Source organism: Burkholderia sp. 10_S31, assembly GCF_056930375.1.
Map to the genome: position 1 here is coordinate 2,431,029 of NZ_JBXOWK010000003.1, position 227,746 is coordinate 2,658,774.

Below are 227,746 nucleotides of genomic sequence, written 5' to 3' on the forward strand. Positions count from 1 at the left end.
CAGGGATTTCCCGTATAGGGTTATCCCGAATTATAGCGGTGCTGCACCAAGATACCAGTGAAATGCTTGCATGGACGCCATTCCAATTCGGAATGGATTATGAAGCATCCACCTCAACTCACTGATTTTTAAAGATATTGACTCGAGGTTCATTTCGGGCCTCGAGGGTGTGCACTAATCTGGCTCACCGACCGGATCGGCCAGACGCGCCAGGATCGGGCATTCGGGGCGCCCGTCACCGTGACAGTGCGCGGCGAGATCGGCGAGCGTATTGCGCATGTCGCTCAATTCCGCGATGCGTTTGTCGAGTTCGGCCACGTGTTCGAGGGCGATCGACTTCACTTCGGCGCTGGCGCGGGAGCGGTCTTGCCAGAGCGTCAGCAGCTTGCGGATATCTTCGACGAGAAAACCGAGCCGCCTTGCCTGGCGGATGAAACGCAGGATATGGACTTCTTCCGAACCGTAGATCCGGTATCCGGCATCGCTACGCTTGCTCGGTGCAAGGAGGCCGACCTGTTCGTAGTAGCGGATCATTTTTGCGCTGACGCCGGATTCGCGCGACGCGTCGCCGATATTCATTCCTGCCCTCTTTCCATCAAGCACTGGTTCGAACATGAACGTCGACACGAGCGACCGTCGACGACACTTCGATCGTATCAAAAGCTGAGTGAAAAGGACTTTGCTAGAAGTCGATTGGCCTTACCGAAGGGGGCAGATCTGGTGCGACGTGCATGAGGATCCTGCCTGGCCAGCTCACCGGCCGACCGGCACGAGTTCCCAAGCCAACGCCTGGCGGCCATCGCCCTTTTCCTTTTCCGGCGCCACAAATGCAAAAACCCCCGCCTGTTCGGGCGGGGGTTTCTGGCTTAGGGAGCCTGACGATTACCTACTTTCACACGGGAATCCGCACTATCATCGGCGTAGAGTCGTTTCACGGTCCTGTTCGGGATGGGAAGGGGTGGGACCGACTCGCTATGGTCATCAGGCAAAGAGGGTTGTTGCGCTGCTTCGCAGCACAACCAATCTTGGAAGAAGCAGTAATTCAGGTTGTGTGTATCACACACGAGAATCCAACTTGTCCGACGCGCTCTCTAGCGCGAAACAGACTTGTTATAGGATCAAGCCTTACGGGCAATTAGTATCAGTTAGCTGAACGCATTACTGCGCTTACACACCTGACCTATCAACGTCCTGGTCTCGAACGACCCTTCAAGGGGATCTAGTCCCCAGGGATATCTCATCTTAAGGCGAGTTTCCCGCTTAGATGCTTTCAGCGGTTATCTCTTCCGAACATAGCTACCCGGCGATGCCACTGGCGTGACAACCGGTACACCAGAGGTTCGTCCACTCCGGTCCTCTCGTACTAGGAGCAGCCCCCTTCAAATATCCAACGCCCACGGCAGATAGGGACCAAACTGTCTCACGACGTTTTAAACCCAGCTCACGTACCTCTTTAAATGGCGAACAGCCATACCCTTGGGACCGGCTACAGCCCCAGGATGAGATGAGCCGACATCGAGGTGCCAAACACCGCCGTCGATATGAACTCTTGGGCGGTATCAGCCTGTTATCCCCAGAGTACCTTTTATCCGTTGAGCGATGGCCCTTCCATACAGAACCACCGGATCACTATGACCTGCTTTCGCACCTGCTCGACTTGTCGGTCTCGCAGTTAAGCACGCTTATGCCATTGCACTATCAGCACGATTTCCGACCGTACCTAGCGTACCTTCGTACTCCTCCGTTACGCTTTGGGAGGAGACCGCCCCAGTCAAACTGCCTACCATGCACTGTCCCCGACCCGGATCACGGGCCAAGGTTAGAACCTCAAACAAACCAGGGTGGTATTTCAAGGACGGCTCCACCGAAACTAGCGTTCCGGTTTCATAGCCTCCCACCTATCCTACACAGATCGGTTCAAAGTCCAATGCAAAGCTACAGTAAAGGTTCATGGGGTCTTTCCGTCTAGCCGCGGGTAGATTGCATCATCACAAACACTTCAACTTCGCTGAGTCTCGGGAGGAGACAGTGTGGCCATCGTTACGCCATTCGTGCAGGTCGGAACTTACCCGACAAGGAATTTCGCTACCTTAGGACCGTTATAGTTACGGCCGCCGTTTACCGGGACTTCAATCAAGAGCTTGCACCCCATCATTTAATCTTCCGGCACCGGGCAGGCGTCACACCCTATACGTCCACTTTCGTGTTTGCAGAGTGCTGTGTTTTTATTAAACAGTCGCAGCCACCAGTTTATTGCAACCCCTTCACCCTCTGCGCGCAGGCGCATCAAGCTACAAGGGCGTACCTTATCCCGAAGTTACGGTACCAATTTGCCGAGTTCCTTCTCCCGAGTTCTCTCAAGCGCCTTAGAATACTCATCTCGCCCACCTGTGTCGGTTTGCGGTACGGTCATCGTTAGACTGAAGCTTAGAGGCTTTTCTTGGAACCACTTCCAATTGCTTCGCTCCCTAAGGAGCTCGCGCCACACCCTTGAATTACGCACCCGGATTTGCCTAAGTGCCTTCTCCAATGCAGCGACCGGGACTTCCAACACCCGGACAACCTTCCGCGATCCGTCCCCCCATCGCATCTAACAATGGTGCAGGAATATTGACCTGCTTCCCATCAGCTACGCATTTCTGCCTCGCCTTAGGGGCCGACTCACCCTACGCCGATGAACGTTGCGTAGGAAACCTTGGGCTTACGGCGAGGGGGCCTTTCACCCCCTTTATCGCTACTCATGTCAGCATTCGCACTTCCGATACCTCCAGCACCCTTTACAAGGCACCTTCGCAGGCTTACGGAACGCTCTCCTACCATGCGTGCAAAGCACGCATCCGCAGCTTCGGTATATAGCTTAGCCCCGTTACATCTTCCGCGCAGGACGACTCGATCAGTGAGCTATTACGCTTTCTTTAAAGGGTGGCTGCTTCTAAGCCAACCTCCTGACTGTTTTAGCCTTCCCACTTCGTTTCCCACTTAGCTATATTTGGGGACCTTAGCTGGCGGTCTGGGTTGTTTCCCTCTTGACACCGGACGTTAGCACCCGATGTCTGTCTCCCGTGATTGCACTCTTCGGTATTCGGAGTTTGCTATGGCGGGGTAATCTGCAATAGACCCCCCAACCATGACAGTGCTCTACCCCCGAAGGTGAGACACGAGGCACTACCTAAATAGTTTTCGGAGAGAACCAGCTATTTCCAGGTTTGTTTAGCCTTTCACCCCTATCCACAGCTCATCCCCTAACTTTTCAACGTTAGTGGGTTCGGACCTCCAGTACGTGTTACCGCACCTTCATCCTGGCCATGGATAGATCACCTGGTTTCGGGTCTACGCCCAGCAACTGAACGCCCTATTCGGACTCGCTTTCGCTACGCCTGCCCTATACGGTTAAGCTTGCTACTGAACGTAAGTCGCTGACCCATTATACAAAAGGTACGCCGTCACCCCTTACGAGGCTCCGACTGTTTGTATGCATGCGGTTTCAGGATCTATTTCACTCCCCTCCCGGGGTTCTTTTCGCCTTTCCCTCACGGTACTGGTTCACTATCGGTCGATCACGAGTATTTAGCCTTGGAGGATGGTCCCCCCATCTTCAGACAGGATTTCACGTGTCCCGCCCTACTTGTCGCACACCTAGTTCTTTCATACTGTTTTCGCCTACAGGGCTATCACCTGCTATGGCCGCACTTTCCAGAGCGTTCGGCTAACAATACAAATAAAGAGTGCAAGGCTCATCCCATTTCGCTCGCCACTACTTTGGGAATCTCGGTTGATTTCTTTTCCTGCGGTTACTTAGATGTTTCAGTTCACCGCGTTCGCTTCACATGGCCTATGTATTCAGCCATGGATACTCCAAAAGGAGTGGGTTTCCCCATTCGGACATCTACGGATCAAAGCTCGTTTGCCAGCTCCCCGTAGCTTTTCGCAGGCTACCGCGTCCTTCATCGCCTGTGATCGCCAAGGCATCCACCACATGCACTTGTTCGCTTGACCCTATAACGAGTCTGTCTTGCGACAGTCGCTACAGGTTGAGTTCTCGCGTTGTGCCGTATTCCAATTGAGCCGAACATTAAGTTCGAATCATCTTGAGATACATCGATACAATCACAACCCGGATAGCTTTCACGTCCATCTCAAGACGCTTCTGCTATCCAAATTACTTACTTCTTCCAGATTGTTAAAGAACGACAGCCGATACATACTATGTATCACTCTGACTGGCTCAATCGCCAATGACAAAGATTCGACCAAGTCGAACGCTTGTCATTGAAGATTGGTGGAGGCAGACGGGATCGAACCGACGACCCCCTGCTTGCAAAGCAGGTGCTCTCCCAGCTGAGCTATGCCCCCATGAGTACAGATAACCTCAGGTACCTACCGCCAGACAATGGTGGGTCTGGTTGGATTCGAACCAACGACCCCCGCCTTATCAAGACGGTGCTCTAACCGACTGAGCTACAGACCCCTGAGTCTGTCTTTAAATTTACAGCCGATAAGCGTGAGCGCTCAATTTTGCGAGAAGCTCTGGAAAGGAGGTGATCCAGCCGCACCTTCCGATACGGCTACCTTGTTACGACTTCACCCCAGTCATGAATCCTACCGTGGTGACCGTCCTCCTTGCGGTTAGACTAGCCACTTCTGGTAAAACCCACTCCCATGGTGTGACGGGCGGTGTGTACAAGACCCGGGAACGTATTCACCGCGGCATGCTGATCCGCGATTACTAGCGATTCCAGCTTCATGCACTCGAGTTGCAGAGTGCAATCCGGACTACGATCGGTTTTCTGGGATTAGCTCCCCCTCGCGGGTTGGCAACCCTCTGTTCCGACCATTGTATGACGTGTGAAGCCCTACCCATAAGGGCCATGAGGACTTGACGTCATCCCCACCTTCCTCCGGTTTGTCACCGGCAGTCTCCTTAGAGTGCTCTTGCGTAGCAACTAAGGACAAGGGTTGCGCTCGTTGCGGGACTTAACCCAACATCTCACGACACGAGCTGACGACAGCCATGCAGCACCTGTGCGCCGGTTCTCTTTCGAGCACTCCCGCCTCTCAGCAGGATTCCGACCATGTCAAGGGTAGGTAAGGTTTTTCGCGTTGCATCGAATTAATCCACATCATCCACCGCTTGTGCGGGTCCCCGTCAATTCCTTTGAGTTTTAATCTTGCGACCGTACTCCCCAGGCGGTCAACTTCACGCGTTAGCTACGTTACTAAGGAAATGAATCCCCAACAACTAGTTGACATCGTTTAGGGCGTGGACTACCAGGGTATCTAATCCTGTTTGCTCCCCACGCTTTCGTGCATGAGCGTCAGTATTGGCCCAGGGGGCTGCCTTCGCCATCGGTATTCCTCCACATCTCTACGCATTTCACTGCTACACGTGGAATTCTACCCCCCTCTGCCATACTCTAGCCTGCCAGTCACCAATGCAGTTCCCAGGTTGAGCCCGGGGATTTCACATCGGTCTTAGCAAACCGCCTGCGCACGCTTTACGCCCAGTAATTCCGATTAACGCTTGCACCCTACGTATTACCGCGGCTGCTGGCACGTAGTTAGCCGGTGCTTATTCTTCCGGTACCGTCATCCCCCGGCTATATTAGAACCAAGGATTTCTTTCCGGACAAAAGTGCTTTACAACCCGAAGGCCTTCTTCACACACGCGGCATTGCTGGATCAGGCTTTCGCCCATTGTCCAAAATTCCCCACTGCTGCCTCCCGTAGGAGTCTGGGCCGTGTCTCAGTCCCAGTGTGGCTGGTCGTCCTCTCAGACCAGCTACTGATCGTCGCCTTGGTAGGCCTTTACCCCACCAACTAGCTAATCAGCCATCGGCCAACCCTATAGCGCGAGGCCCGAAGGTCCCCCGCTTTCATCCATAGATCGTATGCGGTATTAATCCGGCTTTCGCCGGGCTATCCCCCACTACAGGACATGTTCCGATGTATTACTCACCCGTTCGCCACTCGCCACCAGGTGCAAGCACCCGTGCTGCCGTTCGACTTGCATGTGTAAGGCATGCCGCCAGCGTTCAATCTGAGCCAGGATCAAACTCTTCAGTTTAAACCTGTTACTGTTTTCGGTTCTTTCGAACCGGTCGCTCACTCAAAGCTGACAGGTATATGAATCACTTCATAAACCTGACTTACTTTAGTGTGAGACTCTTGATACTTTCGCTATCTGATCCGAAGATCAGCTCGCGGCCATCAAGCGCCCACACTTATCGGCTGTTAATTTTTAAAGAGCGTTTCTGCGAGAAACTTCGTGTTTCTCAGCAGCGCTGCGTTTTCAGCAGCAGAGAAGCGAGATTATCAACCGTGTTTCTCAGTTCGTCAACAACTTTTTTAACTGCTTCGTTGCGACGGCTGGGGTTCAACTCCGTGTGCGCCGGGGCTCTACAACCTGCCCTCAACCGCACCGCTTCCCTTCTTCTCCCGCGCTGCGTTTCCGTTAGCGCGAAAGAGGCGTGATTCTATGCAGCCACCGCCAATCGCGCAAGGGGTTTGATGGATTTTTCTTCATCCCCGTCGATGCGGCCTTTCCGCCATGCCGGAGCACGAGACCGCTTATGGCGCAAAGAACGGACTAGAATATGAGGTTCTTCGCCTCTTTCTATACGTATTTAATATGCGCCAGCGAATCGCCAAACGCCTCCCCCCCGACGCCGACAAACTGGTCGGCCTGTCGCTTGCGCTCTTCGCCTCGGGCAGCCGCATCGAGGATCGCTTCTGGGAAGCGAAGCTCGACGCGCTGCTCGCCAAGATCGTTCGCAACGGCAACCAGACCACGCTCGACGCAGCCCTCGACCATCTGCAGCAGAACCACCCTGATGCCTATGGCGCGCTCGCCGACATGGCCGAGACGCATAGTGAATCGATGGGGATCGAGCATGACGGCCAACCGTACGATGCTCTGCTGGTCGCCGTTCCCGTTCTCGCCTGGACGCGCTACATGATTCCGTCGGGTCCGCTGAAAGGCGATGTCGCCGACGCACTGCGCACGCAACTGCAGGCGCACGTGCTCGCAACCGGCACGCTCGTCGGACTGGCCCCGTTCCTGTACAGCATCGACCAGCTGCCGCGCCACCACGTCGAGACCTACCGGCTCGCCCAGCAGCTGGCGCATGCGGCAATTGGCCAGCATGCCGCCAAGCTGAGCTTCGGGGACCTGCCCGAAACCTCGCCGATCTTGGCCGACCCGCGCTTCCTGCTCGCCGTCGTCGCCGCGCCAGCGGGTGCACCGCTGTTCCGCTGGCAGGAAGAAGAGCACGGCAACCGGATCGAACGCGGCCAGTGTCTCGAGCAGTGGACCGCCCAGGGCGGCCCGAACCTGTCGGTTGCCCTCCCCGGCTGCGAGTTCGAATGCTTGCTTCCGGACGCGTACTATTCGGCCTGCCGCGATGCAGACGAACGCATCCGTCCGCACACGGTCCGAACGGCCGTCCGTTATCTTTTTGACACACTTGGTGCGGCGCCGCAGGAACTGCGCGCCGTGGTCGCGGGCTTCGGCGAACGCCGGATCGACGAGTATCGCGTCGGCTTCACGCGACGTGCCAGCAACGACGTAATCTATGGCGTTGTGTGGCCGCTCTACGGCCGCGAGAACGGCGATGTGTCGATCGACAGCGCGACGCTCGAAGGCGAAGCACCGATCGAAGGGCCGCTCGAGGAAATCGTAAGTCTGCTGAAGGAATGCGGTGTAACCGACGTCCGCCGGCACGCAGGCCGCTTCGAGCCCGAGTATTGCGACGACTGCGGCGTGCCGCTCTATGCGGATCCGCTCGGCGAGATCGTCCATGCGGAAATGCCGGAAGACGCATCACCGGCCCAACCGCACTTTCACTGATCGCGAACCGCAGCGCTCGCCGAGCCTGCCCCACGAAGCCGCTTCTGGTTCCTGCCGAAGCGGCTTTTTTCTCGCCCGCGTTTCCCTCACTCGAAATTTCGGACTTTTCCTAAGCCTTTCGGCCAAGCAGACATCGTGTAAGGTTTTTGTCATTATCGGATCCAACGCATGCCGACGGCAGCTCAATGACTTACCTTACGGAGGTTGAATATGCGGTTCCTGGTGCTGAACTCAGACGCCGAACGGCGTGACGGACTGAAGGCCCTGCTACGGCAGATCGACCGTCACGCCAACATCAACGATGCGCCCGACAGTTTCCAGGCGCGTCGACTGCTGCGCACCCAGCGCTTCGACCTCGTTGCGATCAACTGGCCGGACGTCGGGCGGCTCAGCGAACTCCAGGCGCTCTGCAGCGCCTGCTCGCCGACGCCCGCAGCGGTACTGATCGACGAATCCACGCCGGAAGCCATCCAGCGCTTCTACAACTACGGCGTCGCGGGCGTGATCCCGCACTCCATGCGGCCGCATCTGATCGTGCGGGCACTCGAGATGGTTCTGCTGGGCGGCCACTATATCCCGCCCATCGCGCTCAGCCTGCTACCGTCCGCCGCTGCGGCACGCCACGACGCCCATTTCCAGACACTCGCCGGATCGCTGCCGCGCCGCCCGCCCAGCAGCCTCCTGTCGCCGAGACAGGCGCAGATCATGCGCTTCGTCCATATGGGCAGCACCAACAAGATGATCGCCCGCACGCTCGGCATCAGCGAAGGCACCGTGAAGATCCACCTTGCCAGCATCTTCCAGCAGCTTGGCGCGGCAAACCGAGCCGCCGCCGTCGCGATCTACAACGGCTGGCTGTCGCCACATCTCGAGGTGCTGCTGGCGAACCGTGAACGCGCAGGCAAGCCGGTCGTCGGCGAACGCGGCCCGGTCCCGCTGCGCACGCAACGGAACAACCGTCCGTACCCGCTGCCGGCCGCGAACACCGGCACCCGCGACCTGCCGCTCGCGGCCGAACCGCCGGCGCGGTTTCGGCGCGAACGCTAGTCGGGCAGTATCGATATTGCGACGGTCTGCATGTGCGAATTCCCACCTTTGATGCTCAACGAGTAATATGGACGCATGGGTTTTCTTTTCACACCGCTTCCGCTCTGGGTCGGCATCGGCGGCTGGATCGCCGCCGTGGCTCTGCTCGCGCTCGCGCTCTGGAATCGTCCCTTCGTCCGTCTGCAGGACGCAACGCTCCAGCACGTGTGGCTCGCGCTCGTCACTGCGATCACGGTTCTGTGGGCCTCGAATGCATGGCTCGAGGACGGCATCGTCATGCACCTGCTCGGCGCGACGCTGCTCGTCACGCTGTTCGACTGGACGCTCGCGCTGATCGCGATGGGTGCCGTCACGGCCGTCGCCGCGATCGTGTTCGACGCGCCGTGGCAAGGCATCGGCCTCACCTATCTGATCTACGGTGCGCTGCCGGTCGCTGTGTCCGCGTTGCTGCAGCGCGCCGCGATCGCGTGGCTCCCGCACAACCTCGCCTCGTTCATCACCGGTCAGGGATTCCTGTCGCCGGCCATCGCGATCGTCGCGGTCGCCGCGGCCGCGGCCGGCGTCCAGCTCGCACTCGCGGACGGCGTGCCCGTCGTGATTCCCGCCGGCTATCTGCTCAACACCGCGCTGCTCGCGCTTGGCGAAGCGTGGTTCACCGGCATGGCCACGGCGCTCATCGCCGTCTATCGGCCGGCATGGGTCACGACATTCGACGTGCGGCGCTACCGTCTCGGTGGCCCGCGCGCCTGACTGCACTTTGTCCCGATGCAATCGATGCGCGCGACGATCCGCTTCCACAGCGCGGGAGAGTGTGGCATCTACTGCCGCACAACTTTTTTACGCTAAGATTGAACTCCTGATCTTCATCGGGCATCTATACGTGCCCGATGCCTCATTTGCTCCTCACCAATAACCAGATGGACAGCTCTCCTGCCTCGCTCCGGATTTTCCGGGCGCTCGGCAAGCTGGCAGCCTGTGTCGCGGGCCTGTCGCTTGCGCTGCCGGCACCGGTATTCGCCGACCTCCTCGACCAGCGCTCCGAACTGATCAACAAATTCGTCAACGAGATGCATGCCGATCCGATCGTCGCCGATTGTGCGGCGCACGGCAGCTTCATCGCAAGCACATCGTCAGCCTTCGACCGCGTCGACTTCGCGCCGAACGCGTTCGAAAGCGGCAACGCGACGATCACGCCGTGGAGCGATTCGTTCGATCAGGGCAAGCAGCGCGTAAAGGTCGACAACATCGTCACCGTAGACGGCCTCGGCATCCACAGCGACGGCAGCGACCCGACACCGCTGAAATTCCGCTGCGGCTACATCGGCCAGCAAATGCTCGCATTCAGCTGGAACGATCCCGTGCCGCCGCTGAAGCCACGCGTCGAGCGCTCGTCGTCGCCGCAGAAATTCAAGGGCAAGTCGCACCGCGGCAAGGTGAAGGCCAAGACATCCGGCCGCACCGGCAAGAAGGCCGTTGCAACGAAGAAATCAAGCGGCCAGAAGAAAGCCGTGAAGAAGAAAACCGTGAAGAAGTCCTGATACGACGGAGCGGCAACGACAGAAGCAAAAAAGCCGGCGCATCACACGATGCGCCGGCTTTTTTCACATCGACGGCGGTGCGCTTACGCGAACGTCTCGACGTGCACCAGGATCGCCGCCAGCATCGCAGCACCCAGCGCGGCGCTGCGTTCGCCGTTCCAGCCGCCCCGCTCGTCGGGCAGGTTCGCGTTGTCCTTGAACGGCATCTCGAGCGTCAGAGACAGGCAACCGAACTGGTGGCCGATGTACTTCGACGCGAGCTTGAGCGCATCTTCCTTGTACTTGCTTGCCGCATAGCCGTGCTCTGTCTGGAAATCCGGGCTCGCGACCTTGAACGCATCGATGAATGCGGTCTGCTCCTTGCCCTGCTGCTCGGTGAAGCTCGGCAGCATCTCCGAACCCGCGACGAACACGTACGGGAGATCCTCGTCGCCGTGAATGTCGAAGAACATGTCGCAACCGATCGCATGAATCGCATCGCGCACCGCCAGCACTTCGGGGCTGCGTTCGGGATCGGGCTCCATCCACTCGCGGTTCAGGTTCGCGCCCGCCGCATTGGTGCGCAAGTTGCCGTGTACGCTGCCGTCCGGGTTCATGTTCGGGACAATGTAGAACGTCGCGCGATCGTACAGCTTGCGCGCCACCGGATCGCCCGCCCAATCGCCCCATCCGGCCAGCCGCTTGACGAGCCCTTCGATGAACCACTCGGCCATCGTCTCGCCAGGGTGCTGACGCGCGATGATCCACACCTTCTTCTTCGGCATGCCGTCGACCTCCGGCGTACCCAGCGACAGCAACGACATAGGACGGCCTTCGACCGTGCGACCGAGTTCGACGATGCTCGCCTGCGGCAGCTGCTGGACCGCGCCGAGGAACGCCGCATGACGCTCTTCGGAATACGGCTCGAAATACGCGTAGTAGATGCTGTCGAACTCGGGCGTATGATCGATGGTCATCGTCTTGCCGTCGAACGTCGTCGGCACGCGGAACCAGTCGACGCGATCGTAGCTCGCGACCGCGCTGTAGTTGCGCCATCCCGACGGATACGCGCATTCGGCCGCATTCTCGAACGACATCACGCATCGTTCGCCGCCCGCGCCCGTCAGGCGGTAGTAGAACCATTGCGCGAACTCCGAGCGGTTGTCGCCACGCACGCGCAACCGGATCGCGTCCGGGCTGTCGCACGATACGACGTCGATGGCGCCCGCGTCGAAATTGCTGGTGATCGAAAGGGTCATCTGTCTCTCCAGTTGCGACCGGAACGGGCGGTTTGCCCCCTGCCCGGCCTCATGCATGCGCCGGCCGTCTCGTGAACGGCCGACATGGTCACTCGCCGATTCGCCGGCGATATACGTAAGTCGAATCGTTCGATGCTGCAGCGTCGAACGCGTAGTCTTCCGCCGCGAAATCCTTCAGCGCCGCCGGTTCGGCGATGCGGTTCTCGACGATGTAGCGCGCCATCAGGCCACGGGCGCGCTTCGCGTGGAAGCTGATGATCTTGTAGCGACCGCCCTTCCAGTCCTCGAATATCGGCGTGACGACCGGTGCCGCCAGCAGTTTCGGCTTGACCGACTTGAAGTACTCGGTCGACGCGCAATTGATCAGCACGCGCGCCGCACCGCTGCGCGTCTCGAGCTGCTCGTTCAGCGCCCGCGTGATCCGGTCGCCCCAGAACGCATACAGATCCTTGCCGCGGGCGTTCGCGAACCGGGTGCCCATCTCGAGCCGGTACGGCTGCAGCAGGTCGAGCGGGCGCAGCAGTCCGTACAGGCCGGACAGCACGCGCACGTGCTGCTGCGCGTAGTCGAGATCGGCGACCGACAGCGATTTGGCATCGAACCCTTCGTACACGTCACCGTTGAACGCGAGCATCGCCTGCTTCGCATTGGCCGGCGTGAAGGTCGGCGACCAGTCCGCGTAACGCTGGAAGTTCAGGCGCGCGAGCGGGTCGGAGATGTCCATCAGCGTCGCGATGTCCTGTGGCGACAGCTTGCGCAGGCCGTCGATCAGTTCCGACGCCTCGTCGACGAATGCAGGCTGCGTGTAAGACGGGACGTGGGCGGGCGTCTCGTAGTCGAGGGATTTGGCGGGAGAGAGAACGATTATCATAGAGGCTCGCTGGCACGCCGTGCCTTGCGGTCAGACGAAAACCACCGATTGTAACGAATGACCCGCTCTCTCGCCCCGCATGCCGCACATCGCGTCGTGCTCGACTCGAACGTCTGGATCGACATACTCGTATTCGACGACCCTGCCACACGCCCGATCCGTGCCGCGCTCGAACGCGGCACGCTGGCCGCCGTGATCGACGGCCGCTGCCTGAACGAACTCGAGCTCGTGCTCGATTACCCGCAGTTCCAGGCGCGCGCGATCGACAAGGCCGAGGCGCTCGCGACCGTCGCCCGCCTGACGAGCCTCGTCGAGCCGCCGCCCGTCGACGCCGACGCGCCGCCGCTGCCGAAGTGCAAGGACCGCGACGATCAGAAGTTTCTCGAGCTCGCGCGCGCCGCGCAGGCCGAATGGCTCGTGTCGAAGGACCGTGCGCTGCTCAAGCTCGCGAAGCGCACCGCACGCGACTTCGGCTTCCGGATCGCGCAGCCCGCGCCGTTTACCGAAGCCTGCGCGCTCGATGCCGCGTCGGCCACCCCCACCACGCCGGCCTGACGGCCCCGGCGCCACCCGCTTGCGATCGTATCGATGAACGCTCCTTCCGACATGCCTACGACTCCCGTTTTCCCCTCGCGCCTGCCGAACGTCGGCACCACGATCTTCACGGTCATGAGCGCGCTCGCCGCCGAGAAAGGCTCCGTGAACCTCGGCCAGGGCTTCCCCGATTTCGACTGTGACCCGCGCATCGTCGACGCGGTCGCGGCCGCAATGCGCAACGGTCACAACCAGTATCCGCCGATGGCGGGCGTCGCGCCCCTGCGCGACGCGATCGCCGACAAGATCGCGCAGGTCTACGGCCGGCGCTACGATCCGGCCACCGAGATCACGGTGACGGCCGGCGCGACGCAGGCACTGCTGACGGCGATCCTGTGCGCGGTGCATCCGGGCGACGAAGTGATCGTCGTCGAACCGACCTACGACAGCTACCTGCCGTCGATCGAACTCGCCGGCGGCAAGCCCGTGTTCGTCACGCTGGAAGCGCCCGACTACGCGATCCCGTTCGATCGTCTCGCTGCCGCGATCACGCCGAAGACGCGGATGATCATGATCAACACGCCGCACAACCCGACCGGCACCGTGTGGCGCGAGGCCGACATGCGCAAGCTCGAGGAGATCGTGCGCGGCACCAACGTGCTGATCCTGTCGGACGAAGTGTACGAACACATGGTCTACGACGGCGCGCGGCATGAGAGCGTCGCGCGCTACCCGGAACTGGCCGCGCGCAGCTTCATCGTGTCGAGCTTCGGGAAGACCTATCACGTGACGGGCTGGAAGGTCGGCTATGTCGCGGCGCCGGCGGCGCTCACCGCTGAGTTCCGCAAGGTCCACCAGTTCAACGTGTTCACGGTCAACACGCCGATGCAGATCGGGCTCGCCGACTACCTGCGCGATCCGGCGCCGTACCTGACGCTGCCCGACTTCTACCAGAAGAAGCGCGACTTCTTCCGCGCCGGCCTCGAACGCACGCGCTTCAAGCTGCTGCCGTGCCCCGGCACGTACTTCCAGTGCGTCGACTATTCGGCGATCAGCGACCTGTCCGAAGCGGAATTTTCGAAGTGGCTCACGTCGGAGATCGGCGTGGCGGCAATTCCAGTGTCCGCGTTCTATCATGAGCCGCACGAATCGGGCGTCGTGCGCTTCTGCTTCGCGAAACAGGAGAGCACGCTCGCGTCCGCACTCGAACGGCTCGCGCGCCTGTAAGTCCGGCACGGGCAGCCAATGCTGCCCAGTGCCTCGCCCGGCTCGCGCTTATGACCGCGCGGTGCCCGTCACCGCGATATAGGCCTTGCGGTCGGCCGCCACGCGCTGCGCGGCCGGCCGCTCGCCGACCAGCTTCGCATGCGCCTTCCAGTCGATGCCTGCGTCGAGCAGGAAATCGCGGCCGAAGATGGCCTTCGTCGCCATCCCGATCACCGGCAGATGGATCGATGCGGCAATGTCCGCAAGACTGAATGCGTCGCCGAGCACATAGGGCGAGAACTGCGCCATCCGCTTGAATGCATCGATCGCGCGCGGCAGGCGCTTCTCGACGTGCGCTTTCATCCCGTCGCTGACCTTGCCGCCGAAAAACGCTTCCGTATAGACCTCTCGCGCAGTCCATTCGAGATACAGTTCGAGCGTCTCGACGAGTTCGCGCACCTTTGCGGCCGCAAACGGCCCCGACGGGAAAATGGCTTTGTCGGGATAACGCGCGGCCAGATACTCGATGATCACCTGCGACTCGAACAGCGCGCCCTCTTCCGTCTTCACGAACGGAATCTTGCCGAGCGGCGAATCGGCGAGCAGCGCAGCATCGCTGATCGGCAAGCTGCAGGTCAATTCCTCGAACGGGATGTCATGTTCGAGCAGGACGAACTTCACCTTGTTGTAGTAGTTGGACAACGGAATACCGCACAGCTGTAGCATCGGAGTCTCCTTCCTTGCTGAAGCGCGGCCGCAGCGATGCCGGCCGCATCGGGATTCGTCGCGCTGAAAAGCACGTTCGTGCTAGTCTAAATCAGTTTCGCGTCCGTCACGACAACATTGCATCCACTGCGGCAGCACCCTGATCTGCATGAGCATGAGCATGAGCACGTGCCCGCGCGGCGTGCGACGTCGCCGTCCCTGCCATTCGAATTCGATGGAGACACACTCGCATGAGTGCTGAACTGCTGGCCTCGCGTCCGCCCGAGAGCGAATCGACGCTCGTCCTCACGCTATCAAATCCCGGCGCGCGCAACGCGCTGCATCCCGACATGTATGCGGCCGGCGTCGAAGCGCTCGCCACCGCCGAGCGCGATCCCGCGATTCGCGCCGTCGTACTCACGGGAGCCGATCGCTTCTTTTGCGCGGGCGGCGACCTGAACCGGCTACTCGATAACCGCTCGAAGGACCCGGCCTACCAGGCCGACAGCATCGATCAGCTTGCCGCGTGGATCACGGCGATCCGTGCATCGACGAAACCTGTGATCGCGGCGGTCGAAGGTGCGGCGGCCGGCGCGGGCTTCTCGCTCGCGCTCGCGTGCGACCTGATCGTTGCCGCGCACGACGCGAAGTTCGTGATGTCGTATGCACGCGTCGGCCTCACGCCCGATGGCGGCGGCTCCTGGTTCCTCGCACGCGCGCTGCCGCGCGCGCTGGCCGCCGAAATCCTGTTCGAAGGCAAGCCCGTCGCGGCCGAACGCCTGCATGCGCTCGGCGTCGTCAATCGGCTTGCCGTACCCGGTGCCGTATTGTCCGACGCGCTCGCGTGGGCCGACTCGCTTGCCGGCATCTCGCCGAACGCGCTCACGCGCATCAAGTCGCTGCTCGACGATGCGCCCGCGCAACCGCTCGAGACCCATCTCGGCACCGAGCGAGATCACTTCGTCGCATCGCTGCATCACGCGGACGCGCTCGAGGGCATTACCGCGTTTCTCGAGAAACGCCCGCCGCGCTACAAGCGCTGATCCGGCACGGTCCCGCTGTTCGAACAGCCTCGCCGTCACCGCATCGACACCCGTACGCCGGTGCGCGGCCGCGCGTTCCCGTCGCCTGCAACCCGCGTCGATCCATGCTCTAATGACCGCCTGTCGCGGCGCCCTGTCGGCGCCGTTTTCGCGCATGCAACGAAGGAGTTGACGATGATCGACGTCTACAGCTGGGCGACCCCGAACGGCCACAAGATACACATCATGCTCGAGGAAACGGGCCTCGCGTATCGTGCGCATCCGGTCGATATCGGTGCGGGCGACCAGTTCAAGCCCGAATTCCTGAAGATCAGCCCGAACAACAAGATCCCGGCGATCATCGACACGGACGGCCCCGGCGGCAAGCCGATCTCGCTGTTCGAATCGGGTGCGATCCTCGTATACCTCGCGGAAAAGACCGGCAAGTTCCTGCCGAGCGACCCGGCCGCGCGCTACGCAACGCTCGAATGGCTGATGTTCCAGATGGGCGGCGTCGGCCCGATGCTCGGGCAGGCACACCACTTCCGCCTGTATGCGCCGGAGAAGATCGAATATGCGGTCAATCGCTACACGAACGAAGCGAAGCGCCTGTACAACGTGATGGAAAAACGCCTCGGCGAATCCGAATATCTCGCGGGAGACACGTACACGATCGCGGACATTGCGACGTTCCCGTGGACGCGTTCGTGGCAGAACCAGGGCATCGTGCTCGACGAATTGCCGAACGTGAAGCGCTGGCACGAAGCGATTGCCGCGCGGCCGGCCGTGCAGCGCGGTGTCGAAGTGCTCGCATCGCTACGCAAGGCACTGCAGGACGACAAGGCGCGCGAGATGCTGTTCGGCGCAACGCAATACGCAAAGCACTGAAGCAGCACGCAACGCAGCGGCATCCGTCAATGCCGCCGCGCGCATCAGAAGTAGTGCAGTGTAATGAATTCCGCCGCGCAAACGAGCACAGGCGCGTCGGGACGCTCGACCTGCACCGACACCGACCACGTCACCTGCACGCCGTCCTGTGCGGCCTCCGCGGTTTCCTTCACCGCGAATAGCGCACGCACGCGTGCGCCGACCGGCACCGGCTTCAGGAACCGTACGCGATTCAGTCCGTAGTTCATGCCCATCTTCTGCTCGAAGCGCATCGCATCCGCCATCAACGCGGGAATCAGCGACAGCGTCAGGAAACCGTGCGCGATCGGGCCACCGAACGGCGACTCGCGGCGCGCGCGCTCGGGATCGACGTGTATCCACTGGTGATCGCCGGTCGCATCGGCGAAACCGTCGACCCGACGCTGGTCGATCTCGACCCAGCCGCTCATAAGCGGCTCCGCGCCGATCCGCGCATGCAGCGCCTGAGCCGACGCGATCAGCGGCAATGTCACGTCCGTCATGCGCCCGCCCCTTGCGGATGGCGCAGCCCGAAGATCACCTTGGTATGCACGGTGATCACCGTGTCGCCGGCGCCGTTGGTGCCGATCCACTCCGTCGACACGATGCCGCGGTCGGGCTTGCTCGCCGACACGCGCTTGTCGTGGACCTTCTGGTACATCGTGATCGTGTCGCCGGCGCGCACGGGCTTGATCCACCGGATCGAGTCGATGCCTGGCGAGCCCATGCTGGTCGAATCCGGCCCCAGCTTCTTGATGAGCAGGCTCATGAACACCGAACACGTATGCCAGCCGCTCGCGACCAGCCCGCCGAACGGCGATGCCTTGCCGGCCTCCTCGTCGAGGTGGAACGGCTGCGGATCGTAGCGTTGCGCGAACGTCTTGATGTCGTCCGCCTCGAACGTGTAGCGGCCGATTTCGGTCGTACTGCCGACTTCCAGATCTTCGTAACTGATACCCACTGTGTGTCTCCTCTGGTGCGCTAGCGCGTCGCCGTCAGGCCGCGTCGGTCTGCGCGAAATCCGGCAGGGCCGCGATGCGCGCAAGGTGATGATCGGTGTCGCCGAGCGTCGTCTCGATGATCGACAGCCGCTTGAACAGGTGTGCTGCGGCGACTTCGTTGGTCACGCCCATGCCGCCGTGCAGTTGCACGGCCTGCTGACCGACGAAGCGTGCGGCCGCGCCAACCCGCGCCTTCGCGGCGGAAACCGCCTTGCGTCGCGCATCGGCATCGCCGCCCGCGTAACGCACGGCGGCCAGGTAAGTCAGCGAACGCGCCTGCTCCGCGTGAATCAGCATGTCGACCATCCGGTGCTGCAGCGCCTGGAAACGCGCGATCGGCACGCCGAATTGTTCGCGCGTCTTCGTGTATTCGACCGTCGCGCGGTTCAGCTCGTCGAGTGCACCAACCGCTTCCGCGCACAACAGGAAGGTCGCGTAATCGGCAATCTGCTCGAGGGCAACCGCATCGCGTGCGCCACCCGTCAGTTGCCGCGCAGGCGTTTCATGCAGCTCGATCGTCGCGGCGCGCTGGCCGTCGATCGTCCGGTAGTCGACGAGCGTCACTCCCGGGGCGTCGCGCTCGACGACGAACAGGCCGATGCCGCCGCCGTCGACACGCGCCGGCACGATCCACGCATGCGCCTGCGCGCCGTGCTGAACGACCGACTTGGTGCCGGTCAGCCGGTAGATGCCGCCCTGTTCGCGCGCGTGCGTATCGAGTTCGTACAGGTCGTAGCGTGCCCGCGGTTCGTGGAATGCAACCGCCAGACGCTTCTGCCCTTGCGCGACCGCTTCCAGCAGCGCGGCATCGTCACCCGTGCCGGACCCGGCAATCCGCAGCGCCTCGATGCCGACCGCCGTCGCCCAGTACGGCTCGACCACGAGTGCGCGGCCGAGCTCCTGCATCGCGACCAGCATGTCCACCGGGCCGCCGCCGAATCCGCCCTGTGCATCCGGCACGGGCAGCGCGGTCAGGCCCAGCTCCGCGAATGCGCTCCATTGCGCGTCCGACACGCCCGCGTCGCTGCGCACGATGGCCTGGCGCGCGTCGAAACCGTATTGCTCGCCGAGATAGCGGTGCAGCGCGTCGGCGAACTGTTGCTGCTCATCGGTAAAGCTGAAATCCATGGTTGTCTCCGTTTCCTGATCACAGCCCCAGGATCATCTGCGCGATGATGTTCTTCTGAATCTCGTTCGAACCGCCGTAGATCGACGTCTTCCGGTAATTGAAGTAGTACGCGGCGAGCGGCGCAGCGTCGTCGTCGCCCGCGCTGCTGTGTTCGCGCTCACCTTCGAGGAACGGGACGTCGAACGGCGCGGCGAGCGGCCCGATCGCCTCGAACATCAGCTCGGTGAGCGCCTGCTGCACCTCGGTACCCTTGATCTTCAGCATCGACGCCTCGGGGCCGGGCCCCTTGCCGCTCGTCTCGCGGCTCACGACACGCAGCACCGTCACCTCGAGCGCCATCAGTTCGACCTCGAGTGCCGCGACCTTCGCGGCAAACACGGGATCGGCGAGCAACGGCTTGCCGTTCTTGCGCTGGTTCGACGCCACGCGTTTCAGGAACACGAGCTCGCGCTTCGACGCGCCGACGCGCGCGATGCCGGAGCGCTCGTGCCCCAACAGGTATTTCGCGTAAGTCCAGCCGCGATTCTCATCGCCGACGAGATTCTCGACGGGCACCTTCACGTCCTCGAAGAACACCTCGTTGACTTCGTGGTCCTCGTCGAGCGTGATGATCGGACGCACCGTGATGCCGGGCGTCTTCATGTCGATCAGCAGGAACGAGATACCCTCCTGCTTCTTCGCGGCCGGATCGGTGCGCACGAGGCAGAACATCATGTCCGCGTACTGGCCGAGCGTCGTCCAGGTCTTCTGGCCGTTGACGACGTAGTGGTCGCCGTGGCGTTCGGCACGCGTGCGCAGCGACGCGAGGTCGGAACCGGAGCCCGGCTCCGAATAGCCCTGGCACCACCAGTCGGTGCCGTCCAGGATGCGCGGCAGATAGTGGCGCTTCTGCGCTTCGCTGCCGTATTGCATGAGCACCGGCGCAACCATCGACACGCCGAACGGCAGCACGGTCGGCGCACCGATGCGGGCGCACTCCTCGTCCCAGATGTGCCGCTGCGTCGCGTTCCAGCCCGGGCCGCCGTATTCGGCCGGCCATGCGGGCGCAGACCAGCCGCGCTGGCCGAGAATCCGGTGCCAGCTCGCGTAATCCTCGCGATCGAGTCGTTTGTGATCGAGTACTTTGGCGCGCAGTGCATGAGGCAGATTGGCCTCAAGCCAGGCGCGGATGTCGACGCGGAACGCGTCGTCGGCGGGGGAATAATCCAGATCCATGCGCAGTGTCTCCTGACCGCGGCCGTCCGGCCCGGCCAGGACACACTGCGTACGTCATTGCAGCGGTTCTTTCAGCGCGGCTGGAATCGGCAGCGGCATCACGTCGATGCCTTCTTCAGCCAAGGATTGCGCATCCTCCGGCGTCGTGACGCCACGAATGCTGCGTGCCGGCGCCTCGTTGTAATGGATGCGCCGCGCTTCCTCGGCGAAGCGCTCGCCCACGTTCTCGGTCTTCTCCAGCACCTCGCGCAGCGCGCGCATCACCTGCGCCTGCAGCGCACGCGGATCGGCCGGCTGTGCCTGCGTCGCACCCGACAGGTTCAGGCGCGGCGCCGACGGCATCCGGTTGATCTCGGTCGTCCCGCACACTGGACATTCGACCAGCTTGCGGGACAACTGCGCTTCGAACTCATCGGCGGAAGCGAACCAGCCTTCGAACCGATGACCATGCGGGCACTGTAAATCGAGGACCTTCATGCTGAATCAGGGCGTGTGACGAGTGTAGCGCAAAACGCGCTTTTGTGAACGATCGTGCTAAATTAGATCGCGCGACCGGAAAGCGGCCGCGTCACCCGATTGTAACGCGGCGCCCCACCCGCCGCTGACGTGCCGTCAGGGCTTCTGGACGAGGCCGAGCGGCCAGGTGCCGGACAGCACTTTCTCGAGCCACATCGTGCCGATGATCGTCTTCACGTCGGTGATCTGGCCCGTGCGCACCCATTCCTGCAGGTCGGGCAGCGTCGCCGTGAAGGTTTCGAGGAATTCGCCTTCGTCGAGCTTACGCTCGCCGGCCGTCAGCCCGCGCGCGAGATACAGGTCGATGAATTCGGTCGAATAGGAAATGATCGGGTGAATCCGGGCCAGGAACACGTATTCGCGTGCCGTGTAGCCGGTTTCCTCGCGCAGCTCGCGCACCGCGCAGGCGAGCGCGCCTTCGTTCGGGTCGAGCTTGCCGGCCGGGAATTCGGCCATGACCTTGCCGATCGGATAGCGATACTGGCTTTCCATCAGCACGCGGCCGTCGTCGAACAGCGGAATCACCATCACCGCGCCCGGGTGCTGGACGTATTCGCGCGTGGCCTGCTTGCCATCCGGCAAACGGACGGTATCGCGCTTGAGCTTGAGGAACGAGCCTTCGAAAATCGCCTCGCTCTCGAGGCAGGTTTCGGTCAGTGCGGCGTCGTGATTGGGAAGTTCGGCCATCGGCGGCTCCGTAATTGAGCGTGACGGCCGAAGCCGTCAGCGTCGTTTGACGAGATACTGGAACGTGAAGCCGGGAAACGCGAACACGATAAAGAGACTGAACGTGATCGCGTAAAACTGCCAGCCCTGTTCGAAGCGGTTGCCGGCGCGCGACTCGAGCCAGAAGCCGAGCGCGCCGACGACGAAATACAGCACGATCAGCTCGCCGATCCGAACCCACGCGTTCTTCTTCGTCGCGCCGAACGGCACGACGGCGAAGAGGCGTTGGTTCAGGAACGGCACGTTGGCGCATACGAGCGCCAACAGCACGATGAACCAGCCGGCTACCGACATTACAGCGGCAGCGTGTGACGGATCGCCTGCAGGCAGGCCGTCAGCAGCGGGCTCGGGATCAGGCCGAGCACGACGACCGCGAGGCCGTTCAGCACGAGGATCGTACGCTTGCAGAAATCGCCGGTGACCGGGGCCGTGTCCTGCGGTGCATCGAAGTACATCAGCTTGACGATGCGCAGGTAATAGAACGCACCGAACAGCGACGTGATCACGGCCAGCACGGCCAGCCACGTGAGACCTGCGTTGACGGTCGCCTCGAGCACCGCGAGCTTCGCGTAGAAGCCGACGGTCGGCGGGATACCGGCCAGCGAGAACATCATGACCATCATCACGAACGCGAACACGGGGCTGCGCTTGTTGAGACCCTTGAAGTCGTCGATCGTTTCCGCTTCGAAATCGCGGCGTGCGAGCAGCATCACCACGCCGAACGAGCCGAGCGTCGTGATCAGGTAGACGATCGCATAGAACATCGCCGAGCTGTACGCGTTCGCCGGTGCGGTCGCGTCGCCCTTCACGATGCCGGCGAGCAGGCCGAGCAGCACGAAGCCCATGTTCGAGATCGCCGAGTACGCGAGCATCCGCTTGATGTTGCGCTGGACGATACCGGTGATGTTACCGACGATCAGCGACAGCGCGGCAAGGATCACGAGCGCGGTCTGCCAGTTCTGTGCGAGCGGCAGCAGGCCCATCACCAGGAAGCGCAGGCCCCACGCGAACGCGGCAACCTTCGGGCCGCCGCCGACAAACAGCGTCATCGCGGTCGGTGCGCCCTGGTAGACGTCAGGCACCCACATGTGGAACGGCACGGCGCCGAGCTTGAACGCGATACCGGCGACGATGAAGACCACGCCGAACATCAGCACGGCTGCATCGGTGTTGCCACCGACCGCCTTGTACACCTCGCCGAGTTCGAGCGAGCCGGTCGCGCCGTAGAGCATCGAGATGCCGTACAGCACGAAGCCCGACGCGAGCGCGCCCAGCACGTAGTACTTCATCGCGGCTTCGCTCGACTGAACGGCATCACGACGCAGCGCGATGACCGCATACAGCGACAGCGACATCAGTTCGAGGCCGAGATACAGCGTCAGGAAGTTGTTACCCGACACCATCACCAGCTGGCCGAGCAGCGAGAACATGCCCAGCAGGAACACGTCTCCGCGGAACATGTCGCGGTCTTCGAGGTACTTGCGCGAATAGACGAGCGTGACCGCGAAGCCGATCGACACGACGGCCTTCATCATGCTCGCGAACGAGTCGACGACGACCATCCGCGAGAAGAAGTAGTACTGCTGCGGATCCAGCGCCTGCACGGCGAACCACACGCCGGCGACGACCGACGAAACCACCGCGATCAGATAGGTCAGGCGGCGGCCAGCGGCACCGGTAAAGGTGTCGTTCAGCCATGCGACGACGATGGCGACCATCACCAGCGCGTCAGGCAACAGGACATTCATAGGAGCGTTCATGATCTTGATTTCCTCCGCTCGCGATTACTGGGCCAGCGGCAGCTTCGACTGCGCGACGTGGGAGAGGAGGTTTTCCACGGAAACGTGCATCACGTCGGTGAAAGGCTTCGGATACAGGCCCATCAGCATCGTGAACGCGGCGAGCACGGCCAGCATCACGAATTCGCGACGGCCGATGTCCTTCAGCTTGGCAACGTGATCGTTCGCGACCGCGCCGAAATACACGCGCTTGTACATCCACAGCGTGTAGGCAGCGCCGAGGATCAGCGTGAACGCCGCGCCGAATGCGATCCAGAAGTTGTACTGGACGGCTGCGAGAATCACCATGAACTCGCCGACGAAACCCGAGGTACCCGGCAGGCCGCAGTTGGCCATCGAGAACAGCATCGCGAATGCCGCGAACTTCGGCATCACGTTCACGACGCCACCGTAATCAGCGATCTGGCGCGAGTGCACGCGATCGTACAGCACGCCGATGCACAGGAACATCGCGCCCGACACGAAGCCGTGCGAAATCATCTGGATGATCGCACCTTCGACGCCGAGCTGGTTGAAGATGAAGAAGCCGAGCGTCACGAAGCCCATGTGCGCGATCGACGAATACGCGACCAGCTTCTTCATGTCGGACTGCACCATCGCGACGAGGCCGATGTAGATCACCGCGATCAGCGACAGCGTGATCACGACCGGTGCCAGGAAGTGGCTTGCGTCAGGCGTGATCGGCAACGAGAAACGCAGGAAACCGTACGCGCCGAGCTTCAGCATGATCGCTGCCAGCACGACCGAACCACCCGTCGGCGCTTCCACGTGCGCGTCCGGCAGCCAGGTATGCACCGGCCACATCGGCACCTTCACCGCGAATGCGAGGAAGAATGCAATGAACAGCAGGATCTGCGGCGTCATCGCGATCTTCGCGTTCTGCCACGTCGCGAGGTCGAACGAATGCGTCTGCGTGTACAGGTAGATCAGCGCGACCAGCATCAGCAGCGAGCCGGCCAGCGTGTACAGGAAGAACTTGAACGCCGCGTACACGCGGTTCGGGCCGCCCCACACGCCGATAATGATATACATCGGGATCAGGGTCGCCTCGAAGAACACGTAGAACAGCAGGCCGTCGGCTGCCGAGAACACGCCGATCATGATCCCGGACAGGATCAGGAAGGCCGCGAGGTATTGCGCGACGTTCTCGGTGATCACTTCCCACGCGGCGATCACGACGATCACCGTGATCAGCGCGGTCAGCACGACGAACCACATCGAGATGCCGTCGACACCGAGGTGGTACGAGATGTCGAAGCGTTCGATCCAGGTCGATTGCTCGACGAACTGCAGCGCAGCCGTGCTCGAGTCGAAGCCCGTGATCAGCGGGATCGTGACCGCGAGACCGAGCAGCGAACCGATCAGCGCAACCCAGCGGGCCGTCCCCGGATTTTTGTCGTTACCCACCGCGAGCACGAGGAGGCCGAAAACGATCGGCAGCCAGATCGCGGTACTGAGAATCGGAAAAGCGTGCATTAAGTTGTCCCCCGCCTTATTTGCCGCCGAGCGTTACAAACAGGGTCAGGAGCCCCAGCATGCCGATGATCATGGCGAACGCGTAGTGATAGATGTAACCGGATTGGAGGAAGCGGATCACGCTGGCGAACCAGCCGATGAACCGGGCGCTGCCGTTGACGAGGCCGTCGATCACGACGACGTCACCTTCCTTCCACAGGCCGCGGCCGATCGCCACCGAACCACGGGCGAACACCACTTCGTTGATCTTGTCCATGTAGTACTTGTTGTCCAGCAGCGTGTAGATCGGACCGAACGCGCGGCGGATCGACGCCGGCAGATCCGGACGCTTAAGGTACAGGAACCACGCGACGACGACACCGGCGAGCGCCAGCCACACCGGCAGGCCCGACACCGAGTGCAGACCCATGCCGACCCAGCCGTGGAACTCTTCGGCCATCTCGGCCAGTGCCGGATGGTTTTCGCCGATGAAGATCACCTTGTCGAACGCGACGCCGTGCTGGAAGAAGTCGCCGAACAGCATCGGACCGATCGCGATCGCACCGATGATGACCGACGGGATCGCCAGCAGGACCAGCGGCACCCATACGACCCACGGGGTCTCGTGCGGCTCGTGCGCGTGGTCGTCATGGCCGTGGCCGTGATCGTCGTGGCCGTGGCCATGTGCGGCCGCCATGCCCATCGGCGATTCCGGATGCTTCGGATTGCGGAAGCGCTCTTCGCCGTGGAACACCAGGAAGTACATGCGGAACGAGTACAGCGCCGTGACGAACACGCTCGCGACGACCGCGAAGTACGCGAAGCCTGAACCCTGCAGGTGCGACAGCTTCACCGCGTCGATGATCGAGTCCTTCGAGTAGAAGCCCGAGAAGAACGGCGTACCGATCAGCGCCAGCGAACCGACGAGCGACGTGATCCACGTGATCGGCATGTACTTGCGCAGGCCGCCCATGTTGCGCATGTCCTGATCGTGGTGCATGCCCATGATCACCGAACCGGCGCCGAGGAACAGCAGCGCCTTGAAGAACGCGTGCGTCATCAGGTGGAACACGGCGACCGGGTAAGCGGACACGCCGAGCGCGACGGTCATGTAGCCGAGCTGCGACAGCGTCGAGTACGCGACGACACGCTTGATGTCGTTCTGGACGATCCCGAGGAAGCCCATGAACAGTGCCGTGATCGCGCCGATCACCGTGATGAACGACAGCGCGGTATCCGACAGTTCGAACAGCGGCGACATGCGCGACACCATGAAGATGCCGGCCGTCACCATCGTCGCCGCGTGAATCAGCGCCGAGATCGGGGTCGGGCCTTCCATCGAGTCAGGCAGCCACACGTGCAGCGGGAACTGCGCGGACTTGCCCATCGCGCCGATGAACAGGCAGATACAGGCAACGGTCAGCAGGCCCCAGTCGGTGCCCGGGAAGTGCAGGCTCGCGAGCTCGGCGCGCTTGGCGAACACTTCGCCGTAGTTCATCGAACCCGCGAACGCGAGCAGCAGGCCGATGCCCAGCAGGAAGCCGAAGTCGCCCACGCGGTTCACGAGGAACGCCTTCATGTTCGCGTAGATCGCGCTCTCACGCGTGAAGTAGAAGCCGATCAGCAGGTACGACACCAGACCCACCGCTTCCCAGCCGAAGAACAGCTGCAGGAAGTTGTTGCTCATCACGAGCATCAGCATCGAGAACGTGAACAGCGAGATGTACGAGAAGAAGCGCTGGTAGCCGTCTTCTTCCGACATGTAGCCGATCGTGTACACGTGCACCATCAGCGAGACGAAGGTCACGACGACCATCATCATCGCGGTCAGCGAATCGACGAGGAAGCCGACTTCGAGTTTCAGCGAGCCGACGTTCATCCATTCATAGACGGTCGCGTTGAAGCTTGCGCCGCCCATTACGTCGAAGAAGACTTTCGCCGACAGGAGGAACGCGATCAATACGCCGAGGATCGTGATCCGGTGTGCGCCCTTGCGCCCGACTGCGTTCCCGAACAGCCCCGCAATCAGCGAGCCGGCCAGCGGAGCGAGCGGAATCGCCAGCAGCAGGTTTTCATTGAGTGTCGTTGACATAACAGCGTTGCCTGAAATTAACCTTTGAGCTGATCGAGATCCTCGACATTGATCGTGTCGAGCTTACGGAACAGGGTCACCAGAATCGCGAGACCGATCGCGGCTTCCGCTGCGGCAACGGTCAGCACGAAGAACACGAAGATCTGGCCGTGCACGTCGCCGAGGTAATGCGAAAACGCGACGAAGTTGGTGTTCACCGCCAGCAGCATCAGTTCGATCGCCATCAGGATGATGATGATGTTGCGGCGGTTCAGGAAGATCCCGACGATCGCGATCGCAAAGAGGATCGCGCCGAGCACGAGGTAATGAGCAAGAGTCAGCATGGTTTTCCTTTCCTCCGCTTAGCCGTTGGTGCTCGAACCGGCTTCGCTCTGCGCCGTTTCCGGCTGCGGCTTTTCCGCTTCCATCTTCACGAGGCGCACGCGGTCGTCGCGGCGCACCTTGACCTGATCCGACACGCGCTGGCGCTTGCTGTCCTTGCCCTTGCGCTCGGTCAGCCCGATCGCGGCGATGATCGCGACCAGCAGCACCAGGCCGGCGATTTCAAACGCGAAGATGTAGTCGGTGTAGATCACCTTGCCGATCAGTCGCGTGTTCGACCAGTCGGCCATCGCGCCCGTCGCCATTGCGTGCACCGTGTGCGTGTCGCCGTAGCCGCGCCAGAGGATCAGTGCGGTCTCGACCACGATGATCGCGCCGACCACCGTTGCCATCGGCACGAAGCGCTTGAAGTCTCGGCGCAGGTAATCGATGTTGATGTCCAGCATCATCACGACGAACAGGAACAGCACCATCACGGCGCCCACGTACACCAGCACCAGCAGGATCGCGAGGAACTCCGCTTCCAGCAGCATCCAGATCGCGGCGGCGTTGAAGAACGCCAGCACAAGGAAAAGCGCAGACGCCACCGGGTTGCGCGAAGTGATCACCTTCAGCCCTGATACCACCAGGAGCAGCGCGAAGATGTAGAACAGTACGGTCGTGAATTCCATGATTACCGGTTCATCGTTAGGCCATAGTCAGGCGCGGCTTGCGGGACGCTCTCGCGTGCCGCACCCGTCGCGGCGGCTCGGCCCGTTCATGCCGGGCCGGCACTGCAAACACAATCAACGATACGGCGCGTCGGCAGCCTTCGCCGCAGCGATGTCCTTCTCGTAGCGATCGCCCACCGCGAGCAGCATTTCCTTCGTGAAATACAGGTCGCCGCGCTTTTCGCCGTGGTACTCGAGAATCTGCGTCTCGACGATCGAATCGACCGGGCAGCTTTCTTCGCAGAAACCGCAGAAGATGCACTTCGTCAGGTCGATGTCGTAGCGCGTCGTGCGGCGCGTATTGTCCGCGCGCGTTTCCGATTCGATCGTGATCGCCATCGCGGGGCACACGGCCTCGCAGAGCTTGCACGCGATGCAGCGCTCTTCGCCGTTTTCATAGCGGCGCAGCGCGTGCAGCCCGCGGAAGCGCGGCGAGATCGGGGTCTTCTCTTCCGGGAACTGCACGGTGAACTTGCGCCGGAACGTGTAACGACCGGTCAGCGCGAGCCCCTTCAGCAGCTCCGTCAGGAAGAAGGTCTTAAAGAAGTGTTGGATTGCCGTCATGATTTCGTCCGATCTTTACTTCACCCAGATGTTGAGCGGCGACATCATCCAGAAGCCGACCACGACCACCCAGATCACCGTGACGGGCAGGAACACCTTCCAGCCCAGACGCATGATCTGGTCGTAACGGTAGCGCGGGAACGTCGCGCGAACCCAGATGAACACCGACAGCAGTGCGAATACCTTCAGCACCAGCCAGAAGATGCCCGGAATGAACGACAGGAATTCGAACGGTGCATCCCAGCCACCGAGGAACAGCGTCGCAGCCAACGCCGAGATCACGATCATGTTGATGTACTCGGCGAGGAAGAACAGCGCGAACGCCATACCCGAGTAATCGATCATGTGACCGGCAACGATTTCCGACTCCCCTTCCACCACGTCGAACGGGTGACGGTTCGTTTCGGCGATGCCCGAGATGAAGTAGACGACGAACGCGGGCAGCAGCGGCAGCCAGTTCCACGACAGGAAGTTCACGCCGTGGCCCGCGAAGAAGCCATGCTGCTGCGAATTGACGATTTCCGACATGTTCAGGCTGCCGGCCGTCATCAGCACGAGCACCAGCGCGAAGCCCATCGAGATTTCGTACGAGACCATCTGCGCCGCGGCACGCATCGCACCGAGGAATGCGTACTTCGAGTTCGACGCCCAGCCCGCGAGGATCACCGCATACACGCCGATCGACGAGATCGCCATCGCGTACAGCAGGCCCGCGTTGATGTTCGCGAGCACGGCCTGGGCCTGGAACGGGATCACCGCCCACACGGCGAACGCCGGCACGACGGTCATGACCGGTGCGATCAGGTACAGCCAGCGGCTGGCGGCGCTCGGCTGAATGACTTCCTTCAGCAGCAGCTTCAGCACGTCGGCGATCGGCTGCAGCAGGCCGCCGGGGCCGACGCGGTTCGGGCCGAGACGCACGTGCATCCAGCCGATCAGCTTGCGCTCCCACAGAATCAGGTACGCGACGCACAGCAGGATGACGACGGAGACGACGAGGATGCGCACGATTGCCCACACCGTCGGCCACGCGACGCCGAGAAGCTGGGCGCCGCCCGCGTTGATCGTATCGAACAAGCTCATTTACGCCTTCTCCACCACCAGTTCACCGGACAGGCTGCCGAGCGCTGCGCCGGCAGGCGTTGCCGCCGACACGCGAACGACCGTCTCCGCAAGATTCGCGTCGCACACGGCCGGCAACTGCACCGCACGCTCGCCCTGGCGCACGCGCACTGCGTCGCCTTCCTTCAAGCCCAGCTTGTCGAACAGCGCGGCCGGCAGGGCTGCAGCATTCGCCACCTTCGCGGCGGCCGTCAGGTGCAGCGCACCTGCGCGGCGCACGAGTGCGTCGGCATGATAGATCGGCACGTCGGCGAGGCGCTCGAAGCTGCCGTTCGCGGCAGCGGCCGCGACGCGCGCCGGTGCGACCGACGCCTGGTTCGACAGACGGCTCGCGACGCCCGCGTCGCCGAGCGCCGCAACACGCACATCCTCAGCCGTCTCGTATTCGAAGTTCGGCAGGCCGAGCAGACTGCCGAGCACGCGCAGCACCTTCCACGCCGGGCGCGTGTCGCCCAGCGGGCGCACGACGCCGTTGAAGCTCTGCACCGAGCCTTCCGCGTTCACGTACGTACCGGCCGTTTCCGTGAACGGAGCGATCGGCAGCAATACGTCGGCGTAGTCGAGGCCGTGCTTGAACGGCGACATCACGACGACCATTTCAGCCTGGTTCAGCGCGGCAAGCGCCTGCGCCGGATCGGCCGTGTCGAATTCCGGTTCGACGTTCAGCAGCACGTAGCCCTTGCGCGGCTGCGCGAACGCCTCGCGTGCGTTCAAGCCGCCTTCGCCCGGCAGTGCGTTGACGACGTGCGCGCCGACCGTGTTCGCCGCTTCCGTCAGGAAGCCGAACGTGGCGCCGGTGTTCTCGGCGATCCACTGTGCGACGGCGTGCAACTTCGCGAATTGCGGGTGACGGACGGCCACGTTGCCGAGCAGCACCGCGCGGCGCTCGCCGTTCGCGAGCGACTGGGCGACTGCCTGGGCAGCCTGCGAAGCCGTGACGCCTGCGAGCGTGTCCGGCAGTGCGACGCCGCGCAGTTGCGCGACGGCTGCGGCCACACCGGCCAGTTCGTCGAGCCATGCCGACGGCGCGGCGACGATGCGCTGCGCGGTCGGGATCAGCGAATCGTCGGCGGTCGCGTGCAGGAAGTGCAGCTTCGCGCCGTTCTTCGCGGCCTGACGCAGGCGCGCGGCGAACAGCGGGTGGTCGCGGCGCAGGAACGAACCGACGACGAACGCGGCATTCACGTTCGACAGGTCGGCGATCGGCATGCCGAGCCACGGTGCACCCTGGACCGGCGCCGAGAAATCCTGCTGACGCAGACGGAAATCGACGTTCGGCGTCTTCAGTTCGCTGGCGAGCTGCTTCACGAGGAACAGCTCTTCAGCGGTGCTGTGCGCGCTCGCGAGCATCGCCAGCGCGTTCGCGCCGTGATCCGCGGCGATGCCCTTCAGGCCCTTCGCGACATATTCGAGTGCGGTCTGCCAGTCGGTTTCGATCCACTGGCCGCCCTGCTTCAGCATCGGCTTCGTCAGGCGCTCTTCGCTGTTCAGGCCTTCGTACGAGAAACGATCCTTGTCCGAGATCCAGCATTCGTTGATCGCTTCGTTCTCGAACGGCAGCACGCGCATCACGCGGTTGTTCTTCACCTGCACGACGAGGTTCGCGCCGACTGAATCGTGCGGGCTCACCGACTTGCGGCGCGACAGTTCCCACGTACGGGCGCTGTAACGGAACGGCTTGCTGGTCAGCGCGCCGACCGGGCACAGGTCGATCATGTTGCCCGACAGTTCGGAGTCGACCGTCTTGCCGACGAACGTCGTGATTTCCGAGTGCTCGCCACGACCCAGCATGCCGAGCTCCATCACGCCGGCGACTTCCTGGCCGAAGCGGACGCAGCGCGTGCAGTGGATGCAGCGCGACATTTCTTCCATCGAGATCAGCGGGCCCACGTTCTTGTGGAACACCACGCGCTTTTCTTCCGAGTAGCGCGACGACGACTTGCCGTAGCCGACCGCCAGATCCTGCAGCTGGCATTCGCCGCCCTGATCGCAGATCGGGCAGTCGAGCGGGTGGTTGATGAGGAGGAATTCCATCACCGACTGCTGCGCCTTCACGGCCTTGTCGGACTGTGTGCGCACGATCATGCCGGCCGACACGGGCGTCGCGCAGGCAGGCACGGCCTTCGGCATCTTCTCGACTTCGACGAGACACATCCGGCAGTTGGCCGCAACCGACAGTTTCTTGTGATAGCAGAAGTGAGGAATGTACGTATCCGCCTTGTGCGCAGCCTGGATCACCATGCTGCCTTCGGGCACCTCGACCTTCTTGCCGTCTATTTCAAGTTCAACCATGATGGTGAATGGTCCTTAACCTATTTCCGCCCGTTCGCGCCTTCGCCCGACCGTGCGCTCAAATTCCGCAACCGGTGCTTCGCTTCAGGCTGCCGCCGCGTGCGCGTGGCCGCCGACCATGCAGTGCTTGTGCTCGACGTGGTACGCGAATTCGTCCCAGTAATGCTTGAGCATCCCGCGAACCGGCATCGCCGCCGCATCGCCGAGCGCGCAGATCGTGCGGCCCATGATGTTCTCGGCAACCGAGTTCAGCAGGTCCAGATCTTCCTGGCGCCCTTCGCCGTGCTCGATACGATTCACGACGCGATACAGCCAGCCGGTGCCTTCGCGGCACGGCGTGCACTGGCCGCACGATTCCTCGTAGTAGAAGTACGACAGGCGCAGCAGCGAACGCACCATGCAGCGCGTCTCGTCCATCACGATCACCGCGCCGGAACCGAGCATCGAGCCCGCCTTCGCGATCGCGTCGTAATCGAGATCGGTCTGCATCATGATGTCGCCCGGGATCACCGGCGCCGACGAGCCGCCCGGAATCACGGCCTTGATCTTGCGACCGCCGCGCATCCCGCCGGCGAGCTCCATCAGCGTCGCGAACGGCGTGCCGAGCGGCACTTCGTAGTTGCCCGGACGCTCGACGTCGCCCGACACCGAGAAGATCTTCGTGCCGCCGTTGTTCGGCTTGCCGATCTCGAGGTAATTCTGCGGCCCGATGGTCAGCAGGAACGGCACCGCGGCGAACGTTTCGGTGTTGTTGATCGTGGTCGGCTTGCCGTACACGCCGAAGCTCGCCGGGAACGGCGGCTTGAAGCGCGGCTGGCCCTTCTTGCCTTCGAGCGACTCGAGCAGCGCCGTTTCCTCGCCGCAGATGTACGCGCCGTAACCGTGGTGCGCGTGCAGCTGGAACGAGAATTCCGAGCCCATGATGTTGTCGCCGAGGAAGCCCGCGGCACGCGCCTCATCAAGCGCAGCTTCGAAGCGTCGATACACTTCGAAGATTTCGCCGTGGATGTAGTTGTAGCCGACGGTGATGCCCATCGCGTACGCGCCGATGGCCATGCCTTCGATCAGCGCATGCGGGTTCCAGCGCAGGATGTCGCGATCCTTGAACGTGCCCGGCTCGCCTTCGTCCGAGTTGCAGACGAGGTACTTCTGCCCCGGGAACTGGCGCGGCATGAAGCTCCACTTCAGGCCGGTCGGGAAGCCCGCACCGCCACGGCCACGCAAGCCCGACGCCTTCACGTCAGCGATCACCTGCTCCGGCGGAATCTTTTCTTCGAGAATGCGGCGCAGCTGCTTGTAGCCGCCGCGCGCAACGTAATCTTCGAGATGCCAGTTCTCGCCGTTCAGACCAGCGAGGATCAGCGGTTTGATGTGACGGTCGTGGAGGGACGTCATTTCGAAAGCTCCTCAAGCAGCTGGTCGATCTTCTCGCGGCTCATGAAGCTGCACATTCTGTGATTGTTCACCAGCAGCACCGGCGCATCGCCGCACGAGCCCATGCATTCGCCTTCCTTCAGCGTGAACTTGCCGTCGGGCGTGGTCTCGCCGAAGCCGATGCCCAGCTTCTGTTTCAGGTAGTCGGCCGTCGCCTCGGCGCCGCCGTGCGGACCGAGCTGGCACGGGAGGTTCGTGCAGAGCGTGATCTTGTGCTTGCCGACCGGTTTGAGCTCGTACATCGTGTAGAACGTCGCGACTTCCTGCACGGCGACGGCCGGCATGCCGAGATAGTCCGCAACGAACTGCATCAGTTCGGGCGACAGCCAGCCGTGCTCTTCCTGAGCAACGGCCAACGCCGACATCACGGCGGACTGTTTCTGATCGGCGGGATACTTCGTCAACGCTCGATCGATTTCCTTCAGGCCTTCAGCTGAGATCATTTTCAGACACGACTCTTTCAATTCCTACCGAACGAACAACCTGCCGCACTGCTGTGCATGGACGGCAGACCTGGCGCTCACTGTTGACAGCTTGCGAAGCCGCGCCGGTTCAGCGCATACCGCATGTGACTTCGCGTGTGACTGACTGCTCGCCGCCCGCTTGCGCAGGCGGCGCAACCATTAGCGATCGATTTCGCCGAACACGATGTCCTGCGTACCGATGATCGTGACGGCGTCGGCAATCATGTGACCGCGCGCCATTTCGTCGAGCGACGCGAGGTGCGCGAAGCCCGGTGCGCGGATCTTGAGGCGATACGGCTTGTTGGCACCATCCGACACGAGATAGATACCGAATTCGCCCTTCGGATGCTCGACTGCTGCGTACGCTTCGCCTTCCGGCACGTGAAAACCTTCGGTGAAGAGCTTGAAGTGGTGAATCAAGTCTTCCATGTTGGTCTTCATGCCGACGCGCGACGGCGGCGCAACCTTGTGATTGTCGGTCATCACAGGGCCCTGATTCTTGCGGAGCCACTCAATACACTGTTTCGCGATACGGACCGACTGGCGCATTTCTTCGACGCGCACCAGATAGCGGTCGTAGCAATCGCCGTTCACGCCGACCGGCACGTCGAAATCCATGCGATCGTACACCTCGTACGGCTGCTTCTTGCGCAGGTCCCAGGCGATGCCCGAGCCGCGCAGCATCGGGCCTGTGAGGCCCATCTGCAGCGCACGTTCCGGGCTGACGACGCCGATCCCGACCAGACGCTGCTTCCAGATCCGGTTGTCGGTGAGCAGCGTTTCGTATTCGTCGACGCACTTCGGGAAGCGCGTGAAGAAGTCGTCGATGAAGTCGAGCACCGAGCCGCTGCGCGCTTCGTTCATCTTCGCGAGCGCCTTCTCGTTGCGGATCTTCGACGCCTTGTATTGCGGCATTGCGTCAGGCAGGTCGCGATAGACGCCGCCCGGACGGTAGTACGCCGCGTGCATCCGGGCACCGGACACCGCTTCGTACACGTCCATCAGGTCTTCGCGCTCGCGGAATGCATACAGGAACACCGCCATCGCACCGACGTCGAGTGCGTGCGCGCCGATCCACATCAGGTGGTTCAGCACGCGCGTGACCTCGTCGAACAGCACGCGGATGTACTGCGCGCGCTCCGGCACTTCGATGCCGAGCAGCTTTTCGATCGCGAGCACGTAGCCGTGCTCGTTGACCATCATCGACACGTAGTCGAGACGGTCCATGTACGGCACGGACTGGATGAACGTTTTGGATTCCGCGAGCTTTTCCGTCGCGCGGTGCAGCAGGCCGATGTGCGGATCGGCACGCTGGATGACTTCGCCGTCGAGCTCGAGCACGAGGCGCAGCACACCGTGCGCTGCCGGGTGCTGCGGGCCGAAGTTGAGCGTGTAGTTCTTGATTTCTGCCATGACGCCCCCTTAATGTTTCAGACCGCCATAGCGATCCTCGCGGATCACGCGCGGCGTGATTTCGCGCGGCTCGATCGTCACCGGCTGGTACACGACCCGCTTCTCTTCCGGGTCGTAACGCATTTCGACATAGCCCGACACCGGGAAGTCCTTGCGGAACGGGTGACCGATGAAGCCGTAGTCGGTGAGGATGCGGCGCAGGTCGGGGTGGCCTTCGAACACGATGCCGTACAGGTCGAACGCTTCGCGCTCGTACCAGTTTGCGGAGGTCCAGATATCGACCAGCGATGCCACGATCGGCAGGTCGTCGTCCGGCGCGAATGCGCGCAGGCGCAAGCGCCAGTTGTTCGTGACCGACAACAGGTGCGACACGGCCGCGAAACGCGGGCCGTCGTAGGCGCCGTCGCCGAAGGTCTGGTAGTCGACGCCGCACAGGTCGATCAGCTGCTCGAAACGGAGCTTCGGATCGTCTCGCAGTGTCTTTGCGACTTCGAGGTAATCGCTCGCCTTCACGACGAGCGTCAGTTCACCGATCGCTTCGGTGAGGCTCACCACGCGCGCGCCGAGCGCGGCTTCGAGGTTTGCCTTGAGGGTCTCGATTTTGCTTGCCATATTGAGGGGACGCTCGGGGCTTTATTGACGGGCGATGGTGTTGGTGCGGCGGATCTTCGCCTGAAGCTGGATCACGCCGTAGACCAGCGCCTCGGCCGTGGGCGGACAGCCCGGCACGTAGACGTCGACCGGCACGATCCGGTCGCAGCCGCGGACCACCGAGTACGAGTAGTGGTAGTAGCCACCACCATTCGCGCACGACCCCATCGAGATCACCCAGCGCGGCTCGGCCATCTGGTCGTACACGCGGCGCAGCGCGGGCGCCATCTTGTTGCACAGCGTGCCGGCGACGATCATCACGTCCGACTGACGCGGGCTCGGGCGGAACACGACCCCGAACCGGTCCAGGTCATAGCGGGCCGCGCCCGCATGCATCATCTCGACGGCGCAACACGCGAGCCCGAACGTCATCGGCCACAGCGAGCCGGTACGCGTCCAGTTGATCAGCTTGTCAGCCGTCGTGGTGACAAACCCTTCCTTCAAGACCCCTTCGATACTCATTTGCTTTCCACTCCAGACGAGCGACCGAGCGTGGCCGCCCATGCAAACCGGCGATTAACCCATCACTCCCAGTCGAGGCCGCCTTTCTTCCAGATATAGGCAAAGCCCAACAGGAATTCGAGCAGAAAAATCATCATTGCGATGAAACCCGGCCAGCCGATGTCGCGGAGCGCGACGCCCCACGGAAACAGGAATGCGGTTTCGAGATCGAAGATGATGAACAGGATGGCGACGAGGTAGTACCGGACGTCGAATTTCATCCGGGCGTCTTCAAAGGCTTCGAAGCCACACTCGTACGGTGCGTTCTTCTCGACGTCCGGCTTGTTGGGACCAAGGAGCTTGCCGATGCTGACCAGCGCTATACCTAAACCAGTGCCCACGAGGAGGAACAACAAGACGGGGTAATAGGCTGCGAGGTTCAAGGCAATCCTCTATCGGTTGGTTCTGAGCGTCCGGAGAATACCACTTCCGGCGGAAGGAATCATTTCGGAGTGCCTGCGATCCCAAGACAATCGCAAGACACACCCCACAAATGAAAAATGCCAGCCACTAGAAGCGGCTGGCATTGAGTAACTTTGGTGCCGACGGCGAGACTCGAACTCGCACAGCTTTCGCCACTACCCCCTCAAGATAGCGTGTCTACCAATTTCACCACGTCGGCACTGCATGCAACTCGGGTTGTACTGCTTGTTTCCCGCGAATCGCTTCAAGAATTAAATTCTAACCCGAGTTCCAGATTTGTTCAACGCACAAACGCAAAAATTTTAACTTTTTATTTCGGGACGTCCTGGCCCGGCGCGCTCGCAGCCGAACCCGCGGCAGCGGACGCCGCGACGGCCGGCGCCGACGCTGCGGGCGCCGATGCCGGCGCGGTCGCTGCCGCGCCGAGCACACCTGCCGACGGCGTCGACTTGTACGAACCGAGGTACGTCAGCGCGAGCGTCGCGACGAAGAAAATCGTCGCGAGAATGCCCGTCGTGCGCGACAGGAAGTTCGCGGAGCCCGTCGCGCCGAACAGGCTGCCCGACGCGCCGCTGCCGAATGCGGCGCCCATGTCGGCACCCTTGCCGTGCTGCAGCAGCACGAGCCCGATCACACCAAGTGCAGACAGCACCTGCACGACAATAATCAGCGTCTTGAATAACAGCATCACACCCACCCGATTGGATCAGGCGATCCGGACCGACCGGCCGCCATCATGGTTCAATTCGATCCCGGACCGCTCAACGTGCGGCCCGGCAGATCGCCAGGAAATCTTCCGCCTTCAGCGACGCGCCGCCGATCAGGCCGCCATCGATGTCCGGCTGCGCGAACAGCTCTTCCGCGTTGTCCGGCTTCACGCTGCCGCCGTACAGCACCGATACGTTCTCCGCCCCCTTAGACGCGAGACGCGCACGCAGGAACGCGTGCACATCCTGCGCCTGCGCCGACGTCGCGCTCTTGCCCGTGCCGATCGCCCAGACCGGCTCGTACGCGACGACGATGCGTGCCGCTTCGTCAGCCGTCAGCACGGCCAGCACGGCGTCGAGCTGCGCACCGACCACCCGCTCGGTCGAGCCCGCTTCGCGCTCGTCGAGCGTCTCGCCGACGCACACGACGGGCGTGAGGCCAGCCGCGAGCGCGCGTTGCGCCTTCGCAGCGACGGTCTCGTTGCGCTCGCCGTGATATGCGCGACGCTCCGAGTGACCGACGATCGCATAGTGCGCGCCGAATTCCGCCACCATCGCGGCCGCGACTTCGCCGGTGAACGCGCCCTGCTCGTGCGCGGACACGTCCTGCGCGCCGAACGCGACACGGCTGCCGCCGAGCTGCGCCTGAACCTGCGCGAGGTACGGGAACGGCACGCACACGCCGATCGACGTTTCAGCCGCCACCGCGCCCGCGCCCTGCACCACTTCGTTCAGCAACGCCTGGTTGCCGGCCAGCCGGCCGTGCATCTTCCAGTTGCCGATCACTCGCTTTGTTCGTTGTTTCGACATCGTGTCTGTCTCGTCACTATCTTGTCATTGACGCACCGAAAACCGGCCGTCAGGTTGGATCTGGCGAAGCAAACCCGCGATTTTACTGCGCGCGGCTTGAACCGGTCAAACCGCGCATGTCAAGCCCGGCCGCACGGACCGTCAGGCGGTCGTACCCCAATCGAGCACGATCTTGCCGATGTGCTCGCCGCTTTCCATCAGCGCATGTGCCTGAGCGGCGTCGCCGGCCGGCAGCACGCGGTAGATGACAGGCTTGATGCGGCCGTCCGCGAGCAGCGGCCACACGCGCGCCTTCAGCTGCGCGGCGATGCGCGCCTTGAACTCGACCGGACGCGGACGCAGCGTCGAGCCTGTCACCGTCAGCCTGCGGCGCAGGATCTCGTTCAGGTTGACCTCGGCCTTCGCGCCGCCGAGCAGCGCGATCAGCACGAGACGGCCGCCATCCGCCAGGGCGGACAGTTCGCGCGGCACGTACGAGCCCGCAACCATGTCGAGGATCACGTCGACACCGCGATCGTGCGTCAGCGACTTGACGACCTCGACGAAGTCCTCGGTCTTGTAGTTGATTGCACGCTCGGCACCAAGTGCCTCGCATGCGCGGCATTTGTCGGCACTCCCTGCCGTCGCGAACACGCGAAAACCGAGCGCGTGAGCGATCTGAATCGCCGTCACGCCGATCCCGCTCGAGCCACCCTGCACGAGCAGCGTTTCCTGCTCGCCACCCTCGCCCGCGCCGAGCAACGCACGGTCAAACACGTTACTCCATACGGTGAAGAACGTTTCGGGCAACGACGCAGCTTCGATGTCGGTCAGCCCATCGGGCACCGGCAGGCATTGCGGCAGCGGCGCGACTGCATATTCCGCGTAGCCGCCGCCCGCGAGCAAGGCGCAGACGCGATCGCCGAGTTTCAGGCCGAACGGGTTAAGCGCGGCATCCGACAGGTCGCCGCCGACGATCTCGCCCGCGACCTCGAGGCCCGGCAGATCGGAAGCGCCCGGCGGCGGCGCATACGCGCCCTTGCGCTGGAAGACGTCCGGCCGGTTCACGCCGGAAGCCGCCACCTTGATCAGCACTTCGCCGCGCTTCGGCTCGGGGCGCGGACGCTCCGCGAGCTTCAGCACGTCGGGGGCGCCGAATTCGGTGATTTCGATGGCTTTCATGGTGGTCGCTCCAGGATCGGAATCGGGGGGCGCACCCGTGTGCGACACGGGTGCCTCGCCGGCGCTGCTGCGCCGCACAACGATGCTACAGAAAAAACGGCCGGCGCGCTTTCGCACTGCCGGCCGTTCTCACACCTGCCCGCTTACTGCTGCGGCGGCGTATCCGACTGCGACGCCGCCGCTGCTTCATTCAGCAACGCCTTCGCCGACAGACGCACGCGACCCTTTTCGTCCGTCTGGATGACCTTGACCTTCACTTGCTGGCCTTCCTTCAGGTAGTCGTTGATGTCCTTCACACGCTCGTTGACGATTTCCGAGATATGCAGCAGGCCGTCCTTGCCCGGCAGCAGGTTCACGATCGCGCCGAAATCGAGCAGCTTGAGCACCGTGCCTTCGTACACCTGGCCGACTTCGATCTCGGCCGTGATTTGCTCGATGCGCTTCTTCGCTTCGGCCATGCCTTCGCTGTTCGTGCTCGCGATCGTCACGACGCCGTCATCCGAGATGTCGATGGTCGTGCCGGTTTCTTCCGTCAGCCCGCGGATCACCGAACCGCCCTTGCCGATCACGTCGCGGATCTTTTCCGGGTTGATCTTGATCGTGATCATGCGCGGCGCGAATTCCGACAGTTGCGTGTTCGCACCCGAGACCGCCGACGTCATCTTGCCGAGGATGTGCATGCGGCCTTCCTTCGCCTGCGCGAGCGCCACCTGCATGATTTCCTTCGTGATGCCCTGGATCTTGATGTCCATCTGCAGCGCCGTCACGCCTTGCTCGGTGCCGGCCACCTTGAAGTCCATATCGCCGAGGTGATCTTCGTCGCCGAGGATGTCCGTCAGCACCGCGAACTTGTTGCCTTCGAGGATCAGGCCCATCGCGATACCCGCGACATGCGCCTTCATCGGCACGCCGGCGTCCATCAGCGCGAGGCAGCCGCCGCAGACCGATGCCATCGACGACGAACCGTTCGATTCGGTGATTTCCGACACGACGCGGATCGAGTAGCCGAATTCGTCGGCGCTCGGCAGGCACTTGACCAGCGCACGCTTCGCGAGACGGCCGTGGCCGATTTCGCGACGCTTCGGCGAGCCGACGCGGCCCGTTTCGCCGGTCGCGAACGGGGGCATGTTGTAGTGGAGCATGAAGCGCTCGCGATATTCGCCTTCGAGCGCGTCGATGATCTGCTCGTCACCCTTCGTGCCGAGCGTCGCGACGACGAGCGCCTGCGTTTCGCCGCGCGTGAACAGCGCCGAACCGTGGGTGCGCGGCAGCACGCCGGTGCGGATCTCGATCGGACGCACGGTGCGCGTGTCGCGACCGTCGATGCGCGGCTCGCCGTTCAGGATCTGCGAACGGACGATCTTCGCTTCGATGTCGAACAGGACGTTGCCGACGGTAGCCTTGTCGGCCGCGACCGTGCCGGCCGCCAGCGCGTCTTCCTCGAGCTTCGCCGAGGTCGCCGCGTAGACTTCCTTCAGCTTCGTCGAACGCGCTTGCTTGTCGCGCAACTGGTAAGCCGCGAGCAGGTCGCCGTGCGCCAGTTCCGTCACGCGCGCGATCAGCGCCTCGTTCTTCGGTGCCGGCTGCCAGTCCCACTCGGGCTTGCCGCCTTCGCGCACGAGTTCGTGGATCGCGTCGATCGCCGTCTGCATCTGCTCGTGGCCGAACACGACCGCGCCCAGCATCACGTCTTCCGGCAGTTGGTCGGCTTCCGATTCGACCATCAGCACCGCGCGTTCCGTACCGGCGACGACGAGGTCGAGGCTCGATGCCTTGATCTGGTCACGCGTCGGGTTCAGCACGTACGCGTTGTCGATGTATGCAACGCGCGCGGCACCGACCGGGCCGTTGAACGGCAGGCCCGACACGGCGAGCGCGGCCGACGCACCGATCAGCGCGGGGATGTCCGCCGGGATTTCCGGGTTCACGGACAGCACGTGGATCACGACCTGCACTTCGTTGTAGAAGCCTTCCGGGAACAGCGGACGCAGCGGACGGTCGATCAGGCGCGACGTCAGCGTCTCGTGTTCCGACGGACGGCCTTCGCGGCGGAAGAAGCCGCCCGGGATCTTGCCGGCCGAGTAAGTCTTCTCGAGGTAGTCGACGGTCAGCGGGAAGAAATCCTGGCCCGGCTTCGCCGACTTCGCGCCGACGACGGTTGCCAGCACGACGGTGTCTTCCACGTCGACGATCACGGCACCGCTCGCCTGACGGGCGACTTCACCGGTTTCGAGGCGCACCTTGTGCTGGCCCCACTGGAATTCCTTCACGACCTTGTTGAACATGGACATGGTTGCTCCTTTGAATTCATTCATTTCATTCGCCGTACGGGCCATCCCGCGCGGCGGCGTCCCGACCGAATCACCCGGAGCAAGGTGTGTTTTTTATGCCATTCCAGCGCGGCGCTCGTCGAGCGGCGCGCTGGAATGACACAAATCCCGACCCCGGCATCAGCCGTTCCGGCAGCCGGCATCCACGTGCCGGACAACCTGCGGTGCGCGTGACGCTACGCACCGCGCAAAAACAAAATGCCTGCATCAGCGGACTGACACAGGCATCTTGCTGGCGGCAATCGCCTCGATTACTTACGCAGACCCAGCTTCTCGATCAGCGCGCGGTAACGGTCGGCATCCTTGCCCTTGAGGTAGTCGAGCAGCTTGCGGCGGCGGCTCACCATGCGCAGCAGGCCGCGGCGGCTGTGGTGATCCTTCGCGTGGGTCTTGAAGTGACCCGTCAGTTCGACGATACGTGCGGTCAGCAGTGCGACCTGAACTTCGGGCGAACCCGTGTCGTTGGTGCCGCGGGCGAACTGAGCAACGACTTCCGACTTCTTGATATCTGCAACAGACATGTGATTTCCTTGGTTTCCTACTTGCTAACTGTACACAGGCGGACACGGAAGAAAGGCCGTGCCGTGACTTACAACCGGCCGGCATTGTAGCACAACTGCACGCCGTTCCTACCGCCTCCTGTCACGGGCGCGTCATCGAGCACGTCGACGGCATCTGCGTGCGCTGCGCGGGCACCGCGAGGACCGTCCGGAAGCCGTAGCCGGAGCCCTCGTTGTCGAAGCGCACGCCGGGCGTGCCGACCTTGTCCATTTCCATCACGTAAAGGGGCTGGATCAACTGGTGATCCTGCGCGCGCATGGTCGACGCGTGAAAGCCGTCGTCGAACGACAGCCCCTCCAGCGCGCGCGCCACCGCAACGGGGTCAGTCGAGCCGGCTCGGGTCATCGCCGCCGCGAGCATCTCGACCATCAAGCTCATGCGCCGCACCGGATAGTCGTCCTGGGCCGCGGGAAAACGGGTTCGGAACGCGCGGTAGAACGCGTCCGACTTCGCGCCGCCCGCGTTAGGATGCCAGTCCGCGACGGCGATCACCCGCCCGACGCCCGCGTCGCCGAGCGCGGCCGGCGCGCCGAGGCTGTTGCCGTAGAACGTATAGAACTTCGCGTTCAGTCCCTGCTCGCGCGCCGCCTTCACGAGCAGCGTGAGATCGTTGCCCCAGTTGCCGGTCACGATAGCGTCCGCGCCGCTCGCCCGGATCTTCGCGACGTACGGCGAGAAATCCTTGATGCGACCGATCGGGTGGAATTCGTCGCCGGCGATCTTCACGTCGGGGCGCCGTTCGGCCAGCGCCTGCCGCGCGAGCGTGCTGACGTCGTGGCCGAAGCTGTAGTCCTGGTTCAGCAAGTAGACCTTGCGCAGCGCGCGATCGCGCGCCATCACGTCCGCCAGCGCCGCCATGCGCATCCCCGCGTGCGCGTCGAAGCGGAAATGCCAGAAGCTGCAGCGCGCGCCCGTCAGCGCCGGATCGTCGGCCGAATAGTTGAGGAACAGCATCCGGCCGTCCGGATTGCGCGCGTTCAGCTTGTCGAGCGCCGCGACGAGCGCGGCCGCGACGGCCGAGCTGTTGCCCTGCGTGACGAAGCCGATACGCCGGTCCGCCGCCGCGCGCAACTGCACGAGCGCCTCTTCCGGGCTACCCTTGCTGTCGAGCACGACGAGTTCGAGTGGATGTGCGCCGTCGCGCAGCTTCACGCCGCCCGCCGCATTGACCTGTTCGACGCCGAAGCGCAGGTTGCGCTCGACCGCCGCGCCCGCATTCGCGAACGGGCCCGACATTCCCTCGATCAGCGCGATCCGCACCGGCTCGCCTGCCGCGAACGCGGACGACGCCAGCATCCACCCGGCGCTCAATGCGAGCGCGCACCGTTTCCACAGTTGCATCGGCTACCTGCCCTTCAATCTGCCCGAGAAGCGCGGATCATAGGCCGCGCTTGCGGCCGGCCGCAAGCGCGGCGCGACACCGCGCCCCGACGGCGCACTGCCGGCGATCCGTACCGATTTTTTCGGCACGATGCGCCGGCGCACGCCGTCCGTGATACAACTGAACGGTTAGAGAGTTCTGGAGAATCCCATGCGCATTTGCATTCCCGTGCGCCTGCCGGTGCTGGCCGCCTGTGCGGCAGCGCTGCTCGCCGGCTGCGCGCAACCGTGGCAGCAATACCAGGCCGGCCAGGATGAGTCGGCGATCGTCGCGCGCATGGGCCCGCCGCGCGAGATCTACGACCTGCCCGGCGGCGGCAAGCGCCTGATGTGGCCGACCCAGCCGATGGGTGAGATCACCGTCGCGGCCGACGTCGACGCGGCCCACCGGATCGTCAACGTGCGCCAGGTGCTGCAGCCGAGCGAGTTCTATCGCGCGGAAATCGGCAAGTGGACCAAGACCGACGTACTCGTCAATTTCGGCCGCCCGGTCGAGACGTCCTACTTCCCGCTGATGAAGCGCGAGGTGTGGACCTACCGCTACCTCGAGGACAACGTCTGGTACATGATGTACAGCTTCTACTTCGACCCGCAGGGCATCCTGCGCACCACGCAGAAAACGCCCGATCCGCTGCACGATCCCGACCGCCGCAACCTGTTCTGACCGATTACGCATTTACGCGCAATTTCCACAATGGCCATTCACGAATTATTGCGTGAATGGCCATTTCATTTTTCTGCTATCGAATTAATTCTAAAAATCAGCGGAAATCTTTTCCGAGAGACGATACTTCGGACCAGTACAACGACCCGAAACCCCGTACGTGTAGTACATGTCATGCCTTGCATTGGTGCAGCCGATGCACCGCCCCGGTTTAATTTGAAACAATTTGTTTCGGCACATCCAAAGCGCTAGGGCATACCCCTAATATCGGTCGAAATCGAACCTTTCAATCTAGAAAGCATGTAATTACGCTATTCCGTTCGATATTCGTTTGACCTGATCAGAAAGGAGTCCTTATGAACCGCCCCAAGAGCATGCTGGTTGCCAACATTGCCTGGGCCCGCGAGACGCACGAACACACGCCCGGCTTCTTCGACGCGCTTGCGCGCGGTCAGAATCCTCGCGTGCTGTGGATCGGCTGCGCCGACAGCCGGGTGCCGGCCGAAACCATCACGCACTGCGCGCCCGGCGAGCTGTTCGTCCATCGCAACATCGCGAACCTGTTCCATCCCGACGACGACAATTCCGCCAGCGTGCTCGAGTACGCCGTGCGCGTGCTCGAAGTCGACCACGTGATCGTGTGCGGCCACTACGGGTGCGGCGGCGTGCGCGCGTCGCTGCTGCCGCCGCCCGCCGACCTGCCGCACGTCGCACGCCGGATCTCACCGCTCTGCGCGCTCGCGCGGCGCCATCGCGACACGCTCGACGGGCTCGGCGAGACGGCCGCCGCCGACCGTCTCGCCGAGCTGAACGTGCTCGAGCAAGTGCGGCTGCTACGCGCTTCTCCAATCGTGCGCAATCGTGAGCGGCCGCCGCTCGTGCACGGCTGGATCTTTTCCCTTGCCGACGGTCGCCTGCAGGAACTCGACTCCGGCTACACGGCACCGCGGGCCGAAGCCGAACCGGAGCATGCCGCCACGGCCGCTGCACTCGGCTAACCCGCGCCCTACCCCAACGCCCACGAAATCACCCCAAAACATGAAACTGAACGAGCGCCTGTCCACCCTGCCGCGCGACATCGTCGCCGGCATCGTCGTTTTCCTCGTCGCGCTACCGCTATGTCTCGGCATCGCCAACGCATCCGGCGTCGAGCCGTTCGCCGGGCTCGTATCCGGCATCATCGGCGGCCTCGTCGTCGCGCTACTGAGCGGCTCGTCGCTGTCGGTCAGCGGGCCGGCCGCCGGCCTCGTCGTGATCGTCGTCGAAGGAATCGCGCAACTCGGCAGCTTCTCCGCGTTCCTGCTCGCGGTGCTGCTGTCCGGCGTGCTGCAGTTCGGCTTCGGCATGCTGCGCGCCGGCCGCTTCGCCGCCTACGTACCGTCGCCCGTCATCAAGGGCATGCTCGCCGCGATCGGCCTGCTGCTGATCGTGAAGCAGATTCCGTTCGCATTCGGCATCGGCGGCACGGCGGCGCAATCGTTTGCATCATGGCCTGGCCTGCCGACCGCCTGGGCAGCCACGGCCATCGCGCTCGTCTCGCTCGCGCTGCTGATCGCCTGGGACACGCCGGCCCTCAAGCGCTTTACCTGGGTGCGCTCGGTGCCCGCGCCGCTCGCGGTCGTCGTGTTCGGCATCGGCGCTACGCTGGTGCTCGGCGTCGTCATGCCGTCGGTCGCGCCCGGCGCCGCGCATCGCGTCACGTTGCCCGAGCTCGAATCGTTCGCGGCGCTCGCGGCATCGCTGAAGCACGCCGAGCTCGGCCCGAACTTCGCGCAGCTCGTCAACCCGGACGTGTGGCGTGTCGCGATCACGCTCGCGGTCGTCGCGAGCCTCGAGACGCTGCTGAGCCTGGAGGCGGTCGAACAGATCGATCCGAAGCGCCGGCCGACCCAGCCGGACCGCGAGCTGAAGGCACAGGGCGTCGGCAATCTCGTCGCGGGCGCGTTCGGTGGGCTGCCGATCACGTCGGTGATCGTGCGCAGTTCGGTCAACGTGAACGCAGGGGCGCAAAGCCGGATGTCGGCGATCGTGCACGGGATCCTGCTGCTCGCCAGCGTGTTCGCACTCACCGGGCTGATCAACCTGATCCCGCTCGCGAGCCTCGCGGCGATCCTGATCCACACCGGCTTCAAGCTCGCGAAACCGGCCCTGTTCCGCTCGGTGCTGAAGCAGGGCCCGGCCGCGTTCGTGCCGTTCGCCGCGACGATCGCGGGCGTGCTGGCGGTCGACCTGCTGTTCGGCATCGCGCTCGGCCTCGCATGCAGCGTGCTGGCGGTCGCGGTGGCGAACCTGAAGAGCCCCGTCACGCTCGCGCAGCACGACGATCACTTCCTGCTGTCGTTCCGCAAGGATGTGTCGTTCCTCGGCAAGGTGCAGGTCAAGCATCACCTGCGGCACATTCCGGACCGTGCGGCCGTGATCATCGACGCGACGCGCGCCGACTACATCGACCACGACGTGCTCGAACTGCTCGATGCATTCGTCGCTGATGCGCCGCGGCGCGGGATCGCGGTCGAATTCCGCCGCCGCAGCCCGGCGTCCCGCCCGGCCGCGCGACGCTGGCTGTTCCGCGCGCCGGCCGCCGAATGAGCGGCGCATGAAAAAACGCCCCGTGCGGCACGCGGCCGCGCGGGGCGTTTCGGGCGCTCGACGCGCAGCGCTTACGAGCGCTGCGGGTTGAGCTTGTCGTCCTTCGAGTGCAGCTTGTTCAGCGCGGCGATATACGCCTTGGCCGACGCCGCGACGATGTCCGGATCGGTGCCGACGCCGTTCACGATCCGCCCGCTCTTCGACAGTCGCACCGTCACTTCGCCCTGTGCCTGCGTGCCGGTCGTGATCGCGTTCACCGAGTACAGCAGCAGCTCGGAACCGCTGCCGACTTCGCTCTCGATCGCATTGAACGTCGCATCGACCGGACCGTTGCCGCGCGCCTCGCCGGTCACTTCCTTGCCTTCGACCCCGAACACGACCTTCGCCTGCGGCTGCTCGCCGGTTTCCGAGTGCTGCGACAGCGACACGAACTTGAAGTGTTCCTGCTCCTGCGCGAATGCCGACTCTTCGGAGACGATCGCGATGATGTCTTCGTCGAAGATCTCGGCCTTGCGGTCGGCAAGGTCCTTGAAGCGCATGAACGCGGCGTTCAGTTCGGCTTCGCTGTCGAGCGACACGCCGAGCTCCTGCAGGCGCTGCTTGAACGCATTGCGGCCCGACAGCTTGCCGAGCACGATCTTGTTCGCGGTCCAGCCCACATCTTCCGCGCGCATGATTTCGTACGTGTCGCGCGCCTTCAGCACGCCGTCCTGGTGGATGCCCGACGCGTGCGCGAATGCGTTCGCGCCGACCACGGCCTTGTTCGGCTGCACGACGAAACCGGTGATCTGCGACACGAGCTTCGACGTCGGCACGATCTGCGTCGTGTCGATGCCGACGTCGAGGCCGAAGTAGTCCTTGCGGGTCTTCACGGCCATCACGATTTCCTCGAGCGACGTGTTGCCCGCGCGCTCGCCGAGACCGTTGATCGTGCATTCGACCTGCCGCGCACCGCCGATCTTCACGCCGGCAAGCGAGTTCGCCACCGCCATCCCGAGGTCGTTGTGGCAATGCACGGAGAAGATCGCCTTGTCCGAGTTCGGGATGCGCTCGCGCAGCGTCTTCACGAGGTGGCCGTAGAGTTCCGGCACGCCGTAGCCGACCGTATCGGCGATGTTGATCGTCGTCGCGCCTTCCGCGATCACGGCTTCCAGCACGCGGCACAGGAAGTCGAGATCCGAACGGCTGCCGTCTTCCGGCGAGAATTCGACGTTGTCGGTGAACTTGCGCGCGAAGCGCACCGCGAGGCGCGCCTGCTCGAACACCTGGTCCGGCGTCATCCGCAGCTTCTTCTCCATGTGCAGCGGCGACGTCGCGATGAACGTGTGGATCCGCGAGCTGTTGGCCGGCTTCAGCGCGTCGGCCGCGCGCTGGATGTCCTTGTCGTTGGCGCGCGCCAGCGAACAGATCGTGCTGTCCTTCACGAGACCTGCGATCGTGTGGATCGCATCGAAGTCGCCGTTCGAACTGGCCGCGAAGCCGGCCTCGATCACGTCGACCTTCATCCGCTCGAGATGTTTCGCGATGCGGATTTTCTCTTCCTTCGTCATCGACGCGCCGGGCGATTGTTCACCGTCACGCAACGTCGTATCGAAAATGATCAGCTTGTCTGTCATGGGGGGCTCCAGGGCTCTTTATACGGAAATCAAATGCATTGAGATCGCGCCACCGCTGGCGACGCTCAACAACAGACGAGGCTTGACGGAGGGCGAGAACGGTCAGCGCGGCAGGCGCGCCAAAGCTAGCGCGCGTAGCGGCGCACCGGCTAGAAGGAGGGAGAGGCGGGAAAATGCAGTCATGCCGAAGACTATAGCGGCATTCCGCTGGGTGTGCAATCGGACGGCACCCGGGATGCCCGGCCGTGCGATGCGAAAAAGGGGCAAATGGAAACGGCGGCCCGGAATCACATCCGAGGCCGCCGTTTCCGGGCAGGTTGCGCGTCAGTGATCGCGCTGCGACGAGCGCGCGGGATTCGCGCGCCCGCGCACGGCCATGTAGGCCCAGAACACATAGCCGGACAGCCCGTACAGCACGAACAGGCAGAACAGCATCAGCGGCGGATCGGACGACACGAGCACGAACGCGACGACGACCAGCAGGATCGCGGCGAACGGCACGCGGTGCCGCACGTCGAGCGCCTTGCCACTGTAGAACGGCGCGTTCGACACCATCGTCACGCCCGCGTAGATCGTCAATGCGAACGCGACCCAAGGCAGCCAGCCGAGCTTCATCGGCACGCGGTTGTCGGTCGCGAGCCAGACGAAACCGGCGATCAGCGCGGCGGCGGCCGGGCTCGGCAGCCCCTGGAAGAAGCGCTTGTCGACGACGCCGATGTTCGTGTTGAAGCGTGCGAGGCGCAGCGCGGCACCCGAGCAGTAGACGAACGCGGCGAGCCAGCCCCAGCGGCCGAGATCCTTCAGCACCCACTCGTACATCACGAGCGCGGGGGCGACGCCGAACGACACCATGTCCGACAGGCTGTCGAACTGTTCACCGAACGCGCTTTGCGTATGCGTCATCCGCGCGACGCGCCCGTCCATCCCGTCGAGCACCATCGCGACGAAGATCGCGATCGCGGCGATCTCGAAGCGCACGTTCATCGCCTGCACGACCGCGAAGAAACCGCAGAACAGCGCGGCGGTCGTGAACGCGTTCGGCAGCAGATAGATGCCGCGCGTCTTCAGGAACCGCTGGCGCGCGGCGCGGCGGCTTTCGATGGGCACCGGATCGGATGCCATCACCTTGTTGCGGCGGAACGGGCGTGGCGTCTGGCTGGAGCCGTTGCGCCGGCGCGGTTTGAATGCGGCCATCGTGCGTTCCGCCGCTTACTGTTCGAGCTCGGCGAGGATCGTCGACGACGCGTAGACCTTCTCGCCGATCGACACCTTCGCGCGGCTGCCGAGCGGCAGGTACACGTCGACGCGCGAACCAAAGCGGATGAAACCGTAGCGCTGGCCACGCGACAGCGGCTCGCCGGCGCGCACGTAGCAGAGGATCCGGCGGGCGACGAGACCGGCGATCTGCACGGCGGTGACGGTATTGCCGCTCGCCGTCTGGATCACGACCGCATTGCGCTCGTTCTCGGTCGATGCCTTGTCGATCGCCGCGTTCAGGAATGCACCCGGGAAGTACTCGACCTTGGAGATCGCGCCATCGACCGGCGAACGCTGCGAATGGACGTTGAAGACATTCATGAACACGCTGATCTTCAGCGCTTCGCGGTTCGCGTACGGATCCTGCGTGGTCTCCACCGCGACGATGCGGCCGTCCGCCGGACACAGCACCGCGTTCGGCTGCGCCGGGATCGGGCGCTGCGGATCGCGGAAGAACTGGACGACGAAGGCGAGCAGCAGCCAGAACGGCCACGCGAAGCCGAAGCCCCCGATGGCGTGGATCAACAGCGCGATGATGGCTGCAATCGCGATGAACGGCCAGCCTTCGCGCGCGATGATCGGATGAGGATAGTTCATGGATTCGTTCTGTGTTCGGTGAATTGCAAAGCCCGTAGGATAGCAAAAGCCGCCCGGGGCACTACTGCCTTCGGGCGGCTTTTTGATACCGACCCTCCTCTCGAAGGGCCGGAACAGCACGCGGTGCTTAGTTCTTCGTCTGGTCGACGAGCTTGTTCTTCGCGATCCACGGCATCATCGCACGCAGCTTCGCGCCGACCTGCTCGATCTGGTGCTCGGCCGTCAGGCGGCGGCGCGACTGCAGCGTCGGGGCGCCTGCCTTGTTCTCGAGAATGAAGCTCTTTGCGTACTCGCCCGTCTGGATGTCGGTCAGGCACTGCTTCATCGCCTTCTTCGTCTCTTCCGTGACGACGCGCGGGCCCGTCACGTACTCGCCGTACTCGGCGTTGTTCGAGATCGAGTAGTTCATGTTCGCGATGCCGCCTTCATAGATCAGGTCGACGATCAGCTTGAGCTCGTGCAGGCACTCGAAGTACGCCATTTCCGGCGCGTAGCCGGCTTCGACCAGCGTCTCGAAACCTGCCTTGATCAGCTCGACGGTACCGCCGCACAGCACGGCCTGCTCGCCGAACAGGTCGGTTTCGGTCTCTTCACGGAAGTTCGTCTCGATGATGCCGGCACGGCCGCCGCCGTTCGCTGCCGCGTACGACAGCGCGATGTCGCGTGCCGCGCCCGACTTGTTCTGCGCAACCGCGATCAGGTGCGGCACGCCGCCACCCTGCGAGTACGTGCCGCGCACGGTGTGGCCCGGTGCCTTCGGCGCGATCATGATCACGTCGAGGTCGGCGCGCGGGATCACCTGGCCGTAGTGGACATTGAAGCCGTGTGCGAATGCCAGTGCCGCGCCCTGCTTGATGTTCGCGTGCACTTCCTTCGCGTACACGTCGGCGATCTGCTCGTCCGGCAGCAGCATCATGACGACGTCCGCGCCCTTCACCGCTTCCGCGACTTCCTTGACCGACAGGCCTGCGTTTTCGGCCTTGCTCCACGACGCGCCGTCCTTGCGAAGGCCGACCGTCACGTTCACGCCGCTCTCTTTCAGGTTCAGTGCGTGTGCATGGCCTTGCGAGCCGTAGCCGATGATCGTGACTTGCTTGCCCTTGATGAGGGAGAGGTCAGCGTCTTTGTCGTAGAAAACGTTCATGATGGTTCCTTCGCTAATTCAAAAATTCAACAATTCGTTCAGATGGAGTACTGCGGGCCGGGACATGACGGCGCACCCGGCGTGCCTGTCTGGCATCACACCTTCAGGATGCGCTCGCCGCGTCCGATGCCGGAGCTGCCGGTACGCACGGTCTCTAGGATCGCGCTGGCGTCCAGCCCCTGGATGAATGCGTCGAGCTTGTCGCTCGCGCCCGTCAATTCGATCGTGTAGGTCTTTTCGGTCACGTCGATGATGCGGCCGCGGAAAATGTCCGACATCCGCTTCATTTCTTCGCGCTCCTTGCCCACTGCACGTACCTTGATCAGCATCAGCTCGCGTTCGATGTGTGCACCGTCGGTCAGGTCCACCACTTTCACCACCTCGATCAGGCGGTTCAGATGCTTCGTGATCTGTTCGATCACGTCGTCCGAGCCAATGGAAACGATGGTCAGCCGCGACAGCGATTGGTCTTCGGTCGGCGCCACCGTCAAGGTTTCGATGTTGTAGCCGCGTGCGGAAAACAGACCGACCACGCGCGACAGCGCGCCCGGTTCGTTTTCCAGCAGGACGGAAATGATGTGTCTCATGTTCGCTTCTTCCAGAATGTGTCCGTGTCGATTCACTCGCGCCGCGCGCCGCCCGGTGCCGCACCGCCCTTCGTGAAGGCGGCCGCTTCCGGCCCGCGCGCGCGTCGCGCCGTTACAGATCTTCCGATCCGAGCAGCATCTCGGTGATGCCCTTGCCGGCCTGTACCATCGGCCAGACGTTTTCGGTCGGATCGGTCTGGAAGTCGAGAAACACGGTGCGGTCCTTCAGGCGCAGCGCTTCCTTCAGCGCCGGCTCCACATCCGAAGTCTTTTCGATCCGCAAGCCGACATGGCCGTACGCTTCGGCGAGCTTCACGAAGTCGGGCAGCGCATCCATGTACGAATGCGAATAGCGCTTGCTGTATTCGATCTGCTGCCACTGGCGGACCATGCCGAGGTAGCGGTTGTTCAGCGAAATGATCTTCACGGGCGTGTCGTACTGCAGGCAGGTCGACAGTTCCTGGATGCACATCTGGATCGAGCCTTCGCCCGTGATGCACAGCACGTCGTCGTCCGGGTGCGCCATCTTGACGCCCATCGCTGCCGGCAGGCCGAAGCCCATCGTGCCGAGGCCGCCGGAGTTGATCCAGCGACGCGGCTTGTTGAAACGGTAGAACTGCGCGGCCCACATCTGGTGCTGGCCGACGTCCGAGCACACGAACGCGTTACCGTCCGTCAGCTCCCACGCCTTCTCGACCACGTACTGCGGCTTGATGATCTCGCTCTCGCGGTCGAACTTCAGGCAGTCCTTCGCGCGCCAGCTCTCGATGTCCTTCCACCACTGCGCGAGCGCGTCGGTGTCGGGGCCATGCTCGGCCGTCTGCAACTGTTCGATCAGTTCCTTCAGCACTTCCTTCACGTCGCCGACGATCGGGATATCGACCTTCACGCGCTTCGAGATCGACGACGGGTCGATGTCGATGTGGATGATCTTGCGCGGCCGCGACGCGAAGTGCGCCGGGTCGCCGATCACGCGGTCGTCGAAGCGGGCGCCGATCGCGATCAGCACGTCACAGTGCTGCATCGCCATGTTCGCTTCGTAGGTGCCGTGCATGCCGAGCATGCCGAGGAATTTCTTGTCCGACGCGCGATAGCCACCGAGGCCCATCAGCGTGTTCGTGACCGGGTAGCCGAGCAGGTCGGCGAACTGGTTCAGTTCGCGCGCCGCATCAGCGAGGATGATGCCACCGCCCGTGTAGATGTAGGGACACTTCGCCGACAGCAGCAGCGAAACGGCCTTGCGGATCTGGCCCGAATGGCCCTTCGTGACGGGGTTGTACGACCGCAGCGACACGCTCTTGACCGGCTCGTACTGGCACGGCGTCTTCGAGATGTCCTTCGGGATGTCGATCAGCACCGGGCCTGGACGGCCGGTGCGGGCGATGTAGAACGCCTTCTTGACGGTTTCCGCGAGGTCGCGCACGTCCTTCACGAGGAAGTTGTGCTTCACGCACGGACGCGTGATGCCGACCGTATCGCATTCCTGGAACGCGTCCTGGCCGATCGCGGCAGTCGGCACCTGGCCGCTGATCACGACCATCGGGATCGAATCCATGTAGGCCGTCGCGATGCCGGTCACCGCATTGGTGACACCGGGGCCGGACGTCACGAGACAGACGCCGACGTTACCGGTGGAACGCGCATACGCATCGGCTGCGTGCACGGCCGCCTGTTCGTGGCGCACCAGCACGTGCTGAATCTTGTCCTGCTTGTAAAGCTCGTCGTAGATGTAGAGTACCGAGCCGCCGGGGTAGCCCCAGATGAATTCGACGTTCTCGTCGGCCAGTGCCTTCATGAGCACGGTGGCGCCGATGGAGTCGCTATCGGGAGGGGAAAGGGGTTCCGACGTGGAGAATTCCGCGCTGGGCATGTTCATTTTGACCTTTCGAATTTTCGGCAAAAAATTGATCGGGTGCTCTCTGCCGGGCTTGTGGCTCGGGTTCAAGCGGCGCGTCCAGTTTGAAGGGCGGGCTTCTTGGGCCAGCCTCAAATGAGACCATCACTTCATGTTGCGAATCGCTGACGATAGCGGGTCATGGTTGGGTCGTCAAGCAAAATATCCCGCAGCGCATCATGGCCCCCGCCCCGCGGCCCGCGGACGCGGTTCGCGCGCAACGTCCCGCGCCCTCACCGGTGCCAAGTCACGCGAAAATTTGTTAGCATCCGCGGGTTTTACGAAATTTTTCGACCTTTCACACGCCGCAGTCCGCAGCGCATACCTTTACGGAATGGCATCAGACAAGGAACTCGCCGACTTTCTGGCGGGCGTCGAAAGGCGCGCGTTCAAGCAGGCTGCGTACGCCGTGCGTGACGACGATGCGTCGCTCGACATCGTGCAGGACGCGATGATCAAGCTGGCGGAGAAATACGGCGACCGGCCGGCGGCCGAGCTGCCGCTGCTGTTCCAGCGGATCCTGCAGAACGCGATCCACGACTGGTTCCGCCGGCAGAAGGTCCGCAATACCTGGGTCACGCTCTTCTCGTCGCTCAACAACACGGACGACGACGACTTCGATCCGCTGGAAACGCTCGAATCCGCGGACGACAATGCAGGGGTCGAGAGCACCGAGCACCGCCTCGAGCGGGAGCAGGTTCTGGCCCTGATCGACGAGGAAATCCAGAAACTTCCGACGCGTCAACGGGAAGCGTTCCTGATGCGTTATTGGGAAGATATGGATGTCGCCGAGACTGCCGCCGCAATGGGGTGCTCCGAAGGCAGCGTCAAGACGCACTGCTCGCGAGCCACCCACACCCTGGCGCAAGCGCTCAAGGCCAAAGGAATCACGCTATGAGCTCCGCTCCCGTAAATCGAGAACACGAATTCGCGCTGAAGGTCCGCCGCGCGCTGGACGAACGTGCCGCGGCGCTGCCTGCCGCGACCACCGATCGCCTGGCCGTCGCGCGCCGGGCCGCGCTTGCGCGCAAGAAGCCTGAAGCCGCGACCGCGCCGGTGTTCGTGCCCGCCTTCGCCGGCGCAGCCGGCACATACGGCACGCCGCCCGCGAGCCGCCCGCAGTCATCGCTCGCGCGCCGCCTGCTGCGCGCCTGGCCGCTCGCGCTGCTGCTCGCGGGGCTCGTCGGCATCGCCTACTGGGAAGACATGCAGCGCACCGCCGAACTCGCCGACATCGACGCGGCGATGCTCAGCGACGACCTGCCGCTCAACGCGTATCTCGATCACGGGTTCAACGCGTATCTTTCGCACGCACGCTAACAGACAATAACGAGGGGATCGCACGGGTGAGTCAGAAACGGGGCCTGGCCGTATTTTTCGGATGCGTGATCGCGATCGCCGTTTCCTACGTCGCCACCTATTCCCGATTCAACCCGCCGCCCGCGACGGTCTCCGCCGCGGCCAGCAGCGCGCCCGCGCCGACCTCGGCCGCCACCGGGCTGACCACCGAACTCGCGCCGCTGCCCCTGCCGCTGCCGGCCGCCAACGGCCCGCTGTCGTGGGCGCGGCTCACGCCCGCGCAACACGCGGCGCTCGCGCCGTTCGCCGACCAGTGGGACGGCTTCAGCGACGCTCGCAAACGCAAATGGCTGAAAATCGCATCGCGTTTCGCGAAATTGACGCCTGATGAGCAGAAGCACCTGCAGGACCGGATGTCCGAATGGGCGCGGATGACGCCCGAGCAGCGCCGCGTCGCGCGCGAGAATTACCAGAGCGCGAAGGAACTGTCCGCGCAGGCGCGCGAGCGTGCGTGGAAGGCTTACCAGCAGTTGCCCGAAGAACAGAAGCAACGCCTCGCCGCGACCGAGCGCCGCCGCCGGCCGAGCGTCGTCAGCGCGCCGCCGACCGTCGCCGACCGTGACGTGCGCCGTCTCGTCAATTCGCACGAGCATCCGGCGAGCAACCCTGCTCCGGCATCGGTACCCGCATCGGCCGGTGCCGGCGCGCCACCCGTCGCGTCGTCCACGTCCGGCACCGCGCCCGCACCCGCACCGGCTGTCGTCACGCCCGTGTCGCCGGCCGACGCGCCGTCGATGTTCAAGGGTTCCTGAGCGGCCGTGGCGAGCGCCCCCGCACCCGAGGCTCCGGCCGTCACCGCGCCGTCCGTGCGGCGGCGCCTCGCGGCGCTGCTGTACGAAGCCGTGCTGCTGTTCGGCGTCGTGTTCTTCGCGGGCCTCGCGTTCAGCCTCGCGACGCAGCAGCGCAACGGCCTCGTTCATCACAACCTCCTCGCCGCCTGGATCGCGCTCGTCGTCGGCGCGTACTTCGTCTGGTTCTGGACCCACAGCGGCCAGACGCTGCCGATGAAGACCTGGCGGCTGCGGCTCGAGTCGTCGAGCGGCCGGCCGCTGAACGCCGCGCATGCACTCGTCCGCTATGCGCTCGGCTGGCTGTGGTTCCTGCCGCCGCTCGCGCTGCATCCGCTGCTCGGCCTGTCGGTGCCCGTCACGCTCGCGCTCGCCGGCGCTTGGATCGCCGCGTGGGCCGGCGCCGCCCGCCTGCACGCCGGTCGCCAGTTCCCGCACGATCGCCTCGCGCGCACGCGCGTCGTCGCGATTCCGCGCTGACGCGCCGCGCGGTCCGCACGACCGCGGCCGGCTCCCCCGCCTGCGCGCATCCGCCAGACGAAACCCGTCGAAAACGCCTGCACGACCGCCCCGCGCGGCTTTCCCTATAGCGGCAGGCCGGTCGGTTCGGCACGTTACACAACGCCACCGCATTCACTGCTAAACACGCCGCAACGACAGTAATAAGAACGTCTCGTGACTGTCACGGCATGGTCACGCCCGCATGGCGCAATGCCGGTAATGTCAACCGGCGCGAGTCATGCATGGGCCAGAAAACGTCCGCGACCTCCCTGTTCCGTCAACCGCTCGGCGCACGCGCCGTCACCGCCTTCCCGTCCGGCTCGGCTGCAACCGATGCCCTTTCGTCGCACGAGCCGACGGCCGCGCACGCTACGCATGGCGACCCCGAACCGTCCACGCATCGCTACCGCACGATCTGGCTGTCCGACATCCATCTCGGCTCCAGCGGCTGCCAGGCGCCGTACCTGCTCGACTTCCTGCGCCACAACGATTCGGAGTACCTGTACCTCGTCGGCGACATCATCGACGGCTGGCAGCTGAAGAAGGGCTGGTACTGGCCGCAGGCGCACAACGACGTCGTCCAGAAGATCCTGCGCAAGGCGCGCAAGGGCACGCAGGTGGTCTACATCCCCGGCAACCACGACGAAGGCGCGCGGCAATTCTGCGACCTCGCGTTCGGCGACATCCAGGTGCGCGGCGAGGCGTTTCACACGACGCTCGCGGGCAAACGTTTGTGGATCGTGCACGGCGACCTGTTCGACGGCGTGATCCAGCACGCGAAATGGCTCGCGTATCTCGGCGACACGCTCTACACGCTGATCCTCGTGCTGAACCGCTGGTTCAACCGGATCCGCAGCCGGCTCGGCTTCCAGTACTGGTCGCTGTCGCAGTACCTGAAGCACCAGGTGAAGAACGCGGTGAACTTCATCTCGCAGTTCGAGACCGTGATGACCGACGAAGCGCGCCGCCGCGGCTGCGACGGCGTCGTGTGCGGGCACATCCACAAGGCGGAGATCCGCGACATCGACGGCGTGCTGTACTGCAACGACGGCGACTGGGTCGAGAGCCTGTCCGCGCTCGTCGAAACGATGGAAGGCGAACTGAAGATCGTCTACTGGACGGCGATGCGCACCGCGCCGTCCGCCGCCCCGTCGCGCAAGGCCAAGGCCACCGCCTGACACAACAACCCCACTTACAGGACACATGCCGCGATGAAGATCATGATCGTCACCGATGCGTGGGAACCGCAGGTCAACGGCGTCGTGCGAACGCTGAAGAGCACTTCCCGCGAACTCACCGCGCTCGGCCACCGGGTCGAAATGCTGACGCCGCTGGAATTCCGCACGGTGCCCTGCCCGACCTATCCCGAGATTCGCCTGTCGATCCTGCCGTACCGCAAGCTGCGCGCCCGCATCGATGCGTTCGGACCCGACGCGCTGCACATCGCAACCGAAGGCCCGCTCGGCCTCGCCGCGCGACGCTATGCACGCGCGCGCAAGCTGCCGTACACGACCGCATATCACACGCGCTTTCCGGAATACGTGCAGGCGCGCTTCGGCATCCCGCTGTCGGCGACCTACAAGTTCCTGCACTGGTTCCACGGGCCGTCGCTCGCGGTGATGGCGCCGACTCCGGTCGTGAAGCAGGATCTCGAAAAGTTCGGCTTCACGAACGTCGTGCTGTGGACGCGCGGCGTCGATCTCGACATCTTCCGGCCGATGGAGTCGAAGGTGCTCAATACCGCACGGCCGATCTTCCTGTACGTGGGCCGCGTCGCGATCGAGAAGAACGTCGAGGCGTTCCTGCGTCTCGACCTGCCCGGCTCGAAGTGGGTCGCAGGCGAAGGCCCGGCGCTCGCCGAGCTGAAATCGCGCTATCCGGAAGCGAACTATCTCGGCGTACTGTCGCAAGCCGAGCTCGCCAAGGTGTATGCTGCGGCCGACGTGTTCGTGTTCCCGAGTCGCACCGACACGTTCGGCCTCGTGCTGCTGGAGGCGCTCGCGTGCGGCACGCCGGTCGCCGCGTACCCCGTGACGGGCCCGATCGACGTGCTCGCGGGGGGCGATGCCGGCGCGATGCACGAAGACCTGCAGGAAGCCTGCCTCGAGGCGCTGAAGATCGAACGCGAGACTGCCCGCGCGTGGGCCGAGCGCTTCTCGTGGCGCGCGGCATCCGAGCAGTTCGCGTCGCATCTGAAGCCGCTGCCGAAGACCGCGTACTCGCCCGCCGAAGGTGCCGCCGTTTGAAACGAGACCTGAACGACAAGAACCCGCCCCCTGCCGCGACCGCGCAACTGCATCGTCCGTTCGACGAAGAAGAGCCGCACGCCGACGCGGACGTGCACACGCACGAACCGCTCGGCCCCGACGATCGTCTGGCACCGCTGCCGCCGAACCCGTACAAGCGCCACCGGGGCATCACGCGCGCGTGGTACGCGCTCAAGCATTCGCTGAACGGGTTTCGCGTCGCGATCCGCGAGGAAAGCGCGTTTCGGCAGGAACTCACGCTCGCCGTGCTGATGCTGCCGATCGCTGCGTTCTCACCGGTCCCGGCCGCATCGCGCGCGCTGCTGATCGCGTCGGTGCTGCTCGTGCTGATCGTCGAGCTGCTGAACTCGAGCCTCGAGGCCGCGATCGACCGCATCTCGCTCGAGCGCCACGAACTGTCGAAGCGCGCGAAGGACCTCGGCAGCGCGGCGGTCACGGTCGCGCTGTTCGCATGCGTGACGACGTGGGGCTTCGTGCTCGGCCCGGTCGTCGCGCGCTGGCTCGGCTTCTAGCGCGCCCTCGGCATCGCCGGCGTGCGGCGGCGCACCATGCGCGGAACGCATCGCGATCACGAAATGCGCCCGTTGTAAGGAAACAGCGGTTTATAATCGGCCGCTAGACTTAGAACAGCAACCCGCGCCGGACGAATCTCGCAGCATCGATTGCAGCGCCTGCCAGTCCGGCACACACAGGGCCGGACGACATGGAAGCGAAACCTCCCCGCCGCACGCGCGAACGGATTCTCGAGTTGTCGTTGAAACTCTTCAACGAGATCGGCGAGCCGAACGTCACGACCACGACGATCGCCGAGGAAATGGAAATCAGTCCAGGCAACCTGTACTACCATTTCCGCAACAAGGACGACATCATCAACAGCATCTTCGCGCAGTTCGAGCAGCAGATCGAACGGCGGTTGCGCTTCCCCGAAGATCACCGTCCGACGATCGACGAGACCTGGTCGTACCTGCAGTACATGGCCGACTTCATGTGGACCTACCGGTTCCTGTATCGCGACCTCAACGACCTGCTCGCGCGCAACCGCACGCTCGAGACGCACTTCAAGCAGATCATCAGCCACAAGGTGCGCTTCGCGCACGACATGTGCGAACTGCTCGTGTCCGACGCCGAAATGGTCGCGACGCCCGCCGAGATCGAAGTCATCGCCACCAACATGGCCGTGATCTCGACGTACTGGCTGTCGTATCAGTACGTGATGCATCCGCGCAAATACAACGACCAGGACGCGATCCGCGAAGAGCTGCATCAGGTGAGCATGCACGTGATCTCGGTGATGGCCCCGTACCTGCGCGGCCGTTCGCGCCAGCTGTTCGACGATCTCGTCTCCGGCAAGCTGCCCAAGCGCGAGTTCACCGACTACCTGCCGCCGCGCGACGGTTCGCCGCGCCCCGCGGGCAGTCCGGTCGCCGCCAGGCCCGCGGCGAAGGATACGAAGCAATGAAGGCAGTCTGTGTTTATTGCGGGTCGTCGTCCGGCGTGCGGCCCGTCTATGCGGACGCCGCGCGCGCATTCGGCCGCGCACTCGTCGATGCGGGCCTGACACTCGTCTACGGCGGCGGCCGTGTCGGCCTGATGGGCGTGATCGCCGATGAAGTGATGGCGGCCGGCGGCCGTGCGGTCGGCGTGATCCCCGAACTGCTGGTCGACAAGGAAGTCGGTCATACCGGGCTGTCCGAGCTGCATGTCGTGCCCGACATGCACCACCGCAAGAAGATGATGGCCGACCTCGCCGACGCGTTCGTCGCGATGCCCGGCGGTGCCGGCACGCTCGAGGAACTGTTCGAGGTCTATACGTGGGCGCAGCTCGGCTATCACCGCAAGCCCGTCGCGCTGTACAACATCGATTCGTTCTACGATCCGCTGATCGCGCTGCTGCGCCATACGGTCGACGAAGGCTTCATGCGTCCGGCCTACTTCGACGCGCTGTGCATCGACTCCGAACCGGTCGCGCTGATCGAGCAGCTGCGCCGCTACCAGCCGCCCGCCCTCGACAAGTGGGCGCCCGACGCCGCCAAGTAACGCTCATCGGGAGCCCCGCGCGATGCCCGCACCGTCCGATCGCAAGGCCGTCCTCATCACCGGCGCGAGCCGCGGCATCGGCCGCGCGACCGCCGTGCTCGCCGCCGAGCGCGGCTGGGACGTCGGCATCAACTACGCGCGCGACGCGGCGGCAGCCGAACTGACCGCGCAAGCCGTTCGCGACGCCGGCGCACGCGCGTGCGTCGTCGCCGGCGACGTCGCGGACGAAGCGGACGTCATCGCGATGTTCGACGCCGTCACGGCGACGTTCGGCCGCCTCGACGCGCTCGTCAACAATGCGGGGATCGTCGCGCCGTCGATGCCGCTTGCCGACATGACGGTCGACCGACTGCGGCGGATGTTCGACACCAACGTGCTCGGCGCCTACCTGTGCGCGCGCGAAGCCGCGCGCCGGCTGTCCACCGATCGCGGCGGGCGCGGCGGCGCGATCGTCAACGTGTCGTCGATCGCGTCCCGGCTCGGTTCGCCGAACGAATATGTCGACTACGCGGGCTCGAAGGGCGCGGTCGATTCGCTGACGATCGGCCTCGCGAAGGAACTCGGCCCGCACGGCGTGCGCGTCAATGCGGTACGCCCCGGCCTGATCGAAACCGAGATCCATGCGAGCGGCGGCCAGCCGGGCCGCGCGGCGCGCCTCGGCGCGCAGTCCCCGCTCGGCCGCGCGGGCGAAGCGCAGGAGATCGCCGAAGCGATCGTCTGGCTGCTCGGCGATGCGGCGTCCTACACGACGGGCGCCCTGCTCGACGTCGGCGGCGGCCGATAACCATCCTCGAAGGCGCCGACATGCGCCGACTGAAACATTCCGCAGTCACGGCACGACAAATCTCCACAATATCGCGACAGTTTCAGTAAACATCCGTAACAATTCCATGCTCTACTAGCGCCAAGCCAAAACAGCCGGTCATCCGACTGTCATTTCGCCTTGATGCGCCCCTTATTGGTCCCGGCCCATGTCGCCGGACCGGCTTGACCCGACCGAGATCTTTTCCATGCCAGGAGCAGCAGCACCCGGCCGGCGACGCACGTCCTCCGTGCCCGCTTCGGCTACGCACGCCCGATCAGCCGCCGATCCCGACCTCAGCGCGACGCTGAATACCGCCGGCACGCCTGCCGTGGCCGGTGCCCCCGCGACGAATGCCGCCCGTGATCGCGTCCTGCGCCTCGGCTGGCGCGTATGGCTGCTGGTCGCCGCGCTGGTCTGCGCGTATACGCTGCCAGGCGTGCTCGGCCACGATCCGTGGAAGCAGGACGAAACCTATACGTTCGGCATCATCCAGCACATGCTCGAGACGGGCGACTTCGTCGTGCCGACCAACGCCGGCCTGCCCTTCATGGAAAAGCCGCCGCTCTACGCGTGGGTCGCGACGAGTCTTGCGTGGCTGCTGCAGCGCGTGATGCCGCTGCACGACGCCGCGCGGCTCGCGAGCGCACTGTTCGCCGCGCTTGCGTTCGGCTTCATCGCACGCGCGGCACGCAGTGCCAGCCGGGCCGACGGCTGGCTCGACCTGCGCGTGATCGGCCCCGTCGTGCTGAGCGCAGGCACGCTGGTCGTCATCAAGCACGTGCACGACATGATGACGGACGTCGCGCTGTTCGCCGGCACCGCGATGGGCTTCTGCGGACTGCTCGAGCTCGTGATGCAGCACGTCGCGCGCGCACGGCAGATGCGCCACGGGCTGCCGGTGCAGCCGTCAGGCCGCTGGGCCGCGCCGATCTTCGGCGCGGGCGTCGGCATCGCGCTGATGACGAAGGGGCTGTTCGTGCCGCTCGTGTTCGCGGCCACGCTCATGGGCGCGCTGGTGCTCTACCCCGCCTGCCGTACGCGCGCGTTCGCACGCTCGCTCGGTGTCGCCGCGCTCGTGTTCGCGCCGTTCGCGCTCATCTGGCCGACCGCGCTGTTCCTGCGCTCCGAGACCCTGTTCATGACGTGGTTCTGGGACAACAACGTCGGCCGCTTCTTCGGCTTCTCGGTACCGGAGCTCGGCGCGGAAAACGACAAGCCGTTCTTCATCCTGCGTGCGTTCCTGCTCATCGGCTTCCCGGTCGCGCCGCTCGCGATCGCCGCGCTGGCGCGCGGCGCATGGCGCGAGTGGCGTACGCCGCGCATCGCGCTGCCCGTGCTGTTCGCCAGCATCGGCCTCGCGGTGCTGCTAGTGTCCGCGACCTCGCGCCAGCTCTACATCCTGCCGTTCTTCGCGCCGCTCGCGCTGGTCGCCGCGCAGGCGATCGAACGCCTGCCGCGCGGGCTGCATCTCGCGTGGGATTACCTGAGCCGGCTGCTGTTCGGTATCGTCGTCGCGCTCGCGTGGGTGATCTGGGCGGTGATGGCCGATCCGGGCGCATCGCGTGCAAGCCTCGCGCCGCTCGGCCGCTGGCTGCCGCTCGACTGGACGATGCCGATCGTGCCCGGGTTGGTGATCGGCGCGCTGGTGCTGACGCTCGGCTGGCTGTGGCTGCTGCCGAAGCTGCGCACGACCGGCCTGTGGCGCGGCGTGCTGTCGTGGGGCGCAGGCGCGCTGGTCGCGTGGGGCCTCGTGTACACGCTGCTGCTGCCGTGGCTCGACGTCGCCAAGAGCTACCGGTCGGTGTTCGACGACCTGAACGCGCACCTGGCGCTCGAGTGGAGCGACGGCGACTGCATGGCGAGCCTGCATGGGCTCGGCGAATCGGAAGCGCCGATGCTGTACTACTTCTCCGGAATCCAGCACACGCCGATCGACGACGCGAAGACGACGCGCTGCACGTGGATGATCGTCCAGGGCGTGCGGGCCGTCGATCCGGCGCCCGGCAGCGAATGGAAACTGTTCTGGACCGGCGCGCGCCCGGGCGACGACGAGGAACTGCTGCGCGTCTACGTGCGCACGCCCGAAAAACACGAAGCGCGGTGACGCAAGGCGGCGCCGCGCAACGACGCCGTCGTCATCTCCGGCACGCAGCGCGAGCGCGGCTTCATGGCCGCCACCCCGCCGCCCCGCACGTCAGAACGACGAACCGGGCTCGCGCAGGAATACCTTCTCTTCGTCGGTCGACGCGCGGCCGAGAATCGCGTTCCGGTGCGGGAACCGACCGAAGCGCTCGACCACGGCTGCATGACGCAATGCGAAGTGGTGATAGCTCTCGCACCCGGCCTCGCCGCGAATGCCCGCGCACAGCCGCACGGCCTCGCGCTGGCTCTCGTCCGACTCGTCATGTTCGAACGGCAGGTACGCAAACGCGCGGTGATGGCCGCTCGGCAGTTGCGCGTCCCACCCGGCCGCGACAACGCGCCGCGCGAGCGCCAATGCCTTCGGATCGGCAGCGAATGCGCGCGGCGTGCCGCGATGAATGTTGCGCGAGAACTGGTCGAGGACCACGATCAACGCGAGTGCGCCGAGCGGCGTGCCGGCCCACCGATCGCAGACGCCGTCGCACGCGGCGTCGAGCAACGCGCCGTAGCGCGTGCGCAGCACGTCGTCGAACGTCGCGCCGCCGTTGAACCATACCTTGCGCGTGTGACCGAACGCCGCCGAATCCGGCTCGCCGAACCAGAAATCGAGAATCTCGCGCGCTTGCGGATCGAGTGCCGCAGGGCTGTCCGCCAGGTTGTCGATCGTCATGCAAACTCCAGTACGAGGCGCCGTGTCCGCGCGCTCTTCTTTTCAAGTCTGGCGACCCGCAGGTTGCCGATTTCCGACGTATTGCGCACATGCGTGCCGCCGCACGGCTGCAGATCGACGCCGGCGATGCGCAGCAGCCGCACGCGGCCCAGCCCCATCGGCGGCTTCACGCTCATCGTGCGCACGAGCTCCGGCCGCTCGACCATCTCCGCATCGGTGATCCATTCGGTCGTGACCGCGTGCGCGCCGTGGACCAGCCCCGCGAGACGGCGCTCGACGTCGACGCGGTCGATCGCGTCCGACGTCGCGAAATCGAGCCGTACGTAGTCGGCCGTCACGCTGCAGCCGTCGACCGGGTACGGCAGCACCGCGCACATCAGGTGCGCGGCCGTATGCAGCCGCATGTGCCGGTAGCGGCGCAGCCAGTCGATGTCCGCGACCACGCGCGTGCCGGGCGCGAGCGACGCGATGCGCGCCTCCTGGCCCGCCGCGGGCACGTGCACGGCGTCGTCCGGCGTTGCGCCGTCGAACTTCGCCTTGCGCGTGTCGGCAATCGCGATCGTGCTGCCGTCGGACAGCGTCAGCGTGCCGCTGTCGCCGGCCTGCCCGCCGCCGAGCGGATAGAACACGGTGCGGTCGAGCCGGATGCCGTCATCACCGACGGCTGCAACGACGGCCTCGCATTGCGTCAGATAGGCATCTTCACGAAACAGCGCCTCGGTCGTCATCGGGCGAACCTCGTAGCGATGGGGAAACGGTCAGTGTCGTGCCGCGCCGGACAGGCGGCCAGACGCAGATCGCCCGGCGGCCGGACGGCGGCGTACCGGTCGATCAACCGGGCCGGTTGCGCATCCAGTCGGCCGTGTCGTAGAAGGAATGCATGAGCCGCTCGCGCAGCGGCTCGGGCAACCCGATGTCCTCCATCGCCCACGCCATGCAGCGCAGCCATTGGTCGCGCTCGACCGACGCGATCGGGAACGGCAGGTGCCGTGCGCGCAGCCGCGGATGGCCGAACCGGCTGATGTAGTGGTCGGGGCCGCCGAGCCAGCCGCACAGGAACCAGAACAACTTGTCGCGCGAGCCGTCGAGCGACGCCGGATGCAGCGCGCGAATCTCCGCGAACTCGGGCTCGAGATCCATCAGGTCGTAGAAACGGTCCACCATTTCGCGCACGCGGGCTTCGCCGCCCACGAGCTCGAACGCCGTCGGCTGCGACGGCGCATCATCATTCACATCGGTCATACGGATAATCGGAAACGGGATATTGGGGCCGCCGGCAACGCTCATGCGTCGCGCAGCGACTGCAGCGCGGGGCGCCGCAACACATTATGCAGGCTCAGCCAGCCGGCCGCACCGGCGCACGCGACACCAGCCGCGATGCCGGCCGGCACGAGCCACGGATCGACGGCGAGCTGGAAGTCGAACACGCGCGACGCAAGCACCCAGCCGACCACGATCGCGCCCGCCGACGCGAGCGCGCCGGCCAGCGCGCCGACGACGATGAATTCGGCGCGCTGCACCGCGCTCACCTGCGCGCGCGACGCGCCGAGCGCGCGCAGCAGCGCGGCCTCGCGCACGCGCTCGTCGCGCGAGCCGGCAAGCGCCGTGTACAGCACGAGCACGCCGGCCGCGAGCGTGAACGCAAACAGGAACTGCACCGCGCCGACCACCTGCAGCATCATCCGCTGCAGTTGCGCGAGGATCGGCGCGACGTCGATCGCGGTCAGGTTCGGGTAGCGCGCGATCAGCGGATCGAGCAGCGCCGCCTGCTCGGCCGGCAGGTGGAAGCTCGTCAGGTACACGGCCGGAAAATCCTTCAGCACGGGCGGCGGCATCAGCACGAAGAAGTTGACGCGGAACGAGCCCCAGTCGAGCTTGCGCACGCTGGTGATCGGCGCGTCGACCGTCAGCCCCGTCACGTCGAAGCGCAGCGTGTCGCCCGGCTTCACGTTCAGCGTCTTCGCAAGCCCTGCCTCGATCGAGATCTGCGGCCTGGCCGAATGGCCGAACCAGTCACCCGCGACGATCCGGTTGTCGGACGGCAGCTCGGTCGTATACGACAGGTTGAACTCGCGGTCGACGAGCCGGCGCGCCTCGTCCGACGGATACGCGTCCGGGTTCACCGGCTTGCCGTTGATCGCGACGAGACGGCCGCGCACCATCGGCGCCGGCACGGCGTCGCGCACGCCGTGCGCGGCGAGCCACGTGGCGACGTCGGCGCGCTGGTCGGGCTGGATGTCGATCAGGAACTGATTCGGCGCATCGGGCGGCATCGACTGCCGCCAGCCAGCGACGAGGTCGTTGCGCGTGATCGCGATCAGCAGCAGGCACATCAGGCCCAGCGCGAGCGCGGTGATCTGCAGCGCGCTCGCCGTGCCGCGCCGGTGCAGCGACGCGAGCGCGTAGCGCCAGCCGATGCCCGCCGCCACGCGCGCATTGCGCACCGCGCGCGCCGCCGCGTACAGCACGGCCCGCGCGATCAGCGAAAAACCGACCAACGCGCCTGCGAACCCGCCCGCGACGATCAGCCCGAGCTTCAGGTTGCCCGCCGCGACGATCAGCAGCCCCGCGAACAGCACGACGCCGATCGCATACGCGGCCCACGCGGTGCGCGACGCGTCGCCCCAGTCGCGCCGCAGCACGCGCACCGGCGGCACGCGCGTGAGCGGCGCGAGCGGCGGCAGCGCGAAGCCGAGCAGCAGCACGAGCGCGGCGCCGATGCCGACGAGTGCGGGCCAGAGTGTCGGCGGCGGCAACACGACGTCGATCAGGCTGCCGAGCGCAGTCAGGAGCGCCCAGTGGCCGCCGTAGCCAAGCACCGCCCCCGCTACGCCCGAGACGATGCCGATGCCGGCGAATTCGAGCGCGAACAGCGCGCCGAGCGTGCGGCGGCTCACGCCCAGGCAGCGCATCGTCGCGCAGCCGTCGAGATGGCGCCGCATGTAGCGCTGCGCGGCCATCGCGATCGCGACCGCCGCGAGCAGCGCGGTCAGGAGCGCGACGAGCGTCAGGAAATGGCGCGCGCGATCGAGCGTCTGGCGCACCTGCGGCTGGCCCTCCTGCAGCGATTCGAGACCGACGCCGCGCAGCTTGCCGCCGTCGACGCGGCCGTGCGCGTAAGCCTCGAAGCGCGCGACGGCCGGCGTGTCGCCGGCGACCAGCAGCCGGTACGTGACGCGGCTGCCGTAGCCGGTGAGCCCGGTCGCGGCGAGTTCGTCCGCGCGCATCATCAGCCGCGGCGAGAAATTGACGAACGAGAAACCGCGATCGAGTTCGCGGGAGATGGACGCGGCGACCGTGAACGTGCGCAGCCCGACGCGCACGGTGTCGCCCGCCTTCAGATGCAACGCATCGAGCAGCGCCGGATCGGCCCACACGGTGCCGGGCGCGGGAATCGCGCTCGCCTTGTGCGCGGCGATCGCGCCGGCCGGCACGATCTCGACCGCGCCGCGCAATGGATATCCGGGCGACACGGCCTTCACGGCCGCGAGGCGCGAGGGCGCCGCATCGCTCGCCTGGCCGCCTGCGGCCGACGCGATCATGCTCGGGAAGATCGCGGTCGTCGCGGTGCGCAGCCCGAGTGTGTGCGCCTCGCGATCGAACGACGGATCGACGGGATGATCGGCACGCACGACGAAATCGGCGCCAAGCATCTGGCGCGCGTCGCGCTCGAGCCCCTGGCGCAGCCGGTCGGCGAGAAAACCGACGCTCGTCAGCGCCGCGACCGCGAGCACCAACGCCAGCACGAGCAGCGTCAGTTCGCCGGCACGCCAGTCGCGCGCGGTCATCCGCGCGGCCTGGTGGATCAGGTCGCGCCAGCCGAAGCGGCCGGCATGGCCGGGCCGCCCGGCCGGCGACGGGTCAGCGTGCTGCCGCTCGGCGGGTGACGGCGCCTTCAATCGCGCTTGCCCCCGATCGAGTTGAGCCGCGTCACCATGTGGTTCGCCATCCCGCGGAACCCGCCGGACACGCCGCGCCACAGACGCGGCAGCGCCCAGGCCGACGCCGCGATGAACGCCGCGAGCAGCACCAGGAATGCGAGCGGAACGAAGAATGCGAGCGCGAGGCCGCCGAACACGAGCCCGTCCTCGGTGGACGATGCGACCCAGTTGGAGATGGGTTCCGGGGACAGGTTGATCAGCGCGCGCGTGCCGGCCTTCGCGATGTGCGCGGCACCGGCAAGCGAACCACCGGCGAGCCCGGCGACCGCGAGCACGGTCGGGTCGGCATGGCCGAGCGCACCGGCGGCCAGCACCGCGCCGGCCGGAATGCGGATGAAGGTATGCACGGCGTCCCACAGCGAATCGAACGCGGGAATCTTGTCGGCAAGGAATTCGGTGACGGCAAGCACGGCGGCGGCACCGATGACCCACGGCGACGTCAGAACCGCGAGCGTATCAGGCAGATGGAGCCAGCCGACCCGCGCAAGCACGCCGGCGATCAGCACCGTCAGATAAAGGCGCAGCCCGCTCGCCCACGCGAGCCCCGCGCCGAGCGAAATGGCTTCGATCATGGCCCTCTCCTTGCACTTTCCGTGCGCTTTGCCGATTGATCGGATCGAGTCGGTATGACCGGCCGCGCGGCGCGTGGCGACCGGCGCCGCCTGCCGCGAACGGCGCAACGGCATTCAGGCCCGAATGCGTTCCATTATAGACAGGCTATCAGGAGGGCCGGCGCAATTCCGCAGTGCGTCACGGCCGGGCGCGGGCGCCGGCCGGCGCCCGGCGGGTCGGCTTCAGGCAGCCGACGACAGTTTCAGGCCGATCAGCCCAAGCACGATCAGCGACGCGCTCGCGACGCGGGCGACGGTCAGCGCCTCGCCCATCATCACGATCCCGAACACGAACGCGCCGACTGCGCCGATGCCCGTCCACACCGCATACGCGGTGCCGAGCGGCAACTGGCGCATCGCGACCGCGAGCAGCCCGAAGCTGGCGAGCGCCGTCACGATCGTAAACACCGACGGTCCGAGTTTCGTGAAACCCTCGGACGATTTCATGCCGGCCGCCCAGGCCACTTCCAGCAAACCGGCGATCAATAACAATACCCACGCCATCTCGACGTACTCCGTATCGGATGGGGCCGTCCCCGTTGAAGCGAATGACCCAAGGTCGTCCCCGGGTGGCGCCGAGTATAACAAGACGCTTACAGGCATGCCGGCCGGGGCGGCCTGGGGCAAACGGAGCGCCGGGCCGGAGCACGGCCCGGGCACGCCCGCTCCGCCGCGCTCAGTTCGACACGCGCTTGGCGCCGACACCACCGACGCAGCGGTCGTCGCGGTACAGCGCCCATTCTTCGCACACGCGGCCGTCCTTGAACACGCACATCCCGACCTGCCCGCTCGACAGGTCGCGGATCACGTGGCGACCGCCGAGCTTCTCGCAATTGACCGACGCGGGATTGGCGAGCGCCGTTTGCGGCGCCGAAGGCTGCTGACCAGGCGGCAGCGGCTGCGCGAACGCGCCGGGCGCAGCAAGCGCCAGCGCACCGATGACGACCAGGCGGACGGACATTGCACGCTCCTCGGTTTCGTTCATGGAACGGTCAGCATAGCGGGGAATGCGGGGCCGGTGTGCGCGGCCGGCGCATGCGGCGCCAATGTCGCGTCGATGCAACTTCACCGGCGTGCGGCCTTGCATTCCGGCCGCATCGCGCGGCTGGCATCACGCCGCGCCGACGAGCCGGTAGCCGACGCCCGTTTCGGTGACGATGTGCTCGGGCTGCGCGGGATCGCGCTCGAGCTTCTGGCGCAGGTGCGCCATGTAGATGCGCAGGTAATGATGGCTCTCGACATGCGACGGGCCCCACACGTCGCGCAGCAGCTGGCGATGCGTGAGCACGCGTCCCGCGTGCCGCACGAGCGTCGCGAGCAGCCGGTACTCGAGCGGCGTCAGGTGCACGATCTCGCCGTCGCGCCACACCTGGCGCAGCGCGAGATCGACGGTCACGCTGCCGAAGCCGACCTTCGGCGATTCGTTCGCGCCGCCCTGGTTGCGCCGGCGCAGTTGCGCGCGGATCCGCGCGCGCAGCTCGGACACGCCGAACGGCTTGGTCAGGTAGTCGTCGGCGCCCGCGTCGAGCGCGGCGACCTTCTCCTCTTCCTGCGTGCGCGCGGACAGCACGATCACCGGCACCTCGGACCAGCCGCGCAGTTCGCGGATCACGTCGAGGCCGTCGGTATCGGGCAAGCCGAGGTCGACGATCACGAGATCGGGCTTGCGGGTCGCCGCATCGATCAGCCCCTGCTTGCCCGTCTCCGCCTCGAACACGGCGATGTCCTCCTCTTCGAGCGCGGCGCGCACGAAACGGCGGATCTGTTTTTCGTCCTCGATCAGGACGACGGTCAGGCTCGGTTCACTCATGGTCTGGCAATGGCTCGGAGGGGGACGATGCGCCGGGTACGTCGGTTTCGTCATCGGGTACGGCAGGCACGGCCGGCGGCGTGTCGACCGGCAGCGTGAACCAGAAGCGCGCACCCGTTACGCGGCCGTCGGCCGCCGTGCGGTTGAGCGCGCCGATTCTACCGCCGTGCGCCTCGACGATCGCGCGGCAGATCGCGAGGCCGAGCCCGATGCCCGGCGTCGCCGATTCCTTCTCGCCACGCGTGAACTTGTCGAAGATCCGCGTTTCCATCCCGGCCGGCAAGCCCGGGCCGTGATCGGCGACATGCACGCGCACGAACGGCCTGCCGTCGTCGGTCACGCGTTCGGCGCCGATGTCGATCGACGTGTCGGCCGGCGTGTACTTCGCCGCATTCTCGAACAGGTTGGTGAAGAGCCGCTCCATCAGCACCGCGTCCATCTGCAACAGCGGCAGGTCGGCCGGCAGCGCGACGCGCGCGGGATGACGCGCAAGCACGCGCTTGCATGCGGCAAGCGCCGCGCCGACGGTTTCCTCGAGCAGCGACCACTGGCGCTTGAGTTGCAGGCTGCCGGCCTGCAGCCGCGCCATGTCGAGCAAGTTCGTGACGATGCCCGTCATCCGCAGCGCCTCGTCGTGGATCGCGTCGACGAGCTCGCCCTCGCGCTGCGCGGAACGTTCGGCCGCCGCGGCGTCACCGCGTTGCGCAGCCGCACGCCCGTTCGCGAGCATCGACGAGAAGCCGACGATCGTCGTGAGCGGCGTGCGCAGGTCGTGCGAGATCGCCGACAGCAGCGAGTTGCGCAGCCGTTCGGACTCCATGTTGACGAGCGCGTCGCGCGCGATCTCGACGTAGTGCACGCGTTCGAGCGCGAGCGCGATCTGCGCGGCGAACGCATCGAGCATGCGCAGCTGCTCGGGCACCTCGAGCTCGCGCGGATCGCGCGACGCCACCGCGAGCACGCCGCGCGTGCGCATCGGCGCCTTCAGCGGCAGGTACAGCGCGGCGGTCGCGGGCAGCGTGTCGGTGCCGCGGCCGGCCGGTTTCTGCTGGTCGTACACCCACTGGCCGACGTCACGGTCGAGGTCGGCGCCCGTCAGCGTGACGGCCGCGTCGGGCTCTTCGATCTTCTGCCGCACCTGGTCCGCGCTGTCGGGCAGCAGGAACGCGACGCGCGCGCGAAACACCTCGCTCACGTGGCGGCTGCCAATCTCGACGATCTGCTCGGTCGTCAGCGCCGCACCGAGCTCGCGCGCCATCGCATAGATCGCGCCGGTGCGGCGCTCGCGGCGCTGCGCGATGCTCGCCTGGCGCGTGAGCGTCGACGTCAGGTGGCTGATCACGAGCGACGTGAGCAGCATCCCGAAGAAGGTCAGCAGGTACTGCGTGTCGCTCACCGAGAACGACATGCGCGGCGGCACGAAGAAGTAATCGAACGCTGCGACCGACAGGAACGACTGCAGCACGCCCGGGCCGCGCCCGAGCCGCACGGCCGAGAACACGACGCCGAGCAGGTACAGCATCACGAGGTTCGTGAGGTCGAGCCGCTCGGACACGATGCTCGCGACCCCGGTGATCGCCGCGCAGATCGCGGCCGCATACAGGTAGTGACGCGGCGGCGAACGCCGCATGCCGAATTGCGCGAACGCGTCGCGCCAGTCGCGTGCGCGCGCGTCGAGCGGCGCCGCGCGCACTTCGTCGCTCGCCGACGCGCGAATCAGCATCAGGTCGACGTCGCCCGCGCGTTCGGCGAGCTTTTCGCCGAACGGTCGCGCGAAGCGGCGCGCGAGCCCCGTCTTCGGCGAACCGCCCGCAACCAGCTTCGACACGTTGCGCACCTTTGCATAACCGATCAGCGCGGCGACCGCGTCGTCGCCGGCGAGCGTGGCCGTCTCCGCGCCGAGCTCGGCGGCGAGCTTCAGCGCATCGAGCGTGCGCTGCCGCCGCGCGTCGGGCAGCCGCTGCAGCCGCGGTGTCTCGACGTACACGGCGATCCAGTCGGCCTTCACGCTCGCGGCAAGCCGCGCGGCCGCGCGCACCAGCGTCGGCGCCTCGGGGCCGGGCCCGACGCACACGAGCAGCCGTTCGCGCGCCTGCCAGATGCGCTGGATCGAGCGGTCGGCCCGGTACTCGCGCATCTGCGCGTCGACGCGGTCGGCCGTGCGCCGCAGCGCCAGTTCGCGCAGCGCGATCAGGTTGCCCTTGCGGAAGAAGTTGCGCACCGCGCGCTCCGCCTGCTGCGCGAGATACACCTTGCCGTCGCGCATCCGCTCGAGCAGTTCCTCGGCCGGCAGGTCGACCAGCGTGACCTCGTCGGCCGCGTCGAACACGCGGTCGGGCACGGTCTCCCACACGCGGATGCCGGTGATCGCACCGACCACGTCGTTCAGGCTTTCCAGATGCTGGACGTTGACGGTGGTGTACACGTCGATGCCCGCGTCGAGCAGTTCGTAGACGTCCTGCCAGCGCTTCAGGTGACGCGCGCCCTGCACGTTCGAATGCGCGAGTTCGTCGACGAGGATCAGCTGCGGCGCGCGCGCGAGCGCGCCGTCGAGATCGAATTCGGCAAGCGTGCGGCCGCGATGCTCGATGCGCGCGAGCGGCAGCACGTCGAGGCCGTCGAGCAGCGCGGCGGTTTCGCCGCGGCCGTGGGTCTCCACGATGCCGACGACAACGTCGATGCCATCCTGCAGGCGCTGGCGCGCGGCCTGCAGCATCGCGTAGGTCTTGCCGACGCCGGCTGATGCGCCGAAGAAGATCTTGAGCTGGCCGCGCCGCTGCTTTTCTTCGTCGCGCTGCAGCTTGTCGAGGAGTTGGTCGGGATCGGGGCGGTTCATGCGTGACGAAGGCGAAGCGCCGGGTTGCGCGCGAGTACAGGCATTGTTGTTCCAAATCGCCGCAAAAGGCAAAGACGGCGCATGCGCCGCCGGAAAAATCGGACCCGGCGCGCCGCAAGCCGCGCCGGAGTGTCCGGATTCGCGTTCAGTGCGTGGCCTGTGCCGCGTCGAGCGCAAGGTTCAGCTTCAGCACGTTCACGCGCGGCTCGCCGAGCACGCCGAACTGGCGGCCCGCCGTGTTCGCGGCGACGAGCAGCGCGACCGCGTCGGCCGTCAGGTTGCGCGCCTTCGCGACACGCTCGACCTGATACGCGGCGGCGGCCGGCGTGATCTCCGGATCGAGGCCGCTCGCCGACGCCGTCACGAGGTCGACCGGCACGGCCTTCGACAGGTCGGTGCCCGCGTCGCGCAGCGCGGCGATGCGCGCCTTCACCTGATCGGCGAGCGACGGATTCAGCGGGCCGAGGTTCGAGCCGCCGGAGCCGCTCGCGTTGTACGGCATCGGCGACGTGGCCGACAACCGGCCCCAGAAGTACTTTGGCGCATCGAACGGCTGGCCGATCAGCGCGGAGCCGATCGCACGGCCGTCCTTCTGGATCAGGCTGCCGTTCGCCTGCGACGGGAACACGGCCTGGCCGAACACGGTCGTCACGGCCGGGTAAGCGAGCCCCGTCACGACGGTCAGTACGACAAAGATCACGACGAGCGGGCGAATCAAGGTTTTCATGATGGTTCCTTCAGGTGCGGCGCATCAGGCCCAGCCGAGCGCGGCGAGCGTCATGTCGATCAGCTTGATGAACGGGAACGGCAGCAGCATGCCGCCGAGGCCATACACCAGCAGGTTGCGGCGCAAGAGCGACGCGGCGCCGAGCGGCCGGTAGGTGACGCCCTTCAGCGCGAGCGGGATCAGCGCGACGATGATCAGCGCGTTGAAGATCACCGCCGACAGGATCGCGGATGCCGGCGAGCTCAGGTGCATGATGTCGAGCACGCGCAGCTGCGGGTACGTCGTCACGAACGCGGCCGGAATGATCGCGAAATACTTCGCGATGTCGTTCGCGATCGAGAACGTCGTCAGCGAACCGCGCGTCATCAGCATCTGCTTGCCGATCTCGACGATCTCGATCAGCTTGGTCGGGTTCGAGTCGAGGTCGACCATGTTGCCGGCTTCCTTCGCGGCCTGCGTGCCGGTGTTCATCGCCACCGCCACGTCGGCCTGCGCGAGCGCCGGCGCGTCGTTGGTGCCGTCGCCCGTCATCGCGACGAGGCGCCCCGCCGCCTGGTGCTCGCGGATCGTCGCGAGCTTGGTTTCCGGCGTCGCTTCCGCGAGGAAGTCGTCGACGCCGGCCTCCGCCGCGATCGCCGCGGCCGTCAGCCGGTTGTCGCCCGTCACCATCACGGTCTTGATGCCCATCCTGCGCAACTCGGCGAAGCGCTCCTTGATGCCGCCCTTCACGATGTCCTTCAGCTCGATCACGCCCAGCACGCGCGCCACGCCGTCATGCAGATCGGCCACGACGAGCGGCGTACTGCCGCGGCGCGCGACGTCGTCGACCGCCCGGCGCACTTCTTCCGGAAAGCGGCTGCCGTGCGTCTCGACGTAGCGGCGGATCGCATCGGCCGCGCCCTTGCGGATTTCTCGGCCGGGAAGATCGACGCCGCTCATCCGCGTCTGCGCGGAAAAGCCGAGGAACGTCGCATGCAGTTGCGCCATGTCGCGCTGGCGGATGTTGAAGCGCTCCTTGGCCAGCACGACGATGCTGCGCCCTTCCGGCGTTTCGTCGGCGAGCGACGACAGCTGCGCGGCGTCGGCCAGCGCTTCCTCGGTCACGCCCGGCGCGGGCACAAACATCGACGCCTGGCGATTGCCGAGCGTGATCGTGCCGGTCTTGTCGAGCAGCAGCACGTCGACGTCGCCGGCCGCCTCCACCGCGCGGCCCGACGTCGCGATCACGTTCGCCTGCATCATCCGGCTCATCCCCGCGACGCCGATCGCGGACAGGAGCCCGCCGATCGTCGTCGGAATCAGGCACACGAGCAGCGCGACGAGCGCGGTGATCGTCACGACGTGGCCGGCCTTCATCGCTTCGACGGAGAACATCGAGAACGGCAGCAGCGTCGCGGTTGCCAGCAGCATCACGATCGTCAGCGCAACGAGCAGGATCGTCAGCGCGACTTCGTTCGGCGTCTTCTTGCGCTTCGCGCCTTCGACCATCGCGATCATCCGGTCGAGGAATGCCTCGCCGGGGTTCGCCGTCACCTTCACGACGATCCAGTCGGACAGCACGCGCGTGCCGCCCGTCACCGACGAGAAGTCGCCGCCCGACTCGCGGATCACCGGCGCGGATTCGCCGGTGATCGCCGATTCGTCGACCGATGCGACACCGTCGACGACTTCGCCGTCGGCCGGGATCACGTCGCCGGCCTCGACCAGCACGACGTCGCCACGGCGCAGATCGGACGCGGTCGTGATGCGGATCGGCGACTTCGGATGCGGCTCGTTCAGCTTCTTCGCCATCACGTCCTTCTTCGCGCTGCGCAGCGACGCGGCCTGCGCCTTCGAACGCCCTTCGGCAAGCGCCTCGGCGAAGTTCGCGAACAGCACGGTGAACCACAGCCACAGCGCGATCGCGAGGATGAAGCCGGCCGGCGCCTCGGCCTGCCCGGCGAGCGCCGCGATCCACAGGATCGTGGTCAGGATGCTGCCGACGTACACGCAGAACATCACCGGATTGCGGAACTGCGTGCGCGGCGTGAGTTTCTTGAACGAGTCCACGATCGCCGGACGCAGCAGCGCCGGATCGAACATGGACAGTGTTGCGGAATGTTGAGTCATGGCGATCTCTTCAATCTCTTCAGTCTTTTCAAGGCGTCGTCGTGCGCTCGCGCATCACGCGCCCAGCCACATCATCAGATGCTCGACACCCGGGCCGAGCGCGAGCGCCGGCACGTAGGTCAGCGCGCCCACCAGCAGCACGGTGCCGAGCAGCAGCACCACGAACAGCGGACCATGCGTCGGCAGCGTGCCGCTCGTCACCGCGATGCGCTTCTTCGCGGCGAGCGAGCCGGCAATCGCCAGCACCGGCACGATCGTGCCGAAGCGGCCGAACCACATCGCGATCGCGGTCATCCAGTTGTAGAACGGCGTGCCGACCGTCAGGCCCGCGAACGCGCTGCCGTTGTTGTTCGCAGCCGAGCTGAACGCGTACAGGATTTCCGAGAAGCCGTGCGGGCCCGGATTCGCGATGCCGGCCTTGCCCGCGTCCGCCAGCACCGCGATCGACGTGCCGAGCAGCACGAGCAGCGGCGTGAGCAGCACGACGATCGACACCATCTTCATCTCGTACGACTCGATCTTCTTGCCGACGTATTCGGGCGTGCGGCCGATCATCAGGCCGGCGACGAACACCGCGAGCAGCGCGAACACGAGCATCCCGTAGAGGCCGGAACCGACGCCGCCGTAGATCACCTCGCCGAGCTGCATCAGCAGCATCGGCACGAGGCCGCCGAGCGGGGTCAGCGAATCGTGCATCGTGTCGACCGCGCCGCACGACGCGGCCGTGGTCGCGACCGTGAAGATGCCGGTCTGCGCGATGCCGAAGCGCGTTTCCTTGCCTTCCATGTTGCCGCCCGGCTGCAGCGCGCTCGTCGACTGGTCGACGTGAAGCGCTGCGAGCGTCGGGTTGCCGGCCTGCTCGGCGCTCACCTCGACGCCGATCGCCACGGCGAACGCGACCGTCATCGCCGCGAGCACCGCGATCCCCTGCCTGCGGTCGCCGATCACGCGGCCGAACACGAGACACAGCGCGGCCGGGATGATCAGGATCGAGAAGACCTGGATGAAGTTCGTGAACGGCGTCGGGTTCTCGAACGGATGCGCGGAGTTCGCGTTGAAGAAGCCGCCGCCGTTGGTGCCGAGCATCTTGATCGCTTCCTGCGACGCGACCGGGCCCATCGCGAGCGTCTGCTTCACGAGCGGGGTCGGCACCGTGACCGGATTGCCCTTGTCGTCCTTCACCGGACTGCCCTGCGCGTCGAGCTTCGGCGCCGCATAGGTGCTCGCCTGCAGCACCGGCACGTCCTGGTACGCCTTCATGTTCTGGATCACGCCCTGGCTCATCAGCAGCGCGGCGATGATCATCGACATCGGCACGAGCACGTACAGCGTCACGCGCGTGAGGTCGACCCAGAAGTTGCCGATCGTCTGCGCGGTGTGGCGCGCAAAGCCGCGGATCAGCGCGATCACGACGACGATGCCGGTCGCCGCCGACAGGAAGTTCTGCACGGTCAGGCCGAGCATCTGCGTCAGGTAGCTGACGGTCTGCTCGGGCGTGTAGTCCTGCCAGTTCGTGTTGGTGACGAAGCTGACAGCCGTGTTGAACGCGCCGTCGACCGTCATCGCGCCGAACTGCTGCGGGTTGCCGGGCAGGGCGCCCTGCAGGCGCAACAGGCCGTATAGGAACAGCGCGCCGAGCGCGTTGAACGCGATCGTCGCGACCGCGTATTGCTTCCAGTTCATTTCGGTGCCGGCATCGACGCCGGCGATGCGGTACAGCACGCGCTCGAGCGGCCCGAGCACGCGCACGACGCGCGAGCTGCCGTCCATCACGGCGGACAGGTAGCGCGCGACCGGCACGGCCGCCGCGAGTAGCACGACGATGAACAGCAGCGTCTGCAACAGGTTGTTCGCGTTCATTCGATGTCCTCCGCGCGCAGCAGCGCAAAGACGAGATACGCGAACAGCAGGGCCGTCGAGGCGCCCGCCAGCCAAAGCATCCAGGTCATGCTCGCCCCCCGCGACCGTATTGCGCGAGCTTCTCGCAACCGGCAAGCAAACCGAGGATCAGCGCTGTGAACAGCACCAGTGCGCCGATGAAAACCCCATCCATTTTTGTGTTCTCCGTCGTCGAAATCGGACGACTAGAACCTTATGGGAACGCGCGTAAAGGACGGATCAAAGGTAACCGGGCGGATATAAAAAACGCGTAAACGCGCGCGGCGGGGAATGGCGGGCGGGACAAGAGAGAGGACGGGCGGCGGCCAGCGCCGCCGCGAGGGTGCGTGCCGGCGTGGTGCCGGCACGCAGGGATGCGTCAGGGAACGAGGATCGTCGAGCCGGTCGTCTTGCGCGACTCGAGGTCGGCATGCGCGCGGCCGACTTCCGCGAGCGGATAACGCTGGTTGATGCTCGTCTTCACCTTGCCTGACAGGATCACGTCGAACAGCTCGGCGGCCGCGGCTTCGAGATCGGCGCGCTTCGCGATGTACGAGAACAGCGTCGGGCGCGTGAAGAACAGCGAGCCGCGCGACGAGAACTCCTTCGAATCGATCGCCGGCAGCGGGCCCGACGCATTGCCGAAGCTGACGAAGTAGCCAAGCGGCGCGAGGCAGTCGAGCGAACCGATGTAGGTATCTTTGCCGATCGAATCGTAGACGACCGGCACGCCCGCGCCGTTCGTGATCTCCTTCACGCGCTGCGTGAAGTTCTCGCGCGTATAGACGATCGGATGATCGCAGCCGTGCGCCTGCGCGAGCGCGGCCTTTTCGTCGGAACCGACCGTCCCGATCACGGTGGCGCCGAGCGCCTTCGCCCACTGGCACACGAGCAGGCCGACACCGCCGGCCGCCGCGTGGATCAGGATCGTGTCGCCGGCCTTCACCGGATACGTGCGGCGCAGCAGGTAGTGCGCGGTCAGCCCTTGCAGCATCACCGATGCCGCGTCGTCGTAGCTGATCCCGTCAGGCAGCTTCACGAGCCGCTCGGCCGGCATCACGCGCTCCTGCGCGTAGGCGCCCGGCGGCTGCCCGACATACGCGACGCGATCGCCCACCTTGAGCGCGGTCACGCCGTCGCCGACGGCCGTCACCTCGCCGGCGGCCTCCATCCCGAGGCCGCCGGGCAGCGGCTGCGGATAGAGACCCGTGCGGAAGTACACGTCGATGTAGTTGAGCCCGACCGCGTGTTGCCGGATCCGGACTTCGCCCGCCTTCGGCGCGCCGACCTCCACATCGACCCACTTCATCACGTCCGGGCCGCCCGGCTGGTCGTATCGGATTGCTTTCGGCATCGTTTTGCTCCTCGTTTGTCTGGAATCTGGAAATCCGGCCCGGCGAATGTATCGACGTCGCGCCGGCGGCAATGCGGGCGAACGCGGGTCGTAGCGGACGATTCTCGCGCGTCGTGCGCGGTCGTGCAGCGCGTCGATGCAATCCCTTTACATCGGTAGGGTTTTCGCTGAAAACGGATTGCATGAGCCCAGCGTGCGAAGGACGGCGTGGTATGAGACCGATCGCTGCCGTTCGTTTCCCTGCCGGCGGCGTCAATGATGTTCGGCACACTTTGTCACGTTTTACGTCATGCCACGCTCTCCGCGATGGCCGAAATATGCCGATCCGTCATTTCTCGCCGCGTCGACGCGCTTTTCCCCGAACCGGCGAATGCCGATGTCGACCGGCCCGGCACTTGGTCTCGCCAGGGTCATTTACGAGATGGCCACCGTGCTAATTTGCCCGCTGCCCAATTCGCTAGGTCAACGCCATGAAGCACTTTCTTGTCAGGAACGTGTTTGCTTTCGCGTCGTTGTCCGCAAGTATCGGCAGCGCAACCGCGGCTCCGCTACCGCGTGCGGACGGCGCCCGTCTGCTCGACGGCCTGAGCCGTTCCGACAACAGTCCGTATGCCGACGCCGAGCGCCACGCGATGGCCGGGTATCTGGCAGGCGTGCGATGCGACCGAAGGCAAGGACTGGTGCGACAACGGGCGTGTCAAACCGGGGGAAATCGATTCGGAAGTGCTCGGTGATCTCGGGAAACGGCCAAGGGGGGTGTCAGAATTTCCGTGTTCAAGGCGGGTTGAGATTCACACGGACGGTCGAACGAATTGATCGAGGGAGTCGAATCCCTTCTACCGTTCGCCGGAACGAGCAATTCACCATAAGCAGGTCGCTCACGCGCGAGGTCCGCGCGTTGGCCGGCGCCGTGACCTGTCCGCCGACGGCTTCGCCGAACGCGCAAGCGCGCTCGTCTGCTCGATCGCGTGTTGCGTGATCACGCCAACACGCTGTGCCGTCAGGAGCGGCGCACTTAAGCACCGAACCCGACAGCGAAGCACCCGCACCGGCACAATCCGCCGATCGGATACGGAGCCCTTTCAGACAGAACTCGACCGTTAATGCGGAGCGCTCCAGAACAGCTCGCTAGCAAACGTCCTGCATGTTGCGCGCCAGATCGTCGAGCAGCATCCGCGCGGTCGCGACGTTGGTCGCGACCGGCACGTCGTGCACATCGCATGCGCGCACCAGCGCGGTGATGTCCGGATCGTGCGGCTGCGCGGTCATCGGATCGCGCAGGAACACGACGATGTCGACGCGGCCTTCGGCCAGCTCCGCACCGATCTGCAGATCGCCGCCCTGCGGCCCCGACAGCTTGCGCTCGACCTCGAGCCCGTGCGCGGCGGCGATGCGGCTGCCCGTCGTGCCCGTCGCGACCAGCCGGCACTGCGCGAGCGCCTCGCGGAACTGGCCTGCGAGCGCGACGATCTCGTCCTTCTTCGCGTCGTGCGCGATCAATGCGATGCGGGGTTTGCTCATCTCCGTTTCCTTTGTCGTTCAGTCGTTGTCGTCGTTGAATGGCGGTGCGCGCGTCAGAACGTGCCCGGATACGCGCCGCCGTCGAGCAGCCAGTTCTGCCCGGTGATATAGCCGGCATGCACGCTGCAGAGGAACGCACACGCCGCGCCGAATTCGGCGCGCGTGCCGAGGCGCCCGGCCGGGATGTCCTTCGTGCGGCGCGCGCGCATCTCGTCGACCGTCACGCCCTGCGCCTTCGCCGACGCGGCGAGCGTCGTCGCGATCCGGTCGGTGTCGAACAGCCCCGGCAGCAGGTTGTTGATCGTCACGCCCTGCCCCGCGACCTTGCGCGACAGCCCCGCGACGAAGCCGGTCAGCCCCGAGCGAGCGCCGTTCGACAGCGCGAGCACGTCGATCGGCGCCTTCACCGCCGAACTCGTGATGTTGACGATCCGGCCGAAGCCGCGCCCGATCATCCCGTCGACGGTCGCACGGATCAGCTCGATCGGCGTCAGCATGTTCGACTCGAGCGCGCGGATCCAGTCGTCGTGCGAGAAATCGCGGAAGTCGCCGGGCGGCGGGCCGCCGGCATTCGTCACGAGAATGTCGGGCTGCGGGCAGGCGGCGAGCGCGGCCGCGCGCCCGTCGGGCGTCGTGATGTCGCAGGCGACCGCCGTGATCGACACGTTCGACTCGGCGCGGATCTCCTCCGCGGCTTCCTCCAGCGTGTCGCGCGTGCGGGCGACGATCACGAGATTCACGCCCTCGGCGGCCAGCGCTTCCGCGCAGCCGCGCCCGAGCCCCTTGCTCGCCGCGCATACGAGCGCGGTCTTTCCTGCGATGCCGAGATCCATCGTCGATTCCTCTATGGCGACGCGCGCCGGCGCGGCCCCGGCCGCATCGCCGGACGGGCGAACGATCGCGAACGGATGTGAATGGGCGAACACGGCGCGCGGATTGTCGTGAGACGTCGATAATATCCGGATCGCGCGGCGCGCCTTGGTAAAATTGCGGCCATAAGCGGCGGCTGGCCTGGCGCCCGCCGCCGCTTCCGATCCCCTTTTGCCGCCAAGGCACCCCCGTCATGAAACAGGACAGCCGTTTCCCGAATCTCTTCATCACCGATCACCCGCTGATCCAGCACAAGCTCACGCACATGCGCGACAAGGACACGTCGACGCGCACGTTCCGCGAGCTGCTGCGAGAAATCACGCTGCTGATGGGCTACGAGATCACCCGCAACCTGCCGATCACGACCAAGCGGGTCGAAACCCCGCTGGTGGCGGTCGACGCACCGGTGATCGCGGGCAAGAAACTCGCGATCGTGCCCGTGCTGCGTGCCGGCATCGGGATGTCGGACGGCCTGCTCGACCTGGTCCCGTCCGCGCGAGTCGGTCACATCGGCGTGTATCGCGCGGAGGATCACCGCCCGGTCGAATACCTGGTGCGCCTGCCCGATCTCGAGGACCGGATCTTCATCCTGTGCGACCCGATGGTCGCGACCGGCTACTCGGCCGTGCACGCGGTCGACGTGCTCAAGCGCCGCAACGTGCCGGCCGCGAACATCATGTTCGTCGCGCTGGTCGCCGCGCCCGAAGGCGTGCAGGTATTCCAGGACGCGCATCCGGACGTGAAGCTGTTCGTCGCGTCGCTCGATTCGCACCTGAACGAGCACGCGTACATCGTGCCGGGCCTCGGCGACGCGGGCGACCGCCTGTTCGGCACCAAGAACTGACGCGCGTGCGCCGCCGGGCCGCGCGGCCCGGCACGCCGCGACGGCCGCACCGGCCGTTCGGCCATGCGCGGCGGCCCCGAAGCGACGGTCGCCGCGTGATAAAATCACGTTCCACTCGACACGCGCGGCCCCGCGGCATCACGCCCGCCAGAACGGCCGCCGATTCAACGACACATTGGCACAATCGCCCGCGCGAGCGCGCCCGGGCACGGAGAAAGGTATGGCTGGTCATTCGAAATGGGCCAACATCAAGCATAAGAAGGCAGCGGCCGACGCGAAGCGCGGCAAGATCTGGACCCGCCTGATCAAGGAAATCCAGGTCGCGGCCCGGCTCGGCGGCGGCGACGCGAGCTCGAACCCGCGTCTGCGTCTCGCGGTCGACAAGGCGGCCGACGCGAACATGCCGAAGGACAACGTCAAGCGCGCGATCGACCGCGGCGTCGGCGGCGCGGACGGCGCGAACTACGAAGAAATCCGTTACGAAGGCTACGGCATCAGCGGCGCGGCGATCATCGTCGACACGCTGACCGACAACCGCACCCGCACGGTCGCGGAAGTCCGCCACGCGTTCTCGAAGTTCGGCGGCAATATGGGCACCGACGGTTCGGTCGCGTTCATGTTCGATCACGTCGGCCAGTTCCTGTTCGCGCCCGGCACGTCGGAAGACGCGCTGATGGAAGCGGCGCTCGAAGCCGGCGCGGACGACGTCAGCACGAACGAAGACGGCTCGATCGAGGTGCTGTGCGACTGGCAGGCGTTCTCGGCGGTGAAGGACGCGCTCGAAGCCGCGGGCTTCAAGGCCGAGCTCGCCGAAGTGACGATGAAGCCGCAGAACGAAGTCGAATTTACCGGCGACGATGCGGCGAAGATGCAGAAGCTCCTGGACGCGCTCGAGAACCTCGACGACGTGCAGGAGGTGTATACGAACGCCGTCATCGTCGAGGAATGACATGCCGGCCGCCGTGCGCAGTGTCGCGGCGGCGGCCCGACCGATTTCGCGGCCGGCGCGCCTGAGCGTGCCGGCCGCCCTGTTTTCTAGTCTGCGGGGAATCCCATGAAACTACTCGTCGTCGGTTCCGGCGGCCGCGAACATGCGCTCGCGTGGAAGCTCGCGCAGTCGCCGCGCGTCCAGATGGTCTACGTCGCGCCCGGCAATGGTGGCACGGCGCAGGACGAGCGTCTGCAAAACGTCGACATCACGTCGCTCGACGCGCTGGCCGATTTCGCGGAAAGCGAAGGCGTCGCGTTCACGCTCGTCGGGCCGGAAGCGCCGCTCGCGGCCGGCATCGTCAACCTGTTCCGCGCTCGCGGCCTGAAGGTGTTCGGCCCGACCCGCGAAGCCGCGCAGCTCGAAAGCTCGAAGGATTTCGCGAAGGCGTTCATGAAGCGCCACGGCATTCCGACCGCCGACTACGAAACCTTCTCCGCCCCCGCCGCCGCGCATGCGTACATCGACGCTAAGGGTGCGCCGATCGTCGTGAAGGCCGACGGCCTCGCGGCCGGCAAGGGCGTCGTCGTCGCGATGACGCTGGAAGAAGCGCACGCCGCGGTCGACATGATGCTGTCGGGCAACAAGCTCGGCGACGCCGGCGCGCGCGTCGTGATCGAGGAATTCCTCGACGGCGAGGAAGCGAGCTTCATCGTGATGGTCGACGGCAAGCACGCGCTGGCACTGGCTTCCAGCCAGGACCACAAGCGCCTGCTCGACGAGGACCGCGGCCCCAACACGGGCGGCATGGGCGCCTATTCGCCCGCACCGATCGTCACGCCGCAGATGCATGCACGCGTGATGCGCGAAATCATCATGCCTACAGTGCGCGGGATGGAGAAGGACGGCATCCGCTTCACGGGTTTCCTGTATGCGGGCCTGATGATCGACAAGGAAGGCAATCCGCGCACGCTCGAGTTCAACTGCCGGATGGGCGACCCCGAGACGCAGCCGATCATGGCGCGCCTGAAGAGCGATTTCTCGAAGGTCGTCGAGCAGGCGATCGCGGGCACGCTCGACGCGGTCGAGCTCGACTGGGACCGCCGCACCGCGCTCGGCGTCGTGCTAGCCGCGCACGGCTATCCGGACGCGCCGCGCAAGGGCGACCGCATCAACGGAATCCCGGCCGAGACCGAACAGGCCGTGACGTTCCATGCGGGCACGACGCTCGCCGAAGGCGACAAGCTCGTCACGTCGGGCGGCCGCGTGCTGTGCGTGGTCGGCCTCGCCGATTCGGTGCGCGAAGCGCAGCAGCATGCGTACGACACGATCAACCAGATCAATTTCGAAGGCATGCAGTACCGCCGCGACATCGGCTTCCGCGCACTGAATCGCAAGAGCACGTGACGTCCGCTTCGGGCGCGCCGCAACGCCGCGCGCCCGCTCCTCTGCCGGGGTTCGATAGAATGCCCGGCAGATGCCTTTTTTACGGCTCCCGCTTCGCGCGGGAGCACCCAGTCCAGACATGACCGATTCGACCTACGACGTGGCGCGCGTGCGCACGTACCTCCAGGGCCTGCAGACTCGCATCGCCGACGCGCTCGGCGCGCTCGACGGCACGCCGCTTGCGACCGACGCATGGCAGCGCGGGCCTGAAGAGCGCCTGCGCGGCGGTGGCTGCACGCGGATTCTCGAAGGCGGTCGCGTGTTCGAGCGCGCGGGCATCGGTTTTTCCGACGTCGCGGGCGACGCGCTGCCGCCGTCGGCGAGCGCCGCGCGCCCGCAACTGGCCGGCCGCGGCTTCGAAGCGCTCGGCGTGTCGCTCGTGCTGCACCCGCGCAACCCGTACTGCCCGACCGTGCACATGAACGTGCGGATGCTGATCGCGACGAAGCCGGGTGAAGCGCCGATCTTCTGGTTCGGCGGCGGCATGGATCTGACACCGGTTTATCCGTTCGAGGACGACGCGCGGCATTTCCACCAGACTTGCAAGGACGCGCTCGATCCGTTCGGCGCCGAACTCTATCCGCGTTTCAAGACGTGGTGCGACGAGTATTTCTTCCTCAAGCACCGCAACGAGACGCGCGGCATCGGCGGGATCTTCTTCGACGATTTCTCCGAACCCGGGTTCGAACGCTCGTTTGAGATGATGCAAGGCGTCGGCGACGCGTTCCTGAACGCGTACCTGCCGATCGTCGAACGCCGTGTCGCGCTGCCATACGGCGAGCGCGAACGCGACTTCCAGGCTTACCGGCGCGGCCGCTATGTCGAATTCAACCTCGTGTTCGACCGCGGCACGCTGTTCGGCCTGCAAAGCGGCGGGCGGACCGAATCGATCCTGATGTCGATGCCGCCGGTCGCGAACTGGCGCTACAACTGGCAGCCCGAGCCGGGCTCGCCGGAAGCGCGCCTGAGCGAGTTCCTCGTGCCGCGCGACTGGGTCTGACCCGCTGCGCTCCGTCGCCCCAAGAACAGGACACGTTTTCTGAACACCATCGCCCGCCCCGCTCCGCAGCCGCTGTTACGTCGCATCGGCCTGCTTGGCGGCACGTTCGACCCGATCCACGACGGCCACCTCGCGCTCGCGCGACGGTTCGCCGACGTGCTCGGCCTCACCGAGCTCGCGCTGCTGCCCGCCGGGCAGCCGTACCAGAAGCGCGACGTGTCGGCCGCCGAGCATCGGCTCGCGATGACGCGCGCCGCCGCCGGCTCGCTGTCGCTGCCCGGCGTGACGGTTACCGTCGCGACCGACGAGATCGAGCACACGGGGCCGACCTATACGGTCGAGACGCTCGCGCGCTGGCGCGAGCGGATCGGCCCCGATGCTTCGCTATCGTTGCTGATCGGCGCCGACCAGCTGGTGCGGCTCGACACCTGGCGCGACTGGCGCAAGCTGTTCGACTACGCGCACGTGTGCGCATCGACGCGCCCGGGCTTCGACCTCGGCGCGGCGCCGCCGGACGTCACGCAGGAAATCGCGCGGCGGCAGGCCGGCGCCGACGTGCTGAAGGCGACGCCGGCGGGCCACCTGCTGATCGACACGACGCTGTCGTTCGATATCGCAGCAACCGACATCCGTGCGCACCTGCGCGAATGCATCGCGCGTCACGCGCAAATGCCCGATGCATCGGCCGAGCATGTGCCGGCCGCCGTCTGGGCCTATATTCTTCAACATCGTCTCTACCATTCCTGATTCCATGGATATCCGCAAACTGCAGCGCGTGATCGTCGACGCTCTCGAAGACATCAAGGCGCAAGACATCAAGGTGTTCAACACCAGCCACCTGACCGAACTGTTCGACCGCGTGATCGTCGCGTCGGGCACGTCGAACCGCCAGACCAAGGCGCTCGCGTCGAGCGTGCGCGACAAGGTCAAGGAAGCCGGCGGCGACATCGTCAGCTCCGAGGGCGAAGACACCGGCGAATGGGTGCTGGTCGACTGCGGCGACGCGGTCGTGCACATCCTGCAGCCGGCGCTGCGCCAGTACTACAACCTCGAGGAAATCTGGGGCGACAAGCCCGTGCGGATGAAGCTCGGCGGCGGCAAGGGCCCGAACGGCGTCGCAACGGCCAGCGAAGACGAGGACGAAGAGGAAGAAGCGAGCGCACGCCCGGCGCGCAAGACGGCCGCCCGCCGCCGCTGAGTCCCGGCGAGTCGTCCGATGAAGCTTTTCATCCTCGCGGTCGGCCACAAGATGCCCGGCTGGATCGCGTCCGGCTTCGACGAATACACGAAGCGGATGCCGCCCGAGCTGCGCATCGAGCTGCGCGAGATCAAGCCCGAACTGCGTTCGGGCGGCCGCAGCGCGGAAAGCGTGATGGCGGCCGAGCGACAGAAGATCGAAGCCGCGCTGCCGAAGGGCGCGCGCATCGTCGCGCTCGACGAACGCGGCCGCGACTGGACCACGATGCAGCTCGCGCAGGCGCTGCCCGGCTGGCAGCAGGACGGCCGCGACGTCGCATTCGTGATCGGCGGCGCCGACGGGCTCGATCCGGAACTCAAGGCGCGTGCCGATACGTTGCTGCGCATCTCCAGCATGACGCTGCCGCACGGCATGGTACGCGTGCTGCTTGCCGAACAGCTTTACCGGGCGTGGAGCATCACGCAGAATCACCCCTATCACCGCGCATGACGTGTCGTCCTCGGACGCGCGCCGCGCGCGCTCAATGAGATAACGACACCATGCCGTCCAGCACGCCCGCCACCCTTTTCCCGACCCTTTACCTCGCTTCGCAAAGCCCGCGCCGCCAGGAGCTGCTGCAGCAGATCGGCGTACGCTTCGAATTGCTGCTGCCGCGCCCCGACGAGGACGCCGAGGCGCTCGAAGCCGAACTACCCGGCGAAGCCGCCGACGCGTACGTGCAACGCGTGACCGTCGCGAAGGCCGAGGCCGCGCGTGCGCGCCTCGTCGCGAGCGGCAAGCCGGCCGCGCCGGTGCTCGTCGCCGATACCACGGTGACGATCGACGGTACGATCCTCGGCAAGCCGGCCGACGCCGACGACGCACTCGCGATGCTGACCCGCCTCGCGGGCCGCGAGCACGCGGTGCTGACCGCCGTCGCCGTGATCGGCGCTAACGGCGAACTGCTGCCGCCCGCGCTGTCGCGCTCGTCGGTGCACTTCACGGCCGCGCCGCGCGTCGCGTTCGAGCGTTACATCGAAACCGGCGAGCCGTTCGGCAAGGCCGGCGCATACGCGATCCAGGGGCGCGCGGCCGAATTCATCGAGCGAATCGACGGCTCCCATTCGGGTATCATGGGTCTGCCCCTTTTTGAGACTGCCGCGCTGCTCCGCACCGCGCGCGTCGCCTTCTGAACCGCACCATGAACGAAGAAATCCTGATCAACCTCACGCCCCAGGAAACGCGGGTCGCACTCGTCCAGCAAGGCGCGGTGCAGGAGCTTCACGTCGAGCGCACGCTGTCGCGCGGACGCGTCGGCAACATCTATCTCGGCAAAGTCGTGCGCGTGCTGCCCGGCATGCAGTCGGCGTTCATCGACATCGGCCTGGAGCGCGCGGCGTTCCTGCACGTCGCGGACATCTGGCATCCACGCCTCGCCGGCGAGCCGCAGTCGAGCGCGCAGCACCAGCCGATCGAGAAGACCGTGTTCGAAGGCCAGACGCTGATGGTCCAGGTAATCAAGGATCCGATCGGCACGAAGGGCGCGCGACTGTCGACGCAAGTCAGCATCGCGGGCCGCACGCTCGTCTACCTGCCGCAGGAGCCGCACATCGGCATCTCGCAGAAGATCGAGAGCGAGGCCGAACGCGAGGCCGTGCGCGCGCGGCTGACCGCCGTGATCCCGGCGGACGAGAAAGGCGGCTACATCGTGCGCACGATCGCCGAGGATGCGACCTCCGAAGAACTGGCCGGCGACGTCGCCTACCTGCGCAAGACCTGGGCGACGATCGTGGCGCTTGCGCAGCGGCTGCCGGCGACGAGCCTGCTGTACCAGGATCTCGATCTCGCGCAGCGCGTGCTGCGCGATTTCGCGAACGACGACACGACGCGCATCCAGGTCGATTCGCGCGAGACGTACCAGCGCCTCTCGGAATTCGCGGCCGAGTTCACGCCGGCGGTGAGTCCGAAGCTGCACCATTACACCGGCGAGCGGCCGCTGTTCGACCTGTACAACATCGAGACGGAGATCCAGCGCGCGCTGTCGCGCCGCGTCGACCTGAAGTCGGGCGGCTACCTGATGATCGATCAGACCGAGGCGATGACGACGATCGACGTGAACACCGGCGGCTACGTCGGCGCGCGCAACTTCGACGACACGATCTTCAAGACCAACCTCGAGGCCGCGCATACGATCGCGCGGCAGCTGCGGCTGCGCAACCTCGGCGGGATCATCATCATCGACTTCATCGACATGGAGAACGCCGAGCATCGCGATGCGGTGCTGTCGGAGCTGAAGAAGGCGCTGTCGCGCGACCGCACGCGCGTGACGGTCAACGGCTTCTCGCAGCTCGGGCTCGTCGAGATGACGCGCAAGCGCACGCGCGAATCGCTCGCGCACGTGCTGTGCGAGCCGTGCCCGACCTGCCAGGGCAAGGGCCAGGTGAAAACGTCGCGCACCGTGTGCTACGACATCCTGCGCGAGATCCTGCGCGAGTCGCGCCAGTTCAACCCGCGCGAATTCCGCGTGATCGCCGCGCAGCAGGTGATCGACCTGTTCCTCGACGAGGAGTCGCAGCATCTCGCGATGCTGATCGACTTCATCGGCAAGCCGGTGTCGCTGCAGGTCGAGTCGAACCTGAGCCAGGAGCAGTACGATATCGTGCTGATGTAGGGAGATCGCCGCCAACCCTTGCCGCGGGCGTCGAGCAAAAATATCGGTTATCTCGCCGATCTTCGAGGGCTCAGGCAACGTAAGCGAACACCCCATTGCGGGCGAAGCACGGTCGCTCGAGTCCAACGTGGTTCACAGACCGTTTGACGCACCGCAGCAGTGCCACTATAATTCGCGTCGCGGGGTGGAGCAGTCTGGCAGCTCGTCGGGCTCATAACCCGAAGGTCATAGGTTCAAATCCTATCCCCGCAACCAATATCGAAGCCCGCTTTGCGACAGCAAGCGGGCTTTTTGCATTTCGCCGATTCGATTGTTCATTTCTCGCGGGCGACCTGGTCTCGTGCCGCGCGCTCGATCGCGTCCGTATCCCATCGGCCGATACGCATCGCTTCTTCCAGCATGCCGAGGGTAAGGGCCACACGCGGCGGCTTGCGGTAACGCTCGGAAAACAACCCGAGAAACGTCGCCACCATCTCCTGCCCCTCAGGGCCGAAGTAGCGGTCGTAAGGAAAGTCGGCAGCATGCACACCGAACGTTTCCGCCCATTTGTCGATGAATTCGATTGCATCGATTCCGGTCACGCGCAGATCCTCTTCGAGACGTGACGACGGTTCGATCCGCAACGCCGAACAACGGACGGCCAAGCGCTTCGTGCGTGAAGGCAGCCAGCTTTTCCCACATATCGGCAGACACGATCAAAACACCCTGTTTTCTGTTGTTGTTCGAATAGCCGCTGACCTTAGCAAAGCCGAAGAGGCTCGCCATCCCTGTATCATTCGGGTCATACGTGCAATGCGCCGCCGGGCCAGACCACACGGCGAAAACCACATCGAGCAATTGTTTACCAATGGTTTCCTGATCAATCGCGCGACAACACGATATCGCGACGGCGCAACGTCACCCCTTCACTGCGGGCCCTGGCCACACGACACATCGACATGTGTGCCCGCATCAGCCGCTGCGCTATCCTTTCCCACCTCTCATTCACTCGTCACACACCATGAGCCAACGCCACAACCGCCGCCAGCGCAAGAAACTCCACATCGCCGAGTTCCAGGAACTCGCGTTCAACGCGACCGCGCAATACCGCAACGAACTGTCCGACCTCGAGCGCGGCCAGCTGATCGATGCGTTCATCGATTTCGTCGAAGCGAACGGGCTGCTGACCGTCGCGTCCGCCGACGAAGGGATCGGCGCGTACGTGATCTCCGGCGCGCCGCGCGGCACGACGACCGACGCCGACCGCGAAAGCGTGCGCGCCTGGCTGGCCGCACGTCCGGAGCTGACCGACGTCCAGGTCAGCGAGTTCAGCGACGCGTGGTATCCGGACGCCTGACGTTCGGGCGCACCGCCCTCGGGCGATGCCCGCATCTGGCCCGCCCTGACGGCGGGCCACGCAGGTGCCGCCTGCTCCCTCCACACCCCCGCCCCCTCCGCCGCTCCCCCACCAATCACACGACGCACATCGCGTCGATCGTGATTACCCCGACTCCGGCAATGAATCGGACGCTTACTTCAATTTAACGATCATTAAAAGACGTCTCACGCCGACGGACCTACTCTGATCGCACGAATCCGGTGATATCGGGCACGATCGGCAAGCAAGACGAAAGAATGCAAACGATTCGTCCTGCAAGCGCTCCGGGTTCCGCCTCAGGCGAATACGCGACACGGCGACAGGTCAATCAGGGAGACAACAACGATGCGCCCGCCGCGCCACTTCCGCAGCGACGACACGTCGGCGCACACGAAAGCCGCCTGATCCATTTCCATAATCGAGACGAGGACGACATGAACACGCCCACCACCCATCAAGCAGGACTCCGAATGATCATGATCGCGGCAGGCGTCGCGGCGCTGATGTCGCTGTCCGCGTGCGGCGGCTCCGGCACGCTGAGCCAGGGCACCGGCGGCTCCGGATCGGGGTCCGGCGACACGACTGCGTCGACCGGCGGCTCGGGCAACGGCGCGAGCGGCACGTCGGCCAACGGCGTCGGCCAGACGACCGCGGCATCGAGCAACATCGTGACGGCCGGCGGCGGCGCCATATCGGGTGTCGGTACAACGATCGCGGCGCAGTCGCTGCCCGGCACGAACCCCGCGACGACGCAAGGGCTCGGCACGGTCGTGCAGGACGTCGGCGCGGCCGTCACGACGCTCGGCACCGGCCTCGGCTCGGGTCTCGGCCAGCTCGGCGCGTCGTCGAACCCGGTCGGCACGACGGTCGCGAGCACGGGGGGCGTGGTCACGAATCTCGGGCAGGCCGTCGCCGCGACGGGCGGTGTCGTGTCGAGCCTCGGCGCCAGCGGTTCGGCACTGGCGCCGCTCGCGCCCGCCACGTCGCCCGTCGGCGGTGCCGTGACGACGCTCGGCAACACGATCGCGGGCGGTGGCGCGACGCTCGGCACACAACTGTCGAGCGGCCCGGTCGCCCAGGTGACGGGCACGGCCAGTTCCGCGATCACGCCGATCACGACGACGGTCGGGTCGGTCACGCAGACGGTCGCGGCGAGCACGCCGCTCGGCGCACCGTTGACGAATCTCGTGACGACCGTCGGTAACGGCGTCGCGAACGCCGGCACGACACTCGCGAATACCGGCAACAATCCGGTCACGACCGGCGTCGGCAACGTCGTGACCGCGACCGGCAACACGGTCGCGACCGCGGGCACCGCACTGCTCGGCGGCGGCGCCGCCGCGACGAATCCGCTCGCTCCGGTGACGGGGCTCCTGTCGACCGGCGCGCTCGGCGGCACTGCGGGCGGCAGCAACCCGGCAGGCGCACTCACGTCGGCGGTCGGTGCCATGACGGCGGCGGCCGGCACCTCGCCGGTCGGCGGCCTGACGGGCGGGACGGGCGGCACCGGCACCGGCGTGCTGTCGAAGACCGGCGGCGGCCTGCTCGCCCCGGTGACGACGACGCTCGGCGCGCTGGCCAGGTAACGTCACGTCGGCCGCCCATGCGGCGGCCCGTACCGTCGTCGACGGTCGGGCGCCGCGTTCGTTGCGGCACGCGATGGCGCCCGCCCCGCGACCGATCGCCGCGCTTTCCCCGCCATCCCGCTCTCGATCCTGCGCAGAAATCGGTCCTGAAAGGAAGACACGTTAAACTCTCACCTCGCGTGGTGCGCCGCCCGCACCCGCCATCCATCGCCAGCCGCGAGCCTCCGGGCCCGCCCCCGACCCATGGAGTGAGTGTCAATGAGCGGCGGACTTCCGTTTCCCGCATCCCGCATGTCGTTCCCGTCTTCGACGGTCTTTCTGGTGCTCGCAGCCGCCGCGCTGCTGTCCGGCTGCGGGCTGCTGCCGACCCAGAATCCGCCCGCGCCGATCAGCGAGGCGCTCGTCGAGCCGATCGAGGAAGCCGCCGGCGAACCGCTGACGATGCCGCCCGTGCCGCCGCCCGTGCAGCCGGAAGAACCGGAAGCACCGAAAAAACCGCACCGCGAAGTGACGCGGCCGAAGCCGGTGCAGCGCACCGAATCGCCGACGCCGACGCCTCCGCCGCCGGCCCCGCTCGTCGCGACCCGCACGCTCGACCGTACGCAGATCCATGCACTGCTCGACAGCGAAGTCGCGCGCCGCAACGGCAAGGTCATCGGCCGCGCGGTCGACATGGTGGCCGACGCGAACGGCAAGCCGCGCGAAATGATCGTCAACCTTCAGGGCTTCATGGGCGTCGGCGACCGCAAGGTCATCTTCCCGTGGAACGTATTCCGCTTCACGCCGGGCGGCAAGCAGGAGCCCATCGTGCTCGACGTGCCGTCGGGCGAACTGCCGCCTGCCGCAAGGCCCAAGGCCGTGCCGCTGTCCGGTTCGGCCGCGGCGTCACCCGCAACGCGACTGCCGATGCTCGACAGCGACGTCGAGCGCCCGAACGGCGCGAAGATCGGCCGCGTCGTCGACGTGCTGATCGACCGCGCCGCGCAACCGCAGGCCGTCGTGCTCGACCTCGGCGGGCTCGTCAATACCGACCGCCGCTCGATCGCCGCGAGCTGGGGCGCGCTGCGCTTCGTCACGCGCGACAAGGCGCTGCATCCGCAGCTCGACCTGAACGATGCGCAGATCAAGGCGTCGCCGCCCTACGCGGCCGACAAGCCGATCGTCGCGGTCTCGCCGCCTGCCACCGCCGCCGCGCCGGCTTCGTCTGCGAGTGCCGCCCGATGACGATCAAGCATTCCGTCAGCGTTCGCAGTCTCCGGGCTCTCGACTGGCTCAACTTCTTCGTTGCAAACGTTCAAACCGGGTTCGGTCCGTTCATCGCGTCCTACCTCGCGTCGCACAAGTGGACGCAGGGCGAGATCGGCATGGTGCTGTCGATCGGCACGATCAGCGCGATGGTCAGCCAGGTGCCGGGCGGCGCCGCCGTCGACGCGCTGAAGAACAAGAAAGGCGCGGCCGCATGGGCGATCGCGGCCATCATCCTGTCCGCGGTGCTGCTCGCGTCGAGCCCGACGATCGTGCCGGTGATCGCGGCCGAAGTGTTCCACGGCTTCGCGAGCTGCATGCTCGTGCCGGCGATGGCCGCGATCTCGTTCTCGCTGGTCGGCCGCGCGGATCTCGGCGACCGGCTCGGCCGCAACGCGCGCTGGGCCTCGATCGGCAGCGCAGTTGCGGCGGGCCTGATGGGGCTCACCGGCGAGTATTTCTCCGCGCGGGCGGTGTTCTGGCTGACCGCGGTGCTGGCGTTGCCCGCGCTGTTCGCGCTCGCGATGATCCAGCCGACGCACGAGGTGATCCCGCATTCGTCGAAGCCCGACGACCACGACGAAGGCGAGGAACGCGAGACGCTGCTCGAGTTGCTGCGCGATCGCCGGATGCTGATCTTCGCGGCATGCGTCGTGCTGTTCCACCTGTCGAACGCGGCGATGCTCAACCTCGCGGCCGGCGAAGTGACGGCCGGGATGGGCGAGAACGTGCAGCTCGTGATCGCCGCGTGCATCATCGTGCCGCAGGCGATCGTCGCGATGCTGTCGCCGTGGGTCGGCCGCTCCGCGCAACGCTGGGGACGCCGGCCGATCCTGCTGCTCGGCTTCTCGGCGCTGCCGGTGCGCGCGTTGCTGTTCGCCGGCGTGAGCAGCCCGTACCTGCTCGTGCCGGTGCAGATGCTCGACGGCATCAGCGCGGCCGTGTTCGGCGTGATGCTGCCGCTGATCGCGGCCGACGTCGCGGGCGGCAAGGGCCGCTACAACCTGTGCATCGGGCTGTTCGGTCTCGCGGCCGGGATCGGCGCGACGCTCAGCACGGCCGTGGCCGGGTATGTCGCCGATCATTTCGGCAACGCGATCAGCTTCTTCGGGCTCGCCGCGGCCGGCACGCTCGCGGTGCTGCTGGTCTGGCTCGCGATGCCCGAGACGCGCGTCGAGAACGGCGACGCGACCGCCGGCGAGCCGGCCGCCGCATCGTCCGAACAGGCGCACTGACGCGTCGCCCCCGCTTCCTGGCACGACACGATGGATACGATCAGGACACTCAACGAAGCCCGCCAGCAGATCCAGCAGTCGATTTTCGACCTGTTCAAGGGGCTGACCTTCGGCGAACGGCTCACGCAAGGCGCGCTGATGGCGCTGCAGGCCGTCTGCGGCGCGTGCCTCGCATACGCGATCGGCCGCGCGCTCCACACCGAGCAGGCCGTGTGGGCGGCGATCACCGCGATCGCCGTCACGCAGCACAATTACTCGGACACGATGTCGCTGTCGCGCGACCAGTTCATCGGCGCGATGATCGGCGGCCTGGTCGGCTTCGCGGGCGCGGCACTCGGCGGCGACCGCCTCGTCGCCTATGCGCTTGCGGTCGCGATCACGGTCGTCAGTTGCTGGTGCCTGAACGTCGGCAGCGCGGCACGGCTCGGCGGCGTGACCGCGACGATCGTGCTGCTGTTCCCGGGCAACGGCCCGCTATGGGACATTCCGCTGATGCGGCTCGGGGAAGTCGCGCTCGGCACCGTCTGTGCGCTGGCCGTGTGCTGGGCGATGTCGCGAATCGAGCGGCGCTGGTTCCGCCGGGCGGCGGACAAGGGCAACTAACGCGGCTGCCGGGACGCACGCCCCGGCAGCCGGATGAATCGATGATCGGTGGGAAACGTTACGGGCCGACCCGCAGCACGATGCCCGAACCGATCTGCACGAGCAGATAGTCGCCGCCGACGCCGACCCAGTGATAGCCGCGCGGCGGCGGGCTCAGGTGGTAGCCGCGCCAGTCGTCGACGACGTACTGGCGATCGCGGAATTCGTTCGGAATCCGGTCGCCCTTGTGCCAGTCGCGGCGCGGCTGGTCGGCCCAGCGCGGCGGCACGTCGTCTTCGTGGCGCATCTGGCCCGGTGGCATGTGCTTCGGGCCGTGGCCGCGCTGCATGCCGTGGTTCCCGTGGTTGTCGTAGTTACCGTGATCCTGCGCCATCGCGGCCGGCGCGGCGAAACCCGCCGCGACCAGCGCGGCCAGCATCATCCCGTGCATCCTCTTCATTGTCCTTCCCTCCGTGTTGTCACGTCGAACCGGAAACAATCGGACCTGCACGGTCAAGACTAGCACACCGGCGTGAGCCGCCGTCACGCCGCCTGCTGCTGGTACTGGATCCGGTGGAGGTGCGCGTACAGCCCGCCGTGGCGCAGCAGTTCGTCGTGGCTGCCCTCTTCGACGATCTTGCCGGCTTCGAGCACGAGGATCCGATCCGCACGCTCGATCGTCGACAGCCGGTGCGCGATCACGAGCGTCGTGCGCCCTTCCATCAGCCGCTCGAGCGCGGCCTGCACGTGGCGCTCGGATTCCGAATCGAGCGCCGAGGTCGCCTCGTCGAGGATCAGGATCGGCGCGTCCTTGTAGATCGCGCGCGCGATCGCGAGCCGCTGCCGCTGGCCGCCCGACAGGCGCATCCCGTTGCCGCCGACCAGCGTATCGAGCCCGTCGGGCATCGCGGCGACCGCGTCGGCGAGGTTCGCGGCCTCGAGTGCCGCCTGCACGCGTGCGCGGTCGGGCGTCTGGCCGTACGCGACGTTCGCGGCGATCGTGTCGTTGAACAGCACGACGTCCTGGCTGACCATCGCCATCTGGCCGCGCAGCGCGTGGATGTCGTAGTCGGCCACCGGCACGCCGTCGACCAGGATCGCGCCGTCCGTCGGGTCGAAGAAGCGCGGCAGCAGGTTCACGAGGGTCGTCTTGCCGCTGCCCGACGGCCCCGCGAGCGCGATCATCTCGCCCGGCGCGACCTTGAACGAAATGCGGTCGAGCGTCGGCCGCTCGGATGCGCCGTAATCGAACGACACGTTGCGGAATTCGATCTCGCCGCGCGCGTGCGGCAGCGCGCGGCCGCCGCCTTGCGGCTCGGCCGGCTCGTCGATCAGCCCGAAGATAAGCTCGGCGGCCGTCATCCCGCGCTGCAGCGGCTGGTTGACGTCGATCAGGTGCTTGAGCGGCGAAATCACCAGCAGCATCGACGTGACGAACGCGACGAAGCCGCCGACCGTCGTCTGGTCGTTGGTCGACTGCACGACCGCGATCGTGATCACGACTGCGAGCGCGATCGACGCGAGGAACTGCGTCAGCGGCTGCGCGAGCCCGCCCGAGATCGTCATGCGCATCGCGTAGCCGCGCAGGCGCTTGCTCATCGTCGTGAAGCGGTCCATCTCGTACGTCTCGCCGTTGTGCACCTTGACGACCTTGTAGCCGCCGACCGTCTCCTCGACGATGTACGACAGCTCGTTGGTCAGCGTCTGGTGCTCGCGGTTCAGGCGGCGCAGGCGGCGGTTGATCTTGCTGACGAGCCAGCCGATGCCCGGCAGGATCACCGCGACGATCAGCGTGAGCCGCCAGTTCAGGTAGAACAGGTAGCCGAGCAGGAACATCACGGTCAGCGAGTCGCGCACGAGCGTGACCATCACGCCGGTCAGCACCGACAGGATCTGGTTGACCTCGAACACGATCGCGTTGATCACGGTGCTCGCGGTCTCGCGCTGGAAGAACGACGCACCCGTGTGCAGCATCCGCTGGAACATCTCGAGCCGCAATTGCAGCAGGATGCGGTTCGACACGTAGTTGAGCAGGTAATTCGACGCGTACTGCGACACGCCGCGCACGAGTGCAAGGCCGATCACGGCCATCGGCACGTACCATTTCGCGCGGTCGCTGCCGTGCGAGCCGAAGCCGTGGTCGAGCAGCGGCTTGAGCAGCGCCGGAATCCCGGCTTCCGTGGCCGCGACGACGCCCATCGTCATCACGGCGAGCAGCACGATGCCGATCAGCGGCCGGATGTACGGCCACAGGCGCTTGAGGACCGTGACCGGCGACGTACCGGTGCCGTCCATCGGTTTGCGAAGAGTGTTCTGGGTTTCCAAGGCAATCCTTCTTGAGCCGCGACGCGGCGCCCGGGGCATGGCTGCCCGGGATTCACCCCGTCCGGCGGGTGCCGAAAAAGGCCCAACATTATAGCTGCACCGCCCCCGCCGGCACGGCCGCTGCCGAAGCGGCCGCTGGCCGGCGCGCGGGTATACTGCCGCTCACCGTTTTCTCCGCCTTTTCGACGATTTCATGGCAGAACCCACCCTCGGCGTCGCCCTCATCGCCCTCAACGCGGCCGCGCGGCTCGCGCAGTGCCTCGACGCGCTGACCTTCGCCGACGACGTCGTCGTGATCGACGGCGGCAGCACCGACGATACCGTCGCGATTGCCCGCGCGCACGGCGCCCGCGTGATCGTCGAGCGCGACTGGCCTGGCTTCGGTCCGCAGAAGAACCGCGCGCTCGACGCGCTCGACACCGACTGGATCCTGTCGCTCGACACCGACGAGGTGGTCAGCCCGGAGCTCGCGCAATCGATCCGCGCAGCCATCCGCGCGCCGGGCGCACAGGTCTACGCGCTCGACCGGCTGTCGAGCTTCTGCGGCCAGTGGATCCGCCACAGCGGCTGGTATCCGGACTGGGTGCCGCGCCTGTTCCGGCGAGGCACCGCCCGCTTCTCCGACGATCTGGTGCACGAACGGCTCGTGTTCGACACGCCCGCGCAGCGGCTGCCGGGCAAGCTGATGCACTATTCGTACGAGGATTTCGAGACCGTCGTGCGCAAGCTCGATGCGTATTCGACGGCCGGCGCGCGCCAGCGCCGCGCGGCCGGCCAGCGCGGCGGCTTCGGCAAGGCGCTCGCGCGCGGCGCGTGGGCGTTCGTGCGGACCTACGTGCTGCGACGCGGGTTTCTCGACGGCCGGGCGGGCTTCATGATCGCCGTGTTCAACGCGGAAACGGTGTACTACCGGTTCCTGAAGCTCGGCCACGAAGCGGCCCGCTGAGCGCCCCCCGCGCAGCCCTCGCCCTGACACCGCCGGCATGCGGCCGGCCCGGCGTTACAATGCCGGGCTGCCCGCGTGGCATGCGCGCCCGAGCGCGGCGCCGCGCCCCGCGCCGCCGACACGACGACCACCGAATCCGACCGCCATGTTCTCCATCATCATCCCGACCTGGAACAACTTGCCGTACCTCAAGCTCGTCGTCGACAGCCTGCGCCGTCATTCGGCGTACGACCACCAGATCATCGTGCACGTGAACGACGGCTCGGACGGCACGCTCGACTGGGTGCGCAGCGAAGGCATCGAGCACACCGCGTCGCCGGCCAACATCGGCATCTGCCACGCGGTGAACCTGGCCGCCGCGCGCGCGACGCGCGACTACGTCGTCTACATGAACGACGACATGTACTGCTGCCCCGGCTGGGACGCGGCGCTCGTGCGGCGCATCGAGCAGATGCCGACCGACCTGTTCATGCTGTCCGGCACGATGGTCGAGCCGGTCGACACGCGCAACCCGTGCGTCGTCGTCAGCAATTTCGGGCGCGACGCCGAACAGTTCGATGCGGCCGGCCTCGTCGCGGCCACGCCGCGGCTCGCGCGCGCGGACTGGCTCGGCTCGACCTGGCCGCCGACGCTCGTGCACCGCGACTGGTGGAACCGCATCGGCGGCTACAGCAGCGAACTGTCGCCGGGGATGAGCAGCGACAACGACTTCTCGATGAAATTCTGGGACGCCGGCTGCCGGATCTTCCTCGGCGTCGGCGACAGCCTCGTCTATCACTTCCAGCAGAAGAGCACCGGCAAGATCGTCAAGAACGACGGCCGCCGCCAGTTCCTCAACAAATGGGGCATGACGCAGGCCACGTTCGACCGCTATTACCTGCATCGCGGCGAGCCGGCCGGCTCGCGCATCGCGCTCGACACGCCGGCCGTCGAAGGACGCCTCAAGCGCGCGCTGTTGCGCTCGCGGATCAAGCGCGCATTCGGCTGATCGGACCCCGGAAACGACACGGAAACACACGCCGCTTCGCGTATACTGCGCGCTTCGTCCCGGGCACTGCCGCCGCGGGACGCGCGGCGCGCAGCACGGTGCCCGCATGCCGCATTCGTCCATTCGACAGGTTCCGATGCTTTCGTTTTCCGCTCCCGCCACGCGGCGCCTGACCGCCGCTCGCGCCTTCGCCGTCGTCGCGCTCTGCATGGTGCCCGTCTCGACCGCGCTGACCAACGTGTTCTGCGGGCTGTTCGCGGCCGCTCTCGTCATCTCCCCTGAATTCTGGCGCGACCTGCGCTCGTTCGTCACCGAACCGGCGTCGCTGGCCGCGCTGCTGATCCTCGCGTCGCTGGCCGCGAGCGTCGCCTATACGGTCGCGCCGCACCCGAAGGCGTGGAACTGGGTCGCCAAGTACGACAAGCTGCTGCTGCTGCCGTTTGCCGTACTCGCGTTCCGCCATTCGAACTGGGCGCCGATCGTGCGGCGCGCGTGGTTCGGCACGCTGTGCGTGATCCTGCTGCTGTCGACCACCAACTATCTCGGGCTGACCGCGATCGGGCCCGCGCATGCGTCCGATCTGCCGCTGTCGCGCGCATGGGTGTTCAAAAACCACATCGCGGCCGGCATGTTCGGCGCGCTGCTGTTCTACCAGGCCGCCGACCTCGCGCTGGCGGCCCGCACCGCGCTGTCGCGCACCGCGTATGCGGCCGTCGCCGCATGGTCGCTGATCAACGTGTTCGTGATGCTGCAGGGGCGCACCGGGCAGGTCATCGCGCTGCTGCTGCTCCTCGTCGTCGCGGTGCGTTTCATACTGCTGCTGCGCCGCCAGTCGGCACTGCGCGCGGGTCTCGCCGCCGGGACGCTGGTCCTGGCCGGCGTTGCGCTCGTCGTCGCCGCATGCACGGTGCACAACGGCCGCCTCGTGAAGGTCGTGACGGAAGTGCAGCAGTACCGGCAGACCGATGCGGCCACGTCGACCGGGCTGCGGCTCGAGTGGTACAAGAAGGGGCTCGAGCTGTATCGCCAGCGCCCGGTAATCGGCTATGGGGCGGGCGGTCTCGAGTCCGAGTTCGAGAAGCTCACGGCCGGCAAGACGGCTGCCGAAGGCCAGCTCACGTCGAATCCGCATAACGAATATCTGCTGATGGCCGTACAGCTCGGCACGCTCGGCGTACTGCTGTTCCTGAACCTGATCGTGCAGATCGCGCGCGGCAGCCGCACGCTCGATCCGCGTTCACGGCACCTGCTGCTCGCGTGGCTCGCGATCTTCGCGATCGGCAGCCTTGCGAATTCGCTGCTGCTCGATTTCGCCGAAGGTCACCTGCTGGTGCTGCTCGCCGGCATCCTGCTCGGCTGCGCCGAGCGCGGCGAAGCGCTGCCGCGCGAGACGTCGGCGATCCGGCGCAGCGCGTAACCCGTCACGCACCCGACCGGCGGAACGGCGCGGCCGCCTGCCGCCGGATCGGCTCAATGGCGTCGCACCCGCGTCGCTGCCGGATACGCGACCACGCGCCTTCGACGCGTCGTGTCGCCGCTCTCAACTGTCCAGATCAGGAAACGCCCGGCTTTCGCGCGTCAGTTTGAACGCGCGCGATGCAGCCACGACGTGTCGACGACCGCGTCGGCGGCGCCCGGCGGCTTCAACCCGAGCATCTCGGCCGCCGCCGCCTTGACGCGCTGCGCGCCGAGATTGACGAGGCAGTCGCTATGGCTGTCGACATGGCGCTCGCAGCCCTCCTGCCGGCACGGCACGCAATCGCCCTCACCCTGCAGCAGCCACACGTTGCCGTGCCGCGCGGAGCCGCGCAGTGCCCACGGGTTTTCGGTCGGCGGCCAGTGCTGCGGCCACGGCCCCCAGCGCACCGGGTCAGACGGACCGAACAGCGCGATCGTGGCGGTGCCCGTCGCGGCCGCGACGTGCGTCGCCCCCGTATCGGGCCCGATGAACAGTCGCGCGCGCCGCACCAGCTCGGCGCTTTCGCCGAACGTGAGGCGGCCGACCAGGTTCAGCACGTCGCCGCCCGCCTCGGCCGCGACCTGCTCCGCATACTCGCGCTCGCGATCGGCCGGGCCGCCCGACAGCGCGATCGCGAACCCCTGCGCGCGCAGCCATTCGATCATCTCGACCCAGCCTTCGAGCCGCCATTGCTTGTAGCGGAACATCGGATACGGATGCAGCACGACGAGCGGCTTGCCGTCGCGGATGGCCGGCGACTCCGCGAGCCAGGCGTCGAAACGCGCGCGCCGCGCGGGATCGTCGCCGATGCCCGGCGCGACGACCTCGGATACCGGCTCGATGCCAATCACCGGCGCGAGCGCAAGCGTGCTGACGACCGTATGCGCGGACTCGTGATGATTGATCGCGATGCCGTTCAGCATCATCCGCGTGAGCCACGTGACACGGTTCGGATCGACGAGGCCGACGCGCTTGCGGCCGGCGAACCAGCTATAGAAGCGCGGCCGGTCGGAGCTCAGTGCCGCGCACGCAAGATCGTAGCGGCGCCACATCGACAGCGCGTCGCGCAGCCGCTCCCGGAAGCCGGCGCGCTGCGCGACGACGATCACGCGCCGTACGTCGGGGTTGTGCTCCAGCACGCCCTCGGTGCCGCGAAACACCAGCATGTCGATCTGTGCGTCGGGCCAGCGCGCCTTCAGCGAACGCACGAGCGGCGTCGTCAGCAGCACGTCGCCGATGCGGCGCGGTGCTGCGACGAGAATGGTTCTGGGCGGGCGGGCGGAAGAAAACAGGGCCACGGCAATCGTTCCGTCTAGCTGGCTGGACAAGGCTCGCAATGTACAGGATTTTGCGGCCGGTGGCGTGGCGTGACGCCGGGGAGCGTGCTGCGGGTGTCGGTGGCACGTCTCGGCGGCGGCCGGTAGCCGGTGCCACCCATTCCGGCAACGCGACGGCAACGACGCGACACGCGCGGCGGGCCTGCGGCCACCGCTTCTCGTTGCGCACGCTTGCTTTCGCTTGCCCGTCCGGTGGCAGCGCGGGCAATGCCGGCGCTGCCGGACTTCAGGGACGCTACGAAACGATTGCGCCGCCCCCGGGTGCCGCGAACATGGCGGCCGGAAGCAGCATCGCGCTGCATCGCGTGCCGCGCGGAACCGTCCCCGTTTCACGCTCGCGATGTCGCCGCCGGCCGGCGGACGGACCGCGGCCGGCGCCGCATCTGCGTCGCGCGACGGATTGTATAGCGTCCGGATGACAGCCCCGAGCACCTGCCAGAACGAAAACGGCCCGCCGCACCGCACGATGGCGATGCGACGGGCCGCACAGGCGACGACCGTCCGGCGGGGCGCGGTCAGTACGTGATTTCGACGACGCTGCCGTCGAATGTCGCGCGCAGCTCCGCGAGCAGCGTGTCGCTCGGCTTCACGCGCCACGCATCGCCGAGACGCATTTCGCCTTGCGCGCGCGCGTTGCTGTAGTGAACCTGCACCGCGAGCCCGTTCGGCAGCGGTGCCTGCGGGCGACGGCCGCCGTCGCGACCGCCGCCGCGCGGCGCGGGCACGTCGACCGCTGGCGCGGCCGCCTGATCGTCCTTCGATACGTGCGGTTCGAGCACACGGCGCAGCGCCCCCGCATCGGCATTGCCGTTCATCGTGAGCCGCACCGCCTGCGCGTAGCGGCTGCGCGCGCGCTCGAGATCCATCACGGTGTCGGCCGTGAAGCGGATGCCGCCGGTGAACGCGTCGTTGCGCGCCTGCCCCTGCACGATCAGCAGTTCGTCTTCCTTGAACAGGGCCTTGTTCGCCTCGAACTGCTCGTTGAAGATCGTGATCTCGCACTGGCCCGAACCGTCGTCGAGCAACGCGATCAGCATCTTGCCGCGCTGGGTCATCTGCGTGCGCAACGACGCGATGATGCCCGCGACGAGCTTGTCGCGACCTTCCTTCAGGTCGCCGACCTTCTGCCGCACGAACCGGCGCACTTCGTCGCGATACGCGTCGAACAGGTGACCGGACAGGTAGAAGCCGAGCGCGCCCTTCTCTTCCTGCAGGCGGCGCTTGTCGTCCCACGCGGGTTCGTCGACGAGCGCATGCGCATGCGGCGACTCGGCCCCCATGTCGAACAGGCCGGCCTGCATCGCGTTCGCCGCGGCCTGCTCGGCCGCTTCCATCGCGAGCGGCACCGACGCGAGCATCTGCGCGCGGTTCGCGTTCAGCGAATCGAATGCGCCGGCGCGGATCAGCGCCTCGACCGTGCGGCGGTTGACCACGCGCCGGTCGATCCGCTCGCAGAAGTCGAACAGGTCGGTGAACGGCTTTTCCTCGCGCGCACGCAGGATTTCCTCGATCGCGTTCTGGCCGCTGCCCTTCACCGCGCCGAGGCCATAGCGGATCGTGCGCGAGCGCTTGCCGTCGGCTTCGGCGACCGGCTCGAACCGGTAATGCGACTGGTTGATGTCCGGCGGCAGCACAGCGAGGTTGTTCACGACGCAGTCGTCGAACAGGATCTTCACCTTGTCGGTGTCGTCCATCGCGAGCGTCATGTTGGCCGCCATGAATTCGGCCGGATGATGCGCCTTCAGCCACGCGGTGTAATACGCGAGCAATGCGTAAGCCGCCGCGTGCGACTTGTTGAAGCCGTAGCCCGCGAACTTCTCCATCAAGTCGAAGATCTCGTCGGACTTCTCGCGCGTGAGGCCGTTCGTCGCCGCGCCCTCGGCGAAGATCTCGCGGTGCTTGGCCATCTCCTCGGGCTTCTTCTTGCCCATCGCGCGACGCAGCAAGTCGGCGCCGCCGAGCGAGTAGCCGCCGATGATCTGCGCCATCTGCATCACCTGCTCCTGATAGACCATGATGCCGTAGGTCTCTTTCAGGACGGGTTCGACGCGCGGATCCGGATAGTCGACCTTCTCGCGGCCATGCTTTCGTGCGCAGAAGCTCGGGATCAGGTCCATCGGGCCCGGACGGTACAACGACACGAGCGCGATGATGTCCTCGAAACGGTCGGGCTGCGCGTCCTTCAGCATGCCCTGCATCCCGCGGCTTTCCAGCTGGAACACGGCGACCGTGTTGGCCTTCTTCAGGATCTGGAACGACGCCGGATCGTCGAGCGGCACCTGCGCGAGCGACCAGTCGGCCTTCGACGCGTCCAGCCGGCGAATGTAGCGCTCGGCCCAGTCGAGGATCGTCAGCGTCGTGAGGCCCAGAAAGTCGAACTTCACGAGGCCGACGGCTTCGACGTCGTCCTTGTCGTACTGGCTGACGACACCGCCGTCGTCGCCCTGCGTGTACAGCGGGCAGAAATCGGTCAGCTTGCCGGGCGCGATCAGCACGCCGCCCGCGTGCATCCCGACGTTACGCGTGAGGCCCTCGACGCGCTGCGCGAGGTCGAGCAGCTGGTGCACTTCGTCCTCGTGGTCGTAGCGCTCCTGCAGTTGCGGCTCTTCCTTCATCGCGTCGGCGATCGTCACGTGCTTGCCCGGCTTGAACGGGATCAGCTTCGCGACGCCGTCGGTGAACATGTAGCCGAGGTCGAGCACGCGGCCGATGTCGCGCACGGCCGCCTTCGCGGCCATCGTGCCGAAGGTGGCGATCTGCGACACGGCGTCCGCGCCGTATTTTTCCTTCACGTACTGGATCACGCGATCGCGGCCGTGCTGGCAGAAGTCGATGTCGAAGTCGGGCATCGACACGCGTTCCGGATTCAGGAATCGCTCGAACAGCAGGTTGTAGCGCAGCGGATCCAGATCGGTAATGCCGAGCGCGTACGCGACCAGCGAACCCGCACCCGAGCCGCGGCCCGGACCGACCGGCACGCCGTTGTTCTTCGCCCAGTTGATGAAGTCGGCAACGATCAGGAAGTAGCCGGGGAAGCCCATCTTCGTGATGGTCCCGCACTCGAATTCGAGCCGCTTGTAGTACGTGTCGCGCTGCGCATCGCGCTCTCCGGTATCCGGATACAGTTGTTCAAGGCGCTTCTCGAGCCCCTCCTTCGACAACTGGACCAGGTAGTCGTCGAGCGACATGCCGTCCGGCGTCGGGAACAGCGGCAGCTTCGGCTTGCCGAGCTCGAGCTTCAGGTTGCAGCGCTTCGCGATCTCGACCGTGTTCGCGATCGCCGACGGCAGGTCGGCGAACAGCGCAGCCATGTCGTCCTGCGTGCGGAAGTACTGATCGGTCGTGAAACGCTTCTGGCGCCGCGGATTCGCGAGCATGTCGCCTTCCGAGATGCACACGCGCGCTTCGTGCGCGGTGAAATCGTCGTCGGTCATGAACTGCGTCGGATGCGTCGCGACGACCGGCAGCTTCAACGACGCGGCGAGCGACGCGGCCTGCTGGATGTACGCCTCGGCGCCCGGCTGGCCGTAACGCTGAAGTTCGATGTAGAAACCGCCCGGGAACACCTTCGCCCAGCGCTCGGCATGGCGGCGCGCGGCTTCCTCGTTACCGGCAGCGAACGCGAGCCCGATATCGCCCTGCTGCGCGCCCGACAGCGCGAGCAGCCCTTGCGACAGTTCGCCGTCGAGCCAGCTCGCATCGAGCTCCGCGCGGCCGCGGTACTGGTTCGTGAGCCACGCCTTCGACAGCAGCTCGCACAGGTTCAGGTAGCCGACCTTGTCCTTCACCAGCAGCAGCAGGCGCGACGGTTTGTCGCGATCGTCCGGATTGGTGATCCAGACGTCGCAGCCGGCGATCGGCTTGATGCCCTTGCCGCGGGCTTCCTGGTAGAAACGGACGAGGCCGAATGCGTTGCCGAGATCGGTGAGGGCGAGCGCGCCCTGGCCGTCTGCGGCCGCCGCCTTGACGATGTCGTCGAGACGCACGATGCCGTCGGCAATCGAGAATTCGGAGTGGACGCGAAGATGGACGAAGCGGGGATCTGACATGGGCGTTATTGTAGCCGCGTCGTCGCGCAGGCTGCCCAAAAAATCCCCGTGCCCGGCCGTTCGGCCGATGCGCGCGATGCCGGCCGAACGGTCAGGTGCCGGCGCCCGCGCAGTTTGCGGGATAATACGGGTTTTCGAATCATCGCCCCGGCTTCGCACCCTTTTTTGCGGGGCCGCCGTGCGCCCCGCCGCACGGCCGCGGCCGTTTCCCGTCGGACCATCATGACCATCGTCAACCTCGCCGCCTACCACTTCGTGTCGCTCGACGCGACCGAGCAATGGCGCCCGCTCGTCACCGCCCGCTGCAACGAACTCGGCCTGCGCGGCACGATCCTGCTCGCGCCGGAAGGCATCAACCTGTTCATCGCCGGCCCGCGCGAAGCGGCCGACGCGTTCATCGACTACCTCCGCCACGATCCGCTGTTCGAAGGCAAGTTCGCGACGCTGCAGTTCAAGGAGAGCCTGTCCGACTCGCAGCCGTTCCGCCGGATGCTCGTGCGCCTGAAGCGCGAGATCATCACGATGAAGAAGCCGGCGATCAAGCCCGAGCTCGGCCGCGCGCCGTCGGTCGACGCACGCACGCTGAAGGCGTGGCTCGACCGCGGCCACGACGACGCCGGCCGCCCGGTCGTGATGCTCGACACGCGCAATGCATTCGAAGTGGACGTCGGCACGTTCGACGACGCGCTCGACTACCGGATCGACAAGTTCAGCGAGTTCCCGGAAGTCATCGACGCGAACCGTGCCGATCTCGAGGGCAAGACGGTCGTGTCGTTCTGCACCGGCGGGATCCGCTGCGAGAAGGCGGCGATCCACATGAAGGAAATCGGCATCGATAACGTGTACCAGCTCGAGGGCGGGATCCTGAAGTATTTCGAGGAAGTCGGCGGCGCGCACTATCACGGCGACTGCTTCGTGTTCGACTACCGCACCGCGCTGAACCCGCAGTTGCAGCCGACCGAGAACGTCACGTGCTTCGCATGCCGCGCGGTCGTCACGCCGGAAGCCCAGCAATCGCCGAGCTACGTGCCCGGCACGTCGTGCCCGGCCTGCGCGCAGGCAGCCAGCGCCGCGTAAGCGCGCGTTGCGCCGCGCCCCGATGAACGGCTACCGCGGCCGCTTTGCGCCGTCGCCCACCGGTCCGCTGCATTTCGGCTCGCTGGTCGGTGCGCTCGCGAGCTGGCTCGACGCACGCGCGCACGGTGGCACGTGGCTCGTGCGCATCGAGGACATCGACGGCCCGCGCACGGTGCCCGGCGCCGCGGACGACATCCTCGCGACGCTCGCGCATTTCGGCATGACGCCAGACGAACCGCCCGTATGGCAAAGCACGCGCGATGCCGATTACGCGGCCGCGCTCGACCGGCTCGTCGCCGCGGGGCTCGTCTATCCGTGCGGCTGCACGCGCAAGGAAATCGCCGATTCGCTGCGTGCCGTGCACGAGCGCCACACGACTCTCGCGTATCCAGGCACCTGCCGCACCGGCCTGCATGGCAAGCCCGCGCGCGCATGGCGGCTGCGCGTGCCGGACGGCGACGATGCGATCGTCACATTCGACGACCGCTGGCAGCACACGCAAGCGCAGAACCTCGCGACCGAAGTCGGCGATTTCGTGCTGAAGCGCGCGGACGGCCAATGGGCGTATCAGCTCGCGGTCGTGGTCGACGATGCCGACGCGGGCATCACCCACGTCGTGCGCGGCGCCGACCTGCTCGATTCGACCGCGCGCCAGATCTATCTGCAGCGCTGTCTCGGCGTGCCGACACCCGCCTACCTGCACGTGCCCGTCGTCGTCGATGCGAACGGCGAAAAGCTCAGCAAGCAGACGGGCGCGATCGCGCTCGAACGCGACGATCCGCTGCCGGCGCTGCAGGCCGCCGCCGCGCATCTCGGTCTTGCGACCGATGGCGATCTGTCGGGCGCCACAATGGATGCCTTCTACGCGGCCGCGACCGATGCGTGGGCGCGTCGCTTCGGGCCGCGCGCCGGCTGAATCGCCCGCGGGACACCGGTCGGTGCCAACCGCGTTCCTGCATCCGTCAGCGCCGCATCCGATCGCATGAAGGCGTGGCGAAAGCCGGAACCGCACGCCCGCTGACTACCCGGCACCGAGGGCACTCCGTCGACTGCCCCGCCCCCGCTCGGCATGAAATCACCCACCTCTTCGCAATCGTCTCGCCCAATGAAAAACGGGCGCATGCTCATCGCATGCACCCGCTTCTGCGGCAGCGCTCGCGCGCCGCACCAACCGCCTGAACCGCCCGCTTACGCCGACGGCTTGCGCGGCATCCCGAACCCGCCGAGCAGCGCGGCGACCTGACGCTTCGGCCCCTTCTTCTCGGGCTGCTGCGCGGACTTCGTCTCTTCCGGCTGCTTCGCCGGCACTGACGGTTCGTACGGCTTCAGGAAGAAATCGTCGACCGGCGCCTCGTGGCGACGGTGATGGCCGCGCTCGGAACTGCCCGAACGACGCCCCGACGCACCGCGATGCTCTTCGCGATCACGCCGGCCGCCGCGTTCGCCGCTGCGCTCGCCACCGCGATTGCTGCCCCGCTCGTCGTGATGATGACGCGCCGGCTTGTCGAGCGCGAGCGTCTGCACGTCGAGCGGACGCTTGATCAGTTTTTCGATATCGGCGAGCTGCTTGCGCTCGTTCGGGCTGCACAGCGACAGCGCATCGCCCGTCGCGCCCGCGCGGCCCGTGCGGCCGATCCGGTGCACGTAGTCTTCCGCGTTGAACGGCAGGTCGAAGTTGATCACGGCCGGCAGTTCGGCGATGTCGAGACCGCGCGCGGCCACGTCGGTCGCGACCAGCGCCTCGATCTCGCCGCGCTTGAACGCGTCGAGCGCCTGCATCCGCTCGATCTGCGTCTTGTCGCCGTGGATCGCCGACGCGACCACGCCGTCGCGCTCGAGGTTGCGCGCGAGCCGGCTCGCGCCGATCTTGCTGTTGCAGAACACGATCACCTGCTTGAGGCCACGATCGCGCAGCAACTGCACGACGGCCGCCTGCTTGTCGCCTTCGGCGACGTCGTAGACGATCTGCGTGACGTTCGCGTTGGTCGAGTTGCTGCGCGCGACTTCGATCGTCTGCGGGCTGCGCAGGTAGGTCGATGCGAGCTTCTTGATTTCGCCCGAGAACGTGGCCGAGAACAGCAGCGTCTGGCGCTCCTTCGGCAGCAGGTTCAGGATGCGCTGCAGATCGGGCAGGAAGCCCATGTCGAGCATCCGGTCTGCTTCGTCGAGCACGAGGATCTGGACCTGGCCGAGGTTCGCGGTCTTTTGCTGCACGTGGTCGAGCAGGCGGCCCGGCGTCGCGATCAGGATCTCGACGCCGCGGCGCAGCTCGGCCATCTGCGGATTCATGTCGACGCCGCCGAACACGACCGCGCTACGCAGCGGCGTGTGCTTCGCATACGCGTGCACGTTCGCGGCGACCTGGTCGGCGAGTTCGCGGGTCGGCGTGAGGATCAGCGCGCGCACCGGGTGGCGCGCCGGGGACGCGCTCGTGTTGGCCTGCGGGAGCAGGCGCTGGATGATCGGCAGCGAGAAGCTCGCGGTCTTGCCGGTGCCCGTTTGCGCGGCGCCCATGACGTCGCGGCCGGCGAGCACGACCGGAATGGCCTGCGCCTGGATCGGCGTCGGCGTCGTATAGCCCTGCTCCGCAATGGCTTTCAGGATATCGGCGGCAAGGCCGAATTGATCGAAGGTTGCGTCGACTGGCTTGGCGACAGAATCGGACATGGTGGCGTTTCGCTCAAAAGGCGCGGCGGGGACATCGTGCGTCAGGCCGGCCGGGCCTGCGCTCATCACAATTCGGAAGTAGACGGAGCCGCGGCGCGCCGCGCGGCGCCGCTCTGGCGCTTGGGACCGGTTCGATTCGAACAGCGGGCGCCACAGGCCGTGCGGACTCCGTTCGGCGCGAATGCCGGCGGAAAGGGCCGTATTGTAGCACTGCGCAGCAATCTGTCCGTGACAACGCCGCGAACGGCCCCGGTGGCGGTTCGCGGCGGGTGCCGGCAGGCGGGGCGCGGACGATGCATCGAGCGATCGGACTATCGCGATCGGCCGATGGTCTGTATTAGGGGTCGAATCCCCACCATATCGACCGGAAAAACGCCGGGCGCGGCCGGCGAGCCCGAGCGTCGCCCGGTTCGCCGCCCGGTTCGAGCCCGATCCGAGCCCGCCCCGGCTGGCCGCGCGGTCGCGGCGACCGGCACGCTCGCATGGCATACCCGGTCGCGCGCGGCGCTCAGCCCTTCTTCTTTTTCTTCTTCTCGACCTGAACGCAGTCGCCAAGCAGCGGTGCCGCATTCTGGTCGGCAATCTCGTCACGCAGCGTCCCTTCCTTGCCCTTCGTCCACCACGTATAGCGTCCGGCCTGATAGCGCACGCCCGACGCCGATACGGTGTCGACGAACAGCAACTGCTGCCCGTTGACCGGCACCAGCGCGAAGCTCTGGCCGTTGCCCGCGCGCCAGTACGACACGCGGATCGGCTGCTTCTGGTTCGCGCACTGATAGGCGGTCTGCTGGCGCGAATCGGCGTCGATCTCCTCGACGGTCAGTTGCGCGGCATGCGCGACGGAAACGGCGGTGCCGGCCAGCGCGAGCGCGGCGAAGGTTTGGCGAATCATGCAGGTCCTCTCACGAGACGGGTGGAAGCGCACCCGCGCGGGGCGCGCGGTGGTTATCGCGGGGGGGGTATGGATCGAGAGTTCGTCGGTCAGGGATCGATGACGTCGGCGCACGCATCGGTGGGCGCGGCCGCGACATGGCCGACGACCGGCACGATCTTCAGCCCGGCCGATGCGATTCGGCACGGCGCGGCCGCAAGGCCGCATCCCGCGAGACTCGCGACGAGCGCCAGCGCGGCGCCCAGCCTGCCGATACGGCCGATCCGCTTCCACGTCGATGCCATCGCGCCCTCCTGGTCTCGTCAGCGCGCCGACACCGGCCGCACAGCCGCCGCGGCGCGCTTCGCGCGTTCGCGGGCTTCGTCGACGGTCGCGCCGGTCGCGAGTGCGACGCCCATGCGCCGCTTCGCAAAGCTTTCCGGTTTGCCGAACAGGCGCAGGTCGGCGCCCGGCACGGCCAGCGCATCGCGCACACCCTCGAACGCGATGCCGCGCTCGTCGAGCCCGCCGTAGATCACCGCCGACGCGGCCGGCGAACCGAGCGTCGGATCGACCGGCAGCCCGAGAATCGCGCGCGCATGCAGTTCGAACTCCGACTGGCGCTGCGACGCGAGCGTGACGAGGCCGGTGTCGTGCGGCCGCGGACTCACCTCGGAGAACCAGACGTCGTCGCCGCGCACGAACAGCTCGACGCCGAACATCCCGCGCCCGCCGAGCGCCTCGGTCACCTTGTGCGCGATCTCGCGCGACTTTTCCAGCGCGACAGCGCTCATCGGCTGCGGCTGCCACGATTCGACGTAGTCGCCCGCCACCTGCACGTGACCGACCGGCTCGCAGAAGTAGGTGCGCGTCTCGAGCGTCGCCGGATCGATCGCACGCACGGTCAGCTGCGTGATCTCGTATTCGAAATCGATGAAGCCCTCGACGATCACGCGGCCGTGGTTCACGCGGCCGCCCGCCATCGCGTAGTCCCACGCGGGCTTCACGTCGGCTTCGGTCCGCACGACCGACTGCCCCTTGCCCGACGACGACATCACCGGCTTCACGACGCACGGCATGCCGATCTTCGCGACGGCCGCGCTGAACGCGTCGAACGATTCCGCGAACGCGTACGGCGACGTCGCGAGCCCGAGCTCCTCGGCCGCGAGCCGGCGGATGCCTTCGCGGTTCATCGTGAGCTGCGTCGCGCGTGCGGTCGGGATCACCTCGGCCAGGCCGGCCGCCTCGATCGCCGCGAGCGCGTCGGTCGCGATCGCCTCGATCTCCGGCACGATCAGGTGCGGACGCTCGGCCTCGACGACCGCGCGCAGCGCGGCGGCGTCGGTCATGTCGATCACGTGCGCGCGATGCGCGACCTGATGGCCCGGCGCATCCGGATAGCGGTCGACCGCGACGACTTCGACGCCGAGCCGCTGCAACGCGATGATGACTTCCTTGCCGAGTTCGCCGGCGCCGAGCAGCATGACGCGCGTGGCCGACGGAGAAAGCGGCGTACCGAGCCGCTGACCGATCTGCATGTGATTTCCCGCTGGTTCTGTTGGAGGACGAAAACGGCTTCGATGTTAACACGCTCACCCCACGCGCACCCGCGCCGGTTCAGCCGGTTTCGTCGCGCCGCTGCCCCGCCGCGCGCGGCTCGCGGTCGGGCTGCGAACGTTTTCACGCGCGAAGTGTCGGCTCGCCTCGCGCGGGGCGGGTGCGTTACTCTTACGCCTTGATCAGAATCCGATGAGGAACGAGGCTCATGTCCCACCTGTCCGCAGCCGCACGCGCACGCACCGGCCTGCTTCGCCCGTTGCGCGCGCCGCTCTGCGCGTTGACGCTTGCCACGCTTCTCGCCGCCTGCGCGATGCCGACCCACCCCGATTCCGCCGCCCCCGCACCCGACCCGTACAACCCCGCCGCCGTCCAGCTGCTCGACGACACGAGCTGGGAGCTCACGAGCTGGCTGAACGCCGACGGCACGTCGCACACGATTCCGCACGGCGACAACGGCGAGCCGATCAAGCTCGCGCTGTCCACCGAATCGGGTGTCCGGCGCGCGAGCGGCTTTTCGGGCTGCAACCGCTACATGGGCACCTACGCGCTCAAGAACGGCCTGCTGAGCTTCGGGCCGCTCGCCGGCACGCGCATGGCATGCCCGAACGCGCTCGGCGGCCAGCTCGAGCACGCGTATCTCGATGCGCTCGCGCACATCGAGAAGACCGGCGTGCAGATGCGCGAGCCACAGCAATTGCAGATCGTGACCGAAGCCGGCGCGACGCTGACCTTCACGCGCCGGAGCCCCTGATGCAGCGCGCGGGCGAAGGCCAACCGGCCGCCCTCGCCACGCGCGGATCCTGGACGCATGCGTCCCGCGGCCTGGAAGCGCATCGACGCCTTCATGCGGCCTTAGAGTCCTGTTCGTCGGCCGGTTAAACTCGGCGGGTCGCGCACAGCGCTCTCCACCCTCTTCCTGTTTCATCAAAGCATGCACACGGTTGTCTTCGGCTGGTTCGGCGTCTCCGCCGTCTGGTTCCTCCTTCTCTTCTGGCGTCTCGTCCAGGCGATGCTGCCCGGCGGCGGCGGACTCGCCGGCCGCGGCTCGATTCGACTGTGGCTCGGCTTCGCGGCCGTATTCATTGCAAGCTGCACGCTGACGAGCCCGCTGTCGGGCCCCGACACGAATGCGCTCGGCCATGCGTTCTCGGGCGGCTTCGCACACGTGCTCGGCCCGATCGGCACGCCGGTCGCGATGGTCGTGCTGTTGTTCGCGGGCCTGCCGTGGCTGACCGGCATCGGCTGGCGGCAGTTCGCCGCGTGGGTCGACACGTCGTTCGGCGTCAAGCTCGCGCGCGACGTCGACGACGACGATGTGCGCGGCGTCGCCGACCTGCCGCGCAGCGCGCTGCACCGCGACGACGACATCGTGCAACCGACCACCGCCCATACCGTCAACTCGATGGCGCCGCGGCAGAACGGCCGGTATTCGCGCCCGACGCTGTGGAAACCCGATCCGCAGGCCCGGCCGAAGCCGCGCAGCAACGCAGCGCCGCGTCCGCTCGCGGAGCCGGTCGCGCCATCGGGCTGGCTGAAGCCGGCGCCGGCCAATCGCATGCCCGCGCCACCCGCACCGGGCACGGCGAGCGCAATGCCCCCCCCGACCACGGGCAGCACCGCCAGCCTCGCGCGCGCCGCCGCGAACGCACAAGTCCCGCGCCCGAGTCCGGCCCCGCTTCCGGCCGGGTTCGAGCCCGTTCGGCCACAACCGACCACCGCGCGGCCGGCCGCGGCCGCGCTGAAGCAGCAGGCCGCGCCGCGCACCGCGGTCACGCCGCGCCCGGCCGGCGCAACGCCGCAGCGCACGCCCGCGCGCCCGATCACGGGAGCCAGCGCTGCCGGCCAGTCGCAGGATGCCGCGCGACGCCGCCCGGCGCCGCCGACACCGGTACGCGCGCCGCTCTACGCGTGGGTGCAGCAGCCCTCGGAGCCGATCACGCCGGCGCCGAGCGTTCACGACACGCTGCGCTCCATCGAGGCCAGCACCGCGCAGTGGGCGGCGCTGGATGGTGTGCGGTCGACCGATGCGTCGCCGGCCACGGCCGGCAGCATGGCCGCATCGGCATCGACTGCCGTACCGGCGGACGTCGTGACGGGTGCGCATCAGGTCGCGCCTCGCGGCGCAGGCCGTCCGGATGCGCATGAAGCCGCGCCCGTTGCGTACGACGACAACGCACCGATCGTGCTGGATGCGTTCGTGCCGGCCGAGCCGAGCGTGCGCGCGCCTGCTGTCGATACACGCACCGGCATCTCGGCGTTCGGTGACGCTGCGCGGCATGCCGTGTCGGATCTCGGCGTCGAGGCCGATGCGCCGATGCATGATGCGGACGGCGAGCATCGGCATGACGCCGATGTCCTGGCCGTGCCGGCATTCGATGCGCCAATTGACTTTGCACCGTGGGAAGACATCGTCGGCCAGCCGGTTTCCGGATTCGGCCTGTCGCATCCAAGCCGCGTTGCCGCACCGCTGTCGGGCACGGGTGAGCCGGCTGCGGCACCCGCGGCTGTCGAAGCGCCCGTGGCCGCCGTCACACCCACGGCGAGCAATACGGGGCGCATCGTCGATGCGCAGCATGCAGCAACGGCCGCGGAAATCGTCGGGCAGTTCCGATCGCAATCCGCGCCTCCTGCCGAGGCCGCCATATCGGTCGATGCGAAACAAGACCCGCACGCAGCCCACGACGGTGTGAAGGCCGTCCAGCACGTCGCGCCGACCACTCCCCTCCCCGCTTCGTCGATCGCGGCAACGCCAACGCGTCCGCTTGCCGACACGACGCCTGTCGCAGCAGCGACGGCGGCGGCACGGGCCGACGCCGTGACGGGAACGGTCTGGAAGGCAGCGGAACAGCACATCGGCGAAACCGCGCCGCTGCCTTCAGACACGCAACGCGCGGCGCCGCCGACACCTGCTACGTCGACCTCCGCGAATGCTGAACCTGCTTCCGTCAATGCCACTGCGCCTGCGTCGTGGACGAAACCGTTGTCCTCTGAACCCTTCGCTGCCGCGCAGCCAGCGCCGGCAGCCGGTGCGTCGTCACACGTCGGTGCCGCGTCCGGCTCTGCTGCAACGGCACTGACGAACACACCGAACGGCATACCTGCCGCCGCAACGCCTTCGTTCGCCGGCGTGACGAACACGGCCTCCGGTTCGCTGTCGCAACCGGCTGCATCGGCTGCATCGGCTGCATCGGCTGCATCGGCTGCATCGGCTGCATCGGCTGCATCGGCTGCATCGGCCGCGCCCGTTGCCTCGGTTGCGCCGTGCGAGCCGGCGCGTGCCACGGGCACTGCGTACGGTTCCAGCGATCGCGTGCCGGCTGCTGCATCGTCGGCGATCGGCGCCGCGGGTCCGGCATCCGGTACCGTCACGCCGGCACCCGCACCGTTCGCAGCCGCCGCGGTATCCGCGACGGGCGCCTCGGGTATGACCGCCGCGCAGCCTCTCGCGCCGGCTCCGACCGTGGCAGCCTCCTCGGCACCTGCATCGACCGGCCCGTCCTTCGGCGCAATCGCATCGCAACCGGCACCGAGCGCGCCGGTGTCGCTTGCCACCGTGTCTTCGGCCCCGTCGGGTAGCGCATTTACCGCAACGTCGACCGCATCGGCCGCACCGTCGGCAACGCCGTCGAACCGCATGCCCGACGCCTCGGCGATCGGTCGACCGTCCATGTCGACTGGCGCAACACAGATGGCAACCGGCGCCGCGCCCGCCGCCACCGTCCCGGCATCGTCTTCCGGCGCACTCGCCCCGACGAGCACGGTCGCGGCCGCTTCACCCGCTGCATTCGGCACCGCGCCCGCCGCGACAGGTGGCGCGCTTGCCTCCATCGCCGCAACCACCGCCGCGACGGCTTCGGCCGCGCTCCCTTCGGCGTCGGCATTGCCGGCCTCCTCCGCTCCGGGCGCATCCATCGACGCAGCGATACCGACGCAACCCATCGGGTCCACCCTGGCGCCGCAGGCCCAGTCGTTCGCCACCCCGCCGGCCCCCGCTGCTTCGCCTGCGAGCTGGTCCATGCCCGGCGCCGGTGCAACATCCGCGACCACCGGCACGGCCATCCCGACCGCGACGACCGCAACGCTTCCCGCACCCACAGTGCCGACCGCAGTCGATACCGCCGCCCCCGCGGAATCGAGCGCCCCGGCCCCCGACGCATCGGCCGCACCCGCGCGCCAGCCGCGCCCGAATGCGTTCGAATTCCACGCACCGGCGTCGTTCAACGTCGAACTGCCGACGCTCGACCTGCTCGAGCCCGCCTCCGACGACGTCGAAACGATCACCGAAGAACACCTCGCGCAGACGGCCCAGGTGATCGAACAGCGCCTGCAGGAGTTCAAGGTGCCGGTGACAGTGGTCGGCGCATCGGCGGGCCCGGTGATCACGCGCTTCGAGATCGAACCTGCGCTCGGCGTGCGCGGCAGCCAGATCGTCGGCCTGATGAAGGACCTGTCGCGCGGCCTCGGCCTCACGTCGATCCGCGTCGTCGAGACGATTCCCGGCAAGACCTGCATGGGCCTCGAGCTGCCGAACGCGAAACGCCAGATGATCCGGCTGTCGGAGATCCTAGAATCGCGCCAGTACCAGCATTCGACGTCGCAGCTGACGATCGCGATGGGCAAGGACATCACCGGCCACCCGGTCGTCACCGATCTCGCGAAGGCGCCGCACATGCTGGTCGCCGGCACGACGGGCTCGGGCAAGTCGGTCGCGATCAACGCGATGATCCTGTCGCTGCTGTACAAGGCGACGCCCGAAGACGTGCGGCTGATCATGATCGATCCGAAGATGCTCGAGCTGTCGGTCTACGAAGGCATCCCGCACCTGCTCGCGCCGGTCGTCACCGACATGAAGCTCGCGGCGAACGCACTGAACTGGTGCGTCGGCGAAATGGAGAAGCGCTACCGGCTGATGTCGGCCGTCGGTGTGCGCAACCTCGCGGGCTTCAACCAGAAGATCCGCGACGCGGAGGCGAAGGAAAAGAAGATCGGCAACCCGTTCTCGCTGACGCCCGACGATCCCGAGCCGCTGTCGAAGCTGCCGCTGATCGTCGTCGTGATCGACGAGCTGGCCGACCTGATGATGGTCGCCGGCAAGAAGATCGAGGAACTGATCGCCCGCCTCGCGCAGAAGGCGCGCGCGGCCGGCATCCACCTGATCCTCGCGACGCAGCGGCCGTCCGTCGACGTGATCACCGGCCTCATCAAGGCGAACATCCCGACGCGCGTCGCGTTCCAGGTGTCGTCGAAGATCGACTCGCGCACGATCCTCGATCAGATGGGCGCCGAATCGCTGCTCGGCCAGGGCGACATGCTGTTCCTGCCGCCGGGCACGGGCTACCCGCAGCGCGTGCATGGCGCGTTCGTCGCCGACGAGGAAGTGCACCGGATCGTCGAATACCTGAAGCAGTTCGGCGAGCCGCAGTACGAGGAAGGGATTCTCGACGGTCCGGCCGCCGACGGTGCGACGCAGGACCTGTTCGGCGAAGCGCCGGACGCGGAAGCCGATCCGCTGTATGACGAAGCGGTCGCGTTCGTCGTGCGCACGCGGCGCGCGTCGATCTCGTCGGTGCAGCGCCAGCTGCGCATCGGCTACAACCGCGCCGCGCGCCTCGTCGAACAGATGGAAGCGGCCGGGCTCGTGTCGCCGATGGGCATCAACGGCAGCCGCGAGGTGCTCGTGCCGGCCGCAGCCGACTGAGCATGGCGGCCGCACGGCCGCCGCCGATCGACACGGGCGCGCCGCACAAGCGGCCGCCCGAACGCAAAGGGCGCTGCCGAGGCAGCGCCCTTTTTACATTGACCGCGATTTATTGCGCGACCGGCACCAGCTTGAAGTCGACCGGGCTGCCCACCGCCACCTTCTGCGGATTCGGGCGGAGCTGCCCCGTTTCGACGTCGCGGCTGAACACGTAGAACGTGTCGCTGTCCTGGTTGCCGACGATCAGCCACTTGCCGGTCGGATCGATCAGGAATTCGCGCGGCGTCTTGCCGAGGCTCGACTGGCGGCCGACGGTCTTCAGCCGGCCGTCGGCCTGGTTCACCGCGTAGATCACGATGTCGTTCACGTCGCCGCGGTTGCTGACGTACAGGAAGCGGCCGTCCGGCGACAGGTGGATCGCGCCGCCGCCGACCTTGCCCTTGAAGCCCGGCACCGTCATCGGCAGCGTCTCGACCGGCGTCAGCTTGCCGGCGTGGTAGCCGAACACCTCGACCGATGCGTTGAGTTCGCTCGTCACGTACGCGAACCGGCCATCGGCGCTGAACACCATGTGACGCGGGCCAGAGCCGGCCTTCACGGGCGTGTAGCGCGTATCGGTCGGGCTGATCAGCCCGCGGCTGCCGTCCACCGTGTAGCGATAGCCGTAGATCTTGTCCGCACCGAGGTCCTGCACGAACAGGTAGCGCCCATCCGGCGAGAACACCGTCGAGTGCACGTGTGCGCCGTCCTGGCGCCCCTTCACGGGCCCCGTGCCTTCATGATGCACCGTCAGCACGGCCGCGCCGACCGCGCCGCCGTCGCGGATCGGGAACACCGCGAAGCTGCCGCCCTGATCGGCCGCGACCGAGTAGTTGGCCGTGACGAGATACTTGCCGTCCGGCGACAGCGCGAGATAGCAAGGGTCGTTCCCTTCCGACGACACGCGGTCGATGAACGTGAGCGCCCCCGTCTTCGGATCGAAGCTGAACGCGCTGACGCCGCCGCGCTGCGCGGCCGGCCCGTTGTCGCCGGGCAGTTCGTTGACCGCGTAGACGGTGCGACCGTCGCGGCTCGGCAACAGATAGGACGGATTCACGGTCTTCGCCGACGACACGGGCGCGACGCTGCCCGTTTTCGTATCGAAGTGGTACACGTAGATTCCGTCGCTGCCGTGCTCCGTATAGGTGCCGACGAGCAAGTTGTAGACGCCGTCGGCCGGTGCCGGCGATTGCTGTGCGAAAGCGTGGGTCGCGGACAGGGAAAGCACGACCGCGAAACCTTTCATCCAGTGAGCGAGCCTAAGCGGGAACCCTCGTGTCGAAGCGCGTGCGTCATGCTCGCGTAAACGGTTGGGCATTGAATCCTCCTTGCATCGAGTCGCTTCAAGTGTTGAGATAGGGCGAAACGCCGGCCGTTCATGCGCTCCGCCGCCCGGCCGAGTATACGGGGCGCGACGCCGGCACGTGAAGCCCGGGCGCCGCAGCCTGCATTGTGAACTCGAATAACCGAAGGACCGCTTGCCCATGCCTGCCCTGATAGAAGACTACGCCCTCGTCGGCGACGGCCACACCGCCGCGCTGATTTCGAAAGACGGCTCCGTCGACTGGCTGTGCTGGCCCCGCTTCGATTCGGGCGCCTGTTTCGCGGCGCTGGTCGGCACCCCCGAGCACGGCCGCTGGCTGCTCGCGCCGGCCGCCGACGCCGCGATCACGCACACGACACGCCGCTACCGCGGCGACACGCTGATCCTTGAAACCGACTACGAAAGCGCCGACGGTGCCGTCACCGTGATCGACTTCATGCCGCCCGGCAACGGCTGGTCGGAGCTCGTGCGGATCGTCGTCGGCCGGCACGGCACGATGAAGATGCGCATGGAACTGGTGTTGCGCTTCGACTACGGTTTCTCGATTCCGTGGGTCACGCAGCTGTCGCGCGAGAACGGCGTGAAGGCAATCGCCGGTCCCGATACGGTCGTGCTGCGCACGCCCGTACCGCTCACCGGCAAGAACCTGCATACGCTCGCCGAATTCACGGTGAGCGCCGACGAGCGCATCCCGTTCTCGCTCAGCTACGCGGCGTCCCACCTGCGGCTGCCGCCCGCGCGCGATTCGCTGTCGATGCTCGCGCGCGCCGAGAACTACTGGCTCGAATGGTCGGGGCGCTGCCAGGTGCAGGGCCGCTACGCGGCCGCCGTGCGCCGCTCGCTGATCACGCTGAAGGCGCTCGCGTACGAGCCGACCGGCGGCATCGTCGCGGCACCCACCACGTCGCTGCCCGAGAAGATCGGCGGCAACCGCAACTGGGACTACCGCTACTGCTGGCTGCGCGACGCGACGATCACGCTGCTCGCACTGATGCGCGGCGGCTACTACGACGAGGCACGCGCGTGGCGCACGTGGCTCGGCCGCGTGATGGCCGGCTCGCCCGAGCAGATCCAGATCATGTACGGGATCGCGGGCGAGCGCCGGCTGCCGGAAATGGAGCTCGACTGGCTGCCGGGCTACCAGGATTCGAAGCCGGTGCGCGTGGGCAACGGCGCCGCGAACCAGCTCCAGCTCGACGTGTTCGGCGAAGTGATGGCCGCGTTGCACCTCGCGCGCGTGGGCGGCCTGCAGGCCGACGACACGGTATGGTCCGTGCAGTGTTCGCTGCTCGACCATCTCGAGAAGATCTGGCAGGAACCCGACGAGGGCATCTGGGAAACGCGCGGCGGCCGCCGCCATTTCACGTTCTCGAAGGTGATGGCATGGGTCGCGTTCGACCGCGCGATCAAGTCGGCCGAGATGTTCCGGCTGCCCGCGTCGCTCGACCGCTGGCGTGCGTTGCGCGACCAAATCCACGCCGACGTGTGCGACAACGCGTGGCATGAAGGCAAACAGGCGTTTGCACAGAGCTACGGCAGCGACGAGCTCGACGCGAGCGTGCTGCTGATGCCGCTGCTCGGCTTCCTGCCGCCGGAAGACCCGCGTGTCGTCGGCACGGTCGACGCGGTCGAGCGGGAATTGCTGCACGACGGGCTCGTGATGCGCTACCGCACGACCGAGTACGACGACGGTCTGCCGCCCGGCGAAGGCACGTTTCTCGCATGCAGCTTCTGGCTGGTCGACAACTACGCGCTGCTCGGCCGGATCGACGACGCGCACCGGCTGTTCAGCCGGCTGCTCGCGCTGTCCAACGACCTCGGGCTGCTCGCCGAGGAATACGACCCGGTCGAAGGCCGGCTCGTCGGCAATTTCCCGCAGGCGTTCTCGCACGTGGCGCTGGTGCATACCGCGATGAACCTGATGCACCACGAAGAGGCAATGGCGCGCGCGGCCGGCCAGCCCGCGCCGGCCGTGGCGACGGGGCGCTGACCGGGGCCGGCGCGGCTTCTTCAGAGATCGTCAATTCACAAAAGTTTGATGAAAAATCGGGGAAATGTTGCATTGCAACATTCATCGTTGTCCGATATGATCGACTCGATTGTCCGGCCGCACTGCAACATGGCCGGTCGCTGACCCACACGGCACGCCGCGACGCCCCACGCCGCCCAGCACCGTCCCCACGCGGGAGTAGTCTGCATGCTTTACCAACTGCACGAATTCCAGCGGGCCATGCTGAGCCCGCTCACGGCCTGGGCCCAGGCCGCCTCCAAGTCGTTCGCCAATCCGTCCAGCCCGTTCTCGCTGATGCCCGGCGCGACGCGGATGGCCGCCGCGTACGAGCTGATGTACCGGCTCGGCAAGGATTACGAGAAGCCCGAATTCAACATTCATCAGATCGTCAAGGACGGCCACAACATCCCGATCGTCGAGCAGACGATCGTCGAGAAGCCGTTCTGCCGGCTGCTGCGCTTCAAGCGCTATTCGGACGACGCCGATGCCGTCACGCAACTGAAGGACGAGCCGGTCGTGCTGGTCTGCGCGCCACTGTCGGGCCACCACTCGACACTGCTGCGCGACACCGTGCGCACGCTGCTGCAGGATCACAAGGTGTACATCACCGACTGGATCGACGCGCGGATGGTGCCGGTCGAGGTCGGCCCGTTCCACCTGCACGACTACATCGCGTACATCCAGGAATTCATCCGCCACATCGGCGCGCGCAACCTGCACGTGATCTCCGTGTGCCAGCCGACGGTGCCGGTGCTCGCGGCGATCTCGCTGCTGGCGAGCCGCGGCGAGGACACGCCGCTCACGATGACGATGATGGGCGGCCCGATCGACGCGCGCCGCAGCCCGACGTCGGTGAACTCGCTCGCGACGCAGCACTCGACCGCGTGGTTCGAGAACAACGTGATCCACACGGTGCCGGCGAACTATCCGGGCGAAGGCCGCCACGTGTATCCGGGCTTCCTGCAGCACACGGGCTTCGTCGCGATGAACCCGGAACGTCACGCGCAATCGCACTGGGACTTCTACCAGAGCCTGCTGCGCGGCGACGAGGAAGACGCCGAGGCGCACCGCCAGTTCTACGATGAGTACAACGCGGTGCTCGACATGGCCGCCGAGTATTACCTGGAAACGATCCGCGTCGTGTTCCAGGAATTCCGGCTCGCGGAAGGCACGTGGGATGTCGCAGGCGAGCGCGTGCGTCCGCAGGACATCAAGCACACCGCGCTGATGACGATCGAGGGTGAGCTGGACGACATCTCGGGCAGCGGCCAGACGCACGTCGCGCACGAGCTGTGCACGGGCATCCCGCAAGACGACCGCCGCAGCCTGACCGCCGAGAAGTGCGGTCACTACGGGATCTTCTCGGGTCGCCGCTGGCGCACGATCATCTACCCGCAACTGCGCGACTTCATCCGCGAGCATGCGCCGGAGCCGAAGAACGGCGCGACGAAGACACCCGCCGATGCACCGATCGTGACGTCGCTCGCCGCTGTGCCGACCAGCAAGCCTCAGCCCGAAACGACACGCGCCACCGCCGCGAAGCGCACGCGCGCGAAGGTACCGGCCGCGACGGTAGCGCCCGCCAGGACGGCAGCCACGAAGGCCGCGCCGGCCGCGAAGCGCGCGGGCAGCACGCGCACCAAGCCCGTTCGCACGCGCAAGGCCGCCTGACGTTCCGCGTTCCGACGCAAAAACGCCGCCGTTGCTTTGCGCACGGCGGCGTTTTCCTATCCGGCGGCCGCTGGGCCGCGTGTCGGCGTGTCGGCTTAGCGTCGCAGCAGATACGCGAGCAGCACCTCGGTATTCATCCTGACCATCTCCGCGCGCTCGTCGGCTTCGCTGAAGTCGCGGCCGAGCGTCGCAGCGAGCGTGAAGCGGTTCGACACGATGTAGTAGCCGAGCCCCGACAGCGTCACGTAGAAGTGCAGCGGATCGACGTCGCCGCGGAACAGCCCGGCCTTCTGGCCGCGCATCAGCACGTTGCCGAGCTTCGCGACGATCGGCGACATCATCTCGCGGATCCGCGTCGACTTGTGCAGGTAGCGCGCTTCGTGCAGATTCTCGTTGTTGATGAGCCGCAGCAGCTCCGGATGATCGCGGTAGTAATCCCACACGAAATGCGCGAGCCGCGTGACGGCTTCGACGGGCGCGACGCCATCGAGATCGAGCACGCGCTCGGCCTCGGTCAGCGCGGAGAACGCGTGTTCGAGCACGGCCGTAAACAACTGCTCCTTGCTGCCGAAGTAGTAATAGAGCATGCGCTCGTTGGTTTCGGCCCGGCGCGCGATCTGGTCGACGCGTGCGCCGAACAGCCCTCCACTCGCGAACTCTTCGGCTGCCGCCATCAGGATGCGGCGGCGCGTACCTTCAGGATCTCTTTTGATTTTTGGCTGATTCATGGTGGCGTTTTGCTATGTGAGCCGCGTGATCCGGACCGGCACCCCCACCGCCTCGGCGCCGATCGCCCTGGAACGGGCGCGCCGCGTGCGGCCGCCCTCCTGCTGAGCCCCTGCAAAAAAGCGGTTCGATTATGCGCACAGACGGCCTCCAGCGCAATGCGGGAAATCGGCGATAATTGAGGTTTGGCAAACCTTTCCGGCCGCACCACACACGGCCGAGAGCCGTTCGGCGTTGCTGCGCCCGTTGTCACCGTGACCGATTCCAAGACCCTCGCGGATCGCATCGAAGATCTGCTTCCCCAAACGCAATGCACGAAGTGCGGCTATGACGGCTGCCGTCCGTACGCCGACGCGATCGCCGCCGGCAACGCGAACTACAACCAGTGCCCGCCCGGCGGCGCCGAAGGCATCGCACGCCTCGCGAACCTGCTCGGCAAGCCCGTGATCCCGCTGAACCCCGTCAACGGCACCGAGCATCCACGCGCCGTTGCATTCATCGACGAAAGCCTGTGCATCGGCTGCACGCTGTGCATGCAGGCTTGCCCGGTCGACGCGATCGTCGGCGCGCCGAAACAGATGCACACGATCATCGAATCGCTGTGCACGGGCTGCGACCTGTGCGTGCCGCCCTGCCCGGTCGACTGCATCGCCATGGTCCCCGTGACCGGCGAGCGCACCGGCTGGGACGCGTGGTCGCAGGAACAGGCGGACGCCGCGCGCGAGCGCCACGACCGCCGGCTCGCGCGCCAGCGTCGCGAGCGCGAGGCCGCCGAAGCGCGCGCTGCCGCGCGCCGCGCGGCCAGCGCCGGTGCGGCCAAGGCGGCGCCGGCCGCGGAAGAACCCGGCACGCAACCGCGCACACCGGGCGCCGCGCCGGCCGATGACGCCGACGCGAAGAAACGCGCGATCATCGCCGCCGCGCTCGAACGCGCACGCAAGAAGAAGGAAGAACTGTCCGAGCAAGGCGCCGGGCCGAAGAACACCGAAGGCGTGAGCGCGGCCGTGCAGGCGCAGATCGATGCGGCCGAAGCGCGCCGCCAGCGGCTCGCCGAACAGCAGGCGCAGCGCGACGCCGAGGCCGCGGCAGCCGGTGACGATCCCGACGATCCGGACCACGACGACGACCGGAACGGCCCGTCCGCGCCGCCTGACAAGAACCGTCCATGAACGCCACCAAACGACGCGCGATCTACGAAACGCTGCAAAGCCTCAATCCGCATCCGACCACCGAGCTCGAATACACGACGCCGTTCGAGTTGCTGATCGCGGTGATGCTGTCCGCACAGGCGACCGACGTGTCGGTCAACAAGGCGATGCGGAAGATGTTTCCGGTCGCGAATACCCCGCGACAAATCGTCGCGCTCGGTGAAGAAGGCGTCTCCGACTACATCAAGACGATCGGCTTGTACCGTACCAAGGCAAAGAACGTGGTCGCGACGTGCAACATCCTGCTCGAGCGCTACGACGGAGAAGTGCCGGCCGATCGCGAAGCGCTCGAGAGCCTGCCGGGTGTCGGCCGCAAGACCGCGAACGTCGTGCTGAACACCGCGTTCGGCCAGCCGACGATCGCTGTGGACACGCACATCTTTCGCGTCGCGAATCGCACGGGGCTCGCACCGGGCAAGGACGTGCGGGCTGTCGAGGCCGCGCTCGAGAAGTTCACGCCGAAGGAATTCCTGCAGGACGCGCATCACTGGCTGATCCTGCACGGGCGCTATGTGTGCAAGGCGCGCAAGCCCGAATGCTGGCACTGCGCGATCGAGCCGCTGTGCGAATTCCGGCCGAAGACACCGCCGCCGAACGAGTGAGCGTCAGCCGCGGCCGACGGGTCGCGCGCATTGCAACCGGCCGGCTCCATTGCGGCGCCGGCGGCTTCCCCCTTTTCCTGCTATGCGTTGGACGTCGCCGTCGCGTCGTCGGCCGCTGCGCCGCCCGCGCGCACGAGCGCCAGCACGGCCGCGAGGATCGCGACGCCGCCGGCCCACTGCAGCGGCGACAGCGCCTCGCCGAACAGCAGCGCCGCGAGCGCGACGGTCACGACCGGTTCGAGCGTCGACAGCATCGACGTGCGCGCGGCGCCCAGCCGCTCGAGCCCGGCGAAGAACGCGAGCATCGCGGCGACCGTCGACACCAGCGCGATCGCGAGCATCGACGCCCAGCCGGCGGCCGTCGCCGGCCAGCGCGGCGGCGCGCCGAATGCCGCGGTCCGCACGACCGCGATCGCGACGAGCGTCGCGGTCGCCGACAGGCAGATGATCGCGGTGGTCGCGAGCGGATCGACACCGCGTGTCGCCTTCGTGCCGCCGACGATGTACAGCGAATAGATCACCGCGGCGGCGAGCGCAAGCGCGATGCCGAGCGGCTCGCCATGCCCGCCGCCGACCATCAGCGCGGAGCCCGCGACACAGAGCACGAGCGCGACCGCCTTCGCGCGCGTGAGGCGCTCGCCGAGCCACCAGGCGGCAAGCAGCGTGACGAAGGCCGGATACAGGTACAGCAGCAATGCGACGAGGCTCGCCTGCGCATGCTGGAGCGCGCTGAAATAGCAGAACGACTGTCCGACGTAGCCGAGCGCGCCCATCGCCACGAGCGGCGCGAGCCTGCGGCCGCGCGGCCATGCGACATCGCGGTGCCGGGCGATCGCGGCGAGGATCGCGCCGCCGATCGCGAATCGCACGATCAGCAGCCCGAGCACGTCGACGCCGGCCGCATATGCATAGCGGCCGAAGATCGCCATCGCGCCGAATGCGGTGGCGGACAGCGCGACATAGAGCGCGCCCCGAAGCGCGACGGACGATGAACGGGGGGTGGCGGACATGATGAGCGGCGCAAGCGCGACGACGGGAATCGTCGGAGTGTAGCGGCGCGGCGGCCGGCAGCCTAGCCCCCGCTTACCCGTTGCGCCCTGGCTGCGACCGACGCGGCCCGCCTTGCGCGACGGGGCGCGCCCCGCTCGCGCGCCACCCGCCGCCAGCACCGTGCGCCGACCCGGCGTACAATGCCCGACGCGGCATGAGGCCGCCCGAATCACGACGTTTCCCCCACCATGTTCAATCCGAGTCGCGACGAAGTCCGTCGCTTTTTCACCGAGACCTGGCGCAAGCAGCGCGCCGGCGAGATCCTGACGCCGCTGGAAGCGATGGCCGCCGACTGGATCGTCGAGCACCCCGAATACCACGACGACCTCGCAGACGCCGACGGCGCCGCCGCGCGCAACTACACGCCCGAGGAAGGCCGCACGAACCCGTTCCTGCACCTGTCGATGCACCTCGCGATCAGCGAGCAGCTGTCGATCGACCAGCCGCCCGGCATCCGCGCCGCGCACGACAAGCTGGCCGCGAAGCTCGACTCGACCCACGACGCGCAGCACGTGATCATGGAATGCCTCGGCGAGACGATCTGGGAAGCACAGCGCACCGGCACGCCACCCGATACGGACGCGTACCTGCAGCGCATCCTGCGCCGCGCGTCGCGCGACTGAGCGCCGCACACAAAAAAATACCCCGCCGTGGCGGGGTATTCTTGCTGCACGAACCGGGCAGGCCGGGCGCGCTTACTTCTTGAAGACGAGATCGGTCTCTTTGAGCGACTCGATGTAGGCCGCGATGTCCTTCATGTCGCTGACCGACAGGTTCTGGACCTGCGCCTGCATGATCGCGTTGTTGCGACCGAGCAGCGGGTTCGTCAGCCCCATCTGGTACTGGCGCATCGCCCACACGAGGTAGTCGGCGTGCTGGCCCGCGAGGCGCGGATACTCGGCGTTGATCGGCTTGTTCAGCTGCGCGCCGTGGCAGGCCGCGCAGTTATGCGATTCGACCAGCTCCTTGCCCTTCGTGGTGTCCGCCGCATGCGCGGTACCGATCGCGAGGCCGGCCGCCAGTGCAACCGCCGCCGTCTTGAATGCGTTGTTCATGAATGCTCCTGTCCCGCCGGTCAGATCGGCGGCGCGCGCTTTACTTGTAGGGATTGTCCTTCGTGTCGGCCTTCTGGGCGGCATAGTAGGCCGCCAGATCCGCGATGTCCTGGTCCGTCAGCGAACCGGCGATCGCATTCATCGACGGGAAGTGACGATCCTTCTTGCGGTAGGCCTTCAGCGCGTTCTCGAGGTATTGCTGGTTCTGGCCGCCGAGGACGGGCACCCGGTAGACCTCCGGGTACGCCGCGCGGTAATCCTGGATGCCGTGGCAACCGATGCACATGGCGGCCTTGCTTGCCCCGTCCTTCGGGTTGCCGACCACACCGGCCGCCTGCGCGCTGCCCGCGAGCGCCACGAGCGCTGCGACAACGACGTGTTTGCCGACGAATTTGTTCATAGCTCTTGTAACCTAGCTTGAGGGGAAACTGGCGCCGAAGCGGCAACGGCCCGCGCCGTTTTGCTTATCGGATCGCCACGCAGGCCAAAAAAAACGGCCAGATTGTACCGCGTCGGCGGGGAATGCGTCCATATGGCGCCCCGGTCCGCCCCGCCGCAGCCCCGCCGCAGCCCCGCAACGATACGTGGCCCCGGTCCAACCGGACAGCCCTTCTGACTTATACTGGGTTTTTTTGCGATTAAGAAGAGCGCCGCCATGCGTTTCGAAGGATCCTCGCACTACGTCGCCACCGACGACCTGAAGCTCGCGGTCAACGCCGCGCTGACGCTGCAACGCCCGCTGCTGATCAAGGGCGAGCCCGGCACCGGCAAGACCATGCTCGCCGAGGAAGTGGCCGCCGCGCTCGACATGCCGCTGTTGCAGTGGCACATCAAGTCGACGACGAAGGCGCAGCAGGGCCTGTACGAATACGACGCGGTATCGCGGCTGCGCGACTCGCAGCTCGGCGACGAGCGCGTGAAGGACATCTCGAACTACATCGTGAAAGGCGTGCTGTGGCAGGCGTTCGACGCCGAGCGCCCGAGCGTGCTGCTGATCGACGAGATCGACAAGGCCGACATCGAATTCCCGAACGACCTGCTGCGCGAGCTCGACCGGATGGAATTCCACGTGTACGAGACGCGCGAGACCGTGCGCGCGAAGCACCGCCCGCTCGTGATCATCACGTCGAACAACGAGAAGGAACTGCCCGACGCGTTCCTGCGCCGCTGCTTCTTCCACTACATCCAGTTCCCCGATGCGTCGACGATGCAGAAGATCGTCGATGTCCACTTCCCGAACATCCGCGAGGAACTGCTGCACGCGGCGCTCCAGAGTTTCTTCGAGTTGCGCGGCGTGTCGGGGCTGAAGAAGAAGCCGTCGACGTCCGAGCTGCTCGACTGGCTGAAGCTGCTGCTCGCCGAAAACATCCCGGCCGATGCGCTGCGCGGCGCCGACGCGAAGCAGATCGTGCCGCCGCTCGCGGGCGCGCTGCTGAAGAACGAGCAGGACCTGAGCCTGCTCGAGCGGCTCGTCTACATGAACCGGCACAACCGGTAATCCACCCGCGAAGGCCCGGCCATGCTGCTCAATTTCTTCTACGCGCTGCGCGCAGCCAAGCTGCCCGTCTCGGTGAAGGAATACCTGACGCTGCTCGAATCGCTGAAGGCCGGGCTGATCTCGCCGTCGATCGACGCGTTCTACTTCCTCGCGCGAATGACGCTCGTCAAGGACGAGCAGTACTTCGACAAGTTCGACCAGGCGTTCGGCGCGTATTTCCACGGCGTGTCCGCGCTGCCGTCCGACGCGTTCGACCTTCCGCTCGACTGGCTCGAGAAGCGCCTCGAGCGCGAGCTGTCGCCGGAAGAAAAGGCGCAGATCGAAGCGATGGGCGGGCTCGACAAGCTGATGGAGCGCCTGAAGGAACTGCTCGACGAGCAGAAGGAACGCCACGAAGGCGGCAACAAGTGGATCGGCACCGGCGGCACGTCGCCGTTCGGGCACGGCGGCTACAACCCCGAGGGCATGCGCATCGGCGGCCCGTCGAACGGCAACCGCACCGCGGTCAAGGTGTGGGAAGCGCGCGCGTACCGCGACTACGACGATTCGGTCGAGATCGGCACGCGCAACATCAAGGTCGCCTTGCGGCGCCTGCGCCGCTTCGCGCGCGAAGGCGCGGCCGAGGAGCTCGACCTGCCCGGCACGATCCGCAGCACGGCCGCGAACGCCGGCTGGCTCGACCTGCGGATGGTGCCCGAGCGCCACAACAACGTGAAGGTGCTGATGCTGCTCGACGTCGGCGGCTCGATGGACGACCATATCAAGCGCACCGAGGAACTGTTCTCGGCCGCGAAGGCCGAGTTCAAGCACCTCGAGTTCTACTACTTCCACAACTGTGTGTACGACCACCTGTGGAAGAACAACCGCCGCCGTCACGCGGAGCGCACCGCGACGTGGGACGTGCTGCACAAGTTCACGCCCGACTACAAGCTGATCTTCGTCGGCGACGCGACGATGAGCCCGTACGAGGTGCTGCAGCCCGGCGGCTCGGTCGAATACAACAACCCGGAAGCCGGCGCCGTATGGCTGCGCCGCCTCGCCGACCAGTTCCCCCACCATGCCTGGCTGAACCCCGAGCCCGAGCGGCTATGGGAATACCGGCAATCGGTCGCGGTGATCCGCGACCTGCTCGGCCAGCGCATGTATCCGCTGACGCTCGCGGGCCTCGAAACCGCGATGCGCGCACTCAGCAAGTAACGAACCCACCCTGCAGACACGAAGGCCGCGTCCGAGCGGCCTTCCCCGGAGATAGCATGAACCCTTCGCCCACCGCGAGCGCTGGCCGCGCCGGCGGCCGCCGCTTTTTCACCGATACGTCCGTCTCCGCGCTCGTCGCCGGCTTCGTCGCGATGATGACGGGCTACACGAGCTCGCTCGTGCTGATGTTTCAGGCCGGCCGCGCCGCGCACCTGACCGATGCGCAGATCTCGTCGTGGATCTGGGCGCTGTCGATCGGCATGGCATTGACGACGATCGGCCTGTCGCTGCGCTTTCGCGCACCGGTCGTGGTCGCCTGGTCGACGCCCGGCGCCGCGCTGCTGATCGCGTCGCTGCCCGGCGTGCCGTATGCCGAGGCGATCGGCGCGTTCGTCGTGTGCGCGCTGCTGCTGACGGCCGTCGGCGTGAGCGGGCTGTTCGACACGCTGATGCGGCGCATTCCGGCCGGCATCGCGGCCGCGTTGCTCGCGGGCATCCTGTTCGAGATCGGCATCGAGATCTTCCGCGCCGCGCAGTTCCAGACCGCGCTCGTGCTCGCGATGTTCTTCACGTATCTGATCGTCAAGCGGCTCGCACCGCGCTATGCGATCGTCACGACGCTGATCGTCGGCACCGCGGTGGCCGGCGGCCTCGGCCTGCTCGACTTCAGCCGCTTCCACATCGCGCTCGCGCAACCGGTGTTCACGATGCCCGCGTTCTCGATCGCATCGATCGTCAGCATCGGCATCCCGCTGTTCGTCGTCGCGATGGCGTCGCAGAACGTGCCGGGCATCGCGGTGCTGCGCGCGGACGGCTATTCGACGCCGTCGTCGCCGCTGATCGCGACCACCGGCCTCGCATCGCTGCTGCTCGCACCGTTCGGTTCGCACGGCGTGAACCTCGCAGCGATCACCGCCGCGATCTGCACGGGCCCCGAAGCGCACGAGGATCACGCGAAGCGCTACACGGCCGCCGTGTGGTGCGGCACGTTCTATTTGATCGCCGGAATCTTCGGCGCGACGATCGCCGCGCTGTTCGCGGCGCTGCCGAAGGCGCTCGTCGTGTCGGTCGCCGCGCTCGCGCTGTTCGGCTCGATCATGAGCGGGCTTGCGAACGCGATGCAGGACGTGAAGCAGCGCGAAGCCGCGCTCGTCACGTTCATGGTCACCGCATCGGGACTCACGCTGCTGTCGATCGGCTCGGCGTTCTGGGGGCTCGTCGCGGGGATCGTCACGCAGGTGATCCTGAATGCACGGCGGCCCGCGTGACGCGGCGCGCCGACCACCGCGACGCACGTCGGGCATGCCAAAACGTGCGCGACACGAATCGGGCCTAAAATGATGGATCGGAGGCGGCACCCGGTGCCGCCTCGCTTCGCCGCCGCGCTCGCGCGGCCCGTGAGAACCCGGCGCCCCGCGCCCTTCTTCCGAATCGCCATGACTACCGCACTCGACCAGCTGAAGCAGTACACGACCGTCGTCGCCGACACGGGCGATTTCCAGCAGCTTGCGCAATACAAGCCGCAGGACGCGACCACGAACCCGTCGCTGATCCTGAAGGCCGTCCAGAAGGACGCGTACAAGCCGATCCTCGAGAAAACCGTCCGCGATCACCGCAACGAAAGCACCGATTTCATCATCGACCGCCTGCTGATCGCATTCGGCACCGAGATCCTGAAGCTGATCCCGGGCCGCGTGTCGACCGAGGTCGACGCGCGCCTGTCGTTCGACACGCAGCGCTCGATCGACAAGGGTCGCGAACTCATCAAGCTGTACGAAGCCGCCGGCATCGGCCGCGAGCGCATCCTGATCAAGCTCGCGTCGACGTGGGAAGGCATTCGCGCGGCCGAAGTGCTGCAGAAGGAAGGGATCAAGTGCAACATGACCCTGCTTTTCTCGCTCGTGCAGGCCGCCGCGTGCGCGGAAGCCGGCGCGCAGCTGATCTCGCCGTTCGTCGGCCGCATCTACGACTGGTACAAGAAGCAGGCCGGCGCCGACTGGGATGAAGCGAAGAACGGCGGCGCGAACGACCCGGGCGTGGAGTCGGTGCGCCGCATCTACACGTACTACAAGACGTTCGGCTACAAGACCGAAGTGATGGGCGCGAGCTTCCGCACGACGAGCCAGATCACCGAGCTCGCGGGCTGCGACCTGCTGACGATCAGCCCCGACCTGCTGCAGAAGCTGCACGACAGCAACGACACGGTCGAGCGCAAGCTGTCGCCGGACGCGCTGCACGACAAGCCGGCCGAGCGCGTCGCGATCGACGAGGCGTCGTTCCGCTTCCAGCTGAACGACGAGGCGATGGCGACGGAAAAACTGTCCGAAGGCATCCGCGTGTTCGCCGCCGATGCGGTAAAGCTCGAGAAGCTGATCGACGCGCTGCGCTGAGCCGCACTGCACGTCGGCGCTGTCAGTTGAACTGTCAGCAAGCCTGACAACAGCCATCAGCAAGCGCTGCGAACGGCCGCGAACAACGTGTTCGCGGCCGTTTTATTTTTCATTCCATCGTCAGGCGCGCGCACTACAATCCACGTCACGAGTGCGCCGGCCGCATCCTGGTGCGCTCTTCCCGGTCAATCTTGGAAGTACCCGCGCCGGCACCGACACGCCGGCCCGGTCAACAGGAGACAACGATGCAAGTCCAACCGTATCTGACGTTCTACGGCCGCGCGGAAGAAGCCCTTCAGTTCTACGAAAAGGCGCTCGGCGCGAAGACGATGTTCAAGATGCATTTCAAGGATGCGCCGCCGAATCCCGATTACCCGATGACGCCGGAGATGGCCGACAAGGTGATGCATGCGAGCTTCACGATCGGCGACTCGATGATCATGTGCTCGGACGGCGACTGCAGCCAGCCAGGCGGCGGCACGCACGCCGGCTATTCGCTGTCGCTGAACCCGGCGACGGTCGAGGAAGGCCGGAAGCTGTTCGATGCGCTCGCCGACGGCGGCGAAGTGACGATGCCGTTCGGCAAGACGTTCTGGGCGCTCGGCTTCGGGATGGCGAAGGATCGCTTCGGCGTGCACTGGATGGTCAACGTCGAGGATCTGTCGCAGCGCGAGGATCTCGCCAAACGCGCACAGGGCTGACGCCAGCGAAAACGCCCGCCGCTTCGCAGCGGCGGGTGTTGTTGTGGCGCGATGCGCGGCCCGCGGCCGCGCCGCCCGTATCAGCCCTCAACGACGTCGAGATAGTCTTCCGGCCGCGTGCGGTCCTCCGCATGCGCCATGCCCATCGCGCGCACCAGCACGCTCACCACCACCGCCACCACCAGGTTCACGACCAGCGACCACACGGCCGCGTAGCCGGGAATCGCGACACCGAACAGGTGGATCGTGAAGATCGAGCTGGCCAGCTTCAGCGAGATCGCCATCCACGTACCGCACACGATGCCGGCCGCCCAGCCCGCCAGCAGGCCGCGATGGTCGAGCACGCGCGTGTACAGGCCGAGCACGATCGCGGGCAGCGTCTGGATGATCCAGATCCCGCCCAGCAGCTGCAGCTGGATCGCGTAGGTCAGCGGCAGCCCGAGGATGAACGCGACCGCGCCGACCTTCACGATCAGCGACACGAGCTTCGCGACGTGCGTCTCCTGGTCGTGCGACATGTTGCGGTTCACGAACTCGCGGTGGATGTTGCGCGTGTACAGGTTCGCGGCCGCGATCGACATGATCGCCGCCGGCACCAGCGCGCCGATGCCGATCGCCGCGAACGCGACGCCGACGAACCACGACGGGAAGTACTCGAGGAACAGCGCGGGCACCGCGAAGTTCGGGCCGAACGCCTTGAAGTACGGCGCGTACTGCGGCATGTCCTTCACGCCCGAGGCGAGCGCCATGTAGCCGAGCAGCGCAAGCAGGCCGAGCACGAACGAGTACGCGGGCAGCATCGCCATGTTGCGGCGGATCGAGTTGCCGGACGACGACGACAGGATCGCCGTCACCGAGTGCGGATACAGGAACAGCGCGAGCGCCGAGCCGATCGCGAGCGTCGCATACGCGCTGTAGCCGTTCAGGCTCATCGCGTCGGGCGCCTTCAGCAGCAGCTTCGCGGGCGGCACGCTCGCGAAGATGTGCCCGAAGCCGCCGAGCTTCGCCGGGATCACGATGACCGCAGCGGCAATCGTGATGTAGATCAGGATGTCCTTGACGATCGCGATCATCGCGGGCGCGCGCAGGCCCGACGTGTACGTGTACGCGGCGAGGATCGCGAACGCGATGATGAGCGGCAGGTCGCCGACGAAGCCGGTCGTGTCGAAGCCGAGCGCGCCGATCACGACTTCGATGCCGACGAGCTGCAGCGCGATGTACGGCATCGTCGCGAGGATGCCCGTCACCGCGATCGCGAGCGCGAGCATCCGGCTGCCGTAGCGCGCGTTCACGAAGTCGGCGGCCGTCACGTAGCCGTGCCGCTTCGCGATGCTCCACAGTTTCGGGAACACGACGAACGCGAACGGATAGATCAGGATCGTGTAAGGCAGCGCGAAGAAGCCCATCGCGCCGGCGCCGAACACGAGCGCGGGCACCGCGACGAACGTATAGGCCGTATAGAGATCGCCGCCGAGCAGGAACCACGTGACGATCGTGCCGAAGCGGCGTCCGCCGAGGCCCCATTCGTCGAGATGGGCGAGATCGCCGCGCCGCCAGTTCGCGGCCAGAAAACCGATGATCGTGACGCCGATGAACAGCAGGACGAAGACGAAGGTTGCGCCGAGATTCATCGCGCACCTCCTTGCGGGCCGCTCGCCTTCCACGCGTTCCTGGTCTTGAAGTACACGAACGCGGTAATCACCGCGCTGATGAAGACCCACAGCAGCTGGTACCAGTAGAAAAACGGAAAACCGAACAACTGCGGTTCGATCTTGCTGTACGACGGTACCCAGACCATCGCGATCAGCGGCAGTACCAGTAGCCAGAGCCAGCGCTTGGCGGCTCGGTTGGCGTCGGCATCGTGAGCCATGACGTCTCCTCTTGTTTCCCGGTTATCGATCTTGTTGAGCGGGTACGGCACCGAGAGGAGCGCAAAACGGGTAGGCTGCGGCTCCCCTGGCTTCGCGCCAGTATAGGAGCCGCGAGCGCGCGGTCAAGCGGGGGCGAACCCGAGGTGATCCGCCCCCAGTCGCGCGGTTGCACCGGCATGCGGCCGGCGCATGAGCGTCAGATCGCGAACGCGGATTCGCGTGCGCCCGTCGTTTCTTTCAAAGCTTTCACCCACTTGCGCGCGGGCAGCTTCAGCGTGTCCTCGATCAGCTTCGCGCGTGCTTCCAGCTGCGCGAACGACACGTCGAGCGCGGGGCCCGAGAACGCGATCGCGATCCGGTTGCCGTCGTGCACTTCCGGCAGCGCGATCACGCGATGATCGAATGCCGCGTTCAGGTGCTTCATATTGCGCACGAAGCTCGGATGGTCGCCGAACAGGTTGATCGTCGCGATGCCCGCGTCGGCGAGGCAGCCGCGCACCGCGCGGTAGAACGCGACGCTGTCGAGCACCGGGCCGCGCGCGGTCGCGTCGTACAGGTCGATCTGCAGCGCGCCCGTGGTGCCGCGATTGGCCGGATCGTTGACGAAATCCCATGCGTCGGCTTCGTGCACGACGAGGCGGTCGTCATCGGGCGGCAGCGCGAACATCGTGCGCGCCGCGACGATCACGGCCGGATTCAGTTCGACGGCCTCGACCTTCGCGTGCGGCAGGAAGCGGTGCGAGAACTTGGTCAGCGCGCCGGTGCCGAGGCCGAGCTGGACGATCCGCTTCGGCGTTTCGAGGAACAGCAGCCACGCCATCATCTGCTGCGCGTATTCGAGTTCGATGGCGAGCGGCTTCGAGATCCGCATTGCGCCCTGCACCCATTCGGTACCGAAGTGCAGGAAACGCACGCCGCGCTCTTCCGAGAACGTGACGGGCGCGAAGCGCGGCTTGCGCGGCGCGTCGAGGACGGGCACGTCGTCGTGTTCGTCGATCTCCGGGCGGCGCTTCACGCGCGGCGGCTGGAGCTTGTCGGAACCGTTGTAGGCGGACGCCTTGCGTTGCTTGAACGCGCGCGCCTCGGCGGATGCGCGCTTGATGAGTCGGGTCATGATTGAATCTCGCTGGGTAATGCTGGATGAGCGGACGAGAGGATAGCATTGGTGGAGGGCCGGCCATGACGGGCCCACTCGCGCTCATGCATGACGCCCCATCCCGTCGGCACTACGCTACATCCAGCAATCGATGGAGGGCACATGACCTCGAACGACAGGAAGATCTGGTTTCCGGCAAAGCGCTACGGATGGGGATGGGGTTTGCCGGTCGCATGGCAGGGGTGGGTCGTGTTGCTCCTGTTCGCGATCGGGATCGTCGTCGCCGCATGGATTCTGCCGCCGCAACGATCGCCGCTTGCATACGGCGCCTGCATCGTGGTGCTGGTCGCGCTGCTGACCGCCGTTTGCTGGCTCAAGGGCGAGAAGCCTCGGTGGAGATGGGGCAAGGACGATTGATCGTCTGGCGCGATACGTACGCGACGCACGCGGAACGGCCGAATTGTCCCAAGTCTCCACGCGACGCAAGAATGTGAAGGAACGGCCGCGGGCCGGAATATCGCATGCGCGCTCGCGTTCCACACCACGCACTCAAATGCCGAACCGACATCCGCTGTCGGCGTTCGCCGCCTGCCTGCCCCGCTCCTGACGCCGCGTACGAACGGCTGCACCGTGCTGCCGCGCGCGCCTTGAAATATACCCAAATAGGGATAAATTCGTCGATGGATCCATACACCAGACCGCTCTACTGGCTCGGCTCGGCGCGCAAGGACCTGAAGGCGATGCCCGAAACCGTGCAGGACACGTTCGGCTATGCGCTGTACCTGGCACAGACGGGACGCAAGCACGATCAGGCCAAGCCATTGAGAGGATTCGGATCGGCCGGTGTGCTCGAGATCGTGGAATCGGAAGACAACGGCGCGTACCGTGCCGTATATACGGTGAAGCTCGGGAACAGCGTGTACGTGCTGCACTGCTTCCAGAAAAAATCATCGAGCGGCATCGCGACACCGAAGCCGGCCGGCGACCTGATCCGCGAACGTCCGAAAGCGGCCGAAGCTCACGCAAAGGGAGAAAAGCGATAATCGAAATCGAACAGGGCAGCGGAAACGTCTACGCTGATCTGGGTATGCGCGATGCCGACGAAATGCGTGTGAAGGCCCAGCTCGCCGCCAAGATCGCGGAGATCATCAAGGCCCGCAAATGGACGCAGCAACACGCGGCCCGGTTGCTTGGCATGACGCAGCCGAAGCTGTCGAACATGCTGCGCGGGCAGTTTCGCGGTGTGAGCGAAACGAAGATGCTCGAATGTCTGGCGAAGCTCGGGCGCGACGTGCAGATTGTCGTCGGGCCGGACCGTCAGTCGGACGTCGAAGGGCACATCGAAGTCGTGTTCGCCGCCTGACGAGGCACGGCGAGCGGCACGCTCATGATTCCGTGGAGCAGCCGATCCCGAAGTGATGCGCAGCCGTGACACGGTCACGGCAGCCGAAGTGGCTCCCGCTGCGCGACCCGGCTGCGTCGCCAAGTCGGATGACAGCCCCGCATGACGCAAACGGCGCAAGCCGCCGTAACGCCGCGGATCGTCAAACTCCCGCCACAGCACTCAAGTTGTATATACATTAATAATTTCAACCGACCGTTCCGATTCCTGCGCCGAATGTCATTTCACGCGCAAGGCCCGTCGAATAGGAAGGTGTGCTGCGTGCTGTCAGCGAAAACCCCACTTCTGTCACTCTCTCCAATTCGTTATCTTGTATATACAACTAGGCTGATGAAACAGCCCGGTTGAATGTGCTGCGCCCTGCCAGGGCGCGCTGACGATCCTATTTGAAATTCCAAGTCGATGAAGAAGCTTGCCCTGTGCATCGCGATCCTGGCGATCGCAACCTCCGCCTCCGCCAAGGAGTGGTCCACCGTCCGGTTCGGCGTCGATGCGAGTTATGCACCGTTCGAATCGAAGAGCACGGACGGCAAGCTGGTCGGCTTCGACATCGATCTGGGCAACGAGATCTGCAAGCGCCTGAACGCGAAGTGCGTGTGGGTCGAGAGCGCGTTCGACGGCATGATCCCGGCGCTGAAGGCACGGAAGTTCGACGGCGTGCTGTCGTCGATGTCGATGACGCCGCAGCGCGAAGCGCAGATCGCATTTTCGACGAAGCTGTTCCACACGCCGACGCGGCTCGTCGCGAAGAAGGGCGCGAATCTGAAACCCACGCCGGAATCGCTGAAGGGCAAGACGATCGGCGTCGAGCAGGGAACGATCCAGGAAGCGTACGCGAAGGCGAACTGGGCGCCGCTGGGCGTGCAGATCGTGCCGTACCAGGATCAGGACCAGGTGTATGCGGATCTGGTCTCGGGCCGTCTCGACGCAGCGTTGCAGGACGCGGTACAGGCCGACATGGGCTTCCTGAAGACCGCGCGCGGAACGGGCTTCGCGTTCACGGGCGGCGACCTGAGCGATCCGAAGGGCGCGCTCGGGCACGGCGCCGCCATCGGCCTGCGCAAGGAAGACACCGACCTGAAGGCGAAGATCGACAAGGCGATGGCCGACATGATCCAGGACGGCACATACAAGAAGATCGAAGCCAAATACTTCAGCTTCGACGTGTACGGCAGCTGACAGGCAATGGCGCGGGCGCGCCCCGCGCCCGTATGGCGTCCTGCACATTCACACCATCATGCAAACACGAACCCATCCGCTGATTTCCCCGTCGCTCGGCACCGAGCGGCAACTGACGAGCTTCCACTACGGTCCGACGGGCGGACAGAAGATCTACATCCAGTCGTCGCTGCATGCCGACGAACTGCCGGGCATGCTGGTCGCATGGGAACTGCGCAAACGCCTTGACGCCCTCGAGACGGCGGGCAGGCTGCGCGGCGAAATCGTCATCGTGCCGGTACCCAATCCGATCGGCCTCAACCAGCGGCTGCTCGGCCACATGGTCGGCCGCTTCGAAAGCGGCACCGCGGCGAACTTCAACCGCAACTTCCATCACCTGGCCGAACTCGTGATGCCGCGCATCGAGTCTCGCCTGACCGATGACGCGCAACAGAACCTGCTCGCCGTGCGCGCCGCGATGCGCGAAGCGCTCGACGAGCAAACGCCGGCCACCGAGCTCGAATCGCAGCGCCTCGCGCTGCAGCGCCTGTCATATGACGCCGACGTCGTGCTCGACCTGCACTGCGACTTCGAAGCGGCGATGCATCTGTTCACGAATCCCGACACGTGGCCCGACGTCGAGCCGCTCGCGCGCTATCTCGATGCGAAGACGTCGCTGCTCGCGCTCAATTCGATCGGCAATCCGTTCGACGAGATTCACAGCTTCAGTTGGTCCGAGCTGCGTGCCCGTTACGGCGAACGCTATCCGATTCCCCATGGTTCGATCTCGGTGACGATCGAGCTGCGCGGCCAGGCGGACGTGAGCTACGCATTTGCCGAGCGCGACGCGAACGCGATCGTCGAATACCTGACGCTGCGCGGCGTCATCGACGGCACGCCCGCGCCGCTGCCGGAACTCGCATTCGCGGCCACGCCATTCTCCGGCAGCGAACCGCTCGTCGCGCCGATCTCCGGCGTGCTCGTGTTCCGTGCGCCGCTCGGTGTCTGGGTCGAACCCGGTGAGCCGATCGCCGATATCGTCGACCCGCTGACCGGCCGCGTCGTCACGGTCGCGAACGCCGTCGCTGGCGTGCTGTATGCGCGGCAACGCACGCGCTTCGCCACCGCGGGGCTGGAAGTCGCGTGCGTCGCGGGCGCCACGCCGATTCGAAGCGGTTCGCTGCTGCCGAACTAGGCTCGCCTCGCGCATCTCCAACGGTTTTCGTCACGGATCGCGGCGCCGGAATCGCCGCCGCGCGCTTGCCGCCGCGCCCGCGCGCGGTGGTGCCGTTTCCTCGGCGATGGTGGGTCGTTCATTTCGTTCGGCACATTGCGATACGTTGCGCCGCCATCCGGGCGGACAACCTCAGGAAAGAATCCCGCGCCAATGCGAGAGTTTCCGTTCGAACGACAGCATCGCGTTCGCGGGGCTCGACGAAGGCAATACGAGCGTCGTGTAGCCGGCCTCGCCGATCACGTCGGCGAAGCGCCCCGCCGTCTTCCCGTTGAAACACACGTTCTCCAGCAACGGCGCATGCTCGCGCAACGACGCGAAGTCGTTCGGCTTCGCATGGCGGATCGCGGAATCGAGACTGCCTTGACGATGGCATGCGTCGAGGACATCCCAGATGCCGATGTCGTGCGAAAGCACGCGTTCGAGCCCCGCGTCATACGCGAGCTCGCGCAGCGCGGGCTCGCCGAGCGCCACGCCCAACAGTCGCCAGAACTGATTGATATTTTGTCCGGTTTGACACCGCTGTCGATCACACAGCATGCTGCTGCCACGCACGCATTTCGTTTCGACGTGAGCTGTTTCGTCGTTACGTCACCGAAACCTGCTAACGTCGGTTTCAGCCATACCTGCTCCACCACACGGGATCCGTAAGCATGAGTCACATCCACTTCATTGGCGGGGAAAAAGGCGGCGTGGGCAAATCGCTCGCCGCTCGCGTGCTAGCCCAGTATTTCATCGATCGGAGCGTGCCCTTCCTGGGCTTCGATACCGACCGATCGCATGGCGCGCTGCTGCGGTTCTATTCGGACTTCGCCGCGCCTGCCGTTCTCGACCAGCATGACAGCCTCGATCCCGTCCTGGAATCGGCCGTCGAAGATCCGCAGCGACGCATTCTGGTCGATCTCGCCGCCCAGACGCAGCAGTCGCTCGCCGAATGGCTCGACGATTCGGACGTGTTCGGTTTTGCCGAAGAACACAACCTCACGCTCACGTGGTGGCACGTCATGGACACCGGACGCGATTCGGTCGACCTGTTACGGCGGTGGCTCGACGAGTTCGGCGGACGAATCAAGCTGATACTCGTGCTAAACGAAGTGCGCGGCGATCGTTTCGAGATCCTGGAGGCATCCGGCGAGCGCGAACGGGCCGAAGGGCTTGGCGCCAGCGTAATAACGCTGCGCCGCCTGCCCGATACGACCATGCAGAAGATCGATCGACAGAGCGCCAGCTTCTGGGCGGCGGTCAATCATCCGGACCGTGCCGCCACCGGGCTCGGCTTGCTGGAGCGGCAGCGCGTCAAGGTATGGCTGCATCGCACATATACGGAGCTGGACGGGGTTACGTTGTAGGCTGATCCCACTCTGCGCGCGGTGCATGGGGAGTGATCCGGTCCCACGGCAAGCAGCGAGCGAGGAAGCCCGCTGCCTGACACGCTACAGGCTAATCGCGATCGCGCGCCAGAGATGCAATTTCTGCTCGAACGACAGCATCGCATTCGCCGGGCTCGACGACGGCAGCACGAGCGTCTCGTACCCGGCCTCACCGATTACGTCGGCAAACCGCCCCGCCGTCTTGCCGTTGAAGCACACTTTCTCCAGCAACGGCGCATGTTCACGCAACGACGCGAAGTCGTTCGGCTTCGCATGGCGGATCGCGGAGTCGAGACTGCCTTGACGATGGCATGCATCGAGGACGTCCCAGATGCCGATGCCGTGCGACAGCACGCGCTCGAGCCGCGCGTCATACGCGAGCTCGTGCAGCGCGGGCTCGCCGAGCACCGCGCCCAACAGTCGCCAGAACTGATTGCGCGGATGCGCGTAGTACTGCGCGGCATCGAGCGACGCCTCGCCCGGAAAGCTGCCGAGGATCATCGTGTGCGTATTCGGCGCGACGACCGGCGGAAAGCCTTGCAGCATCACACAGCTCCGCGCGACCCGACGGATCCGGGCCCATCGCCGTGCGCGTCGAGATGCCGCCACAGCGCGGGCAGCATGCACTCGGTCACCATCAACGGCTTGCCGTGACGCTGGAACACCGAGCGCCGAGCGGCGAACGCGTGCGGTGCTCGCGCACCGCCAAGCGCATGGCTCGCCAGCGCATACAGCGGATGGCCGGCGATCACGCGCCGGCTGACGAGCGCCGAGCGCTCGACCTGCGGATCGCTGTACAGCAGTTCCGCCAGCGGCCGCGTGCGCAGCCGCCGCATGGCCTGCCACACGCCCTTGCTGGCCGCGAGCGGCGCGAGGCTGTGCGCGGCGACGTACGGCGTGCCGTCGACCGACAGGATCACCTCGCGCACCCACATCGGCGCGCGCGGTGCACTGTCGAGCGCGTCCGGCTCGTCGAACCACGGGCAGTCGACGGCCTCGCGCGTCACACGCACGTTCACGCTGCCGAGCCGCGCGAGATGCGCGGTCAGCGAACCGCCGCGCGTCAACCAGTCGCGCTGGTCGAGCGTGCAGCCGGGCCGGGGCGTTTCGCGCCAGCCCGCCTGTGCGCCGTCGAATCGCATCCGCGTGTTCACGCGGTGCGCGACAGCAGCAGCGCGTTGGTCCGCTTCACGAAGCTCGCCGGATCGTCGAGCATCCCGCCTTCGGCCAGCAACGCCTGGTCGAACAGCAGATGGCACCAGTCGCCGAAATCGGCGCTGTCGGCGTTCAGCTGCTTCACGAGCGCATGGTCCGGGTTGATCTCGAGGATCGGCTGCATCGCCGGCGCGTTCTGGCCGGCCGCCTTCAGCATCCGCTGCAGGTAGCCGCTCATGTCGTTGTCGTCCGCGACGAGGCACGACGGCGAATCGGTCAGGCGGAACGTGACGCGCACTTCCTTCACCTTGTCGCCGAGCGCTTCCTTCATCTTCTCGACGACCGGCTTGACCGCCTCGCCCGCCTGCTCCTGCGCCTTCTTTTCCTCGTCGTTCAGCTCGCCGAGGTCGAGATCGCCGCGGGCGACGCTCGCGAGCGGCTTGCCGTCGAATTCATGCAGGAACGACAGCATCCATTCGTCGACGCGGTCGGTCAGCAGCAGCACCTCGACGCCCTTCTTGCGGAACACTTCCAGATGCGGGCTGTTCTTCGCGGCCTGCCACGTATCGGCGGTCACGTAGTAGATCTTGCTCTGCTCGGGCTTCATGCGCGACACGTAGTCGGCGAGCGACACGTCCTGCGCATCGGTGTCGCCGTGTGTCGATGCGAAGCGCAGCAGCTTCGCGATGCGCTCGCGGTTCGCGTGATCCTCGCCGAGACCTTCCTTCAGCACCTGGCCGAACGCGCTCCAGAACGTCTTGTACTTCTCCTTGCCGGCATCCTCTTCCGCGTTCGCGAGCTCCTCAAGCATCGACAGCGCGCGCTTGGTCACGCCTTCGCGGATCGCCTTTACGTCGCGGCTTTCCTGCAGGATTTCACGCGACACGTTCAGCGGCAGGTCGGCCGAGTCGACGACACCTTTCACGAAGCGCAGGTATTGCGGCAGCAGTTGCTCGGCGTCGTCCATGATGAACACGCGCTTCACGTACAGCTTCAGGCCGCCGCGGTAGTCGCGGTTCCACAGGTCGAACGGCGCGTGCGCCGGCACGAACAGCAGTTGCGTGTATTCGCTGCGGCCCTCGACGCGGTTATGCGTCCACGTGAGCGGATCCTGGTGGTCGTGCGCGATGTGCTGGTAGAACTGCGTGTACTGCTCGTCGGTGACGTCGCTCTTCGAACGCGTCCACAGCGCGCTCGCCTGGTTGACGGTTTCGTCCTCGTCCTTCAGGACCATCTCGCCCTTTTCCTGATCCCACTCTTCCTTGCGCATCAGGATCGGCAGCGCGATGTGATCGGAGTACTTCTGGATGATCGACTTCAGGCGATGCGACGACAGCAGCTCGTCCTCGCCTTCGCGCAGGTGCAGCGTGATCGTCGTGCCGCGCTGTGCGCGCTCGATCGCGTCGATCGTGAAATCGCCCTCGCCCGCGCTTTCCCAACGCACGGCTTCGTTCGCCGGCAGGCCGGCGCGGCGCGTCTCGACGGTGATCTTGTCGGCGACGATGAAGCCCGAGTAGAAGCCGACGCCGAACTGGCCGATCAGCGCCGCATCCTTCTGCTGGTCGCCCGATAGCTTCGTGAAGAATTCCTTGGTGCCCGAGCGCGCGATCGTGCCGAGGTTCGCGATCGCCTCGTCGCGGCTCATGCCGATGCCGTTGTCATCGATCGTGATCGTGCGCGCGGCCTTGTCGTAGCCGATGCGGATGCGCAGGTTCGGATCGTTCTCGTACAGCGCGTTGTCCGCGAGCGCTTCGAAACGCAGCTTGTCGGACGCGTCGGACGCGTTCGACACCAGTTCGCGCAGGAAGATTTCCTTGTTGCTGTAGAGCGAATGGATCATCAGGTGGAGGAGTTGCTTGACCTCTGCCTGAAAGCTCATCGTTTCGTGTGCCATGGATGCTGTTTCCTCTTACTTGAACTTGAATGGTGTGGCGCGGGTGCCCGGCGCGCGATGCCGGCGAGCCCGTCAAGGACGACCGCCCGGCGCAAGCGGTTTGCGCGGGTATCTGGGGCCGGGCGGCCGGATTTCAAGGGGCGGCGAGCCGCCCGCCATCACGACGCGCGCCGCGCAGCCGACTCGATATAACGCGCGAGAAACCCCGGCAGCGCCGGATCGCCGCAGTTCGCGACGTTGAAGCGCGTCCACGTCGACGACGACTGCTGCGGCGAGAACAGGCTCCCCGGTGTCAGCAGGAACCCTTCCTCATGCGCGGCAGCCGCGAGCGCGTCCGAGTCGACACCGGTATCGGCCCACAGGAACATCCCCGCCGCCGGCATCGTGAAGAGCCGCAGCCCGGTGCGCTCGAGCATCCGCGCGGTCTTGTCGCGCACGCCGTCGAGCCGTGCGCGCAGCCGCTCGACGTGGCGCCGGTAATGCCCTTCGGTCAGGATCTTGTAAAGCACGCGCTCGTTGAGCTCCGGCGTCGTCATCCCGACCAGCATCTTCTGGTCGGTGATCGCCTTCGCGATCTCGGGCGCGCACGCGACATAACCGACCCGCAAATTCGCCGCGAGCGTCTTCGAATAGCTGCCGAGGTAGATCACGCGCTTCAACTGGTCGAGGCTCGCGAGTCGCGTGGCCGGATAGCTCGGCGGGCACAGGTCGCCGTACACGTCGTCCTCGACGACGAGGAAGTCGTATGCCTCCGCGAGCTTCAGGATCCGGAACGCCTGCGCGGCCGACAGCGACGTGCCGGTCGGATTCTGCAGCACCGAATTGATCACGAGCATCTTCGGCCGCCACATCTGCACGAGCGTTTCCAGCGCGTCGAGATCGGGGCCGTCGGGCGTGTACGGCATGCCGACCAGTTGCGCGCCCTGCGACGCGAAGCGACCGAACATCTGGAACCACGCGGGGTCGCCGACGATCACCGCATCGCCGGGGCGCACGTAGATCCGCGAGATCAGGTCGATCGCCTGCGTGATGCCCGACACCAGCACGAGCTGCTCGGGCTTCGCGCCGATCTCGACTTCCGCGAGCCGGGTCTGCAATTGCTGGCGCAGCGGCAGGAAGCCCTGCGCGGTGCCGAAGCCGAGCATCTGCGCGCCGGACTGGCGCCCGAGCGCGCGCAGCGCGCCGGTAATCAGCTCGCCGTCGAGCCAGCGGCCCGGCAGGTAACCGAGACCCGGCCCCTTTTCCGGACTGACGGTATGCAGCATGTTGCGCAGCAGCCAGACGACGTCGATCGTGTTGTGCACCGGCGCGGCCTCGGCCACGCGCACGACGTTGTCGGCCAGCTGCGGCCCCGCGGCCGTGCGCTCGCGCACGTAGAAGCCCGAGCCGCGCCGCGAGTCGAGGTAGCCCTGCGCGACGAGCCGTTCGTACGCCTCGACCACGGTGAAGCGCGACACGCTCTTGTCGAGCGCGAGCTTGCGGATCGACGGCATCCGCATGCCGGGCCGGAACACGCGTTCGTCGATACGGCGCCGCGCCCACTGGACGAGCTGGTCGACAAGCGTGAGCGTGGCCGTATCGTGCGGTACGGGAATCTGGGCGAGAGGGACGGTGGACATGGGCTGCAGCTCCAACTGTACCGAAGGGTATCGCGCCGATTGTACCGTTACTGTGCCGGTGGCGACGATTACAGTTGACCGCAATGGCGATCGTGCGGCCGCCGTTCCGGCCCTGCCGCACGCGGGGCAGCACCGCCCGGCGCGCATCGCAGCCGGGCACCGGCCGGCCGCGCAGCCGCCCGGCATATCGCCCGCCCACCATGACACTTTCGTTTCCCGACCGACGTTCATGCCAGCCCGCTCCCTGACCCTCGACCATCTCGTGATCGCCGCGCGCACGCTCGACGACGGCGTGCGCCATGTCGCCGACGCGCTCGGCATCGAACCGGCCGGCGGCGGCCGCCATCCGCTGATGCGCACCCATAACGCGCTGTTCGGTGCGTGGGGCGGGCTGTACCTCGAAGTGATCGCGATCGATCCCGACGCCCCCGCCACCGGCGACGACGCCACGCCGCCGCGCGCGCGGCTGTTCGCCCTCGACGACCCGGCGATGCACGCACGGCTTGCGCAGGGCCCGTTCCTCGCGCACTGGGTCGCGCGCGTCGACCGCCCGCGCCAGCTCGCGCTGTGGCAAAGCCAGTACCCGGCGCGCATCGCGCCGGTCGTCGCGATGCGGCGCGGCGACCTGAGCTGGGGCCTCACGGTGCCCGACGACGGCGCGTTCCCCGCGTGGCAGGGCGCCGGCGACGGCCTCGCGCCGTCGCTGATCCAGTGGGACAGCCCGCACCATCCGGCCGAATCGCTGCCGAACCACGGCGTCGCGCTGAAGGCGCTCAAGGGCGTCCACCCGCGTGCGGACACGATTCGCGAGCAGCTCGACTGGCTCGGCGCCGACCATCTGCTCGACCTCGAAACCGGCGACGGCCCGCCCGCGCTCGTCGCCGAATTCGATACGCCGCAAGGCACACGCACGCTGCGCTGACCGTCCGGCCGCCCCTCGATTACACGAACCCAGCAATACGGAGACACCCAGTACATGAATTCGCGCGAAACCCGGGGCATGCTGCTCGGCCTGATCGGCGTGATGATCTTCAGCCTGACGCTGCCGATGACGCGGATCGTCGTCTCCGAACTCAATCCGCTGCTCAACGGGCTCGGCCGCGCGCTTGCCGCGTCGGTGCCGGCCGGCCTGCTGCTGTGGTGGCGCCGCGAACGGCTCCCGACGCGCGCGCAGCTGAAAAGCCTCGCGGTCGTGTCGGCCGGCGTGATCATCGCGTACCCGGTGTTCTCCGCATGGGCGATGAAAACCGTGCCGGCGTCGCACGGCGCGGTGGTCAACGGGCTGCAGCCGCTGTTCGTCGCGCTGTACGCGGCGTGGCTGTCGCACGAACGGCCGTCGAAGGCGTTCTGGGCCAGCGCGCTGGCGGGCAGCGCGCTCGTGATCGCATTCGCGCTGCGCGACGGCGGCGGCACGGTGCAGGCCGGCGATGCGCTGATGCTCGTCGCGGTCGGCATCGGCGCGCTCGGCTATGCGGAAGGCGCGCGCCTCGCGCGCCAGATCGGCGGCTGGCAGGTGATCTGCTGGGCGCTCGTCGTATCCGCGCCGTTCCTCGTGCTGCCGGTCGGCTGGCTCGCGTGGACTCAGCACGTCGCGCACCCCGCCCCGCTCGCGCTGCGCACGTGGCTCGCGTTCGGCTACGTGACCCTTTTTTCGCAGTTCATCGGCTTTTTCGCGTGGTATGCGGGGCTTGCCATCGGCGGCATCGCGCGCGTCGGCCAGGTGCAACTGCTGCAGATCTTCTTCACGATCGCCTTTTCCGCGCTGCTGTTCGGCGAAACGGTGACGCCGTCGACGTGGTTGTTCGCGGCCGCCGTGATCGCGACCGTGATGCTCGGCCGGCGCTCGGCGGTGGCCACGGCCCCGCGTCCCGCTCGCGCCGGTTGATGAGGTGCGCCATAATGTCCGTTTTGCCTGAACGGTTCTGCCCACCCGGCCGCGACGGCCCGATCGTGCTCCCGCGTGCCCATCCGGCCGCGTCGACACGATCTGCCTGATCGACCTTTCTTGACTGACCACGATATCCGAACGAGGAGACTATGAATCCGAGCGACCTGCACCCGCCGCACTGGCAGCTTTCCGAACGCGCCCGCAAGCTGACGAGCTCTGCGATCCGCGAGATCCTGAAGGTCACGGAACGCCCCGAGGTCATCTCGTTCGCAGGCGGCCTGCCCGCTCCCGCGACGTTCCCGGCCGAACGCATGCGTGCCGCGGCCGACCGCGTGCTGCGCGATGCGCCCGCCGCCGCTCTCCAGTACAGCGCGACCGAAGGCTACCTGCCGCTGCGCGAATGGATCGCCGAGCGCTACAGCGTGCGCGTGTCGCAGGTGCTGATCACGACCGGCTCGCAGCAGGCGCTCGACCTGCTCGGCAAGGCGCTGATCGACCCGAACAGCCCGATCCTCGTCGAAACGCCGACCTACCTCGGCGCGCTGCAGTCGTTCTCGCTGTACGAGCCGCGCTACGTGCAGGTGCCGACCGACGAGCAGGGCCTGCTGCCCGAAGGCCTCACGCCCGATCTCACGCAAGGCGCGCGCCTGCTGTACGCGCAGCCGAACTTCCAGAACCCGACCGGCCGCCGCCTGCCCGTCGAGCGCCGCCGCGCGCTCGCCGCGTTCGCGCAGTCGAGCCCGTTCCCGGTGCTGGAAGACGACCCGTACGGCGCGCTGAACTACCAGGGCGAGCCGCTGCCGACGATGCTGTCGATGGCACCGGACCACGTCGTGCACCTCGGCACGTTCTCGAAGGTGCTCGCACCGGGCCTGCGCATCGGCTACATCATTGCCCCCGAAGAACTCCACTTCAAGCTCGTGCAGGCCAAGCAGGCCACCGACCTGCACACGCCGACGCTCACGCAGCGCATCGCGCACGAAGTGATCAAGGACGGCTTCCTCGACGAGCACATCCCGACGATCCGCCAGCTGTACGGCGCGCAATGCGAAGCGATGCTCGCGTCGCTCGCGCGCCACATGCCGGAAGGCGTCACGTGGAACCGCCCGGACGGCGGCATGTTCATCTGGGTGAACCTGCCGGCGCAGATCGACAGCATGAAGCTGCTCGAGGCGGCGGTCGCCGACCATGTCGCCTTCGTGCCGGGTGCGCCGTTCTTCGCGAACGACCCGCAGCAGAACACGCTGCGCCTGTCGTTCGTGACGGTGCCGCCGGAGAAGATCGAGGAAGGCGTCGCGCGCCTCGGCAAGCTGCTGCGCGAGCGTCTCTGATCCCCTTTTTCCCTGTCACGACTCTCTACGAGGAATCGAACACATGGCTAACGTCTACGACAAGCTGAAGTCGCTCGGCATCGAGCTCCCGACCGCCGGCGCACCGGCCGCCGCCTACGTGATGAGCGCGCAAAGCGGCAACACGGTCTACCTGTCGGGCCACATCGCGAAGAAGGAAGGCAAGGTCTGGGCCGGCAAGCTCGGCGCCGACCTGCAGACGGAAGACGGCAAGGCGGCCGCGCGCTCGATCGCGATCGACCTGCTCGCGACGCTGCACGCGCACACCGGCGACCTGAACAAGGTCACGCGCATCGTGAAGCTGATGAGCCTCGTCAACTCGACGCTCGAGTTCACCGAACAGCACGTCGTCACGAACGGTGCGTCGGAACTGATCGCCGAAGTGTTCGGCGACGCGGGCAAGCACGCGCGTTCGGCATTCGGCGTCGCGCAGATTCCGCTCGGCGCATGCGTCGAGATCGAACTGATCGCCGAAGTCGCCTGAGCGACGTAAACCTCGTCACGCAATCGTCACGATGACCAGCCGCCGCGTCCGCTTCAAACAGGTCGACGTCTTCACGTCGGTGCCGTTCAAGGGCAACCCGCTCGCGGTCGTGTTCGACGCCGACCCGCTCGGCGACGACGACATGCTCGCGATCGCCCGCTGGACGAACCTGTCGGAAACGACGTTCGTGTGCGCGCCGACCGATCCGGAGGCCGATTACCGCGTCCGGATCTTCACGCCGGGCGGCGAACTGCCGTTCGCCGGCCACCCGACGCTCGGCACCGCACACGCGTTTCTCGAAAGCGGCGCGCGGCCGCGCACGCCGGGCCGGCTGATCCAGCAATGCGGGGGCGGCCGGGTCGAACTGCGCGAGCAGGCCGATGGCTGGGCATTTGCCGCGCCGCCCGCACGGTTCACGCCGCTCGACCGTTCGGACTACCCGGCGCTGGCTGCCGCGTTACGCAGCGACGCGATCGATCCGGACGCCGAACCGTGCGCGGTCGACAACGGCGCGCCGTGGCTCGTCGTGCGGCTCACGTCGGCCGAGGCCTGCATCGGCCTCGCGCCCGATCCGGCCGCACTCGAGGCCATCACCCACCGCTACGGCGCGCACGGCCTCGCGGCCTATGCGCCCCACCCCGACGGCGGCCCCGCGACGTTCGAAATTCGCTGCCTGATGGCGGGCGGCAGTTTCGGCACCGGCGAGGACCCCGTCACCGGCAGCGCGAACGCCGCGCTGGCCGGGCTGCTGAGCCGCCAGCAGCGCCGCCCCGGCCCGTCGTACACGGCCCGCCAGGGCACGGCGATCGGCCGCGAAGGCCGCATTGCCGTTCGCTATGACGACGACGGCACGATCTGGATCGGCGGCCACGTCGTGACGGTCGTGGACGGCACGTTCCAGGCGCCTGCCTGACGTTTCGCCATGTGCGATGGCGTCGACCCGGCTGGCGCCCTACGGTTCCCCCGGCTATCGCAAAAACGTTCCAGCCAGTAATATCGGGCCTAATCCGTCGCTTCGGCGGGTCTGTCCATGGTTGCGCATCCCGCGAACGAACAGACGCCGGTGCGGCCCCAACCATAGCCACCCATCTTGAGAGGGTGGCAAACGAGAGCAGGCGCCACCCTTTTTCGATGAGCTCCGCCCGGACAAACCACACGCCGCCGACTCGGCCGCTGCGCGCACCGCGCAAGTCGCGCCGGCGCGCGCTGTTCGCGATCCCGCTGCTCGGGATGCTGGCGCTCGCGCTCCTATGGGCGGTGATCATCGCGCGGCTGGCGGTCGAAAAGGACAGCGCGTACAAGGAAGCGGCGGCATCCGCGGCGATCCTGTCGTCCGCGCTCGAGCAGCATACGGTCAAGGCGATCCACCAGGTCGACCAGATCACCCGCTTCGTCAAGTTCGAATTCGAGAAATCGCCCGCCCGCTTCAACCTCGCGAGCGCGGTCGAAAAAGGTGTCGTACCGAGCGACACGCTGATCCAGGTCTCGCTCGTCAACGCGAAGGGCATCCTGTTCGCGAACACGGCCGAACGCCATCCGCAGCCGATCAACCTGTCCGACCGCGAGCACTTCAAGGTCCACCTCACGCACAACGACGACCGCCTGTACATCAGCAAGCCCGTGCTCGGCCGCGTGTCAAGCCACTGGACGCTGCAGATGACGCGGCGCCTGAACAACCCCGACGGCAGCTTCGCGGGCATCGTCGTCGTGTCGGAAGACCCAAGCTACTTCACGAACGACTTCTACAACAACGCGGCGATCGGCAAGGAAGGCGTGATCGCCGTGGTGTCCGACACGGGCGCCGTGCTGGCGCGGCGCACCGGCTCGGTCAACAACGCACCGGGTGCGTTCTCCGCATCGGGTGTCTACCCGATCGCCGAGCGCGTGACGGGCACGATCATCGACCCGATCGACGGCGTGATGCGCATCGTGTCGTACCGCCACCTCGACGGCTACCCGCTCGCGGTGATGGTGGGGCTGTCGCAGAGCGAGGAATTCACGGACTACTACCACACGCGCAACGTCTATCTGCTGATGTCGAGCTTCATCACGCTCGCGATGCTCGCGTTCTTCGGCGTCGCGACGGGGCTGATCGGCAAGCTGCTCGGCCGCGAGCGCGAGATGACCCAGCTCGCCGAATACGACCTGCTCACCGGGCTCGCGAACCGCTACGCGACGCTGCGCGGGCTGCGCAACGACGTGGCGATGCCGACCAGCCTGTCGCGGCTCGGCCTGCTGTTCATCGACCTCGATAACTTCAAGACCGTCAACGACACGCTCGGCCACAACGCCGGCGACATCGTGCTGCAGATGACCGCGTCGCGCCTGTCGGACGCCGTCGGCGACGAAGGGTCGCTCGCGCGGATCGGCGGCGACGAGTTCGTGGTCGTGATGAAGGGCGACGACGTCGAGCGGCGCGCGGTGCGGCTCGCGGAAGCGATCATCCGGATGTTCAGCGATCCGTTCGACGTGCGCGGCAGTTCGTTCGTGCTGCATGCGAGCATCGGCATCGCGCTGCACACCGTCGCGAACGAGAGCGAGATCGACCTGCTGAAGAAGGCCGACCTCGCGATGTACAGCGCGAAGGACGCCGGCAAGAACTGCTATCAGTTCTACGCGCCGCACCTGTCGCACCGCGCGGACCACCTGATGCGCTGGGAGCAGCAGTTGCGGGTCGCGCTCGCCGAAGGGCAGCTGTTCCTCGCGTACCAGCCGAAGATCGACCTGACGCACCGCACGATCACCGGCTTCGAGGCGCTCGCGCGCTGGGACCACCCCGAGCATGGAATCATCTCCGCGAACGAATTCATTTCGATCGCCGAATCGACGGGCCTGATCGTGCCGATCGGCGACTTCGTGATCCGCACCGCGTGCGAACAGATCGCGCGCTGGCGCGACGACGGCCACGACACCCTGACGCTCGCGATCAACATCTCGCCGGTGCAGTTCTGGCGCGGCGACCTGATCGAGACGATTTCCCTGGCGCTGCAGGACACCGGCATCGACGCGAACCGGCTCGAACTCGAGATCACCGAGACCGCGATGATGGAATATCCGGAGCTCGTGTCCGAGAAGATCGTCGCGTTGAAGAAGCTCGGCATCCGGATCGCGCTCGACGATTTCGGCACCGGCTATTCGTCGCTGTCGTACCTGCACCGTTTCTCCGTCGACACGCTGAAGGTCGATCGCTCGTTCGTGCAGGCGATCCCGAACGATCGCAGCGTGTGCGTGATGGTGTCGTCGATCGTGCATCTCGCGCGCTCGCTCGGCCTGACGGTCGTCGTCGAGGGCACCGAGACCGAGGAGCAGATCGCCTGGCTGTCCGCGCTCGGCGAGATCGAGGCGCAGGGCTTCCTGTTCTCGCGCCCCGTGCCGGCCGATGCGATCCCCGCGCTGATCGCGCGCTTCGGCGTGCGTGGCGACCGGCCGAGCGTCCTCACGCACCGCGCGACCGGCAGCACGGGCGCCTGAGCGCCGCCCCCACGCGCGGCACCGTTGCGCAACACGCCGATTGTTTCGGCCTCCAATCCGGCTGTTTAGTTCGTTTACTAGCGTTTTCGCGCATGGCAGTGTCACGATGCGCGGCGGACAATCCGGAGGGCTATCGTGTCGGCGGGCCGCCGGCACGTTCCTATGCGCGAGACCAGGCCCAGCACCAACAGCACAATCATGACCACCGTCGAAGTCGAAGCGGCCGAACGTGTCGAACAGGCACAGGCATCCCTGTGGACCTTGTTCAAGGTCATCGCCGGCATTTCCGCCATCTCGTGGGGCGGGCTATCGATGATGGCGCAGCTCGAACGCCATTACGTCGACCGGTTGCAGCGCATCGAGCCGCACGTGTTCGCCGATCTCGTCGCACTCGCATGGCTCGTGCCCGGCCCCGTCGGCTGCAATGTCGCGGTGCAGGTCGGCCAGACGCTGCACGGCCGCGCCGGCGCATGGGTCGCAGGCATCGCGAGCGTGCTGCCCTTCTCCGTGCTGATGACGCTGTTCGCGATCTTCTACCGCACGCCGATCGTGCGCTCGCTCGCCGCGCCGATGCTGATCAATCACTTCGGGATGGTGCTCGCCGCGCTGATCGGCGTCACGTGGCTCAAGCAGTTGCGCACGCTCGTGCGCACGCGGCTCGAACAGGTGATTGCCGCGCTGTCGACGATTCTGCTCGCCTTCGCGCATAGTCCGGCCGCTTTCGTCGGGATTCTGTTCGCAGCGTTTGCAGCCGGCTGGCTCACCGGGCCGCCGCAAGACGACGCGGTCGATTTCACGCTGTCCAGGCGTGACCGCAACCTGCTCGTGCTGCTGGCGATTCTCGTCGCGCTGTTCGCGCTGCCGCTGTCCGGCGACTACCAGATGACGCTCCTGTGGCCACGACTCGCCGGCGCCGGCATGACGCTGTTCGGCGGCGGCTTCTCCGCGCTGCCCGTGCTCAAGACGCTGTTCGTGTCGCCGGGCACCGGCATCACCGATCACGACTTCACGCTTGCGTTCGCGTTGTCGCCGGTGTCGCCCGGCCCGCTGCTGAACGTCGTGCCGTTTCTCGGCTACCTGACCGACGGCTGGATCGGCGCGCTGCTCGCGACCGCCGCCCTGTTCATTCCGTCGGGATGCCTCGTCGTGTTCGCGCACAACCACCTGCTCCGGCTCAAGCGCCATTCGCGCTTCGAGCACGGGATGCGCCTGCTGCGCGCGGCGACAACGGGCTTTCTCGTCGTCGCCGTCGTGAAGATCCTGCATCGCGAACCGGCCGATCCCGTCTATTGGTTCACGGGCGCCTTTGCCACGCTGTGCTTCGCGCGCTTCAAGGTGCCCGTGTATGCCGTCTACGGCGCGGTCGCGGTCGCGTGCGGCGTGTGGCTATGGGCCGTCGCGCACTGACGGCCGGCCGCGGTCATCCCCGCCTTCACCACCCCCGCCGCGCCGGCCGTATGGCGCTCAGCCTGCCTGCACCGCGACGCGTCGTGCGATCCAGCGCGCCCGCAGCGCGTCGTACGCGAGGTTGAAGCAGAACGTGTAAGGCAGGAAGAACAGCACGATGCCGAGGTCGAGCAGCAGCGCCTCGACGAGGCTCACGTCCAGCCACCATGCGGCGACCGGCACCACCATCGCGACGAGGCCGAGCTCGAACGCGACCGCGTGCGCGATCCGCATCCCGAGCGTGCGCGTGAGGCCCACCCGCCGCTCGAAGCGGTCGAACAGCGTGTTGAACGTCATGTTCCAGGCCATCGCGATCAGCGACACCATCACCGTCAGCACGCCGACGTGCGACACCGGCATGTCGAGCAGCCATGCGCCGATCGGCGCGCACAGCGCGATCGCCACCAGTTCGAACGTCAGCGCGTGAACGAGGCGTTCCGTTACCGTCTTGTTCGTCTGTTTCATGATTCCCTCCAATGCGTTTGCTAGCTCATGTCCGCGATTTTGATCGGCATGACCGTACGAATCCAGTTTGATACCATCGGTTTTACCGATATAACGTTGTGAGACCCGCCGCATGCGCCACGCCCCGGAAGCCCTGCTCGCCTTCGCCGAAGCCGCGCTGCTCGGCTCGTTTACAGCCGCCGCGCGCAAGCTCGGCAAGCGCCAGTCGACGGTGTCCGAAGCGATCGCGAACCTCGAAATCGATCTCGGCGTGCAGTTGTTCGACCGCTCGACGCGCACGCCGACGCTGACCGATGCCGGCCGCGCGCTGCTGCCGCAGGTGCAGCGCGCGCTGGAGGCCGGCGCGGCGATCGACCGCACCGCCGCGCGGCTCGCGCAGGGCGAGGAAGCGCGGCTGACGCTCGTCGTGTCCGATACGTACCAGTCGAAGCGTTACGAGGACACCTTGATGGCGCTCGAACGGCGCTTTCCGGCGCTCGAGCTCGAATGCCAGATCGCCGAGCACGAGGACGTGCTCGACCTGATCCAGCAGGGCCGCGCCCAGCTCGGGCTGATGGCCGCGCGCGCCGTCTACCCGCCCGATATCGGCGCGGCGACGGTGGCGGAGGAGTCGGAGATCGGCCTGTTCGTCGGGCGCACGCACGCGCTGGCGGCCTACGGCGACGCCGACGTGCCGCATGCGGTGCTACGCGACGCGCGCGAACTGCGCCTCAACACGTACGTGAAACCGGAGGATCGCGGCGCCGACGACCGGATCGTCGTCGGCACGCAGCGCTGGCTCGCGCCAAGCTACCTGATGCTACTGGAGATGGCGGTGCTGGGATTCGGCTGGGCCGAGCTGCCGCGCTGGATGGTCGAGCACTTCGCGCGCGATCGCCTGTGCGAGCTGCGCTCGCGCGGCTGGCCGCGCCGCGTGCGGGTCGATGCGGTCTGGTCGCGCAACCGGCCGCTCGGCCCGGCTGGCGCGTGGCTGCTCGATGCGATGCTGGCCGCGTAGCGGCACGCGGCACCGCGCCGGCGGCGAGCGCCGGGCGACGCCGCAGGGTCGAAGATCAGAAGCCGCGCGACAACACGGCCGCGCCGATCGTCACGACGCCGAGCACGAGGTTGACGACGACGAGCAGGCGCACCGCATTCACCGCGCGCGCGCCATCGGGCCAGTTCTGCGCCTGCACCGCGCGACGGATGCGCGGGAACAGCGCGAAGCGGATATGCCCGAAGATCAGCATCATCACGACACCGAGGCCTGCCATCGCATGCAGCGACCACGTCGCATGCGCGCCGCCGAATTCCATCAGCAGGAACCCGCCGGACAGCAGGATCACGATCACCGATCCCGACACCCAGTTGAAGAAGCGGCCGAACACGCCCTCGATCAGCGGCAGCCGAAGCTGCGGCGTCAGGTCGGACAGCGCCGGGCGCAGGCAGAAGTTCGCGAAGACCATCCCGCCCACCCACACGGCGACGGCCAGCAGATGAAGAAACAGCGCGACGGCAACAGCGTGGGACATGGCGGCAATCCTGTTATGAGTTGAGTGCAACGAACAGCCGCGTCACGCGCGGTCTCGAGCGACGTTCGACCGGCGGGCCGCCGCTCGGTTCGAACCCGAGGCGGCATTTCACAATATTTTGCAAGTTCCGCATGACGGCGCCACTCTCGCTTACCTGAATACGTCGCCCCAAAAGAACAGGCCGCACGCCCGCCGAAGCGGGGGTGCGGCCTGCGGTGCCGGTCGCCCGGGCGACCGGATGCGGCGTCAGCCGAGCAGCGGACGCATCTCGTTGACGACCTTCAGCTTCGTCTCCGGCGCACGGCCCTTGCGTGCGCGCTTGCCGACGTGCGGCGCGAGCCCCGCGTACGACAGCGTTTCGTCCTGCGCCTTGCCGCCGCGCCCGGTGCCGCTCAGCACGACGCCTGCCGGGTCGATCGCGAGCGCCTGCACGAGCGTTTCCTTGTCGTCGAGCGCCATCAGGATCACGCCGCGGCCGCCGCCGGACAGCGTCTTCATCTCGTCCATCCCGAACACCAGCAGCCGGCCGCCGCTCGACAGACACGCGACCTGCGTCGCGTTCGGCAGCACAGGCATCGGCGCGAGCGGCACCGCGCCCGTAGCTGCGCCCGCATCGATCGTCATGAACGACTTGCCGGCCTTCACGCGGCTCACCATGTCGCCGACCTTCGCGAGGAAGCCGAAGCCGTTGCTCGACGCGAGCAGCAGTTGCTGGTCGGCCGGCGCCGCGTAGTAGTGCATCAGGTGCGAGCCCGATTCGAGCTCGATCAGCGACGTCACCGGCACGCCGTCGCCGCGCCCGCCCGGCAGCACCGACACGTCGACCGAGTACACGCGGCCGCTGCTGCCCCACGCGATCAGGCGATCGGGCGTGCGGCACTGGAACGCCGCGTACAGGTTGTCGCCGGCCTTGAACGAGAAGCCGGCCGGGTCGAGCCCGTGGCCCTTCAGCGCACGCACCCAGCCCTTCTGCGACACGACGACCGTCACCGGCTCGTCGACCACCTTCGCCTCGAACGTCGCGCGCTTTTCCTGCTGGATCAGCGTGCGGCGATCGTCGCCGTACTGCTTCGCGTCGGCCTCGATCTCCTTGATCATCAGCCGCTTCATCGCGCTTTCGTTCGCGAGCAGCTCCTCGAGCTTCGCCTTTTCGTCGCGCAGCGCCTCGAGCTCCTTCTCGATCTTGATCTTCTCGAGCCGCGCGAGCTGACGCAGGCGGATTTCGAGGATGTCTTCCGCCTGGCGGTCGGTGAGGCCGAACGCGCTCATCAGCGCGGCCTTCGGCTCGTCCGCCTCGCGGATGATGCGGATCACCTCGTCGATGTTCAGGAAGACGATCATCCGCCCTTCGAGGATGTGGATGCGGTCGTCCACCTTTGCGAGACGGTGGCGGCACCGGCGCGTCATCGTCAGCTGGCGGAACTTCACCCATTCGTCGAGGATCGTCAGCAGGCCCTTCTGGCCCGGCCGCCCGTCGGCGCCGATCATCACGAGGTTCAGCGTCGCGTTCGACTCGAGGCTCGTGTACGCGAGCAGCGTGTTCACGAATTCCGTCTGGTCGATCGTGCGCGACTTCGGCTCGAACACGAGCCGCACCGCCGCTTCCTTGCCCGACTCGTCGCGCACCGCGTCGAGCAGGTCGAGCATCGCCTTCTTCGTGTTGAGCTGCTCGGGCGTGAGCGTCTTCTTGCCGAGCTTGAGCTTCGGGTTGGTCAGCTCCTCGATTTCCTCGAGCACCTTCTGGCCCGACGTGCTCGGCGGCAGCTCGGTGACGACGAGCTGCCACTGCCCGCGCGCGAGATCCTCGATCTTCCATTTCGCGCGCACCTTCAGGCTGCCGCGGCCGGTTTCATAGGCCGCCGCGATCTCGGTGTCGCTCGAGATGATCTGGCCGCCGCCCGGGAAGTCCGGGCCGGGGATCAGGTTCATCAGCTCCGCGTGCGTGAGCTTCGGATTGCGGATCAGCGCGACCGCCGCCGCCGCGACCTCGCGCAGGTTGTGCGACGGGATTTCCGTGGCGAGGCCGACCGCGATGCCCGATGCGCCGTTCAGCAGCACGAACGGCATGCGGCTCGGCAGCGTCTTCGGTTCCTCGAACGAGCCGTCGTAGTTCGGCATGAAATCGACCGTGCCCTGGTCGATCTCGTCGAGCAGCAGCTTCGAGATCGGCGTGAGCCGCGCTTCGGTGTATCGCATCGCCGCCGCGCCGTCGCCGTCGCGCGAGCCGAAGTTGCCCTGACCGTCGATCAGTGGATAGCGCAGCGAGAAGTCCTGCGCGAGACGCACGAGCGCGTCGTACGCCGACTGGTCGCCGTGCGGGTGGTATTTACCGAGCACGTCGCCCACCACGCGCGCCGATTTCACCGGCTTCGCGTCCGGGCCGAGGCCCATTTCGTTCATCGCGAACAGGATCCGGCGCTGCACCGGCTTCTGGCCGTCGCAGACATCGGGCAGCGCGCGGCTTTTCACGACGCTGACGGCGTAGCTGAGGTACGCCTGCTCCGCGTAGTTGCCGAGTGTCAGCGCATCGGCGTCCGGTGCGTCGGACCCGGCAAAGAGATCGGAAGTATTGTCGTCCATCTGAATTCCGTATTCGTAACTGGCATGAGGCCGGGCCGGGCGTCAGGCCCGGCCGCGCGGAGGCGGTGTCGTGTTCGATGCCAAGCGGTGCTGATGCGCCAGCGGATTCGCGTTCGTGGCAAGAAGCAAACCGCAGCGATGCCAGCCGGCATCGCGAGGATTTGCGACACCGCCACGGGCGCGAAGGCGCAGCGCATCAGTGCCGATTGGCGTCGAACACTGCACTAAATGTCCGCTTCGACGTCGTTGCCCTTTTCCTCGAGCCAGCCGCGTCGCGCGGCTGCCTCGCCCTTGCCCATCAGCATCGTCATCCGCGCGACGGTCGCCTCATAGTCGAGCTCGCCGAGCTTCACCGGCATCAGGCGGCGCGTGTCGGGGTTCATCGTCGTGTCCCACAGCTGCTCCGCGCTCATTTCGCCGAGACCCTTGAAGCGGCTGATGCTCCATTGCGTTTCACGCACGCCGTCCTTGCGCAGCTTGTCGAGGGTCGCCTCGAGTTCGCCTTCGTCGAGCGCATAGAGCTTCTGCGCGGGCTTCTTGCCGCGCGCCGGTGCGTCGACGCGGAACAGCGGCGGCCGCGCGACATGCACGTGACCGCGCTCGATCAGCTGCGGGAAATGCTTGAAGAACAGCGTGAGCAGCAGCACCTGGATGTGCGAGCCGTCGACGTCCGCGTCCGACAGGATGCAGATCTTGCCGTAGCGCAGGTTCGACAGGTCGACGCTGTCGTCCGGGCTGTGCGGATCGACGCCGATCGCGACCGAGATGTCGTGCACCTCGTTGTTCGCGAACAGGCGGTCGCGCTCGGTTTCCCACGTGTTCAGCACCTTGCCGCGCAGCGGCAGGATCGCCTGGTATTCCTTGTCGCGGCCCATCTTCGCGGAACCGCCAGCCGAGTCGCCCTCGACGAGGAACAGTTCGTTGCGCGCGATGTCTTCCGTCTCGCAATCGGTCAGCTTGCCGGGCAGCACCGCGACGCCCGAACTCTTGCGCTTCTCGACCTTCTGGCCCGCGCGCGTGCGCGCCTGCGCCTGCTTGATCACGAGTTCGGCGAGCTTCTTGCCGTGCTCGACGTGCTGGTTCAGCCACAGCTCGAGCGCCGGACGCGAGAACGACGACACCAGCTTCACCGCGTCGCGGCTGTTCAGGCGCTCCTTGATCTGCCCCTGGAACTGCGGATCGAGCACCTTCGCGGACAGCACGAACGACACGCGCGCGAATACGTCTTCCGCGAGCAGCTTCACGCCCTTCGGCTGCAGGTTGTGCAGTTCGACGAAGCTTTTCACCGCCTGGTAGAGACCGTCGCGCAGGCCCGACTCGTGCGTGCCGCCGGCCGGCGTCGGGATCAGGTTCACGTACGACTCGCGCACGAGCGAACCTTCCTCGCTCCATGCGACGACCCACGACGCGCCCTCGCCCTCGGCGAAGGTTTCGTCGGTCGAGCGCGCATCGGCAAAGCGCTCGCCTTCGAACAGCGGGATCAGCAGCTCGCTGCCGTTCATCTCGTCGAGCAGGTAGCCGCGCAGGCCGTCCTCGTACTTCCACGCCTGGCGCTCGCCGGTCTTCTCGTTGACGAGCACGACCTCGACGCCCGGCAGCAGCACGGCCTTCGAGCGCAGCAGGCGCTGCAGCTCGCCGAACGGCAGGTTCGGCGAATCGAAGTACTTCGGATTCGGCCACACCTGTACGCGCGTGCCCGACTTCTTCTCGCCGCGGCCCGCGCCTTGCGTTGCGAGCGGCTTCACGACATCGCCGTCGGCAAAGCCGAGTTCGGCGATCTTGCCGTCGCGCCACACCGTCACGTCGAGACGCGTCGCGAGTGCGTTCGTCACCGACACGCCGACGCCGTGCAGGCCGCCCGAGAACGTGTACGCGCCGCCGGCGGCCTTGTCGAACTTGCCGCCCGCGTGCAGGCGCGTGAACACGATCTCGACGACCGGCACGCCTTCCTCGGGATGCATGCCGAACGGGATGCCGCGGCCGTCGTCCTCGACCGACACCGACTGGTCGGCGTGCAGCGTGACCGTGATCTGCCTGCCGTAGCCGCCGAGCGCCTCGTCCGACGCGTTGTCGATGACTTCCTGGATGATGTGCAGCGGATTTTCGGTACGGGTGTACATGCCGGGCCGCTGCTTGACCGGCTCGAGGCCCTTGAGCACCTTGATCGATGCTTCGCTATAGGCCGCGCTGGGCTTCTTCGTTGACATAGGCGCTGAATTTCGTCATTCATCGGGACGTTGTCCACACCTCGTGTGGATAACGTCATGGACAAAACGTTGAGTTCCGTAAAAAAGCGAATCGAAACAACGGTGTGCTTGGACTGCTCCGAATGCGGGCGCGCGGCGTGCGCTGCGCGACCCGGGACGCGCGGTATTTTACTGGTTCCGCGTGGCGTGCCATTGCAAGATCGTTGCACGGCGCCGCGGTGCGGCCCGCGGCGCGCGTTGCGTCAGACCGGCTTGCGCTTCGCCTCGAGCGTCTCCCACCGCTCGAGCGCGGCAAGGAGTTCGTCGTCGATCGCAGCGAACCGCTCGGTCAGGCGCGTGCCTTCCTGCGGATCCTTCGCGAAGATCGAGCCGTCCTCGAGCTGCGCGTTGATCGTCTTCTGTTCTTCCTCGAGCGCCGCGATCTTCTCCGGCAGCGCATCGAGTTCGCGCTGCTCGTTGAACGACAGCTTCACCGTGCGCTGCGCGTTGCGGCCGGCCGCGCTTTTCGCCGCATCTTCCTTGACCGGCGCCGCTTCCTTCACCGCGCGCTTCGCCGCTTCCTGCTGGGCGAGCTGCTGCGAACGCTCGCTCTGGATCTGCCAGTCGGTGAAACCGCCGACGTATTCGCGCCACTTGCCGTCGCCCTCGGCCGCGATCACCGACGTCACGACGTTGTCGAGGAACGCGCGATCGTGGCTGACGAGCAGCACCGTGCCGTCGTAGTCGGCCAGCAGCTCTTCGAGCAGTTCCAGCGTCGGGATGTCGAGGTCGTTGGTCGGCTCGTCGAGCACCAGCACGTTGGCCGGACGCGCGAACAGGCGCGCGAGCAGCAGCCGGTTGCGCTCGCCGCCCGACAGCGACTTCACCGGCGAGCGGGCGCGCTCCGGCGCGAACAGGAAGTCGCCGAGATAGCTCATCACGTGCTTGCGCACGCCGCCGATCTCGACCCATTCGCTACCGGGGCTGATGGTGTCGGCCAGGCTCTTTTCCTGGTCGAGCTGCGCGCGCATCTGGTCGAAATACGCGACCTGCAGGTTCGTGCCGGTACGCACCGTGCCCGTGTCGGGCTTCAGTTCGCCGAGGATCAGCTTGAGCAGCGTGGTCTTGCCGGCGCCGTTCGGGCCGACGAAACCGATCTTGTCGCCGCGCATGACCGTCGTCGAGAAGGTGTCGACGACCGTGCGATCGCCGTAGCGCTTCGTCACGTCCGTCAGTTCCGCGACGATCTTGCCCGACTTCTCGCCCTGCGCGACGTCGAGCTTCACGTTGCCCTGCGAATTGCGGCGCTCCGCGCGATCGTTGCGCATCTGCACGAGCCGCGCGATGCGGCCGACGCTGCGCGTGCGGCGCGCTTCGACGCCCTTGCGGATCCACACTTCTTCCTGCGCGAGCAGCTTGTCGAACTTCTCGTTTTCCACGCGCTCGATTTCGAGCTGCTGCGCCTTGCGCGTCTGGTAGGCCGAGAAATTGCCCGGATACGACAGCAGCCGGCCGCGATCGAGCTCGACGATGCGCGTCGCGACACGGTCGAGGAACGCGCGATCGTGGGTGATGAACAAGAGGCCCGCGCGCTGCGCGACCAGCAGCTCTTCCAGCCAGCGGATGCCGTCGAAGTCGAGGTGGTTGGTCGGTTCGTCGAGCAGCAGCACGTCGGGCTGCAGCACCAGTGCACGCGCCAATGCGACGCGCTTCTGCATCCCGCCCGACAGCGCGTCGACTTGTGCATCGCCGTCCGTCAGGCCGATCTGCGCGAGCGTCATCGACACGCGCGTGCGCCAGTTCCACGCATCGTGCGCGTCGAGCGACGACTGCAGCGCGTTCATCCGCGCGAGCAGCGCGTCGTGCTCGGCACCTTCGGGGGTCTCCGCGAGGCGGTGCGCGATCGAATCGTATTCTTCGAGCACTTCGCGCGTATGCGTGAGCCCCGACGCCACGGCATCGAACACGGTCGCGCCGGGTTCGAATTCGGGCTCCTGCGGCACGTAGACGGTCACGAGCTCCTGCTGGCGCGTAATCAGCCCGTCGTCGGGCCTGGCAAGACCGGCGACGATCTTCAGCAGCGACGACTTGCCCGCGCCGTTGCGACCGATCAGGCCGACGCGTTCACCGGCCTCCAGCGAGAAATCCGCGTGATCGAGCAACGCGACGTGACCGAACGCGAGTTGCGCGCCGGTAATGGAATAAAGCGACATGGGGAGACGGCGAAGAGAGAAATCGGAAGCGCCCATTGTACCGGTGGCGGACACCTGCGCCGGGATGGCCGGACGGACTATGCCGATGGGCGGTTCTTTTTGTGCTGGGGCGGCATGTCGGCGCACCCGGCGGACGGGGCCGGCATGGCGCGCTTCGGCGTTGCAGAGCGCCGGGGCGGCAGGCATCCGGCCGCAACTTCCCGGCCGGGCGCCCGCATGCGGGAGGAGCGACTACTTCACGTTGACCGTGATCGTCGAGCTCAGCCCGGGACCGTACGAGCGGTGCGCGCCGTCGCCGAGCTGCAGCGTCAGCGTGTGCTGGCCGGGCGGCAGCTTCACGTCGGTTTCGGTCTGGGCCTTGCCGAAGTGCAGCGAATGGTCGGTGGCAGGGATCACGTCGCCCTTCGGCACCGGCTTGCCGTCGATCAGCAGGTGATGGTGGCCCGTGTCCGCCGTCATGTCGCCAGCCGGCTTGAGTTCCATCCCTTCAAGGCCGAACTTCACGTGCACGGGGCTCGACACCGTCGCGCCGTCCTTCGGCTCGACGAAGAACACGCGCGCCTCGGCACGCGCGAGCGTCGACACGGCCAGTGCCGCGACACATACCGCACCCGCGATCCATTTCTTGTTGACCATCGTTTCCTCCTTCAGATTGAAAGGCTCACGCAGGATACACTGCGTGCCCGGCCCGCGCGATGACAGTCGTTGTTCTCGATGCGTACGTTTAAAACGACGTTGCGCTGACGTTCGGCGAAATTACGGTACCATTGCGCCTTTCGTCCGTCGGCCGGGCCGCGGACGGCATCGCCGACTTTCATCATCCCGAGCGCCACATGAGCGAAGTAATCGAATACCAGAGCTGGGTCTGCCTGATTTGCGGGTGGGTCTACAACGAAGCGGAAGGCCTGCCCGACGAGGGCATCCCCGCCGGCACCCGTTTCGCCGATATTCCCGCCGACTGGCGCTGCCCGCTGTGCGACGTGGGCAAGGAAGATTTCGTCGTCGTCGATTTCTGATTCCGGTTTCCGGACACGACTGAGCACGCGCACGGCGCGTCGGCACGCATTCCGTCCGCCGATGCGCCGCGCGTTTGCTATACTCTGCGCGCTGTCCACATCGCCGTCCCGGTCGCGTCATTTGCGCGCGATATCGCGGACATGGCTCTCCCCGTAGTTCAATGGATAGAACAAGCGCCTCCTAAGCGCTAGATACAGGTTCGATTCCTGTCGGGGGGACCAGCCAAGCCCCAAACCATCCCCAAGATTCACAAGAAATCGCCCGCTTAGGCCCGTCTGGCGGACCTCTAGCTCACATCGTTACCCAAGGTTGCTCAGTGACAGCCGGAGAAAGTGTTGGTATTTTTGTTGGTATCAGCCGATACCAACAAAAATACCAACAATGCCTCTCACTGACGTGCAGGTACGGAACGCGAAGGCCAGCGCGGCCCCGTACAAACTCACGGACGGCAACGGAATGTTCTTGCTCGTCCAACCGAACGGCGCGAAGTACTGGCGCTTCTCATACCGCTTCCTTGGCAAGCAGAAGACGCTCGCCCTCGGCGTCTATCCGGCCGTCACGCTCGCGACGGCACGGAAGAAGCGCGACGAGGCACGCGAGCAGATCGCGACCGGCATCGATCCAGGCGAAGCGAAGAAGGATGCGAAACGGGCCGCCGAAATCGCGGCGGCAAACTCGTTCGAAGCGGTAGCGCGCGAGTGGTACGACTCGCAGCGTCCGGGCTGGAGCGACGGCTACGCGGAGAAGGTGCTGAATTCGCTTGAGGTCGACGTGTTCCCGAAGATCGGCCCTCGCCCGATCGCGGAGATCGACTCGCCACAGATGCTCAGCATCGTGCGCGAGGTCGAGGCGCGCGGCGTGCGTGAGACGGCGAAGCGGATCCTCCAGCGCTCTCGCGCCGTCTTCCAGTACGGGATCATGACCGGGCGATGCTCCAGGAATCCGGCGGCCGACATCGATGCGCAGACGGTCTTGAAGAAGGGTCCCGGCGTGCAGCACATGGCCCGCGTCAAGGCGACGGAGATTCCGCAGCTCATGCGAGACATCGACGCTTACCAAGGCGACCTAGTCACCCGGCTCGCGCTCCGCCTGATGGCGCTGACCTTCGTGCGGACAACGGAAATGATCCGTGCGGAATGGTCGGAGTTTGACGAAGCCGCCGCAGAATGGCGCGTACCGCCGGAGCGCATGAAGATGCGCGACCCGCACATCGTGCCGCTATCGCGACAAGCGCTCGGCGTGCTCGCCCAGCTCCGCGCGCTCAACGGCCAGCATCGATTCGTGTTCTATAGCGTGCAAGGCCGGAGCCACATTTCGAACAACACCATGCTCTACGCGCTCTATCGCATGGGCTACAAGTCGCGGATGACCGGGCACGGCTTTCGCGGACTGGCGGCTACAGCTCTACGTGAACTCGGCTTCGGCCGGGACGTTGTGGAGGGAGCGCCAGATGGCACACGCCGAACGCAATCAAGTGACTGCCGCCTATGTCCACGCTGAATACCTGCCGGAGCGCAGACGGATGATGCAGGCGTGGGGCGATCATCTCGACCGCCTCAAGGCAGGGGCAGAGGTCATCCGTGTCGCGTCAGCCCGTTAGCGGCCACCGTCGTCCTCGCGACTTTGCCCACCACAGTCACTGCCAAGGATGGGAGCAGGCACTTACTGCGCCCGCCCGCAGATCTCTGGGGGCCTGTCGCTTACCGACACGAAGCAAATTAGGAATTGTTTTGACCCATGCCAATCCTAGCCCGCTGGCTTGTCTCTGACGTACGGAGCGGCGAAGTCGGCGTCGTAAGTGCCCTTCCAAGAGCGCACGCGCATCGACGTGGTGTAGTAGTACTCGTAGTTTGCGCGTGGAATTTTGTCCACCGGAACCGCGCTGCTTGAAAAAACCCCATCGCGTATTGTTGAGTCGCCGGTACAAATGTATGAGACCACGGCAAGTTGCTCGTCAAGTATCTTCCGGATGAAGTCGACTGCACCACCAGCCTCGTCCGCATTGCCCAGCACGGAGAAAAAATGGCGATGGGTTGTCGCGTAGAAAACCGTCACCTCCTCGTTGTATAAAGAAGAAACCTCTAAGGGGCCGCCTTTCGATGCTGCGAGTGCCGGCACCTGAACGTTGAAGAAGTTCTCTCCCGCGCTGGCGACAATAGAAAAATGGCTCCTCCAGTTCGGAAAGACTGAAAGAAGGTCTCCCGCCATTTGGCGAGAGAAAGGCTCAAGCAGTTCGATCATGACGACTCCCCCCGTAGTTTGGTATAGAGCAGCGCGATCGCTGGCAATCCTACGCCACAAGTTGGTCGACCGCTGCTAGCCGAACGCGGACGACCGTATTGTGCTTCCCCGAAGTTCGCAGTGACCAAAAGCTCGCTCGGCCCGGACCAGAGCACGGGCGGCGTTCCGTCTCGATCTTCCCTGCATGGTGATGACCCCTTCCGTGCGTTTCCCACCAGTAAATCGGAAAGAGTCTAGGGATTGGGCGATCGAATGATTTGGCCCCTTATTATTATGTGCCCCCCCTATGTTTGCCGTCAGTAGAGAAAAGACGCGGGTGTGAGCCCCCGCGTCTTTGCCCTAGACGCAGGGTCCCCCGCTTTCCGGCCGCTCCGACACTTGCGGCCGGCGCAACAATGCCCGATCGACGCACATCTCAGACACCCCCCTCAAAAACACGTTGTCGATGCCCTTCGAATCCCGGAGAGCCACGCCCCGCCTGGCTTCGCGGTCGACTAAGACGGTCGACGCCTGTCCGCTCAGTGCAAAACAAGTTGGAGATTTGGAGATAAACGCCTGAATCGGCCGCAAAGCCTTATGGGGTAAGGCTTCGTGTGTCTCCAAACAATTTGGAGAACGCTGGAGATACTGGAGATAAACCGGCCCAGATTGTTACGTTGGAGGCAAGATTCGCGGCAGCCGCCCCCCCGGTTCCGTCTGGCGCGTATCGCTCAAAGTAACTTTGACGCGCGGGAGAAATATGCCGCGCAAAGGAATGCCCGCCACCGCCCTCCCGGACGGCGGCGGTGCATTTCACAGCTCAAGCGTGAAGATGGACGGCAGCACGCGATAGACCATGAACTTGCCGTGACCGGGGATGTACTCCTGCCGATACGGATAGCCGTCGCTACGCGGCATCAGCACGCCCCGCTTCATCAATGCCTTGGCGTCATCGTAAGTACGCTTGATCACTTTGTAAATGAATTCCCCGCCCCGCCCATCAAACCGTTCGTTACCCTCTCTCCCATTCATCACCGCGCCATCGTGACGGTATGCGACACGCGATCGCACCCGACCGGCTAGCGACGAATCCATACTGAAGATTGCGTAGAATTCCGAACCTTCATCCTGACAAGGAAGCGGCACTGGATCGCGCGATGGAGGTGTTCTGGCGTCTCGGCTACGAGGGTACGCCGATGACGGACCTGACGGCCGCGATGGGCATTGCGTCGCCGAGCCTGTACGCGGCGTTCGGCAGCAAGGAAGCGTTGTTCCGGCAGGCAGTCGAGCACTACCGGGAAACGGAGGGCCGCGAGATCCGGGGCGGCGTCGAACAGGCCGGCAGCGCACACGACGCGATCGAGAACTACTACGTGACGGTGCAACAGGGGATGTTGATTCAGGTGCGCGACGGTGCGAGCCATCGCGATCTGGAGGCGGTCACACAAGCCGCGCTAGCCGCATGGCCGGCGCGCGGGCGCGAGTGAAGGATAACCGTCGGCCCTGAAAAGAAACCCGCGAAACAGCGCGCAGCCGTGCGGCGGCGAGCGCCCCCGCATGGCCACGTCGGTGTGCCTTACTTCGTCACTGCGTGCTGCACGTCCTTCGACGCATGCCACACGCGGTAGCGCACGTCGAAACCGTCCGGCACATACACGACGAGCGGCAGGCGGCTGTTGTAGCGCAGCAGTTGGCCGTCGCCACGTACCTGCACGAACCGCTGTTGCGGCGCCTGGCCCGGGCAGGCCATCAACGTCGACGCAGGCCCCTTCACGTCGGTCAGCCGATAGTACGTATAACCCCAGCCCTTCACGTCCTCGGCGGTCAGCTCGCCGCCGAACCATTGCTGGTTGCAGTCGGTCTGCAGCGTCTTGCCGATCATCAGCTCGACGCGCGCATCGCCTTCGTTCTCGAGCGCAGGCAGCGCGATCACCGCGCGCTGCTGGCCGGCCGCCGGTTGCGGGAACATCTTGATCGATTCGGCCGGCACGGCGGGCGCCGATGCGGGGCCGGCCGCGCAAGCGGCGGCGGTCGTCACGCAAAAGGCGGCCAGGACGGCCCGGATCGCGAATTTCATCGATGTGCTCCTGATAAACAAAATAGGCCCCGGATGCTAACACTTTCGCCGCAACACCTTACGAAGCTGTAATTTGACGACACAATTGCATACAGCCGGCAATTCCCGCGCGCGGTATTTATAGGGGAACCAATGGAGAACATCATGCTGAAGCTCATTGCCGCCGCCGGCGTCGCCACGCTGCTCGCCGGCTGCGTCGTCGGGCCGGACGCCGGATACGGCTACGGACAACCCTACTATTCCGATCCCGGCTACGCGTACGGACCGGCCTACGGGGCGGCCCCCGTCTACGGCACGGTCAATATCTGGGGCGGCGGCGGCGGGCGCGACTGGGATCGCGGACACCGCGACTACCGTCGCTGGGATCGCGGCGATCGCGGTGACCACGGCGGCTGGGGGCGTGGCGGCGGACGCCGCGGTGACTGGAACGAAGGCGGCGGCGGGCGCGGCCATGGCGACGGTGGTCATCGCCACTGATCCCGCGGATCCAATTGCAACCGTTTGTATCCGCACGCGGCCTCGTTCGACCGCTGTTTGACGCGCAAAAAACCGTTGCCGCAGAAAGGAAAGGCCCTCGCATCACGCGAGGGCCTTTCCTTTTGTCATCCTGCGAACCGGCGACTCAATCGGCGCCGATCACGCGGCGCCGAGCCCGGTCACTCGCCCGCTTACCAGCCGGCCGGCTGCGCATAGCCACCCGACACGGGCGCACCGCACACATACGGGCGCTGATAGCGGTCGTAGCAATAGTTCGGGCCGTCGTCCTGGTACTGCGCCTGCTGGTAGGTCGGATAAGCCGGCTGCTGATAGGCGGGCGCCTGGTAGTACGTCGGCTGCTGATAGGCCGGCGCCTGATACACGGGTGCCTGGTACGCGACGGGCGGATTCATCGCGGACGTCACGATCGCGCCGAGCACCGCGCCGCCGATCAACGCGCCGATGACGGCGCCCCCGTCGCGGCCATGCGCGGACGCCGGGCCGGCCACGGCGAGCGAACCGGCGAGGACACATACTGCGGCAATTTTTTTCATGATGGACTCCCACGCGAAGTGGTACTGGATGTGATGCATTGTGGCGGCACGCGGCCGTAATAGATGCAGCAAGTGGTAACGCGCCATTACGGGTATCGCTCGCACCGGAACGCGGCACTGCCGTGCTACGATTTTCGGCACACAGGAGACGCCTTCATGCAGCCCGAAACCGCCCGCCGTTTCGATACCGAATTCGCGCCGCGCATTGCGCAGGCGATTGCCGCCTTCTTCGCCGATCACGTACGGGCCGACGTCGTCCCGTACGGCGGGCACGGGCAACCGACGCGCGTGCAGATCCGCAGCGCGCTGCACGAGCACGTAAGCGGCTTCGTGCATCCGCTGAACCTCGAGCTGACCTGGGACACCGACGAGATCGAACGGCTGATGGCGCCCGACGGGCCCGCGCGATTCGAACACTACCTGAGCGCGCTGCCGAGAAAGCTGAACGCATGGCAGGGCGCGCGCGACATCGATCTCGCGTCGCGCACGCAGGCCGACCCGCTCGTGCGGCTCGGCGGCCTCGACTTCGAAGGCTGAATGCGCACGCCGGCCGGCGGCCGGGCGCGTCGGCGTCGCGCAATGCGGCCCGGTGATACACTCGACCGGTCCCGCTCCGGCGCCGCCAGGCCGGCCGGGCCGTTCACCGCTGCCTCCACCCGCAAGCATGGTTGCGCACGCAACCGGCAACCGGGCGCGCGCACAACCACGCTTTCGCTCCCGTCATGAACGCCGATACCGGCCTGCCGCTTCCGCAACGCTACTGGGCGATCGTCTGCGTCGCACTGGGCATCACGCTCGCCGTGCTCGACGGCGCCATCGCGAACGTCGCGCTGCCGACGATCGCGCGCGACCTCCACGCGTCCGATGCCGCATCGATCTGGATCGTCAACGCGTACCAGCTTGCCGTCACGATCACGCTGCTGCCGCTCGCGTCGCTCGGCGAGCGCGTCGGCTATCGCCGCATCTATATCGCGGGGCTGGCGCTCTTCACCGCGGCGTCGCTCGGCTGCGCGCTCGCCGGCTCGCTGCCGACGCTTGCCGTGATGCGCGTGATCCAGGGGTTCGGCGCGGCCGGCATCATGAGCGTCAACGCGGCGCTGGTGCGGATGATCTATCCGTCGTCGATGCTCGGGCGCGGGCTGTCGATCAACGCGATGGTGGTCGCGCTGTCCTCGGCGATCGGTCCGACGGTCGCGTCGGCGATCCTGTCGTTCGCGTCGTGGCCATGGCTGTTCGCGGTCAACGTGCCGATCGGCATCGCCGCGGTGTTCGGCAGCCTGCGTGCGCTGCCGGCCAACCCGCTGCACGACGCACCATACGATTTCCCGAGCGCGCTGATGAACGCCTGCGTGTTCGGCCTGCTGATCATGGCCGTCGACGGGCTCGGTCACGGGGAAAGCCACGCGTACGTCGCGGCCGAGCTGGCGGTCGCGTTCGGCATCGGCTACTTCTTCGTGAAGCGGCAGTTGTCGCAGCCGGCGCCGCTGCTGCCGGTCGACCTGATGCGCATCCCGATGTTCGCGCTGTCGATCTGCACGTCGGTCGCGTCGTTCACGTCGCAGATGCTCGCGTTCGTCGCGCTACCGTTCTGGCTGCAGAATTCGCTCGGCTTCTCGCAGGTCGAAACCGGCCTTTACATGACGCCCTGGCCGCTCGTGATCGTGTTCGCCGCGCCGCTCGCCGGCGTGCTGTCGGACCGCTACTCGGCCGGCATTCTCGGCGGGATCGGGCTCGCGCTGTTCGCGGCCGGGCTGCTGTCGCTCGCGACGATCGGCGCGCATCCGGGCACGGTCGACATCGTGTGGCGGATGGCGCTGTGCGGCGCGGGCTTCGGGCTGTTCCAGTCGCCGAACAACCGCGCGATGCTGTCGTCGGCGCCACGCGAGCGCAGCGGCGGCGCGGGCGGGATGCTGAGCACCGCACGCCTGACGGGCCAGACGCTCGGTGCCGCGCTCGTCGCACTGATTTTCGGCGTGGCGCCCGAGCGCGGGCCGACGATCGCACTCTATGTCGCCACGGTGTTCGCGGCCGTTGCCGCCGTGGTCAGCATGCTGCGCATCGCGTCGCCGCGGCCCGACACGGCGACCTGACGCCGCCGCGCACCGCGTCCGCGGGTCATGCGGCGTCGAGCGCGTCCATCACGAAGCGCACGCGCGCCTTCACGCTCACGCGCGGCAGTTCGATCAGCCGATAGCCATACGCCGTATAGCAGTCGACCATCGCGTCGTAGGTGCGCACGGCTTCCTCGAAATCCTGCCGCCGCTCGGTGTCCTGCGCATAGATCTCGGGCCACGGCGGCGCGATGAACACGCGCCGGTGATAGCGGAAGCGCCGCGCCGCGGCCTCCGCGTGCGCGGGCACCGCGAGGCCCGTGAGCCGCAGGTAGCCGATCACGTCCGGCACGCCGCGATCGAAGAACACGGGCCCGCGCGCGCAGCGCGCGAGATGGTACGAACGCATCTCCCAGTTCAGCATCTGCTCGGCGAACGCGGCCCGGTCGCGCCACGGCAGCGCCGGGCCGTCGATCGCCATCTGGTCGCGGATCACACCGCGCCCGGCCTCGTGCGAGCGCGCGAAGCCGTTGCGCTCGAGTGCATCGAGCAACGTGCTCTTGCCCGAGCCGGGGCCGCCCGTGACGACGAAGAAGCGGGCGGCCGCTTCGTGAGCCGCGCTGCCCTCCTCCCTGCGCTCAGACATGCGCGGCCCGCCGGCCCGCACGCTGCGTGACCGACGCGGCCGCCGCGACGCTGCGCAGGTCGGCGACGAACGTGTCGCGCCAGACCGACAGGTTGTTCTCGCGCAGCCGCGCGAGATTCTCTTCGTGTCGCGCCTGCCGCTCGGCGAGCGGCATCGACAACGCGCGCTCGAGCGCGTCGGCCATCTGCGACAGGTCGTACGGATTGACGAGCAGCGCACCGGTCAGCTCGGCCGCCGCCCCCGCGAACTCCGACAGCACGAGCACGCCCGGATCGGCCGGGTCCTGCGACGCGACGTATTCCTTCGCGACGAGATTCATCCCGTCGCGCAACGGCGTCACGTAGCCGACCTGCGACATCCGGAAGAACGCCATCAGCAGATTGCGCTCGTACTTGCGGTTCAGGTACTGGATCGGCGTCCAGTCGAGTTGCGAGAAACGGCCGTTGATGCGGCCGGCCTCCCCTTCGAGCGTCTCGCGGATGCGCTGGTAGGTCTGCACGTCGGAGCGCGTCGGCGGCGCGATCTGCACGAGCGACACGCGCCCCTGCCAGCCCGGCGCGTTGGCGAGCATCCGCTCGAACGACTGGAAGCGTTCGACGAGCCCCTTCGAATAGTCGAGCCGGTCGACGCTCATCACGAGCTTGCGGCCGTCGAGCGCGTCGCGCAGCATCTTCACCGGCTTGCGCGAGCCGTACTGGACGGCCGCCTCGGCGATCGCATCCGGATGCACGCCGATCGGATAGGCGGCGACCTTCACGACGCGCCCGTGCGCATGCAGCATCCCGTCGTCGCTTGCCGCGCCGATCCCGCGCCGCTCGATGTAGTCGGTGAACGCCTGCTTGTCGGCGTCGGTCTGGAAACCCGCGATGTCGTACGCGCACATGAACTTCACGAGCTCCTCGTGCGGCGGCACGACGCGCAGCATGTCGGGCGACGGAAACGGAATGTGCAGGAAGAAGCCGATCGGGTTCTTCACGCCGAGTTCGCGCAGGCAATGCGCGAACGGCAACAGGTGATAGTCGTGCACCCAGATCAGGTCGTCGGGCAGCAGCAGCGCGGCGAGCTGCTTCGCAAGCATCGCGTTCACGCGCAGATAGCCCGCGTACTCCTGCCGGTCGAAGCGCGCGAGATCGCTGCGGTAGTGGAACACCGGCCACAGCGTCGCGTTCGAGAAGCCGCGGTAGTACTGATCGTAGTCGCGCCGGGTCAGCCCGAGCGTCGCATACGTGACGTTGCCGTCCCGCTGGATCGCGGGTGCGGCGTCGGGCGTACCGACGATCTCGCCGTTCCAGCCGAACCAGATGCCGCCGGTTTCCTTCAGCGCGTCCATCACGCCGACCGCGAGGCCTCCTGCGCTCGGGCGCGTGTCCTCGCCGGCGGCGACACGGTTCGATACCACGATCAATCTGCTCATGCGGCTTCCCCTCCTCGATTCGATTGGATGACGCGCGGCGCGCGCCAAGGCGAACGCGACGGCCCGCAGGCAGTCGCGCGGCGATTCAGATGTGAGCGATGCAACAAAGAGCGCAATGAAATGCGGCAGCGGAATGCAACGGCGACGGGATCAAGCGTCCTGCTCCTGGCCGAGGTCGCGTTGATAGTCGAGCCCTTCCGGGCGTGCGCCGCCCTGGTTGTGATCGCCGTCGGACGGCGTCTCGTCGGGCGCGCCGGCAGGCGGTGCGGCCGGCGCGTCGGTCTGCGGACGCGGACGCTCGGCGCCCGCATCGGGCGGCCGGGGAGAAAACCGTTTCGAACGGCGCATGGCTGGGTGTCTCATATGGCGCGCGGCTCGGAGCCGTCGTAGAAACATTCCATAACTAAATAGTCTAGGTCGCTTCGTCGCACGCCACGGTAACAATTACCTTCAATTTGTAACGTTTCGACCCCTGTCCCGCCATCTGTCCGACAATACCGCCGCGCGTACGCGCGCGAGCCGCCGCCCGGCGATTTGTCAAAGCTTTGCAGTTTTCCTATGACAATTGCGAAACAATGGCGCGGCAAGGGGGCGCGCATGCGTCGCCGCTCACCCAGACAGGACTTGCACTCAGGGATGAACATTCGTTTCGAAGCGCAGCGCCAAGCCATGTCGGCGCGCATCGTGCTGGCCGCAATCGCCACGGCCGCACTGCTGTCCGGCTGCAACTCGCTGTACAGCGAGGGCGCAACCGCCGGCGCGGGTATCGCGGGCGCCGCGATTGCCTCCAAGGTCACCAACAATGCCGCCGTCGCGACGGGCATCGGCCTCGGCGCCGTCGCCGGCGCGCGTGCGGGCGTCCAGTACACGCAGCGCGTCGCACACCGTTACACGCAGGAACAGATCGCGAAGGCGGCCGGCCCGCTCGACGTCGGCGGCGTCGCGCCGTGGTCGACGCACCATTCGTTCCCGATCGAGGACGACGAACAGGGCCGCGTGACGGTCAGCCGGATGATCAGCATCGGTCCGCTCGACTGCAAGGAAATCGTGTTCGCGGTGGACACGCCCGCGAAGGCCGACAAGGCCGCACAGTCGGCGTTCTACGTCGCCACGATCTGCCGCGACGGTCCCGTGTGGAAATGGGCGTCGGCGGAGCCGGCGACCGAACGCTGGGGCGCGCTGCAATGAGCGTCGCGATCCGTATCGCGGCGATCGGCGCGCTGTGCGCGGCCAGCGCCGCGCTGTCGGGCTGCGGGTCGGTCGGCGCGGCAAGCGGCGCGCTCGCCGGCGCGGCGACGGGCCTCGTCACCGCGAACCCGGCCGTCGGCGTCGGGGTCGGCATTGCCGTGCAGGCGGCAACCGACGAAGCCGTCAACCGCACGATGAAGCAGCTCCATCAGAACCAGCAGGACGCGATCGCGAAGGCGGTCGGCAGCCTGGCGGTCGGCGAAATGAAGCCGTGGAAGGTGAAGAACACGCTGCCGCTGGAAAACGGCGAAGGCGAGGTGCGCGTCACGCGCGCCTACTCGACGGCGCTTGCGCTGTGCAAGGAATTCGCGTTCTCGGTGCAGGACGGCGACAAGGCCGACTGGTATTTCGCGAATGCATGCCAGCAAGGCACGCACTGGAAGTGGGCATCGGCCGAGCCGGCGGTCGACCGCTGGGGCAGTTTGCAGTAGCGATGCGATGTGCCGCGCCCGATAACGAGTGCCGCGCATGCGGATGCCGGGCCGCGCGGCCCGGCTCGGTGAATCAGGACTCGACGTCCTCGAGACTGAAGATTTCGGTCTGGTCGTTGTACGAGAAAATCTCGCCGTAACGGCCCCAGTCGATCACGGCGTCGAGCGTTTCCTCGGCCGCGCCGTCCGACAGGAAATCCTCCAGCTCCTGCTCGAAGCGCACGCGCGGCGCGCGATGGCCCGGACGTTCGTTCAGCACCTTCTTGATCCGCGCGGCGAGCGGCACGTGCTTCAGCAGGTGATCGGCGAACATCAGCTTGCGTTCCTGCGTGCCGAATTCCGCGAACACGCGCCCCGGCGGCGTCAGGAACACGTCCCCTTCCCGCACGTCCGCGAAACCGAGGTATTGCAGCACTTCGGCGATCGGGAACAGGTCGTCGACCTCCAGGTGCAGCGTGCGCGCGATTTCAGGCATGTCCGCGCGGCCGTGGTACGGCGCCATCGCGAGCGTCTCGATCAGGCCGGCCATCAGGTTGGTCGACACCTGCGGCAGCCAGCTGCCGAGCTCGAGCCCCTTCTTCGTCGCCTCGCCCGTCTGGCGGGCGGTCATCTTCGCGTAGATGTCGTCGACCAGCTTGCGGAAAGCCGGGTCGAGCCGGTTGCGCGGATGCTTGAACGGCACCTTGATCTCGGCGATCACGCGGCCCGGATTCGACGACAGCACGAGAATGCGGTCGCACATGAACACCGCTTCCTCGATGTTGTGCGTGACGATCAGCACCGACTTGATCGGCATCCGGCCTTGCGTCCACAGGTCGAGCAGGTCGGTACGCAGCGTTTCGGCCGTCAGCACGTCGAGTGCCGAGAACGGCTCGTCCATCAGCAGGATCGTCGGGTCGACGACGAGCGCGCGCGCAAAGCCCACGCGCTGGCGCATCCCGCCCGACAGCTCGCGCGGATACGCGTTCTCGAAGCCGTCGAGACCGATCAGGTCGATCGCGGCAAGCGCACGCTCGCGCCGCTCGCGCGCACCGACGCCGAGCGCTTCCAGCCCGGCTTCCACGTTCTGCAGCACGGTCAGCCACGGGAACAGCGCGAAGGTCTGGAACACCATCGCGACGCCTTCGGCCGGACCGCGCAGCGGCTTGCCGAGATAGGTCACTTCACCGCCGGTCGGCTCGATCAGGCCGGCGATGATCCGCAACAGCGTGGACTTGCCCGAGCCCGAACGGCCGAGCAGCCCGACGATCTCGCCTTCGCGCAGCGACAGGTTCGCGTCGTCGAGCACGAGCAGTTCGCCCTGCGTCTTGTTGAAGCCGCGGTTCACGTGCTCGACGCGCAGGATTTCTTCGCCGAGACGCGGCGGCTGGGACGTCTGGACGGGGGCGTTTACAGCATTCGGATTGTGCATCGCGTTTCGCTCTCAATCGGTCTCAGTCGAGCCGCAGCTTCGCTTCGGCGAAGGCATACAGCGGGCGCCACAGCAGGCGGTTGAACAGGGTAACGAACAGGGACATCACGGCGATGCCCAGGATGATCTTCGGGAAGTCGCCGGCGGCTGTGGTCTGTGCGATATACGCGCCGAGGCCGTGCGCCTCGATCTTGGTCGTGCCCCACTGCACGGCTTCCGACACGATGCTCGCGTTCCACGCGCCGCCCGACGCGGTGATCGCGCCGGTCACGTAATACGGGAAGATGCCGGGCAGGATCGCCTGGCGCCACCACTGCCAGCCGCGGATCCGGAAATTCGTCGCGGCTTCGCGGTAATCGTTCGGATAGGACGTCGCGCCGGCAATCACGTTGAACAGGATATACCACTGCGTGCCGAGCACGATCAGCGGCGACAGCCAGATGTCTGCGTTCAGGTGGAAGCGCGCGATCACGATCACGAACACCGGGAACAGCAGGTTGGCCGGGAACGCGGCGAGGAACTGCGCGAGCGGCTGCAGCTTCTCGGCGAGCTTCGGGCGCAGCCCGATCCACACGCCGACCGGCACCCAGATCACCGATGCGATCGTGATCAGCACGACCACGCGCAGCAGCGTGATGAGCCCGAGCATGATCACATGGCCGACCTCGGCCATCGTCACGCCGGTCGACACGAAGCTGACGACGCGCCACACGATATAGGCTGTGCCGAGCAGCACGAGCGCCGCCCACGCGATGTCGACCGTGCGCGACGCCTTCTTCTCGACTTTGGGCAGCGTGAAGCGCATCGCGCCCGACAGCGGCAGGCGCAACGGAATCCGCGCGGCCTTCGCGAAGAACCAGCCGGCCGGCACGAGCAGCTGATGGATCAGGCGCGTACGGCGCACGAGGTCGAGCAGCCAGGATTGCGGCGCATCGCCCGACGCGGTGTTCTCCATCCGGAACTTGTCGGCCCACGCGATCAGCGGGCGGAACAGGAACTGGTCGTACGCGAGGATCACGACCGTCATCGTGAGGATCACCCAGCCGATCGCGCCGAAGTTCTTGTCCGAGATCGCTTGCGCGAGATACGCGCCGATCCCCGGCAGCGTGATCGTCTGGTTGCCGACGGTAATGGCCTCCGATGCGACGACGAAGAACCAGCCGCCCGACATCGACATCATCATGTTCCAGATCAGCCCGGGCATCGAGAACGGCACCTCGAGCTTCCAGAAGCGCTGCCACGACGTCAGGTGAAAGCCGCGCGACACTTCGTCCAGGTCGCGCGGCACCGTGCGCAGCGACTGGTAGAAGCTGAACGTCATGTTCCACGCCTGGCTCGTGAAGATCGCGAAGATCGCGGCGAGCTCGGCGCCGAGCACGCGGCTCGGGAACAGCGCGAGGAAGAACGTGACCGTAAACGAGATGAAGCCGAGCACCGGCACCGACTGCAGGATGTCGAGGATCGGGATCAGCACCATGCCGGCGCGGCGGCTTTTCGCGGCGAGCGTGCCGTAGACCAGCGTGAACGCGAGCGACGCGACCATCGCGGCGAGCATCCGCAGCGTGGTGCGCAACGCGTATTCGGGCAGGTTCGACGGATCGAGCGAGATCTTCTGGGTCTGAAGGGTCCCGATCGGCGCCATCGTTTCATGAAAGCCGACGACCGCCATCGCGATCAGGCAGATGATCAGCGGAAACGCGATGAAATCCCACCGGTTCGGCAGGACGCGCCACGCGGACGCGTTGGCGGTCCGGTTCGGATTGAAGAATCCGACGTCCATCAGGCGCCCTCCCCGGTAAGGCCGAACGAAGCCGGCAGACGATGTTGATTCATGGCAAAGCGCACGGGCGCGGTAATTCGACGCGGTAATTCGATTGATTCACGATCTCACGCCGGCGCGATACGCCGTGCGTGCAAGCTGCGGCCCGGCGCGGCGAGTCGGACCGCGACGGCACGACACTACACCAACCTGTATTTCAGGCTCAACCGTCCGGGGCCGGTGCGGCGCCGCGCGACGCGTGGGCGGTGCACGGATCGTGCCCGGCGCGCGGGCGGACGGACGGCGGGCGCGGTGCGGAGCAAGCCCGGCCGCAGTCGTTCGGCCGGCGTGCAGGCCCCGAATTATGCCGTGATCCGGGCCGGCCGGGAACCCGCCAGCCGCACACGGGCGCAAACCATGCCGGACGTCAGCGGACGATTGCGGCGAAGCAGGTATGATCGGGGCTAGCCCCCGGGGTCTGCCGACAAACAGCCCCCGGGGATCGACCGACCAGCGGGAGGAAGGGAATGGCAGGAAACTTGGTGATCGTCTGCCGCGATCAGGACGCCGATGCGTTCTACGAGCTGATGCAGGAGTACGGGTCGTTCCAGACCCGCCTGTCGTCGACGGCGTGGTACCTGAACATGAACGTCGTGCCGGAATCGCTGCAGGAGGAAATCCTGGAGCGCCTCGGCCGCTATACGACCGTCTATATCTTCGAGGCCACGAGCGTGACCTACAACACCATCGACAGCAACGCCGCCGAGACGCTCGGCACGCTGTTCGGCGAATGATGCCGCGCGGCGCCTGCCCGGCAGGCGCCGCACGCGCCGCTTACGCGGCCTGTGCGTGAAGTTCGTCCTTCGGCACCACGTCGAACGGGAACGTCATCGCCACGCGCAGGCCGCCCTCGGGACGGTTGCCGATCTCGCACGCCCCGCCCAGCCTCAGCACGAGCCGCTCGACGATCGCGAGCCCCAACCCGCTGTGGCCGTTCCCGCCGCGCGCGGGGTCGAGCCGCACGAACGGCCGCGTCGCGGCCGCCAGGTCGCGCGGCGCAATCCCGCCGCCACTGTCGCTGACCGCCAGCACGTAACCGGTCGGCGTACGCGCCGTCTCGACCAGCACGGGCGGCGCGCCGTATGCATGCGCATTGTCCAGCAGGTTCGACAGGATCCGGTCGAGCGTCGCGGTCGGCAGGCGGAAGCCTTCGTCGGCCGCGAGATGCGTCTGGACCGTCGGCGCGTTCGGTGCGACCGCACGATAGCTGCGCGCGATCCGCTCGCAGGTCTGGTCGACCGGCACGGGCTCGCTGCGGTCCGCCCCGCCGTGCGCAAACACGAGGAATTGGTCGACGATGTGCGACATCGAGTCGACATCGCGCACCACGCCGTCGCGCAGCCGCGCGTCGTCCATCATTTCAGCGCGCAGGCGCATCCGCGCGAGCGGCGTGCGCAGGTCGTGCGCGACGCCGGCCAGCATCACCGCGCGATCGTTTTCGGCCTGCGACACCTGTTCCACCATCTGGTTGAAGCCGTGCGTGAGCTGGCGCAGCTCGCGCGGGCCGCGCTCGCGCACCGGCGGCACCGGCTGGCCTCGGCCGAAGCGCGCGACCGCACGCGCCAGCGAGCGCAGCGGCTGCTGCAGTTGCCAGGCCGCGAACAGCGCGGCGATCACGCCGGCCGAGAAGATCGTGCCGAGCCACAGCAGCATTCGGTCGAGCGAGCGCGGCGGGCGCAGCGGCTGGACCGGCACCACGATCCAGTTGCGGTCGGTCGGCTCCTTGACCCACAGCACCGGCGGATGGCCCGGCGCGCCGATCTCGACCTGAGTGCCGGCCGGCATCCGATCGCTCACGTCGTCGCGAAAACGCTTGAGCGGCGCCGGCAGGTTCGTCTCGGCGCCCTTCGGCACGTCGGGACTGTCCGGCGACACGAGCCGCACCCGCGACGGCAGCGGCTGATCGGGCGTGCGCTCGACGTGCTGGCGCACCGCGTCGACGAGGAACGCGGCCTCCTCGACCGCGTAACGCGTCTGCATCTGGCTGCGCTCCAGGCGCATCGCGAAAAACCACGCGAAGTGCGACAGGAGCAGGACGCCGATGACGAGCAGCGCCAGCCGCCCGAACAGTGAATCAATGGGTTTGCGCATGGGCCTCGCCGTCGGGCACGAACACGTAGCCGCGCCCGCGGACCGTCTGGATGAAGCGCGGCGTCGACGGGTCCGTTTCCAGGATGCGGCGCAGGCGCCACACCTGGACGTCGATGCCGCGGTCGGTGCCGTCGTACTCGGGCCCGTGCAGCAGCTCGAGCAGCCGCTCGCGCGTGAGCGTGCGCAGCGCATGGTTCACGAAGATCTTCAGCAGCGCGAATTCGCTGCTCGACAGCGTCGCGGGCTTGCCGTCGACCGACAGCGTGCGCGCCTGGAAGTCGAGCAGGAAGCGGCCAAACGCGAACGGCTCGCGCTGCTCGGGCGCAGCCGCCGACGGCGTCGCGCGACGGCGGCGCAGCACGGCCTGCACGCGCGCGAGCAGCTCGCGCGGGTTGAACGGCTTGCCGAGGTAGTCGTCCGCGCCGAGCTCGAGCCCGACGATGCGGTCGACGTCGTCCGCGCGCGCGGTCAGCATGATCACGGGGATGTCGTCGCCGGCCGCGCGCAGCTGGCGCAGCGCGGTCAGGCCGTCCACGCCCGGCATCATCAGGTCCAGCACGATCAGGTCGGGCCGCTCGCGCTCGATGCGCTTCTCGAGCGTCGCCGCGTCGTGCAGCACGGACACTTCCATCCCCTGGCGCACGAGATAGTCGCGCAGCAGGTCTCGGAGTTCTTGGTCGTCGTCGACGATGAGGATCTGGGTAGTCATGGCTCGAAGTTTACCGCGCGAGCGCGGAGTCGCAGAACGATACAAAGGGACGAAAGGGTTACTGCGGGTTACGGCGCAAGGGAACTGTAATGCGCCGTAACCCGGCCGCCTCCCCGCGTAACACCGGCCGGAGCACGCGCCGCTAACCTGCGTCTTACCGGATGCGGCACACGGATCACCCCGCGCACCGCATCGCCGGACCCTTTGGATACAAGGAGTTTCTGAAATGTATAAGAAGACTTCCCGCGTGGCCATTGCGGCCGCCACCGTGCTCGCTCTCGCATTCGGCACCGCGCATGCGGCGCAACCCAACGACATGCCGCCGCCGGGCGGCCCCGGCATGCACCACATGCACGGCAGCCATGACGGCGGCCCGTTCGGCGCGATCATGAAGCTGCACGACCAGCTGAAGCTCAACGCGTCGCAGGAACAGCAATGGCAGACGGCCGTCAATACGATGAAGCAGAACCATGAAGCGATGCGCAAGAGCCACGAGCAGATGCGCGAGCAGTTCAAGGCGCAGCAGAACCAGCCGATCCTCGACCTGAACGCGATGCACGCCGCCCGCCAGCAGGCCGAGCAGCAGAATGCGCAGCTGCGCGAGCAGAGCTCGGCCGCCTGGCTCGCGTTCTACAACGGGCTGAACGACCAGCAGAAGACGACGGTCAGCACCGCACTGAAGCAGCAGTTCGCGAGGATGGAACAGCGTCACGAGAAGATGAAGGAACGCTGGCAGCAGCACCGCGCGGCCAAGGGCGCGTCGGCGCCGGCGCAGTAAGCCGGCAGGCCGCCTCGCCGGGCGGCATCACGGGGGACGCGGGCATCCGGCCCGCGTCCCCTGTTTCATTTCAGGCGACGTCGAACAGCAGCACCTCGGCCGCCCGGCCGCGTGCGAACGCGACCGCGTCCGCACCCGCGATGCGCGCGCCGTCGCCCGCGGCCAGCGCGTGGCCGTTGACCTCCACCTCGCCGCGGGCCACATGCACGTACGTGCCGCGTCCGGCCGGCACGCCGAAGGTCGCCTCCTCGTCGCCGTCGATCAGCCCCGCGAAGATCCGCGCGTCCGCACGGATCGACAACGCGCCGTCGTCCCCGTCCGGCGCTGCGACGAGCCGCAGGCGGCCGCGCCTCTCGTCGTCGGCGAAACGCCGCTGCGCATAGCCGGGCCGCCCACCGCGCTCGGCCGGCTGCAACCAGATCTGCAGCAGATGCAGCGCCCGGTCGCGCGACGCATTGGTTTCGCTGTGCACGAGCCCCGTGCCGGCGCTCATCCGCTGGACGCCGCCGGCGCGCACGATCGCGCCGTTGCCGAGGCTGTCGCGATGCGCGAGCGCGCCGTCCAGCACGTAGGTGACGATTTCGACGTCGCGGCGCGGCTGCATCCCGAAACCGCGCGTCGGCGCGATCCGGTCCTCGCTCAGCACACGCAGCGCACCGAGCGGCGCAGGCGCGGCCCCGGCATGGCCGGCAAGCGGAAAGCTGTGGCTCGACTCGAGCCAGCCCTGATGCGTGTGGCAGCGGTCGGCGGCGCGGCGAATCTGGAACATGGGGCGGGCACTCCGGCAGGCAGATCTTCTTTCTCGGGGTTTACCTGCACTGTAGAGGCGCGCCGGGCGCGCCACAATCCGGCGCCCGCGCATCGCATCGTTGCGCCCACGAACCCAATCGACGCAATACTCGTTGCGAATACCGCGATTGTCGCAACGCCCGGTTCGAGGAATCGATCGGTCGCGCCGGATTGCCGTTTTCCGGGTATCGCGTTCGGGTAAAATACCGCCCTTTTGGCGTTCGCCCGTCCGGCGAGCGCCGTTGCCAGGGCGCCGAAACACGAATTTTGGCCGTCTAGAATACGCCCGGCCCGACCGGCCGCGAGCGTCTCCCGGAAGTGAGCGACAAAAGGATGGAAATGAAGAAGGCCGCCCTGTGCGCCGCCCTCGCCCTCGTGGCGGGCAGCGCCTTCGCGAAAGAGTGGAAGACCGTGCGGATCGGTGTCGATGCCAGCTACCCGCCGTTCGAGTCGACCGCGCCGAGCGGCGAGATCGTCGGTTTCGACGTCGATCTCACCAAGGAAATCTGCAAGCGGATCAACGTGAAGTGCGTGTGGGTCGCGCAGGATCTCGACGGGATCATTCCCGCGCTGAAGGCGAAAAAGTACGACGTCATCGTGTCGTCGCTGACCGTCACGGACAAGCGCCGCGAGCAGATCGACTTCTCCGACAAGGTATACGACGCACCCGCACGGATGATCGCGAAGGCCGGCTCGCCGCTGCTGCCGACGGTCGCGTCGCTCAAGGGCAAGCACGTCGGCGTCGAACAGGGCTCGACGCAGGAATCCTACGCGAAGGCGTACTGGGAACCGCAAGGCGTGACGATCATTCCTTACCAGAACCAGGACCAGGTCTATGCCGATCTCGGCTCGGGCCGCCTCGACGCGACGCTGCAGGATGAACTGCAGGCCGACTACGGCTTCCTGCGCACGCCGCGCGGCAAGGGCTTCGCGTTCGCCGGGCCGGAAGTGAAGGATCCGAAGACGATTGGCGACGGCACCGCGATCGGCCTGCGCAAGGAAGACACGGACCTGAAGCTCAAGATCAACAAGGCGCTGGCCGACATGCACAAGGACGGCACGTACGACCGGCTGTCGCACAAGTATTTCTCGTTCAGCGTCTACTCGGCTCGCTGAGCGCCGACAATGACGGGAAGCGGATGCGGGGCAGCCCCGCGTCCGGCGGTACAGGCAGTCAACCACACGCCGCCCGCCCCCTCGCCCGCCGCTCGCGCGACGGGCTGGCCCGGCACCGTTGCCGGGGCGGACGGTCATGATATGCACGGGGCGTTCCGCGCAATTTGGCGGGCGCGTCTTTCGCGGCGCACCGCGTGCGCCCTCAGGGACCACACCAGGGACCACATATGTTTCTAGAAGGCTACGGCCCGCTGATCCTCGCAGGCACCTGGCAAACCGTCAAACTGGCGGTGCTTTCGCTCGCGCTGTCGTTCCTGCTCGGCCTGCTCGGCGCGGGTGCGAAGCTGTCGCGCAACCGCTTCACGAACGGCGTCGGCACCGTCTACACGACGTTGATCCGCGGCGTGCCCGACCTCGTGCTGATGCTGCTGCTGTTCTACAGCCTGCAGATCTGGCTGAACTCCGCGACCGACGCGCTCGGCTGGGACCAGATCGACATCGACCCGTTCCTCGCCGGCGTACTCGTGCTCGGCTTCATCTACGGCGCGTACTTCACCGAGACCTTCCGCGGCGCGTTCCTGTCGGTGCCGCGCGGCCAGCTCGAGGCCGGCAGCGCGTACGGGATGACCAACTGGCAGGTGTTCACGCGGATCATGTTCCCGCAGATGATGCGCTTCGCGCTGCCGGGCATCGGCAACAACTGGCAGGTGCTCGTGAAGTCGACCGCGCTCGTGTCGATCATCGGCCTCGCGGACGTCGTGAAGGCGTCGCAGGACGCCGGCAAGGGCACGCTGCGGTTCTTCTTCTTCACGCTGATCGCCGGTGCGGTCTACCTCGCCATCACGACGATCTCGAACTTCGTGCTGATGTGGCTCGAAAAGCGCTACTCGACCGGTGTCCGCAAGGCTGACCTATGATCGAACTCATCCAAGAATACTGGCGCAACTATCTCTACACCGACGGCTTCCGGATCACCGGCGTCGCGATCACGCTGTGGCTGCTGGTCGTGTCGATCGGCCTCGGCTTCTGCCTGTCGGTGCCGCTCGCGGTAGCCCGCGTGTCGAAGAAGAAGTGGCTGTCGGGTGCCGTGTGGCTCTACACGTACGTGTTCCGCGGCACGCCGCTCTACGTGCAGCTGCTGCTCTGCTACACCGGCCTCTACAGCCTGCAGGTCGTGCGCGGCACGCCGCTGCTCGACGCGTTCTTCCGCGACGGGATGCACTGCACGCTGCTGGCGTTCACGCTGAACACCTGCGCGTACACCACCGAGATCTTCGCGGGCGCGATCAAGGCGACGTCGTACGGCGAAATCGAGGCCGCGCGCGCGTACGGGATGTCCACGTTCACGATGTATCGCCGCGTGATCCTGCCGTCGGCGCTGCGCCGCGCGCTGCCGCTGTACAGCAACGAAGTGATCCTGATGCTGCACGCGACCACCGTTGCGTTCACCGCGACCGTGCCGGACATCCTGAAGATCGCCCGCGACGTGAACTCGGCGACCTACATGTCGTTCCATGCGTTCGGCATCGCCGCCCTGCTCTACCTCGTGATCTCGTTCACGCTCGTATGGCTGTTCCGCCAGGCCGAGCGTCGCTGGCTCGCGTATCTGCGCCCGCAAGGCAAGTAAGTTTTCGCAGGACTATATGAATTCCCAGACTCAGAAGCTTTTCGTCGACGATCTGCACAAGCGGTACGGCGACAACGAGGTGCTCAAGGGCGTGTCGCTGAAGGCGAACTCGGGCGACGTGATCAGCGTGATCGGCTCGTCCGGTTCCGGCAAGAGCACGATGCTGCGCTGTATCAACTTCCTCGAGCAGCCGAACGCGGGCCGCATCGTCGTCGACGGCGAGGAAGTGCGCACTACCCCCGACAAGACGGGCGCGCTGCGCGCGGCCGATTCGAAGCAGCTGCAGCGCGTGCGCACCAAGCTGTCGATGGTGTTCCAGCACTTCAACCTCTGGTCGCACATGAACGTGATCGAGAACGTGATGGAAGCGCCCGTCAACGTGCTCGGCATCCCGAAGAAGGAAGCCGAGGATCGCGCGCGCGAATATCTCGAGAAGGTCGGCCTCGCGCCGCGCGTCGAGAAGCAGTATCCGTCGCACCTGTCGGGCGGCCAGCAGCAGCGCGTGGCCATTGCTCGCGCACTGGCGATGCATCCGGACGTGATGCTGTTCGACGAGCCGACGTCGGCGCTCGACCCGGAGCTCGTCGGCGAAGTGCTGAAGGTGATGCAGAAGCTGGCCGAGGAAGGTCGCACGATGATTGTCGTCACGCACGAGATGGGCTTCGCGCGCAACGTGTCGAATCACGTGATGTTCCTGCACCAGGGGCGCGTCGAGGAAGAAGGCGTGCCGTCCGAGGTGTTCGCGAACCCGAAAAGCGAACGCCTGCGCGGGTTCCTGTCGGGCAGCCTCAAGTAACGCGCGCGACGCGTTACGACACGCGAACGGGCGCCATGCGGCGCCCGTTTTGCGTTTACGCGGCGTCCAGCGGCGCGCCGTCCGCGAACGCGCGCAGCGCATCGCCCGCGAGCCGGTAGCGCACCCATTCGCTCTGCGGTGCCGCGCCGACGCTTTCGTAGAAGCGAATCGCCGGCTCGTTCCAGTCGAGCACGCTCCACTCGAACCGCCCGCAGCCGGTGTCCACCGCGATGCGCGCGAGCGCCTTGAGCAGCCGCAGCCCGGCACCCGCACCGCGAAAGCGCGGCGATACGTACAGGTCCTCGAGATACAGCCCCTGGCGGCCAAGCCACGTCGAATACGAGAAGAAATACACGGCGAAGCCGGCCGGCTCGCCGTCGACCTCGCAGATCAGCGCGCGCGCCGGCGTGTCTTCGCCGAACAGGCTGCGCTCGAGCGACGCGGGCGTCGCGACCACTTCATGCTCCGCCTTTTCGTAGATGGCCAGCTCGGTGATGAAACGCAGGATCTGCGGCACGTCGGCGACGGTGGCCGAACGGATGTCGATTTGCACGGTAGGGAGCCCTCCTTCGGCCCGGACTGGAAACGGCATGCTGCGGCGCCCGCGCGAATGCACGTGGCGCCGCTCAGATCGACATGCTACGTTCAGCGTTCAACTGCAGGAAGTGCAGTTTCTTCATCCGGACGTGAACATGATGCATCCAGACCTGCGCCGTCTCGACCTGAACCTGCTGCTCGCGTTCGACGCGCTGTACCGGCACCGGTCGGTCGCCGCGGCCGCGCACGAGCTGGCGATGAGCCCGTCCGCGCTGAGCCACGCGCTCGCGCGGCTACGCGAAGCGATCGGCGATGCGCTGTTCGTGCGGCTCGGCAACGAGATGCAGCCGACCGTGCGCGCCGACGACATCGCCACCTGGGCCGGCGACGCGCTCGACGCGATGTCGAAGGGGCTCGCCCGCGCGCGCCGCTTCGATCCCGTGCAAAGCGACCGCACGTTCGTGTTCGCCGCGAGCGACTACACGGCGTTCGCCGTCTTGCCGGCATTGCTCGCGCGCATCGAGCAGGTCGCGCCGCGTCTGCGGATCCGCGTCGTGCACTCCGACCGAAAGATCTCGATCGACGAGCTCGCGGCCGGCCGCATCGATTTCGCGCTCGGCTATCACGAGGAGTCGGCCGCCGACGCGCCGGGCATCGAGGATTTCGACTGGTTCTCGGACGACTACGTGGTGATCGCGAGCGCCACGCATCCCGACATCCGCCGGCGGCTGACGCTCGACCAGTATCTCGCGGCGCGCCACGTGGTCGTCACGCCGTGGAACGAGTCGCGCGGCGTCGTCGACTACGTGCTCGACCGGCTCGGCCTCGCGCGGCAGGTCGCCGTGCAGTTGCCGAGCGTGCTGGCCGCGCCGTTCGTGATCGCGGAATCGGCGCTGCTGATGACAGTACCGAACCGCGCCGCGCAGGCATTGCGCCACGCGGCGCCGATCCGCGTCTTCCCCGCCCCGTTCGAGATCCCGCGCTACACGGTGAAGGTGTACTCGCACGCGAAGCACGCACGCACCGACGCGCACCGGTGGCTTCGCGCACAGCTGCTCGAAGCCCGACCGGCGCCCGGTTGATCCGGGCGCGCTTGCCCGGTGGTCACGGCGCCTTGTCGCACAAGCATTTCGGGCTCGGCCCGGCGACGGTGAATCGCCGCCAATTCATTACGAAATACTTACCAATTTCACCTCTTCGGCGCTTACGCTTGCGCTTCGACAACGTCAATAGTGGCAATCCTTGACCCACGGCCTCCGAATCCGTGTCTCCCTTGCCGGAGAAGGGTTTTACCGGAATCGGCTCCGCCTTGGGCACTCGCTGCGCACTCTGTTGCATGGCAATTTGGCGACACGTGTTAGTCAAACAACGATTTCCGTCGCCACAAAATTGTATTTTTGCTAAATTAGTAACCAAAGTAGCAAAACGAAGTTCGTGAAATGTAGTTTAGCTTCACGACACAACAAGGAGACCCGCAAGCCGACCCGGCAGCGCGGGACCGCTCAACGGTGTTCCGTCCGCTTGCCCGCGTGCCACGCTTACCGGCCCTGCACGAGGTCTCCCTGGTTATCCCGCTTTTCGCTTTTGCCCGGCGCTCGCCGCTCCGGGCATCTCGTGCAGTCTGGGTTGACTTTTTGACAGGGTATGGAGGAGATGATGAAGAAAGCTTTGGTCGCGGCCGCGCTGATGGCTGCTGGGGTGGTTACGGCGCACGCGCAGAGCAGCGTCACGCTGTATGGTCGCCTGGATGCCGGCCTTGAGTACCTGAACGGCCTGCAGAACGGCCACCAAGTGCGCGCGGAAAGCGGCGACTGGGGCACGAGCCTGTGGGGCTTGAAGGGCAGCGAAGACATCGGCGGCGGCAACAAGGTCCTGTTCCACCTGGAAGGCGCGTTCAACACGATGAACGGCGGGCTCGGCACGAGCGGCTCGATCTGGGATCGTTTCGCGACCGTCGGTATCTCGAACGACCACTACGGTACGCTGCTGCTGGGTCGCGAACTCGCGATCGCGAACGGCGTGTGGGACTTCGATCCGCTGGGCCAGTCGAGCTGGTCGTCGGCATCGCTGGTACGCGGCCGCAACTGGAACAAGACCAGCAACAACGTGTCGTACCAGTCGCCGCAGTTCTACGGCCTCGACTTCTACGGCCAGTTCGCATTCTCGAACTCGACCAGCTTCAACGGCAACACGACGGCCGGCCAGCCGGGTCGTGCAGCCGGCGCACAGATCACGTACACGAACTCGCTGTTCCAGTTGCGCGGCATCTACGACGAGACGCGCGACAGCAACGGCCGCTTCTCCGACGTGTTCAACTACTCGCGTGAATACTTCGCCGGCGCGAACGTGTTCCTCGGCCAGTTCAAGCTGCAGGCCGCCTATCAGGCGTCGCACGCGGACGGCAGCGGCGGCCCGGCCGTCAACAACGGCATCACCGGCACCCAGCAGGTCTGGGGCGGCGTGACGTGGCAGGCAACGCCGGCAGCAGCGCTGATCGCGGCCGTCTATCACGTGAACGCGAACCACGGCGGCGGCAACGCGAACATCTATACGGTCGGCGGTTCGTACAACATCTCGAAGCGCACGCTGTTCGACGTGCAGGTCGCGACGGTGCGCAACAGCAAGACCGCGAACTTCGGCCTGAACGCGAACGGTGCCGGCACCGCCGTGTCGACGGGCAACCCGCATCCGGGCGGCAGCCAGACCGGCGTCTACGCCGGCATCCAGCACCTGTTCTGATCAGGCGCCGTCCAGAGAACGATTCGACAACACTTTCCACGCTGCTGCGAGAGGCGCGTATCGGTGCGGTACCCATCCGGGTATCCGCACCGTTTTTTATTGGCGGGCGGAAATCGTGCGACTCCGGCCCGACCGACCGGATCGGCCGGATGCGGCGCTCAGACCGCCGCTTCGTTCTCTTCGCCGGTGCGGATGCGGATCACGCGCTCGACGTCCGACACGAAGATCTTGCCGTCGCCGATCTTGCCCGTGCGCGCCGCGCCGATCACCGCGTCGATCACCTGGTCGACCTGCGCTTCCGCGACAACCACCTCGATCTTCATCTTCGGCAGGAAATCGACGACGTATTCGGCGCCGCGGTACAGCTCGGTGTGCCCCTTCTGGCGGCCGAAGCCCTTCACTTCCGTCACGGTCAGGCCGGTGAGGCCGACTTCGGCGAGCGCTTCGCGGACTTCGTCCAGCTTGAACGGCTTGATGATGGCGGTGATGCGTTTCATGATGGTTGTCCCTCAATGCTCGTTTGGATGCAAAATCGCGATCCCGATTGTAAGCCGGCCGGCCGCGTACGGCCCAGCACGGCTCAGTCGAGACGTTCGGTAAAGCGTGACGTGATCGGATAGCGCCAGTCGCGCCCGAACGCGCGATGCGTGACGCGAATGCCGATCGGCGCCTGGCGGCGCTTGTATTCGTTGATCTTGATGAGCCGCGTCACGCGTGCGACGTCGGCCTCCGCATACCCGGCCGCGACGATCTCCGCGAGCGGCCGGTCCTCCTCCATGTACATCCGCATGATCGCGTCGAGCACGTCGTATGGCGGCAGGCTGTCCTGGTCCGTCTGGTTCTCGCGCAACTCGGCCGACGGCGCGCGTGTCAGGATCCGCTCGGGGATCACGTCGCGCAGCCCATAGTCGGCGCTCGCATTGCGATAGCGGCACAGCCGGTAGACCAGCGTTTTCGCGATGTCCTTGATCACCGCGAAGCCGCCGGCCATGTCGCCGTACAGCGTGCAGTAGCCGACCGCCATCTCGCTCTTGTTGCCGGTCGTCAGCACGATCGAGCCGAACTTGTTCGACAACGCCATCAGCAGCGTGCCGCGGATGCGCGCCTGAATGTTCTCTTCCGTCGCGTCCTCCGCGCGGCCCGCGAATTCGCCCGCGAGCGCCGCCCGGAACGCGTCGAACATCGGCGCGATCGCGATCTCGTCGTATTGCACGCCGACGCGCCGCGCCATTTCCGCCGCGTCGGTGGTCGAGATGTCGGCCGTGTAGCGCGACGGCATCATCACCGCGCGCACGCGTTCGGGCCCGAGCGCGTCGCATGCGACCGCGAGCACCAGCGCCGAATCGACGCCGCCCGACAGCCCGATCAGCACGCCGGGAAAGCCGTTCTTGCCGATATAGTCGCGCACGCCGGTCACGAGCGCGCGATAGACCTGCGCGTCGACCGGCAGCTCGGGCGCGATCGCGCCGGGCAGCGGGCACGCCCCGTCGAATTCGACGATCGCGTGCCCTTCGTCGAACTGCGGCATCCTGGCGACGAGCGTGCCCTGCGCATCGAGCACGAACGAGCCGCCGTCGAACACGAGTTCGTCCTGCCCGCCGACGAGGTTCACGTACACCATCGGCAGCCCGGTTTCGCGGATCCGCGCGCGCAGGATGTCGATGCGCAGCGCTTCCTTGTTCATGTGGTACGGCGACCCGTTCGGGATCAGCAGCACCTGCGCGCCCGCGGCCTTCGCGATCTGCGCGGCCGACGCATGCCATGCGTCCTCGCAGATGATCACGCCGAATTTCACGCCGTTCAGCTCGAACACGAGCGGTTGGGTGTCGGTCGCGAAATAGCGTTTCTCGTCGAACACGTCGGCATTCGGCAGGTCCTGCTTGCGGTAGGTGCCGACGATCTCGCCGCCGACGATCAGCGACACCGCGTTGTAGGTGTCGGTCGGCGGCACGCCGCGCTCGATCGGGCGGTTTGCATTACCATCGACGGCTGGCGCGTGCGCATCGCCGGCAGCGCTGCTGCCCGCACCGCTGCCCGCACCGCGCAACGGATGGCCGACCAGCACCGCGAGCCCGTCGAACGCGCGCAGCGCATCGGCGAGCGCGTCGAGCGCGGCGGCCGCCGCCGTGTAGAACGCAGGCCGCAGCAGCAGGTCTTCCGGCGGATAGCCGGACAGAGCGAGTTCGGGGGCGATCATCAGCTGCGCACCATCGTTGTGCGCGGCGCGAGCGGCCGCGACGACCCGCGCGACGTTGCCGGCGAAATCGCCGACGGTGACATTGATCTGGGCGAGAGCGAGTCGGGTCTTCATGACGGGATCGGCGCAGCCCGGCGGCACGCCCTGAACGGCTGACGAAATCGCCCCGGACGCGGGCCACGACGGCACGCATCCGGCGGCATCCAACAGTACGGATTCACGCTTGAAACACGAACGCATCGATTATCGCACGGGCATCCTGTCGTCCCCCGCCGAGGTGCCGGCCGACGAATGGAACGCGCTGCTCGAGCTCGACGCGCAGCCGACACCGTTCCTGCGCCACGAATTCCTCGACGCGCTGCACGTCGCGCGCTGCGCGGTCGACGATACCGGCTGGTCGCCGCACTTCGTCACGCTGGCCGATGCGCGCACGGGCCGGCTCGCGGCGGCCGCCCCCGTCTATGCGAAGCAGCATTCGTACGGCGAATACGTGTTCGACTGGGCATGGGCCGACGCGTATCAGCGCAACGGCCTGTCCTACTACCCGAAGCTGCTGTGCGCCGTGCCGTTCACGCCCGTGCAGGGCACGCGCCTCCTCGCGGCCGACGACGACGCGCGTCGCCGGCTCGCGGCGACGCTGCTCGCGTTCGCCGAGCAGAGCGACGTGTCGTCGCTGCACGTGCTGTTCCCGACTGGCGACGAAGCGCGGCTGCTCGAATCGATGGGGATGATGCTGCGCGAAGGCGTGCAGTTCCACTGGCTCAACGACGGCTACCGCGACTTCGACGACTTCCTCGGCACGCTCGAGCAGAAGAAGCGCAAGAACATCCGCGCGGAACGGCGCAAGGTGCGCGATGCCGGCGTCACGTTCCGGCGGCTCACCGGCGACCGGATCACCGATGCCGACTGGCGCTTCTTCTCGCGCTGCTACCGGCAGACCTACCGCGAGCACTATTCGAGCCCGTACCTGAATCTCGACTTCTTCCGCACGATCGGCGCGACGATGCCGGAGAACCTGCTGCTCGTGATCGCCGAAGCCGACGGCCAGCCGATCGCGAGCTCGCTCGCCGTCTACCGGCGCGGCGCAAACGGCGGCGGCACGCTGTACGGCCGCTACTGGGGTGCACTCGAACACGTGCCCTGCCTGCATTTCGAAACGGCGTACTACCAGCTGCTCGAGTTCTGCATCGAAGCCGGGCTCGACACGTTCGAGGGCGGCGCGCAGGGCGAACACAAGCTCGCGCGCGGCTTCCTGCCGACCGTCACGCATTCCGCGCACTGGCTCGCGCATCCGGCGTTCTCCGATGCGGTCGCGCACTTTCTCGCACGCGAGACCGAGCATATCCACGCGTACGTCGACGAGTTGCGCGAGCACGACCCGTTCCGGCGCAGCACGTGACGACGCTCGCGCATCGCGTCTTTCGCGGCGGCCGCCGCCATTTCTGAGACACTGGCGGCTTCGCATCCCGCCGCCTTCCCATGTCCTGGTTTCTGTATCTGATCGAGTGCGCCGACGATAGCGTCTACACGGGGATCACGACCGACGTCGCCGCGCGCTTCGACGAGCACGCATCCGGCAAGGGCGCGCGCTATACGCGCTCGCGCAAGCCGCGCGCGGTGCTCGCGTCGTTCCCGCTGCCCGACCGGTCGATCGCATCGCGTGCCGAGTACTGGGTGAAGCGGCTCACGGCCGCGCAGAAGCGCGAGCTGGCGGCCGGGATCCGGACGCTCGAGTCGGTGTTGCCGGCCGGCATGTCGATCGACGGGAGTGTGGAGGCGACCGGCGCGCAGGGCGGCTCGCGCGGGCGGAAGAAGACGAAGGGGAAGGAAAAACCCGCCGACGATGCGACGCAGCCTGCCGAAACGGAACGGCCCGTCAGGAAAGCCGCGAAGTCCGGTCGCGACGGGAAAGCGTCCGGATCGGCCAGGACCATGAAGTCGGGACAAGCCGCGCAGCAGGCGCCGGCGAAGGCCAAGGCCGCGCCCGCCAGCAAGCGTGCAAGGACCAGCGATGCTGCCGAAGTGAAGAAGACCGCATCGCGCGGCAAGTCGGCCACGAACGCGGCGCCGCAACGGAAAACACCGGCTCCAGGCGGGAAGTCCGTTACGGCCGGACGCACCGACACCACTTCCGCACCGGCGCGCGGCCGAGCATCGACAAGCAAGGGCGCCGTCGAAGCCGTCGAAGCCGTCGACGCCGCAGCGGCGAGCGTCGCCGCTCCACGCCGCGCAACCGGCGCGAAATGGGCGAAGTCCGCACCGCGCGCTGCCGCCCTGCCCGCCCCCGCTCGAAAGAAAGCCGCCGCACGCGCCGCACCGCGCACAAAACAAAACCGCGCGGCCTCCTGAGGAGACACGCGCGGTTTCCGTTCCGAACGAACCGGCGCGAGGCCGGCCAGCCGGCTTACTTCTTGTAGTTCGCGGCGCCGTCGGCAATTTCCTTGTGCGCGGCATCGATGCCGGCCCAGCCTTCGACCTTCACCCACTTGCCCTTCTCGAGCGCCTTGTACTGCTCGAAGAAGTGCTTGATCTGATCCTTCAGGTATTCGGGCACGTCGTCGATCGACTTCAGGTTCGCCGTCATCGGGCAGACCTTATCGTGCGGGACGGCGACGAGCTTCGCGTCGACGCCCGATTCGTCGGTCATCTGCAGCATGCCAAGCACGCGCGAACGCACGATCGAGCCGGCCAGCAGCGGGAACGGCGTGATCACCAGCACGTCGACCGGATCGCCGTCGCCCGACAGCGTCTGCGGAATGTAGCCGTAGTTCACCGGGTAGCGCATGCCGGTACCGATGAAGCGGTCGACGACGAGGAGACCCAGCTCCTTGTCTGCCTCGTACTTCACCGGATCGCTCTGCGCGGGGATCTCGATGATCACGTTGAAATCGTGCGGCAGGTCCTTGCCGGCCGGAACATGATTGAAGCTCATAGCGCTCTCTGTTGGTCGATGGGAATTCGGGACAGGGCGCCCGCGCCGATGCACCGCCGCGGGCGTCCCCGCAGGGAATGCGCCATTATAGCCAATCGACCGGTGGCGTCCGGATGACGATCGGCGCGATAATCGTTCCGGATGTCCGGCCACCGAACCACGGGCGACGTTGCATGTCGACCGCGAAGCATGGGACCCGAGTAAGGGCTAAAGCGCTAGCTCGGGGTCGACCGCGAAGCATGGGACCCGAGTAAGCGCTAAAGCGCTAACTCGGGGTCGACCGCGAAGCATGGGACCCGAGTAAGCGCTAAAGCGCTAACTCGGGGTCGACAGGAGCAGGCATGGAAGAAGCGAAGCACTTCATCGCGGGCGAATGGACGTTGCCCGCGCAACTGGAGACGATCCCGGTCGTCGATCCCTCCGACGGCCAGCCGTTCGCGACGATCGCACGCGGCACGGCGCCCGACATCGAGCGCGCGGTCGCCGCGGCCCGCGACGCATTCGCAGGCCCGTGGGGCGCGGCGAGCGCCGCCGAGCGCGGCCGCGTGCTGATGCGGCTGTCGGCGCGCATCGCCGACCATCTCGAGGAACTCGCGACGATCGAGGCGCGCGACACCGGCAAACCGCTGAAGCAGGCGCGCGCCGACGCCGCCGCGCTCGCACGCTACTTCGAGTTCTACGCGGGCGCCGCCGACAAGCTGCACGGCGAGACCCTCCCCTATCAGGCCGGCTATACGGTGCTGACCGTGCGCGAGCCGCACGGCGTCACCGGCCACATCGTGCCGTGGAACTACCCGATGCAGATCTTCGGGCGCAGCGTCGGCGCGGCGCTCGCGGCGGGCAACGCATGCGTCGTGAAGCCGGCCGAGGATGCATGCCTGTCGGTGCTGCGCGTCGCCGAGCTGGCCGCCGAAGCCGGGCTGCCGGCCGGTGCGCTGAATATCGTCACCGGCTACGGCCATGAAGCGGGCGCCGCGCTCGCGCGCCATCCCGGCATCGACCACATCTCGTTTACGGGCTCGCCCGCGACCGGCAAGCTGGTCACGCAGATGGCCGCCGAGAACCACGTGCCCGTCACGCTCGAGCTCGGCGGCAAGTCGCCGCAGATCGTGTTCGCCGACGCCGACCTCGAAGCGGCGCTGCCCGTGCTCGTGTCGGCGATCGTGCAGAACGGCGGGCAGACCTGCTCGGCCGGCAGCCGCGTGCTGATCGAACGCGCGGTCTACGAGCCGCTCGTCGAACGGCTCGCCACCGCCTTCAACGGGCTGCGGGTCGGCCCGAGCCGCGCGGATCTCGACTGCGGCCCGCTGATCAACGCGAAGCAGCAGCAGCGCGTGTGGGATTTCCTGTCCGACGCGCAGCACGACGGCATTCCGATGGCCGCGCACGGCCAGGTCGTCGCCGATGCGCCCGAGAGCGGCTTCTACCAGGCGCCCGCGCTGCTGCGCGACGTGCCGCCGTCGCACCGGCTCGCGCAGGAAGAAGTGTTCGGCCCGGTGCTCGCCGCGATGCGGTTCGTCGACGAAGACGAAGCGGTCGCGCTCGCGAACGGCACACCGTACGGCCTCGTCGCGGGCATCTGGACCCGCGACGGCGCTCGCCAGCTGCGTCTCGCGCGGCGCCTGCGCGCAGGGCAGGTGTTCATCAACAATTACGGCGCAGGCGGCGGCGTCGAGCTGCCGTTCGGCGGCGTCGGCCACTCGGGCCACGGCCGCGAGAAAGGCTTCGAGGCGCTGTACGGCTTCACCGCGCTGAAGACGATCGCGATCCGGCACGGCTGAACCAGGCGAACCCGGCCGGCAACCGCCGGCCGCGCGCCGAAACACCATGCACTCTTCCAACACAGGAGACACACCATGCGGTTGAGCGGCAAGACGGCCATCGTCACGGGCGGCGGTTCGGGCTTCGGCGAAGGCATCGCGAAGACCTATGCGCGCGAAGGCGCGAACGTCGTCGTCAACGATCTGAACGGCGCGGCGGCCGAGCGCGTCGCGAGCGAGATCGCGCTGGCAGGCGGCAAGGCGATCGCGGTCGCGGGCGACGTGTCGAAGGACGCCGACTGGCGCGCGCTGCTACAGGCCGCGCTCGACGATTTCCATTCGGTGCAGATCGTCGTGAACAACGCGGGCACCACGCACCGCAACAAGCCGGTGCTCGACGTGACGGAAGCCGAGTTCGATCGCGTGTACGCCGTCAACATGAAGAGCCTGTTCTGGAGCGTGCAGACCTTCGTTCCGTATTTCCGCTCGCAGGGCGGCGGCGTGTTCGTGAACGTCGCGTCGACGGCCGGCGTGCGGCCGCGCCCGGGCCTCGTCTGGTACAACAGCACGAAGGGCGCGATGATCACCGCGAGCAAGTCGCTCGCGGCCGAGCTCGGCGCCGACCGGATCCGCGTGAACTGCATCAACCCGGTGCTCGGCGAGACGGGCCTGATGACCGAGTTCATGGGCTGCGAGGACACGCCGGAGAATCGCCGACGGTTCCTGGCGACGATTCCGCTCGGCCGCTTCTCGACGCCGCAGGACATCGCGAACGCGGCCCTTTACCTCGCATCCGACGACGCCGAGTTCATCACCGGCGTCTGCCTCGAAGTCGACGGCGGGCGCTGCATCTAGCCGCACGACCGCAATCGCGCCGCGCCGGCATCGCCGGCCGGCGCCGCATCCACGCATCGGCATTGCTCGCACGACACCGGATCGGGCGCCTGCGCACCCGCTCCGGCCCATGACAAGACAAGATATAAGGAGACAACATGGCAACATCGACGCAATCGCTGCCGGGCTCGTCCGGCGCATTCGAGGAAGCGACCTACCGCAAGGTGTCGTGGCGGCTCACGCCGCTCCTGTTGCTGTGCTACGTGGTCGCGTATCTCGACCGCGTGAACGTCGGCTTCGCGAAGCTGCAGATGGCGAGCGACCTGAATCTCAGCGACACCGTCTACGGGCTCGGCGCCGGGATCTTCTTCTTCGGCTACTTCCTGTTCGAAGTCCCGAGCAACATCATCCTGCACAAGGTCGGCGCGCGCGTGTGGATCGCGCGGATCATGGCGACGTGGGGCGTGATCTCGATCCTGACGATGTTCGTCACGACGCCCGCGATGTTCTACGTGATGCGCTTCCTGCTCGGCGTCGCCGAAGCCGGCTTCTTCCCCGGCGTGATCCTGTACCTCACGTACTGGTATCCCGCGCACCGGCGCGGCCGGATGACGACGTTCTTCATGACCGCCGTCGCGCTGTCCGGCGTGATCGGCGGACCGATCTCGGGCTTCATCCTGAAGGCGTTCAACGGCGTGAGCGGCTGGCACGGCTGGCAATGGCTGTTCCTGCTCGAAGGAATCCCGTCGGTGCTGGCCGGCGTGCTCGTGTTCTTCTCGCTCGACGACCGGATCTCGAAAGCGAATTGGCTCACCAACGAAGAAAAGGCGCTGCTCGCGCGCAACGTCGACGCCGAGGAAGCGACCAAGGAAGACCTGCCGCTCGGCGCGGTGATGGCGAGCCCGCGCGTGTGGCTGATGGCGCTCATCTATTTCTCGTTCGTGATGGGGCTGTACGGCGTCGGCTTCTGGCTGCCGACGATCATCAAGGCAACCGGCGTGACCGATACGTTCACGATCGGCCTGCTGTCCGCGATTCCGTATGCGGCGGCCGTGGTCGCAATGATCCTGATCGCGCGCAGCGCGGACAAGCGGCGCGAGAGACGCTGGCACCTTGCGATTCCGGCCGCGTTCGGTGCGCTCGGGCTCGTGCTGTCGGTGATCTGGGCGCACCAGACGGCGCTCGCGATGCTCGGCCTCACACTCGCGACGATGGGCATCCTGACGACGCTGCCGCTGTTCTGGAGCCTGCCGACCGCGTTCCTCGGCGGCGCGGCGGCCGCGGCCGGCATCGCGATGATCAACTCGATCGGCAACCTCGCAGGCTTCCTGAGCCCGTACATGATGGGCTGGCTCAAGCAGGCGACGGGCGCCAACGACGCGGGCATGTACATGCTCGCCGGTTTCCTCGTGCTCGGCGGGCTGCTCGCGCTGTCGGTGCCGAAGCGGCTCGTCGACAAGTGACGCGACGCACCGCGATGTCGTTCTTCGCGAGCGAGGACGACCTGCGCCGGCTCGGCGCGTAGCGCATCCGGGCCGGCCAGCAAGGCTGGCATCGGACAAAAAAATGCCCCGAAGGCCATCCGGCGTTCGGGGCATTTCCGCGTGCGGCGCACGAGCGCCGCCGCGTCAGACCACGGTGATCGCGAGCGCGCTTTCGCGGTAGTGCTTCGCCGCCTTGTCGGTTTCGCCGAGATGCTCGAACAGGCGTGCGAGCGCGCGATGCGCACGCACCTTCAGCGCCTCGTTGTCGGCCTGCTTCAGCGCCGCCTCGAGGAACGACTGCGCCTTGCCCCACAGCTGCTGCTGCTGGCAGAGGCGACCGAGCGCGAACAGCAGGTCGGCATCTTCCGGGTGACCCTTCTTCCACCCCTCGGCCTTCTGGATCAGCGGCAGCGCATCGCCGCCGGCCGTATCCGGATAGCGGCGCAGCAGCCGCGCATCCCAGTTGTGCGCGAGCGCTTCCTCGACGATGCGGCGCGCTTCGGTGCGGCGCTCGAGCGGTACCAGCAGCTCGGCCGCGAGATCGGCGAGGCGCGGCGACTGCCGCTCGAGCGGCGACAACGACTGCCACACCTCGAGCAGCGCGTCCGGGTCGTGCCGGCGTTCGCGCAGCAGGTTCTCCGCCGCCTGCTGGCGCAGCCGCACGGCTGCGGCCGGATGCAGCGCCTCGCGCTTCTCGAGCGCCTTCGCGAGCTTCAGCACCTCGGCCCAGTTCTTCAACTGCTGCTGCGCACGCAGTGCGACCTGCTGCGCATGGATGCGCTTGCCGCCCGCCTGCAGGTCGGCCAGCGCGGCGAGCGCGCCGTCGGCATCGCGTGCATCCGCGCGCATGTCGGCCGCGGCGAGCAGCCGGGCATCCTGCCATTCGGGCGCGTCGACCTTCGACAGCCAGTCGTCGCGGCGCGTGTACTCGTGCATCCGGTGCGCAGCGGTCGCCGCGACGAGACTCGCGGCGCCCTGGTTCGCATCGACCGCGAGCGCGTCGCGCGCGGCCTTCTCGGCGCGCGAGAAACGCCCTGCGTACAGGTTCGCGATCGCATCGCGCAGCGACGCCTGCGCCTTCTCGTTGCGCGAACGCGCACGATACGCGGCGACCCGCTGCGGCATGCGCCAGATGTTGCGCACGATGCGCAGCAGCGCGTACATGACGATGAACAGCACGACGATGGCGATCACGAACAGGTTCAGCGACACGTCGATCCGGTACGGCGGATAGACGAGCAGCACCTGCCCCGCGTCGAAACGGCCCACGGTGGCGAGTCCCGCGGCGATCGCGAACAGGATCGCGAGCCAGACGATTCCTCGAAGCGTCATCGTTACCCCCGGCTCTTGAACTGCTGAACGGCGTTCAGGCTCGTGTTCAGGTTCGGCACCGCGACCGTCAGCGATGCGCCGTCGACCTGCTTGAGCAGATCCTCGACGGACTGCGTGTCCTTCGAGGCCTGGTCGAAATACTTGCCGAGCGAGGCCTGCGCGGCGTGCAGGTCGGCCTTCATCGCGCCGTCGTTGCGCGCGAGCAGCGACAGCCGTGCGGTAAGCAGGCGCAGCTTCACGTTCTCACGCACGAAGTAGCCCTGGTCGGGCGATGCGAGCATCGCGTCGGCATTGTCGATCCGGCGCACCTGCACGAGGCCCTTCAGCTGCTGGCCGAGGCCGGCCGAAAAGTCATGCCACCACACCTTCCAGCGCGGCTCGCCAGCCGTGGCCGCAGCCGACGACGCGGCGGCATCGGGCTCGGCCTTCGGCGCCGCGTGCGGAACGATCGCCTCGCCCGACAGCGGCAGCGCGTCGATCTTCGCGATCGCGTCGTCGAGCTTGATCGCGAGGCCGGTGAGATCGGCCGACGGTGCGGCCTTCAGCTTCTCGATGTCCTGCGCGAGCGCCTTGCGCACCGTGACGGCCTGCGCGCTCTGCGACGTCGCGAGGCGCGCGTCGGCATTCTGCAGCGCGATCAGCGCGAGCTGCGTGTTGCCGGTCAGCTGCAGCTGCTGGCTCGCGCTCGACAGCATCTGGTCGACTTCCTCGAGCATCCACGCGTCGCGGTTGCGCGACAGGTCCTGGTATTGCTGCTGCAGCGCCTGCTGCGCGCTTTGCGCGTCGGCGAGCTTGCCGTCGAGCTGCGCGAGCTGCGTGTCGACCTGATGCGTGCTCGCGAGCGCCTGCTCGGTCTTCATGCGGGTTTCGGCCGTTTGCGCGTCGAGCGCCTTCTGGCGCGCGACGAACGAATCGTCGAGCCGGTCGACCTTGCGGTTCAGCGCGTAGCCGCCGACGCCCGCCGCGCAGCCGAGCACGACGACGACGAACCACAGCACCGCGCTGCCGCCGCGGCGCGCGGGCGGTTCGGACGCCATGTAGGCGGGGCGGGACGGCGGTGCGGATGCAGCGGCCGGCTGGGAAGCGACGCTTTTGGAATCGTTGGTATCTGTCATGCGTTTAGTCACCGGTGCGGCTGTCGCCGGTTGGACGGCCTCGTCGGCCATCGTTCGAAACGCGCGGACGATGCGCTCATCGCCCGCGCCGGTCAGCGTAATCCTATCAAAACCCAATGCGCGCGCGGTCTGCTCGATGCGCGGGTGCGGCGTCACGAGCGGCGCATGCTTGAGCGCTTCGATCTCGGCGTCGTTCAGGTGCGTGCGTGCGAGTTCGTGCAGGTTGCGCACGCCTTCCGAGCTCGTGACGAGCCACGCGTGCGGCGCGCCGGCGAGCAGCGCGTGCACGCGCTCCCACGTGCCGACGCGCGGCTCGGGCACGACGCGCCGGTACGCGGCGACCAGCGTGACGTCTGCGCCGGCTTCGCGCAGCCGCTCGGCGAGCCATTCGCGCCCGCCGTCGCCGCGCACGATCAGCACGCGCTTGGCCGCAAGCGCCTGCGCGCCGCCGAACGCGGCCTCGATGCTCGCGAACAGGTTTTCCGAATCGTAATGCGGGACGCCGCCGTCGGCGGGCGCCTGCGGCGCGATCACGCGATACGCGGGCGCCGCGATCCCGTGGCGCTCGAGCGCCGCGACGCTGCCGGGACCGACGACGCCGACCGGCAGCGCATTCGGCCAGATCGCGCCGTACAGCGCGAGCGCGCGGTCGATCGCGTTCGGCGACACGAAGATCACGAGCGCGTAATCCGCGAGCGCAGCGAATGCGGCGTCGAGCGGCGCCGGATCGTCGACCGGCGCGATGTCGATCAGCGGGAATTCGAGCACGTCGCAACCAGCCTCGGCCAGCTGCGCCGCGAGCGCGGCCGACTGGCCGTCCGGGCGCGTCAGGACAGCGGTGAACGCGCGCGCGCGGCCCGCCATCAGGCGTCGCCCTTGCCGGCCCGCGAGCCGGCGAGCAGGGCGTTGACGATGTCGAGCGCGCCCTGCGCCTCGAGCTCGTCGGACACCGCACGGCCGAGCGCGAGCGCATCGGCGACGGTGACGACGGCAGCGCACTCCTCGGCCGTCAGCACGCGCTGGCCGTCGGTCGTCGACACGCGGCCCGTCAGGTACAGCTCGCCTGCACGCCACACCGCGTGCGCGGCGAGCGGCACCTCGCAGCTGCCGCCGAGCGCGCGCGACACCATCCGCTCGGCTTCGACCGCGAGCGCGGTCTGCGAATCGTGCAGCGGCGCGAGCCACGCGGCGACGTCCGCGCGGTGCGCGGCGATTTCGATGCCGAGCGCGCCCTGGCCGGCGGCCGGCGGGCTGTCCTCGACGTCGATCAGTGCACGGATTCGCGTTTCGAGACCGAGGCGCTTCAGGCCGGCGGCCGCGAGTATGATCGCCGCGTAGTCGCCGCGATCGAGCTTCGACAGGCGCGTGTCGAGGTTGCCGCGCAGCGGCAGCACGTTCAGGTGCGGATAACGCGCGCGCAGCATCGCCTCGCGACGCAGGCTCGACGTGCCGACGACGGCGCCGGCCGGCAGCGCGTCGAGCGACGCATAGTCGTTCGACACGAACGCGTCGCGCGGATCCTCGCGCTCCATGATCGCGGCAAGCGCGAAGCCGTCGGGCAGCGCCATCGGCACGTCCTTCAGCGAATGCACGGCCAGGTCGGCGCGGCCGTCGGCGAGCGCATTCTCCAGCTCCTTGACGAACAGGCCCTTGCCGCCGACCTTCGACAGCGTACGATCGAGAATCTGATCGCCACGGGTCGTCATCCCGAGGATTTTCACGTCACAAGCTGGATATAATTTGCGCAGCGCATCACACACATGTTCGGCTTGCCACATCGCCAGGCGGCTCTCGCGCGAAGCAATCGTCAGCGTAACGGGGGCTTGTGCCGAACGCGGCCCGGCCGAAAAGGTCTCGGAATTCATTGCTGGAACATCGAAGGACGGGATTGAAGATCGAACAATGGTAGCACGCACGCTTCGGCCCGCCCCGGCCCGGAGCCTGCTCCCGCCGCGCTTTCGCGCGGGCGGCGATACCGGTGCGCGGATGTGCCGCACGTAGCTGGTTGCTTGAACGCAGTTCCCGTAGTCCCCGCAGTCCCTTTTGACTCGAGCTTTCCCAAGGAAACCCATCGTGAAGTCTTCCGGATCGGCGCGTACGACGCGCCGCAATGCTGCCTTGCCCTCCTCCGACGCCCAGACGGGCACCCTCGCCACCGCCGCGAACGGCCGTGCGAAAACGGCAACGAAACCGAAAGACCCGATACGCCAGACAAAACGCGCGACCAAGACCGCCGGCCCGGCTGCCCGCACGGCCGGTGCATCGAAGCCCGGCGCACGCACGCGCGAGGACAAGGACGGCCCGCTGTTCGAGGACATCCGCTTCCTCGGCCGCCTGCTCGGCGACGTGGTGCGCGAACAGGAAGGCGACACCGTGTTCGACGTCGTCGAAACGATCCGCCAGACCGCGGTGAAGTTTCGCCGCGAGGACGACAGCGAAGCCGCGCAGACGCTCGAGAAGAAGCTGCGCAAGCTGACGCCGGAGCAGACGGTGAGCGTCGTGCGCGCGTTCAGCTATTTCTCGCACCTCGCGAACATCGCGGAAGACCGCCACCACAACCGTCGCCGCCGCATCCACGCGCTGGCCGGCTCCGCGTCGCAGCCCGGCACCGTCGCGTACGCGCTCGAACAGCTGAAGACGACCGGCAACGCGTCGAAGCGCCTGCTGCAGCGCTTCTTCGACGATGCGCTGATCGTGCCGGTGCTGACCGCGCACCCGACCGAAGTGCAGCGCAAGAGCATCCTCGACGCGCAGCACGACATCGCGCGCCTGCTCGCCGAACGCGACCAGCCGCTGACCGCGCGCGAACGCTCGTACAACGAATCGATGCTGCGTGCGCGCGTGACCGCGCTGTGGCAGACCCGCATGCTGCGCGACTCGCGCCTGACGGTCGGCGACGAGATCGAGAACGCGCTGTCGTACTACCGCGCGACGTTCCTCGACGAGCTGCCGGCGCTGTACGGCGACATCGAGGCGGCGCTCGCCGAACACGGCCTGTCCGCGCGCGTGCCGGCGTTCTTCCAGATGGGCAGCTGGATCGGCGGCGATCGCGACGGCAACCCGAACGTGACCGCCCCGACGCTCGAAGAAGCGATCAACCGTCAGGCCGCGGTGATCTTCGAACACTATCTGGAACAGGTGCACAAGCTCGGCGCCGAGCTGTCGGTGTCGAACCTGCTGGTCGGCGCGAACGACGCGGTGAAGGCACTCGCCGCCGCATCGCCCGACCAGTCGCCGCACCGCGTCGACGAACCGTATCGCCGCGCGCTGATCGGCATCTACACGCGGCTGGCCGCAAGCGCGCGCGTGCGGCTCGGCGAAGGCACGGTGCCGGTGCGCAGCGCGGGCCGCGGCGCACCGCCCGTGCGGGCGATTCCGTATGCGGATTCCGAAGCGTTCGTCGCGGACCTGAAGGTATTGACCGCGTCGCTCGAAGAGCACCACGGCGCGTCGCTTGCCGCACCGCGCCTCACGCCGCTCGTGCGCGCGGCCGAGGTGTTCGGCTTCCATCTCGCGAGCATCGACCTGCGCCAGAGCTCCGACATCCACGAGGCCGTGGTCGCCGAACTGTTCGCGCGCGCCGGCGTACAGGCCGACTATGCCTCGCTCTCCGAGGACGACAAGCTGATCGCGCTGCTTGCCGCGCTTGCCGATCCGCGCCCGCTGCGCTCGCCGTACATCGAGTACTCGGCACTCGCGCAAAGCGAGCTCGGCGTGTTCGAGAAGGCACGCGAGGTGCGGGCGCAATTCGGCCCGCGTGCGGTGCGCAACTACATCATTTCGCACACCGAGACGGTCAGCGACCTCGTCGAAGTGCTGCTGCTGCAGAAGGAAACGGGCCTGCTCGAAGGCGCGCTCGGCAGCAATGCGAAGAACGGCCTGATGGTGATCCCGCTGTTCGAGACGATTCCCGACCTGCGCGACGCCGCTCGCATCATGCGCGAATACTTCGCGCTGCCGGGCATCGACGCGCTGATCGCGCACCAGGGCGCCGAGCAGGAAGTGATGCTCGGCTACTCGGACAGCAACAAGGACGGCGGCTTCCTGACGTCGAACTGGGAGCTGTATCGCGCCGAACTCGCGCTCGTCGACCTGTTTCGCGAACGCAAGATCACGCTGCGCCTGTTCCACGGCCGCGGCGGCACGGTCGGCCGCGGGGGTGGCCCGACCTACCAGGCGATCCTGTCGCAGCCGCCGGGCACCGTGAACGGCCAGATCCGCCTGACCGAACAGGGCGAGGTGATCGCCAGCAAGTTCGCGAACCCCGAGATCGGCCGTCGCAACCTCGAGACGGTGGTCGCCGCGACGCTCGAAGCGTCGCTGCTGCCGCAGTCGAACGCGCCCGCGCAACTGCCCGCGTTCGAGGCCGCGATGCAGACGCTGTCCGACGCCGCGATGGCGTCGTATCGCGCGCTCGTCTATGAAACGCCCGGCTTCACCGACTACTTCTTCTCGTCGACGCCGATCACCGAGATCGCCGAGCTGAACATCGGCAGCCGCCCGGCCTCGCGCAAGCTGCAGGATCCGAAGAACCGCAAGATCGAAGACCTGCGCGCGATTCCGTGGGGCTTCTCGTGGGGTCAGTGCCGGCTGCTGCTGACGGGCTGGTACGGCTTCGGCAGCGCGGTGAGCGCGTATCTCGACGGCGCGCAGGACGCGGCCGAACGCACGAAGCGCGTGACGCTGCTCAGGAAGATGAACAAGACCTGGCCGTTCTTCGCGCACCTGCTGTCGAACATGGACATGGTGCTCGCGAAGACCGATCTCGCGGTTGCGTCGCGCTATGCGCAGCTGGTCGCCGACCGCAAGCTGCGCAAGCACGTGTTCGAGCGGATCGTCGCCGAATGGGAGCGTACGTCGCAGGCGCTCGCGGAAATCACCGGGCACGAAGGCCGCCTCGCGACCAACCCGCTGCTCGCGCGCTCGATCAAGAACCGCTTCCCGTATCTCGATCCGCTGAACCACCTGCAGGTCGAGCTGATCAAGCGTCACCGCGCGGGCGATACGAACGCGCGGCTGCGCCGCGGGATTCACCTGACCATCAACGGGATCGCGGCCGGCCTGCGCAACACGGGCTGATCCGCACGCGGCGCGGGGCTGCCCCGCGCCGCGCCGGCATCGCAAAACGAAAGCCGTGAAACGAAAGCCGCGATACGCAATTCATGCGTATCGCGGCTTTTTTCATCGAGAGGAGCGAAAGCAGCGGCCGACGCGCCGCATGCTCACTGCGCGTCGATCAGCAACGCGTCATGCTCGAACGACCCGTCCGGCTGCACCGCGTAGTAGCCGCGTACCTCGTCGGGTGCATGCGCCCACAGCGCGCGGATGCCCGCGACGCTGTCGGCCGGCGTGCGGATCCGCTCGACCCACGTATCGAAATCGATCGGCAGGCGCCAGCGGCGCTGCACCTTCGCGTCGAACCCGGCGCCGCGGAACATCGCGAGCCATTCGTCGGCGCGGTAGTCGCGCACGTGCGACGCGTCGCGCAGCACTTCCGCGGCCTGCAGATACGTGTCGAGCAGCGGGTGGTCGTTGCCCGCGATGTCGATCATCAGCACGCGGCCGCCCGGCTTCAGCACGCGGCGCACTTCGGCGAGCGCCGCGCGCACGTCGTGCCAGTGGTGCGCGCTCATCCGGCTGACCACCCAGTCGAAGGTGCCTGCGTCGAATGGCAGCCGCTCGGCCGGGCCTTGCTGCGTGCGGATGTTCGCAAGCCCGCGCTCGCGCGCGGCGGCGTCGACGGTCGCGAGCATCGGCGCGGCGAGATCGTAGGCGACCACGTCGCGCACGTGCGGCGCGACCGCGAAGCTCGCGTGGCCCGCGCCGCAGCCGAGATCGAGCACCGCGCCGTCGGGCGTCGCGCGCACGGCGTCGCCCAGCGCCTGCAGGTCGGCGCCCGTCGCATGGACCGTGCTCGTCAGGTAGGCGGCGGCCGTCGTGCCGAATGCGTCGGCGACCTGGTCGTGGTGTTTCATCGTTCGCTCCTTCGTTGGGTGGGGCGCTCGCTGCCTGCCAGCGCGCGAATCGCTACAATAGGGCCGCGCTTGTACCAGTACAAGTCAAGCAGTTATTCTGGTATTTGTTACACCTGCCTGATCGCTGCCCCGATCCGTGTCGTGCATCCCGTGCATCCCGCGCGTCCTTTTTTGTCGTTTCAGCCGTTTTCGCATGAACCAGCCGTCTTCCGCCCCCACCCCGCCGCTCGACGCCACGCCCGCCCGCGCGCTCGGCGAATTCATCCGCGCGCACCGCGAACGGCTGTCGCCGCAGGCCGTCGGCCTGCCGCCCGGCCCGCGCCGCCGCACGCCGGGCCTGCGGCGCGAGGAAGTCGCGCAGCTGTGCGGAGTCAGCCCGACCTGGTACACGTGGATCGAACAGGGTCGCCCGGTGTCGGCGTCGGCCGACGCGCTCGCGCGGATCGCCGTCGCGCTGCAGCTGTCGAAGGCCGAACGCGCGTACCTGTTCGAGCTGGCCGCGCAGCGTGATCCGGCCGAGCCCGACGTCGCGGCCGGCGACTTGCCGCCGACGCTCGCGGCAACCGTCGCCGCGATCGCCACGCCCGCTTACGTGCTCGACCGGCAATGGAACGCGCTCGCGTGGAACGCACCGGCCGCCGCGCTGTTCGCGGGCTGGCTCGACGGCGAGCACGACCGCAATCTGCTGCGCTTCACGTTCATGGCACCGGCCGCGCGCACGCTGATCGTCGACTGGGAAACCCGCGCGCGGCGGCTCGCGGCCGAATTCCGCGCGGACTCGATCCGCCACCTCGCCGACGCGCCGACCCGCGCGCTGATCGACGCGCTGATGGCCGGCAGCGACGCGTTCGCGCAATACTGGGCGTCACAGGACGTGTTCGAGCGCGAAGGCGGCCTGCGCGAGTTCGACCATCCGGCCGACGGCCGCCTCGTGTACCAGCAGATCACGCTGAAACCCGCGCACCGCGAGGACCTGAAGCTCGTCGTACTCGTGCGCGACTAGGGCCCGTTCCCGCCGGTAACGGGGACAGGCGCCGCGGACGGCCCGCGCCGGCGAAGGCCGGCGGCCGGGCCCGCGAATGTTAGAATCGCGGGATTCCCTCGGCGGCGTACGCCGCCCAACTCCCCTTCGAAGAATCGCCATGACGTCCCAACTGCACAAAAAGGGCGAGGCCTGGTCGGCCCGCTTCTCGGAACCGATGTCGGAGCTGGTCAAGCGCTACACGTCGTCGGTGTTTTTCGACAAGCGCCTCGCGCTCGTCGATATCGCCGGCTCGCTCGCGCACGCGAGCATGCTCGCGGCGCAGAAGATCATCAGCGCCGACGACCTCGCCGCGATCGAACGCGGGATGACGCAGATCAAGGGCGAGATCGAGCGCGGCGAATTCGAATGGCAGCTGGATCTCGAGGACGTCCACCTGAACATCGAGGCGCGCCTGACCGCGCTGATCGGCGACGCCGGCAAGCGCCTGCACACGGGCCGCTCGCGCAACGACCAGGTCGCGACCGACATCCGTCTGTGGCTGCGCGGCGAAATCGACCGCATCGGCGGCCTGCTGAACGACCTGCGCGGCGCGCTGGTCGACCTCGCGGAAAAGAACGCGGACACGATCATGCCGGGCTTCACGCACCTGCAGGTCGCGCAGCCGGTCACGTTCGGCCATCACCTGCTCGCGTACGTCGAGATGTTCACGCGCGACGCGGAACGCATGCGCGACTGCCGCACCCGCGTGAACCGCCTGCCGCTCGGCGCGGCCGCGCTCGCGGGCACCAGCTACCCGATCGACCGTCACGCGGTGGCGAAGACGCTCGGCTTCGACGGCATCTGCGCGAACTCGCTCGACGCGGTGTCGGATCGCGACTTCGCGATCGAGTTCACGGCCGCGTCCGCGCTCGTGATGACGCACGTGTCGCGCTTCTCCGAGGAACTCGTGCTGTGGATGAGCCCGCGCGTCGGCTTCATCGACATCGCCGACCGCTTCTGCACCGGCAGCTCGATCATGCCGCAGAAGAAGAACCCGGACGTGCCCGAGCTCGCGCGCGGCAAGACGGGCCGCGTGAACGGCCACCTGATGGCGCTCCTCACGCTGATGAAGGGCCAGCCGCTCGCGTACAACAAGGACAACCAGGAAGACAAGGAACCGCTGTTCGACACGGTCGACACCGTTGCCGACACGCTGCGGATCTTCGCCGAGATGGTCGCGGGCATCACCGTGAAGCCGGACGCGATGCGCGCGGCCGCGCTGCAGGGCTTCTCGACCGCCACCGACCTCGCCGACTACCTCGTGAAGCGCGGGCTGCCGTTCCGCGACGCGCACGAAGCCGTCGCGCACGCAGTGAAGATCTGCGACGACCGCGGCATCGACCTGGCCGACCTGACGCTCGACGAAATGAAGCAGGAACTGCCGAACGTCGCGCATCTGATCGGCGACGACGTGTTCGGCTACCTGACGCTCGAAGGTTCGGTCGCAAGCCGCAACCACCCGGGCGGCACCGCGCCCGATCAAGTGCGTGCGGCCATCAAGGCTGCCCGCGCCGCGCTCGGCAAGTAAGCCTGCCGTCACGGACGGACACCTTCGGCGTCCGTTGTTCATTCGTTCATTCGGGCGGCCGCCGTGCCGCCCGTCGCCTTCCCCGCATCCCGGATACCGCCGATGACCTTCTCCGCCGCGCTCTTCGACATGGACGGCCTGCTCGTCGATTCCGAGCGGACCATCATGAACACGTGGATCGACGTGTCGAACGCACACGGCGTCACGTTGACCGAGATCGACTACCTGCAGATCGTCGGCCGCTCGTTCGCCGAAGGCCAGGTGATTCTCGCGCGGCTGATCGGCGACGCCGACACGTTCGACGCCGTGCGCATCCGCGTGCGCGAGCACCTCGCCGCGCCCGAACCCCATCCGAAGTTTCCGCTGAAGTCCGGCGCGCTTGCGCTGCTCGAGGCGCTCGCGCAGGCCGGCATTCCGTGCGCGGTCGCGTCGTCGTCCGCGCAGGACGTGATCCGTGCGCGGCTCGACGCGGTCGGCGTGCTGCCGTTCTTCCGCGCGATCGCGGGCGGTGACGAAGTCGCGCGCGGCAAACCCGACCCGGCCGTGTACCGGCTCGCGGCCGAACGCCTCGGCGTGCCGGCGCGCGCGTGCGTCGCGTTCGAGGACAGCGACTTCGGCGCGCAGTCGGCCGCCGGCGCCGGCGCATCGGTCGTCACCGTGCCCGACCTGAAGGCACCGACGCCCGAGATCGTCGCGCTGAGCCTGCACGTGCTCGCGTCGCTCGACGATGCGGTCGCGCTTGTGCCGTCGTGGTTCGGCGGTCTGGACACGCAGCAACCCGCGTAAGCGCCGCACGCGGCGCACCCAATGCAAACGGGCACCCGAGGGTGCCCGTTTTGCGTTGCCGCGCCGGATGACCGGCGTCGCGGCGATCCCTACTTGTTGCCGGCCGTCTCCGACAGCCGCTTCATCGTCGCGATGCGCGCGCCGATCAGGTCGACGCGTCCGTCCTCGCCGACGAGCGGCGCCGTCGCATCGCGGAACGCGACCCACGCGCGTTGCGCGCGCGCGAGCGTCGCGGCCGAATGAGCGGGCATCTTGCGACGCAGCTTCTGGTAGTAGCGGTTCAGATCGAACAGCGCATGCTCACACGCGGCATCCTGCACGCACGGCCGCACGCGGCCGATCGCCGGATCGCGCGGTGCGGCGCTCGCCGATTTCGCGCCGGCAGCGGCGGCCGCGCCCGGCGCCGCATTCGCGCCGCCCTGGGCACCACCCTGCGCACCGCTCGTGGCCGCGACCGGCACGGCGACAGGCGGCGGCGCATAGCGGTCGGCCGCCGCGCGCAGCGCCAGCGCGCGATCGCGCACCGGCTGCAGTTGCATGTCGGCGCTCGACATCGCGTACGAGGTGCCGCGCGTCGTGTCATACACGGCCTTCAGTAGCTGAATTTCATCCTTGCGCCACGTGACCCAGTGGCGCTGGCTGTCCTGCCAGCCGCGCTTCGCATCGGCCGGCGCATTGTTCGACAGGCGCTGGTACGCGCCGTCCATCACCGCCTGCCACTGCTGCTGCGTCTCACCCATGCACTGGATCTGGCCGGCCGGCGACGACCGGTCGCGCCGCGCGAGGCACTGCCGCATCGCGACGTCGATCGGGTCGGCCGCCGCCACTTCCGCATGCGCGACATTCAGCCCCGCCGGCCCTGCCGACCAGCTCGCCCAGACGACGAGCGCGGCCAGCGCCGTGCGCATCGCCCGGATTCGTCTCTGCGTCGCCATCAGTCGCGCACGCAATCGACGAAGTACTCGACGCGACCGTTCACTTCTTCCGCGACGAGACCGTGGATGTCGGTATGGAAACCCGGGAAGCGCTCGTTGAAGTCGCGCGCGAACCGCAGGTAGTTCACGATCGTCTTGTTGAAGCGCTCGCCCGGGATCAAGAGCGGAATGCCCGGCGGGTACGGCGTCAGCAGGATGCTCGTCACGCGGCCTTCGAGCTCGTCGAGCGGCACGCGGTCGATCTTGCGGTGCGCGAGCTTCGCGAACGCGTCCGACGGCTTCATCGCGGGCTCCATGTCCGACAGGTACATCTCCGTCGTCAGGCGCGCGATGTCGTTCGCACGGTACACGTCGTGGATCTGCGTGCACAGGTCGCGCAGGCCGACGCGCTCGTAGCGCGGATGCTGCGCGACGAATTCCGGCAGCACGCGCCACAGCGGCTGGTTGTTGTCGTAGTCGTCCTTGAACTGCTGCAGCTCGGTCACCATCGAGTTCCAGCGGCCCTTCGTGATGCCGATCGTGAACATGATGAAGAACGAGTACAGGCCGGTCTTCTCGACGATGATCCCGTGCTCGGCCAGGTACTTCGTGACGATCGCGGCCGGAATGCCCGTCTCGCCGAACTCGCCGTCGACGTCGAGCCCCGGCGTGATGATCGTCGCCTTGATCGGGTCGAGCATGTTGAAACCTTCCGCCAGCGGGCCGAAGCCGTGCCAGTGGTCGTTCGGCTTCAGCATCCAGGCCTCGCGCGAGCCGATGCCCTCTTCCGACAGTTCGTCCGGGCCCCACACGCTGAAGAACCAGTCGTCGCCGTACTCGGCGTCGACCTTGCGCATCGCGCGGCGGAAGTCGATCGCCTCGGCGATCGATTCCTCGACGAGCGCGGTGCCGCCCGGCGGCTCCATCATCGCGGCCGCGACGTCGCACGACGCGATGATCGCGTACTGCGGGCTCGTCGACGTGTGCATCAGGTACGCCTCGTTGAAGCGGTGCTTGTCGAACGTGCGGTTCTCGGAATCCTGCACGACGATCTGCGACGCCTGCGAGATGCCCGCGAGCAGCTTGTGCGTCGAGTGCGTCGCGAACACGAGCGCGCCCGTGCGCGGACGGCCGTCGCCGATCGCGTGCATGTCGCGGTAGAAATCGTGGAACGTCGCGTGCGGCAGCCACGCTTCGTCGAAGTGCAGCGTGTCGAGCAGGTCGCCGAGCAGATCCTTGATCATCTCGACGTTGTAGACGACGCCGTCGTACGTGCTCTGCGTGATCGTCAGGATCCGCGGCTTCATCTCCGGGTTCTGGCGCATCGCCTCGCGCGCGAACGGGTTCGCCTCGATCTTCTTGCGGATGTTCTCCGGCTTGAATTCATCGCGCGGGATCGGGCCGATGATGCCGAAGTGGTTGCGCGTCGGCGTGAGGAACACCGGGATCGCGCCCGTCATCGTGATCGCGTGCAGGATCGACTTGTGGCAGTTGCGGTCGACCAGCACGATGTCGCCGGGCGCGACCGTCGCGTGCCAGACGATCTTGTTCGACGTCGACGTGCCGTTGGTCACGAAGAACAGGTGGTCCGCGCTGAAGATGCGCGCCGCATTGCGCTCGGACGCCGCGACCGGGCCCGTGTGATCGAGCAGCTGGCCGAGTTCGTCGACCGCGTTGCAGACGTCCGCGCGCAGCATGTTCTCGCCGAAGAACTGGTGGAACATCTGGCCGAGCGGGTTCTTCAGGAACGCGACGCCGCCCGAGTGGCCCGGGCAGTGCCACGAGTACGAGCCTTCGTCCGCGTACTTCACCAGCTCCTTGAAGAACGGCGGCGCGAGCGAGTCGAGATAGACCTTCGCCTCGCGGATGATGTGGCGCGCGACGAACTCCGGCGTGTCCTCGAACATGTGGATGAAGCCGTGCAGTTCGCGCAGGATGTCGTTCGGCAGGTGGCGCGACGTGCGCGTCTCGCCGTACAGGAAGATCGGGATGTCCGCGTTGCGGCGGCGCACTTCGGTGACGAACGCGCGCAGCTCGATGATCGCGGTCGCGAGCTCGGGCAGCTCGCCGTCCGGACCCGTTTCGCCGAGCATGAGTTCGTCGTCGTCGATCGACAGGATGAAGCACGACGCGCGGCTCGACTGCTGCGCGAACGACGTCAGATCGCCGTAGCTCGTGAGGCCGAGGACTTCGACGCCCTCCTTCTCGATCGCTTCGGCCAACGCCCGGATGCCGGAGCCCGAGATGTTCTCGGAGCGGAAATCTTCGTCGATGATGACGACGGGGAAACGAAACTTCATGGGCGATTCTCCAAAAAGAACGACCGCGGCGCGTCACGCGCAGCGGTCACCCGGAAACTGGTGAGACGTTATGCAACCAGATCAGGTTTTCGGCAGCGTGACACCGCGCTGACCCTGATACTTGCCGCCGCGATCGGCGTACGACACGTCGCACACTTCGTCGCTTTCGAAGAACAGCACCTGCGCGACACCTTCGTTCGCGTAGATCTTCGCGGGCAGCGGCGTGGTATTCGAGAACTCCAGCGTGACGTAGCCTTCCCACTCGGGTTCGAACGGCGTCACGTTGACGATGATCCCGCAGCGCGCGTACGTCGACTTGCCGAGGCAGACCGTCAGCACGGTGCGCGGGATGCGGAAATATTCGACGGTGCGGGCCAGCGCGAACGAGTTCGGCGGGATGATGCACACGTCGCCCTTGAAATCGACAAACGAACCCTCGTCGAAGTTCTTCGGATCGACGATCGTCGAGTTGATGTTCGTGAAGATCTTGAATTCGTCCGCGCAGCGGATGTCGTAGCCGTAGCTCGACGTGCCGTAGCTGACGATCCTGCGACCGTCCTCGGACGCGCGAACCTGATCGGGCACGAACGGCTCGATCATCTTGTGCTCTTCGGCCATGCGCCGAATCCACTTGTCGGACTTGATACTCATGCCAGCCTCCGCCGGGCCGTCCCAAGGAGGCTGGCCGTCCCCTCGGGGGACAGCGAACGAAGTGAGCGTTGGGGTCGTTTCATATCGGGGCGCCTGGAAACGCTGCGTGACAGTCGGTAAGGGCCACTGGCGTGACGCAGCGACCCGGAAAGGCGCACATTTTACGCGATCATCGGGCCGCGCACGCGGCGGCCGTCAACGGATCACGCCGCAAGCGAGCGCGGGGCCCGCGCCATGCTGCGGAAACGCGGGGTCGCTCGAGTCGCGGTGCACCAGCACTGCGCGGGTCAGCGCGGAGCGCACGCCGTCGAGGGCCAGATCGGGCGCGACGATGAAACCGGCCGCGACGCCGTTCGCATCCGCATGGATGTTGCCGAGATCGCCGGCGACACGCGCGCCCGCACGCAAGCGGTCGGCCGCCGGCGCGAACACCTGGCCGGCGCTCGAGCCGTCGCCCGCGTTGCAGTCGCCGCGCTCGTGCACTTGCAGCGCGTGATCGCTGTTCGGCGGCAGGCCGACCAGGTTGTACGTGACCTGGACGCCGTCCGGACGTTCGACGAACGTCACCGCGCCGCGTGCCTGCGAGCCGACGGTCGGCTGCAACTGCGCATCGGCGCGCTTTTCGTGCGACGAGGAAAAAGAGGTACAGCCGGCCAGGAGGCCCAGCGCGGCGGCGGCCAGCAGCGCGCGCCGCGCGCGGCCGGCGCGCACGCCGTGATGTCGTTGGTTCATTCGATCCTCATGCCGGCTGGCGGCCGTTTGACACGGCGGCCATGCCGGGCGGGTAAAGGGACCCGGGAAAAGTCGCCATGATACCGCGCCTCGCGGCGCCGTAAACAGCGTGAGGCCCCGCCCCGCAAGGGTTTTACGTATTTTGAACAACGATCGACGGGAACTTCGACGTCATGTCGCGCGCGCGCTCGGCGATCGCCAGCGCGACCCCGCGCGCGATGTCGCGGTAGCGCCGCGCCAGCGCACCTTCCGGATCGGCCACGACCGTCGGCGTGCCGCTGTCGGCGCGCTCGCGGATCGCGATGTCGAGCGGCAGGCTGCCGAGCACGTTCACGCCGTAGTCCTGCGCCATCCGCTCGGCGCCGCCCGCGCCGAAGATGTGCTCCTCGTGACCGCAGTTCGAGCAGATGTGGATGCTCATGTTCTCGACGATACCGAGGATCGGAATCCCGACCTTCTCGAACATCTTCAGGCCCTTCTTCGCATCGAGCAGCGCGATGTCCTGCGGCGTCGTCACGATCACGGCGCCCGTCACCGGCACGCGCTGCGCGAGCGTGAGCTGGATGTCGCCCGTGCCCGGCGGCATGTCGACGATCAGGTAGTCGAGCTCGCGCCAGTTGGTCTGGCGCAGCAGCTGCTCGAGCGCCGAGGTTGCCATCGGGCCGCGCCATACCATCGGGTTGTCTTCCTCGATCAGGAAGCCGATCGAGTTCGCCTGCAGCCCGTGGCCGACCAGCGGGTTCATCGACTGGCTGTCGGGCGACTCGGGGCGTTGGCCGTGAATGCCAAGCATGGTCGGCAGCGACGGGCCGTAGATGTCGGCATCGAGGATGCCGACCGACGCGCCCTCCGCGGCGAGCGCGAGCGCGAGGTTGACGGCCGTCGTGCTCTTGCCGACGCCGCCCTTGCCCGACGCGACCGCGACGATGTTCTTCACGTTGGGCAGCAGCTTCACGCCGCGCTGCACCGTGTGCGCGACGATCTCCTGCGACACGGCGACACGTGCGTCGCGCACGCCCGGCACGGCCTTCAGCGCATCGGCGATACGTGCGCGCACGTCGTCGTGCTGGCTGCGCGCGGGATAGCCGAGCACCACGTCGACCGCCACGGCGTCGCCGTCGATCGCGACGTTGCGCACGCCCTTGTTCGCCGCGTACGGGCGGCCGGTATTGGGGTCGACGACAGCCGCCAGCGCGGCGTCGACTTGTGCCCGGTCAATGCTCATCGAAACTCCATGAAAACGTTTTTCTCTCGCGCAAACGTCAAAAAATATCAAATTACGCGGCGAAAATCGGGAAAAGTGAAAGAATCTGTTGCACGCCATTGCGCGAACGCGCGCGGCGGCGCACTCTTCGCGTGCGGTATGCTATGGGGCCAAATCGGCCGTCAACCGCCTATATTGTAGAGGCTGACGCGTCACCCTGTCCGGAACAGCCACGCTGGCAAACAGGGCATGCGGCCGTCTCGGCGGCTGCCGCGAGCACGGGCCTGCCCTCCTTTTTCGGGCGCCCGTGGAGGGAGCCGTAATTGTTGTTTGTCGTCGTTGTCGACTCGTTCAACCAAGAGAGGAATCCAAGATGAACATGAAAATCGCGACCCGCCTGTCCGTCTTCGCATTGGCCGGCGCATTGCTGGCAGGCTGCGCCACGCAGCAAGGCAACAACACGGCCGTCGGTACCGGCACGGGTGCAGCGCTGGGCGCGGGCATCGGCGCACTGGCCGGTGGCGGCAAGGGCGCGGCGATCGGCGCGGGCGTCGGCGCACTGGTCGGCGGCGTGACGGGCTACAACTGGCAAGCGATCAAGAACAAGCTCGCACCGTCGGCAGCGAAGACGGGTACGCAAGTGACCGAGCAGCCGGACGGCTCGCTGAAGCTGAACGTGCCGAGCTCGGTGACGTTCGCGACGAACCAGTACGCGATCACGCCGGCCTTCACGCCGCTGCTGAACGACCTGGCGACGACGCTGAACCAGAACCCGCAAGTGACGGCCTCGATCGTCGGCTACACGGACAGCACCGGCTCGGCACAGCTGAACCAGACGCTGTCGCAGAACCGTGCGCAGAGCGTCGTGAACGCGCTCGCGCAGCGCGGCGTCGCCGGCGGCCGCCTGTCGGCACAGGGCATGGGCCCGTCGAACCCGATCGCGGACAACGCGACCGAAGCCGGCCGTGCGCAAAACCGCCGCGTCGAGATCTACCTGCGCGCAGCACAGCAGTAAGCATCGCCACGAGAGGAAACGGGGCCGTGCGCCACGCGCACAGCCCCGCCGTACAGGGCTTCCAGCGGGACCCGTAACAAATCGAAAAAAATTTCGAACTTCTGTCGCGGCCCGCGGTCTCTCATTACGGTACGCGGCTGGCGCTGCCGGCGCGTCACCATTCTCCTCTTGTCGTTGTTGCTCCGGGGCCGTATCCGCCCCGGTTTTTTTTGCCCGCCATTCGTCTGCCGCACCGCAACATCACACCGCCGGGCACGCCGCCCGGGCGACCCCGCCCCTTCCGGCGCCCGATCCGGAATACCCGCCCCGACTGACCTGCGCGCGCCCCTGCTAGAATCGCAGTTTCCGTCGTTTCCGCCGTTCTTCTACAGACCCTATGTCCGCATCCGACCTCACTTCCGTGCAGGCTGCGGCGCCGCAAGGTAGCCGCCAGATCCTCGTTACGTCCGCACTGCCCTATGCCAACGGCCAGATCCACATCGGCCACCTGGTCGAGTACATCCAGACCGACATCTGGGTGCGGACGCTGCGAATGCACGGCCACGAGGTCTACTACATCGGCGCCGACGACACGCACGGCACACCGGTCATGCTGCGCGCGGAGAAGGAAGGCCTCACGCCGAAGCAGCTGATCGACCGCGTATGGATCGAGCACAAGCGCGACTTCGACAGCTTCGGCGTGTCGTTCGACAACTTCTACTCGACCGACTCGGACGAGAACCGCGTGCTGAGCGAGAAGATCTACCTCGCGCTGAAGGAAAACGGCCTGATCGCCGAGCGCAAGATCGAGCAGGCGTACGACCCCGTCAAGGAAATGTTCCTGCCGGACCGCTTCATCAAGGGCGAGTGCCCGAAGTGCCACGCGAAGGACCAGTACGGCGACAACTGCGAAGTGTGCGGCTCGACCTACTTGCCGACCGAACTGCTGAACCCGTACTCGGTGGTGTCGGGTGCGACGCCGGTGCGCAAGACGTCCAAGCACTACTTCTTCCGCCTGTCCGACCCGCGCTGCGAGTCGTTCCTGCGCGAATGGGTCAGCGGCCTCGCGCAGCCCGAAGCCACCAACAAGATGCGCGAATGGCTCGGCGACGCCGGTGAAGCCAAGCTCGCCGACTGGGACATCTCGCGCGACGCGCCGTACTTCGGCTTCGAGATCCCCGGCGCGCCCGGCAAGTACTTCTACGTGTGGCTCGACGCACCGGTCGGTTACTACGCGAGCTTCAAGAACCTGTGCGACCGCAAGGGCATCGACTTCGATGCGTGGATCCGCTCGGGCTCGACCGCCGAGCAGTACCACTTCATCGGCAAGGACATCCTGTACTTCCACACGCTGTTCTGGCCGGCAATGCTCGAGTTCTCGGGCCATCGCACGCCGACCAACGTGTTCGCGCACGGCTTCCTGACGGTCGACGGCGCGAAGATGTCGAAGTCGCGCGGCACGTTCATCACCGCGCAGAGCTACATCGACACGGGCCTGAACCCCGAATGGCTGCGCTACTACTTCGCCGCGAAGCTGAACGCGACGATGGAAGACATCGACCTGAACCTCGACGACTTCCAGGCGCGCGTGAACAGCGACCTCGTCGGCAAGTATGTGAACATCGCGAGCCGCGCGGCCGGCTTCCTGATCAAGCGTTTCGACGGCCGCGTGCAGGACAGCGCGATGAACCATCCGCTCGTCGCGAAGCTGCGCGATGCGATTCCCGCGATCGCCGCGCACTACGAAGCACGCGAATACAGCCGCGCGCTGCGCCAGACGATGGAACTCGCGGACGAAGTGAACGCATACGTCGACGGCGCGAAGCCGTGGGAACTCGCGAAGGATCCGGCCAACGCGGTCGCGCTGCACGAAACCTGCAGCGTGAGCCTCGAGGCGTTCCGCCTGCTGTCGCTCGCACTGAAGCCGGTGATGCCGCGCGTGGCCGAAGCCGTCGAGACCTTCTTCGGGATCGCACCGCTCGCGTGGACCGATGCCGCGAAGCCGCTGTCGTCGGCGCAACCGATCAAGGCGTACCAGCACCTGATGACGCGTGTCGATCAGAAACAGGTCGACGCGCTGCTCGCGGCGAACCGCGATTCGCTGCAGGCCGAGGCCGCCGGTGCCGCGGCCGCCGGGGCGACCGCCGCCAACGCCGCGAAGGATGCGAAGAACGCCAAGGCGAACGCGAAGGTCGCGGCCGCGAATGGTGCTGACGACAGTCCGATCTCGATCGACGATTTCGCGAAGGTCGACCTGCGCATCGCGAAGATCGTCGCGTGCCAGGCCGTCGAAGGCTCGGACAAGCTGCTGCAGCTCACGCTCGACATCGGCGAGGAAAAGACCCGCAACGTGTTCTCGGGCATCAAGTCGGCTTACCAGCCCGAGCAGCTCGTCGGCAAGCTGACGGTGATGGTCGCGAACCTCGCGCCGCGCAAGATGAAGTTCGGGCTGTCCGAAGGGATGGTGCTCGCCGCGTCGGCTTCCGACGAGAAGGCCGAGCCGGGCCTCTACATCCTCGAGCCGCACAGCGGCGCGAAGCCCGGCATGCGCGTGAAGTAAGCGTCACCCGCCTGCGCTCTAGCACGAAAGCCTCGCACGATACGTGCGGGGCTTTTTTTCATGACGCGGCGCGCGCAGCACCGCCCGGCGCTTCGCATGGCTCGCGTTGCGCGAGCCAGCCGCCTGCGACAGCCGCCGCCGGCATGTCCATGCCGTCGCAGGTCGAACGATCCGCTTCGCGCCGCCGCTCACATTCACGCCGTCCACCGCGACGCCGCGACGCGAGAAGGCTTCGACACATGCGTGCGCGCCAACCCGAGACCGGGTGCGACGGTCTGAGCGAGGCCGGACAGCGCCCCTTCTTCATCACCGCTGGCTGAACCAGCGATCGAAGCGCCGCGTGTAGTTCAAGTCGACGCCCTGGAACGTGCCGCCGTACGCGGACACCGACCAGAAGCGCGTCAGGTTGATCGTCGCCTTGAACGCGTTGCTCGCCGACTGCAGCCCCTGCTCGAAGCCCAACACGAAGCGCTCGTTGATCGCCTTCGAGACCTGGATGACCTGCGGGTCGGTCAGGCCGACGTCGCTGCGGCCGATCGAGAATTCGTCGAGACCAATGCTCTGCGCGACGCGCTTGCCGGTCGCGCTGCCGAGCAGCGCGAGCGCGGCCGTCATCGCGTTTTGCTGGCCGACGTTGTTGCCCTGGTCGGTGCCGTGGCCGAACAGCAGCCACGACAGCTTCTCGTTGTCGGTGACGTTCGGCTCGGACACGAGCTTGACCGTCGGCGACTGGATCGTGCCGGTGACCTGCACGCCGGCCTCGACCTCCTGGTTGCGCCGCATCGCGAGGATGTTCACGCCCGGATTCGACACCGGGCCGTTGAACGTGAAGAAACCGTTCTCGACCGCGAGCTTGCGGCCGAACGACGTATACGTCGACCCTTCCGTCACGCGCACGTTGCCGACCGCGCGCAGCGGCACGCCCGGCGCACTCATCACGGTGATCGTGCCGCGCAGCCCGAGATCCGCGCCGTGGCCCCTGAAGCGGAAGTTGTTGCCGAGGCCGATGTCGATGTTCGCGCGCGGCGCGAGCGACGGCGCCGGCTTCTCGTCGACCTTCTGCGGCTTCGTGGCTGCAGTGCCGGTCGGCGTCTCGCCGCGCACCGTGCCGTCCGGCCGCACGATCACGACGTCGTCGGACAGGTGCGGCGCCGATTCCTCCGGCAGGTCGAACAACGCGCGGTCGACGACGAACTTGCCGTCGATCGACAGCGCGCCGCGCGGCCCGTCGTTCGCGACAGTCGCCTTGCCCGACAGCGACAACTTGCGGTCCGGCGCCGCGAACAGCTCGAGCTTGTCCGCGACGATGCTCGCGGTCAGGTCCGGCGCCTCGCCATCGAGACGCACGCGGCCGAGCGCGCGCAGCGTGCCGTCGCCGCCGTGGAACTCGACCTGCTGGAATTCGACGAGGTTCTCCGCGAGCTTCACGCGCACGATGCCGTCCTTCAACTGCACGCCCTGGTCGACGAGCGTCGCGGACAGATCGTCGCCCGTCAGCATCCCCGACACGTTCGGCTTCACCGGCGTGCCCGCGATCGTCAGGTGCAGCGCTGCGCGCCCGCCGAGCAGGTAGCTCGGCCCGAGCAGGTTGCCGGTCGCCTTCAGCGACGGGACGTCGGCGTCGATGCGGCCCGACAGCGGGCCGTCGTCGACGACGCCGAACACGCCGTCGCGCAGCGCGAACGGCACGGTGACGTTCGCGTCGAGCGAGCCGATCCGGTTTGCCTTCGCGAGCGCCACCACGTTGAGCCGGTTGCCCGGCGCGAAGCGCGCGCGCGCGGACAGGTCGGTCAACCCGAGCGATGCGATGCCGCGCCCGGACTCGATCGTCACGTCGCCGCCGCGCCGTTTCATCTGCACGTAGCCGGTCGCGTTCGCGCCGAGCGAGAAGTCCCAGTCGGCATCGAGCACGACGTCGGTGCGAAGCGGCGGCCGCTGGCCGGTCAGCTCCTGACGAACCTCGAGGAAACGCGCGACCGATGCGTCGCGCACGGAGCCTGCCGAGCGCATCTGACCGTGATCGAACACGAACGACTTCAGGTCGATCGCCGCGCCTTCGAGCGTGAGCCGCGTCGCGCCGAGCGTCACGCGGCCAGCGCCGGCCGACACGGCGAGCGGCGACTGCAGCGCCACCGCCGGCGTGCCTCGGTTCGCGAGACGCGTGACGGTGCCGTCCCAGCGCATCCCGTCGCGGCTCTCGACCACGCCGCCGTTCGCCGCGAGCGTCAGGTCGATCACGCGGCCGCCGGCCATCCCGATCGCCGACGCGTCGAGCGTGTGCTTCGCGCGCGTGCCGTCGAGGTTCGCGCGCAGCGACTTCAACTGCAGCGAGCCGAGCGCGATGTCGGTCGCGTCGGCCGTGAACACGAGCGCGCCATGCGCGCCGTCGCGGATGTCGGCACGGCCCTGCGCCGCGCCGATCCGGTTCGAGCCGACCACGACGTGCTGGGCCTTGTAGGTGACCGTCACGTTCGGATGCGCGAAGCTGCCGGTCAGGTCGCCCTGCGCCTGCACGAGGCCCTGCATGCCGAAACCGAGCCGATCGAGCTCCGGCGCGTCGATGACGAAGCGCAGCCGGTCGCCAGGCGCGCCGAAACTGCCGCGCAGGTCGACGTGGTTGCCCGCGATCGACAGAGTTGCGTTGCTCGGCAGGATCCGCGTGCCGGCCAGTTGCACGACGCCGGCGCCGGTCAGCGGCACGCCGTCGTACAGGCTGTCGCCGAGCTTGAAGGTCGCCTTCGTCGACACCTGCGGTGCGAACGCGCCGGAGGCCGTCAGCGTGCCCGACACGCGCGTCTCGCCGCGCGGGGCCTGCGCCTTGGCTGCCGCCTTCGCCGTTTTTGCCGCCGGCTTGCCGCCGCCCGCGCCCGGCGCCTTCATCGCGGCGAGCAGCAGCGGATCGAACGCGGTCAGCGTCGCCTTCGCGTCGTAGCTCGAATGTGCGTCGTGACGGAACACGCCGGTCAGGTCGATGCGACCCTTGCCCGCGGTCACGCGCGCGTCGGTCAGCACCGTCTGCTGCGGCGTCAGCGCGACCTTCGCACGCGCGCCGAGCGCGAGCTTCGGATCGTTCAGGTTGAAGTCGACCGTCGTCACGTCGCTGGCGAGCGTCACGCCGAGCGGGCCGCCGAGGCGCATCGGCCGCAGTTCGGCGACGAATGCATTGAGGTCGAGATTCGCGACCTTCAGGTCGAAGCGGCCCTTGCCGCCCGTCAGCGTGCCGCGGCCGGTCACGCTGCCGTCGCGGATCAGTTTCAGCGCGAGGCCGTCGATCCGCTGCGCGTGCGCGTCGAGATTCACCGTCGCATGCGCGTCGACGACCGGCAGCAGGTGCTCGCCGAGCGTGCCAGGCTTCGCGTTGACGATCGACACCAGGCCCGTCACCGCGAACCCCTTCGCCGGTGCGGCGCCGGCCGGCGCGCTCACCGGCGCCAATTCCGCACGCACCGCGAGATCGGCGGCCGGCGCGCCCGGCACAATCGCCTGCGGATTCACGTGATCGAACGCGAGCGACGCGCGCGTGAGCGGCACCGCGCCGAACGGCGCGGCCTCGACGTGCGCGCGCCCGTTCAGCTTCATCCCGCTCGCGGCAACGTCGGCAACGAGCGCTTCGAGCGAACCCGATACGTTCGCGCTCGCGTTGACCGGTTCGTCGGCGAGCTTGCCCACGTAGGTCGCGTTGCCCGTCAGCGCGAACGGCTTCACGCCGTCGAGCTTCGCCCGCGCGGTCAGCGCGCCGTATGGCGTGTCGACGCCATCGAGCGCAAGTTCGTGGTGACGGCCGTCGCTGCGGCCGTTCAGTGCAAGGTGGTCGAGCTGCGTCGTCGAGCCGCCTTCGTGGATCGCCAGGCGATCGACGCGCAGGTCGTCGATCCGCAACTGCAGCGGCAGGCTCAGGTCCTGCGGCGTCGTGGCCGGCGTCGACGGCCCCGGCGCGATCCGCACGTCGATCGTGCCCGCGCGCAGATACGCGATCGACAGCCGCCACGGCGCGCGGGTCAACGCCCAGCGGCCGTCGAGCCGGTCGATCCGCACTTCGGTGCCCGCGCCGCCGGGGCTCGTCCACGCGAAGCCGCGCAGCCGTACGCCGGTCGCGAGCGCGCCACCTTCCAGCGTACCCGCGAGCCGACCGCCCAGCACGCGCACGGCCGCCTGCCACGCGAGCCGCGTGCCGGGCTCGGTCGCCGCGGCGGCCAGCACGAGCCCGGCCGCCAGCACGACGAGCAGCACGACCGTCGCGAGCGTCCACGCGACGACCCGGCCCGCCCGAGCGCGGCGCGGCGCGCGCGGCGGTGCATCGGGCGCGGGCGAGTCCGGATCGTGAGGCGGCGGCGTGTCGTTCGGGTCCTTCGTCATGCGGTTCGTCGTGGAGCGGGCAATAAGGTCAGAAAGCGATGCCGAGCGTCAGGTACGGGCGCACGCTGTGATTGCGCAGCCCGTACGCGACGTCGACGTTGATCGGGCCGACGGGGCTGCGCCAGCGCGCGCCGATGCCGACACCCGGGTAGAACACGCGCTCGCCCCACGCATCGGTCGCGGTGCCGATGTCGAAGAACGTCGCGGCCCCCCAGTCGCGGTTGAACCAGTGCTGGTATTCGGCGGTGCCCGTCATCAGGTACTTGGTCGGCAGCACGGAGCCGTCGACGTTGTTGCCGATGCTCTGGTAACCGTAGCCGCGCACCGAGTTCGAGCCGCCCGCGCGGAACAGCAGCGACGCCGGCACGCCGGCCGAGCTGCCGCTCGTGAACACCCCGCCCAGTTCAGCGCGGAACACGAACAGGTCGCGCTTGCCGATCGGCACGTACTGCTGGCCGCGCGCGTAACCGCGGATGAAGGTCTGGTCGGTCAGCGCGCCCTTGATCGCGAAGCCGGCCTCCGCGTGGATCAGGTTGCCCGAGCGCGGGAACAGCGGATCGTCGACGTTGCGGCGCGTCCAGGCCCACTGCGGCACCAGCGCGCGGCTCGTGGTGGGGCTCGCGCCGTTCTGGTCGAGCCGGTCCTGGTAGTACATCAGCGAATAGGCGTAGTCGATGAACTGACCGGTGCGCGTGCGCTGCACGCCGACCCGCGCGCTGTAGATGCGCGTGTCCGACACGTTGGTGTTCGTGTACGACGCGAGCACGCTGTTGGTCCACCCTTTCGCGCCGGGCGGCATCGACAGCTGGACCTGGCCGTACTGCTGGATCTGGTCGAGCCGGCCCGACACGGTGAGCGGCCACGCGGCGCCGAACGTGTCGAGGTACGTGTAGGAGCCCTGCACGTGCGGGCCCGTATCGGTCGCGTAGCCGACGCCGCCGCGAATGCTGTTGTACGGGAACTCGCTGACCTTCACGTGCACGGGCGTGCGCTCGGGCTTCGCGATATCGTCGCCGACATCGATCGCGACGCTCGCGTAGTACGGCGTGTTCTGCAGTTGCCGCTGCAGCTCGGTGATCCGCCGTGCGTCGTAGATCTCGCCTTCCGACAGCGGATTGACGTTCGTGACGATCTTCTCCGGATAGCGGCGCACGCCGTCGACGTCGACCTTGCCGATCGTAAACGTCGGACCGCTGTCGAACGTGACGGCCAGCGTCGCGCGCTGCGTGCGCGGATCGATGCGCGCCTCCGACGACGCGATCTTCGCGCCCAGGTAGCGGCGCGACTGCAATTGCCTGAGCGCCGCCCCCTTCGCGCCGTCCCAGTCGGACTGCGTGAACGGGTC

General features: G+C 66.7%; 200 protein-coding genes, 5 tRNA genes, 3 rRNA genes and 3 pseudogenes (1 of these 211 running past the window's edge). 96 read left to right on the forward strand and 115 right to left on the reverse strand.

Annotation, left to right across the window (positions count from 1 at the left end):
* Window positions 1–174: 174 nt before the first annotated feature.
* The 6 genes from cueR to AC1Z3W_RS31440 all read right to left on the reverse strand — a co-directional run bounded on the left by cueR (window position 175) and on the right by AC1Z3W_RS31440 (window position 6,064).
* A complete protein-coding gene (gene cueR, locus AC1Z3W_RS31415) occupies window positions 175–579 on the reverse strand; it encodes a Cu(I)-responsive transcriptional regulator (protein WP_057930285.1) in 405 nt (134 codons plus the stop codon).
* Between the two features lie 294 nt (window positions 580–873).
* Window positions 874–986: ribosomal RNA gene (gene rrf / locus AC1Z3W_RS31420) — 5S ribosomal RNA — on the reverse strand.
* A 128-nt stretch (window positions 987–1,114) separates the two neighbouring features.
* Window positions 1,115–3,996: ribosomal RNA gene (locus tag AC1Z3W_RS31425) — 23S ribosomal RNA — on the reverse strand.
* Between the two features lie 281 nt (window positions 3,997–4,277).
* A tRNA-Ala gene (locus AC1Z3W_RS31430) sits at window positions 4,278–4,353 on the reverse strand.
* Window positions 4,354–4,391: 38 nt separating this feature from the next.
* Window positions 4,392–4,468: transfer RNA gene (locus AC1Z3W_RS31435), tRNA-Ile, on the reverse strand.
* Window positions 4,469–4,531: 63 nt separating this feature from the next.
* A 16S ribosomal RNA gene (locus AC1Z3W_RS31440) occupies window positions 4,532–6,064 on the reverse strand.
* The 16S, 23S and 5S rRNA genes sit together here with 2 tRNA genes alongside, the layout of an rRNA operon.
* A 564-nt stretch (window positions 6,065–6,628) precedes the next feature.
* On the opposite strand from AC1Z3W_RS31440, the gene AC1Z3W_RS31445 reads away from it, so the two are divergent.
* The 4 genes from AC1Z3W_RS31445 to AC1Z3W_RS31460 all read left to right on the forward strand — a co-directional run bounded on the left by AC1Z3W_RS31445 (window position 6,629) and on the right by AC1Z3W_RS31460 (window position 10,431).
* On the forward strand, window positions 6,629–7,846 hold the full coding sequence (locus AC1Z3W_RS31445) for a DUF2863 family protein (RefSeq protein WP_483509274.1): 1,218 nt from the start codon (window positions 6,629–6,631) through the stop codon (window positions 7,844–7,846).
* A 210-nt stretch (window positions 7,847–8,056) separates the two neighbouring features.
* The gene (locus AC1Z3W_RS31450) at window positions 8,057–8,893 is read left to right on the forward strand and encodes a LuxR C-terminal-related transcriptional regulator (RefSeq protein ID WP_124834067.1); all 837 of its coding nucleotides are present in this window, start codon (window positions 8,057–8,059) and stop codon (window positions 8,891–8,893) included.
* Between the two features lie 75 nt (window positions 8,894–8,968).
* A complete protein-coding gene (locus AC1Z3W_RS31455) occupies window positions 8,969–9,643 on the forward strand; it encodes an energy-coupling factor ABC transporter permease (protein ID WP_057929191.1) in 675 nt (224 codons plus the stop codon).
* Window positions 9,644–9,780: 137 nt separating this feature from the next.
* Window positions 9,781–10,431 carry a BspC domain-containing protein gene (locus AC1Z3W_RS31460; protein ID WP_124834066.1) on the forward strand — a complete coding sequence of 217 codons (651 nt, stop codon included), beginning with the start codon at window positions 9,781–9,783 and terminating at the stop codon, window positions 10,429–10,431.
* Window positions 10,432–10,514: 83 nt separating this feature from the next.
* On the opposite strand, the gene AC1Z3W_RS31465 is transcribed toward AC1Z3W_RS31460, so the two are convergent.
* Window positions 10,515–11,669 (reverse strand): M14 family metallopeptidase, encoded by a 1,155-nt coding sequence (locus AC1Z3W_RS31465; protein WP_483509275.1) that lies wholly within the window; start codon window positions 11,667–11,669, stop codon window positions 10,515–10,517.
* An 88-nt stretch (window positions 11,670–11,757) separates the two neighbouring features.
* Window positions 11,758–12,540: a peroxide stress protein YaaA gene (gene yaaA, locus AC1Z3W_RS31470; RefSeq protein ID WP_124834065.1), complete on the reverse strand. Its 783-nt coding sequence runs from the start codon at window positions 12,538–12,540 to the stop codon at window positions 11,758–11,760.
* Window positions 12,541–12,597: 57 nt separating this feature from the next.
* Here yaaA and AC1Z3W_RS31475 point away from each other — a divergent pair, with 57 nt between their 5' ends.
* Together AC1Z3W_RS31475 and AC1Z3W_RS31480 are read left to right on the forward strand one after the other, a co-directional pair.
* Entirely contained in the window at window positions 12,598–13,095 is a 498-nt protein-coding gene (locus tag AC1Z3W_RS31475; RefSeq protein WP_124834064.1) for a putative toxin-antitoxin system toxin component, PIN family, read from the forward strand.
* 33 nt (window positions 13,096–13,128) lie between these two features.
* Complete coding sequence (locus tag AC1Z3W_RS31480) at window positions 13,129–14,301, forward strand: pyridoxal phosphate-dependent aminotransferase (protein ID WP_057929196.1); 1,173 nt, start codon at window positions 13,129–13,131, stop codon at window positions 14,299–14,301.
* 48 nt (window positions 14,302–14,349) lie between these two features.
* On the opposite strand, the gene AC1Z3W_RS31485 is transcribed toward AC1Z3W_RS31480, so the two are convergent.
* Window positions 14,350–15,006 carry a glutathione S-transferase family protein gene (locus tag AC1Z3W_RS31485; protein WP_124834062.1) on the reverse strand — a complete coding sequence of 219 codons (657 nt, stop codon included), beginning with the start codon at window positions 15,004–15,006 and terminating at the stop codon, window positions 14,350–14,352.
* A 230-nt stretch (window positions 15,007–15,236) separates the two neighbouring features.
* Here AC1Z3W_RS31485 and AC1Z3W_RS31490 point away from each other — a divergent pair, with 230 nt between their 5' ends.
* Both AC1Z3W_RS31490 and AC1Z3W_RS31495 read left to right on the forward strand, forming a co-directional pair.
* On the forward strand, window positions 15,237–16,028 hold the full coding sequence (locus AC1Z3W_RS31490) for an oxepin-CoA hydrolase, alternative type (protein ID WP_057929198.1): 792 nt from the start codon (window positions 15,237–15,239) through the stop codon (window positions 16,026–16,028).
* 174 nt (window positions 16,029–16,202) lie between these two features.
* Window positions 16,203–16,895, forward strand: a complete 693-nt coding sequence (locus AC1Z3W_RS31495) for a glutathione binding-like protein (RefSeq protein ID WP_057929253.1) — start codon at window positions 16,203–16,205, stop codon at window positions 16,893–16,895.
* A gap of 44 nt (window positions 16,896–16,939) precedes the next feature.
* Here the strand turns inward: AC1Z3W_RS31495 and AC1Z3W_RS31500 are convergent, their stop codons facing one another.
* The 28 genes from AC1Z3W_RS31500 to AC1Z3W_RS31635 all read right to left on the reverse strand — a co-directional run bounded on the left by AC1Z3W_RS31500 (window position 16,940) and on the right by AC1Z3W_RS31635 (window position 43,651).
* The gene (locus tag AC1Z3W_RS31500; RefSeq protein WP_483509276.1) at window positions 16,940–17,416 is read right to left on the reverse strand and encodes a MaoC family dehydratase; all 477 of its coding nucleotides are present in this window, start codon (window positions 17,414–17,416) and stop codon (window positions 16,940–16,942) included.
* Complete coding sequence (locus AC1Z3W_RS31505) at window positions 17,413–17,874, reverse strand: MaoC family dehydratase (RefSeq protein WP_057929200.1); 462 nt, start codon at window positions 17,872–17,874, stop codon at window positions 17,413–17,415. Before AC1Z3W_RS31505 ends, AC1Z3W_RS31500 begins: the two co-directional genes overlap by 4 nt.
* 34 nt (window positions 17,875–17,908) lie before the next feature.
* The gene (locus AC1Z3W_RS31510; protein WP_124834060.1) at window positions 17,909–19,042 is read right to left on the reverse strand and encodes an acyl-CoA dehydrogenase family protein; all 1,134 of its coding nucleotides are present in this window, start codon (window positions 19,040–19,042) and stop codon (window positions 17,909–17,911) included.
* Between the two features lie 19 nt (window positions 19,043–19,061).
* On the reverse strand, window positions 19,062–20,258 hold the full coding sequence (locus tag AC1Z3W_RS31515) for an acyl-CoA dehydrogenase family protein (protein WP_124834059.1): 1,197 nt from the start codon (window positions 20,256–20,258) through the stop codon (window positions 19,062–19,064).
* 54 nt (window positions 20,259–20,312) lie between these two features.
* Window positions 20,313–20,735, reverse strand: a complete 423-nt coding sequence (locus tag AC1Z3W_RS31520) for a DUF1178 family protein (RefSeq protein WP_006756910.1) — start codon at window positions 20,733–20,735, stop codon at window positions 20,313–20,315.
* Window positions 20,736–20,870: 135 nt separating this feature from the next.
* On the reverse strand, window positions 20,871–21,461 hold the full coding sequence (locus AC1Z3W_RS31525; RefSeq protein ID WP_057929203.1) for an NUDIX domain-containing protein: 591 nt from the start codon (window positions 21,459–21,461) through the stop codon (window positions 20,871–20,873).
* Between the two features lie 36 nt (window positions 21,462–21,497).
* A complete protein-coding gene (locus AC1Z3W_RS31530; protein ID WP_124834058.1) occupies window positions 21,498–21,794 on the reverse strand; it encodes a DUF2818 family protein in 297 nt (98 codons plus the stop codon).
* Window positions 21,794–23,248: an NADH-quinone oxidoreductase subunit NuoN gene (nuoN, locus tag AC1Z3W_RS31535; protein ID WP_173938515.1), complete on the reverse strand. Its 1,455-nt coding sequence runs from the start codon at window positions 23,246–23,248 to the stop codon at window positions 21,794–21,796. Before nuoN ends, AC1Z3W_RS31530 begins: the two co-directional genes overlap by 1 nt.
* A 36-nt stretch (window positions 23,249–23,284) precedes the next feature.
* On the reverse strand, window positions 23,285–24,775 hold the full coding sequence (locus AC1Z3W_RS31540) for an NADH-quinone oxidoreductase subunit M (RefSeq protein WP_124834056.1): 1,491 nt from the start codon (window positions 24,773–24,775) through the stop codon (window positions 23,285–23,287).
* Window positions 24,776–24,791: 16 nt separating this feature from the next.
* Window positions 24,792–26,846 (reverse strand): NADH-quinone oxidoreductase subunit L, encoded by a 2,055-nt coding sequence (nuoL, locus tag AC1Z3W_RS31545; RefSeq protein WP_483509277.1) that lies wholly within the window; start codon window positions 26,844–26,846, stop codon window positions 24,792–24,794.
* 17 nt (window positions 26,847–26,863) lie between these two features.
* Complete coding sequence (gene nuoK, locus AC1Z3W_RS31550) at window positions 26,864–27,169, reverse strand: NADH-quinone oxidoreductase subunit NuoK (RefSeq protein ID WP_004185739.1); 306 nt, start codon at window positions 27,167–27,169, stop codon at window positions 26,864–26,866.
* Between the two features lie 18 nt (window positions 27,170–27,187).
* Window positions 27,188–27,838 (reverse strand): NADH-quinone oxidoreductase subunit J, encoded by a 651-nt coding sequence (locus AC1Z3W_RS31555; RefSeq protein ID WP_014896509.1) that lies wholly within the window; start codon window positions 27,836–27,838, stop codon window positions 27,188–27,190.
* A 114-nt stretch (window positions 27,839–27,952) separates the two neighbouring features.
* Window positions 27,953–28,441: an NADH-quinone oxidoreductase subunit NuoI gene (gene nuoI, locus AC1Z3W_RS31560; RefSeq protein WP_011885529.1), complete on the reverse strand. Its 489-nt coding sequence runs from the start codon at window positions 28,439–28,441 to the stop codon at window positions 27,953–27,955.
* Window positions 28,442–28,456: 15 nt separating this feature from the next.
* Complete coding sequence (nuoH, locus tag AC1Z3W_RS31565) at window positions 28,457–29,524, reverse strand: NADH-quinone oxidoreductase subunit NuoH (protein WP_057929208.1); 1,068 nt, start codon at window positions 29,522–29,524, stop codon at window positions 28,457–28,459.
* Window positions 29,525–31,855, reverse strand: coding sequence for an NADH-quinone oxidoreductase subunit NuoG (gene nuoG / locus AC1Z3W_RS31570; protein WP_483509278.1), 2,331 nt, complete (start codon window positions 31,853–31,855; stop codon window positions 29,525–29,527). It lies immediately after the preceding gene.
* Window positions 31,856–31,939: 84 nt separating this feature from the next.
* A complete protein-coding gene (gene nuoF / locus AC1Z3W_RS31575) occupies window positions 31,940–33,250 on the reverse strand; it encodes an NADH-quinone oxidoreductase subunit NuoF (protein ID WP_057929210.1) in 1,311 nt (436 codons plus the stop codon).
* Window positions 33,247–33,732 carry an NADH-quinone oxidoreductase subunit NuoE gene (gene nuoE / locus AC1Z3W_RS31580; RefSeq protein WP_006478266.1) on the reverse strand — a complete coding sequence of 162 codons (486 nt, stop codon included), beginning with the start codon at window positions 33,730–33,732 and terminating at the stop codon, window positions 33,247–33,249. The genes nuoF and nuoE overlap by 4 nt, the downstream gene beginning before the upstream one ends.
* Window positions 33,733–33,912: 180 nt before the next feature.
* Entirely contained in the window at window positions 33,913–35,166 is a 1,254-nt protein-coding gene (locus tag AC1Z3W_RS31585) for an NADH-quinone oxidoreductase subunit D (RefSeq protein WP_057929211.1), read from the reverse strand.
* A gap of 9 nt (window positions 35,167–35,175) precedes the next feature.
* A complete protein-coding gene (locus AC1Z3W_RS31590) occupies window positions 35,176–35,778 on the reverse strand; it encodes an NADH-quinone oxidoreductase subunit C (RefSeq protein WP_006478264.1) in 603 nt (200 codons plus the stop codon).
* Window positions 35,779–35,799: 21 nt separating this feature from the next.
* A complete protein-coding gene (locus AC1Z3W_RS31595; protein ID WP_006398799.1) occupies window positions 35,800–36,279 on the reverse strand; it encodes a NuoB/complex I 20 kDa subunit family protein in 480 nt (159 codons plus the stop codon).
* A gap of 62 nt (window positions 36,280–36,341) precedes the next feature.
* The gene (locus tag AC1Z3W_RS31600) at window positions 36,342–36,701 is read right to left on the reverse strand and encodes an NADH-quinone oxidoreductase subunit A (protein ID WP_006398798.1); all 360 of its coding nucleotides are present in this window, start codon (window positions 36,699–36,701) and stop codon (window positions 36,342–36,344) included.
* Between the two features lie 154 nt (window positions 36,702–36,855).
* Window positions 36,856–36,940, reverse strand: a tRNA-Leu gene (locus AC1Z3W_RS31605).
* Window positions 36,941–37,051: 111 nt separating this feature from the next.
* Window positions 37,052–37,429, reverse strand: coding sequence for a preprotein translocase subunit SecG (gene secG / locus AC1Z3W_RS31610; RefSeq protein ID WP_047898610.1), 378 nt, complete (start codon window positions 37,427–37,429; stop codon window positions 37,052–37,054).
* A gap of 73 nt (window positions 37,430–37,502) precedes the next feature.
* Entirely contained in the window at window positions 37,503–38,258 is a 756-nt protein-coding gene (gene tpiA / locus AC1Z3W_RS31615; RefSeq protein WP_483509279.1) for a triose-phosphate isomerase, read from the reverse strand.
* Window positions 38,259–38,399: 141 nt separating this feature from the next.
* Window positions 38,400–39,419 (reverse strand): NAD(P)H-quinone oxidoreductase, encoded by a 1,020-nt coding sequence (locus tag AC1Z3W_RS31620; RefSeq protein WP_057929213.1) that lies wholly within the window; start codon window positions 39,417–39,419, stop codon window positions 38,400–38,402.
* Between the two features lie 143 nt (window positions 39,420–39,562).
* A complete protein-coding gene (pnp, locus tag AC1Z3W_RS31625; RefSeq protein WP_057929214.1) occupies window positions 39,563–41,710 on the reverse strand; it encodes a polyribonucleotide nucleotidyltransferase in 2,148 nt (715 codons plus the stop codon).
* Between the two features lie 290 nt (window positions 41,711–42,000).
* Complete coding sequence (rpsO, locus tag AC1Z3W_RS31630) at window positions 42,001–42,270, reverse strand: 30S ribosomal protein S15 (RefSeq protein WP_006398792.1); 270 nt, start codon at window positions 42,268–42,270, stop codon at window positions 42,001–42,003.
* A gap of 121 nt (window positions 42,271–42,391) precedes the next feature.
* Window positions 42,392–43,651 carry a branched-chain amino acid ABC transporter substrate-binding protein gene (locus tag AC1Z3W_RS31635; RefSeq protein ID WP_057929215.1) on the reverse strand — a complete coding sequence of 420 codons (1,260 nt, stop codon included), beginning with the start codon at window positions 43,649–43,651 and terminating at the stop codon, window positions 42,392–42,394.
* Between the two features lie 190 nt (window positions 43,652–43,841).
* Here AC1Z3W_RS31635 and AC1Z3W_RS31640 point away from each other — a divergent pair, with 190 nt between their 5' ends.
* The 3 genes from AC1Z3W_RS31640 (at window position 43,842) to AC1Z3W_RS31650 (ending at window position 46,943) form a co-directional block, all read left to right on the forward strand.
* Window positions 43,842–44,354, forward strand: a complete 513-nt coding sequence (locus tag AC1Z3W_RS31640; RefSeq protein ID WP_057929216.1) for a hypothetical protein — start codon at window positions 43,842–43,844, stop codon at window positions 44,352–44,354.
* Between the two features lie 356 nt (window positions 44,355–44,710).
* On the forward strand, window positions 44,711–45,352 hold the full coding sequence (locus AC1Z3W_RS31645) for a carbonic anhydrase (protein ID WP_057929217.1): 642 nt from the start codon (window positions 44,711–44,713) through the stop codon (window positions 45,350–45,352).
* A 40-nt stretch (window positions 45,353–45,392) separates the two neighbouring features.
* Complete coding sequence (locus AC1Z3W_RS31650) at window positions 45,393–46,943, forward strand: SulP family inorganic anion transporter (protein ID WP_057929218.1); 1,551 nt, start codon at window positions 45,393–45,395, stop codon at window positions 46,941–46,943.
* A gap of 71 nt (window positions 46,944–47,014) precedes the next feature.
* Here AC1Z3W_RS31650 and AC1Z3W_RS31655 read toward each other — a convergent pair whose 3' ends face one another.
* From AC1Z3W_RS31655 to AC1Z3W_RS31680, 6 genes are all read right to left on the reverse strand, one after another.
* Window positions 47,015–48,559, reverse strand: a complete 1,545-nt coding sequence (locus tag AC1Z3W_RS31655; RefSeq protein WP_057929219.1) for a 2-isopropylmalate synthase — start codon at window positions 48,557–48,559, stop codon at window positions 47,015–47,017.
* Window positions 48,560–48,883: 324 nt separating this feature from the next.
* Window positions 48,884–49,753 carry a CDP-diacylglycerol--serine O-phosphatidyltransferase gene (gene pssA / locus AC1Z3W_RS31660; RefSeq protein WP_057929220.1) on the reverse strand — a complete coding sequence of 290 codons (870 nt, stop codon included), beginning with the start codon at window positions 49,751–49,753 and terminating at the stop codon, window positions 48,884–48,886.
* A 15-nt stretch (window positions 49,754–49,768) separates the two neighbouring features.
* Entirely contained in the window at window positions 49,769–50,413 is a 645-nt protein-coding gene (locus AC1Z3W_RS31665) for a phosphatidylserine decarboxylase (RefSeq protein ID WP_483509280.1), read from the reverse strand.
* A gap of 127 nt (window positions 50,414–50,540) precedes the next feature.
* The gene (gene ilvC / locus AC1Z3W_RS31670) at window positions 50,541–51,557 is read right to left on the reverse strand and encodes a ketol-acid reductoisomerase (protein ID WP_034190794.1); all 1,017 of its coding nucleotides are present in this window, start codon (window positions 51,555–51,557) and stop codon (window positions 50,541–50,543) included.
* A 95-nt stretch (window positions 51,558–51,652) separates the two neighbouring features.
* Window positions 51,653–52,144 carry an acetolactate synthase small subunit gene (ilvN, locus tag AC1Z3W_RS31675; RefSeq protein ID WP_006750445.1) on the reverse strand — a complete coding sequence of 164 codons (492 nt, stop codon included), beginning with the start codon at window positions 52,142–52,144 and terminating at the stop codon, window positions 51,653–51,655.
* Between the two features lie 112 nt (window positions 52,145–52,256).
* Window positions 52,257–54,020, reverse strand: a complete 1,764-nt coding sequence (locus tag AC1Z3W_RS31680) for an acetolactate synthase 3 catalytic subunit (RefSeq protein WP_483509281.1) — start codon at window positions 54,018–54,020, stop codon at window positions 52,257–52,259.
* 352 nt (window positions 54,021–54,372) lie between these two features.
* On the opposite strand from AC1Z3W_RS31680, the gene AC1Z3W_RS31685 reads away from it, so the two are divergent.
* The 11 genes from AC1Z3W_RS31685 to AC1Z3W_RS31735 all read left to right on the forward strand — a co-directional run bounded on the left by AC1Z3W_RS31685 (window position 54,373) and on the right by AC1Z3W_RS31735 (window position 63,899).
* The gene (locus tag AC1Z3W_RS31685) at window positions 54,373–54,936 is read left to right on the forward strand and encodes an RNA polymerase sigma factor (protein ID WP_014896488.1); all 564 of its coding nucleotides are present in this window, start codon (window positions 54,373–54,375) and stop codon (window positions 54,934–54,936) included.
* Entirely contained in the window at window positions 54,933–55,358 is a 426-nt protein-coding gene (locus AC1Z3W_RS31690) for a DUF3619 family protein (RefSeq protein ID WP_057929224.1), read from the forward strand. Before AC1Z3W_RS31685 ends, AC1Z3W_RS31690 begins: the two co-directional genes overlap by 4 nt.
* 26 nt (window positions 55,359–55,384) lie before the next feature.
* Complete coding sequence (locus AC1Z3W_RS31695; RefSeq protein WP_057929225.1) at window positions 55,385–56,149, forward strand: DUF3106 domain-containing protein; 765 nt, start codon at window positions 55,385–55,387, stop codon at window positions 56,147–56,149.
* 6 nt (window positions 56,150–56,155) lie between these two features.
* The gene (locus tag AC1Z3W_RS31700) at window positions 56,156–56,665 is read left to right on the forward strand and encodes an RDD family protein (RefSeq protein ID WP_057929226.1); all 510 of its coding nucleotides are present in this window, start codon (window positions 56,156–56,158) and stop codon (window positions 56,663–56,665) included.
* 263 nt (window positions 56,666–56,928) lie between these two features.
* Window positions 56,929–57,864 (forward strand): UDP-2,3-diacylglucosamine diphosphatase, encoded by a 936-nt coding sequence (locus AC1Z3W_RS31705; RefSeq protein ID WP_057929227.1) that lies wholly within the window; start codon window positions 56,929–56,931, stop codon window positions 57,862–57,864.
* A gap of 33 nt (window positions 57,865–57,897) precedes the next feature.
* Window positions 57,898–58,932 carry a glycosyltransferase family 4 protein gene (locus AC1Z3W_RS31710; protein ID WP_057929228.1) on the forward strand — a complete coding sequence of 345 codons (1,035 nt, stop codon included), beginning with the start codon at window positions 57,898–57,900 and terminating at the stop codon, window positions 58,930–58,932.
* A complete protein-coding gene (locus AC1Z3W_RS31715; protein WP_057929229.1) occupies window positions 58,929–59,465 on the forward strand; it encodes a diacylglycerol kinase in 537 nt (178 codons plus the stop codon). Before AC1Z3W_RS31710 ends, AC1Z3W_RS31715 begins: the two co-directional genes overlap by 4 nt.
* A gap of 191 nt (window positions 59,466–59,656) precedes the next feature.
* Complete coding sequence (locus tag AC1Z3W_RS31720) at window positions 59,657–60,412, forward strand: TetR/AcrR family transcriptional regulator (protein WP_057929230.1); 756 nt, start codon at window positions 59,657–59,659, stop codon at window positions 60,410–60,412.
* Window positions 60,409–60,990 carry an LOG family protein gene (locus AC1Z3W_RS31725; protein WP_057929231.1) on the forward strand — a complete coding sequence of 194 codons (582 nt, stop codon included), beginning with the start codon at window positions 60,409–60,411 and terminating at the stop codon, window positions 60,988–60,990. The genes AC1Z3W_RS31720 and AC1Z3W_RS31725 overlap by 4 nt, the downstream gene beginning before the upstream one ends.
* Before the next feature lie 22 nt (window positions 60,991–61,012).
* Complete coding sequence (locus tag AC1Z3W_RS31730; protein ID WP_057929232.1) at window positions 61,013–61,774, forward strand: SDR family oxidoreductase; 762 nt, start codon at window positions 61,013–61,015, stop codon at window positions 61,772–61,774.
* A gap of 226 nt (window positions 61,775–62,000) precedes the next feature.
* On the forward strand, window positions 62,001–63,899 hold the full coding sequence (locus AC1Z3W_RS31735) for an ArnT family glycosyltransferase (protein WP_483509282.1): 1,899 nt from the start codon (window positions 62,001–62,003) through the stop codon (window positions 63,897–63,899).
* 90 nt (window positions 63,900–63,989) lie between these two features.
* Here AC1Z3W_RS31735 and AC1Z3W_RS31740 read toward each other — a convergent pair whose 3' ends face one another.
* The 16 genes from AC1Z3W_RS31740 to AC1Z3W_RS31815 all read right to left on the reverse strand — a co-directional run bounded on the left by AC1Z3W_RS31740 (window position 63,990) and on the right by AC1Z3W_RS31815 (window position 82,227).
* Window positions 63,990–64,607 carry a DUF924 family protein gene (locus AC1Z3W_RS31740; RefSeq protein WP_057929233.1) on the reverse strand — a complete coding sequence of 206 codons (618 nt, stop codon included), beginning with the start codon at window positions 64,605–64,607 and terminating at the stop codon, window positions 63,990–63,992.
* On the reverse strand, window positions 64,604–65,335 hold the full coding sequence (locus AC1Z3W_RS31745; RefSeq protein WP_057929234.1) for an alanyl-tRNA editing protein: 732 nt from the start codon (window positions 65,333–65,335) through the stop codon (window positions 64,604–64,606). The genes AC1Z3W_RS31740 and AC1Z3W_RS31745 overlap by 4 nt, the downstream gene beginning before the upstream one ends.
* Before the next feature lie 103 nt (window positions 65,336–65,438).
* A complete protein-coding gene (locus AC1Z3W_RS31750; protein ID WP_057929235.1) occupies window positions 65,439–65,849 on the reverse strand; it encodes a group II truncated hemoglobin in 411 nt (136 codons plus the stop codon).
* Window positions 65,850–65,890: 41 nt separating this feature from the next.
* Window positions 65,891–68,395 (reverse strand): ABC transporter permease, encoded by a 2,505-nt coding sequence (locus AC1Z3W_RS31755; RefSeq protein ID WP_124834071.1) that lies wholly within the window; start codon window positions 68,393–68,395, stop codon window positions 65,891–65,893.
* A gap of 107 nt (window positions 68,396–68,502) precedes the next feature.
* Window positions 68,503–69,120 (reverse strand): DUF4126 domain-containing protein, encoded by a 618-nt coding sequence (locus tag AC1Z3W_RS31760; RefSeq protein WP_057929256.1) that lies wholly within the window; start codon window positions 69,118–69,120, stop codon window positions 68,503–68,505.
* Window positions 69,121–69,342: 222 nt separating this feature from the next.
* A complete protein-coding gene (gene sugE / locus AC1Z3W_RS31765; RefSeq protein WP_057929236.1) occupies window positions 69,343–69,663 on the reverse strand; it encodes a quaternary ammonium compound efflux SMR transporter SugE in 321 nt (106 codons plus the stop codon).
* Between the two features lie 172 nt (window positions 69,664–69,835).
* The gene (locus AC1Z3W_RS31770) at window positions 69,836–70,120 is read right to left on the reverse strand and encodes a putative hemolysin (protein ID WP_057929257.1); all 285 of its coding nucleotides are present in this window, start codon (window positions 70,118–70,120) and stop codon (window positions 69,836–69,838) included.
* 150 nt (window positions 70,121–70,270) lie between these two features.
* Window positions 70,271–70,969, reverse strand: a complete 699-nt coding sequence (kdpE, locus tag AC1Z3W_RS31775) for a two-component system response regulator KdpE (protein ID WP_057929237.1) — start codon at window positions 70,967–70,969, stop codon at window positions 70,271–70,273.
* Window positions 70,962–73,805 (reverse strand): DUF4118 domain-containing protein, encoded by a 2,844-nt coding sequence (locus AC1Z3W_RS31780; RefSeq protein ID WP_483509283.1) that lies wholly within the window; start codon window positions 73,803–73,805, stop codon window positions 70,962–70,964. Before AC1Z3W_RS31780 ends, kdpE begins: the two co-directional genes overlap by 8 nt.
* A 145-nt stretch (window positions 73,806–73,950) precedes the next feature.
* Complete coding sequence (kdpC, locus tag AC1Z3W_RS31785; RefSeq protein WP_483509284.1) at window positions 73,951–74,532, reverse strand: potassium-transporting ATPase subunit KdpC; 582 nt, start codon at window positions 74,530–74,532, stop codon at window positions 73,951–73,953.
* Between the two features lie 24 nt (window positions 74,533–74,556).
* Window positions 74,557–76,641 (reverse strand): potassium-transporting ATPase subunit KdpB, encoded by a 2,085-nt coding sequence (gene kdpB, locus AC1Z3W_RS31790; protein ID WP_483509285.1) that lies wholly within the window; start codon window positions 76,639–76,641, stop codon window positions 74,557–74,559.
* A gap of 54 nt (window positions 76,642–76,695) precedes the next feature.
* Entirely contained in the window at window positions 76,696–78,501 is a 1,806-nt protein-coding gene (gene kdpA / locus AC1Z3W_RS31795; protein WP_483509286.1) for a potassium-transporting ATPase subunit KdpA, read from the reverse strand.
* On the reverse strand, window positions 78,498–78,590 hold the full coding sequence (kdpF, locus tag AC1Z3W_RS31800; RefSeq protein ID WP_006752209.1) for a K(+)-transporting ATPase subunit F: 93 nt from the start codon (window positions 78,588–78,590) through the stop codon (window positions 78,498–78,500). Before kdpF ends, kdpA begins: the two co-directional genes overlap by 4 nt.
* Before the next feature lie 308 nt (window positions 78,591–78,898).
* Window positions 78,899–79,873 (reverse strand): quinone oxidoreductase family protein, encoded by a 975-nt coding sequence (locus AC1Z3W_RS31805; RefSeq protein WP_057929242.1) that lies wholly within the window; start codon window positions 79,871–79,873, stop codon window positions 78,899–78,901.
* A 1,128-nt stretch (window positions 79,874–81,001) separates the two neighbouring features.
* Window positions 81,002–81,394 carry a methylglyoxal synthase gene (locus tag AC1Z3W_RS31810; protein ID WP_057929243.1) on the reverse strand — a complete coding sequence of 131 codons (393 nt, stop codon included), beginning with the start codon at window positions 81,392–81,394 and terminating at the stop codon, window positions 81,002–81,004.
* 53 nt (window positions 81,395–81,447) lie between these two features.
* Entirely contained in the window at window positions 81,448–82,227 is a 780-nt protein-coding gene (locus AC1Z3W_RS31815; RefSeq protein WP_124834041.1) for an SDR family oxidoreductase, read from the reverse strand.
* 230 nt (window positions 82,228–82,457) lie between these two features.
* Between AC1Z3W_RS31815 and upp the strand changes: the two genes are divergently transcribed.
* The 10 genes from upp to AC1Z3W_RS31865 all read left to right on the forward strand — a co-directional run bounded on the left by upp (window position 82,458) and on the right by AC1Z3W_RS31865 (window position 90,585).
* Window positions 82,458–83,108, forward strand: coding sequence for a uracil phosphoribosyltransferase (upp, locus tag AC1Z3W_RS31820; protein ID WP_006478229.1), 651 nt, complete (start codon window positions 82,458–82,460; stop codon window positions 83,106–83,108).
* Window positions 83,109–83,328: 220 nt separating this feature from the next.
* Complete coding sequence (locus AC1Z3W_RS31825) at window positions 83,329–84,057, forward strand: YebC/PmpR family DNA-binding transcriptional regulator (protein ID WP_057929244.1); 729 nt, start codon at window positions 83,329–83,331, stop codon at window positions 84,055–84,057.
* 105 nt (window positions 84,058–84,162) lie between these two features.
* Complete coding sequence (gene purD, locus AC1Z3W_RS31830; protein WP_124834040.1) at window positions 84,163–85,443, forward strand: phosphoribosylamine--glycine ligase; 1,281 nt, start codon at window positions 84,163–84,165, stop codon at window positions 85,441–85,443.
* Window positions 85,444–85,561: 118 nt separating this feature from the next.
* Window positions 85,562–86,482, forward strand: coding sequence for an oxygen-dependent coproporphyrinogen oxidase (gene hemF, locus AC1Z3W_RS31835; protein WP_124834039.1), 921 nt, complete (start codon window positions 85,562–85,564; stop codon window positions 86,480–86,482).
* Window positions 86,483–86,572: 90 nt separating this feature from the next.
* Window positions 86,573–87,229 (forward strand): nicotinate-nucleotide adenylyltransferase, encoded by a 657-nt coding sequence (locus AC1Z3W_RS31840; RefSeq protein WP_409364308.1) that lies wholly within the window; start codon window positions 86,573–86,575, stop codon window positions 87,227–87,229.
* Window positions 87,230–87,233: 4 nt separating this feature from the next.
* A complete protein-coding gene (gene rsfS / locus AC1Z3W_RS31845; RefSeq protein WP_057929248.1) occupies window positions 87,234–87,680 on the forward strand; it encodes a ribosome silencing factor in 447 nt (148 codons plus the stop codon).
* Between the two features lie 18 nt (window positions 87,681–87,698).
* Window positions 87,699–88,169 carry a 23S rRNA (pseudouridine(1915)-N(3))-methyltransferase RlmH gene (rlmH, locus tag AC1Z3W_RS31850; protein WP_057929249.1) on the forward strand — a complete coding sequence of 157 codons (471 nt, stop codon included), beginning with the start codon at window positions 87,699–87,701 and terminating at the stop codon, window positions 88,167–88,169.
* Window positions 88,170–88,219: 50 nt separating this feature from the next.
* A complete protein-coding gene (locus AC1Z3W_RS31855) occupies window positions 88,220–88,852 on the forward strand; it encodes a Maf family protein (protein ID WP_124834038.1) in 633 nt (210 codons plus the stop codon).
* A gap of 8 nt (window positions 88,853–88,860) precedes the next feature.
* Window positions 88,861–90,330: a ribonuclease G gene (gene rng / locus AC1Z3W_RS31860; RefSeq protein WP_057929251.1), complete on the forward strand. Its 1,470-nt coding sequence runs from the start codon at window positions 88,861–88,863 to the stop codon at window positions 90,328–90,330.
* Between the two features lie 178 nt (window positions 90,331–90,508).
* A tRNA-Met gene (locus AC1Z3W_RS31865) sits at window positions 90,509–90,585 on the forward strand.
* Between the two features lie 59 nt (window positions 90,586–90,644).
* On the opposite strand, the pseudogene AC1Z3W_RS31870 reads toward AC1Z3W_RS31865, so the two are convergent.
* Window positions 90,645–91,011, reverse strand: a pseudogene (locus tag AC1Z3W_RS31870) (DUF1493 family protein).
* 319 nt (window positions 91,012–91,330) lie between these two features.
* On the opposite strand from AC1Z3W_RS31870, the gene AC1Z3W_RS31875 reads away from it, so the two are divergent.
* From AC1Z3W_RS31875 to AC1Z3W_RS31895, 5 genes are all read left to right on the forward strand, one after another.
* Entirely contained in the window at window positions 91,331–91,666 is a 336-nt protein-coding gene (locus AC1Z3W_RS31875) for a YggL 50S ribosome-binding family protein (protein ID WP_057929252.1), read from the forward strand.
* A 455-nt stretch (window positions 91,667–92,121) separates the two neighbouring features.
* Window positions 92,122–93,273, forward strand: coding sequence for a collagen-like triple helix repeat-containing protein (locus tag AC1Z3W_RS31880; RefSeq protein WP_483509287.1), 1,152 nt, complete (start codon window positions 92,122–92,124; stop codon window positions 93,271–93,273).
* Between the two features lie 258 nt (window positions 93,274–93,531).
* Window positions 93,532–94,497: a PRC-barrel domain-containing protein gene (locus tag AC1Z3W_RS31885; RefSeq protein ID WP_057928977.1), complete on the forward strand. Its 966-nt coding sequence runs from the start codon at window positions 93,532–93,534 to the stop codon at window positions 94,495–94,497.
* Window positions 94,494–95,753 (forward strand): MFS transporter, encoded by a 1,260-nt coding sequence (locus AC1Z3W_RS31890; RefSeq protein WP_057928978.1) that lies wholly within the window; start codon window positions 94,494–94,496, stop codon window positions 95,751–95,753. Before AC1Z3W_RS31885 ends, AC1Z3W_RS31890 begins: the two co-directional genes overlap by 4 nt.
* Before the next feature lie 30 nt (window positions 95,754–95,783).
* On the forward strand, window positions 95,784–96,356 hold the full coding sequence (locus AC1Z3W_RS31895) for an FUSC family protein (protein WP_057928979.1): 573 nt from the start codon (window positions 95,784–95,786) through the stop codon (window positions 96,354–96,356).
* A 58-nt stretch (window positions 96,357–96,414) separates the two neighbouring features.
* On the opposite strand, the gene AC1Z3W_RS31900 is transcribed toward AC1Z3W_RS31895, so the two are convergent.
* Both AC1Z3W_RS31900 and msbA read right to left on the reverse strand, forming a co-directional pair.
* On the reverse strand, window positions 96,415–96,795 hold the full coding sequence (locus AC1Z3W_RS31900) for an RcnB family protein (RefSeq protein ID WP_057928980.1): 381 nt from the start codon (window positions 96,793–96,795) through the stop codon (window positions 96,415–96,417).
* An 83-nt stretch (window positions 96,796–96,878) separates the two neighbouring features.
* A complete protein-coding gene (gene msbA, locus AC1Z3W_RS31905) occupies window positions 96,879–98,630 on the reverse strand; it encodes a lipid A export permease/ATP-binding protein MsbA (protein ID WP_057928981.1) in 1,752 nt (583 codons plus the stop codon).
* A 223-nt stretch (window positions 98,631–98,853) separates the two neighbouring features.
* Between msbA and AC1Z3W_RS31910 the strand changes: the two genes are divergently transcribed.
* The 3 genes from AC1Z3W_RS31910 to AC1Z3W_RS31920 all read left to right on the forward strand — a co-directional run bounded on the left by AC1Z3W_RS31910 (window position 98,854) and on the right by AC1Z3W_RS31920 (window position 102,011).
* Window positions 98,854–99,606 carry a glycosyltransferase family 2 protein gene (locus AC1Z3W_RS31910; protein WP_057928982.1) on the forward strand — a complete coding sequence of 251 codons (753 nt, stop codon included), beginning with the start codon at window positions 98,854–98,856 and terminating at the stop codon, window positions 99,604–99,606.
* Between the two features lie 145 nt (window positions 99,607–99,751).
* Complete coding sequence (locus AC1Z3W_RS31915; protein ID WP_124834035.1) at window positions 99,752–100,594, forward strand: glycosyltransferase family 2 protein; 843 nt, start codon at window positions 99,752–99,754, stop codon at window positions 100,592–100,594.
* A gap of 136 nt (window positions 100,595–100,730) precedes the next feature.
* Entirely contained in the window at window positions 100,731–102,011 is a 1,281-nt protein-coding gene (locus AC1Z3W_RS31920; RefSeq protein WP_124834034.1) for an O-antigen ligase family protein, read from the forward strand.
* Between the two features lie 161 nt (window positions 102,012–102,172).
* On the opposite strand, the gene AC1Z3W_RS31925 is transcribed toward AC1Z3W_RS31920, so the two are convergent.
* Complete coding sequence (locus AC1Z3W_RS31925; protein ID WP_175826705.1) at window positions 102,173–103,351, reverse strand: glycosyltransferase family 9 protein; 1,179 nt, start codon at window positions 103,349–103,351, stop codon at window positions 102,173–102,175.
* 554 nt (window positions 103,352–103,905) lie between these two features.
* Entirely contained in the window at window positions 103,906–107,439 is a 3,534-nt protein-coding gene (dnaE, locus tag AC1Z3W_RS31930; protein WP_057928986.1) for a DNA polymerase III subunit alpha, read from the reverse strand.
* A 222-nt stretch (window positions 107,440–107,661) separates the two neighbouring features.
* On the opposite strand from dnaE, the gene AC1Z3W_RS31935 reads away from it, so the two are divergent.
* Together AC1Z3W_RS31935 and gluQRS are read left to right on the forward strand one after the other, a co-directional pair.
* Window positions 107,662–108,516 (forward strand): sulfurtransferase, encoded by an 855-nt coding sequence (locus tag AC1Z3W_RS31935; RefSeq protein ID WP_057928987.1) that lies wholly within the window; start codon window positions 107,662–107,664, stop codon window positions 108,514–108,516.
* A 22-nt stretch (window positions 108,517–108,538) separates the two neighbouring features.
* Window positions 108,539–109,432, forward strand: a complete 894-nt coding sequence (gene gluQRS, locus AC1Z3W_RS31940; RefSeq protein WP_057928988.1) for a tRNA glutamyl-Q(34) synthetase GluQRS — start codon at window positions 108,539–108,541, stop codon at window positions 109,430–109,432.
* Between the two features lie 272 nt (window positions 109,433–109,704).
* On the opposite strand, the gene AC1Z3W_RS31945 is transcribed toward gluQRS, so the two are convergent.
* The 4 genes from AC1Z3W_RS31945 to purT form a co-directional block, all read right to left on the reverse strand.
* A complete protein-coding gene (locus AC1Z3W_RS31945) occupies window positions 109,705–111,183 on the reverse strand; it encodes a DEAD/DEAH box helicase (RefSeq protein WP_483509288.1) in 1,479 nt (492 codons plus the stop codon).
* A gap of 508 nt (window positions 111,184–111,691) precedes the next feature.
* Window positions 111,692–112,075, reverse strand: a complete 384-nt coding sequence (locus tag AC1Z3W_RS31950) for an MliC family protein (RefSeq protein WP_057928990.1) — start codon at window positions 112,073–112,075, stop codon at window positions 111,692–111,694.
* An 89-nt stretch (window positions 112,076–112,164) separates the two neighbouring features.
* On the reverse strand, window positions 112,165–112,359 hold the full coding sequence (locus AC1Z3W_RS31955) for a DUF6726 family protein (RefSeq protein ID WP_057928991.1): 195 nt from the start codon (window positions 112,357–112,359) through the stop codon (window positions 112,165–112,167).
* A gap of 18 nt (window positions 112,360–112,377) precedes the next feature.
* On the reverse strand, window positions 112,378–113,592 hold the full coding sequence (purT, locus tag AC1Z3W_RS31960; RefSeq protein ID WP_057928992.1) for a formate-dependent phosphoribosylglycinamide formyltransferase: 1,215 nt from the start codon (window positions 113,590–113,592) through the stop codon (window positions 112,378–112,380).
* A 227-nt stretch (window positions 113,593–113,819) separates the two neighbouring features.
* Between purT and AC1Z3W_RS31965 the strand changes: the two genes are divergently transcribed.
* Both AC1Z3W_RS31965 and AC1Z3W_RS31970 read left to right on the forward strand, forming a co-directional pair.
* Window positions 113,820–114,365, forward strand: a complete 546-nt coding sequence (locus AC1Z3W_RS31965) for an META domain-containing protein (RefSeq protein ID WP_483509289.1) — start codon at window positions 113,820–113,822, stop codon at window positions 114,363–114,365.
* Window positions 114,366–114,545: 180 nt separating this feature from the next.
* Window positions 114,546–119,312, forward strand: a complete 4,767-nt coding sequence (locus tag AC1Z3W_RS31970; protein ID WP_483509290.1) for a DNA translocase FtsK — start codon at window positions 114,546–114,548, stop codon at window positions 119,310–119,312.
* Window positions 119,313–119,421: 109 nt separating this feature from the next.
* Here the strand turns inward: AC1Z3W_RS31970 and AC1Z3W_RS31975 are convergent, their stop codons facing one another.
* A complete protein-coding gene (locus AC1Z3W_RS31975) occupies window positions 119,422–120,669 on the reverse strand; it encodes a lactonase family protein (protein WP_483509291.1) in 1,248 nt (415 codons plus the stop codon).
* 166 nt (window positions 120,670–120,835) lie between these two features.
* Here AC1Z3W_RS31975 and AC1Z3W_RS31980 point away from each other — a divergent pair, with 166 nt between their 5' ends.
* Window positions 120,836–122,665: a glycoside hydrolase family 15 protein gene (locus tag AC1Z3W_RS31980; protein WP_057928995.1), complete on the forward strand. Its 1,830-nt coding sequence runs from the start codon at window positions 120,836–120,838 to the stop codon at window positions 122,663–122,665.
* 207 nt (window positions 122,666–122,872) lie between these two features.
* A complete protein-coding gene (locus AC1Z3W_RS31985) occupies window positions 122,873–124,357 on the forward strand; it encodes a polyhydroxyalkanoate depolymerase (protein ID WP_057928996.1) in 1,485 nt (494 codons plus the stop codon).
* 95 nt (window positions 124,358–124,452) lie between these two features.
* Here AC1Z3W_RS31985 and AC1Z3W_RS31990 read toward each other — a convergent pair whose 3' ends face one another.
* Window positions 124,453–125,085, reverse strand: coding sequence for a TetR/AcrR family transcriptional regulator (locus tag AC1Z3W_RS31990; protein ID WP_034176600.1), 633 nt, complete (start codon window positions 125,083–125,085; stop codon window positions 124,453–124,455).
* A 252-nt stretch (window positions 125,086–125,337) separates the two neighbouring features.
* On the opposite strand from AC1Z3W_RS31990, the gene rsxB reads away from it, so the two are divergent.
* Window positions 125,338–126,252 (forward strand): electron transport complex subunit RsxB, encoded by a 915-nt coding sequence (gene rsxB / locus AC1Z3W_RS31995; RefSeq protein ID WP_175826703.1) that lies wholly within the window; start codon window positions 125,338–125,340, stop codon window positions 126,250–126,252.
* Window positions 126,249–126,893, forward strand: a complete 645-nt coding sequence (gene nth / locus AC1Z3W_RS32000) for an endonuclease III (protein WP_057928998.1) — start codon at window positions 126,249–126,251, stop codon at window positions 126,891–126,893. Before rsxB ends, nth begins: the two co-directional genes overlap by 4 nt.
* Before the next feature lie 80 nt (window positions 126,894–126,973).
* On the opposite strand, the gene AC1Z3W_RS32005 is transcribed toward nth, so the two are convergent.
* Window positions 126,974–127,903: a DMT family transporter gene (locus AC1Z3W_RS32005; protein ID WP_057928999.1), complete on the reverse strand. Its 930-nt coding sequence runs from the start codon at window positions 127,901–127,903 to the stop codon at window positions 126,974–126,976.
* A 228-nt stretch (window positions 127,904–128,131) separates the two neighbouring features.
* On the opposite strand from AC1Z3W_RS32005, the gene AC1Z3W_RS32010 reads away from it, so the two are divergent.
* Window positions 128,132–128,566, forward strand: coding sequence for a DUF1841 family protein (locus AC1Z3W_RS32010; RefSeq protein ID WP_057929000.1), 435 nt, complete (start codon window positions 128,132–128,134; stop codon window positions 128,564–128,566).
* A 72-nt stretch (window positions 128,567–128,638) separates the two neighbouring features.
* Here the strand turns inward: AC1Z3W_RS32010 and AC1Z3W_RS32015 are convergent, their stop codons facing one another.
* Both AC1Z3W_RS32015 and AC1Z3W_RS32020 read right to left on the reverse strand, forming a co-directional pair.
* Window positions 128,639–128,998 (reverse strand): c-type cytochrome, encoded by a 360-nt coding sequence (locus tag AC1Z3W_RS32015; protein ID WP_011885615.1) that lies wholly within the window; start codon window positions 128,996–128,998, stop codon window positions 128,639–128,641.
* Between the two features lie 40 nt (window positions 128,999–129,038).
* The gene (locus tag AC1Z3W_RS32020; protein ID WP_011885616.1) at window positions 129,039–129,398 is read right to left on the reverse strand and encodes a c-type cytochrome; all 360 of its coding nucleotides are present in this window, start codon (window positions 129,396–129,398) and stop codon (window positions 129,039–129,041) included.
* Window positions 129,399–129,653: 255 nt separating this feature from the next.
* Between AC1Z3W_RS32020 and AC1Z3W_RS32025 the strand changes: the two genes are divergently transcribed.
* The 5 genes from AC1Z3W_RS32025 to AC1Z3W_RS32045 all read left to right on the forward strand — a co-directional run bounded on the left by AC1Z3W_RS32025 (window position 129,654) and on the right by AC1Z3W_RS32045 (window position 134,784).
* On the forward strand, window positions 129,654–130,496 hold the full coding sequence (locus AC1Z3W_RS32025) for an AAA family ATPase (RefSeq protein ID WP_057929001.1): 843 nt from the start codon (window positions 129,654–129,656) through the stop codon (window positions 130,494–130,496).
* Between the two features lie 21 nt (window positions 130,497–130,517).
* The gene (locus AC1Z3W_RS32030; protein WP_057929002.1) at window positions 130,518–131,693 is read left to right on the forward strand and encodes a vWA domain-containing protein; all 1,176 of its coding nucleotides are present in this window, start codon (window positions 130,518–130,520) and stop codon (window positions 131,691–131,693) included.
* Window positions 131,694–131,749: 56 nt separating this feature from the next.
* Complete coding sequence (locus tag AC1Z3W_RS32035) at window positions 131,750–132,961, forward strand: benzoate/H(+) symporter BenE family transporter (RefSeq protein WP_057929003.1); 1,212 nt, start codon at window positions 131,750–131,752, stop codon at window positions 132,959–132,961.
* A 168-nt stretch (window positions 132,962–133,129) separates the two neighbouring features.
* Window positions 133,130–134,083: a transaldolase gene (gene tal / locus AC1Z3W_RS32040; RefSeq protein ID WP_124834027.1), complete on the forward strand. Its 954-nt coding sequence runs from the start codon at window positions 133,130–133,132 to the stop codon at window positions 134,081–134,083.
* 245 nt (window positions 134,084–134,328) lie between these two features.
* On the forward strand, window positions 134,329–134,784 hold the full coding sequence (locus AC1Z3W_RS32045) for a VOC family protein (RefSeq protein ID WP_057929005.1): 456 nt from the start codon (window positions 134,329–134,331) through the stop codon (window positions 134,782–134,784).
* An 80-nt stretch (window positions 134,785–134,864) separates the two neighbouring features.
* Here AC1Z3W_RS32045 and mctP read toward each other — a convergent pair whose 3' ends face one another.
* From mctP to AC1Z3W_RS32060, 3 genes are all read right to left on the reverse strand, one after another.
* Window positions 134,865–136,415: a monocarboxylate uptake permease MctP gene (gene mctP / locus AC1Z3W_RS32050; protein WP_057929006.1), complete on the reverse strand. Its 1,551-nt coding sequence runs from the start codon at window positions 136,413–136,415 to the stop codon at window positions 134,865–134,867.
* A complete protein-coding gene (locus AC1Z3W_RS32055; RefSeq protein ID WP_057929007.1) occupies window positions 136,412–136,654 on the reverse strand; it encodes a DUF3311 domain-containing protein in 243 nt (80 codons plus the stop codon). Before AC1Z3W_RS32055 ends, mctP begins: the two co-directional genes overlap by 4 nt.
* Window positions 136,655–136,851: 197 nt before the next feature.
* Window positions 136,852–137,769 carry a class I SAM-dependent methyltransferase gene (locus tag AC1Z3W_RS32060; protein ID WP_057929008.1) on the reverse strand — a complete coding sequence of 306 codons (918 nt, stop codon included), beginning with the start codon at window positions 137,767–137,769 and terminating at the stop codon, window positions 136,852–136,854.
* 144 nt (window positions 137,770–137,913) lie between these two features.
* Between AC1Z3W_RS32060 and AC1Z3W_RS32065 the strand changes: the two genes are divergently transcribed.
* From AC1Z3W_RS32065 to AC1Z3W_RS32085, 5 genes are all read left to right on the forward strand, one after another.
* Window positions 137,914–138,168, forward strand: coding sequence for a hypothetical protein (locus AC1Z3W_RS32065; RefSeq protein WP_124834026.1), 255 nt, complete (start codon window positions 137,914–137,916; stop codon window positions 138,166–138,168).
* 263 nt (window positions 138,169–138,431) lie between these two features.
* Complete coding sequence (locus AC1Z3W_RS32070; RefSeq protein WP_185734499.1) at window positions 138,432–138,794, forward strand: type II toxin-antitoxin system RelE/ParE family toxin; 363 nt, start codon at window positions 138,432–138,434, stop codon at window positions 138,792–138,794.
* Complete coding sequence (locus AC1Z3W_RS32075; RefSeq protein ID WP_124834025.1) at window positions 138,791–139,114, forward strand: helix-turn-helix domain-containing protein; 324 nt, start codon at window positions 138,791–138,793, stop codon at window positions 139,112–139,114. The genes AC1Z3W_RS32070 and AC1Z3W_RS32075 overlap by 4 nt, the downstream gene beginning before the upstream one ends.
* 441 nt (window positions 139,115–139,555) lie before the next feature.
* Complete coding sequence (locus AC1Z3W_RS32080; RefSeq protein ID WP_057929012.1) at window positions 139,556–140,332, forward strand: ABC transporter substrate-binding protein; 777 nt, start codon at window positions 139,556–139,558, stop codon at window positions 140,330–140,332.
* A gap of 58 nt (window positions 140,333–140,390) precedes the next feature.
* Complete coding sequence (locus tag AC1Z3W_RS32085; RefSeq protein WP_057929013.1) at window positions 140,391–141,506, forward strand: M14 family metallopeptidase; 1,116 nt, start codon at window positions 140,391–140,393, stop codon at window positions 141,504–141,506.
* Window positions 141,507–141,677: 171 nt separating this feature from the next.
* On the opposite strand, the pseudogene AC1Z3W_RS32090 reads toward AC1Z3W_RS32085, so the two are convergent.
* Window positions 141,678–142,043 (reverse strand): annotated as a pseudogene (locus AC1Z3W_RS32090) (DNA-deoxyinosine glycosylase); the annotation flags it as partial.
* Between the two features lie 155 nt (window positions 142,044–142,198).
* On the opposite strand from AC1Z3W_RS32090, the gene AC1Z3W_RS32095 reads away from it, so the two are divergent.
* Entirely contained in the window at window positions 142,199–142,894 is a 696-nt protein-coding gene (locus tag AC1Z3W_RS32095) for a P-loop NTPase family protein (protein WP_057929015.1), read from the forward strand.
* 84 nt (window positions 142,895–142,978) lie between these two features.
* Here the strand turns inward: AC1Z3W_RS32095 and AC1Z3W_RS32100 are convergent, their stop codons facing one another.
* From AC1Z3W_RS32100 to AC1Z3W_RS32115, 4 genes are all read right to left on the reverse strand, one after another.
* On the reverse strand, window positions 142,979–143,461 hold the full coding sequence (locus AC1Z3W_RS32100) for a DNA-deoxyinosine glycosylase (protein ID WP_483509292.1): 483 nt from the start codon (window positions 143,459–143,461) through the stop codon (window positions 142,979–142,981).
* Complete coding sequence (locus AC1Z3W_RS32105) at window positions 143,461–144,057, reverse strand: chorismate--pyruvate lyase family protein (RefSeq protein ID WP_057929043.1); 597 nt, start codon at window positions 144,055–144,057, stop codon at window positions 143,461–143,463. The genes AC1Z3W_RS32100 and AC1Z3W_RS32105 overlap by 1 nt, the downstream gene beginning before the upstream one ends.
* An 8-nt stretch (window positions 144,058–144,065) precedes the next feature.
* Entirely contained in the window at window positions 144,066–145,964 is a 1,899-nt protein-coding gene (gene htpG / locus AC1Z3W_RS32110) for a molecular chaperone HtpG (protein WP_483509293.1), read from the reverse strand.
* Window positions 145,965–146,122: 158 nt separating this feature from the next.
* Window positions 146,123–147,583, reverse strand: a complete 1,461-nt coding sequence (locus AC1Z3W_RS32115; RefSeq protein ID WP_057929018.1) for an aminotransferase-like domain-containing protein — start codon at window positions 147,581–147,583, stop codon at window positions 146,123–146,125.
* Between the two features lie 229 nt (window positions 147,584–147,812).
* Here AC1Z3W_RS32115 and AC1Z3W_RS32120 point away from each other — a divergent pair, with 229 nt between their 5' ends.
* From AC1Z3W_RS32120 to AC1Z3W_RS32150, 7 genes are all read left to right on the forward strand, one after another.
* A complete protein-coding gene (locus AC1Z3W_RS32120; protein WP_124834021.1) occupies window positions 147,813–148,505 on the forward strand; it encodes a VOC family protein in 693 nt (230 codons plus the stop codon).
* Between the two features lie 54 nt (window positions 148,506–148,559).
* Window positions 148,560–149,468, forward strand: a complete 909-nt coding sequence (locus AC1Z3W_RS32125; RefSeq protein ID WP_057929020.1) for a DMT family transporter — start codon at window positions 148,560–148,562, stop codon at window positions 149,466–149,468.
* Between the two features lie 152 nt (window positions 149,469–149,620).
* Window positions 149,621–150,802, forward strand: coding sequence for an aminotransferase-like domain-containing protein (locus AC1Z3W_RS32130; RefSeq protein WP_057929021.1), 1,182 nt, complete (start codon window positions 149,621–149,623; stop codon window positions 150,800–150,802).
* Between the two features lie 34 nt (window positions 150,803–150,836).
* Entirely contained in the window at window positions 150,837–151,304 is a 468-nt protein-coding gene (locus AC1Z3W_RS32135) for a RidA family protein (RefSeq protein ID WP_409364306.1), read from the forward strand.
* A gap of 31 nt (window positions 151,305–151,335) precedes the next feature.
* Window positions 151,336–152,217 (forward strand): PhzF family phenazine biosynthesis protein, encoded by an 882-nt coding sequence (locus tag AC1Z3W_RS32140; protein ID WP_483509294.1) that lies wholly within the window; start codon window positions 151,336–151,338, stop codon window positions 152,215–152,217.
* A 218-nt stretch (window positions 152,218–152,435) separates the two neighbouring features.
* Complete coding sequence (locus AC1Z3W_RS32145) at window positions 152,436–154,775, forward strand: bifunctional diguanylate cyclase/phosphodiesterase (RefSeq protein WP_057929024.1); 2,340 nt, start codon at window positions 152,436–152,438, stop codon at window positions 154,773–154,775.
* A gap of 198 nt (window positions 154,776–154,973) precedes the next feature.
* Window positions 154,974–156,182 carry a chromate transporter gene (locus AC1Z3W_RS32150; RefSeq protein WP_057929044.1) on the forward strand — a complete coding sequence of 403 codons (1,209 nt, stop codon included), beginning with the start codon at window positions 154,974–154,976 and terminating at the stop codon, window positions 156,180–156,182.
* Window positions 156,183–156,239: 57 nt separating this feature from the next.
* Here the strand turns inward: AC1Z3W_RS32150 and AC1Z3W_RS32155 are convergent, their stop codons facing one another.
* Window positions 156,240–156,686, reverse strand: coding sequence for a multidrug/biocide efflux PACE transporter (locus tag AC1Z3W_RS32155; protein WP_057929025.1), 447 nt, complete (start codon window positions 156,684–156,686; stop codon window positions 156,240–156,242).
* Between the two features lie 112 nt (window positions 156,687–156,798).
* Here AC1Z3W_RS32155 and AC1Z3W_RS32160 point away from each other — a divergent pair, with 112 nt between their 5' ends.
* Entirely contained in the window at window positions 156,799–157,683 is an 885-nt protein-coding gene (locus tag AC1Z3W_RS32160; protein WP_175827223.1) for a LysR family transcriptional regulator, read from the forward strand.
* 55 nt (window positions 157,684–157,738) lie between these two features.
* Here the strand turns inward: AC1Z3W_RS32160 and AC1Z3W_RS32165 are convergent, their stop codons facing one another.
* From AC1Z3W_RS32165 to AC1Z3W_RS32190, 6 genes are all read right to left on the reverse strand, one after another.
* Window positions 157,739–158,197, reverse strand: coding sequence for a CopD family protein (locus AC1Z3W_RS32165; RefSeq protein WP_057929026.1), 459 nt, complete (start codon window positions 158,195–158,197; stop codon window positions 157,739–157,741).
* A gap of 246 nt (window positions 158,198–158,443) precedes the next feature.
* Window positions 158,444–160,777: a DNA topoisomerase IV subunit A gene (gene parC / locus AC1Z3W_RS32170; protein WP_483509295.1), complete on the reverse strand. Its 2,334-nt coding sequence runs from the start codon at window positions 160,775–160,777 to the stop codon at window positions 158,444–158,446.
* Window positions 160,778–161,001: 224 nt separating this feature from the next.
* On the reverse strand, window positions 161,002–162,984 hold the full coding sequence (locus AC1Z3W_RS32175) for a DNA topoisomerase IV subunit B (protein ID WP_124834017.1): 1,983 nt from the start codon (window positions 162,982–162,984) through the stop codon (window positions 161,002–161,004).
* 242 nt (window positions 162,985–163,226) lie between these two features.
* The gene (locus AC1Z3W_RS32180) at window positions 163,227–165,176 is read right to left on the reverse strand and encodes an ATP-binding cassette domain-containing protein (RefSeq protein ID WP_483509296.1); all 1,950 of its coding nucleotides are present in this window, start codon (window positions 165,174–165,176) and stop codon (window positions 163,227–163,229) included.
* A gap of 231 nt (window positions 165,177–165,407) precedes the next feature.
* On the reverse strand, window positions 165,408–165,812 hold the full coding sequence (locus AC1Z3W_RS32185; protein WP_057929030.1) for a DUF4399 domain-containing protein: 405 nt from the start codon (window positions 165,810–165,812) through the stop codon (window positions 165,408–165,410).
* Window positions 165,813–165,823: 11 nt separating this feature from the next.
* Entirely contained in the window at window positions 165,824–165,997 is a 174-nt protein-coding gene (locus tag AC1Z3W_RS32190; protein WP_162840576.1) for a hypothetical protein, read from the reverse strand.
* Window positions 165,998–166,009: 12 nt separating this feature from the next.
* Between AC1Z3W_RS32190 and AC1Z3W_RS32195 the strand changes: the two genes are divergently transcribed.
* From AC1Z3W_RS32195 to AC1Z3W_RS32205, 3 genes and pseudogenes are all read left to right on the forward strand, one after another.
* On the forward strand, window positions 166,010–166,192 hold the full coding sequence (locus AC1Z3W_RS32195; protein ID WP_012364402.1) for a rubredoxin: 183 nt from the start codon (window positions 166,010–166,012) through the stop codon (window positions 166,190–166,192).
* Between the two features lie 147 nt (window positions 166,193–166,339).
* A tRNA-Arg gene (locus AC1Z3W_RS32200) sits at window positions 166,340–166,414 on the forward strand.
* A 160-nt stretch (window positions 166,415–166,574) separates the two neighbouring features.
* A pseudogene (locus AC1Z3W_RS32205) lies at window positions 166,575–167,793 on the forward strand (tyrosine-type recombinase/integrase).
* 146 nt (window positions 167,794–167,939) lie between these two features.
* Here the strand turns inward: AC1Z3W_RS32205 and AC1Z3W_RS32210 are convergent.
* Both AC1Z3W_RS32210 and AC1Z3W_RS32215 read right to left on the reverse strand, forming a co-directional pair.
* A complete protein-coding gene (locus AC1Z3W_RS32210) occupies window positions 167,940–168,434 on the reverse strand; it encodes a hypothetical protein (protein WP_124834014.1) in 495 nt (164 codons plus the stop codon).
* A gap of 792 nt (window positions 168,435–169,226) precedes the next feature.
* Complete coding sequence (locus AC1Z3W_RS32215) at window positions 169,227–169,385, reverse strand: hypothetical protein (protein WP_260428286.1); 159 nt, start codon at window positions 169,383–169,385, stop codon at window positions 169,227–169,229.
* Window positions 169,386–169,570: 185 nt separating this feature from the next.
* On the opposite strand from AC1Z3W_RS32215, the gene AC1Z3W_RS32220 reads away from it, so the two are divergent.
* On the forward strand, window positions 169,571–169,900 hold the full coding sequence (locus tag AC1Z3W_RS32220; protein ID WP_057929034.1) for a TetR/AcrR family transcriptional regulator: 330 nt from the start codon (window positions 169,571–169,573) through the stop codon (window positions 169,898–169,900).
* Between the two features lie 89 nt (window positions 169,901–169,989).
* Here AC1Z3W_RS32220 and eco read toward each other — a convergent pair whose 3' ends face one another.
* Entirely contained in the window at window positions 169,990–170,490 is a 501-nt protein-coding gene (gene eco, locus AC1Z3W_RS32225) for a serine protease inhibitor ecotin (protein ID WP_057929035.1), read from the reverse strand.
* Window positions 170,491–170,634: 144 nt separating this feature from the next.
* Here eco and AC1Z3W_RS32230 point away from each other — a divergent pair, with 144 nt between their 5' ends.
* Window positions 170,635–170,967, forward strand: a complete 333-nt coding sequence (locus AC1Z3W_RS32230) for a hypothetical protein (RefSeq protein ID WP_057929047.1) — start codon at window positions 170,635–170,637, stop codon at window positions 170,965–170,967.
* A gap of 191 nt (window positions 170,968–171,158) precedes the next feature.
* Here AC1Z3W_RS32230 and AC1Z3W_RS32235 read toward each other — a convergent pair whose 3' ends face one another.
* On the reverse strand, window positions 171,159–171,560 hold the full coding sequence (locus AC1Z3W_RS32235; RefSeq protein ID WP_057929036.1) for a hypothetical protein: 402 nt from the start codon (window positions 171,558–171,560) through the stop codon (window positions 171,159–171,161).
* Between the two features lie 117 nt (window positions 171,561–171,677).
* Between AC1Z3W_RS32235 and AC1Z3W_RS32240 the strand changes: the two genes are divergently transcribed.
* Window positions 171,678–172,058: a DUF5594 family protein gene (locus AC1Z3W_RS32240; protein WP_057929037.1), complete on the forward strand. Its 381-nt coding sequence runs from the start codon at window positions 171,678–171,680 to the stop codon at window positions 172,056–172,058.
* A gap of 185 nt (window positions 172,059–172,243) precedes the next feature.
* Window positions 172,244–173,611: an MFS transporter gene (locus AC1Z3W_RS32245; protein ID WP_057929038.1), complete on the forward strand. Its 1,368-nt coding sequence runs from the start codon at window positions 172,244–172,246 to the stop codon at window positions 173,609–173,611.
* A 25-nt stretch (window positions 173,612–173,636) separates the two neighbouring features.
* Here AC1Z3W_RS32245 and AC1Z3W_RS32250 read toward each other — a convergent pair whose 3' ends face one another.
* From AC1Z3W_RS32250 to AC1Z3W_RS32260, 3 genes are all read right to left on the reverse strand, one after another.
* Window positions 173,637–174,218, reverse strand: a complete 582-nt coding sequence (locus AC1Z3W_RS32250) for an AAA family ATPase (RefSeq protein WP_124834011.1) — start codon at window positions 174,216–174,218, stop codon at window positions 173,637–173,639.
* Window positions 174,211–175,632 carry an alpha,alpha-trehalose-phosphate synthase (UDP-forming) gene (otsA, locus tag AC1Z3W_RS32255; protein WP_483509297.1) on the reverse strand — a complete coding sequence of 474 codons (1,422 nt, stop codon included), beginning with the start codon at window positions 175,630–175,632 and terminating at the stop codon, window positions 174,211–174,213. Before otsA ends, AC1Z3W_RS32250 begins: the two co-directional genes overlap by 8 nt.
* A gap of 150 nt (window positions 175,633–175,782) precedes the next feature.
* Window positions 175,783–175,980 (reverse strand): hypothetical protein, encoded by a 198-nt coding sequence (locus AC1Z3W_RS32260; protein WP_057929040.1) that lies wholly within the window; start codon window positions 175,978–175,980, stop codon window positions 175,783–175,785.
* 288 nt (window positions 175,981–176,268) lie between these two features.
* On the opposite strand from AC1Z3W_RS32260, the gene AC1Z3W_RS32265 reads away from it, so the two are divergent.
* Window positions 176,269–176,820 (forward strand): hypothetical protein, encoded by a 552-nt coding sequence (locus AC1Z3W_RS32265; protein ID WP_057929041.1) that lies wholly within the window; start codon window positions 176,269–176,271, stop codon window positions 176,818–176,820.
* Window positions 176,817–177,311 carry a hypothetical protein gene (locus AC1Z3W_RS32270; RefSeq protein ID WP_057929049.1) on the forward strand — a complete coding sequence of 165 codons (495 nt, stop codon included), beginning with the start codon at window positions 176,817–176,819 and terminating at the stop codon, window positions 177,309–177,311. Before AC1Z3W_RS32265 ends, AC1Z3W_RS32270 begins: the two co-directional genes overlap by 4 nt.
* A 73-nt stretch (window positions 177,312–177,384) precedes the next feature.
* Here AC1Z3W_RS32270 and AC1Z3W_RS32275 read toward each other — a convergent pair whose 3' ends face one another.
* Together AC1Z3W_RS32275 and AC1Z3W_RS32280 are read right to left on the reverse strand one after the other, a co-directional pair.
* The gene (locus AC1Z3W_RS32275) at window positions 177,385–178,722 is read right to left on the reverse strand and encodes an ABC transporter ATP-binding protein (RefSeq protein ID WP_483509298.1); all 1,338 of its coding nucleotides are present in this window, start codon (window positions 178,720–178,722) and stop codon (window positions 177,385–177,387) included.
* A 22-nt stretch (window positions 178,723–178,744) separates the two neighbouring features.
* A complete protein-coding gene (locus tag AC1Z3W_RS32280; RefSeq protein WP_057925991.1) occupies window positions 178,745–180,502 on the reverse strand; it encodes an ABC transporter permease in 1,758 nt (585 codons plus the stop codon).
* A 506-nt stretch (window positions 180,503–181,008) separates the two neighbouring features.
* On the opposite strand from AC1Z3W_RS32280, the gene AC1Z3W_RS32285 reads away from it, so the two are divergent.
* On the forward strand, window positions 181,009–181,275 hold the full coding sequence (locus tag AC1Z3W_RS32285) for a double-stranded DNA-specific endonuclease (RefSeq protein ID WP_027786765.1): 267 nt from the start codon (window positions 181,009–181,011) through the stop codon (window positions 181,273–181,275).
* A gap of 40 nt (window positions 181,276–181,315) precedes the next feature.
* On the opposite strand, the gene AC1Z3W_RS32290 is transcribed toward AC1Z3W_RS32285, so the two are convergent.
* Both AC1Z3W_RS32290 and AC1Z3W_RS32295 read right to left on the reverse strand, forming a co-directional pair.
* Window positions 181,316–182,632, reverse strand: coding sequence for an ATP-binding protein (locus tag AC1Z3W_RS32290; RefSeq protein ID WP_057925992.1), 1,317 nt, complete (start codon window positions 182,630–182,632; stop codon window positions 181,316–181,318).
* Entirely contained in the window at window positions 182,616–183,341 is a 726-nt protein-coding gene (locus tag AC1Z3W_RS32295; RefSeq protein ID WP_483509299.1) for a response regulator, read from the reverse strand. The genes AC1Z3W_RS32290 and AC1Z3W_RS32295 overlap by 17 nt, the downstream gene beginning before the upstream one ends.
* A gap of 226 nt (window positions 183,342–183,567) precedes the next feature.
* Here AC1Z3W_RS32295 and AC1Z3W_RS32300 point away from each other — a divergent pair, with 226 nt between their 5' ends.
* The gene (locus tag AC1Z3W_RS32300) at window positions 183,568–184,119 is read left to right on the forward strand and encodes a Spy/CpxP family protein refolding chaperone (protein ID WP_057925993.1); all 552 of its coding nucleotides are present in this window, start codon (window positions 183,568–183,570) and stop codon (window positions 184,117–184,119) included.
* 70 nt (window positions 184,120–184,189) lie between these two features.
* Here AC1Z3W_RS32300 and AC1Z3W_RS32305 read toward each other — a convergent pair whose 3' ends face one another.
* Window positions 184,190–184,888: a pirin family protein gene (locus tag AC1Z3W_RS32305; protein ID WP_483509300.1), complete on the reverse strand. Its 699-nt coding sequence runs from the start codon at window positions 184,886–184,888 to the stop codon at window positions 184,190–184,192.
* Between the two features lie 359 nt (window positions 184,889–185,247).
* Here AC1Z3W_RS32305 and AC1Z3W_RS32310 point away from each other — a divergent pair, with 359 nt between their 5' ends.
* From AC1Z3W_RS32310 to AC1Z3W_RS32325, 4 genes are all read left to right on the forward strand, one after another.
* On the forward strand, window positions 185,248–186,024 hold the full coding sequence (locus AC1Z3W_RS32310; protein WP_057925995.1) for an ABC transporter substrate-binding protein: 777 nt from the start codon (window positions 185,248–185,250) through the stop codon (window positions 186,022–186,024).
* Window positions 186,025–186,251: 227 nt separating this feature from the next.
* Window positions 186,252–186,941: an ABC transporter permease gene (locus AC1Z3W_RS32315; protein ID WP_057925996.1), complete on the forward strand. Its 690-nt coding sequence runs from the start codon at window positions 186,252–186,254 to the stop codon at window positions 186,939–186,941.
* Window positions 186,938–187,651 carry an ABC transporter permease gene (locus AC1Z3W_RS32320; RefSeq protein ID WP_057925997.1) on the forward strand — a complete coding sequence of 238 codons (714 nt, stop codon included), beginning with the start codon at window positions 186,938–186,940 and terminating at the stop codon, window positions 187,649–187,651. The genes AC1Z3W_RS32315 and AC1Z3W_RS32320 overlap by 4 nt, the downstream gene beginning before the upstream one ends.
* Window positions 187,652–187,667: 16 nt before the next feature.
* Window positions 187,668–188,447, forward strand: coding sequence for an ABC transporter ATP-binding protein (locus AC1Z3W_RS32325; RefSeq protein WP_057925998.1), 780 nt, complete (start codon window positions 187,668–187,670; stop codon window positions 188,445–188,447).
* A gap of 55 nt (window positions 188,448–188,502) precedes the next feature.
* Here the strand turns inward: AC1Z3W_RS32325 and AC1Z3W_RS32330 are convergent, their stop codons facing one another.
* On the reverse strand, window positions 188,503–189,000 hold the full coding sequence (locus AC1Z3W_RS32330; protein ID WP_483509301.1) for an N-acetyltransferase family protein: 498 nt from the start codon (window positions 188,998–189,000) through the stop codon (window positions 188,503–188,505).
* A gap of 139 nt (window positions 189,001–189,139) precedes the next feature.
* Here AC1Z3W_RS32330 and AC1Z3W_RS32335 point away from each other — a divergent pair, with 139 nt between their 5' ends.
* Entirely contained in the window at window positions 189,140–190,066 is a 927-nt protein-coding gene (locus AC1Z3W_RS32335) for a LysR family transcriptional regulator (protein WP_124834417.1), read from the forward strand.
* A gap of 571 nt (window positions 190,067–190,637) precedes the next feature.
* A complete protein-coding gene (locus AC1Z3W_RS32340) occupies window positions 190,638–191,723 on the forward strand; it encodes a porin (RefSeq protein WP_057926207.1) in 1,086 nt (361 codons plus the stop codon).
* Between the two features lie 158 nt (window positions 191,724–191,881).
* Here the strand turns inward: AC1Z3W_RS32340 and AC1Z3W_RS32345 are convergent, their stop codons facing one another.
* Together AC1Z3W_RS32345 and AC1Z3W_RS32350 are read right to left on the reverse strand one after the other, a co-directional pair.
* Window positions 191,882–192,220 carry a P-II family nitrogen regulator gene (locus AC1Z3W_RS32345; RefSeq protein WP_006398637.1) on the reverse strand — a complete coding sequence of 113 codons (339 nt, stop codon included), beginning with the start codon at window positions 192,218–192,220 and terminating at the stop codon, window positions 191,882–191,884.
* Between the two features lie 83 nt (window positions 192,221–192,303).
* Window positions 192,304–194,034, reverse strand: coding sequence for an NAD+ synthase (locus AC1Z3W_RS32350; RefSeq protein ID WP_483509302.1), 1,731 nt, complete (start codon window positions 194,032–194,034; stop codon window positions 192,304–192,306).
* Window positions 194,035–194,143: 109 nt separating this feature from the next.
* On the opposite strand from AC1Z3W_RS32350, the gene AC1Z3W_RS32355 reads away from it, so the two are divergent.
* Both AC1Z3W_RS32355 and AC1Z3W_RS32360 read left to right on the forward strand, forming a co-directional pair.
* A complete protein-coding gene (locus AC1Z3W_RS32355) occupies window positions 194,144–195,319 on the forward strand; it encodes a GNAT family N-acetyltransferase (protein WP_124834419.1) in 1,176 nt (391 codons plus the stop codon).
* Window positions 195,320–195,399: 80 nt separating this feature from the next.
* A complete protein-coding gene (locus tag AC1Z3W_RS32360) occupies window positions 195,400–196,269 on the forward strand; it encodes a GIY-YIG nuclease family protein (RefSeq protein ID WP_124834420.1) in 870 nt (289 codons plus the stop codon).
* 55 nt (window positions 196,270–196,324) lie between these two features.
* Here the strand turns inward: AC1Z3W_RS32360 and ppa are convergent, their stop codons facing one another.
* A complete protein-coding gene (ppa, locus tag AC1Z3W_RS32365) occupies window positions 196,325–196,852 on the reverse strand; it encodes an inorganic diphosphatase (RefSeq protein ID WP_011885693.1) in 528 nt (175 codons plus the stop codon).
* A 341-nt stretch (window positions 196,853–197,193) separates the two neighbouring features.
* Between ppa and AC1Z3W_RS32370 the strand changes: the two genes are divergently transcribed.
* The 3 genes from AC1Z3W_RS32370 to AC1Z3W_RS32380 all read left to right on the forward strand — a co-directional run bounded on the left by AC1Z3W_RS32370 (window position 197,194) and on the right by AC1Z3W_RS32380 (window position 200,909).
* On the forward strand, window positions 197,194–198,633 hold the full coding sequence (locus tag AC1Z3W_RS32370; protein ID WP_057926002.1) for an aldehyde dehydrogenase family protein: 1,440 nt from the start codon (window positions 197,194–197,196) through the stop codon (window positions 198,631–198,633).
* A gap of 75 nt (window positions 198,634–198,708) precedes the next feature.
* Complete coding sequence (locus tag AC1Z3W_RS32375; RefSeq protein ID WP_057926003.1) at window positions 198,709–199,467, forward strand: SDR family oxidoreductase; 759 nt, start codon at window positions 198,709–198,711, stop codon at window positions 199,465–199,467.
* Window positions 199,468–199,604: 137 nt separating this feature from the next.
* A complete protein-coding gene (locus tag AC1Z3W_RS32380; RefSeq protein WP_124834422.1) occupies window positions 199,605–200,909 on the forward strand; it encodes an MFS transporter in 1,305 nt (434 codons plus the stop codon).
* Window positions 200,910–201,074: 165 nt separating this feature from the next.
* Here the strand turns inward: AC1Z3W_RS32380 and AC1Z3W_RS32385 are convergent, their stop codons facing one another.
* Genes AC1Z3W_RS32385 through hemC form a run of 3 tightly spaced genes read right to left on the reverse strand, consistent with a single transcriptional unit; the run spans window position 201,075 to window position 205,242 of the window.
* The gene (locus AC1Z3W_RS32385) at window positions 201,075–202,262 is read right to left on the reverse strand and encodes a heme biosynthesis HemY N-terminal domain-containing protein (RefSeq protein ID WP_483509303.1); all 1,188 of its coding nucleotides are present in this window, start codon (window positions 202,260–202,262) and stop codon (window positions 201,075–201,077) included.
* Between the two features lie 2 nt (window positions 202,263–202,264).
* Complete coding sequence (gene hemDX, locus AC1Z3W_RS32390) at window positions 202,265–204,241, reverse strand: fused uroporphyrinogen-III synthase HemD/membrane protein HemX (RefSeq protein ID WP_057926006.1); 1,977 nt, start codon at window positions 204,239–204,241, stop codon at window positions 202,265–202,267.
* Window positions 204,241–205,242: a hydroxymethylbilane synthase gene (gene hemC, locus AC1Z3W_RS32395; protein ID WP_124834424.1), complete on the reverse strand. Its 1,002-nt coding sequence runs from the start codon at window positions 205,240–205,242 to the stop codon at window positions 204,241–204,243. The genes hemDX and hemC overlap by 1 nt, the downstream gene beginning before the upstream one ends.
* Before the next feature lie 208 nt (window positions 205,243–205,450).
* Here hemC and ppc point away from each other — a divergent pair, with 208 nt between their 5' ends.
* The gene (gene ppc, locus AC1Z3W_RS32400) at window positions 205,451–208,456 is read left to right on the forward strand and encodes a phosphoenolpyruvate carboxylase (RefSeq protein WP_124834425.1); all 3,006 of its coding nucleotides are present in this window, start codon (window positions 205,451–205,453) and stop codon (window positions 208,454–208,456) included.
* A 143-nt stretch (window positions 208,457–208,599) separates the two neighbouring features.
* Here ppc and AC1Z3W_RS32405 read toward each other — a convergent pair whose 3' ends face one another.
* Window positions 208,600–209,352, reverse strand: a complete 753-nt coding sequence (locus AC1Z3W_RS32405) for a class I SAM-dependent methyltransferase (protein ID WP_057926009.1) — start codon at window positions 209,350–209,352, stop codon at window positions 208,600–208,602.
* A 193-nt stretch (window positions 209,353–209,545) separates the two neighbouring features.
* On the opposite strand from AC1Z3W_RS32405, the gene AC1Z3W_RS32410 reads away from it, so the two are divergent.
* From AC1Z3W_RS32410 to AC1Z3W_RS32420, 3 genes are all read left to right on the forward strand, one after another.
* Window positions 209,546–210,355, forward strand: a complete 810-nt coding sequence (locus tag AC1Z3W_RS32410; RefSeq protein WP_124834426.1) for a helix-turn-helix transcriptional regulator — start codon at window positions 209,546–209,548, stop codon at window positions 210,353–210,355.
* A 139-nt stretch (window positions 210,356–210,494) separates the two neighbouring features.
* A complete protein-coding gene (argH, locus tag AC1Z3W_RS32415) occupies window positions 210,495–211,904 on the forward strand; it encodes an argininosuccinate lyase (protein WP_057926011.1) in 1,410 nt (469 codons plus the stop codon).
* A gap of 102 nt (window positions 211,905–212,006) precedes the next feature.
* Window positions 212,007–212,690 (forward strand): HAD family hydrolase, encoded by a 684-nt coding sequence (locus AC1Z3W_RS32420; RefSeq protein ID WP_483509304.1) that lies wholly within the window; start codon window positions 212,007–212,009, stop codon window positions 212,688–212,690.
* 89 nt (window positions 212,691–212,779) lie between these two features.
* Here the strand turns inward: AC1Z3W_RS32420 and AC1Z3W_RS32425 are convergent, their stop codons facing one another.
* The 5 genes from AC1Z3W_RS32425 to apbC form a co-directional block, all read right to left on the reverse strand.
* Window positions 212,780–213,598, reverse strand: a complete 819-nt coding sequence (locus AC1Z3W_RS32425) for a lysozyme inhibitor LprI family protein (RefSeq protein ID WP_409364313.1) — start codon at window positions 213,596–213,598, stop codon at window positions 212,780–212,782.
* Window positions 213,599–213,624: 26 nt separating this feature from the next.
* Window positions 213,625–215,904 carry an arginine/lysine/ornithine decarboxylase gene (locus tag AC1Z3W_RS32430; protein WP_057926014.1) on the reverse strand — a complete coding sequence of 760 codons (2,280 nt, stop codon included), beginning with the start codon at window positions 215,902–215,904 and terminating at the stop codon, window positions 213,625–213,627.
* Window positions 215,905–215,985: 81 nt separating this feature from the next.
* The gene (gene dcd, locus AC1Z3W_RS32435) at window positions 215,986–216,555 is read right to left on the reverse strand and encodes a dCTP deaminase (protein WP_006398615.1); all 570 of its coding nucleotides are present in this window, start codon (window positions 216,553–216,555) and stop codon (window positions 215,986–215,988) included.
* Between the two features lie 195 nt (window positions 216,556–216,750).
* A complete protein-coding gene (sodC, locus tag AC1Z3W_RS32440; RefSeq protein ID WP_057926015.1) occupies window positions 216,751–217,287 on the reverse strand; it encodes a superoxide dismutase [Cu-Zn] in 537 nt (178 codons plus the stop codon).
* A 133-nt stretch (window positions 217,288–217,420) separates the two neighbouring features.
* Window positions 217,421–218,512, reverse strand: coding sequence for an iron-sulfur cluster carrier protein ApbC (gene apbC / locus AC1Z3W_RS32445; protein ID WP_057926016.1), 1,092 nt, complete (start codon window positions 218,510–218,512; stop codon window positions 217,421–217,423).
* 352 nt (window positions 218,513–218,864) lie between these two features.
* Between apbC and AC1Z3W_RS32450 the strand changes: the two genes are divergently transcribed.
* Window positions 218,865–219,506: a YiaD family glycine zipper/OmpA-like lipoprotein gene (locus tag AC1Z3W_RS32450; RefSeq protein ID WP_057926017.1), complete on the forward strand. Its 642-nt coding sequence runs from the start codon at window positions 218,865–218,867 to the stop codon at window positions 219,504–219,506.
* Between the two features lie 376 nt (window positions 219,507–219,882).
* A complete protein-coding gene (gene metG, locus AC1Z3W_RS32455) occupies window positions 219,883–222,045 on the forward strand; it encodes a methionine--tRNA ligase (RefSeq protein ID WP_483509305.1) in 2,163 nt (720 codons plus the stop codon).
* 306 nt (window positions 222,046–222,351) lie between these two features.
* Here metG and AC1Z3W_RS32460 read toward each other — a convergent pair whose 3' ends face one another.
* Together AC1Z3W_RS32460 and AC1Z3W_RS32465 are read right to left on the reverse strand one after the other, a co-directional pair.
* Entirely contained in the window at window positions 222,352–226,401 is a 4,050-nt protein-coding gene (locus tag AC1Z3W_RS32460) for a translocation/assembly module TamB domain-containing protein (RefSeq protein WP_483509306.1), read from the reverse strand.
* Between the two features lie 28 nt (window positions 226,402–226,429).
* Window positions 226,430–227,746 carry the 3' portion of an autotransporter assembly complex protein TamA gene (locus AC1Z3W_RS32465; RefSeq protein ID WP_057926020.1) on the reverse strand. 510 nt of this gene lie beyond the right edge of the window, so only the last 1,317 of its 1,827 coding nucleotides appear in the window; its start codon lies beyond the right edge, outside the window — the gene reads right to left on this strand; its stop codon occupies window positions 226,430–226,432.

Bases quoted from the DNA above. Each gene is read 5' to 3' on its own strand.
- AC1Z3W_RS31495 (WP_057929253.1), top strand. From the start codon at position 16,203: ATGATCGACGTCTACAGCTGGGCGACCCCGAACGGCCACAAGATACAC.
- AC1Z3W_RS31655 (WP_057929219.1), bottom strand. From the start codon at position 48,559: ATGACAGACAAGCTGATCATTTTCGATACGACGTTGCGTGACGGTGAA.
- AC1Z3W_RS32060 (WP_057929008.1), bottom strand. From the start codon at position 137,769: ATGACCCGACTCATCAAGCGCGCATCCGCCGAGGCGCGCGCGTTCAAG.
- nuoI (WP_011885529.1), bottom strand. From the start codon at position 28,441: ATGACGGCAATCCAACACTTCTTTAAGACCTTCTTCCTGACGGAGCTG.
- AC1Z3W_RS31900 (WP_057928980.1), bottom strand. From the start codon at position 96,795: ATGAAGAGGATGCACGGGATGATGCTGGCCGCGCTGGTCGCGGCGGGT.
- AC1Z3W_RS32300 (WP_057925993.1), top strand. From the start codon at position 183,568: ATGTATAAGAAGACTTCCCGCGTGGCCATTGCGGCCGCCACCGTGCTC.
- AC1Z3W_RS32145 (WP_057929024.1), top strand. From the start codon at position 152,436: ATGAGCTCCGCCCGGACAAACCACACGCCGCCGACTCGGCCGCTGCGC.
- AC1Z3W_RS31445 (WP_483509274.1), top strand. From the start codon at position 6,629: ATGCGCCAGCGAATCGCCAAACGCCTCCCCCCCGACGCCGACAAACTG.
- AC1Z3W_RS32190 (WP_162840576.1), bottom strand. From the start codon at position 165,997: ATGATGAAAGTCGGCGATGCCGTCCGCGGCCCGGCCGACGGACGAAAG.
- AC1Z3W_RS32325 (WP_057925998.1), top strand. From the start codon at position 187,668: ATGAATTCCCAGACTCAGAAGCTTTTCGTCGACGATCTGCACAAGCGG.
- AC1Z3W_RS32295 (WP_483509299.1), bottom strand. From the start codon at position 183,341: ATGACTACCCAGATCCTCATCGTCGACGACGACCAAGAACTCCGAGAC.
- AC1Z3W_RS31825 (WP_057929244.1), top strand. From the start codon at position 83,329: ATGGCTGGTCATTCGAAATGGGCCAACATCAAGCATAAGAAGGCAGCG.
- ilvN (WP_006750445.1), bottom strand. From the start codon at position 52,144: ATGAGACACATCATTTCCGTCCTGCTGGAAAACGAACCGGGCGCGCTG.
- AC1Z3W_RS31920 (WP_124834034.1), top strand. From the start codon at position 100,731: ATGCTTTCGTTTTCCGCTCCCGCCACGCGGCGCCTGACCGCCGCTCGC.
- AC1Z3W_RS31735 (WP_483509282.1), top strand. From the start codon at position 62,001: ATGCCAGGAGCAGCAGCACCCGGCCGGCGACGCACGTCCTCCGTGCCC.
- AC1Z3W_RS32380 (WP_124834422.1), top strand. From the start codon at position 199,605: ATGGCAACATCGACGCAATCGCTGCCGGGCTCGTCCGGCGCATTCGAG.
- AC1Z3W_RS31635 (WP_057929215.1), bottom strand. From the start codon at position 43,651: ATGCAACTGTGGAAACGGTGCGCGCTCGCATTGAGCGCCGGGTGGATG.
- AC1Z3W_RS32185 (WP_057929030.1), bottom strand. From the start codon at position 165,812: ATGGTCAACAAGAAATGGATCGCGGGTGCGGTATGTGTCGCGGCACTG.
- AC1Z3W_RS32085 (WP_057929013.1), top strand. From the start codon at position 140,391: ATGCAAACACGAACCCATCCGCTGATTTCCCCGTCGCTCGGCACCGAG.
- AC1Z3W_RS32385 (WP_483509303.1), bottom strand. From the start codon at position 202,262: ATGACGCTTCGAGGAATCGTCTGGCTCGCGATCCTGTTCGCGATCGCC.
- AC1Z3W_RS31480 (WP_057929196.1), top strand. From the start codon at position 13,129: ATGAACGCTCCTTCCGACATGCCTACGACTCCCGTTTTCCCCTCGCGC.
- nuoF (WP_057929210.1), bottom strand. From the start codon at position 33,250: ATGACGTCCCTCCACGACCGTCACATCAAACCGCTGATCCTCGCTGGT.
- yaaA (WP_124834065.1), bottom strand. From the start codon at position 12,540: ATGATAATCGTTCTCTCTCCCGCCAAATCCCTCGACTACGAGACGCCC.
- AC1Z3W_RS32020 (WP_011885616.1), bottom strand. From the start codon at position 129,398: ATGAACAAATTCGTCGGCAAACACGTCGTTGTCGCAGCGCTCGTGGCG.
- AC1Z3W_RS32260 (WP_057929040.1), bottom strand. From the start codon at position 175,980: ATGCGCCGTTCGAAACGGTTTTCTCCCCGGCCGCCCGATGCGGGCGCC.
- nuoL (WP_483509277.1), bottom strand. From the start codon at position 26,846: ATGTCAACGACACTCAATGAAAACCTGCTGCTGGCGATTCCGCTCGCT.
- AC1Z3W_RS32195 (WP_012364402.1), top strand. From the start codon at position 166,010: ATGAGCGAAGTAATCGAATACCAGAGCTGGGTCTGCCTGATTTGCGGG.
- AC1Z3W_RS31450 (WP_124834067.1), top strand. From the start codon at position 8,057: ATGCGGTTCCTGGTGCTGAACTCAGACGCCGAACGGCGTGACGGACTG.
- AC1Z3W_RS31745 (WP_057929234.1), bottom strand. From the start codon at position 65,335: ATGACGACCGAGGCGCTGTTTCGTGAAGATGCCTATCTGACGCAATGC.
- AC1Z3W_RS31760 (WP_057929256.1), bottom strand. From the start codon at position 69,120: ATGATCGAAGCCATTTCGCTCGGCGCGGGGCTCGCGTGGGCGAGCGGG.
- ppa (WP_011885693.1), bottom strand. From the start codon at position 196,852: ATGAGCTTCAATCATGTTCCGGCCGGCAAGGACCTGCCGCACGATTTC.
- AC1Z3W_RS32165 (WP_057929026.1), bottom strand. From the start codon at position 158,197: ATGTCCCACGCTGTTGCCGTCGCGCTGTTTCTTCATCTGCTGGCCGTC.
- AC1Z3W_RS31725 (WP_057929231.1), top strand. From the start codon at position 60,409: ATGAAGGCAGTCTGTGTTTATTGCGGGTCGTCGTCCGGCGTGCGGCCC.
- AC1Z3W_RS31740 (WP_057929233.1), bottom strand. From the start codon at position 64,607: ATGACGATCGACAACCTGGCGGACAGCCCTGCGGCACTCGATCCGCAA.
- AC1Z3W_RS32240 (WP_057929037.1), top strand. From the start codon at position 171,678: ATGCAGCCCGAAACCGCCCGCCGTTTCGATACCGAATTCGCGCCGCGC.
- AC1Z3W_RS32180 (WP_483509296.1), bottom strand. From the start codon at position 165,176: ATGTCGCTTTATTCCATTACCGGCGCGCAACTCGCGTTCGGTCACGTC.
- AC1Z3W_RS32265 (WP_057929041.1), top strand. From the start codon at position 176,269: ATGAACATTCGTTTCGAAGCGCAGCGCCAAGCCATGTCGGCGCGCATC.
- nuoE (WP_006478266.1), bottom strand. From the start codon at position 33,732: ATGATCTCAGCTGAAGGCCTGAAGGAAATCGATCGAGCGTTGACGAAG.
- AC1Z3W_RS32335 (WP_124834417.1), top strand. From the start codon at position 189,140: ATGATGCATCCAGACCTGCGCCGTCTCGACCTGAACCTGCTGCTCGCG.
- AC1Z3W_RS31780 (WP_483509283.1), bottom strand. From the start codon at position 73,805: ATGAACCGCCCCGATCCCGACCAACTCCTCGACAAGCTGCAGCGCGAC.
- cueR (WP_057930285.1), bottom strand. From the start codon at position 579: ATGAATATCGGCGACGCGTCGCGCGAATCCGGCGTCAGCGCAAAAATG.
- rng (WP_057929251.1), top strand. From the start codon at position 88,861: ATGAACGAAGAAATCCTGATCAACCTCACGCCCCAGGAAACGCGGGTC.
- parC (WP_483509295.1), bottom strand. From the start codon at position 160,777: ATGGACGACAATACTTCCGATCTCTTTGCCGGGTCCGACGCACCGGAC.
- rlmH (WP_057929249.1), top strand. From the start codon at position 87,699: ATGAAGCTTTTCATCCTCGCGGTCGGCCACAAGATGCCCGGCTGGATC.
- AC1Z3W_RS32350 (WP_483509302.1), bottom strand. From the start codon at position 194,034: ATGAAGACCCGACTCGCTCTCGCCCAGATCAATGTCACCGTCGGCGAT.
- hemC (WP_124834424.1), bottom strand. From the start codon at position 205,242: ATGAATTCCGAGACCTTTTCGGCCGGGCCGCGTTCGGCACAAGCCCCC.
- nuoG (WP_483509278.1), bottom strand. From the start codon at position 31,855: ATGGTTGAACTTGAAATAGACGGCAAGAAGGTCGAGGTGCCCGAAGGC.
- AC1Z3W_RS31890 (WP_057928978.1), top strand. From the start codon at position 94,494: ATGACGATCAAGCATTCCGTCAGCGTTCGCAGTCTCCGGGCTCTCGAC.
- AC1Z3W_RS32275 (WP_483509298.1), bottom strand. From the start codon at position 178,722: ATGCACAATCCGAATGCTGTAAACGCCCCCGTCCAGACGTCCCAGCCG.
- AC1Z3W_RS31465 (WP_483509275.1), bottom strand. From the start codon at position 11,669: ATGACCCTTTCGATCACCAGCAATTTCGACGCGGGCGCCATCGACGTC.
- AC1Z3W_RS32310 (WP_057925995.1), top strand. From the start codon at position 185,248: ATGAAGAAGGCCGCCCTGTGCGCCGCCCTCGCCCTCGTGGCGGGCAGC.
- AC1Z3W_RS32175 (WP_124834017.1), bottom strand. From the start codon at position 162,984: ATGTCAACGAAGAAGCCCAGCGCGGCCTATAGCGAAGCATCGATCAAG.
- rsfS (WP_057929248.1), top strand. From the start codon at position 87,234: ATGGATATCCGCAAACTGCAGCGCGTGATCGTCGACGCTCTCGAAGAC.
- sodC (WP_057926015.1), bottom strand. From the start codon at position 217,287: ATGAACCAACGACATCACGGCGTGCGCGCCGGCCGCGCGCGGCGCGCG.
- AC1Z3W_RS31680 (WP_483509281.1), bottom strand. From the start codon at position 54,020: ATGAACATGCCCAGCGCGGAATTCTCCACGTCGGAACCCCTTTCCCCT.
- AC1Z3W_RS31990 (WP_034176600.1), bottom strand. From the start codon at position 125,085: ATGAATCAGCCAAAAATCAAAAGAGATCCTGAAGGTACGCGCCGCCGC.
- AC1Z3W_RS32150 (WP_057929044.1), top strand. From the start codon at position 154,974: ATGACCACCGTCGAAGTCGAAGCGGCCGAACGTGTCGAACAGGCACAG.
- AC1Z3W_RS32405 (WP_057926009.1), bottom strand. From the start codon at position 209,352: ATGAAACACCACGACCAGGTCGCCGACGCATTCGGCACGACGGCCGCC.
- AC1Z3W_RS32245 (WP_057929038.1), top strand. From the start codon at position 172,244: ATGAACGCCGATACCGGCCTGCCGCTTCCGCAACGCTACTGGGCGATC.
- apbC (WP_057926016.1), bottom strand. From the start codon at position 218,512: ATGAGCATTGACCGGGCACAAGTCGACGCCGCGCTGGCGGCTGTCGTC.
- AC1Z3W_RS32160 (WP_175827223.1), top strand. From the start codon at position 156,799: ATGCGCCACGCCCCGGAAGCCCTGCTCGCCTTCGCCGAAGCCGCGCTG.
- AC1Z3W_RS31530 (WP_124834058.1), bottom strand. From the start codon at position 21,794: ATGTCGGTAGCCGGCTGGTTCATCGTGCTGTTGGCGCTCGTATGCGCC.
- AC1Z3W_RS31645 (WP_057929217.1), top strand. From the start codon at position 44,711: ATGAACCGCCCCAAGAGCATGCTGGTTGCCAACATTGCCTGGGCCCGC.
- AC1Z3W_RS31620 (WP_057929213.1), bottom strand. From the start codon at position 39,419: ATGAAAGCCATCGAAATCACCGAATTCGGCGCCCCCGACGTGCTGAAG.
- AC1Z3W_RS32030 (WP_057929002.1), top strand. From the start codon at position 130,518: ATGCTGCTCAATTTCTTCTACGCGCTGCGCGCAGCCAAGCTGCCCGTC.
- AC1Z3W_RS32220 (WP_057929034.1), top strand. From the start codon at position 169,571: ATGGAGGTGTTCTGGCGTCTCGGCTACGAGGGTACGCCGATGACGGAC.
- AC1Z3W_RS32070 (WP_185734499.1), top strand. From the start codon at position 138,432: ATGGATCCATACACCAGACCGCTCTACTGGCTCGGCTCGGCGCGCAAG.
- argH (WP_057926011.1), top strand. From the start codon at position 210,495: ATGACGTCCCAACTGCACAAAAAGGGCGAGGCCTGGTCGGCCCGCTTC.
- AC1Z3W_RS31935 (WP_057928987.1), top strand. From the start codon at position 107,662: ATGACCATCGTCAACCTCGCCGCCTACCACTTCGTGTCGCTCGACGCG.
- AC1Z3W_RS32230 (WP_057929047.1), top strand. From the start codon at position 170,635: ATGCTGAAGCTCATTGCCGCCGCCGGCGTCGCCACGCTGCTCGCCGGC.
- sugE (WP_057929236.1), bottom strand. From the start codon at position 69,663: ATGGCGTGGGTATTGTTATTGATCGCCGGTTTGCTGGAAGTGGCCTGG.
- AC1Z3W_RS31595 (WP_006398799.1), bottom strand. From the start codon at position 36,279: ATGAGTATCGAAGGGGTCTTGAAGGAAGGGTTTGTCACCACGACGGCT.
- AC1Z3W_RS31895 (WP_057928979.1), top strand. From the start codon at position 95,784: ATGGATACGATCAGGACACTCAACGAAGCCCGCCAGCAGATCCAGCAG.
- mctP (WP_057929006.1), bottom strand. From the start codon at position 136,415: ATGAATCTCGGCGCAACCTTCGTCTTCGTCCTGCTGTTCATCGGCGTC.
- AC1Z3W_RS32115 (WP_057929018.1), bottom strand. From the start codon at position 147,583: ATGTCCACCGTCCCTCTCGCCCAGATTCCCGTACCGCACGATACGGCC.
- AC1Z3W_RS31810 (WP_057929243.1), bottom strand. From the start codon at position 81,394: ATGAGCAAACCCCGCATCGCATTGATCGCGCACGACGCGAAGAAGGAC.
- upp (WP_006478229.1), top strand. From the start codon at position 82,458: ATGAAACAGGACAGCCGTTTCCCGAATCTCTTCATCACCGATCACCCG.
- kdpF (WP_006752209.1), bottom strand. From the start codon at position 78,590: ATGACCTGGATGCTTTGGCTGGCGGGCGCCTCGACGGCCCTGCTGTTC.
- nuoK (WP_004185739.1), bottom strand. From the start codon at position 27,169: ATGCTGACTCTTGCTCATTACCTCGTGCTCGGCGCGATCCTCTTTGCG.
- AC1Z3W_RS31525 (WP_057929203.1), bottom strand. From the start codon at position 21,461: ATGGCCGAACTTCCCAATCACGACGCCGCACTGACCGAAACCTGCCTC.
- AC1Z3W_RS32250 (WP_124834011.1), bottom strand. From the start codon at position 174,218: ATGTCTGAGCGCAGGGAGGAGGGCAGCGCGGCTCACGAAGCGGCCGCC.
- tpiA (WP_483509279.1), bottom strand. From the start codon at position 38,258: ATGTCGAAACAACGAACAAAGCGAGTGATCGGCAACTGGAAGATGCAC.
- AC1Z3W_RS31720 (WP_057929230.1), top strand. From the start codon at position 59,657: ATGGAAGCGAAACCTCCCCGCCGCACGCGCGAACGGATTCTCGAGTTG.
- AC1Z3W_RS31885 (WP_057928977.1), top strand. From the start codon at position 93,532: ATGAGCGGCGGACTTCCGTTTCCCGCATCCCGCATGTCGTTCCCGTCT.
- nuoN (WP_173938515.1), bottom strand. From the start codon at position 23,248: ATGAATGTCCTGTTGCCTGACGCGCTGGTGATGGTCGCCATCGTCGTC.
- AC1Z3W_RS31555 (WP_014896509.1), bottom strand. From the start codon at position 27,838: ATGGAATTCACGACCGTACTGTTCTACATCTTCGCGCTGCTCCTGGTG.
- ilvC (WP_034190794.1), bottom strand. From the start codon at position 51,557: ATGAACGTTTTCTACGACAAAGACGCTGACCTCTCCCTCATCAAGGGC.
- AC1Z3W_RS31460 (WP_124834066.1), top strand. From the start codon at position 9,781: ATGCCTCATTTGCTCCTCACCAATAACCAGATGGACAGCTCTCCTGCC.
- AC1Z3W_RS31515 (WP_124834059.1), bottom strand. From the start codon at position 20,258: ATGGATCTGGATTATTCCCCCGCCGACGACGCGTTCCGCGTCGACATC.
- AC1Z3W_RS31950 (WP_057928990.1), bottom strand. From the start codon at position 112,075: ATGATTCGCCAAACCTTCGCCGCGCTCGCGCTGGCCGGCACCGCCGTT.
- AC1Z3W_RS31710 (WP_057929228.1), top strand. From the start codon at position 57,898: ATGAAGATCATGATCGTCACCGATGCGTGGGAACCGCAGGTCAACGGC.
- AC1Z3W_RS31500 (WP_483509276.1), bottom strand. From the start codon at position 17,416: ATGACGGACGTGACATTGCCGCTGATCGCGTCGGCTCAGGCGCTGCAT.
- AC1Z3W_RS31685 (WP_014896488.1), top strand. From the start codon at position 54,373: ATGGCATCAGACAAGGAACTCGCCGACTTTCTGGCGGGCGTCGAAAGG.
- AC1Z3W_RS32105 (WP_057929043.1), bottom strand. From the start codon at position 144,057: ATGCGATTCGACGGCGCACAGGCGGGCTGGCGCGAAACGCCCCGGCCC.
- AC1Z3W_RS32210 (WP_124834014.1), bottom strand. From the start codon at position 168,434: ATGATCGAACTGCTTGAGCCTTTCTCTCGCCAAATGGCGGGAGACCTT.
- AC1Z3W_RS31755 (WP_124834071.1), bottom strand. From the start codon at position 68,395: ATGACCGCGCGCGACTGGCGTGCCGGCGAACTGACGCTGCTCGTGCTG.
- kdpC (WP_483509284.1), bottom strand. From the start codon at position 74,532: ATGAAAACCTTGATTCGCCCGCTCGTCGTGATCTTTGTCGTACTGACC.
- msbA (WP_057928981.1), bottom strand. From the start codon at position 98,630: ATGGACGGCACCGGTACGTCGCCGGTCACGGTCCTCAAGCGCCTGTGG.
- dcd (WP_006398615.1), bottom strand. From the start codon at position 216,555: ATGAGTATCAAGTCCGACAAGTGGATTCGGCGCATGGCCGAAGAGCAC.
- kdpA (WP_483509286.1), bottom strand. From the start codon at position 78,501: ATGAACGCGAACAACCTGTTGCAGACGCTGCTGTTCATCGTCGTGCTA.
- AC1Z3W_RS32340 (WP_057926207.1), top strand. From the start codon at position 190,638: ATGATGAAGAAAGCTTTGGTCGCGGCCGCGCTGATGGCTGCTGGGGTG.
- AC1Z3W_RS32320 (WP_057925997.1), top strand. From the start codon at position 186,938: ATGATCGAACTCATCCAAGAATACTGGCGCAACTATCTCTACACCGAC.
- AC1Z3W_RS31915 (WP_124834035.1), top strand. From the start codon at position 99,752: ATGTTCTCCATCATCATCCCGACCTGGAACAACTTGCCGTACCTCAAG.
- AC1Z3W_RS31945 (WP_483509288.1), bottom strand. From the start codon at position 111,183: ATGTCCGATTCTGTCGCCAAGCCAGTCGACGCAACCTTCGATCAATTC.
- nuoH (WP_057929208.1), bottom strand. From the start codon at position 29,524: ATGAGCTTGTTCGATACGATCAACGCGGGCGGCGCCCAGCTTCTCGGC.
- AC1Z3W_RS32045 (WP_057929005.1), top strand. From the start codon at position 134,329: ATGCAAGTCCAACCGTATCTGACGTTCTACGGCCGCGCGGAAGAAGCC.
- AC1Z3W_RS32360 (WP_124834420.1), top strand. From the start codon at position 195,400: ATGTCCTGGTTTCTGTATCTGATCGAGTGCGCCGACGATAGCGTCTAC.
- AC1Z3W_RS32055 (WP_057929007.1), bottom strand. From the start codon at position 136,654: ATGGCTCACGATGCCGACGCCAACCGAGCCGCCAAGCGCTGGCTCTGG.
- pnp (WP_057929214.1), bottom strand. From the start codon at position 41,710: ATGTCCATGTTCAACAAGGTCGTGAAGGAATTCCAGTGGGGCCAGCAC.
- metG (WP_483509305.1), top strand. From the start codon at position 219,883: ATGTCCGCATCCGACCTCACTTCCGTGCAGGCTGCGGCGCCGCAAGGT.
- AC1Z3W_RS31475 (WP_124834064.1), top strand. From the start codon at position 12,598: ATGACCCGCTCTCTCGCCCCGCATGCCGCACATCGCGTCGTGCTCGAC.
- pssA (WP_057929220.1), bottom strand. From the start codon at position 49,753: ATGGCCGCATTCAAACCGCGCCGGCGCAACGGCTCCAGCCAGACGCCA.
- AC1Z3W_RS31590 (WP_006478264.1), bottom strand. From the start codon at position 35,778: ATGGCAAGCAAAATCGAGACCCTCAAGGCAAACCTCGAAGCCGCGCTC.
- AC1Z3W_RS31910 (WP_057928982.1), top strand. From the start codon at position 98,854: ATGGCAGAACCCACCCTCGGCGTCGCCCTCATCGCCCTCAACGCGGCC.
- AC1Z3W_RS32140 (WP_483509294.1), top strand. From the start codon at position 151,336: ATGACCAGCCGCCGCGTCCGCTTCAAACAGGTCGACGTCTTCACGTCG.
- purT (WP_057928992.1), bottom strand. From the start codon at position 113,592: ATGCAGATCGGTCAGCGGCTCGGTACGCCGCTTTCTCCGTCGGCCACG.
- AC1Z3W_RS32100 (WP_483509292.1), bottom strand. From the start codon at position 143,461: ATGCTGCAAGGCTTTCCGCCGGTCGTCGCGCCGAATACGCACACGATG.
- AC1Z3W_RS32270 (WP_057929049.1), top strand. From the start codon at position 176,817: ATGAGCGTCGCGATCCGTATCGCGGCGATCGGCGCGCTGTGCGCGGCC.
- nth (WP_057928998.1), top strand. From the start codon at position 126,249: ATGAACGCCACCAAACGACGCGCGATCTACGAAACGCTGCAAAGCCTC.
- AC1Z3W_RS32460 (WP_483509306.1), bottom strand. From the start codon at position 226,401: ATGACGAAGGACCCGAACGACACGCCGCCGCCTCACGATCCGGACTCG.
- kdpB (WP_483509285.1), bottom strand. From the start codon at position 76,641: ATGACTCAACATTCCGCAACACTGTCCATGTTCGATCCGGCGCTGCTG.
- rpsO (WP_006398792.1), bottom strand. From the start codon at position 42,270: ATGTCTGTTGCAGATATCAAGAAGTCGGAAGTCGTTGCTCAGTTCGCC.
- AC1Z3W_RS31585 (WP_057929211.1), bottom strand. From the start codon at position 35,166: ATGGCAGAAATCAAGAACTACACGCTCAACTTCGGCCCGCAGCACCCG.
- AC1Z3W_RS31485 (WP_124834062.1), bottom strand. From the start codon at position 15,006: ATGCTACAGCTGTGCGGTATTCCGTTGTCCAACTACTACAACAAGGTG.
- AC1Z3W_RS31705 (WP_057929227.1), top strand. From the start codon at position 56,929: ATGGGCCAGAAAACGTCCGCGACCTCCCTGTTCCGTCAACCGCTCGGC.
- AC1Z3W_RS32125 (WP_057929020.1), top strand. From the start codon at position 148,560: ATGAATTCGCGCGAAACCCGGGGCATGCTGCTCGGCCTGATCGGCGTG.
- AC1Z3W_RS31520 (WP_006756910.1), bottom strand. From the start codon at position 20,735: ATGAAGGTCCTCGATTTACAGTGCCCGCATGGTCATCGGTTCGAAGGC.
- AC1Z3W_RS32065 (WP_124834026.1), top strand. From the start codon at position 137,914: ATGACCTCGAACGACAGGAAGATCTGGTTTCCGGCAAAGCGCTACGGA.
- AC1Z3W_RS32080 (WP_057929012.1), top strand. From the start codon at position 139,556: ATGAAGAAGCTTGCCCTGTGCATCGCGATCCTGGCGATCGCAACCTCC.
- AC1Z3W_RS32155 (WP_057929025.1), bottom strand. From the start codon at position 156,686: ATGAAACAGACGAACAAGACGGTAACGGAACGCCTCGTTCACGCGCTG.
- gluQRS (WP_057928988.1), top strand. From the start codon at position 108,539: ATGAACGGCTACCGCGGCCGCTTTGCGCCGTCGCCCACCGGTCCGCTG.
- hemDX (WP_057926006.1), bottom strand. From the start codon at position 204,241: ATGGCGGGCCGCGCGCGCGCGTTCACCGCTGTCCTGACGCGCCCGGAC.
- AC1Z3W_RS31815 (WP_124834041.1), bottom strand. From the start codon at position 82,227: ATGGATCTCGGCATCGCAGGAAAGACCGCGCTCGTATGCGCGGCGAGC.
- AC1Z3W_RS31640 (WP_057929216.1), top strand. From the start codon at position 43,842: ATGCGCATTTGCATTCCCGTGCGCCTGCCGGTGCTGGCCGCCTGTGCG.
- AC1Z3W_RS32420 (WP_483509304.1), top strand. From the start codon at position 212,007: ATGACCTTCTCCGCCGCGCTCTTCGACATGGACGGCCTGCTCGTCGAT.
- AC1Z3W_RS32010 (WP_057929000.1), top strand. From the start codon at position 128,132: ATGTTCAATCCGAGTCGCGACGAAGTCCGTCGCTTTTTCACCGAGACC.
- AC1Z3W_RS31490 (WP_057929198.1), top strand. From the start codon at position 15,237: ATGAGTGCTGAACTGCTGGCCTCGCGTCCGCCCGAGAGCGAATCGACG.
- AC1Z3W_RS32425 (WP_409364313.1), bottom strand. From the start codon at position 213,598: ATGCGCACGGCGCTGGCCGCGCTCGTCGTCTGGGCGAGCTGGTCGGCA.
- AC1Z3W_RS31540 (WP_124834056.1), bottom strand. From the start codon at position 24,775: ATGCACGCTTTTCCGATTCTCAGTACCGCGATCTGGCTGCCGATCGTT.
- AC1Z3W_RS31855 (WP_124834038.1), top strand. From the start codon at position 88,220: ATGCCGTCCAGCACGCCCGCCACCCTTTTCCCGACCCTTTACCTCGCT.
- dnaE (WP_057928986.1), bottom strand. From the start codon at position 107,439: ATGTCAGATCCCCGCTTCGTCCATCTTCGCGTCCACTCCGAATTCTCG.
- AC1Z3W_RS31980 (WP_057928995.1), top strand. From the start codon at position 120,836: ATGCCTGCCCTGATAGAAGACTACGCCCTCGTCGGCGACGGCCACACC.
- AC1Z3W_RS31875 (WP_057929252.1), top strand. From the start codon at position 91,331: ATGAGCCAACGCCACAACCGCCGCCAGCGCAAGAAACTCCACATCGCC.
- AC1Z3W_RS32280 (WP_057925991.1), bottom strand. From the start codon at position 180,502: ATGGACGTCGGATTCTTCAATCCGAACCGGACCGCCAACGCGTCCGCG.
- AC1Z3W_RS31730 (WP_057929232.1), top strand. From the start codon at position 61,013: ATGCCCGCACCGTCCGATCGCAAGGCCGTCCTCATCACCGGCGCGAGC.
- kdpE (WP_057929237.1), bottom strand. From the start codon at position 70,969: ATGAGTGAACCGAGCCTGACCGTCGTCCTGATCGAGGACGAAAAACAG.
- secG (WP_047898610.1), bottom strand. From the start codon at position 37,429: ATGCTGTTATTCAAGACGCTGATTATTGTCGTGCAGGTGCTGTCTGCA.
- eco (WP_057929035.1), bottom strand. From the start codon at position 170,490: ATGAAATTCGCGATCCGGGCCGTCCTGGCCGCCTTTTGCGTGACGACC.
- AC1Z3W_RS31805 (WP_057929242.1), bottom strand. From the start codon at position 79,873: ATGCCGAAAGCAATCCGATACGACCAGCCGGGCGGCCCGGACGTGATG.
- AC1Z3W_RS32290 (WP_057925992.1), bottom strand. From the start codon at position 182,632: ATGCGCAAACCCATTGATTCACTGTTCGGGCGGCTGGCGCTGCTCGTC.
- AC1Z3W_RS32430 (WP_057926014.1), bottom strand. From the start codon at position 215,904: ATGAAGTTTCGTTTCCCCGTCGTCATCATCGACGAAGATTTCCGCTCC.
- AC1Z3W_RS32450 (WP_057926017.1), top strand. From the start codon at position 218,865: ATGAACATGAAAATCGCGACCCGCCTGTCCGTCTTCGCATTGGCCGGC.
- AC1Z3W_RS31965 (WP_483509289.1), top strand. From the start codon at position 113,820: ATGTCCCACCTGTCCGCAGCCGCACGCGCACGCACCGGCCTGCTTCGC.
- AC1Z3W_RS32235 (WP_057929036.1), bottom strand. From the start codon at position 171,560: ATGCATCACATCCAGTACCACTTCGCGTGGGAGTCCATCATGAAAAAA.
- hemF (WP_124834039.1), top strand. From the start codon at position 85,562: ATGACCGATTCGACCTACGACGTGGCGCGCGTGCGCACGTACCTCCAG.
- AC1Z3W_RS32095 (WP_057929015.1), top strand. From the start codon at position 142,199: ATGAGTCACATCCACTTCATTGGCGGGGAAAAAGGCGGCGTGGGCAAA.
- AC1Z3W_RS32410 (WP_124834426.1), top strand. From the start codon at position 209,546: ATGAACCAGCCGTCTTCCGCCCCCACCCCGCCGCTCGACGCCACGCCC.
- AC1Z3W_RS31880 (WP_483509287.1), top strand. From the start codon at position 92,122: ATGAACACGCCCACCACCCATCAAGCAGGACTCCGAATGATCATGATC.
- AC1Z3W_RS32130 (WP_057929021.1), top strand. From the start codon at position 149,621: ATGAATCCGAGCGACCTGCACCCGCCGCACTGGCAGCTTTCCGAACGC.
- AC1Z3W_RS31985 (WP_057928996.1), top strand. From the start codon at position 122,873: ATGCTTTACCAACTGCACGAATTCCAGCGGGCCATGCTGAGCCCGCTC.
- AC1Z3W_RS31690 (WP_057929224.1), top strand. From the start codon at position 54,933: ATGAGCTCCGCTCCCGTAAATCGAGAACACGAATTCGCGCTGAAGGTC.
- AC1Z3W_RS31455 (WP_057929191.1), top strand. From the start codon at position 8,969: ATGGGTTTTCTTTTCACACCGCTTCCGCTCTGGGTCGGCATCGGCGGC.
- AC1Z3W_RS32285 (WP_027786765.1), top strand. From the start codon at position 181,009: ATGGCAGGAAACTTGGTGATCGTCTGCCGCGATCAGGACGCCGATGCG.
- AC1Z3W_RS32035 (WP_057929003.1), top strand. From the start codon at position 131,750: ATGAACCCTTCGCCCACCGCGAGCGCTGGCCGCGCCGGCGGCCGCCGC.
- AC1Z3W_RS31770 (WP_057929257.1), bottom strand. From the start codon at position 70,120: ATGTCCGTCCGCCTGGTCGTCATCGGTGCGCTGGCGCTTGCTGCGCCC.
- AC1Z3W_RS31650 (WP_057929218.1), top strand. From the start codon at position 45,393: ATGAAACTGAACGAGCGCCTGTCCACCCTGCCGCGCGACATCGTCGCC.
- purD (WP_124834040.1), top strand. From the start codon at position 84,163: ATGAAACTACTCGTCGTCGGTTCCGGCGGCCGCGAACATGCGCTCGCG.
- htpG (WP_483509293.1), bottom strand. From the start codon at position 145,964: ATGGCACACGAAACGATGAGCTTTCAGGCAGAGGTCAAGCAACTCCTC.
- AC1Z3W_RS31750 (WP_057929235.1), bottom strand. From the start codon at position 65,849: ATGACCGATGTGAATGATGATGCGCCGTCGCAGCCGACGGCGTTCGAG.
- AC1Z3W_RS32025 (WP_057929001.1), top strand. From the start codon at position 129,654: ATGCGTTTCGAAGGATCCTCGCACTACGTCGCCACCGACGACCTGAAG.
- AC1Z3W_RS31970 (WP_483509290.1), top strand. From the start codon at position 114,546: ATGCACACGGTTGTCTTCGGCTGGTTCGGCGTCTCCGCCGTCTGGTTC.
- AC1Z3W_RS32315 (WP_057925996.1), top strand. From the start codon at position 186,252: ATGTTTCTAGAAGGCTACGGCCCGCTGATCCTCGCAGGCACCTGGCAA.
- AC1Z3W_RS32305 (WP_483509300.1), bottom strand. From the start codon at position 184,888: ATGTTCCAGATTCGCCGCGCCGCCGACCGCTGCCACACGCATCAGGGC.
- AC1Z3W_RS32015 (WP_011885615.1), bottom strand. From the start codon at position 128,998: ATGAACAACGCATTCAAGACGGCGGCGGTTGCACTGGCGGCCGGCCTC.
- AC1Z3W_RS32370 (WP_057926002.1), top strand. From the start codon at position 197,194: ATGGAAGAAGCGAAGCACTTCATCGCGGGCGAATGGACGTTGCCCGCG.
- otsA (WP_483509297.1), bottom strand. From the start codon at position 175,632: ATGAGCAGATTGATCGTGGTATCGAACCGTGTCGCCGCCGGCGAGGAC.
- tal (WP_124834027.1), top strand. From the start codon at position 133,130: ATGACTACCGCACTCGACCAGCTGAAGCAGTACACGACCGTCGTCGCC.
- AC1Z3W_RS32375 (WP_057926003.1), top strand. From the start codon at position 198,709: ATGCGGTTGAGCGGCAAGACGGCCATCGTCACGGGCGGCGGTTCGGGC.
- AC1Z3W_RS32005 (WP_057928999.1), bottom strand. From the start codon at position 127,903: ATGTCCGCCACCCCCCGTTCATCGTCCGTCGCGCTTCGGGGCGCGCTC.
- AC1Z3W_RS32345 (WP_006398637.1), bottom strand. From the start codon at position 192,220: ATGAAACGCATCACCGCCATCATCAAGCCGTTCAAGCTGGACGAAGTC.
- AC1Z3W_RS31955 (WP_057928991.1), bottom strand. From the start codon at position 112,359: ATGGCATCGACGTGGAAGCGGATCGGCCGTATCGGCAGGCTGGGCGCC.
- AC1Z3W_RS31510 (WP_124834060.1), bottom strand. From the start codon at position 19,042: ATGGATTTCAGCTTTACCGATGAGCAGCAACAGTTCGCCGACGCGCTG.
- AC1Z3W_RS31975 (WP_483509291.1), bottom strand. From the start codon at position 120,669: ATGCCCAACCGTTTACGCGAGCATGACGCACGCGCTTCGACACGAGGG.
- AC1Z3W_RS32120 (WP_124834021.1), top strand. From the start codon at position 147,813: ATGCCAGCCCGCTCCCTGACCCTCGACCATCTCGTGATCGCCGCGCGC.
- AC1Z3W_RS31665 (WP_483509280.1), bottom strand. From the start codon at position 50,413: ATGAACTATCCTCATCCGATCATCGCGCGCGAAGGCTGGCCGTTCATC.